212 protein-coding genes and 4 tRNA genes (1 of these 216 running past the window's edge) are annotated in these 224,047 nt (G+C 73.0%); 102 read left to right on the top strand and 114 right to left on the bottom strand.

Features of this window, described 5'->3' with window-relative positions; all coding sequences use genetic code 11:
- Positions 1–392, bottom strand: partial view of a Zn-dependent alcohol dehydrogenase gene (locus tag ABTZ03_RS03395; RefSeq protein ID WP_350511159.1) — the 5' portion only. 700 nt of this gene lie to the left of the window's left edge; the window shows 392 of its 1,092 coding nt (coding positions 1–392); the start codon lies at positions 390–392; the stop codon falls past the left edge of the window.
- 208 nt (positions 393–600) lie between these two features.
- Here ABTZ03_RS03395 and ABTZ03_RS03390 point away from each other — a divergent pair, with 208 nt between their 5' ends.
- The 4 genes from ABTZ03_RS03390 (at position 601) to ABTZ03_RS03375 (ending at position 4,912) form a co-directional block, all read left to right on the top strand.
- Positions 601–1,257, top strand: a complete 657-nt coding sequence (locus ABTZ03_RS03390; RefSeq protein ID WP_350511158.1) for a class I SAM-dependent methyltransferase — start codon at positions 601–603, stop codon at positions 1,255–1,257.
- A gap of 205 nt (positions 1,258–1,462) precedes the next feature.
- The gene (locus ABTZ03_RS03385; RefSeq protein ID WP_350511157.1) at positions 1,463–2,779 is read left to right on the top strand and encodes a hypothetical protein; all 1,317 of its coding nucleotides are present in this window, start codon (positions 1,463–1,465) and stop codon (positions 2,777–2,779) included.
- A 7-nt stretch (positions 2,780–2,786) separates the two neighbouring features.
- Positions 2,787–3,761 (top strand): N-acetylmuramoyl-L-alanine amidase, encoded by a 975-nt coding sequence (locus tag ABTZ03_RS03380; RefSeq protein ID WP_350511156.1) that lies wholly within the window; start codon positions 2,787–2,789, stop codon positions 3,759–3,761.
- A gap of 209 nt (positions 3,762–3,970) precedes the next feature.
- Positions 3,971–4,912: a hypothetical protein gene (locus ABTZ03_RS03375; RefSeq protein ID WP_350511155.1), complete on the top strand. Its 942-nt coding sequence runs from the start codon at positions 3,971–3,973 to the stop codon at positions 4,910–4,912.
- A 151-nt stretch (positions 4,913–5,063) separates the two neighbouring features.
- On the opposite strand, the gene ABTZ03_RS03370 is transcribed toward ABTZ03_RS03375, so the two are convergent.
- The 3 genes from ABTZ03_RS03370 to ABTZ03_RS03360 form a co-directional block, all read right to left on the bottom strand.
- Positions 5,064–6,125: a prenyltransferase/squalene oxidase repeat-containing protein gene (locus ABTZ03_RS03370; RefSeq protein WP_350511154.1), complete on the bottom strand. Its 1,062-nt coding sequence runs from the start codon at positions 6,123–6,125 to the stop codon at positions 5,064–5,066.
- Positions 6,122–6,916: a class I SAM-dependent methyltransferase gene (locus ABTZ03_RS03365; protein ID WP_350511153.1), complete on the bottom strand. Its 795-nt coding sequence runs from the start codon at positions 6,914–6,916 to the stop codon at positions 6,122–6,124. Before ABTZ03_RS03365 ends, ABTZ03_RS03370 begins: the two co-directional genes overlap by 4 nt.
- Before the next feature lie 114 nt (positions 6,917–7,030).
- Positions 7,031–8,341 (bottom strand): glycosyltransferase family 4 protein, encoded by a 1,311-nt coding sequence (locus ABTZ03_RS03360; RefSeq protein WP_350511152.1) that lies wholly within the window; start codon positions 8,339–8,341, stop codon positions 7,031–7,033.
- A gap of 370 nt (positions 8,342–8,711) precedes the next feature.
- Between ABTZ03_RS03360 and ABTZ03_RS03355 the strand changes: the two genes are divergently transcribed.
- The 7 genes from ABTZ03_RS03355 (at position 8,712) to ABTZ03_RS03325 (ending at position 16,062) form a co-directional block, all read left to right on the top strand.
- Positions 8,712–9,332, top strand: coding sequence for a TetR family transcriptional regulator (locus tag ABTZ03_RS03355; RefSeq protein ID WP_350511151.1), 621 nt, complete (start codon positions 8,712–8,714; stop codon positions 9,330–9,332).
- A 418-nt stretch (positions 9,333–9,750) separates the two neighbouring features.
- Complete coding sequence (locus ABTZ03_RS03350; protein WP_350511150.1) at positions 9,751–11,022, top strand: SCO2321 family membrane protein; 1,272 nt, start codon at positions 9,751–9,753, stop codon at positions 11,020–11,022.
- A complete protein-coding gene (locus tag ABTZ03_RS03345; protein ID WP_350511149.1) occupies positions 11,022–11,741 on the top strand; it encodes an SCO2322 family protein in 720 nt (239 codons plus the stop codon). The genes ABTZ03_RS03350 and ABTZ03_RS03345 overlap by 1 nt, the downstream gene beginning before the upstream one ends.
- 18 nt (positions 11,742–11,759) lie before the next feature.
- Positions 11,760–12,866, top strand: a complete 1,107-nt coding sequence (locus ABTZ03_RS03340) for an energy-coupling factor transporter transmembrane component T (RefSeq protein ID WP_350511148.1) — start codon at positions 11,760–11,762, stop codon at positions 12,864–12,866.
- Complete coding sequence (locus tag ABTZ03_RS03335; protein ID WP_350511147.1) at positions 12,863–14,464, top strand: ABC transporter ATP-binding protein; 1,602 nt, start codon at positions 12,863–12,865, stop codon at positions 14,462–14,464. The genes ABTZ03_RS03340 and ABTZ03_RS03335 overlap by 4 nt, the downstream gene beginning before the upstream one ends.
- Complete coding sequence (locus ABTZ03_RS03330; protein WP_350511146.1) at positions 14,461–15,303, top strand: ECF transporter S component; 843 nt, start codon at positions 14,461–14,463, stop codon at positions 15,301–15,303. Before ABTZ03_RS03335 ends, ABTZ03_RS03330 begins: the two co-directional genes overlap by 4 nt.
- 75 nt (positions 15,304–15,378) lie before the next feature.
- A complete protein-coding gene (locus ABTZ03_RS03325; protein WP_350511145.1) occupies positions 15,379–16,062 on the top strand; it encodes a hypothetical protein in 684 nt (227 codons plus the stop codon).
- A gap of 49 nt (positions 16,063–16,111) precedes the next feature.
- On the opposite strand, the gene ABTZ03_RS03320 is transcribed toward ABTZ03_RS03325, so the two are convergent.
- A complete protein-coding gene (locus ABTZ03_RS03320; protein ID WP_350511144.1) occupies positions 16,112–16,417 on the bottom strand; it encodes a putative quinol monooxygenase in 306 nt (101 codons plus the stop codon).
- 73 nt (positions 16,418–16,490) lie between these two features.
- On the bottom strand, positions 16,491–16,928 hold the full coding sequence (locus ABTZ03_RS03315; RefSeq protein ID WP_350511143.1) for a hypothetical protein: 438 nt from the start codon (positions 16,926–16,928) through the stop codon (positions 16,491–16,493).
- Between the two features lie 94 nt (positions 16,929–17,022).
- Here ABTZ03_RS03315 and ABTZ03_RS03310 point away from each other — a divergent pair, with 94 nt between their 5' ends.
- From ABTZ03_RS03310 to ABTZ03_RS03300, 3 genes are all read left to right on the top strand, one after another.
- Complete coding sequence (locus ABTZ03_RS03310) at positions 17,023–17,163, top strand: hypothetical protein (protein ID WP_350511142.1); 141 nt, start codon at positions 17,023–17,025, stop codon at positions 17,161–17,163.
- Positions 17,164–17,337: 174 nt separating this feature from the next.
- On the top strand, positions 17,338–20,247 hold the full coding sequence (locus ABTZ03_RS03305) for a glycoside hydrolase family 3 C-terminal domain-containing protein (RefSeq protein WP_350511141.1): 2,910 nt from the start codon (positions 17,338–17,340) through the stop codon (positions 20,245–20,247).
- A gap of 230 nt (positions 20,248–20,477) precedes the next feature.
- Positions 20,478–21,356 carry a LysR family transcriptional regulator gene (locus tag ABTZ03_RS03300; protein WP_350511140.1) on the top strand — a complete coding sequence of 293 codons (879 nt, stop codon included), beginning with the start codon at positions 20,478–20,480 and terminating at the stop codon, positions 21,354–21,356.
- A gap of 122 nt (positions 21,357–21,478) precedes the next feature.
- Here ABTZ03_RS03300 and ABTZ03_RS03295 read toward each other — a convergent pair whose 3' ends face one another.
- Positions 21,479–21,799, bottom strand: coding sequence for an antibiotic biosynthesis monooxygenase family protein (locus ABTZ03_RS03295; protein WP_350511139.1), 321 nt, complete (start codon positions 21,797–21,799; stop codon positions 21,479–21,481).
- 51 nt (positions 21,800–21,850) lie between these two features.
- Here ABTZ03_RS03295 and ABTZ03_RS03290 point away from each other — a divergent pair, with 51 nt between their 5' ends.
- From ABTZ03_RS03290 to ABTZ03_RS03280, 3 genes are all read left to right on the top strand, one after another.
- Positions 21,851–23,554, top strand: coding sequence for a recombinase family protein (locus ABTZ03_RS03290; RefSeq protein WP_350511138.1), 1,704 nt, complete (start codon positions 21,851–21,853; stop codon positions 23,552–23,554).
- A 644-nt stretch (positions 23,555–24,198) separates the two neighbouring features.
- On the top strand, positions 24,199–24,837 hold the full coding sequence (locus ABTZ03_RS03285; RefSeq protein ID WP_350511137.1) for a hypothetical protein: 639 nt from the start codon (positions 24,199–24,201) through the stop codon (positions 24,835–24,837).
- 589 nt (positions 24,838–25,426) lie between these two features.
- Positions 25,427–25,759: an HNH endonuclease gene (locus ABTZ03_RS03280; RefSeq protein ID WP_350511136.1), complete on the top strand. Its 333-nt coding sequence runs from the start codon at positions 25,427–25,429 to the stop codon at positions 25,757–25,759.
- An 11-nt stretch (positions 25,760–25,770) separates the two neighbouring features.
- Here ABTZ03_RS03280 and ABTZ03_RS03275 read toward each other — a convergent pair whose 3' ends face one another.
- Both ABTZ03_RS03275 and ABTZ03_RS03270 read right to left on the bottom strand, forming a co-directional pair.
- Positions 25,771–26,025, bottom strand: coding sequence for a hypothetical protein (locus ABTZ03_RS03275; protein WP_350511135.1), 255 nt, complete (start codon positions 26,023–26,025; stop codon positions 25,771–25,773).
- Positions 26,026–26,064: 39 nt separating this feature from the next.
- Complete coding sequence (locus ABTZ03_RS03270; protein WP_350511134.1) at positions 26,065–26,607, bottom strand: hypothetical protein; 543 nt, start codon at positions 26,605–26,607, stop codon at positions 26,065–26,067.
- A 1,088-nt stretch (positions 26,608–27,695) separates the two neighbouring features.
- Between ABTZ03_RS03270 and ABTZ03_RS03265 the strand changes: the two genes are divergently transcribed.
- From ABTZ03_RS03265 to ABTZ03_RS03245, 5 genes are all read left to right on the top strand, one after another.
- Positions 27,696–28,283, top strand: coding sequence for a recombinase family protein (locus ABTZ03_RS03265; protein WP_350511133.1), 588 nt, complete (start codon positions 27,696–27,698; stop codon positions 28,281–28,283).
- Positions 28,284–28,759: 476 nt separating this feature from the next.
- Complete coding sequence (locus ABTZ03_RS03260; protein WP_350511132.1) at positions 28,760–29,986, top strand: helix-turn-helix domain-containing protein; 1,227 nt, start codon at positions 28,760–28,762, stop codon at positions 29,984–29,986.
- A 442-nt stretch (positions 29,987–30,428) separates the two neighbouring features.
- Entirely contained in the window at positions 30,429–30,623 is a 195-nt protein-coding gene (locus ABTZ03_RS03255) for a hypothetical protein (protein WP_350511131.1), read from the top strand.
- Between the two features lie 46 nt (positions 30,624–30,669).
- Positions 30,670–30,873, top strand: a complete 204-nt coding sequence (locus tag ABTZ03_RS03250) for a hypothetical protein (RefSeq protein ID WP_350511130.1) — start codon at positions 30,670–30,672, stop codon at positions 30,871–30,873.
- Positions 30,874–30,973: 100 nt separating this feature from the next.
- Positions 30,974–31,183, top strand: coding sequence for a DUF397 domain-containing protein (locus ABTZ03_RS03245; protein ID WP_350511129.1), 210 nt, complete (start codon positions 30,974–30,976; stop codon positions 31,181–31,183).
- Between the two features lie 617 nt (positions 31,184–31,800).
- Here ABTZ03_RS03245 and ABTZ03_RS03240 read toward each other — a convergent pair.
- Positions 31,801–33,876 (bottom strand): MDR family MFS transporter, encoded by a 2,076-nt coding sequence (locus ABTZ03_RS03240; protein WP_350511128.1) that lies wholly within the window; start codon positions 33,874–33,876, stop codon positions 31,801–31,803.
- A 319-nt stretch (positions 33,877–34,195) separates the two neighbouring features.
- On the opposite strand from ABTZ03_RS03240, the gene ABTZ03_RS03235 reads away from it, so the two are divergent.
- Complete coding sequence (locus tag ABTZ03_RS03235) at positions 34,196–35,302, top strand: peptidoglycan-binding domain-containing protein (protein ID WP_350511127.1); 1,107 nt, start codon at positions 34,196–34,198, stop codon at positions 35,300–35,302.
- Positions 35,303–35,308: 6 nt separating this feature from the next.
- Here the strand turns inward: ABTZ03_RS03235 and ABTZ03_RS03230 are convergent, their stop codons facing one another.
- The 4 genes from ABTZ03_RS03230 to ABTZ03_RS03215 all read right to left on the bottom strand — a co-directional run bounded on the left by ABTZ03_RS03230 (position 35,309) and on the right by ABTZ03_RS03215 (position 40,011).
- Positions 35,309–35,893, bottom strand: coding sequence for a TMEM165/GDT1 family protein (locus tag ABTZ03_RS03230; protein WP_350511126.1), 585 nt, complete (start codon positions 35,891–35,893; stop codon positions 35,309–35,311).
- Between the two features lie 205 nt (positions 35,894–36,098).
- Positions 36,099–36,878 (bottom strand): ABC transporter permease, encoded by a 780-nt coding sequence (locus ABTZ03_RS03225; RefSeq protein ID WP_350511210.1) that lies wholly within the window; start codon positions 36,876–36,878, stop codon positions 36,099–36,101.
- Positions 36,878–38,506, bottom strand: a complete 1,629-nt coding sequence (locus ABTZ03_RS03220) for a dolichyl-phosphate-mannose--protein mannosyltransferase (protein ID WP_350511125.1) — start codon at positions 38,504–38,506, stop codon at positions 36,878–36,880. The genes ABTZ03_RS03225 and ABTZ03_RS03220 overlap by 1 nt, the downstream gene beginning before the upstream one ends.
- 197 nt (positions 38,507–38,703) lie before the next feature.
- Entirely contained in the window at positions 38,704–40,011 is a 1,308-nt protein-coding gene (locus ABTZ03_RS03215; protein WP_350511124.1) for an MFS transporter, read from the bottom strand.
- Positions 40,012–40,155: 144 nt separating this feature from the next.
- On the opposite strand from ABTZ03_RS03215, the gene ABTZ03_RS03210 reads away from it, so the two are divergent.
- The gene (locus ABTZ03_RS03210) at positions 40,156–40,740 is read left to right on the top strand and encodes a MarR family winged helix-turn-helix transcriptional regulator (RefSeq protein ID WP_350511123.1); all 585 of its coding nucleotides are present in this window, start codon (positions 40,156–40,158) and stop codon (positions 40,738–40,740) included.
- Positions 40,741–40,863: 123 nt separating this feature from the next.
- Here ABTZ03_RS03210 and ABTZ03_RS03205 read toward each other — a convergent pair whose 3' ends face one another.
- The 3 genes from ABTZ03_RS03205 to ABTZ03_RS03195 form a co-directional block, all read right to left on the bottom strand.
- A complete protein-coding gene (locus ABTZ03_RS03205; protein WP_350511122.1) occupies positions 40,864–42,699 on the bottom strand; it encodes a glycosyl hydrolase family 18 protein in 1,836 nt (611 codons plus the stop codon).
- A 313-nt stretch (positions 42,700–43,012) separates the two neighbouring features.
- Entirely contained in the window at positions 43,013–43,633 is a 621-nt protein-coding gene (locus ABTZ03_RS03200) for an FxLYD domain-containing protein (protein ID WP_350511121.1), read from the bottom strand.
- 117 nt (positions 43,634–43,750) lie between these two features.
- Positions 43,751–44,311, bottom strand: coding sequence for a DoxX family protein (locus ABTZ03_RS03195; RefSeq protein WP_350511120.1), 561 nt, complete (start codon positions 44,309–44,311; stop codon positions 43,751–43,753).
- A gap of 247 nt (positions 44,312–44,558) precedes the next feature.
- Between ABTZ03_RS03195 and ABTZ03_RS03190 the strand changes: the two genes are divergently transcribed.
- A complete protein-coding gene (locus tag ABTZ03_RS03190) occupies positions 44,559–45,191 on the top strand; it encodes a MarC family protein (RefSeq protein WP_350511119.1) in 633 nt (210 codons plus the stop codon).
- 43 nt (positions 45,192–45,234) lie between these two features.
- Here the strand turns inward: ABTZ03_RS03190 and ABTZ03_RS03185 are convergent, their stop codons facing one another.
- Together ABTZ03_RS03185 and ABTZ03_RS03180 are read right to left on the bottom strand one after the other, a co-directional pair.
- Entirely contained in the window at positions 45,235–45,774 is a 540-nt protein-coding gene (locus ABTZ03_RS03185; RefSeq protein ID WP_350511118.1) for an NADPH-dependent FMN reductase, read from the bottom strand.
- 86 nt (positions 45,775–45,860) lie between these two features.
- The gene (locus tag ABTZ03_RS03180; RefSeq protein WP_030288688.1) at positions 45,861–46,295 is read right to left on the bottom strand and encodes an Lrp/AsnC family transcriptional regulator; all 435 of its coding nucleotides are present in this window, start codon (positions 46,293–46,295) and stop codon (positions 45,861–45,863) included.
- A gap of 218 nt (positions 46,296–46,513) precedes the next feature.
- Here ABTZ03_RS03180 and ABTZ03_RS03175 point away from each other — a divergent pair, with 218 nt between their 5' ends.
- The 5 genes from ABTZ03_RS03175 (at position 46,514) to ABTZ03_RS03155 (ending at position 50,423) form a co-directional block, all read left to right on the top strand.
- Positions 46,514–47,344: a tryptophan 2,3-dioxygenase gene (locus tag ABTZ03_RS03175; RefSeq protein WP_350511117.1), complete on the top strand. Its 831-nt coding sequence runs from the start codon at positions 46,514–46,516 to the stop codon at positions 47,342–47,344.
- A 26-nt stretch (positions 47,345–47,370) separates the two neighbouring features.
- Positions 47,371–48,597 carry a kynureninase gene (gene kynU / locus ABTZ03_RS03170; protein ID WP_350511116.1) on the top strand — a complete coding sequence of 409 codons (1,227 nt, stop codon included), beginning with the start codon at positions 47,371–47,373 and terminating at the stop codon, positions 48,595–48,597.
- A gap of 77 nt (positions 48,598–48,674) precedes the next feature.
- Positions 48,675–49,310, top strand: coding sequence for a TetR/AcrR family transcriptional regulator (locus ABTZ03_RS03165; protein WP_350511115.1), 636 nt, complete (start codon positions 48,675–48,677; stop codon positions 49,308–49,310).
- On the top strand, positions 49,307–50,071 hold the full coding sequence (locus ABTZ03_RS03160) for a glucose 1-dehydrogenase (RefSeq protein WP_350511114.1): 765 nt from the start codon (positions 49,307–49,309) through the stop codon (positions 50,069–50,071). The genes ABTZ03_RS03165 and ABTZ03_RS03160 overlap by 4 nt, the downstream gene beginning before the upstream one ends.
- Positions 50,072–50,201: 130 nt before the next feature.
- On the top strand, positions 50,202–50,423 hold the full coding sequence (locus tag ABTZ03_RS03155; protein ID WP_350511113.1) for a hypothetical protein: 222 nt from the start codon (positions 50,202–50,204) through the stop codon (positions 50,421–50,423).
- Positions 50,424–50,535: 112 nt separating this feature from the next.
- Here the strand turns inward: ABTZ03_RS03155 and ABTZ03_RS03150 are convergent, their stop codons facing one another.
- Positions 50,536–52,053, bottom strand: coding sequence for a choice-of-anchor A family protein (locus tag ABTZ03_RS03150; RefSeq protein WP_350511112.1), 1,518 nt, complete (start codon positions 52,051–52,053; stop codon positions 50,536–50,538).
- 304 nt (positions 52,054–52,357) lie between these two features.
- On the opposite strand from ABTZ03_RS03150, the gene ABTZ03_RS03145 reads away from it, so the two are divergent.
- The 3 genes from ABTZ03_RS03145 to ABTZ03_RS03135 all read left to right on the top strand — a co-directional run bounded on the left by ABTZ03_RS03145 (position 52,358) and on the right by ABTZ03_RS03135 (position 54,634).
- The gene (locus ABTZ03_RS03145; protein ID WP_350511111.1) at positions 52,358–53,065 is read left to right on the top strand and encodes a 4'-phosphopantetheinyl transferase family protein; all 708 of its coding nucleotides are present in this window, start codon (positions 52,358–52,360) and stop codon (positions 53,063–53,065) included.
- 152 nt (positions 53,066–53,217) lie between these two features.
- A complete protein-coding gene (locus tag ABTZ03_RS03140; protein ID WP_350511110.1) occupies positions 53,218–53,700 on the top strand; it encodes a hypothetical protein in 483 nt (160 codons plus the stop codon).
- A 91-nt stretch (positions 53,701–53,791) separates the two neighbouring features.
- Complete coding sequence (locus ABTZ03_RS03135; RefSeq protein ID WP_350511109.1) at positions 53,792–54,634, top strand: helix-turn-helix domain-containing protein; 843 nt, start codon at positions 53,792–53,794, stop codon at positions 54,632–54,634.
- Here the strand turns inward: ABTZ03_RS03135 and ABTZ03_RS03130 are convergent.
- Positions 54,623–55,072, bottom strand: coding sequence for a hypothetical protein (locus ABTZ03_RS03130; RefSeq protein WP_350511108.1), 450 nt, complete (start codon positions 55,070–55,072; stop codon positions 54,623–54,625). The two genes, ABTZ03_RS03135 and ABTZ03_RS03130, sit on opposite strands and share 12 nt — an antisense overlap.
- Positions 55,073–55,217: 145 nt before the next feature.
- Positions 55,218–56,204 carry an Lrp/AsnC family transcriptional regulator gene (locus ABTZ03_RS03125; protein ID WP_350511107.1) on the bottom strand — a complete coding sequence of 329 codons (987 nt, stop codon included), beginning with the start codon at positions 56,202–56,204 and terminating at the stop codon, positions 55,218–55,220.
- A 119-nt stretch (positions 56,205–56,323) separates the two neighbouring features.
- Here ABTZ03_RS03125 and ABTZ03_RS03120 point away from each other — a divergent pair, with 119 nt between their 5' ends.
- Complete coding sequence (locus ABTZ03_RS03120) at positions 56,324–57,142, top strand: inositol monophosphatase family protein (RefSeq protein WP_350511106.1); 819 nt, start codon at positions 56,324–56,326, stop codon at positions 57,140–57,142.
- Positions 57,143–57,155: 13 nt separating this feature from the next.
- Here ABTZ03_RS03120 and ABTZ03_RS03115 read toward each other — a convergent pair whose 3' ends face one another.
- The 6 genes from ABTZ03_RS03115 to ABTZ03_RS03090 all read right to left on the bottom strand — a co-directional run bounded on the left by ABTZ03_RS03115 (position 57,156) and on the right by ABTZ03_RS03090 (position 64,065).
- On the bottom strand, positions 57,156–58,076 hold the full coding sequence (locus ABTZ03_RS03115; protein WP_502894373.1) for an amidohydrolase family protein: 921 nt from the start codon (positions 58,074–58,076) through the stop codon (positions 57,156–57,158).
- Between the two features lie 41 nt (positions 58,077–58,117).
- The gene (locus ABTZ03_RS03110; protein ID WP_350511105.1) at positions 58,118–59,752 is read right to left on the bottom strand and encodes an acyl-CoA dehydrogenase family protein; all 1,635 of its coding nucleotides are present in this window, start codon (positions 59,750–59,752) and stop codon (positions 58,118–58,120) included.
- A complete protein-coding gene (locus ABTZ03_RS03105; RefSeq protein ID WP_350511104.1) occupies positions 59,736–60,407 on the bottom strand; it encodes a TetR/AcrR family transcriptional regulator in 672 nt (223 codons plus the stop codon). The genes ABTZ03_RS03110 and ABTZ03_RS03105 overlap by 17 nt, the downstream gene beginning before the upstream one ends.
- Positions 60,408–60,563: 156 nt before the next feature.
- Positions 60,564–62,060: a S28 family serine protease gene (locus tag ABTZ03_RS03100; RefSeq protein WP_350511103.1), complete on the bottom strand. Its 1,497-nt coding sequence runs from the start codon at positions 62,058–62,060 to the stop codon at positions 60,564–60,566.
- A gap of 356 nt (positions 62,061–62,416) precedes the next feature.
- Positions 62,417–63,295, bottom strand: a complete 879-nt coding sequence (locus ABTZ03_RS03095) for a S1 family peptidase (RefSeq protein WP_350511102.1) — start codon at positions 63,293–63,295, stop codon at positions 62,417–62,419.
- 140 nt (positions 63,296–63,435) lie between these two features.
- Positions 63,436–64,065, bottom strand: coding sequence for a TetR family transcriptional regulator (locus ABTZ03_RS03090; RefSeq protein WP_350511101.1), 630 nt, complete (start codon positions 64,063–64,065; stop codon positions 63,436–63,438).
- Positions 64,066–64,186: 121 nt separating this feature from the next.
- Here ABTZ03_RS03090 and ABTZ03_RS03085 point away from each other — a divergent pair, with 121 nt between their 5' ends.
- From ABTZ03_RS03085 to ABTZ03_RS03075, 3 genes are all read left to right on the top strand, one after another.
- Entirely contained in the window at positions 64,187–64,342 is a 156-nt protein-coding gene (locus ABTZ03_RS03085) for a hypothetical protein (RefSeq protein ID WP_350511100.1), read from the top strand.
- A gap of 62 nt (positions 64,343–64,404) precedes the next feature.
- A complete protein-coding gene (locus ABTZ03_RS03080) occupies positions 64,405–64,698 on the top strand; it encodes a DUF4190 domain-containing protein (protein ID WP_350511099.1) in 294 nt (97 codons plus the stop codon).
- 168 nt (positions 64,699–64,866) lie between these two features.
- Positions 64,867–65,778, top strand: coding sequence for a metallophosphoesterase family protein (locus ABTZ03_RS03075; protein ID WP_502894372.1), 912 nt, complete (start codon positions 64,867–64,869; stop codon positions 65,776–65,778).
- Between the two features lie 190 nt (positions 65,779–65,968).
- Here the strand turns inward: ABTZ03_RS03075 and ABTZ03_RS03070 are convergent, their stop codons facing one another.
- The 5 genes from ABTZ03_RS03070 to ABTZ03_RS03050 all read right to left on the bottom strand — a co-directional run bounded on the left by ABTZ03_RS03070 (position 65,969) and on the right by ABTZ03_RS03050 (position 71,999).
- Positions 65,969–66,262 (bottom strand): SHOCT domain-containing protein, encoded by a 294-nt coding sequence (locus ABTZ03_RS03070; RefSeq protein ID WP_350511098.1) that lies wholly within the window; start codon positions 66,260–66,262, stop codon positions 65,969–65,971.
- Between the two features lie 248 nt (positions 66,263–66,510).
- Positions 66,511–67,188, bottom strand: a complete 678-nt coding sequence (locus ABTZ03_RS03065; protein WP_350511097.1) for a response regulator — start codon at positions 67,186–67,188, stop codon at positions 66,511–66,513.
- Positions 67,185–68,489, bottom strand: a complete 1,305-nt coding sequence (locus ABTZ03_RS03060; RefSeq protein WP_350511096.1) for a sensor histidine kinase — start codon at positions 68,487–68,489, stop codon at positions 67,185–67,187. Before ABTZ03_RS03060 ends, ABTZ03_RS03065 begins: the two co-directional genes overlap by 4 nt.
- 112 nt (positions 68,490–68,601) lie before the next feature.
- The gene (locus tag ABTZ03_RS03055) at positions 68,602–71,142 is read right to left on the bottom strand and encodes an ATP-dependent Clp protease ATP-binding subunit (RefSeq protein WP_502894378.1); all 2,541 of its coding nucleotides are present in this window, start codon (positions 71,140–71,142) and stop codon (positions 68,602–68,604) included.
- A gap of 152 nt (positions 71,143–71,294) precedes the next feature.
- Positions 71,295–71,999 carry a VIT1/CCC1 transporter family protein gene (locus tag ABTZ03_RS03050; RefSeq protein ID WP_350511094.1) on the bottom strand — a complete coding sequence of 235 codons (705 nt, stop codon included), beginning with the start codon at positions 71,997–71,999 and terminating at the stop codon, positions 71,295–71,297.
- A gap of 142 nt (positions 72,000–72,141) precedes the next feature.
- Between ABTZ03_RS03050 and ABTZ03_RS03045 the strand changes: the two genes are divergently transcribed.
- Entirely contained in the window at positions 72,142–72,501 is a 360-nt protein-coding gene (locus ABTZ03_RS03045) for a hypothetical protein (protein WP_350511093.1), read from the top strand.
- A gap of 19 nt (positions 72,502–72,520) precedes the next feature.
- On the opposite strand, the gene ABTZ03_RS03040 is transcribed toward ABTZ03_RS03045, so the two are convergent.
- Genes ABTZ03_RS03040 through ABTZ03_RS03020 form a run of 5 tightly spaced genes read right to left on the bottom strand, consistent with a single transcriptional unit; the run spans position 72,521 to position 76,890 of the window.
- Positions 72,521–73,171: a vWA domain-containing protein gene (locus tag ABTZ03_RS03040; protein WP_350511092.1), complete on the bottom strand. Its 651-nt coding sequence runs from the start codon at positions 73,169–73,171 to the stop codon at positions 72,521–72,523.
- Positions 73,172–73,186: 15 nt separating this feature from the next.
- A complete protein-coding gene (locus ABTZ03_RS03035) occupies positions 73,187–74,437 on the bottom strand; it encodes a protein kinase family protein (RefSeq protein ID WP_350511091.1) in 1,251 nt (416 codons plus the stop codon).
- The gene (locus ABTZ03_RS03030) at positions 74,434–75,705 is read right to left on the bottom strand and encodes a protein phosphatase 2C domain-containing protein (RefSeq protein ID WP_350511090.1); all 1,272 of its coding nucleotides are present in this window, start codon (positions 75,703–75,705) and stop codon (positions 74,434–74,436) included. The genes ABTZ03_RS03035 and ABTZ03_RS03030 overlap by 4 nt, the downstream gene beginning before the upstream one ends.
- Positions 75,702–76,118, bottom strand: coding sequence for a hypothetical protein (locus tag ABTZ03_RS03025; RefSeq protein ID WP_350511089.1), 417 nt, complete (start codon positions 76,116–76,118; stop codon positions 75,702–75,704). The genes ABTZ03_RS03030 and ABTZ03_RS03025 overlap by 4 nt, the downstream gene beginning before the upstream one ends.
- Before the next feature lie 7 nt (positions 76,119–76,125).
- Positions 76,126–76,890 carry a hypothetical protein gene (locus tag ABTZ03_RS03020; protein WP_350511088.1) on the bottom strand — a complete coding sequence of 255 codons (765 nt, stop codon included), beginning with the start codon at positions 76,888–76,890 and terminating at the stop codon, positions 76,126–76,128.
- A gap of 198 nt (positions 76,891–77,088) precedes the next feature.
- On the opposite strand from ABTZ03_RS03020, the gene ABTZ03_RS03015 reads away from it, so the two are divergent.
- The 3 genes from ABTZ03_RS03015 to ABTZ03_RS03005 are packed head-to-tail and all read left to right on the top strand — an operon-like array spanning position 77,089 to position 80,784.
- On the top strand, positions 77,089–77,928 hold the full coding sequence (locus ABTZ03_RS03015) for a Crp/Fnr family transcriptional regulator (protein WP_350511087.1): 840 nt from the start codon (positions 77,089–77,091) through the stop codon (positions 77,926–77,928).
- A gap of 43 nt (positions 77,929–77,971) precedes the next feature.
- Complete coding sequence (locus tag ABTZ03_RS03010) at positions 77,972–80,515, top strand: ATP-binding protein (RefSeq protein WP_350511086.1); 2,544 nt, start codon at positions 77,972–77,974, stop codon at positions 80,513–80,515.
- Between the two features lie 32 nt (positions 80,516–80,547).
- The gene (locus tag ABTZ03_RS03005) at positions 80,548–80,784 is read left to right on the top strand and encodes a hypothetical protein (RefSeq protein WP_350511085.1); all 237 of its coding nucleotides are present in this window, start codon (positions 80,548–80,550) and stop codon (positions 80,782–80,784) included.
- A 55-nt stretch (positions 80,785–80,839) separates the two neighbouring features.
- Here the strand turns inward: ABTZ03_RS03005 and ABTZ03_RS03000 are convergent, their stop codons facing one another.
- On the bottom strand, positions 80,840–81,634 hold the full coding sequence (locus ABTZ03_RS03000) for an FHA domain-containing protein (RefSeq protein WP_350511084.1): 795 nt from the start codon (positions 81,632–81,634) through the stop codon (positions 80,840–80,842).
- Between the two features lie 144 nt (positions 81,635–81,778).
- Between ABTZ03_RS03000 and ABTZ03_RS02995 the strand changes: the two genes are divergently transcribed.
- Together ABTZ03_RS02995 and ABTZ03_RS02990 are read left to right on the top strand one after the other, a co-directional pair.
- Positions 81,779–83,449 carry a protein kinase domain-containing protein gene (locus ABTZ03_RS02995; protein ID WP_350511083.1) on the top strand — a complete coding sequence of 557 codons (1,671 nt, stop codon included), beginning with the start codon at positions 81,779–81,781 and terminating at the stop codon, positions 83,447–83,449.
- 275 nt (positions 83,450–83,724) lie between these two features.
- Positions 83,725–84,003, top strand: a complete 279-nt coding sequence (locus tag ABTZ03_RS02990) for a chaplin (protein WP_350511082.1) — start codon at positions 83,725–83,727, stop codon at positions 84,001–84,003.
- Between the two features lie 397 nt (positions 84,004–84,400).
- Here the strand turns inward: ABTZ03_RS02990 and ABTZ03_RS02985 are convergent, their stop codons facing one another.
- From ABTZ03_RS02985 to ABTZ03_RS02955, 6 genes are all read right to left on the bottom strand, one after another.
- Positions 84,401–84,700 (bottom strand): helix-turn-helix domain-containing protein, encoded by a 300-nt coding sequence (locus ABTZ03_RS02985; RefSeq protein ID WP_350511081.1) that lies wholly within the window; start codon positions 84,698–84,700, stop codon positions 84,401–84,403.
- 277 nt (positions 84,701–84,977) lie between these two features.
- Positions 84,978–86,183, bottom strand: a complete 1,206-nt coding sequence (locus ABTZ03_RS02980) for a sensor histidine kinase (protein ID WP_350511080.1) — start codon at positions 86,181–86,183, stop codon at positions 84,978–84,980.
- Entirely contained in the window at positions 86,180–86,839 is a 660-nt protein-coding gene (locus tag ABTZ03_RS02975) for a response regulator (RefSeq protein ID WP_350511079.1), read from the bottom strand. The genes ABTZ03_RS02980 and ABTZ03_RS02975 overlap by 4 nt, the downstream gene beginning before the upstream one ends.
- A 232-nt stretch (positions 86,840–87,071) precedes the next feature.
- Positions 87,072–87,323, bottom strand: coding sequence for a hypothetical protein (locus ABTZ03_RS02970; protein WP_350511078.1), 252 nt, complete (start codon positions 87,321–87,323; stop codon positions 87,072–87,074).
- 142 nt (positions 87,324–87,465) lie between these two features.
- On the bottom strand, positions 87,466–87,924 hold the full coding sequence (locus ABTZ03_RS02965) for a hypothetical protein (protein WP_350511077.1): 459 nt from the start codon (positions 87,922–87,924) through the stop codon (positions 87,466–87,468).
- Between the two features lie 1,805 nt (positions 87,925–89,729).
- Positions 89,730–89,801, bottom strand: a tRNA-Val gene (locus tag ABTZ03_RS02955).
- 110 nt (positions 89,802–89,911) lie between these two features.
- Between ABTZ03_RS02955 and ABTZ03_RS02950 the strand changes: the two genes are divergently transcribed.
- Together ABTZ03_RS02950 and ABTZ03_RS02945 are read left to right on the top strand one after the other, a co-directional pair.
- Complete coding sequence (locus tag ABTZ03_RS02950; protein WP_502894371.1) at positions 89,912–91,312, top strand: coiled-coil domain-containing protein; 1,401 nt, start codon at positions 89,912–89,914, stop codon at positions 91,310–91,312.
- Between the two features lie 28 nt (positions 91,313–91,340).
- A complete protein-coding gene (locus ABTZ03_RS02945; RefSeq protein WP_350511075.1) occupies positions 91,341–91,553 on the top strand; it encodes an FmdB family zinc ribbon protein in 213 nt (70 codons plus the stop codon).
- A 7-nt stretch (positions 91,554–91,560) separates the two neighbouring features.
- Here ABTZ03_RS02945 and ABTZ03_RS02940 read toward each other — a convergent pair whose 3' ends face one another.
- From ABTZ03_RS02940 to ABTZ03_RS02930, 3 genes are all read right to left on the bottom strand, one after another.
- Positions 91,561–92,418 carry an HAD family hydrolase gene (locus ABTZ03_RS02940; RefSeq protein ID WP_350511074.1) on the bottom strand — a complete coding sequence of 286 codons (858 nt, stop codon included), beginning with the start codon at positions 92,416–92,418 and terminating at the stop codon, positions 91,561–91,563.
- Positions 92,418–94,982, bottom strand: coding sequence for a phosphoribosyltransferase (locus tag ABTZ03_RS02935; protein ID WP_350511073.1), 2,565 nt, complete (start codon positions 94,980–94,982; stop codon positions 92,418–92,420). The genes ABTZ03_RS02940 and ABTZ03_RS02935 overlap by 1 nt, the downstream gene beginning before the upstream one ends.
- 182 nt (positions 94,983–95,164) lie before the next feature.
- Entirely contained in the window at positions 95,165–96,358 is a 1,194-nt protein-coding gene (locus ABTZ03_RS02930) for an HpcH/HpaI aldolase/citrate lyase family protein (RefSeq protein ID WP_350511072.1), read from the bottom strand.
- Positions 96,359–96,783: 425 nt separating this feature from the next.
- Here ABTZ03_RS02930 and ABTZ03_RS02925 point away from each other — a divergent pair, with 425 nt between their 5' ends.
- Entirely contained in the window at positions 96,784–98,091 is a 1,308-nt protein-coding gene (locus tag ABTZ03_RS02925; RefSeq protein ID WP_350511071.1) for a TerD family protein, read from the top strand.
- Positions 98,092–98,199: 108 nt separating this feature from the next.
- On the opposite strand, the gene ABTZ03_RS02920 is transcribed toward ABTZ03_RS02925, so the two are convergent.
- The gene (locus ABTZ03_RS02920) at positions 98,200–98,955 is read right to left on the bottom strand and encodes a Tellurium resistance (protein WP_350511070.1); all 756 of its coding nucleotides are present in this window, start codon (positions 98,953–98,955) and stop codon (positions 98,200–98,202) included.
- A 369-nt stretch (positions 98,956–99,324) separates the two neighbouring features.
- On the opposite strand from ABTZ03_RS02920, the gene ABTZ03_RS02915 reads away from it, so the two are divergent.
- On the top strand, positions 99,325–100,572 hold the full coding sequence (locus tag ABTZ03_RS02915) for a DUF2637 domain-containing protein (protein WP_350511069.1): 1,248 nt from the start codon (positions 99,325–99,327) through the stop codon (positions 100,570–100,572).
- A 114-nt stretch (positions 100,573–100,686) separates the two neighbouring features.
- Here the strand turns inward: ABTZ03_RS02915 and ABTZ03_RS02910 are convergent, their stop codons facing one another.
- From ABTZ03_RS02910 to ABTZ03_RS02890, 5 genes are all read right to left on the bottom strand, one after another.
- Positions 100,687–101,781 carry a DUF475 domain-containing protein gene (locus ABTZ03_RS02910; RefSeq protein WP_350511068.1) on the bottom strand — a complete coding sequence of 365 codons (1,095 nt, stop codon included), beginning with the start codon at positions 101,779–101,781 and terminating at the stop codon, positions 100,687–100,689.
- Positions 101,782–101,964: 183 nt separating this feature from the next.
- Positions 101,965–102,543 carry a TerD family protein gene (locus ABTZ03_RS02905; RefSeq protein WP_350511067.1) on the bottom strand — a complete coding sequence of 193 codons (579 nt, stop codon included), beginning with the start codon at positions 102,541–102,543 and terminating at the stop codon, positions 101,965–101,967.
- 206 nt (positions 102,544–102,749) lie between these two features.
- The gene (locus ABTZ03_RS02900) at positions 102,750–103,325 is read right to left on the bottom strand and encodes a TerD family protein (RefSeq protein WP_350511066.1); all 576 of its coding nucleotides are present in this window, start codon (positions 103,323–103,325) and stop codon (positions 102,750–102,752) included.
- Positions 103,326–103,521: 196 nt separating this feature from the next.
- The gene (locus tag ABTZ03_RS02895) at positions 103,522–103,980 is read right to left on the bottom strand and encodes a peroxiredoxin (RefSeq protein WP_350511065.1); all 459 of its coding nucleotides are present in this window, start codon (positions 103,978–103,980) and stop codon (positions 103,522–103,524) included.
- Between the two features lie 301 nt (positions 103,981–104,281).
- On the bottom strand, positions 104,282–104,722 hold the full coding sequence (locus ABTZ03_RS02890) for a DUF3052 domain-containing protein (RefSeq protein ID WP_350511064.1): 441 nt from the start codon (positions 104,720–104,722) through the stop codon (positions 104,282–104,284).
- A gap of 516 nt (positions 104,723–105,238) precedes the next feature.
- On the opposite strand from ABTZ03_RS02890, the gene aceE reads away from it, so the two are divergent.
- Positions 105,239–107,989, top strand: a complete 2,751-nt coding sequence (gene aceE, locus ABTZ03_RS02885; RefSeq protein WP_350511063.1) for a pyruvate dehydrogenase (acetyl-transferring), homodimeric type — start codon at positions 105,239–105,241, stop codon at positions 107,987–107,989.
- Between the two features lie 166 nt (positions 107,990–108,155).
- On the opposite strand, the gene ABTZ03_RS02880 is transcribed toward aceE, so the two are convergent.
- Positions 108,156–109,754 carry an MFS transporter gene (locus ABTZ03_RS02880; protein ID WP_350511062.1) on the bottom strand — a complete coding sequence of 533 codons (1,599 nt, stop codon included), beginning with the start codon at positions 109,752–109,754 and terminating at the stop codon, positions 108,156–108,158.
- A 215-nt stretch (positions 109,755–109,969) separates the two neighbouring features.
- Between ABTZ03_RS02880 and ABTZ03_RS02875 the strand changes: the two genes are divergently transcribed.
- The 7 genes from ABTZ03_RS02875 to ABTZ03_RS02845 all read left to right on the top strand — a co-directional run bounded on the left by ABTZ03_RS02875 (position 109,970) and on the right by ABTZ03_RS02845 (position 117,177).
- Positions 109,970–110,644 (top strand): TetR/AcrR family transcriptional regulator, encoded by a 675-nt coding sequence (locus tag ABTZ03_RS02875; protein WP_350511061.1) that lies wholly within the window; start codon positions 109,970–109,972, stop codon positions 110,642–110,644.
- 109 nt (positions 110,645–110,753) lie between these two features.
- Positions 110,754–112,064 carry a sensor histidine kinase gene (locus ABTZ03_RS02870; RefSeq protein WP_350511060.1) on the top strand — a complete coding sequence of 437 codons (1,311 nt, stop codon included), beginning with the start codon at positions 110,754–110,756 and terminating at the stop codon, positions 112,062–112,064.
- Positions 112,061–112,735 (top strand): response regulator, encoded by a 675-nt coding sequence (locus ABTZ03_RS02865; RefSeq protein ID WP_350511059.1) that lies wholly within the window; start codon positions 112,061–112,063, stop codon positions 112,733–112,735. The genes ABTZ03_RS02870 and ABTZ03_RS02865 overlap by 4 nt, the downstream gene beginning before the upstream one ends.
- A gap of 176 nt (positions 112,736–112,911) precedes the next feature.
- Positions 112,912–114,033 (top strand): alpha/beta hydrolase, encoded by a 1,122-nt coding sequence (locus tag ABTZ03_RS02860; protein ID WP_350511058.1) that lies wholly within the window; start codon positions 112,912–112,914, stop codon positions 114,031–114,033.
- A 65-nt stretch (positions 114,034–114,098) separates the two neighbouring features.
- On the top strand, positions 114,099–115,328 hold the full coding sequence (locus tag ABTZ03_RS02855) for an acyltransferase family protein (protein WP_350511057.1): 1,230 nt from the start codon (positions 114,099–114,101) through the stop codon (positions 115,326–115,328).
- Positions 115,329–115,429: 101 nt separating this feature from the next.
- Positions 115,430–115,777, top strand: coding sequence for an MmcQ/YjbR family DNA-binding protein (locus ABTZ03_RS02850; protein ID WP_350511056.1), 348 nt, complete (start codon positions 115,430–115,432; stop codon positions 115,775–115,777).
- A 185-nt stretch (positions 115,778–115,962) separates the two neighbouring features.
- Entirely contained in the window at positions 115,963–117,177 is a 1,215-nt protein-coding gene (locus tag ABTZ03_RS02845; RefSeq protein ID WP_350511055.1) for an alpha/beta hydrolase, read from the top strand.
- Between the two features lie 127 nt (positions 117,178–117,304).
- On the opposite strand, the gene ABTZ03_RS02840 is transcribed toward ABTZ03_RS02845, so the two are convergent.
- Positions 117,305–118,570: an IS701 family transposase gene (locus ABTZ03_RS02840; protein WP_350511054.1), complete on the bottom strand. Its 1,266-nt coding sequence runs from the start codon at positions 118,568–118,570 to the stop codon at positions 117,305–117,307.
- Between the two features lie 64 nt (positions 118,571–118,634).
- Positions 118,635–119,639 carry a helix-turn-helix transcriptional regulator gene (locus tag ABTZ03_RS02835; RefSeq protein WP_350511053.1) on the bottom strand — a complete coding sequence of 335 codons (1,005 nt, stop codon included), beginning with the start codon at positions 119,637–119,639 and terminating at the stop codon, positions 118,635–118,637.
- 101 nt (positions 119,640–119,740) lie between these two features.
- Here ABTZ03_RS02835 and ABTZ03_RS02830 point away from each other — a divergent pair, with 101 nt between their 5' ends.
- Positions 119,741–120,319, top strand: a complete 579-nt coding sequence (locus tag ABTZ03_RS02830) for a TIGR03086 family metal-binding protein (protein ID WP_350511052.1) — start codon at positions 119,741–119,743, stop codon at positions 120,317–120,319.
- Between the two features lie 57 nt (positions 120,320–120,376).
- Here the strand turns inward: ABTZ03_RS02830 and ABTZ03_RS02825 are convergent, their stop codons facing one another.
- Entirely contained in the window at positions 120,377–121,390 is a 1,014-nt protein-coding gene (locus ABTZ03_RS02825; protein ID WP_350511051.1) for an aldo/keto reductase, read from the bottom strand.
- Positions 121,387–121,890, bottom strand: coding sequence for a MerR family transcriptional regulator (locus ABTZ03_RS02820; protein ID WP_350511050.1), 504 nt, complete (start codon positions 121,888–121,890; stop codon positions 121,387–121,389). Before ABTZ03_RS02820 ends, ABTZ03_RS02825 begins: the two co-directional genes overlap by 4 nt.
- 120 nt (positions 121,891–122,010) lie before the next feature.
- On the opposite strand from ABTZ03_RS02820, the gene ABTZ03_RS02815 reads away from it, so the two are divergent.
- The gene (locus ABTZ03_RS02815) at positions 122,011–122,844 is read left to right on the top strand and encodes a serine hydrolase domain-containing protein (protein ID WP_350511049.1); all 834 of its coding nucleotides are present in this window, start codon (positions 122,011–122,013) and stop codon (positions 122,842–122,844) included.
- Between the two features lie 10 nt (positions 122,845–122,854).
- Here the strand turns inward: ABTZ03_RS02815 and ABTZ03_RS02810 are convergent, their stop codons facing one another.
- Positions 122,855–123,631 carry a pirin family protein gene (locus ABTZ03_RS02810; protein ID WP_350511048.1) on the bottom strand — a complete coding sequence of 259 codons (777 nt, stop codon included), beginning with the start codon at positions 123,629–123,631 and terminating at the stop codon, positions 122,855–122,857.
- A 207-nt stretch (positions 123,632–123,838) separates the two neighbouring features.
- On the opposite strand from ABTZ03_RS02810, the gene ABTZ03_RS02805 reads away from it, so the two are divergent.
- The 5 genes from ABTZ03_RS02805 (at position 123,839) to fabF (ending at position 128,910) form a co-directional block, all read left to right on the top strand.
- Positions 123,839–125,035 carry a PucR family transcriptional regulator gene (locus tag ABTZ03_RS02805; RefSeq protein WP_350511207.1) on the top strand — a complete coding sequence of 399 codons (1,197 nt, stop codon included), beginning with the start codon at positions 123,839–123,841 and terminating at the stop codon, positions 125,033–125,035.
- Between the two features lie 91 nt (positions 125,036–125,126).
- Entirely contained in the window at positions 125,127–126,095 is a 969-nt protein-coding gene (locus ABTZ03_RS02800; protein ID WP_350511047.1) for an ACP S-malonyltransferase, read from the top strand.
- Positions 126,092–127,135: a beta-ketoacyl-ACP synthase III gene (locus ABTZ03_RS02795; RefSeq protein WP_350511046.1), complete on the top strand. Its 1,044-nt coding sequence runs from the start codon at positions 126,092–126,094 to the stop codon at positions 127,133–127,135. The genes ABTZ03_RS02800 and ABTZ03_RS02795 overlap by 4 nt, the downstream gene beginning before the upstream one ends.
- A gap of 80 nt (positions 127,136–127,215) precedes the next feature.
- A complete protein-coding gene (locus tag ABTZ03_RS02790) occupies positions 127,216–127,464 on the top strand; it encodes an acyl carrier protein (RefSeq protein WP_350511045.1) in 249 nt (82 codons plus the stop codon).
- Positions 127,465–127,647: 183 nt separating this feature from the next.
- The gene (gene fabF / locus ABTZ03_RS02785; protein WP_350511044.1) at positions 127,648–128,910 is read left to right on the top strand and encodes a beta-ketoacyl-ACP synthase II; all 1,263 of its coding nucleotides are present in this window, start codon (positions 127,648–127,650) and stop codon (positions 128,908–128,910) included.
- Positions 128,911–128,976: 66 nt separating this feature from the next.
- Here the strand turns inward: fabF and ABTZ03_RS02780 are convergent, their stop codons facing one another.
- Both ABTZ03_RS02780 and ABTZ03_RS02775 read right to left on the bottom strand, forming a co-directional pair.
- Positions 128,977–129,471, bottom strand: coding sequence for a DUF3145 domain-containing protein (locus ABTZ03_RS02780; RefSeq protein WP_350511043.1), 495 nt, complete (start codon positions 129,469–129,471; stop codon positions 128,977–128,979).
- 351 nt (positions 129,472–129,822) lie between these two features.
- Complete coding sequence (locus ABTZ03_RS02775; RefSeq protein ID WP_350511042.1) at positions 129,823–130,848, bottom strand: NADP-dependent oxidoreductase; 1,026 nt, start codon at positions 130,846–130,848, stop codon at positions 129,823–129,825.
- A 107-nt stretch (positions 130,849–130,955) separates the two neighbouring features.
- Here ABTZ03_RS02775 and ABTZ03_RS02770 point away from each other — a divergent pair, with 107 nt between their 5' ends.
- On the top strand, positions 130,956–131,420 hold the full coding sequence (locus ABTZ03_RS02770) for a MarR family winged helix-turn-helix transcriptional regulator (RefSeq protein WP_350511041.1): 465 nt from the start codon (positions 130,956–130,958) through the stop codon (positions 131,418–131,420).
- Positions 131,421–131,540: 120 nt separating this feature from the next.
- Positions 131,541–133,049: an LCP family protein gene (locus ABTZ03_RS02765; RefSeq protein WP_350511040.1), complete on the top strand. Its 1,509-nt coding sequence runs from the start codon at positions 131,541–131,543 to the stop codon at positions 133,047–133,049.
- 16 nt (positions 133,050–133,065) lie between these two features.
- Here ABTZ03_RS02765 and ABTZ03_RS02760 read toward each other — a convergent pair whose 3' ends face one another.
- From ABTZ03_RS02760 to ABTZ03_RS02745, 4 genes are all read right to left on the bottom strand, one after another.
- Positions 133,066–133,977: a 1-aminocyclopropane-1-carboxylate deaminase/D-cysteine desulfhydrase gene (locus ABTZ03_RS02760; RefSeq protein ID WP_350511039.1), complete on the bottom strand. Its 912-nt coding sequence runs from the start codon at positions 133,975–133,977 to the stop codon at positions 133,066–133,068.
- A gap of 121 nt (positions 133,978–134,098) precedes the next feature.
- The gene (locus ABTZ03_RS02755) at positions 134,099–134,728 is read right to left on the bottom strand and encodes a GOLPH3/VPS74 family protein (RefSeq protein WP_350511038.1); all 630 of its coding nucleotides are present in this window, start codon (positions 134,726–134,728) and stop codon (positions 134,099–134,101) included.
- A 41-nt stretch (positions 134,729–134,769) separates the two neighbouring features.
- Positions 134,770–134,997 carry a type II toxin-antitoxin system antitoxin gene (locus ABTZ03_RS02750; RefSeq protein WP_350511037.1) on the bottom strand — a complete coding sequence of 76 codons (228 nt, stop codon included), beginning with the start codon at positions 134,995–134,997 and terminating at the stop codon, positions 134,770–134,772.
- Positions 134,998–135,007: 10 nt separating this feature from the next.
- Positions 135,008–135,955 (bottom strand): SPFH domain-containing protein, encoded by a 948-nt coding sequence (locus ABTZ03_RS02745; RefSeq protein WP_350511036.1) that lies wholly within the window; start codon positions 135,953–135,955, stop codon positions 135,008–135,010.
- Between the two features lie 383 nt (positions 135,956–136,338).
- On the opposite strand from ABTZ03_RS02745, the gene ABTZ03_RS02740 reads away from it, so the two are divergent.
- From ABTZ03_RS02740 to ABTZ03_RS02730, 3 genes are all read left to right on the top strand, one after another.
- Positions 136,339–136,518, top strand: coding sequence for a hypothetical protein (locus ABTZ03_RS02740; RefSeq protein ID WP_350511035.1), 180 nt, complete (start codon positions 136,339–136,341; stop codon positions 136,516–136,518).
- Positions 136,502–136,789, top strand: a complete 288-nt coding sequence (locus tag ABTZ03_RS02735; protein WP_350511034.1) for a hypothetical protein — start codon at positions 136,502–136,504, stop codon at positions 136,787–136,789. The genes ABTZ03_RS02740 and ABTZ03_RS02735 overlap by 17 nt, the downstream gene beginning before the upstream one ends.
- 178 nt (positions 136,790–136,967) lie before the next feature.
- Complete coding sequence (locus ABTZ03_RS02730; RefSeq protein WP_350511033.1) at positions 136,968–137,276, top strand: hypothetical protein; 309 nt, start codon at positions 136,968–136,970, stop codon at positions 137,274–137,276.
- 311 nt (positions 137,277–137,587) lie between these two features.
- Here ABTZ03_RS02730 and ABTZ03_RS02725 read toward each other — a convergent pair.
- A tRNA-Ile gene (locus ABTZ03_RS02725) sits at positions 137,588–137,661 on the bottom strand.
- A gap of 190 nt (positions 137,662–137,851) precedes the next feature.
- Here ABTZ03_RS02725 and ABTZ03_RS02720 point away from each other — a divergent pair.
- The gene (locus ABTZ03_RS02720) at positions 137,852–138,700 is read left to right on the top strand and encodes a trypsin-like serine peptidase (protein ID WP_350511032.1); all 849 of its coding nucleotides are present in this window, start codon (positions 137,852–137,854) and stop codon (positions 138,698–138,700) included.
- Between the two features lie 121 nt (positions 138,701–138,821).
- Complete coding sequence (locus ABTZ03_RS02715; protein WP_350511031.1) at positions 138,822–139,571, top strand: trypsin-like serine peptidase; 750 nt, start codon at positions 138,822–138,824, stop codon at positions 139,569–139,571.
- Positions 139,572–139,704: 133 nt separating this feature from the next.
- Here ABTZ03_RS02715 and ABTZ03_RS02710 read toward each other — a convergent pair.
- Positions 139,705–139,777: transfer RNA gene (locus ABTZ03_RS02710), tRNA-Asn, on the bottom strand.
- Positions 139,778–139,839: 62 nt separating this feature from the next.
- Positions 139,840–139,912 (bottom strand) — tRNA-Asn (locus ABTZ03_RS02705).
- 245 nt (positions 139,913–140,157) lie between these two features.
- Between ABTZ03_RS02705 and ABTZ03_RS02700 the strand changes: the two genes are divergently transcribed.
- The 4 genes from ABTZ03_RS02700 (at position 140,158) to ABTZ03_RS02685 (ending at position 145,054) form a co-directional block, all read left to right on the top strand.
- On the top strand, positions 140,158–140,451 hold the full coding sequence (locus ABTZ03_RS02700) for a hypothetical protein (RefSeq protein WP_350511030.1): 294 nt from the start codon (positions 140,158–140,160) through the stop codon (positions 140,449–140,451).
- 107 nt (positions 140,452–140,558) lie between these two features.
- Entirely contained in the window at positions 140,559–141,995 is a 1,437-nt protein-coding gene (locus ABTZ03_RS02695; RefSeq protein WP_350511029.1) for an FGGY family carbohydrate kinase, read from the top strand.
- 119 nt (positions 141,996–142,114) lie between these two features.
- Entirely contained in the window at positions 142,115–143,518 is a 1,404-nt protein-coding gene (gene gad, locus ABTZ03_RS02690) for a glutamate decarboxylase (RefSeq protein ID WP_350511028.1), read from the top strand.
- 450 nt (positions 143,519–143,968) lie between these two features.
- A complete protein-coding gene (locus ABTZ03_RS02685; RefSeq protein WP_350511027.1) occupies positions 143,969–145,054 on the top strand; it encodes a helix-turn-helix domain-containing protein in 1,086 nt (361 codons plus the stop codon).
- A 22-nt stretch (positions 145,055–145,076) separates the two neighbouring features.
- Here the strand turns inward: ABTZ03_RS02685 and ABTZ03_RS02680 are convergent, their stop codons facing one another.
- The 5 genes from ABTZ03_RS02680 to ABTZ03_RS02660 form a co-directional block, all read right to left on the bottom strand.
- A complete protein-coding gene (locus ABTZ03_RS02680) occupies positions 145,077–146,219 on the bottom strand; it encodes an RNA polymerase sigma factor (RefSeq protein WP_400917368.1) in 1,143 nt (380 codons plus the stop codon).
- A gap of 191 nt (positions 146,220–146,410) precedes the next feature.
- Positions 146,411–148,327 (bottom strand): DNA primase, encoded by a 1,917-nt coding sequence (gene dnaG, locus ABTZ03_RS02675; protein WP_350511025.1) that lies wholly within the window; start codon positions 148,325–148,327, stop codon positions 146,411–146,413.
- 108 nt (positions 148,328–148,435) lie between these two features.
- Entirely contained in the window at positions 148,436–149,746 is a 1,311-nt protein-coding gene (locus tag ABTZ03_RS02670; RefSeq protein ID WP_350511024.1) for a deoxyguanosinetriphosphate triphosphohydrolase, read from the bottom strand.
- A gap of 184 nt (positions 149,747–149,930) precedes the next feature.
- Positions 149,931–150,944 carry an SGNH/GDSL hydrolase family protein gene (locus tag ABTZ03_RS02665; protein ID WP_350511023.1) on the bottom strand — a complete coding sequence of 338 codons (1,014 nt, stop codon included), beginning with the start codon at positions 150,942–150,944 and terminating at the stop codon, positions 149,931–149,933.
- Between the two features lie 144 nt (positions 150,945–151,088).
- Positions 151,089–152,033, bottom strand: a complete 945-nt coding sequence (locus ABTZ03_RS02660; protein ID WP_350511022.1) for a PAC2 family protein — start codon at positions 152,031–152,033, stop codon at positions 151,089–151,091.
- A gap of 656 nt (positions 152,034–152,689) precedes the next feature.
- Here ABTZ03_RS02660 and ABTZ03_RS02655 point away from each other — a divergent pair.
- Positions 152,690–153,421 (top strand): GNAT family N-acetyltransferase, encoded by a 732-nt coding sequence (locus ABTZ03_RS02655; RefSeq protein ID WP_350511021.1) that lies wholly within the window; start codon positions 152,690–152,692, stop codon positions 153,419–153,421.
- Here the strand turns inward: ABTZ03_RS02655 and ABTZ03_RS02650 are convergent.
- Positions 153,411–154,676, bottom strand: coding sequence for an ADP-ribosylglycohydrolase family protein (locus ABTZ03_RS02650; RefSeq protein WP_350511020.1), 1,266 nt, complete (start codon positions 154,674–154,676; stop codon positions 153,411–153,413). The genes ABTZ03_RS02655 and ABTZ03_RS02650 overlap by 11 nt on opposite strands.
- A gap of 109 nt (positions 154,677–154,785) precedes the next feature.
- Here ABTZ03_RS02650 and ABTZ03_RS02645 point away from each other — a divergent pair, with 109 nt between their 5' ends.
- Positions 154,786–155,781: a putative endonuclease domain-containing protein gene (locus tag ABTZ03_RS02645; RefSeq protein ID WP_350511019.1), complete on the top strand. Its 996-nt coding sequence runs from the start codon at positions 154,786–154,788 to the stop codon at positions 155,779–155,781.
- A gap of 13 nt (positions 155,782–155,794) precedes the next feature.
- On the opposite strand, the gene ABTZ03_RS02640 is transcribed toward ABTZ03_RS02645, so the two are convergent.
- From ABTZ03_RS02640 to ABTZ03_RS02600, 9 genes are all read right to left on the bottom strand, one after another.
- On the bottom strand, positions 155,795–156,106 hold the full coding sequence (locus tag ABTZ03_RS02640) for a transcriptional regulator (RefSeq protein WP_350511018.1): 312 nt from the start codon (positions 156,104–156,106) through the stop codon (positions 155,795–155,797).
- Positions 156,106–156,576, bottom strand: a complete 471-nt coding sequence (locus ABTZ03_RS02635; RefSeq protein ID WP_350511017.1) for a hypothetical protein — start codon at positions 156,574–156,576, stop codon at positions 156,106–156,108. The genes ABTZ03_RS02640 and ABTZ03_RS02635 overlap by 1 nt, the downstream gene beginning before the upstream one ends.
- Before the next feature lie 84 nt (positions 156,577–156,660).
- The gene (locus ABTZ03_RS02630; RefSeq protein WP_350511016.1) at positions 156,661–157,134 is read right to left on the bottom strand and encodes a hypothetical protein; all 474 of its coding nucleotides are present in this window, start codon (positions 157,132–157,134) and stop codon (positions 156,661–156,663) included.
- 154 nt (positions 157,135–157,288) lie between these two features.
- A complete protein-coding gene (locus ABTZ03_RS02625; protein WP_350511015.1) occupies positions 157,289–157,804 on the bottom strand; it encodes a ribonuclease in 516 nt (171 codons plus the stop codon).
- Positions 157,805–158,024: 220 nt separating this feature from the next.
- Entirely contained in the window at positions 158,025–160,733 is a 2,709-nt protein-coding gene (gene ppdK, locus ABTZ03_RS02620) for a pyruvate, phosphate dikinase (protein WP_350511014.1), read from the bottom strand.
- 564 nt (positions 160,734–161,297) lie between these two features.
- The gene (gene dusB / locus ABTZ03_RS02615; RefSeq protein ID WP_350511013.1) at positions 161,298–162,491 is read right to left on the bottom strand and encodes a tRNA dihydrouridine synthase DusB; all 1,194 of its coding nucleotides are present in this window, start codon (positions 162,489–162,491) and stop codon (positions 161,298–161,300) included.
- Between the two features lie 120 nt (positions 162,492–162,611).
- Positions 162,612–163,394: a DUF4097 family beta strand repeat-containing protein gene (locus ABTZ03_RS02610; protein WP_350511012.1), complete on the bottom strand. Its 783-nt coding sequence runs from the start codon at positions 163,392–163,394 to the stop codon at positions 162,612–162,614.
- Positions 163,391–164,035, bottom strand: a complete 645-nt coding sequence (locus tag ABTZ03_RS02605; protein WP_350511011.1) for a response regulator — start codon at positions 164,033–164,035, stop codon at positions 163,391–163,393. Before ABTZ03_RS02605 ends, ABTZ03_RS02610 begins: the two co-directional genes overlap by 4 nt.
- Complete coding sequence (locus ABTZ03_RS02600; RefSeq protein WP_350511010.1) at positions 164,023–165,243, bottom strand: sensor histidine kinase; 1,221 nt, start codon at positions 165,241–165,243, stop codon at positions 164,023–164,025. Before ABTZ03_RS02600 ends, ABTZ03_RS02605 begins: the two co-directional genes overlap by 13 nt.
- 135 nt (positions 165,244–165,378) lie before the next feature.
- On the opposite strand from ABTZ03_RS02600, the gene ABTZ03_RS02595 reads away from it, so the two are divergent.
- The gene (locus tag ABTZ03_RS02595; RefSeq protein WP_350511009.1) at positions 165,379–165,906 is read left to right on the top strand and encodes a hypothetical protein; all 528 of its coding nucleotides are present in this window, start codon (positions 165,379–165,381) and stop codon (positions 165,904–165,906) included.
- Positions 165,903–166,325, top strand: coding sequence for a hypothetical protein (locus ABTZ03_RS02590; RefSeq protein WP_350511008.1), 423 nt, complete (start codon positions 165,903–165,905; stop codon positions 166,323–166,325). The genes ABTZ03_RS02595 and ABTZ03_RS02590 overlap by 4 nt, the downstream gene beginning before the upstream one ends.
- A gap of 8 nt (positions 166,326–166,333) precedes the next feature.
- Here ABTZ03_RS02590 and ABTZ03_RS02585 read toward each other — a convergent pair whose 3' ends face one another.
- The gene (locus ABTZ03_RS02585) at positions 166,334–167,209 is read right to left on the bottom strand and encodes a helix-turn-helix transcriptional regulator (protein ID WP_350511206.1); all 876 of its coding nucleotides are present in this window, start codon (positions 167,207–167,209) and stop codon (positions 166,334–166,336) included.
- Positions 167,210–167,320: 111 nt separating this feature from the next.
- Here ABTZ03_RS02585 and ABTZ03_RS02580 point away from each other — a divergent pair, with 111 nt between their 5' ends.
- Complete coding sequence (locus ABTZ03_RS02580) at positions 167,321–168,808, top strand: MFS transporter (protein WP_350511007.1); 1,488 nt, start codon at positions 167,321–167,323, stop codon at positions 168,806–168,808.
- 143 nt (positions 168,809–168,951) lie between these two features.
- Here the strand turns inward: ABTZ03_RS02580 and ABTZ03_RS02575 are convergent, their stop codons facing one another.
- Together ABTZ03_RS02575 and ABTZ03_RS02570 are read right to left on the bottom strand one after the other, a co-directional pair.
- Positions 168,952–169,746 carry an alpha/beta fold hydrolase gene (locus tag ABTZ03_RS02575; protein ID WP_350511006.1) on the bottom strand — a complete coding sequence of 265 codons (795 nt, stop codon included), beginning with the start codon at positions 169,744–169,746 and terminating at the stop codon, positions 168,952–168,954.
- A gap of 61 nt (positions 169,747–169,807) precedes the next feature.
- A complete protein-coding gene (locus ABTZ03_RS02570; RefSeq protein ID WP_350511005.1) occupies positions 169,808–170,170 on the bottom strand; it encodes a MerR family transcriptional regulator in 363 nt (120 codons plus the stop codon).
- Positions 170,171–170,246: 76 nt separating this feature from the next.
- Between ABTZ03_RS02570 and ABTZ03_RS02565 the strand changes: the two genes are divergently transcribed.
- Positions 170,247–171,494, top strand: a complete 1,248-nt coding sequence (locus tag ABTZ03_RS02565) for an MFS transporter (RefSeq protein WP_350511004.1) — start codon at positions 170,247–170,249, stop codon at positions 171,492–171,494.
- Between the two features lie 47 nt (positions 171,495–171,541).
- Here ABTZ03_RS02565 and ABTZ03_RS02560 read toward each other — a convergent pair whose 3' ends face one another.
- Positions 171,542–172,132 carry an alpha/beta hydrolase gene (locus tag ABTZ03_RS02560; RefSeq protein ID WP_350511003.1) on the bottom strand — a complete coding sequence of 197 codons (591 nt, stop codon included), beginning with the start codon at positions 172,130–172,132 and terminating at the stop codon, positions 171,542–171,544.
- Positions 172,133–172,162: 30 nt separating this feature from the next.
- Positions 172,163–173,461, bottom strand: a complete 1,299-nt coding sequence (locus tag ABTZ03_RS02555) for an MFS transporter (protein ID WP_350511002.1) — start codon at positions 173,459–173,461, stop codon at positions 172,163–172,165.
- 93 nt (positions 173,462–173,554) lie between these two features.
- Here ABTZ03_RS02555 and ABTZ03_RS02550 point away from each other — a divergent pair, with 93 nt between their 5' ends.
- From ABTZ03_RS02550 to ABTZ03_RS02520, 7 genes are all read left to right on the top strand, one after another.
- Positions 173,555–173,788, top strand: a complete 234-nt coding sequence (locus tag ABTZ03_RS02550) for a hypothetical protein (RefSeq protein ID WP_350511001.1) — start codon at positions 173,555–173,557, stop codon at positions 173,786–173,788.
- Between the two features lie 308 nt (positions 173,789–174,096).
- Positions 174,097–174,618 (top strand): YqeB family protein, encoded by a 522-nt coding sequence (locus ABTZ03_RS02545; RefSeq protein WP_350511000.1) that lies wholly within the window; start codon positions 174,097–174,099, stop codon positions 174,616–174,618.
- A 10-nt stretch (positions 174,619–174,628) separates the two neighbouring features.
- A complete protein-coding gene (locus ABTZ03_RS02540; RefSeq protein WP_350510999.1) occupies positions 174,629–175,459 on the top strand; it encodes a transcriptional regulator in 831 nt (276 codons plus the stop codon).
- 158 nt (positions 175,460–175,617) lie between these two features.
- On the top strand, positions 175,618–176,310 hold the full coding sequence (locus tag ABTZ03_RS02535) for a hypothetical protein (RefSeq protein WP_350510998.1): 693 nt from the start codon (positions 175,618–175,620) through the stop codon (positions 176,308–176,310).
- A 63-nt stretch (positions 176,311–176,373) separates the two neighbouring features.
- The gene (locus tag ABTZ03_RS02530) at positions 176,374–177,498 is read left to right on the top strand and encodes a threonine aldolase family protein (RefSeq protein WP_350510997.1); all 1,125 of its coding nucleotides are present in this window, start codon (positions 176,374–176,376) and stop codon (positions 177,496–177,498) included.
- 73 nt (positions 177,499–177,571) lie between these two features.
- The gene (gene ybiA, locus ABTZ03_RS02525) at positions 177,572–178,150 is read left to right on the top strand and encodes a riboflavin biosynthesis intermediates N-glycosidase (RefSeq protein ID WP_502894370.1); all 579 of its coding nucleotides are present in this window, start codon (positions 177,572–177,574) and stop codon (positions 178,148–178,150) included.
- A 213-nt stretch (positions 178,151–178,363) separates the two neighbouring features.
- Positions 178,364–179,566, top strand: a complete 1,203-nt coding sequence (locus tag ABTZ03_RS02520) for a hypothetical protein (RefSeq protein ID WP_350510996.1) — start codon at positions 178,364–178,366, stop codon at positions 179,564–179,566.
- A 91-nt stretch (positions 179,567–179,657) separates the two neighbouring features.
- On the opposite strand, the gene ABTZ03_RS02515 is transcribed toward ABTZ03_RS02520, so the two are convergent.
- Positions 179,658–181,040: a glycine--tRNA ligase gene (locus tag ABTZ03_RS02515; RefSeq protein ID WP_350510995.1), complete on the bottom strand. Its 1,383-nt coding sequence runs from the start codon at positions 181,038–181,040 to the stop codon at positions 179,658–179,660.
- 191 nt (positions 181,041–181,231) lie between these two features.
- On the opposite strand from ABTZ03_RS02515, the gene ABTZ03_RS02510 reads away from it, so the two are divergent.
- Genes ABTZ03_RS02510 through ABTZ03_RS02495 form a run of 4 tightly spaced genes read left to right on the top strand, consistent with a single transcriptional unit; the run spans position 181,232 to position 184,411 of the window.
- Positions 181,232–182,233 carry a metal ABC transporter substrate-binding protein gene (locus tag ABTZ03_RS02510; RefSeq protein WP_350510994.1) on the top strand — a complete coding sequence of 334 codons (1,002 nt, stop codon included), beginning with the start codon at positions 181,232–181,234 and terminating at the stop codon, positions 182,231–182,233.
- A gap of 14 nt (positions 182,234–182,247) precedes the next feature.
- Complete coding sequence (locus tag ABTZ03_RS02505) at positions 182,248–183,012, top strand: metal ABC transporter ATP-binding protein (RefSeq protein ID WP_350510993.1); 765 nt, start codon at positions 182,248–182,250, stop codon at positions 183,010–183,012.
- Complete coding sequence (locus tag ABTZ03_RS02500) at positions 183,009–183,965, top strand: metal ABC transporter permease (protein WP_350510992.1); 957 nt, start codon at positions 183,009–183,011, stop codon at positions 183,963–183,965. The genes ABTZ03_RS02505 and ABTZ03_RS02500 overlap by 4 nt, the downstream gene beginning before the upstream one ends.
- A gap of 35 nt (positions 183,966–184,000) precedes the next feature.
- Complete coding sequence (locus ABTZ03_RS02495; RefSeq protein ID WP_350510991.1) at positions 184,001–184,411, top strand: Fur family transcriptional regulator; 411 nt, start codon at positions 184,001–184,003, stop codon at positions 184,409–184,411.
- A gap of 105 nt (positions 184,412–184,516) precedes the next feature.
- On the opposite strand, the gene ABTZ03_RS02490 is transcribed toward ABTZ03_RS02495, so the two are convergent.
- From ABTZ03_RS02490 to leuA, 4 genes are all read right to left on the bottom strand, one after another.
- Positions 184,517–185,359, bottom strand: coding sequence for an isoprenyl transferase (locus ABTZ03_RS02490; RefSeq protein ID WP_350510990.1), 843 nt, complete (start codon positions 185,357–185,359; stop codon positions 184,517–184,519).
- A 4-nt stretch (positions 185,360–185,363) separates the two neighbouring features.
- Positions 185,364–186,110, bottom strand: coding sequence for a DNA repair protein RecO (gene recO / locus ABTZ03_RS02485; protein ID WP_350510989.1), 747 nt, complete (start codon positions 186,108–186,110; stop codon positions 185,364–185,366).
- Positions 186,111–186,312: 202 nt separating this feature from the next.
- Positions 186,313–186,984: a TerB family tellurite resistance protein gene (locus tag ABTZ03_RS02480; RefSeq protein ID WP_350510988.1), complete on the bottom strand. Its 672-nt coding sequence runs from the start codon at positions 186,982–186,984 to the stop codon at positions 186,313–186,315.
- Between the two features lie 239 nt (positions 186,985–187,223).
- Positions 187,224–189,020 (bottom strand): 2-isopropylmalate synthase, encoded by a 1,797-nt coding sequence (gene leuA / locus ABTZ03_RS02475; RefSeq protein ID WP_350510987.1) that lies wholly within the window; start codon positions 189,018–189,020, stop codon positions 187,224–187,226.
- Between the two features lie 333 nt (positions 189,021–189,353).
- Here leuA and ABTZ03_RS02470 point away from each other — a divergent pair, with 333 nt between their 5' ends.
- Together ABTZ03_RS02470 and ABTZ03_RS02465 are read left to right on the top strand one after the other, a co-directional pair.
- Positions 189,354–190,376, top strand: coding sequence for a M4 family metallopeptidase (locus ABTZ03_RS02470; protein ID WP_350510986.1), 1,023 nt, complete (start codon positions 189,354–189,356; stop codon positions 190,374–190,376).
- 193 nt (positions 190,377–190,569) lie between these two features.
- Entirely contained in the window at positions 190,570–190,836 is a 267-nt protein-coding gene (locus tag ABTZ03_RS02465) for a protealysin inhibitor emfourin (RefSeq protein WP_350510985.1), read from the top strand.
- A 71-nt stretch (positions 190,837–190,907) separates the two neighbouring features.
- Here ABTZ03_RS02465 and era read toward each other — a convergent pair whose 3' ends face one another.
- The 14 genes from era to hrcA all read right to left on the bottom strand — a co-directional run bounded on the left by era (position 190,908) and on the right by hrcA (position 204,304).
- The gene (era, locus tag ABTZ03_RS02460) at positions 190,908–191,837 is read right to left on the bottom strand and encodes a GTPase Era (protein WP_350510984.1); all 930 of its coding nucleotides are present in this window, start codon (positions 191,835–191,837) and stop codon (positions 190,908–190,910) included.
- Positions 191,838–191,896: 59 nt separating this feature from the next.
- Positions 191,897–192,079, bottom strand: coding sequence for a hypothetical protein (locus ABTZ03_RS02455; protein ID WP_350510983.1), 183 nt, complete (start codon positions 192,077–192,079; stop codon positions 191,897–191,899).
- 54 nt (positions 192,080–192,133) lie between these two features.
- Complete coding sequence (locus ABTZ03_RS02450; protein WP_400917801.1) at positions 192,134–192,508, bottom strand: cytidine deaminase-like protein; 375 nt, start codon at positions 192,506–192,508, stop codon at positions 192,134–192,136.
- Positions 192,509–192,524: 16 nt separating this feature from the next.
- Complete coding sequence (locus tag ABTZ03_RS02445; protein WP_350510981.1) at positions 192,525–193,076, bottom strand: DUF4383 domain-containing protein; 552 nt, start codon at positions 193,074–193,076, stop codon at positions 192,525–192,527.
- Between the two features lie 61 nt (positions 193,077–193,137).
- Positions 193,138–193,374: a hypothetical protein gene (locus ABTZ03_RS02440; RefSeq protein WP_350510980.1), complete on the bottom strand. Its 237-nt coding sequence runs from the start codon at positions 193,372–193,374 to the stop codon at positions 193,138–193,140.
- A 33-nt stretch (positions 193,375–193,407) separates the two neighbouring features.
- On the bottom strand, positions 193,408–194,733 hold the full coding sequence (locus ABTZ03_RS02435; RefSeq protein ID WP_350510979.1) for a hemolysin family protein: 1,326 nt from the start codon (positions 194,731–194,733) through the stop codon (positions 193,408–193,410).
- A gap of 19 nt (positions 194,734–194,752) precedes the next feature.
- Positions 194,753–195,247: an rRNA maturation RNase YbeY gene (gene ybeY, locus ABTZ03_RS02430; protein ID WP_030061268.1), complete on the bottom strand. Its 495-nt coding sequence runs from the start codon at positions 195,245–195,247 to the stop codon at positions 194,753–194,755.
- Between the two features lie 14 nt (positions 195,248–195,261).
- Positions 195,262–196,389 (bottom strand): PhoH family protein, encoded by a 1,128-nt coding sequence (locus ABTZ03_RS02425; RefSeq protein ID WP_400917309.1) that lies wholly within the window; start codon positions 196,387–196,389, stop codon positions 195,262–195,264.
- A gap of 177 nt (positions 196,390–196,566) precedes the next feature.
- Entirely contained in the window at positions 196,567–197,490 is a 924-nt protein-coding gene (locus tag ABTZ03_RS02420) for a ribonuclease Z (protein WP_350510978.1), read from the bottom strand.
- A gap of 6 nt (positions 197,491–197,496) precedes the next feature.
- On the bottom strand, positions 197,497–197,850 hold the full coding sequence (locus ABTZ03_RS02415) for a histidine triad nucleotide-binding protein (RefSeq protein ID WP_350510977.1): 354 nt from the start codon (positions 197,848–197,850) through the stop codon (positions 197,497–197,499).
- A 68-nt stretch (positions 197,851–197,918) separates the two neighbouring features.
- Positions 197,919–201,152 carry a S41 family peptidase gene (locus ABTZ03_RS02410; protein ID WP_350510976.1) on the bottom strand — a complete coding sequence of 1,078 codons (3,234 nt, stop codon included), beginning with the start codon at positions 201,150–201,152 and terminating at the stop codon, positions 197,919–197,921.
- 69 nt (positions 201,153–201,221) lie between these two features.
- The gene (locus tag ABTZ03_RS02405) at positions 201,222–201,971 is read right to left on the bottom strand and encodes a 16S rRNA (uracil(1498)-N(3))-methyltransferase (protein ID WP_350510975.1); all 750 of its coding nucleotides are present in this window, start codon (positions 201,969–201,971) and stop codon (positions 201,222–201,224) included.
- Between the two features lie 84 nt (positions 201,972–202,055).
- Complete coding sequence (gene dnaJ / locus ABTZ03_RS02400) at positions 202,056–203,192, bottom strand: molecular chaperone DnaJ (RefSeq protein WP_350510974.1); 1,137 nt, start codon at positions 203,190–203,192, stop codon at positions 202,056–202,058.
- A 77-nt stretch (positions 203,193–203,269) separates the two neighbouring features.
- On the bottom strand, positions 203,270–204,304 hold the full coding sequence (hrcA, locus tag ABTZ03_RS02395) for a heat-inducible transcriptional repressor HrcA (RefSeq protein ID WP_350510973.1): 1,035 nt from the start codon (positions 204,302–204,304) through the stop codon (positions 203,270–203,272).
- 268 nt (positions 204,305–204,572) lie between these two features.
- Here hrcA and htpX point away from each other — a divergent pair, with 268 nt between their 5' ends.
- From htpX to ABTZ03_RS02380, 3 genes are read left to right on the top strand one after another with little or no spacing between them, the layout of a single operon-like run.
- Positions 204,573–205,493 (top strand): zinc metalloprotease HtpX, encoded by a 921-nt coding sequence (gene htpX / locus ABTZ03_RS02390; RefSeq protein ID WP_350510972.1) that lies wholly within the window; start codon positions 204,573–204,575, stop codon positions 205,491–205,493.
- Between the two features lie 23 nt (positions 205,494–205,516).
- On the top strand, positions 205,517–206,101 hold the full coding sequence (pspAB, locus tag ABTZ03_RS02385) for a PspA-associated protein PspAB (RefSeq protein ID WP_350510971.1): 585 nt from the start codon (positions 205,517–205,519) through the stop codon (positions 206,099–206,101).
- Between the two features lie 24 nt (positions 206,102–206,125).
- Positions 206,126–206,953: a DUF3097 domain-containing protein gene (locus tag ABTZ03_RS02380; RefSeq protein WP_350510970.1), complete on the top strand. Its 828-nt coding sequence runs from the start codon at positions 206,126–206,128 to the stop codon at positions 206,951–206,953.
- On the opposite strand, the gene ABTZ03_RS02375 is transcribed toward ABTZ03_RS02380, so the two are convergent.
- From ABTZ03_RS02375 to ABTZ03_RS02365, 3 genes are read right to left on the bottom strand one after another with little or no spacing between them, the layout of a single operon-like run.
- Entirely contained in the window at positions 206,881–207,483 is a 603-nt protein-coding gene (locus ABTZ03_RS02375) for a Uma2 family endonuclease (RefSeq protein ID WP_350510969.1), read from the bottom strand. The two genes, ABTZ03_RS02380 and ABTZ03_RS02375, sit on opposite strands and share 73 nt — an antisense overlap.
- 20 nt (positions 207,484–207,503) lie before the next feature.
- Positions 207,504–208,733, bottom strand: coding sequence for a radical SAM family heme chaperone HemW (gene hemW / locus ABTZ03_RS02370; protein WP_350510968.1), 1,230 nt, complete (start codon positions 208,731–208,733; stop codon positions 207,504–207,506).
- A gap of 56 nt (positions 208,734–208,789) precedes the next feature.
- Positions 208,790–210,712 (bottom strand): AMP-dependent synthetase/ligase, encoded by a 1,923-nt coding sequence (locus ABTZ03_RS02365; protein WP_350510967.1) that lies wholly within the window; start codon positions 210,710–210,712, stop codon positions 208,790–208,792.
- A gap of 356 nt (positions 210,713–211,068) precedes the next feature.
- Between ABTZ03_RS02365 and ABTZ03_RS02360 the strand changes: the two genes are divergently transcribed.
- Positions 211,069–212,802, top strand: a complete 1,734-nt coding sequence (locus tag ABTZ03_RS02360; protein ID WP_350510966.1) for an ABC transporter ATP-binding protein — start codon at positions 211,069–211,071, stop codon at positions 212,800–212,802.
- 92 nt (positions 212,803–212,894) lie between these two features.
- Positions 212,895–214,793 (top strand): ABC transporter ATP-binding protein, encoded by a 1,899-nt coding sequence (locus tag ABTZ03_RS02355; protein WP_350511203.1) that lies wholly within the window; start codon positions 212,895–212,897, stop codon positions 214,791–214,793.
- A gap of 58 nt (positions 214,794–214,851) precedes the next feature.
- On the opposite strand, the gene lepA is transcribed toward ABTZ03_RS02355, so the two are convergent.
- Positions 214,852–216,720 (bottom strand): translation elongation factor 4, encoded by a 1,869-nt coding sequence (gene lepA / locus ABTZ03_RS02350; RefSeq protein ID WP_350510965.1) that lies wholly within the window; start codon positions 216,718–216,720, stop codon positions 214,852–214,854.
- 332 nt (positions 216,721–217,052) lie between these two features.
- Between lepA and rpsT the strand changes: the two genes are divergently transcribed.
- On the top strand, positions 217,053–217,322 hold the full coding sequence (gene rpsT, locus ABTZ03_RS02345) for a 30S ribosomal protein S20 (protein WP_218205877.1): 270 nt from the start codon (positions 217,053–217,055) through the stop codon (positions 217,320–217,322).
- A 464-nt stretch (positions 217,323–217,786) separates the two neighbouring features.
- On the top strand, positions 217,787–218,512 hold the full coding sequence (locus ABTZ03_RS02340; protein WP_350510964.1) for a hypothetical protein: 726 nt from the start codon (positions 217,787–217,789) through the stop codon (positions 218,510–218,512).
- Between the two features lie 53 nt (positions 218,513–218,565).
- Here the strand turns inward: ABTZ03_RS02340 and holA are convergent, their stop codons facing one another.
- Entirely contained in the window at positions 218,566–219,564 is a 999-nt protein-coding gene (gene holA / locus ABTZ03_RS02335; RefSeq protein WP_350510963.1) for a DNA polymerase III subunit delta, read from the bottom strand.
- A 152-nt stretch (positions 219,565–219,716) separates the two neighbouring features.
- Here holA and ABTZ03_RS02330 point away from each other — a divergent pair, with 152 nt between their 5' ends.
- On the top strand, positions 219,717–220,010 hold the full coding sequence (locus tag ABTZ03_RS02330; RefSeq protein ID WP_350510962.1) for a hypothetical protein: 294 nt from the start codon (positions 219,717–219,719) through the stop codon (positions 220,008–220,010).
- Positions 220,011–220,097: 87 nt separating this feature from the next.
- Here the strand turns inward: ABTZ03_RS02330 and ABTZ03_RS02325 are convergent, their stop codons facing one another.
- Positions 220,098–221,033 carry a LysR family transcriptional regulator gene (locus tag ABTZ03_RS02325; protein WP_350510961.1) on the bottom strand — a complete coding sequence of 312 codons (936 nt, stop codon included), beginning with the start codon at positions 221,031–221,033 and terminating at the stop codon, positions 220,098–220,100.
- A 153-nt stretch (positions 221,034–221,186) separates the two neighbouring features.
- On the opposite strand from ABTZ03_RS02325, the gene ABTZ03_RS02320 reads away from it, so the two are divergent.
- Together ABTZ03_RS02320 and ABTZ03_RS02315 are read left to right on the top strand one after the other, a co-directional pair.
- The gene (locus ABTZ03_RS02320; protein ID WP_350510960.1) at positions 221,187–222,449 is read left to right on the top strand and encodes an MFS transporter; all 1,263 of its coding nucleotides are present in this window, start codon (positions 221,187–221,189) and stop codon (positions 222,447–222,449) included.
- Positions 222,450–222,731: 282 nt separating this feature from the next.
- On the top strand, positions 222,732–223,856 hold the full coding sequence (locus ABTZ03_RS02315) for a DUF4185 domain-containing protein (RefSeq protein ID WP_350510959.1): 1,125 nt from the start codon (positions 222,732–222,734) through the stop codon (positions 223,854–223,856).
- Positions 223,857–224,047 lie beyond the last annotated feature (191 nt).

The following is a 224,047-nucleotide window of genomic DNA, read 5'->3' as shown; positions in this document are numbered from 1 at the left end:
CCGTAGAAGCCGGAGGCCTCGGTGCCGTCCTCGGCGAGCCGGAAGCCGGGCTCGCCGAGCCGCCGCAGGCTGGCGACGCACAGGTGGCCGCGGCCGTGTTCGCAGTGCGCGCAGCGGCCGCAGGGGGCCATCCAGCAGAGCACCACGCGGTCCCCGGGCTCGACGCCGGTCACGCCCTCGCCGACCTCGACGACGTCCCCGGCGCCCTCGTGCCCGGGGACGAACGGTGCGGGCTGCGGCAGCACGCCGTTCATCGCGGAGAGGTCGGAGTGGCACAGGCTGGCGGCACGCATCCGGACCCGTACGGTGCCCGGGCCGAAGCCGACGGCCGTCACGTCCTCGCGGACGTCGAGGGTCTCCTGGCCGGTCTTGTGCAGGACGGCTGCGCGCATGGGGCTGCTCCCGGTGTGCCTCGGGTCAAGGGTCGGGCCGATTCTGGCACGGCCACCGGGGCCCGACTAGAACGCGTTCCAGAACGGCGGATCCGGCGACCGGCTCCGGGGTGCCGGGGCCCCGGGGAGGGTGGCGGCCCGCGCGCCGCTACCGTCGAGTAGGGTCCGAGCACGTCCGTCCGCCGCCCGAACCCCCGAGGAGCACCGCATGTCCGACCTGCTGGAGGGCGCCCGTCCGGCGCCGGAGGTGCTGGCGGCGTTCGAGGCGGCCACCGGGTTCATGCCGGTGGACGAGGGCCTCGCGCTGTACGCGGCGGCGGTGGAGGCGGCCCGGCGCACCGGCGGGCTGCCGCTGCTGGAGATCGGCACCTACTGCGGCCGCTCGGCGGTCCTGCTGGCCGCCGCGGCCCGGGAGGCCGGGGCGGTCGCGCTGACCGTGGACCACCACCGCGGTTCCGAGGAGCAGCAGCCCGGCTGGGAGTACCACGACCCGACCCTGGTGGACCCGGAGGTCGGGCTGATGGACACCCTGCCCCGGTTCCGCCGCACCCTGCACGCCGCCGGGCTGGAGCAGCACGTGGTCGCACTGGTCGGCCGCTCGCCGCAGATCGCCGCGCTGTGGGGGCGGCCGCTGGCCCTGGTCTTCATCGACGGCGGGCACACCGACGAGCACGCGACCGGCGACTACGACGGCTGGGCGCCGCACCTGGCGCCCGACGGCCTACTGGTGGTGCACGACGTGTTCCCGGATCCGGCGGACGGCGGCCAGGCCCCGTACCGGGTGTACCTGCGGGCGCTCGCCGAGGGCTTCGAGGAGGTCTCGGTGACCGGCTCGCTGCGCGTGCTGCGCCGCACCGCAGGCTGAACCGACAGCCCGTACGCCCCCTCCACCCGCCGCCCCCGTCCGCACCGCGAGATCACCCCCGCCGCCGCATCCGGATGCTCTAACGTCGTGCCGGGGCTGTCGGCCGGGGGTTCGAACGGTACGGTGTCCGCGCAGCACCAGGTGGCTGCGGTACCGGCGGCAGCACCAGGCAGAGCATCGGCGGACGGGTGGGGGCCAGCGACACATGACGGACCAGCACAACACCGCTCCCGCGGTCTGGGACCCGACCGCGCGCGGCGGCGCGGGCGGCTGGGTCCGCAATCCGCAGCGCCCGGAGGCCGAATCCGCCCCCGCCGCACCACCCGCGCCCGCGCCCCCGACCCCGACTCCGGCCCCGACCCCTCCCCCGGCCGCGGGCGCGGTCGGCGACCAGGGCCCGCCGCTGGGCGGCCGCCCGTACCTGTCCACCGCCCCGGGATTCGACCCGCCCCGGGACGCGTCGACGCCCCCGTCGGCACCCGCGCCGGGCCCCGCCGCCGAGACCGGCCCGGGGGCGCCCACCGCCGCCCTCCCCCGGGTGCCCCCGTCGCCGCCGGGTGCCCCGCCCACGGCCGCCCCGTCCGCGGCCACGCCGTTCCCCTCGCACGCCGCCCCGCAGGACCGCGCCCCCCAGGGCGGCGGCCTCCCCGGCCCCGGCTACGTCTACCCGCCGCCGCCCCCGGCCGGCCCGTACCAGCAGGGCCCCTACCAGCAGGGGCCGTACCAACAACCCCCGTACGGTGCCCAGCCGTACCCGGACCACCCGGTCCACGAACCGGTCGACGACCAGGACGACGAGGACCGCCCGACCAACCGCAAGGCCCCGCTGCTGATCGGCTTCGCGCTGCTGCTGGTGCTCGCGGTCGGCGGCGGCCTGCTGTACGCGACCTCGGGCAGCGACAAGAAGGACCAGGCCGCCCCCGCCCCGTCGGCCGCCACCGCGAGCGGCTCGGGCGATCCGCAGCCCGCCCCGGCGCCCACCGGCACGGACGCCGCGCCGAGCGGCAGCGCCCCGGCCACGCCCTCCGGCACGCCGGCCCCGACCGCGACCACCGCCGGCCCCAAGGCCCAGGCCCAGGCCCAGGCGCTGGACGGTCTGCTCACCGACGGCGAGAACGCCCGCGCCTCGATCAGCAACGCCGTTGCCAAGGTGAGCAGTTGCCCGGCGAAGGCCGACATCGACAGCGCGGCGCAGGTCTTCGACAACGGCGCCAAGCAGCGCGACGGCCTGCTGTCCAAGCTCGCCGGTCTGAGCGTCTCGGACCTGCCGGGCGGCGCGGACGCGGTGAACTCGCTCAAGTCCGCCTGGCAGTTGTCCGCCGACGTCGACCGGGCGTACGCGGCCTGGGCGCGCGCCGTCTCTGCCCAGGGCTGCTCCGGCCGGGCGCCGACCACCGCGGACAAGAAGCACGCGGACCAGCTCAACCCGCAGGCCACCCAGGCGAAGTCGGACTTCCTGGCCAAGTGGAGCCCGATCGCGACTGCTTACGGCATCACCCCGCCCACCTCGGACAGGATCTGAACGACCCGTGACCGGCCAGCCCTCCCGACCGCCCCGCCGCTCCGCCCTGCTGCGCACCACCACCGTGGTCGCCGCGGCCGTCCCGCTCTGCACGGCGGGCTGGTTCGGCTGGCAGGCCCTGGACCACTCCAGCCCGGCGGGCGCCGCGGCCTCCGCCCCGGCCGCCCCGTCCACGCCGTCCACCCCGGGCGAGTCCGCCGGCCCCACCTCGGCCACCCCCGAAGCCCCGCCGAGCAGCGCCGCACCGACCGGCACCCCGTCGGCCGGCACCCCGCCGACCACCGCCGCACCGACGACCGCACCCACCGGCGACCTCGCCGGCCGCACCATCGTGCTCGACCCCGGCCACAACCCCGGCAACTTCTCCCACCCCACCGAGATCAACCGCCAGGTGGACGTCGGCAACGGCCACAAGGAGTGCGACACCACCGGCACCGAGACCAACGCGGGCTACACCGAGGCCGACTACACCCTGGACGTCACCCGCCGGGCCCGCGCCCTACTGACCGCCCGGGGCGCCAAGGTGGTGATGGTGCAGGACGGCGACCGCCCCTGGGGCCCGTGCGTCGACGAGCGCGCCCGGGCGGGCGCCGACGCGCACGCGGACGTCGCGCTGTCGGTGCACGGCGACGGCGGCCCGGCGAGCGGCAGCGGCTTCCACGTGATCATGCCCGCGAAGGTGGTCGCCGGAAAGGCGGACAACTCGGCGATCGTCGAGCCCTCGCACCGGCTGGGTCTGCTGCTGCGCGACCGCTTCCACGCCGCGACCGGCGAGCCGTACGCCGACTACATCGCCGACCAGGGCCTGGACACCCGCTCCGACCTGGGCGGCCTCAACCTCTCGGCGGTTCCCAAGGTGTTCATCGAGTGCGGTAACATGCGCAACTCCGCGGACGCCCGGCGGATGACGGACCCTCAGTGGCGCCAACAGGCCGCCCAGGGGATCTCCGACGCGCTGGCCGCCTTCCTGACGACGCACTGAGCAAGCCCGGCAAGGGAGTTGGGACGCTCGGGAGCGGTGGACGACAACCCACCCCGCCCGAGCGGTTTGCAACGACTTCGACCCGTTCCCGGTCCCGCTGTGCACCGGCGGGACGGTTGGGCCTAGGCTTCTGGTCCGTTCGGGAGTTTCGGCCGGTCAACCCGACCGCACGAAGCACCGTCCACGACACGTCAACGAGGGGAACGTAAGTGAATCTGCGCGCTCTCACCAGGGGAGACGCCGCCGTCGCAGGCGGGGCCGTCCTGCTTTTCATCGCCTCCTTCCTGCCCTACTGGACCGTCGACTGCAGCGGCCGGTACTGCGGGACCACCTCGCAGAACGCGTGGAGCACCGAGCTGTTCCCCATCCTGCCCTCGATCTTCCTGCTGGGGATCGCCGCCGCCGTACTGATCCTGGTGCAGCGCTTCCAGGGCCCGGCGGCCGCAAACCGCCAGGTGCTCGGCCTGCGGCTGGACCAGTGGGGCATCGCGTTCAGCGTCGCCGCGCTGTGGACCTCGCTCTGGGCGCTGGGCGGCGGCCCGACCGTGGGCAGCCTCAGCCACGGCTTCGGCGCCTGGCTCGGCCTGATCTCGCTGATCGTGCTGGCGGGCGCGGCCGCGGCCTCGCCGCTGGTGCCGGCGCTGCAGGCCCCGCTGGTGAGCGACCGCCCGGCGGCCGTCCCCTACCAGGGCGGCTACCCGATGCCGGGTCAGCCCGGTCACCCGGGTGCCCCCGGCCAGCCCGGCCCCGGCCAGTACGGCTACCCGGGCCAGGCCCACGACCCGGCCTTCGGCGCCCAGCCGGTTCCCGGCGGCTACGGCTACCCGGCCGCCGGCCAGCCGCAGCCGGGCCAGCCGGTGCAGGCCGGTCAGCCGGTCCAGCCGCAGGACGCCGGCGCCCCGGCGCCGCAGCCGACCCCGGCCGCCCAGCAGCCGGCCGCCCCGGCGGCGGACTTCCAGCCGTTCTGGTTCGCCGTCCCGGCCCCGCGCCAGCTGGCGCCGAAGGACAACCCGACCGGCGCCCCGGTCGGCGAGGTCGTGCCGGGCACCTGGTACCTGGCCGTCGAGCAGCGCGGCGCGGCCCTGGTCGCCCAGCTGCCGGACGGCACCCAGGGCGTGCTGGCCGACACCACGGGCATCCAGCGCGGCTGACGCCCGTCGCCGTACACGCCGAAGGGGCGGGACCGGATCTCCGGTCCCGCCCCTTCGGCGTCCGCGCCGCGGTGGTGAGCGTCCGCCCCGGCCGGACGTCCCGGACGCCCGCCCGGCCCGGCCGCCCCGGCCGCCCTGCCCGCCCGCAGGCTCAGCAGCAGTCCTGGACCACCAGCCCGGCGGGCAGGTGCTCGCCGCCGAAGACCGCGACCGTCGCCGGGTCCCCGCCGAGCGCGGCGACCGCGAGCAGCAGCGCCCCGGCCGTCCAGGTGGTGCGCTCCTCGGGCCAGATCGCGTCGTCCTCGAAGACGTACCCGGTCCAGTAGGAGCCGTCCTCGTGCCGTAGGTGCCGCTGGATCCAGCGCAGGATGTCCACGGCGCGGTCGGACTGGCCGATCGCCCAGAGCGCCAGGGCCAGTTCGGCGCTCTCGCCGCCGGTCACCCACGGGCGGTCGCTGACACAGCGCACGCCGAGGCCGGGGACGACGAAGCGGTCCCAGTCGCGGTCGATCCGTTCGACCGCCGCGTCGCCGCGCAGGCCGGTGCCGAGGACCGGGTAGTACCAGTCCATCGAGTAGCGGCCCTTGTCGAGGAACCGCTCGGGGTGGTGGGTGATCGCGTGCCCCAGCCGGCCGGCGGCGAGCTCCCAGTCGGGCTGGGGCTCCTCCAGGTAGTCGGCGACGGCCAGTCCGCAGCGCAGCGCGTGCAGGATGCTGGACGAGCCGGTGAGCAGCGCCTCCTCGGTGGCGCCGCCCTCCTCGTCCACCCGCCAGGCGATCGGGCCGCCGGTCAGCCGCAGGCCGACGATGAAGTCCAGCGCCCGCCGGACCACCGGCCAGATCCACTCCAGGAAGGCGTCGTCGCCGGTGCTGAGGTGGTGGTGCCAGACCCCGACCGCGATGTACGCGCAGAAGTTGCTCTCCTTGGCGCGGTCGGTGACCTCGCCGTCGGTGTACGCGGCGAACCAGGAGCCGTCCGGGTTCTGCCGGGCGGCGAGCCAGCGGTAGGCGGCCTCGGCGGCGGCGTGCTCTCCGGCGGTGTCGAGGGCCATCGCGGCCTCGGTGTGGTCCCACGGGTCGAGGTGGTGGCCGGCGAACCACGGGATGGCACCGTCCGGGCGCTGCTCGGCCAGGATGCTGCGGACGGTGTCGGCCGCCTGCTCGGCGTCCAGCACCCCGTCGAGCAGCAGCACCTCGGGGACGGCGGCGGTCATGCGCCGGCCTGCTCGGAGGCGGTGCCCTCGGACGCGGCCCGCTCGGAGGCGGTGCGCCCGGCGGCGGGGCGGTGCGGCTTGGACGCGTAGGCGACGAAGCTCTTGCCGATGACCGGGTTGAGCGCCTTCTCGGCGGCCTTGGTGATCCGGCTGATCACCGGGGTGCCGACGATGTCCCAGACCAGCAGCTGGTGGTAGGCCTTGACCGGCAGCGCCTTGTCGTTGTCCACGCCGACGGCGCACTTGATCCACCAGTACGGCGAGTGCAGCGCGTGCGCGTGGTGGGTGCCGTACGGCTCCAGGCCGGCGTCCTTGAGCTTGCCGAGCAGTTCGTCGCCCCGGTAGATCCGGATGTGGCCGCCCTCGACCTCGTGGTACTCGTCGGACAGCGCCCAGCAGATCTTCTCCGGCAGCCAGCGCGGGACGGTCACGGCGAGCAGGCCGCCCGGCTTGAGGACCCGGAACATCTCGTTGAGCACGCCCTTGTCATCGGGTATGTGCTCCATCACCTCGGAGATGATGATCTTGTCGAAGTAGTCGTCCTCGAACGGCAGCGCCAGCGCGTTGCCCTCCATCGCGACCGCCGACGCGCCCTCGGGGGCCTCGCCGGCCAGCTCCATCGCGGCGAACCACTTCTTGACCTCGGCGATCTCCTCGGTGTTCTGGTCGAGGGCGATCACATTGGCGCCGCGGCGGTAGCACTCGAACGCGTGCCGGCCCCCGCCGCAGCCCAGGTCGAGCACCCGGTCGCCGGGGGCGAGCGGGAAGCGCGAGAAATCGACGGTCAGCACTGCAGGGCTCCCATTCCTATTGCTACCAAGCGTTCCTGACGTCTCGTCAGAACACTTCGCCGGAAAGCTTCGTCAGGTCGACGCTCCGCCGGTTCGACGCCTCGGGCGCCGGACTCAGGGCACGTACCGCCACCCGGGCCCGGAGCGGGCCCGGGCGCCGGCGCCGGTGGCGATCGCCGCACGGTAGGCCTCGGCGGTCAGCTCGGCGGCCCGCTCCCAGGTGAACCGGGCCAGCACCCGTTCCCGGCCGGCCGCGCCGAGTTCGGCGCGCAGCCGCGGGTCGTCCAGCAGCCGGCCGAGCGCGGCGGCCAGCGCGTCCGCCTCCCCCGGCGGCACGGCCAGGCAGGTCCCGCCGTCCGGCCCGGCGACCTCCGGGATCGCCCCGCCGGTGGTCGCCACCAGCGGGGTGCCGGTGGCCATCGCCTCGGCGGCGGGCAGCGAGAAGCCCTCGTACAGCGAGGGGACGCAGGCCACCTCGGCCGAGCGGTACAGGTCGACCAGCTCCCGGTCGCTCAGGCCGGTGCGGAACTCGATGTGCGCGGAGAGCCCGAAGCGGCGCACCGCCTCGGCGACCGGCCCGTCCTCCTTCTGCGGCTTGCCGACCACCACCAGGTGGGCGTCCCGCTCGGTGCGGACCTTGGCCAGCGCCTCGACCAGGAACACCAGGCCCTTGAGCGGCACGTCCGCGCTGGAGGTGGTGACGATCCGCCCGGGGACCCGCTCGATCTCCGCCGAGGGCGACCAGAGCCGGGTGTCGGCGCCGATCGGCACCACCGAGATGGCGCCGGGGGCGGCGCCCAGGTGCTCGGCGATCTCGCGCTGCGAGGTGCCGGAGACGGTGATCACGTGGTCCAGCCGGGCCGCGACCCGGCGCTGCATCCGGGTGAAGGCGTACCAGCGGCGCAGCGAGAGCCGCTTGCCCCGGGTGGGGGCCGCGTCCAGCTCCAACTGCCGGTCCACGGTGATCGGGTGATGGATCGTGGTAACCAGCGGGAAGCCGTGCCGGGCCAGGCCGAGCAGGCCGTAGCCGAGGGTCTGGTTGTCGTGCACCACGTCGTAGCGGCCCTTGTGCCGGGCCAGGTACTGCCGGGCGCGCAGCGAGAAGGTGAGCGGCTCGGGGAAGCCGCCGGTGCGCATGGTGGCGAACTCCAGCACGTCGACGGGCCCGCGGAACTCGGCGCGGGCGGGCGTGCGGAAGGGGTCGTCGGCGCGGTAGAGGTCCAGGCTGGGCAGCTCGACCAGGCGGACCGAGCCGGGGCCGTCGACCTCGTCGAGCACGGGGTAGGGCTGGGCGCCGATCACGTCCACGTGGTGGCCGAGCCTGGCCAGCTCCCGGGAGAGGTGCCGGACGTACACGCCCTGGCCGCCGCAGAACGGGTCCCCGCGGTACGACAGCAGGGCAATCCGCAGCGGCTGCGCGGTCATCCTCGGCCCTCATCTCTGGCTGCTATCGGTGCGAGCGGCGCCAACGGTGGCACCGGTCGCTAAAGTAGATCAGGTTTCAGTGGCTGTGGAACTCGTCATCGACCATGTGAACAATGAGAGACCTCGAAGATACCGGCCCGTAGCTTTCGCTCAGGGGGCAGGGCTGGTGATTCCCGCCACGCCCGCCATGCTCGACCCCCGATCGGCCCCCGATCACCCCTCGCTCGACCCCCGATCGGCCCCGGACCGACCCCGGAATGACCGCGACCGGCCCCGACCGACCGCGGGCCGCACCGGCTCGGCCGCGGGGTCGCCCCCGGGTCGACCTTTCTGGAGCACACCGCCGCCCACGCGCCCCCGGGAGCAACCCTTGCCGTCGCCGACCACGTCCGTGAGCCCCGCCTCCCCGGCGCAGGGCGAGCCCCCGCTGTCCGCGCGCCAGGCCGAACGGCGGCGCCGGATCCTGCGCGCCGCCACCGCGCTGGCCGCCCGCGGCGGGTACGAGGCGGTGCAGATGCGGGAGGTCGCGGAGAGCGCGCAGGTCGCCCTCGGGACGCTGTACCGGTACTTCCCGTCCAAGGTCCACCTGCTGGTCGCGGTCATGCTGGAGCAGTTGCAGGAGCTCCAGGAGCACATCCGCCGGCACCCGCCGACCGACCCGGAGCCCGCCCCGCGGGTCGCCGAAGCGCTCGCCCGGGCCTTCCACGCGCTCCAGCGCGAACCGCTGCTGGCCGAGGCGATGGTCCGGGCGATGTGCTTCGCGGACCGCTCGGTCGGCACCGAGGTGGACCAGATCAGCGCCGCCACCGGACAGCTCATCCTGGACGCCATCGGGCAGTCCGGCCCGCCCAGCGAGAGCCAGCGGGCGGCCGTCCGGGTGATCGAGCACACCTGGCACTCGGCGCTCGTCGCCTGGCTCTCCGGGCGGGCCTCGATCGCCGAGGTCCGGGCCGACCTGCACACCGCGGCCCGGCTGCTGGCGCTGCCCTGAACCCGTCCGCGCCCTCGCCCCGCCGGCCCCGTCCGCACCCCGTCCGCACCCCGTCGCGACACCCGTCCCGGCCCCTGACCGACGCCCCGCGGGCCCCGAATACTGGAACCTGTTCCTGCTCCGGCGGACCCGCCGACCACGGCCCGGCGGTTAGAGTCGACGGACCCGCCGACCACGGCCCGGCGGTTAGAGTCGACGGGCAGCACAACTCCATCCCGCTCCTCCCCCGGGGGAAGCCGGTGCGAATCCGGCGCTGACCCGCAACCGTGGACCCGACCGCGCCCCCCGCGCGCCAGGGCCAGCCGGAGCACCCGGGGCGGGACGAGCGGCGAACCGGGCACCCGCGCCCGGCACCCGTCGAGGACTACGGAACGGCCCCGCCCGGGCCCCACCGCTCACCGAAAGGCACGACCGCACCATGCTGACCGCCGCCCGCCTGGGCGCCGCCGCCCTGTCCGCCGCGCTGCTCGCCGGCGTCGCCGCCGGACCGGCCCTGGCCGACAGCCCGTCGCCCTCCGCCCCGGCCGCCCCCGCCGTCCCGGACGGCCTGTACGGCAAGAGCGACCCGACGTACGACGGGGTCTGGCGGCAGTCGCTCGCGCTCACCGCGCTGACGGCGGCCAAGGTCACCCCGGCCGACTCCGCGGTCGACTGGCTCACCGGCCAGCAGTGCGAGGACGGCGGCTGGCCGTCCTTCCGGGCCGCCGGCGCCGCCTGCGACCCCAAGACCGAGGACAGCAACGCCACCTCCGTCGCCATCCAGGCCCTGACCGCCCTCGGCGGGCACCAGCCGGCCGTCGACAAGGGCGTGCAGTGGCTCAAGGCCAACCAGAACGCCGACGGCAGCTGGGCCTTCAACCCCGGCAACCCGGGCGACGCCAACTCCACCGCGCTCGCCGTCAACGCGCTGTTCGCCGCCCGGACCGACCCGGCGAGCGTCGCCAAGCCCGGCAGCGGCGGCGCCGCGGGCAAGAACGCCTTCGACGGCCTCGCCCGCTTCCAGCTCGGCTGTTCCGCCCCCGCCGACCAGCGCGGCGCCTTCGCCTTCCAGCCCGACCCGGCCACCGGCGCCCTCGCCCCCAACACCCTGGCCACCGCGCAGGCCGCCCTCGCCGCCGCCGGCGGGCACCTGCCGGTCGAGACCTCGGTCCGCGCCGACGCCACCCCCAAGCCGCTGACCTGCGCCGACGGCTCGGCGCCCGCCACCGTCCCGCACGCCGAGGCGGGCGAGGCGGTCGGCTCCCACCTGGCCGCCCAGCTCGCCACCGGTGGCGAGCACCTCACCCTCACCATGCCGGGCGCCGAGCCCAAGCCGGACTACACCGCCACCGCCTGGGCCGCGCTCGGCCTCATCCAGAGCGGCCACCCCGAGCAGGCCGGTGACGCGGTCGACTGGCTGGAGGGGCAGGACGCCACCTGGACCAAGAACGGCACCGACGCCGGCGCCGTCGCCACCATGCTGCTGGTCAGCCACGCCGCCCACCGCGGCGAAACCACCCTGACCGGCCAGCTGACCGCGCTCGGCCCGGCCCCCAAGGCCAACGCCGCCGCGTCGACGGAGGCCGCCGCCCCGGCGGAGAAGAAGAAGGACGGCTTCGGCACGTTCTGGATGATCGCCGTCGGCGCCCTGATCGGCCTCGGCGGCGGCCTGCTGCTCAGCCTCCAGCGCAAGCGCAACCCCAAGCTCTGATGGGCCGGCTCCCCGACGGCCCGGCGGGCCGGGCGCAGGCCCGGCCCGCCGTCGGCCGTCATCCCCGGCGGGCGGCGGCCGCCGTGCTGCTCCCGCTGCTCGCCGCCCTGGTCCTGCTGGCCGGAGCCGCGCCCGCGCAGGCCGCCGGGTACCGGTACTGGTCGTTCTGGCGCGGCGCCGACGGCGGCACCTGGACCTACCAGCTGCAGGGGGCGACGACCGCCGTGCCGCCGGACGGCTCGGTGGACGGCTGGCGGTTCGCGGTCAGCCCGGACGGCGGGCAGGACGCCGCGAAGCCGCGCGCGACCGCCCGGTTCGACGAGGTCTGCGCCGCCACTCCGGCCCAGGACGGCCACAAGCGGGTGGCCGTGGTGCTGGACTTCGGCACCGCCGAGGACGCCGGGTCGTCCGCCGCCCAGCCGCCGGCGCAGCGGACCGCCTGCGCCACCGTCGCCCCGCGCGCCACCTCGGCCGAGGTGCTGGCCGCCGTCGCCCCGCCGCTGCGCTACGACACCGCCGGCCTGCTGTGCGCCATCGCCGGGTACCCGACGGCGGGCTGCGGCGACCGGGTGGACGCCGGGGCCGCCGCCCAGCCGGCCGGCCCGAAGAGCGGGACCGACGGCGGACCGGACCTCGGCCTGGTCGCCGGCGGCGCGCTGGTCGCCGTCCTCGCCGGCGGCGCCGTCTGGCAGGCCCGCCGCCGCCGTAACCTTCCCTAGTCGCCCCAGGACAGGCCCGTGAGCAGCACCACCCGTAGCACCCGCCCGCCCGTCGGCCCGCGCCAACTGCACCCCGGGGCCTGGTGGTTGTGGGCGCTCGGGCTGGGCGCGGCGGCGACCCGCACCACCAACCCGGTGATCCTGCTGCTGCTCGCCGCGACCGCCGGATACGTGGTCGCGGCGCGCCGCGGCGACGCGCCCTGGTCGCGTTCGTACGGGGCGTTCCTGCGCCTGGGCCTGCTGGTGCTCGGCATCCGGCTGGTCTTCGCGGTGCTGCTCGGCTCGCCCGTCCCCGGCACCCACGTGCTGTTCACGCTGCCCGAACTCCCGCTCCCCGACTGGGCGCAGGGCGTGCGGATCGGCGGGCGGGTGACCCTCGAAGGCCTGCTCGCGGCGGTGTACGACGGGCTGCGGCTGGCCACCCTGCTGGTCTGCGTCGGCGCCGCCAACTCGCTGGCCAGCCCGGCCCGGCTGCTGCGCGCCCTGCCCGGCGCGCTCTACGAGGCGGGCGTGGCGGTGGTGGTGGCGATGACCTTCGCGCCGAACCTGGTCGCCGACGTCCGCCGACTGCGCGCCGCCCGGCGGCTGCGCGGCCGCACCGACAAGGGCGTCGCGGCCGTGCTGAGCGTCGGACTCCCCGTCCTGGAGGGCGCGTTGGAGCGGTCCATCGCACTGGCGGCGGCGATGGACACCCGCGGCTTCGGCCGCACCGCCGACGTCCCGCGCCGGCTCGCCCGGGCCACCGCCGCGCTCACCCTGGCCGGACTGCTCGGGGTCTGCCTGGCGGCGTACGGCCTGCTCACCGCCGGAGGCGCCGGCTGGGCGCTGCCGGTGCTGCTGCTCGGCCTGGCCGCCGCCTTCGGCGGACTGCTGCTCGGCAACCGACGGGCCGTCAGATCCCGCTACCGGCCCGACCCCTGGGCGCTGTCGGAGTGGCTGACCGCCGGTTCCGGCGTCGCCGTGGCCGCCCTCGTGACCTACCTGGCGTCGCGGGCCCCGGCGGCCTTCGCCCCCACCGTCGTCCCGCCGACCGTCCCCGAGCTGCCGCTGGCCGCCGTGCTGGCCGTCCTCCTCGGCCTGCTCCCGGCGTTCGTCGCCCCGACCCCGCCCCGGAGGGCATCGTGATCACCTTCGAGCAGCTCTCCGTCCGGTACGCGGACTCCGCGGAGCCCGTCCTCGCGAACCTCGACCTCACCGTCCCCGAGGGTGAACTCTGCCTGCTGGTGGGCCCGTCGGGCTCCGGCAAGTCCACCCTGCTCGGCACGGTCAGCGGCCTGGTGCCGCACTTCACCGGCGGGGTGCTGCACGGCCGGGTCACCGTCGGCGGCCGGGACACCCGGGAGCACCGGCCGCGCGAACTCGCCGACCTGGTCGGCACGGTGGGCCAGGACCCACTGGCGCACTTCGTCACCGACACCGTCGAGGACGAACTCGCCTACGGCATGGAGTCGCTGGGCCTGCCGGGCGACGTCATGCGGCGCCGGGTCGAGGAGACCCTCGACTTGCTCGGCCTCGCCGACCTGCGCGACCGCGCCCTGGGCTCGCTCTCCGGCGGCCAGCAGCAGCGGGTCGCGATCGGCTCGGTGCTCACCGTCCACCCGCGCGTCCTGGTCCTGGACGAACCCACCTCGGCGCTCGACCCGGGCGCGGCCGAGGAGGTGCTCGCCGTCCTCCAACGGCTGGTGCACGACCTCGGCACCACCGTGCTGATGGCCGAACACCGGCTGGAGCGGGTCGTCCAGTACGCCGACCAGGTGCTGCTGCTGACCCCGGGCTCCCCGGCCGTGCTCGGCGAACCCGCCGAGGTGATGGCCCACTCCCCCGTGCACCCGCCGGTGGTCGGCCTCGGCCGGCTCGCGGGCTGGCAGCCGCTGCCGCTGTCCGTGCGCGATGCCCGGCGCAAGGCCGGCCCGCTGCGCGCCGAGCTGGACGGGCGGGCACCGGCCGCCGTCGCCGCGCCGGACGCCGCCCCGATCGCCGCCACCGACCGCCTCGCCGTCCGGCGCGGCCCGGTGCAGGCCCTGCGCGGGGTCGACCTCGCGCTGCGCCCCGGCGAGATCGCCGCCCTGATGGGCCGCAACGGCGCCGGCAAGTCCACCCTGCTCGGCAGCCTGGTCGGCCTGCACGCCCCCACCTCCGGCACCGTCACCGTCGGCGGCCGCGCCCCGCACCGCACCCGGCCCGCCGAACTGATCCGCCACGTCGGCCTCGTCCCCCAGGACCCGCGCGACCTGCTGTACGGCGAGAGCGTCGCCGCCGAATGCGCGGCGGCGGACACCGACGCGGGCGCCGACCCCGGCAGCTGCCGGGCCCTGGTCGAACGCCTGCTGCCCGGCATCGCCGACACCACCCATCCCCGCGACCTCTCCGAGGGCCAGCGGCTCACCCTCGCGCTCGCCGTCGTGCTCACCGCCCGCCCCCCGCTGCTGCTCCTGGACGAGCCGACCCGCGGCCTGGACTACGCGGCCAAGGCCCGGCTGGTCGAGATCCTGCGCACGCTCGCGGCCGAGGGACACGCCGTCCTGCTGGCCACCCACGACGTCGAGCTGGCCGCCGAACTCGCCCACCGCACGCTGATCCTGGCCGAGGGCGAGATCGTCGCGGACGGCCCGACGGCGGAGGTGGTGGTCTCCTCGCCCGCGTTCGCCCCGCAGGTCGCCAAGGTGCTGGCGCCCGGGCCCTGGCTCACCGTCCGGCAGGTCGCGGAGGCGCTGAGCGCATGAGCAGCCGTCCCGTCCCGCTCGGCCGCCGGTCCGTCGCGGCCCTCCTGCTGGTCTCCCTGGTCGGCGTGACGGCCTTCGGCTGGCCGCTGCTCGCCTCCACCGGGTCGGCGCTGGTCGGCCACTCCGCCGACGCGCCGTGGCTGTTCGCCCTGCTGCTGCCGCTGCTCCTCGCCGTCGTCGTCGCGCAGATCTCCGAGGGCCGTTCGGCCGGCGGCGGCGCGCCCGGACTGGACGCCAAGTCCGTCGCCCTGCTGGGCGTGCTGGCGGCGGCCGGGGCGGCGCTGCGCCCGCTCGGCGCGGGGACGGCGGGCCTGGAACCGATGTTCTTCCTGATGGTGCTGTCCGGTCGGGTGCTCGGGCCGGGCTTCGGCTTCGTCCTCGGCTCGCTGTCGATGTTCGCCTCCGCGCTGCTCACCGGCGGGGTCGGGCCGTGGCTGCCGTTCCAGATGCTCGCCATGGGCTGGGTCTGCCTCGGCGCGGGCCTGCTTCCGGGCTCCGCCACCCTGCGCGGCCGCCGCGAACTGCTGCTGCTGGCCGGGTACGGGGCGCTCGCCGCGGTGCTCTACGGCACGATCATGAACCTCCAGGGCTGGCCGTACATCGGCGGGCTGGCCGGCTCCATCTCCTTCCACCCCGGCGACCCGCTGGCCGCCAACCTGGTCCGCTTCGCCGCCTACTGCCTGACCACGTCGCTGGGTTGGGACCTGCCGCGGGCCGCCCTCACCGTGGTGCTCTGCCTCGGCCTGGGCACCCCGGTACTGCGCGCGCTGCGCCGCACCACCCGCCGGGCGGCCTTCGACGCCCCGGTCGACTTCCAGCCGCCACCGCCGGCCGGGTGAACCCACCGCGCCACGCTCTGGCCAGGACCTAGGGTGAGCCTCCGAAACCGCACGTCAGAACGGGAGTTCACCCCAGTGTCCGAGCAGCCCCTCGCCCCCGTCCCCGACTCCGCCCCCGACCCCGACCCCGACGAGGACCTTGAGGAGGACCCCGACGAGGACCCGTACGAGGACGACCCCTGGATCGTCGCGTACTGCCCCGTCGGCCCCGAACTCGCCGCCCGGATCGTCGAGATGACGAAGGTCGACTGGACGGACCCCGCGGCCGGCGAGCGGGCGATGGCCGAGGCCGGCTGGCGCTCGACCGGCGACCACCTGGGCGACCTCGACGAGAAGGCCTCCACACCCGAGGGCCACTTCGTGCACGGCGACGACTGCCTCGCCGTCCCGTTCGCGTACGAGTACTTCGTCCACCCCGACGGCGCGATGAGCGAGGACTTCTGGGGCGCCCTCCCCGGCTGGCAGCGCGACACCGACCAGGACACGGACACCTTCGGCGACCAACTCGAAGCCGTCGTCGCCCGGTTCACCGCCCTGCTCGGCCCGCCCGACCACGACGTCACCCACGAACGCCGCCCCGCCCTCGACCACCGCTGGCGTTACCGAGTCTGGCGCCGGGGCGACAACGCCCTGGTGGTGGCCCCTGGCCTGGACCCCTTCTCGTACTCCCAGTTCGAGCACGCCTTCGTCCAGATCCGCCCACTCCCCGCGGACGCCCCGCTCCCGCTGGCCGTCGAACTGCCCGACTTCTTCTGGTGACCGCCGCGCGCCCGGGCCGGAGAGGGCCGGGGCGCACGGGCTCAGGTGGTCAGAGCAGGCCCTTGGCCGGGTCGCCGGCCGGGAAGGCGTCGAGGACCGCGACGTCGCCGGGCTCGGCGAGGGCGTCGGCCAGGACGCGGCCCAGGGCGACCAGCGGGGCGCCGGCGCCGTGGGCGTCGAGGCTGGCCTGGTCGGCCCACTTCTCCACCACGGTGACGCGGTCGGGTCCGGCGTGAACGGCGTAGAGCTCGCAGCCGGGCTCGGCGTGGATGGCCGGGGTGTGCTCTTCGAAGGCGGCCAGGACGTCGTCGCGGCGGCCGGGCTTGGTCCTGAGGGTGGCGATGACCACGGGCATGCGAATCTCCCATCGGATTGGATGATCACAGTACCGAGCGCGGCCGACGGGCCCGCCGACCGGCCACGGCTCCTCACCAGTCCAGGGCGGAGCGGGCGAGGGTGGCGAGGGCGACGGCGGCCGGGAGTTCGACCAGGAGGGCCATCGCGAGGGCGGTGTACCAGGCGCCGCCGCCCTCCGCGGTCATCACGTCGAACCAGGCGTCGAGCAGGAGCAGGGTGGCGGCCGCGGCGGCGGCGAGGGCGGTGAGGCGGGAGCGGCGGACCAGCAGTCGGCCGGTGGCGAGCAGCCCGGCGACCTGGAGGACGTCCATGCCGACCCAGACGGTGGACCAGTTCCGGACCTCGGCCTGGCCCCGGGTGGTCGCCCCGAGCACCAGGATCCAGGCGAAGAGCAGGACGGCGACGGCGAGCAGGGCCCAGCCGAGGAGCCGGCGGGAGCGGTCCGCCGTCGGATGGTCCGCGCCCAGGCGGCCGAGTGCCGTTCGAATGTCCCCCGTTGGTGTTCTCATGATCAGAAAATCTACCCACCTCTCGCTCCCGGGCCGGGACCACGGGTCAGGATGGCGTCCGACGCCGAGACCGAAGCCCCGGGAGAGCAACGAGATGACCCAGCCGAGCCCCGACCGCCAGCAGCTCCCCGACATCGCCGTGACCGTCGTCGTCCGGGACGGCCGGGTGCTGACGGTGCGCCGGCGGATCGCCGAAGGCGCGGCGCTCGGCGACGGCACGGCGCTCGGCGACTGAGCACGCCCTGTACGCACCCCGCACGCTCCACCCGTACGCGACACGCTCCGGACACACTCCGTGCGCCCCCGAAGGACATCTACCGTCCAGCACCGTTCTCCGGCAAGTTGGATAGAACGCCACTTGGCCGGCCCGCCCTACCAACTACGACTCCGTCGATCGGTGGTGGTTGCCATGCGCCGTCTCCCCCCGCACCTCCCGCTGCGGACGCGAATCCTCCGGTTCGGGCTCGGCGGCTGCCTGCTGGCCGCCGTCACCTCGGGCAACGCCGCGGCCGCCCCACCGGAACCGGTGGACGCCGGGCAGGAGCAGCGGATCGAGCAGCTGCTCGCCCAGCTGACCACCGACGAGAAGGTGACGCTGCTGCGCGGCCGGGACGCCCCGGCGGGCGTGCACTCGGTCGGCTACGTCGCGGGCGTGCCCCGGCTCGGCATCCCGCCGCTGCTGCTGTCCGACGGCCCCGCCGGGGTGCGGGACGGCCGACCGGCCACCGCGCTGCCCGCCCCGGTCGCCCTGGCCGCCGCCTTCGACCCGGGGCTGGCCACCAGGTACGGCGACGTGCTGGGCCGGGAGGCGCGGGCCCGCGGCTACCAGGTGCTGTACGCGCCGATGGTGAACATCGCCCGGATCCCGCAGGGCGGACGGGACTTCGAGACGCTGGGCGAGGACCCGTACCTGGCCGGGCGGCTCGCCGCCGCCGAGGTGCGCGGCATCCAGGCGCAGCGGGTCGCCGCACAGGTCAAGCACTACGCCGCCAACAACCAGGAGGACAACCGCCAGTCGTACGGCTCGGACGTGGACGAGCGCACGCTCGCCGAGATCGAGCTGCCCGCCTTCCGGGCGGCCGTCCGGAGCGGCCGGGCCTGGTCCGCGATGTGCGGCTACAACCCGGTCAACGGCCACTGGGCGTGCGAGAACTTCCCGCTGCTGCGCGACGTGCTGAAGGGCCGTTGGGGCTTCGACGGCGTGGTCGGCTCCGACTACCCGGCGACCCACTCCTCGGTCTACGCGGCGGCGGGCGGCCTGGACCAGGAGTTCGGCGGTTCGACCTACTTCGCCGACCTGCCGGCCGCGGTGGCCGACGGCCGACTGGCCCCGGCCGTGCTGGACGACCAGGTCCGCCGGGTGCTGCGGCTGATGGCGCGCACGGGAGCGCTCGACGGCGTCCGGGCGCCCGCCGACGACCCGGCCGCCGGCGCGCGCGACGCCCGGGCCGCCGCCGTTGCCGGAACGGTTCTGCTGAGAAACGAGCGGCTGCAGGGCGGTCAGGCACGGGGCAGTCAGGCCCAGGACGGCAAGCCGGTCCTGCCCCTGGACGCCGCCCACCTCGCGTCCATCGCGGTGATCGGCCCCTGGGCGGACCGCGCCTACACCGGCGGTGGCGGCTCCTCGCACGTCACCCCCCACCCCGAGTACACCGTGACGCCCCGCCAGGGCATCGCGGCCCGGGCCGGCTCCGGGACCGAGGTGCGCTACCACCCGGGCGACGACCCGACCGCGGCCGCCGCGCTGGCCGCCCGGGCGGAGGTCGCCGTGGTGGTGGTCGGCGACCAGGAGACCGAGGGCGCGGACCGCACCTCGCTGGACCTCGCCCCGGCGGACGACGCCCTGATCCGGGCCGTCGCACGGGCGAACCCCCGCACCGTGGTGGTGCTCGACACCGGCGGACCGGTCACCATGCCGTGGCTGGACGCGGTACCCGCCGTGGTCGAGGCCTGGTACCCGGGCGAGCAGAGCGGCGCCGCGCTCGCCGACGTGCTGTTCGGCGACGCCGACCCGGCCGGGCGACTGCCCGTCACCTTCCCGACCTCCGCCGACGCCACCCCGATCCGGGACGCCGCCCAGTACCCCGGCACCGACGGCACCTACCACTACACCGAGCGGCTGCGCACCGGCTACCGCTGGTACGACGCGAGCGGCACCGCCCCGCTGTTCCCCTTCGGCCACGGCCTCTCGTACACCGACTTCGGCTACACCGACCTCACCGTGAACGGCCCGGACCGGGCCGGCCGGGTCCGGGTCGGCTTCGACCTCACCAACGTCGGCCCCCGCACCGGCACCGAGGTGCCCCAGCTGTACCTGACCTTCCCGTCGGCGGCCGGCGAACCGCCGCAGCAGCTCAAGGCCTTCGACAAGGTCACCCTGGCGCCCGGCGCCTCGACCCACGTGGAACTGCGGCTGGACCGCTCCGCCTTCGCCGTCTGGGACCCGAACGTGCACGGCTGGGGCGTCCCCGGCGGCCGGTACGGCCTCACCGTCGGCTCCTCCTCCCGCGCACCCCGACTGCGGGGCACCGTGGAGGCCCCGGGCTCCCCCGCCGTCTCCACCTGGTCCGGCCGGATCACCGACACCGGCGGCGCCTGCCTGGACGCCTCGGCCGCCGCCGACCACGCCAACACGCCGGTAGGGCTGGCGAGTTGTACGGGCAGCGCGGCCCAGGAGGCCACCGTCGGCTCGGACGGCGGCATCGGCCTGCTGAACGGCTGCCTCACCGCGGCCGGGTCCGGTGACGGCGCCGCCGTCCACCTGCGGGACTGCACCGCCGCCGGGGCGGCCGCCGGCGGCCGCCCCGGCGGCGACCAGGTGTGGCAGCTGCGCGCGGACGCCACGATCCTGAACCCGGCCACCGACCGCTGCCTCACCGCCGCCGACGGCCGCCTGCTGCTGCGGCACTGCACACGCTCCGCCGAGCAGCGCTGGGCCACCCCCCGCCCGAGCGGCCCGCTGACCGACCCGTCCGGGCGGTGCGCGGACGTCGACCGGGCGTCGACGGTCAACGGCACCACCGTCCGGCTCCGCCCCTGCGACTCCTCCGGCGCCCAGGACTGGACCGTCCAGCAGGACGGCTCACTGCGCGCCCTCGGCAAGTGCCTGACGGCCGCCGACGGCGGGACAGCCGACGGCACCCCCCTCCAGCTCCACGACTGCGACGGCAGCGGCGCCCAGCGCTGGCAGCCGTTCGGGGACGGCCTCCTGCTCAACCCGGCCTCCCTCCGCTGCCTCGCCGCTCCCACCGACGACGGCGCCCTGCGTCTCCGGGACTGCCGGGGCGGTGCCGACCAGCACTGGAAACTGCCCGCTTGAGCCGGTGCCGCGCACCCGGGCGGCGTCCGGCCCGCGGACCGGCCGAACGGTACCGGCCCCCTTCGCCGCCCGGCCCGTTCCCCACGAACCGTCCGGAACCCCCGGCCCCAGCCGTACGCTGTCCCGCAACACCGCCCGCATCATCGCGGACACAACAACACGAGCCGCACCACGAACGACAGGCGAGCCGTCCGATCACGCGCGGGCGTTCGGGGGAACCGGAGAAACCAGTGGAACTTCGTCAGTTGCGGGTCTTCGAAGCCGTGGTCACCCACCGCACCGTCACCGCCGCGGCCGTGGCCCTCGGTCTCGCCCCCTCCTCGGTCTCCGAGCAGCTCCGCACCCTCGAACTCAGCCTGGACGTCGAGCTGTTCGGCCGGGCCCCGCGCGGCATGACCCTCACCACGGCCGGCGAACGGCTGCTGCCCTGGTCCCGCAGACTGCTCGACCAGGCCGAGCAGGCCCGCCGCGAGGTGGTCGCCGGCCGCGCCCGGATCCGCCTCGGCGCGCTGGACACCATAGCGGCGACCCACGTCCCGGCCGTGCTGGCCCGACTCGCCGAACGCCGGCCCGAGCTCGACGTCGCCCTGCACACCGACACCGTCCGGGACGGGCTGCTCGACCGCGTCGCGGCCGGGGCCCTGGAGGCCGCACTCGTCCTCGACACCGCCGGCCCGCTCGGCGACCTCGGCTTCGCCCTGCCGCCCGCCCCACTCGACCACCTCGACCTCGAACCCGTCCCGCTCGCCCTGGTCGCCGCCCCCACCCACCCGCTCAGCACCGCCACCGCCCTCGGCCGCGCCGACCTGCGCGGCCAGCGCCTCCTGGTGGACGCCCCCGGCTGCTGCTTCCGACTGGCCGGCGAACGCCTGCTCGGCACCGCCCTCGAACGCGTCCGCACCGGCGGCGTCACCGTCACCCGCGCCTGCGCCGAACAGGGCCTGGGCATCGCCCTGCTCCCCGGCTTCGCCGTCCAGGACTCCCTCGCCTCCGGCGCCCTGGTCCGCCTCCCGCTCGACCCCCCACCGCTCCGACTCCGCCTGGTCTGGCGCACCGGCCGCGCCACCACCCCCGGCCTCCCCGAGGCCCTCCACCCCACCGCGGCCTGAACTCACCGCCCCCGCAGCCCCGTTCACCCCGCACGACGAACGGCGCGCCCCGGAACCCCGGAACACGCCGCCCGCCTCGAACCCGCCTGAACCGCCCTGAACTGCCGTGTGCCGACCGGCCGTCAGGCCTTCGGACCCGCCGACTGGACGACCTCGAAGGACCACAGGGTGGACCCGGAGGCGGCCGGCCGCTTCGGCGCCTCGCCGCCGTTCTGGTGGGCCGCCTTCATCGGGCCCTCCATCCAGGCCTTGAAGTCCTCCTCGCTGCGCCACCGGGTGTAGACCAGGTACTGATCGGTCCCCTCGACCGGGCGCAGCAGCTCGAACCACTCGAAGCCGTCGGAGTTCTCCACCGCGCCGGCCCGCGAGGCGAAGCGCTGCTCCAGCACCTCACGCTGCTCGGCGGGCACCGTCAGTACGTTGATCTTGACGACGCTACTCACATGACACCTCTCATCACTAGGCCCGCTACCTGGGCACTTAACCTTGACCACGTGCGAGCAGTCTCCTACATACGACAGTCAAAGAAGCGTGAGGACGACTCTCAGGCGTCCCCGGCTGCCCAACGGACGAAGACCGAAGCCCTGATCGTCGCGAAGGGCTGGGAGAACAACGGCCACTTCGAGGACGTCGGCAAGTCGGGCTGGGACCCCAACGTCACCCGGCCCGGGTTCGAGGAGATGATGGCGGCCGTCCGCGCCGGTCAGGTTGACGCCGTGGTCGTGTTCTCCCTCTCCCGCCTCACCAGGCAGGGCGCCTTGGAGGCCATGAAGATCAACGAGGAGCTGGCCCGGTACGGCGTGCGCCTGGTCTCGGTCGAAGAGCCCTACCTCGACACCTCCACGCCGATGGGCGTCGCCATCTTCGGTCTGATCGCCGCACTGGCTCAGCAGGAATCCGACCTCAAGTCCGCCTACGTCACGGCGACCAAGGAGACGCTACGCGCAGCCGGGAGCCACGTCTCCGGCATCCCTCCGTACGGCTTCCGGACGGTCCGGGAGCAACGTGGCGAGCTGTCCGTGATGCGGCTGGTCCCCGATGCGGTCGAAGCCCCGCACGTGCGCGACATGGTCCGCTGGGCCGCAGACGGCATGTCCGCCGGAAACATAGCGCGCCAGCTCACCGAGTCGAAGGCGCCGACCAAGGTGACCGCGCTGGGCGACAAGGGCACCAAGCGCTTTGAAGCACGCCGCGCGAACAGCTTGTCCAAGAGCGTCAGTGGCCCCGGCTGGACGTCCTCCACCGTTCTGCGCATCCTCCGTGATCCCCGACTTGCCGGGTACGCCATGGTCTGGGAAGGCCGGAAGCCTCGCACCAAGGACGAGGACGGCAACGTGGTCCCCGGAACACAGGGCAAGCGGACCGTTCTGCGTGGAGACGACGGCGCGCCCGTGGTGTCACACGAAGGCATCATCACGGCCGTGGAGTGGTGGACCCTTCAAGAGATCCTGGACGGCCGCACGAAGGTCGTCGCCCGCTCCGGCCGTCGCGTCCCAACGCTGCTCGCTGGCCACGGGATGCTGTTCTGCGATGTCTGCGGCTCGGTCATGGTGGCGGACAACCGGGGCGGCGACGAGAACCCCAAGCCCTACTACAAGTGCAACCGCCCCGCCGGTGTGGTCCCCGGGCACGGCGGCTTGGTCATCGACGCAACGGCTGCGGACAACGAGGTAGCCGGCTGTGTGTGGGCGCGCCTGACGGCCATGGACCCGGCGGACGAGGACGACCTAGAGTGGCTGGTGGAAGCTGCTCGACGCTTCGCCCACCAGCAACAGGACCCGGCTCTCGAAGCCGAACAGGCCGCATCAGAAGCCGAGTTGGTTCATGTGCGCGAGGCCCTTCGCACGCTGTACCAGGATCGCCAGGACGGTCTTTACGTCGGCGAGACCGGCAAGCAGATATTCACCGAATCGGTCGCCCGACTCACGGCGCACGAGCAGCGCGTATCCGCCCGGGTGGAAGAGTTGCGATTGGCAGGCAACCGGACCGTCACGATCCCGACCGAGTGGACGGAGCCCGGTATCAGCCCACTCGGCGAAGGCTCGACCTGGGCGGGCATGACCCTGGAGAGGAGGCGGGAGTTCCTGTCGCTGTTCGTGGACTCGGTCCGGATCGCCAAGGCGATAGGCCGGGGCCGAAACGCGAACACCCAGGACCGGGTAGTCATCAAGTGGGCCGAGAAACCGCCCACCGACTAATACCGGAGGGGCTCCGGCATCCTTCTTGGGCCCCAACCAGCCCCGTCTGACCCCTTTGGTCGGGCGGGGCTTCTCCGTGCCCCTGGGGGCTCCACAGTCGCTTCGGGCTCAGTCGACAGGTTCGCTGGAAGTCCGGTTCTGATGATGCGCGCCGGGATGACGGATGACGGTTCAAAGCGCGATCCGGTTTTGCAGTACAGCGAGTAGGTAAGTTCGTTCTCTCTAGTCACCTATATCGCCTGTGACCTGGGAGATTGAGTCAGTGGCGAGGCACCTCCAGAGAGGCAATCAGGGGAAGCCTGGTCACCTTGGGTCACCTCATGACTGGCCGATTGAGACGCCAGCGGGTGACGGGTGACGCCGCAAAGCCACTTTCCCCGCCTCTTCCTATATTTAATTGATTCACCCCCCTCTCTTCACCTATACAGGCTTTGACGTGCTGCTTCGTTCGACCGTGGGGTCACTTTTCGTCCACTGTCAGTCGTTCGTGATCCACTTTTGGCTCACTTCTGGCACGACAGCGGGGGTGAAGTGACGTGCACACTTTCAAAGGGGTCTGATTCGTGGGGATGTACTTGGAGAATGCTTCGGCCCGTCGGGCATGGGAGGCTGCCGCCGAACTGGCGGGCCGGGAGGGGACGCCCGTGGTGCCGTTCTTGTGGAGCGGCACGCAGTGGGAGACACCCGCCGGTGAACGGCGTGACATTCCGCTGATTCGACGGGGCATGGGCGAGTGGCTGACGGCTGCTGCGAAGGTGATGCACGCCGTGCCGGATGAGCGGAGGCGTCAGCAGGATTTGCGGGGGCGCATGTTCGATGCGCGGGCTGTCGCGAACCAGACCGCCGATCCGGAGAAGCAGGAGGAACTGCACCAGGTCGCGGATGAACTTGCCCGGATGCTTGCGTTCGCCCCGGAGGTGGACCGGCTTCCCACCCACCCGGCGCTGTCGCAACACATGGCGACGATCGGCGAGGAGATGCTGTCGGCGTCAGACACCCGCGCGACCCAACTCCTCTCCCTGGCTTCACAGTTCGACCCGTTTCGGGCTCCGATGCGCGATCCGGCCGATTGGGTTGCCGCTCTTGGCGCTGCGCCCCGCACTGAGCATGTGCGGACGTCAGCGGTATGGGAGGCGTTCAGCATGGATGAGCCTGCCTTGGCTCGCTCGCTGGGTGCTCGTGCAGGCAAGTCGGTGTTGTTCACTGCGATGGACAAGCGGTTCGGCGCTCGCCGGAAGCTTGGCGGCTACGACGGGTGGCGCGGAGTTGCGCTCGCCGGCTGAGGGGTGGGGAGTCACCCCGAGCGCGTAACCGTGAGGCCCACTGGCGTATGGCATGTGAGGTTCTGTACGGGTTCCGGGGTCGCGCGGGATAGAGGCACGCGGGTGCGGACTGCCCGCCCTGCCCGGCCGCGTAGAAGCGCACCACCTGGCCCCCGACTGCCACCACGGCGGACGGGGGCCGTTGCGTTCCCGGACAGCCCGACAGAGAGGGTGGCGGGAGTGACGGAAGTGGTGCTGGAATCCCTTTCTCTCTATAGACGTGCGTCATAGAAGAAAGCAGATTCCCGTCACTTACCGTCACCCGTCACCACCCGGGGCACCGCTGGCCCCCTAGTAGTGAGACCGGGAGCACCGCGCACCCCGCCGATGAGAACGCCGTCGGGCGCTGGCCGAAGGAGACATCCAGTCCCGGACCAAACCTAGACCGGCCGAGCCGGCGAGGACCACCAGGACGACAGGGAACGGCACCAACGGCGACATGCTCGGGGTACCCGCGGCAAGGGTGACGCGGTTTTGCCTGCCACCAGAACCCACCTTGTCGTAGAGCATCTACGCGAAGTGCGGCACCGCCAACGTAGAAAGGGGCACCGTGCGCTGTATCGACTGCCTCGCACCCCCGACTCACCGGGGACGCTGCAAGGCACACCACAGGGCCTACGAAGCCCGCCCGGCAGTCCGAGCCCGGAGACGGCTTCAACGGCTGGTCTCGCGCCGCTACAGCGGTGCGGAGCGGCTTCGCCGGCTGATTGATCGGAACAGGTTTGCCGTGTGCGGACTGTGCGGTGGCGAGTTCCCCGCCGGGCTGGTCGACGTCGACCACCGGCAGCCGCTCGCCCTCGGCGGCGAGGACACGGACAGCAACGTTCAAGCGTTGTGCCGTGAGTGCCACCGAGGGAAGACCGCGAGGGAGTTCGCTGGATGAGTGGCGGTTGCTCAGGATGGAGGAGCAGGCTGCCGGGCGGCGTCCCGTTGTTGCGTCCGCCGGGCCTCCCGAAGGGCCCTCTGCTTCTCCGCTTCCTTGCGGCGGCGGGTCTTCTCGCGCTGCCTTTCCAGCAGTACCGCCTTCCGATCGGCAGAGTTCTGCGGCCAGAAATGACGCATGAACCGGTTGAACCCGATGATGAGGAGTCCGACCAGCACCACAACTACGGCAGCCCACCACGGGGCCGATGCCGGGAGATTGAACATGACTACGAGCCTTCCGACCGGAAGTGGTCGGCGGGTCGTCTAGGCAGCTACTACGACGCTCCCCAGCGCGCTGCCACGAAGCCCGCCCCGGTAAGTACACACGGGGAAGGCAGAGTTCGGACCACGGGGCGTTATCTGTGGTGACTCTTCGATCGGTTCGGGCCGCCACGTCGGGACGTGGTCGGCACCAGCTCGACCGAGCAGCCGGGACAGCAGCGCCATCAGCACCAGCGCAAGAAACCCCACCAGGTAAAGGATCAGCTCCGACATGGCGAGCAAAAAGCCCTCTACGGCTACACGGCGAGCGTCCGACGTGTCAGCCTGGCGCAGCTCTTCGGCCGCATCGCGCACGGCGTCCTGGGTGCTGTAGTAGGCGCGATGGGCTGCCGCTAGGTTCGGGTTGAGGCGCTCAAAACGCCAGATCGCGTCTGCGGCCACCGGCGACGCAAGGCCCTCGGCGATGGATTGGCGTACGGCGTCGGGCACTTCGGGGCACCCATCAAGGACAAGGGCTACTTGCTGTTCCAAGGTGGCGTTGGGTGGGAGTGCCTTGAACTTGGCCAGCCAGCTTCCGTCTTCCATGTCACCTCCTCCTCAGACGTGGTCGATACTACCCGGGTGTGGCTGTCCCTGGATGTGTGCCGCACCCCGGCAGCTAGGGTCACCGCCGGCTCAGCAGAGCAACGAGGGTACTGCCGCCCGCCGTGGCTGCGGTGATGAGCCATACAGGGACGCGTTGGATCGTCAAGTGCAGTCCACCCCAACGGAGTTCGAAAGCGGGCGCGGGCTTGCCGGTCTGCTTGTTCACCATGACTCCATCCCAATGCGCCAGCACCGGATGGCGCCATGCCCGAGAGCGTGAAACTTGTGAAATTCACACTTGGGGAGGAGGTGCCCCCATGCCCCGAAGACCCCGCCCCCATGCTCGGCACCCGGGTGCCCGGAGCTGACTGCCCGTGGTGGTCGCTGCCCGCAGCATCAGCGCGAGGCGGAGCAACAGCGAGGTAGTGCGGCAGAGCGCGGCTACGACTCCCGCTGTTGGGCTCGGGTCCGGCGTGCCTACATCTACGCGCACCCCTGGTGCCTGCTGTGCGGACGGGCTGCCGTGGTCGCCGACCACCACCCGGAGTCGCGCCGCTCGCTGCTCGCCCGAGGTGTCGAAGACCCGGACGCGTGGCACAGGCTAAGGCCGTTGTGCACGCAGTGTCACAACAGGGAGAGCGCCGTCCACCAATCGGGCGGATGGGCTGCTGAGCGAGCCAAGCCCATTGCAGGCCTCTGACCTGCGGTTTTACCCAGGGGGGTGACCCCCTCCCCTCCCAACCTTGACCGGCAGGGAGGAAAAACCCTCGCATGGCTACTCAGAGTGTTTGTGCGGGGACCCGATCCGCAGCCCCTTACGCGCATCCTCGACTGGGGATGCGGGGGCAGGTCAAATCTCTGGGCGTCCGGCTGCGAGGATCCGACCCCGCGCCCGTACACCTCGCCGCGAGACTGGGCCCCGGGGGCATCCGTGACGTTGAGTCACCTTCGGGGAGCGTCTCAGAAACGATGGCTTGTGAGACGGTCCGCCGATGAGGCGACGTGGTGCCGTTCCGGTGTTCAAAACCCGTCTCATAACCATCCCGAAACCCCTGGCATTATGAGACGAGTTCTGAGACGCTTTGGGCATGACGACGACCAAGACCACCGGCCACCTGATCGGCTACGCCCGAGTCTCCACCGAAGACCAGGAGGCGCAGCTCCAGCACGACGCGCTGACCGAAGCGGGCTGCGCCCGGATCTTCACCGACAAGGCCAGCGGGAAGAACACCGACCGCCCGGAGCTCTCGGCCGTCCTGGACTACCTTCGCCCCGGCGACACCCTGTGTGTCTGGAAGTTGGACCGCTTCGCCCGCTCGCTGATCGATCTCGTGACCATGGTGGACGCGCTGTCGGCGCGCGGAATCGGCTTCAAGGTCCTCACGGGGGCCCTGGCGAGCATCGACCCGAACACCCCGGACGGGCGGCTCATGCTTCATGTGGTCGGCGCGATGGCGGAGTTCGAGCGTTCGTTGATCAAGGACCGGACCCGCGCCGGGCTGGAAGCGGCCAAGGCCCAGGGGCGGACAGGTGGGCGACCGTCCGTGATCAGCGAGGACAAGCTGACCATTGCCCGCGCCCGTCGCGCCAAGGGGGAAAGCGTGAGCAGCATCGCGAAGACGCTCGGGATCAGCCGGGCGACGTTGTACCGCCACCTGGAGGGCGCCGAGTCGTAGCCGCTGCGCCCGTCGCGAGAAGTCGTCTGCCCCACTGTGGGTGGGCGGCTTTCGCTGTCTCCGGTATCCGGGGGTGGGCACTGTGGAAGTTCACGGCGTGTGCCCGCTGGCGATCCCGGTTCCAGCTTCAGCGGCGCACCCTGGGTGTGATGCCGTTTCCGAGCCATATCCTTCCAACTCGACTGTGATCTAGATGCGTTGGCATTGAAGGGGCCCGAGAAAGACGCCTCTTAAGGGAGTCGGAAGACTCGCAAGTGGGTCCGTGAGCGACCGGACTACATGAAGACAGGGCTTGGGCTCTCAGTAGATCGTGGAACCCCTGGCAGAACGCAATACCCCGGCGTCCTGCCTGGTCCCCTCAACGGCCAGGGCGTTCCCTTACGGCCGCAAGGCCCTGATCGGCACGGAACTCCTATCCGGGGTGCACAGCCGGGCGTACGCTGGTTCAACTAGGCGCGTGTCTCGGGAGACCCCATATGACAGAGCTACCCGCAGAGCTGACGACCGGCGAACGAATCCGCATCTTGCGGGAGCGTCGGGGAATGACCCGGCCCGTGGTCGCCGGCCTTGTCGGGCGGTCGTCCGACTGGCTGAAGAAGATCGAGAGCAACGAACGGCCGATCCGTGGTGTCGGCATGCTGATCAGGCTTGCCCAGGTTCTTCACGTCGATGACGTGTCGGTCCTCACCGGTACTGAGATCAGCATCCCAACCACCAGCACCGGCAAGGTGAGCCACGTCTCCGTGCCCAAGATCCGGGCCGTGATGCACTCTGTGAGCTTTCAGCCAGTCCCGGGTGTCGTGACACCCCCAGACATCCTCAAGGGCCTTGTGGAGCAGGCTTGGCGGCTGTGGCACACCTCCGCCCACCAGCGCACCGAGGTGGGCGCGCTCCTGCCTGACCTCCTGCGGGACGCTCACGCATCGGTCCGCGTTCATGAGGGTGCCGACAAGCGGCGGGCGTATTCCGCGCTTGCTGACCTCTATCGGCTCGTGCAACGGATGCTCGCGCACATCTCCGAGCCGGAGCTGTACTGGCTGGCCCTGGACCGCGCGCGCGACGCATCGGAGAACGCCGACGATCCGGTGTCCCTGGCTCTCGGCGCTTGGACCGTGAGCATCGGCCAGCGTGCGGCCGGGTTCGTGGACGAGGCCGTTCGGACCGCCAAACTGGGCATGACCGTGGTACGCCCGATGCTTGAGGACAGTTCCCCTGAAGTCATCGCCGCTTATGGGCAGTTGAACCTGCAAGCCGCTTGCTCCCATGGGCTCGACGGCGTTTCCGGGCCCGCTGAGCGCTTCCTCGCAGAGGCGGAGCGGACCGCCCGAAAGCTTCCCGCTGGCTACTGGCACGCTCAGAGTGCCTTCGGCATGTCGAACGTGGATGTTCACGCCGTATCGATCGGCGTGGGACTGCAACGGCCGGGGGAAGCGCTTGCCCGCGCCGAGAGCATCGACCCCGCATCCGTGCCGTCCCTCGAACGGCGCTCGCGCCTGCTGCTGGACATCGCGTACGGCTACCACCAGCGCAAGGAGATGGCGGCTGCCGTTCACTACCTTGGCGAAGCCGTGTCGGTCACCCCCGAAGGCGTTCGTTACGTACCGGGGGCACGGAGCCTGGCAGCGTCGATCGAACGCACGGCCGTGGGGCCTCTGAAGGCGTCGGCGGTCGCGCTGGCCGAGTCAATCGGAGTCGCCGCGTAGATCGTTTAGGTAGGGGGACAGTTTGTCCCCGTTGCAACACATGGGTGCCCGTACCGTCCTCCGGACGTGACGGGCATTCAGCATGTGGAGGGCCAACGGCGATGACGGCTGAGAGAGAGCGCACGGCCGCCGGACGCGAAGCCGATCGACGCATCCGGCCCCCCAGCAAGCGCGCCAGCGCGGCCCTGGTCGCCGCTTGCCGTGCCGACTACCGGCAGAGCCGGGCCGAGGCTGCGAACAAGCCGTCGGAGCCGTTCAAATACGCGCCGCTGAACTGGGAGGCGCCCCGTGACGCAGCCTGACTGCGCCGTGTGCCACGCGTTCCGCCGGATCATGCGGGCGGAGCTGACGAAGCGATACCGCATCCTTCGCCGTCCCGCCGTCATCCGGCAGCTTCAAGCGCTTCGGGCGCAGCATCAGCCCGCGTGCAAGGCGGTGGCCCGTGTCTCTGTATGAGATCTCGCTGCGAACGCCGGAGACGCCCGTGCCGGACGCCGACGAGTGCCCGTCCTGCCTGTACTTCGATGCGCTCGACGCCGACCACTTCGAACACCCGACGATCCGGCGAAAGATCGCCAAGTGGCGGGAGCAGCACATCGCTGACCGCGAATGCATGGCGGTGCCCGATGGGGAGTGACCCCGGGTTCCTTCGACCGAGTTGGACTCACTTCCTCGGCGGGCCCGTGCCCTACGACGACGACGGCCAGGGCGACGACACCCCGCCGCTCGAACCCGTCGCGGAATCGCTGACGCTCCGGCGCCTCCGGCACGAGGTACGCAAGGTCAACGACCGTCCGCGCTTCCTGCCGACCCACAACCGGTGCGAGAGGACCCCGAAGGCGGACGACGACCGCCGGACCCCGGACCGCCCGGAGACGGCCTCCTAGACCCCCGTCCCGGCTGTCTGGGAATCCGGCCGGGACGGGCCTGCAAGTGCACCACGGCGCGCGGAAGTTCCTCGCGCCGGCTCAGTGAAGGGAACGGCAGATGACCGAGCGTCCCGACTTCGAGTTCGTCGCCATGGCGGCCTGCCAGAACACCGTGCGCAAGGCGTGCCCCGAGGTGGCCCTCAACGTGCCCGGCGTCGTCGCCTTGCGCGACAGCGAGCGGCCCGGTGAGGTGGTCACCATGACCCGCGAGGCGTGGGTGGAGTTCACCAGCGCCGTCAAGAGCGGGGAGTTCGACCTGAGCGCGTAGGAGACCCGTGGACTGCCCGCTGTGTGATCAGCCCATCGCGTTTGACCCGGAAGTGGGAGAGGGCTTCTGTTTCCGGTGCGGCCGGTGGATGACCCGCCACCCGGACCAGCCGGACCCGTACCGGTACACGCCGAAAGGCCGTCCCTACCGGCCACGGAAGCACCGGCCCGGCGACGGGCACAGCGGCGGGCAGTCCGCACCCGCGTAACCACGATCCGCCCCGTCCTTGCGTCTCCCACAGCGGCGCATGGGCGGGGCTCCGTCGTCCGGCCGCCCGCCTCGCGGTGGCCGATGAGCAGTTTATGTGAGCGGCTTGACACATTCATTGATCTTGACGACGGACATGCCGCTCCTCACTGATCCGCCGGGGCCCGTACGGCCGTCGGCTCGGTTGCTCACGAGCAGTCTGCTACACCTCACACGCCGGGTGAGCCGGGGCCGGGAGCAGGCGGTCGGCGTCGCGCGGGGCGAGGCCGCAGGCGCCCTCGGGGGTGCGGGCGTCGGGGTTGTAGGCGTGCGACGGGGAGGCGGAGGCGACGACGGCGGCTCGACACCCCGCGGTGGTTCGGCGCCCCCTGAACCGGTGCCGAGCCGACACCGCACCGGCAGGACACGCCTTAGAACGACCGCCCCTCCCCCCGGTACGGCGGCTGCGGGCGGAGCGGCGGGTCCGGGCGGTCGCGCCGGTCGGCGCAGAGCGCGGAGCTGAGCCGGGTGAGGAGCTCGGCGAGGTCCTCGTACTGCTCGTCGTCCCAGTCCCCCAGCAGTTCCGCCAGCTGGGTGCGCCGGGCGGCGACCAGCCGCAGCGCCGCCTGCTGCCCCGGTTCGGTGAGCCGCAGCGGCAGGCCGCCGGTGCGGGCGGCGAGGCCCCGGCCCTCGACCTCCCGGACGGCCTCCTCGACCACCGCGATCGGGACGATCCGCCGTTCGGCGAGTTCGGCCGGCTCCACCGAGCCGTGGTGGTGCATCTGCAGCAGCAGCCAGCTGGAGGCGGGCAGCAGGTCGAGCCCGGCGGTGGCGGTGATCCGCCGGAAGAGGTCGCGCCGGGCCTCCCGACTGCTCAGCACGGACAGCGCGCGGGCGATCTCGTCCAGCGAGGACCGCTCGACCGGGTTGATCCCGATGGACTCGCTCAGGTCGGGCGCGGTGACCGTGGAGCGCAGCTTCTGTTCCCGCAGGAACAGCGACAGCACGAAGGCGAGCAGCGCGACGGGCACCGCGTACAGGAACACCCGGGTGATCGACTCGGCGTACGCGTGGTGCACCCCGGCCTGGACGGCGGCCGGCAGCCGGGTGATCAGCCGGGGGTCGGCGGTGATCGCCTCCACCTGGAGGCCCGGTGGCAGCGGATGCCCGGCCAGGGCGTCGGCGAGCCGGGAGCGCAGGCCGCCGGCGAAGATCGTGCCGAAGATCGAGACGCCGAAGGAGGCGCCGATGGAGCGGAAGAAGGTGGCACCGGCGGTGGCCACGCCGAGGTCCTGGTAGCCGACCGAGTTCTGCACGATCAGCACCAGCACCTGCATCACCAGGCCCAGCCCGAGGCCGAAGACCAGGAAGTAGAGGCTCATCTCGCCGGTGCTGCTGTGCTCGTCCAGCCGGGAGAGCAGCAGCAGCCCGACCGTGGTGACGGCCGTCCCGGCGATCGGGAAGATCCGGTAGTGACCGGTGCGGGCGACGATCTGGCCGGAGCCGATCGAGGTGAGCAGCATGCCGAGCACCATCGGCAGCATGTGGATCCCGGACATGGTGGGCGAGACCTGCTGGACGACCTGGAGGAAGGTCGGCAGGTAGGTGAGCGCGCCGAACATCGCGAAGCCGACCACGAAGGAGATCACCGCGACCAGGCTGAAGGTCCGGGAGCGGAACAGCCGCAGCGGCAGGACGGGTTCGACGGCCGTCCGCTCCACCTCGACGAAGGCGACCAGCAGCAGCAGCCCGAGCACGCCCAGGCCGACGACCTGCCAGGAGCTCCAGGCCCAGGTGGTGCCGCCGAGCGAGGTCATCAGGACCAGGCAGGTGGCGACGGCGGCGATCAGCGCGGTGCCCAGGTAGTCGATCCGGTGCTCGCGCCGGACCTCCGTGCTGTGCAGCACGGCGGCGATCACCACCAGGGCGACCACGCCGATCGGCAGGTTGACGTAGAACACCCAGCGCCAGCTGAGGTTGTCGACGAACAGGCCGCCGAGCAGCGGTCCGAGCACGCTGGTGACGCCGAAGACGGCGCCGAAGACGCCCTGGTACTTGCCGCGGTCCCGGGGTGCGACGAGGTCGCCGACGATCGCCTGGGAGAGCACCATCAGCCCGCCGCCACCGAGGCCCTGGAGCGCCCGGAAGGCGATCAACTCGCCCATGTCCTGGGCGAGTCCGCAGAGCACCGAGCCGATCAGGAAGATCACGATGGAGGCCTGGAAGAACCGCTTCCGGCCGTACATGTCGCCGAGCTTGCCCCACAGCGGGGTGGCGGCGGTGGAGGCCAGCAGGTAGGCGGTGACCACCCAGGAGAGGTGGTCCAGGCCGCCGAGGTCGCTGACGATGGTGGGCAGCGCGGTGGAGACGATGGTCTGGTCGAGGGCGGCCAGCAGCATCGCCAGCAGCAGGGCGCCGATCGGCACCCACAGGTTGGGGACGGTGGCCTCCGGCGGGCCGGGCGCGGGCGCCGGGCCGCGGTCGGACGCGGCGAGCGGGTCCGTCATGGCGTCTCCACCGGCGGCATGGCCTCTCCGTAGGGTCGCGGGGCTGGGGCGGATGATCACTCCCAGTTCCCCATGCTGGCAGATATGTCCCGTTATGCACCGCCCGGTTGAGCCGAACGTAAGCGCCGGGCCCGCCCGGCCCCGACCGGCGGTTTCCCCGGGGGCCAACCACCACCAACCCGCACAACACCCCCGCCGGGGGACGGACGCCCCTGTCCCCCCTCCGGGACGTCCTGCATAATCAGGCGCGATCGTGCGCCCGGGACCGGCCCGGAGCCCAGCGACCGACCGAGAACCGAGAACCGAGGAGGACCGGCCGATGCCGGACCAGCACTGCCCGACGTGCGGCGCCGCACGCGCCACCGGGTGCGGCTGCCTCCTCGACCGGAGCCTGGACGAGACCGCCGTCCTCCCGCACCTGGAGGGCCCGCCGCTGGTCCGCCCGTACGTGCCGCAGGCGTCCGGCCAGGTCGCGGACGAGCCGCCGCTGACCACCGACCCGTTCGCCACCGACCCGTTCGCCACCACCGTGCTGCCGCCGGTCCCGCCGGGGCGGCCGGCCCCCCAGGGCGGACCGGGCACGCCCCCGCTCGGGCCGGACGCGGACGCCTACGCGACGACCGTCCTGCCGCCCGTGCCCGGCCCCGCACCGGACGCGTACGGCAGCACCGCCACCACCGTGCTGCCGCCGGTCCCGCCCGGCCCGGCCACCCCGCCCGGCGGTGCGGGCGACCTCGGCTACTTCCCGTTCGGCAACGGGGCGCCCGAACCCGACGACGCCCCCACCGGCCGCGCCGCGCGCCGGGCCGCCGAACAGGCCGAGCGCAGCCCGTTCGCCCGGCACAAGGGACTGATCGCGGGCGTCGGCGCCGCCCTGGTGGCGCTCACCGTGGGCCTCGCCTACGCGGTGACGCCCTCCGCCGAGCCGACCCGCCGGGCCGAGCCGGCGCCCACCACCACGCTCGCGCCCGCCCCGGTGGACCCGCCGACCCTGGCCGCCCCGGCGCCCACCGACCCGGCCCCGACCACGGAGGCGCCGAGCCCGACCCCGACGCCCACCCGCAAGCCGAGCCCGACCCGCACGGCCCCTCCGACGCCCACGCCCACGCCGACCCCCACCCCCACGGCGACGACGCCTTCCCCGACCCCCACCCCCACGCCGACCCCGACCCCCACCCCGACGCCGACTCAGACTCCGACGGCACGGGTGCTCCAGATGGGGATGTCAGGACCGGATGTCTCGACGATGCAGACCAAGCTCGCCGTCGCGCTGTGCTGGATGGACGTACCGGTGACCGGCGACTACGACAGCGACACCGCGAGCTACATCAGTTACTTCCAGCGGATCCAGGGGGTCCAGGGCGACAAGAAGGGCGTGTACGGTCCCAACACCCGCGCCGCCCTGGACAAGCGCAACACCTGCTGACCTCCGTCAGCCGGTGATCGCCCCGAAGATGCTGATCCCGGCCAGCACCACCATGATCGCCGCCGCCACCCGGACGATCAGCTTCATCGGCACGTGCTTGAGCAGCTTCTGCCCGCCCACGATGGCGATCCCGCCGACCGCGCACAGCGCCAGCCAGGAGCCCAGGCCGACGGCCAGCGGATCGGCGTACTTGGCGGCCAGGTTGGCGGTCATGATCTGGGTCAGGTCGCCGAACTCGGCGACCGCGACCACCAGGAAGCTGGTCCCGGCCACCTTCCAGAAGCGGTTCGAGGACGGCTCCTTGGCGGCGTGCCCCTCCTCGTCCTCGTCACCGTGGAACAGCAGCATCGCCGCGCCGACCAGGAACAGCGCACCGGTGACGCCCTCCACCCAGCGGTGCGGCAGCAGCGAGAGCAGCTGACCGGCGACCAGGGCCAGCACCACCTGGACCAGCATGGCGGCGGCGACCCCCGCGAAGACGTAGCTCGCCCGGTACTTGGTGCCGAGCACCAGACTGGCCAGCGCGGTCTTGTCCGGCAGCTCGGCCAGGAAGATGATGCCGAACGTCAACGCGGCAACGGTCACACTCATCGGAGGAACCCCTCGGTCGGCTGTCCGGCCTCCGCAGGTCCGTCAGGGGACGCTTCGGCCCGACAGCACTGGTCAATGGTCACAGCACTGCGGCCGAAGGTCTCGCCGGCAACCGCTCTCCGAGCGGTGCCCCGGGCGCCGGGCCCCATGGGGCCAGTATGTCGACGGTCCGGTGGAGGGCTACTCCCCTTCAACGCGTTCCAGCCTACCCGACGCCGTCGACCGGTCCGGCCGTCACCAGCCCCCGGGTGACCAGCTCCAACACCACCACGACCGCCACCGACTCCACCGCCAGCAGTCCGATCAGCACGAACAGCTGCACCGCGCCCGCCTGCACCGGCGAGGCCCCGCCCAGCAGCATCCCGACGAAGGCGCCGGGCAGGGTGACCAGGCCGACCGTACGGGTCTGGTCCAGCGCCGGGACGAGCGAGGTCGCGGCCGCCGTCCGGCAGATCTCCAGCCGCGCCTCCCGCCCCTCGAAACCGAGCGCGAGCGCCGCCTCCACCTCGCCGCGCCGCTGCCGCAGTTCGTCCAGGGCGCGCCGGCCCGCCAGCGAGGTGGCGGAGAGCGCGCCACCGATCAGGATGCCGGCGACCGGGATCACCGACAGGCCCTTGGGCGGCAGCAGTCCGACGCCCAGCAGCAGCAGGAGCACCGGCAGCACCCCGACGCCGATCGGGGCCGCCGCCCAGACCCAGCCGGGGCCCGGGGTCATCCGCCGCCCGGCGGTGCGCACCGCCACCGAGAACATCAGCAGCACGAACAGCACCGACCACCAGAGCGAGGCGACCACCCAGCTGATCACCGCGGCGACGGCCGCCAGCTGGACGACGGCCCGCAGCCCGGCCCGGGCCACCGCCCGCCCGTGGCCGAGCCGACCCCACCCGGCCACCGCCACGGCGGCCAGCAGCAGCACCGCGGTGACCACCCCGAGCATCGGGGTGACCGGCAGCAGCTGCCCGCCGCCGGCGGCCGCGAGCGGCATCAGATCCAGCTGGTGAACCACATCCGGTCCTGCCAGGACGACATCGGGATCACCTCCGCCGTGTACAGCGGGTAGAAGAAGGCGAAGCAGCCGACGACGGCCAGCACGATCAGCCCCGCCCCGACCGCCCCGTAGCGGCGGCGGACCGGACTGCAGCCGGCCGGGCCGAGGATCGCCCCGAGCATCTGGGCGACGGCCAGGCAGAGGAACGGCACCAGCACGACCATGTAGAAGGAGAAGATCGTCCGCTCCTGGTACTGGAACCAGGGCAGGTAGATCCCGGCCACCGCGCAGAGCACGGCGCCCGAGCGCCAGTCGCGGCGGAAGAACCAGCGCCACAGCAGGTAGACCAGCGCGAAGCAGGCCGCCCACCACAGGAACGGGGTGCCCAGGCCGAGGATCTGCGAGGCGCAGCCGCCGGAGGAGGTGCAGCCGTGCGTCCCGGCCGGGACCTGCTCCCAGTACATCGACACCGGGCGGCCGTCGACCAGCCAGGCGTAGGGGTTGGACTGGTAGGTGTGCGGGGTGCTCAGACCGGTGTTGAAGTCGTACATCTGCGAGTGGTAGTGCCACAGGCTGCGCAGCGGCGCGGGCACCCAGCTCATCGAGACCTGCGGCAGCGGGATGCCGAAGGCGTGGTCCGGGGAGAGCCCGGCGCGGCCGTCCGCCCAGTGCCGGTCGTAGCCGCCGCCGCTGTTCGCGCCGTTGGCCAGCCAGCCGCTCCAGGCCCCGACGTACACCACCACGGCGGAGCCGACCATGGCGAGGAAGGCGGGCACGGCGTCCCGGCGCAGCATGGACCGCCAGGGGTGCCGGGCGCCGGCGCCGCGGCGGCCGGACTGGTCCCAGAGCACGGTCAGGATGCCGAAGGCGGCGAGGATCGGGGCGCCGTTCCACTTGACCGCGCCCGCGGCGCCGATCAGCACCCCGGCGGCGATCCGCCAGGGGCGCAGGCCCAGCCGCACGGTGTCGCCGTCGACGCCGGCCCCGGCGGCCGCGGCCAGCCGGGCGCGGGCGTGGTCGCGGTCGATCAGCAGGGCGCCGAAGGAGGCCAGCACGAAGAACATCTGGATGCCGTCGAGCAGGCCGACCCGGCTCATCACCAGCTGGAGGCCGTCGACGGACATCAGCAGGGCGGCGGTGCAGCCGACCAGGGTGGAGCCGAACAGCCGGCGGCCGATCCGGGCCAGCATCAGCACGGCGAGGGTGCCGAGCAGCGCGGTCATGAACCGCCAGCCGAAGGGGTGCAGGCCGAACAGCTGCTCACCGACCGCCATCACCCATTTGCCGAGTGGCGGGTGGGCGATGAACTCGGGCGCGGAGCTGAGCGGGACGGACTGCGGGACGGCCAGGATGTCCGCGTTGGCGTGGTCGGGCCAGGTGCCCTCGTAGCCCTGCTGGAGCAGGGACCAGGCGTCCTTGGGGTAGTACGTCTCGTCGAAGACGAAGGCGTTGGGGTTGCCGAGGTTCCAGAACCGCAGCAGGCCGGCGAAGAGGGCGACGCCGATCGGGCCGAGCCAGCCGGAGCGGTCGGCGGCCCAGCGCAGCAGCCCGCGCGGGGCCGGTGCCGGGTCCGGGTCGGCGGTGGCCTGGGCCGCCGAAGGATGCGTGAGCGCCGCTTGCGTCATAGCCTCGCCGATCGCCTGTCTGCGGGGCCCGCGGGTGCTGCGCCGGGCCCGGGTCTGCTGCCCGGGCCGGGGCCGGGCGGTCAACAGCCACTGACACTATGTGGCGGTGCCCGGGAAGCCAAGCGCGACGGGCGCCGACCAGGTGACCTGGTCGGCGCCCGTCGAACGGCCGTCCGCAACGGCTGCGGACCGGTGCGTCAGGCGGCGGTCTGCAGCTCCCGGACCGGGGCCGGGGTGTGGACCACGGCCGGGGCCGCGTTGTCCTGCTCCGCCGTGAGGTACGGGCGCAGCCGCAGCGCCAGCACGACGATCAGCAGCGTCGAGCCCGCCATGGCCGCGAGGTAGAGCGGCCAGGTGCCGGAGCCGACCAGCAGCACGCCGACGGCCGGGCCGACCGCGATCGCGATCTGCTTCACCAGGGCGTACCCGGCGTTGTAGGTGCCGAGGAGTCGGGCCGGGGCGAGCTCCGCGACCATCGGGCCCATGGTGGGCGCGAGCAGCGACTCGCCGACGCCGAACAGGGCGTAGATCGAGACGATGGCGACCGTGGCGGCCATGGCCTCGGTCCGGATCAGGCCGGCCACCAGGGCCATCGCCCAGGCGCCGAGCCAGACCACGGCGGCCGCGGCCATCGCGGTGGTGCGGCGGCGGCGGGCCGTGATCCGCACCATGAACATCTGCAGCACCACGATGGTCACCGCGTTGGCGCCGATCGCGAAGCCCAGGGTGGACGGCGCGGTGCCGACGGTGTCGGTGGCGAAGGCCGCGACACCGGACTCGAACTGGCCGTAGCAGGTGAAGAAGATCAGCCCGGCGAGGATGCTCAGGCGCACCATCGCCTTGTCGGCGAGCAGGGCGCGCAGGCCGGTCGGGCCGTCGCTCTTCCCCTGGACGGCGGTCAGCTGGGCCTTGGGTATCCGGGCGCTGCCGGTGACCAGGGCCAGGCCGAGGAAGGTGATCGCCTCGATGGTGAACAGCCGGGTCAGGCTGGCCGGGTCGGCGACGTTCACGATCTGCCCGCCGACCAGCGCGCCGATGCCCATGCCCAGGTTGACCAGGGTGAACTGCAGCGCGAAGGCGTGCGAGCGGGTCGCCGCCGTGGAGCAGCGGACGATCATCGTGGCGAGCGCCGGCTGGCAGGTGGTGACACCCGCACCGAACAGGAAGGAGGAGACCAGCAGGGCCGGGGTGCCGGTGGCGTGGCCGAAGGCGAACGCGCCACTCGCGGCGAGCGCGGCGCCCACCAGCAGCACCGGACGGGGACCGTACCGGTCGATGCCGCGCCCGGTGAACGGGAGGACGGCGAGCGCCGCCAGCGCGAAGACGGTGAAGACCATCCCGGCCGCCAGCGAACCCAGCCCGCGCACCTGGTCCACGTACACGAACATGTACGGCATCGTGAACCCGCTGCCGAACGCGCTGAGCGCGTTGCCGATCTGGACGCGGCGCAGCGGGCCGCCCGCCCCACGTCCTTGCTGCCTCTGCTGCTTCACCGTGCCGGTCACCGTGCACATCCCTTCCTGGTTTCGACTGGTAACTCTTAAGGCCGGAAGATTTCAGACCTAAAGTGTGACGAGATAAAGTCTTAGCACCGGAAGACTGCGGAGTCAAAGGCTTAAGGAGTGCACGACCGTGCGACACTGGTCCGCATGACTACGGACAAGCCGTCGCCGGCTGCCGAGAAGCTCCCGCCGGCCACCCCCCTGGAGTTCGGCATCGCCGAGCAAGTGGCCCTCTACCAGCGGGAGTTCCCCACCGTCGACCCCCAGGTGGAGACGATCGTGCAGACCCTCAACCGGGTCTCCCGGCGGATGGGCGTGGCGTACGACCGGCAGCTGACCGTGCTCGGAATCACCTCCGCCGAGTGGGAGGTGCTCAAGGCGCTCGTGGTGAGCGGCAGCCCGTACCGACTGGGACCGGGCGAGCTGGCCAAGCGGCTGGGGCTCACCCCGGCCGCGATGACCCACCGGATCGACCGGATGGTGGCCGAGGACCTGGTCACCCGGGAGCGGGACGAGACCAACCGGGTCCGGGTGATCATCGAGCTGACCGAGAACGGCCGCGACAAGTGGCTGGAGTCGATGCGGATGGCGGCGGTGTTCGAGGAGGAGCTGCTGCAGGACGTGGTGGGCGAGGAGCGCACCGCGCTCTCCGCGCTGCTGGCCCGGATGCTGCGGCGGATCGAGGAGAGCCAGCCGGACGCGCTCGGGCGCACCGCCGACCTGGCGACGTGACGCCGGCCCGCCGGAACGCGTGAGTCCGGCCCGCCGGGGGTGCTCCCCCGGCGGGCCGGACTCGTTTCGGCTCAGATGGTGCTCAGGTGGTGCTCAGGTGGTGCTCACGTGGTGCCCGGTCGCTCAGCAGGGGCCGTTGTCGGTCCAGACGCCCCACTGGCCGCTCTGGCTCGGGTCGTCGCCCTTGGTCCACCACTTGTTGGTGTAGTAGTGGCCCTTCCAGGAGACCTTGGTGCCGCCGGCCGCGTAGGTGGCGTTCGGGTCCCAGCTCGGGGCGGCGGCGCAGGTGGCCGGCGTGGTCGGGGTGCCGGTCGGCGTGCCGGTCGGGGTCCCGGTGGGCGTGCCGGTCGGGGTGCCCGTGGGCGTACCGGTGGGGGTGCCGGTCGGGGTCTGGGTCGGGGTCTGGGTCGGGGTGCCGGTCGGCGGGGCCGGGCAGCCGGCCGCGGAGCCGTTGGTGGCGTTAACCATCGTGTCGAACAGGCTGGTGTTGGTCCCCAGGTCGTACAGCGAGAAGGCGAAGGAGCCGCCGAGCCCGTTGCAGTGCGCGTAGTCGAGCTTGGCCTGGATGGACCGGGCGTCCTCACCGCTCCAGAAGGTGTTGCCGTCGTAGAAGTAGGTCGCCTTGGCGTCGTCGTCCCAGAAGGTCTTGGAGGGGTTGTCGACGAAGCCGGCCAGCTCCTTGTACATCTGGATGCCCGCGACGTTGCCGGACATCGCGGCGCCGGTCGCCGGGGCGGTGGCGGGCTGGAAGAGGCCGTTCTTGCCGTTGTTCTGGACGCCGGTCCAGCCGCGGTAGTAGAACGGCACACCCATGTTGATCTTGTTGGCCGGGAAGCCGCCGGGGATGCCGTACTGCGGGTCGCCGACCGTCCACGCCTTGATGGCGTTGTCGATCGAGTACTTGCCGTTGCCCGGCTTGGCCGGGGTCGACGGGTCGTTCGGGCCGGAGTACAGCGGGGCCTGATGGTTGGTCGGACCCTGGGGGTCCCAACCGCCGTGCATGTCATAGGTCATGACGTCCATGAACGTCAGGTACTGACCGATCTTGTCGGTCTCGACGTTCATGATCTTGTCCTGGCCGGCGCCGACCGCCGCCGACAGGGCGTAGGTCTTGTTGTCGGCCTTGCCCTGGGCGTCCAGCTGGTTGCGGAACTCCTGCAGCAGCAGGGTGAAGTTCTGCTTGTCGGCCGGGCTGGAGATGTTGCCGGTGTGGCCGCCGCCGCCCGGGTACTCCCAGTCGATGTCGATGCCGTCGAAGATGCCCGCACCGGTGCCCGGGCCGCCGTAGCCGGCGTCGGACGGGAGGTTGCCCTTGATGAACATGTCGATGCAGGACGAGACCAGGTGCTTGCGCGAGGCGTCCGTGGCGGCCGCCGACGAGAAGTACTTGGAGTAGGTCCAACCACCGATCGAGAGCAGGATCTTGAGGTTGGGGTTCTTCGCCTTCAGCTTCTTCAGCTGGTTGAAGTTGCCCGCGATCGGCTGGTTCCAGACGTCGCCGACGCCGTCCACCGAGATGTCCGAGCCGAAGCTCTTCTGGTAGTCCGCGAACGCGTCGGCCGCGCCGTCACCGGCGTTGGGGTTGTTGTCGTTGGTGTCGGCGGCCTTGGTCGCCTCGAAACAGCCCAGGTCGGTCGGCGAGATGTTGGCGAAGTCGTAGATCAGGTAGTCCAGCTTCCCGGCCACGCCGGTGTCCTGGATCGTCTTCGGGTAGTACCCGTTCGCGTAGATCGACCACTGGTCGTAGTAGGCGACCTTGAGGCCGCCGCTGGTGGCGGGCGCGCCGGTGGAGTTGGTGGTCGCGGCGTTGGCCGCGCCGCCGCCGGTCAGCGCGAGGCCCGCGCCGAGCAGCAGGGAGGCGGTGGTGCCGGCCGCGATCGCGGCCAGGCTCTTCGGGCGGCGCCGGCGGGGCCCGTCCGGAGCCGGGGTCCCGGCCCTTTCAATGCGTGAACGCAGCATGGGTGCGTGACTCCTGGTCGTGGGGGTTCCGTCGCCCGGCGGGGTCGTGCGTCCGGGGTGGGGCCGGACGACCGGGACATGACAGATCAGGGGGTGGGGAGTAGAGCGGGCAGGCCATGACGGACACCGGGATGTGCCGAACCGGCGCCCCCGGTACGAGGCCGGTGACGCCGGTTCAGGGGCTCCCTGCACCTGGGCAATAAAAATGGACTAGACCAACTCGCCCGTCAAGGGGTGCTGTTGGGCCTTGAGCCCCGCTTAAGGTTCCGTCCCCGGTCCGCACCGGGCCCGACCAGCGGGTTCGTCATCCGCCTCAGTAGCGGACGGCGTTGGCCACCTCGACCTTGACCGTGCCGCCGAGGCTCCGGTTGGCGTTCGCGACGACCTCGGAGCTCCGCCCCGGGGCCACGTCGTCGACGGTCACCGCGGTCGCGTCCAGCAGCTTGCCGCCGGCGTCGGTGAAGTTCACCTGGATCACGTACCGGTACGACTGCTGCCCGTGGTTGGTGACGGTCAGCCGGACCTCCGGCTTCCCGTCCGAACCGGTCGTCACCGCCCCCGCCGAGACGTCCCCCTTGGCGTCCAGCCCGCCCTTGATCCCGGCGACCGCCGAGGAGGCCGCCGAGATCGCCGACGAGGCCTCGGCCTCCGCCGAGGCGATCACCCCGCCCACCCCGCCGGCGATCCCGCCGGCCGCCGAGGCCAGCGCCGACGCGGCGGAGGCGGCGGCACTGGCCAGCTTCTGCGCCTCCCCGGCCGCCGAGGAGGCCGAGCTGCTCGCGCTCTTGCCGGAGGAACAGCCCGCCAGCACCGCCGAACCGAGCACGGCGGCGGCCAACACGCCTGCGGCCCAACGGTGGTGACGGCTGATCGGGCGGTTCGCCCGCTGCCCGGAGACGGCCCGGGCGGGCGGCCGGAGGTCCGTACGGTCCATGGGGGTTCCTCGTTCCTTCGGGGCGCCGGGCTGCCCGGCACACCTCTCCGCCCACCCTCCGAGCCGCCCGCCACCCCCGCCAGCAGGGGTGCTGCCTCCGGGTGAAGTCACCGAGGGCTAGGAGAGCCCCGAGCCCTCCTGCTCGTCCGCCTCCACCGCCGCCCGCTCCTCGCGCAGCCGCACCAGGTGGCGGCGGCGCGCCACCACCCCGTACGCCGAGGCCGCGCTCGCCACGAAGGCCGCCAGGCCGACCCACGGCCGGTCGAAGACGTGCCCGGTGGCGTGGTCCAGCGAGTACCGCCCGGGGCCGGCCAGGCCGGTGGCCAGGCCGATCGCGCCGAGGAACGCGGGGTACTCGTAGCCGCCGCCGGTCACGAAGAAGCCCGCCGGGGCGTGCACCGCGACCGCCCCGGCCATCGTCCCGGCCACCACCGCGCCGGCCGCCGGGGTGGCCAGCCCGGCCACCAGCAGCGCCCCGCCGCCCGCCTCGCCGAGGCCCGCCGCGATGGCGCTCTGCCGGGCCGGGTGGAAGCCCATGTGGTCCATCGCCTGGGTGGTGCCCTCCAGGCCGGCGCCACCGAACCAGCCGAACAGCTTCTGGGTGCCGTGCGCGATCAGCACCCCGCCGACCGCACTGCGCAGGGCCAGCAGGCCCAGGTCCTTACGGTTCAGGCACATGTCGCATCCTCGTTTCCGCCAAGGAGTGGTCGTACCGCCGGCCGTGCCGCCGGAAGCGGTCGCAGCCACCTCCATGGCACCCGAGAGCGCCCACCCGTTCGAGCCGGGACCGCCATCCGGGCGAATCCGCCCGCCGCGGGGAATGAACGGGGGGATGAACCGCGAACGGGGAGATTCCCGCCACGCCCGAGCGCGGGGCATGGCGTGGCGGGCGGGGCGCGCCGGGCGTCACGGTCATGCTGGACGCATGTTCGTCTTCAACCTCGGCAGCGCCTTCATCACCTTCTTCGCCGTGGTCGGCCCGCCGAAGACCATGCTGTCCTTCGCCCGGCTGGCCGGCACCCGCAGCAACCGGGAGCTGCGCAGACTCGCCGCGTTCAGCACAGTCATCTCGGCGGTGATCGGCCTGGTGCTCGGCTTCGGCGCGGACGAGCTCACCACCCTGTTCCACATCAGCGACCAGTCGCTGCAGCTCGCAGGCGGGGCGATCTTCTTCGTCTACGCGGTCGCCCTGGTCTTCGGCGTGCACCTCGGCGGGGACGGCGACGAGGACGAGCACCTGACCAACCCGCTGGCGGACGGCATCCGCGAACTGCTGCTGCCGTACATCGCCAGCCCGCTCGCGATCACCGCCGTGCTGGTCGCCTCGCTGAACCGGAACGACTGGGGCTGGAAGGCCGCCGTGGCCGGCGCGTACGTGGGCGTGGCGGTGCTCAACTACGTCTGCGTGGCCGTGCTCGCACCGCTGATGCGGCGCACCCACAGCACCTCGCTGGAGGTGCTGTCCCGGCTGCTCGGGCTGCTGCTGGCGGCGGTCGGCGTGGAGCTCTTCCTGGAGGGCCTGGCCGGGATCGGGGTGCCGCTGACGGCGGCGCACTGAGGCCTTCCGGCGGTGCGCCCCCGGCATCGGCGCACCGGGACCGTCAGCCGGCCGCCAGGCGGGTCAGCACCTCGCCGATCCGCCCGCGCACCAGCGGGTCGGCGACCAGCCCGTCCGGGCCGACCGCGCCGCGTTCCAGCGGGATCTGGACGCAGGCCCCGTCCAGCACGGCCGCGCCGGTGTAGCCGAGGACGGTGCGCAGGGTCGCCTCGGCGCCGTGGCCGCGGTTCGGGGCGGCGCAGTTGATCCAGCCGGCGGGCTTGTCCGAGATCTCGATCCCGCCGACCGTCCAGTCCAGCAGGTTCTTGAACGAACCGGGCAGCGTCCCGGCGTACTCGGGGGTGCAGACCAGCAGCGCGTCGGCCGCCTCGATCGCCGCCCGCAGTCCGGCCACCAGCCCGGGCAGCGGATCGGTGTCGAGGTCCGGATCGAAGTGCGGCAGCCCGGCCAGCCCGGAGTAGTAGGTGGTCCGCAACCCCGGCAGGGATCCGGCCACGGCGGCGGCGGTGCGCAGCACGGCCTCGTTGGCGGAACCGGCCCGCAGGCTCCCGGGCAGCAGCAGGATGTGGCGCTCGTTCGGCATGCCGAGGAAGCTACCCCCTGACGTCCACGTCAAGGCCAGCGGACCGGCCCCGGGGGGTGCAGCTCGACCGTCTGCCGGTCCGCTCACTAGGACGGCAGCAGCGGCCGCCAGGGCACCGGGCTGGAGAGGATCATCGAGCTGGCCGGCGGGCCGTACCCGCCGAGCCGGTCGCAGAGCGCCTCGAACTCGGCCATGGTGGCGACCGCGACCAGCAGCACGCAGCAGGCCCCGCCGGTGACCCGGTGCAGCTGCAGCACCTCCGGCCAGGTCGCCACCTCGGGGTCGCGCAGCACGCAGCGCGGGCCGTAGCACTGGACCTGCACCAGCGCGGTGATCGGCAGCCCGGCCCGGGTGGGGTCGACATGGGCGTGGTAGCCGCTGATCACCCCGTCCGCCTCCAGCCGGCGGACCCGTTCGGCCACCGCGGGTGCGGACAGGCTCACCCGGCGGGACAGTTCGTTGTACGAGAGCCTGGCGTCGGCCTGCAGTTCGGCCAGCAGTCGGCGGTCGACGGCGTCCATGGGGCTCCCCGAAGCGGTGGTGATCAGCGGTTTTTCATTCGTAAAGCAGATCGGTCGAACGCCTCGCGAACGACAACCCGAAGCCCGGTTGCGGTGCTCGTCGGCCATTCAATCCGGGCGGCACGGCGCCGCACAATGGGCTCCCCGGTGGAACCAGGACGTCCGTCCGATCCGCCGGCCCCGGGCGACCAGGCCCGGACGGACCAGGAGGGATCGGGATGGGGCACGACACGGTGGAGACGCCCAACCTGTCGTTCGGTCGGGAGGACCGGCCGGGTCGGGGCACCCCGTACGCGCAGTACGTCCGGCTGGAGGAGCTGCACAGCCTCCAGCACCCGCGCAGCAAGGAGCCGGCCGAGCTGTCCTTCATCGTCACCACCCAGGTGATGGAGCTGCTCTTCGACCTGCTGCGGCACGAGTGGACGGCCGCCCGGCAGGCGCTGCACGACGACGACCTGGCCGCCGCGCTGGCCGCGCTGCGCCGCGGCACCCACGTCCAGGACGTGCTGGTGGAGTCCTGGGACCTGCTGGCCACCATGACGCCGCAGGAGTTCAACTCCTTCCGCGCGCTGTTCGGCGAGGCCTCCGGCTTCCAGTCCTCGGCCTTCCTGCACCTGGAGTTCCTGCTCGGCAACAAGAACGCCGCGCTGCTCAACATGTACGCCGAATCGCCCGACGTCCAGGCCGAGTTGGCCGAGGCGCTGCGCTCCCCCGGGCTGTACGACGAGGCGCTCGGACTGCTGGCCCGGCACGGCCTGGCGGTGCGCCCGGAGATATCGGAGCAGCGCCACCGGCCCTCCGAGGAGGTCGCGGCGGCCTGGCGCCGGGTCTACACCGAGCCGGAGTTCGCGCACCTGCAGCCGCTCGGCGAGGCCCTGTTGGACGTGGCCGAGCGGGTCACCCGCTGGCGCCACCGGCACCTGATGTCGGTCAAGCGGACCATGGGCGGCAAGCCCGGCTCGGGCGGGTCCAGCGGGCTGACCTGGCTGCGCAAGGCGGCCGAGCAGGACGTGTTCCCGGAGCTGTGGACGATCCGGGACGAGCTGTGAGCAGAGGCGACGGACAGGGGACGGGCATGATCACGCGCGAGGAGTGCGCGGCGCTGGACGCCGTCGACCCGCTGGCCGCGTTCCGGAAGGAGTTCACCCTGCCGGACGGGGTGATCTACCTGGACGGCAACTCGCTGGGCGCGCTGCCGGTGCGCACGCCCGAACGGGTGGCCCGGGTGGTCGAGCAGGAGTGGGGCCGGGAGCTGATCCGCAGCTGGAACGACGCCGGCTGGTTCGAGCAGCCGTACCGGCTGGGACGGCGGATCGCGCCGCTGATCGGGGCCGATCCGGCGGAGGTGGTCGTCTGCGACACCACCTCGGTGAACCTGTTCAAGGTGCTCTCGGCCGCGCTGCGGCTGCGCCCGGGGCGCCGGACGGTGCTCGGCGACGTCGAGGCCTTCCCGACCGACCTGTACATCGCCGAGGGCGTGACCGGCCTGGCCGAGGGCGGGCGCAGCCTGCTGATCCGCCCCGAGGAGCTGGACCGGCACCTGGACGGCGACGTCGCCGCGGTCGTCCTGTCGCACGTGGACTACCGCACCGGCGAACTGCTGGACATGCCCGGGATCACCGCCCGGGTGCAGGCCGCGGGCGCCCTGATGATCTGGGACGTGTGCCACTCGGTGGGCGCGCTGCCGATCGAACTCGGCACCGCCGGAGCGGACTTCGCGGTCGGCTGCAGCTACAAGTACCTCAACTCCGGCCCCGGCTCACCGGCCTTCCTGTACGTCGCCGAACGGCACCTGGCGGCCGGTCCGCAGCAGCCGCTGAGCGGCTGGTTCGGGCACGCCCGCCCGTTCGCCTTCGAGCCCGGGTACGACCCCAAGCCCGGCATCGGACGCTTCCTGACCAGCTCGCCCTCACTGCTCGGCCAGGCCTCGCTGGAGGTCTCGCTGGACATCTGGGAGCGGGCCGACCTGGCCGCCGTACGGACCAAGAGCCTGGCGCTGACCGACCTGTTCATCGCGCTGGTCGAGGGCCTGGACGGGGTCGAGGTGGTCACCCCGCGCGAGCACGCCCGGCGCGGCAGCCAGGTCGCGCTGCGGCACGCGGACGGCTACCCGGTGGTGCAGGCGCTGATCGCCCGCGGGGTGATCGGGGACTTCCGGGCGCCCGACCTGATGCGCTTCGGCTTCACGCCGCTCTACCTCTCGCACACCGAGGTGTGGGACGCGGCCCGGCAGCTGGCCGAGGTGCTGGCGAGCGGCGAGTGGCGGGAGGAACGTTTCTCCCGCCGGGGCGAGGTGACGTAGCCGGAGACCGGGGGCCCTTCGCCGTTGATCCCGGGGGCCCTTTGCCGTTAATAATGCGCAGTATTAATCTGGTGCGCATGGCAAGGACATCGGCGGGCCACGAGACCCGCGAGAGGCTGCTGCGGGCGGCGGAGGAACTCTTCGCCACCCGAGGCGTGGAAGGCGCCCTGACCAGGGACATCACCCGACTGGCCGGGCAGAGCAACCCCTCCGCCGTGCAGTACCACTTCGGCTCCCGCGAGGGCCTGCTCGACGCGATCATGGCCGGCCGCCAGGACCGCACCGAGCAGGCCCTCGCGCCGCGTCTGCCCGCACTCGCGGACGCGGACCTGCCCGGGCTGCTCGGCGCCCTGATCGCGGCCGAGGCCACCGAGCTGCGCACCGAGCGGGGCCGGCACTGCCTGCGGATCTCCGCCCAGGTCAGCCACAGCAGCGGGGTCCGCACCCGGACCCCGCACCCCACCCTGGCGGGCGGGGGCTACTGGCGGCTGATCGAGCTGGTCGAGGAGCGGATCACCGCCCTGCCGGAACCGATCCGGCTGGAACGGATCGACCTGGCCCTCACCCTGATCGGCGCCGCCCTGGCCGACCGGGCGCAGCAGTACCTCACCGGGTCCACCCCCCTCACGGACGAGGAGACCTTCCTCGCCGACCTGGTGACGGTGTCCGCCGCCATGCTCTCCGCCCCCACCCCCCGAAGGAGCACCTCATGAACGACCTCACCGGCAAGACCGTCATCATCACCGGCGGTGCCCGCGGCCTCGGCGCCGAGGCCGCCCGGCTCGCCGTCGCGGCCGGCGCCGCCGTGGTGATCACCGACGTCCTGGAGGAGGACGGCCGGGCCACCGCCGCCGAACTCGGCCAGCGGGCCCGGTTCGTCCGCCACGACGTCACCTCCGAGGCGGACTGGCAGCAGGTGGTGGACTTCGCGACGGCGGAGTTCGGCGGGGTGCACGGCCTGGTCAACAACGCCGGGATCTCCACCGGTTCGCTGCTCGCCGAGGAGAGCGTCGAGCGCTTCCGCAAGGTCGTGGACATCAACCTGACCGGCGTGTTCATCGGCATGCGGACCGTCGTCCCGGCCATGCGCGCGGTCGGCGGCGGCTCGATCGTCAACATCTCCTCCGCGGCCGGCCTGATGGGCCTGGCGCTCACCGCCGGATACGGCGCCTCCAAGTGGGGCGTGCGCGGGCTCAGCAAGATCGGCGCGGTGGAGCTCGGCACCGAGCGGATCCGGGTCAACTCGGTGCACCCGGGCATGACGTACACCCCGATGACCGCCTCGGTCGGCATCCGGCGCGGCGACGGCAACTACCCGAACACCCCGATGGGCCGGGTCGGCGAGGCGCCCGAGATCGCCACCGCGGTGGTCTACCTGCTCTCCGACGACTCCTCCTACGTCACCGGTGCCGAGCTCGCGGTGGACGGCGGCTGGACCACCGGCCCGACCGTGAAGTACGTCATGGGCGAGTGACACCGCACGGCCCACGACGCGAGGCCGCACGGCGCTGCCCGACGTGACGCAGCTCATCGTCGCGCACGAGTTCGACCGCCATCAACCTTGGGAATGCCCCACTCTGACTGTCCGTCAGACCCCGGGGAGGTTGGCGTGCACATCGAACTCGGCCCGCTCAGGCCCGATCCCGCCATGCTGGTGCCGCGACGGCCGCGCCCGGATCGCCGCCGACCGCGCGGAGGCCGCCGCCGTACTGCGCCAGGACCTCGGCGGCCTGGCCGTCCTGCTGGCCGGCCGGGTGATCGGCGAACCGGTGCACACCGTCGCCGCCGAACGCCGCACCGTGAAGCGCTTCCTCACCGCGGACTGACTCCACGTCTCCGCGCTCCGGACGGACCTCGGGGTTAGGGCGTGCACGGCGAAGGCCGCCCGGTCGGATCGACCGGGCGGCCTTCGCGTCGCGGCCTGCGCCGACGCTTGCGTCAGCTGTGGCGGCCGCGACGGCGGGCGGCCAGGACGGCCAGTCCACCGAGGCCGAGCAGGCCGACGCCGGCCAGGCCGAAGACCACCGGGGCGTTGCCCGCGCCGGTGGAGGGCAGCTCACCACCGGGGTGGGTCGGGTGGTGACTGGTCGGGCCGGGGCCCGCGCTCGTCGTGGACGCGCTGGCCGACGGCGAGGTTGCGGTCCCGCTCGGGGACGTCGGGGCCGGGGACGTCGGGCTCGGCGACGTGGGGCTCGGGGACGTCGGCGACGGCGACGTCGGGCTCGGGGACGTCGGACTCGGCGAGGTCGGGCTCGGCGAGGTGGGTGACGGGGACGTCGGGCTCGGCGACGTCGGCGACGGCGACGTGGGGCTCGGCGAGGTCGGCGACGGGGACGACGAGGTCGGGCTCGCCGAGGGCGAGGAGGAGGTCGGCGACGGGCTCGGCGTCACCTTGCAGTCCGGCAGGTCCCCGTCGAACGGGTAGCTGTGGAGCTCGTAGCCGCCCGTGCCGGTGTGGATCAGGTTGCCCGCGAGGTAGACCCGGCCGTTCATGCCCGGCTGGGCGAGGGTCATGGTGCCGCCGGGGTTGCCCGCCAGCACCGACCCCTGGAACTGCGCGCTGCCGAGGATCTGCGCGTTGGTGGCGGTCGGGAAGTTGTACATCAGCTTCGACCGCATCTCGGTGGTCTGGTCCCCCGCCAGGCCGGTGCCCGTGTAGGTGTTGATGATCGGGCTGTCCCCGAGCATGTTGACCACGACGGTCGCGCCGGCCGGGATGTTGTTGAAGACCAGGCCGATCTGCCCGCCGCTGGGCGAGGCGAGGTTCCCGGGGACGTTGAAGACCTGCTTCATGCTCGTCCCGTCACCGGTGAAGGTGGCCTCGCTGGAGGTGACGGCGACGGTGCCGGTCGCGGTGGCCTTCCCGACGCAGTCGGAAACCTCCTCGATCTGGGTCAGCACGTCCTGGTACGGCGCGGCGGCGTTCGGGTCCTCGATGGACTCGCCGGTGGGGTCGATGTCGATGGTGCCGGTGACAGCACCCGCGTGGCGCAGGTTGCCGAAGGCCGGGCCGTGCGAGTCGCTGCCGCCGATCAGGATCGAGTTGCCGTTCACCGCGTCGACGTAGCCGCCGGTGGTGACGAAGTCGCTGCCGTTCGGCGGAACGACCCGCGAACCGACGCCGACCACGCCCATGTTGTAGATGCCGCCGCCGTTCTTGTCGACGGTCAGGTTCCCCAGCGTGACGATCTTGCCCTCGGCCTCGGCCGCACGGCCGTTGACGGTGAAGTTGCCGCCGGTGAAGACGTTGATGCTCGCGTCCCGGCCGGTGAAGTCGCCGTTGTTCGGCTCCGGCCAGGTCGCCGGACAGTCGGGCCCGGAGCAGGCACCCAGCGGCGGGGCCAGCGGGGCGGCCGAACCCACCGTCAGCACGGCGGCCAGCGGCACCGCGGCGACGGCGGTCGCCACCGCGATCCGGACCGCGCGGCGGCCACCGGTGGCGGGCGTTCTTCTCACGGCGGTCGTTCTGTGATCCGGCGAACCGGTGGCCTGACCCATCGACAATTCCTCCGCACATGGAAAAGGGCAGGTACGGATGACCTGCCGCGTTTCGTCGTATCTGCTGGCGATCCCACAGATCCGGGATATCCAACCCTAAAACGGACTATTCATACCCTATAGACCCTCAGATCGGAACCGAAAATCCTCCGCGCGGCGCACGCCCCCGCCGGTCCGGCGCCTGCCCGTCCGGCCCCGCCCGCCCCACCGGTCCACCAGGTCCGGCCACCCGCCCGACGGCGGGGAGGACTAGGTTGGGTCCATGACCACCGAGGCCCAGGAACAGGACGCGCCGCTCGTCGCCGTCGCGTCCGCCGACGCCGTACTGCGGCACCCCGAGGCGGGCGAGCACCTGCTCACCGAGACCGAGCGGGCCCGTGCCGCGCGCTTCCGGCAGGAGTCCGGGCGGACCGACTTCGTCGCCGGACACGTCCTGGTCCGGCTCTGCGCCGCCGAGCTGCTCGGTGTCCCGGCGGCCGACCTGGTCCTCGCCCAGCAGTGCCCGGACTGCGGCCTCGCCGACCACGGCAAGCCCTACCTGCCCGACCACCCCGGGGTGGAGGTGAGCCTGTCGCACACCCGGGGCGTGGTCGCGGCCGGAGCCGGCCGCCGGCCGATCGGGGTGGACGTCGAACTGGCCGCCCGGGGCGGCTCGCTGCGCGCGGTGGCCCGCCGGGTGCTCGCCCCGGCCGAGCTGGCCCTGGTGGAGGCGGCCGCCGAGCCGGACCGGGCGTTCCTGCGGCAGTGGGTGCGCAAGGAGTCGCTGATCAAGATCGGACGGGCGACACTCGACACCCTCGGCAAGGTCGACCTCTCCGCCCTGCCGCTGGACGTCCCGGTCGGCGCCCCGCTGCGCAGCCGCTTCGAGGACCTGCACCTGCTCGACTGGACCGACCCCGGGCAGGGCGCCGCCGTCGCGGCCGTCAGCACCGCGCCGCCGCGCATCGTGGAGCTGGTCCCGGCGGGCTGAGCGCTCGCCCCCTCTGCGGAGGGAGGGCCGGACCGGGGCACCCGAGCGCGGGGCCGGTGAATAAGCGGTGTTAGCGTGCCTGGTCGTGGGCGCGCCGACGGCGCACGCCCGCCGACCCCCCAGCTGCCCACCGGATCAAAGGGTGCCCCGCCATGGCCAAGTTCCTGCTGAGCCTGCACGTCCTCGCGTCGGTCCTGTTCATAGGCCCGGTCGCGGTGGCCGTCAGCATGTTCCCGCGCCGGGCGAAGGCCGCCCTGGCCGGCGGGCCGGACCAGGCCTCGGACGCGGGCGTGCTGCGCATCCTGCACCGGATCACCCAGGTCTACGCGCTGCTCGGCGTCGCGGTGCCGGTGCTGGGCATCGGCGTGGCCCAGGTGATGGGCGTGCTGAGCCAGTCCTGGCTGATCGTCTCGATGGTGCTCACCGCGGTCGCCGCGCTCTCCCTGCTGCTGTTCGTGCTGCCCGGCCAGCAGGCCGCCGTCGACGCGCTCGGCCTCGACCCGGCCGACGAGAAGCACACCAAGGCCGTCGGCGGCCTGCGCCTGCTGCCGATGACCGCCGGGGTGTTCAACCTGCTGTGGGCGGTGGTCGTGGTGCTGATGGTGATCCGCCCGGGCTCGACCACCGGCGCCTGACCCGTCCGGTCCCGTCGCGGCCCGCGTTCGTCGTCCACCGTTTCCCCCGCCCTCTCCCGCGGGCCGGTTCGTTCGAGTACCGTCCTTGCCCATGACGATCATGGCGGGCATGGGCGGCCCGACCGGGACCGGAGTCGGCCCGCTGCTGCGCGGCTGGCGGGAGCGGCGACAGCTCAGCCAGTTGCGGCTGGCCCTGCAGGCGGGCTCCTCGGCCCGGCACCTCAGCTTCGTCGAGAACGGCCGCGCCCGGCCGAGCCGCGCACTCCTGTTGCGGCTGGCCGAGCAGCTGGACGTCCCGGTACGCGAGCGCAACTCCCTGCTGCTGGCGGCCGGTTACGCCCCGCAGTACCCCGAGACGCCCTTGGACGCCCCGTCGATGGACGCACTGCGCGACGGCCTCGAACAGCTGCTCGCCGCGCACGACCCGTACCCGGCGGTGGTGATCGACGGAACCTTCCGGGTGCTGGCCGCCAACCGCGCGGCCGGACTGGTGCTGGACGGCATCGCCCCGCAACTGCTGGAGCCGCCGCTGAACGCGGTCCGGATCGCCCTGCACCCGGAGGGGCTGGCGCCGCGCATCGTCAACCACCGGCAGTGGCGACGGCACCTGCTGGCGCGGCTGGAACGGCAGCTGGACCTGGTCCGCAGCGAGTCGCTGCGGCAGCTGTACGAGGAGGTCCGCGGCTACCCCGAGCCGACCGGCGGGGCGGCGGCGGAGCCGGAGGAGGCGGACAGCGGACCGTTCGCGCTGCCGCTGCGGATCCGGCACGAGGGACGGGTGCTCTCCTTCCTGTCCACCGTCACCACCTTCAACACCCCGCTGGACGTGACCGTCTCCGAACTGGCCCTGGAGGCCTTCCTGCCGGCCGACGCGGAGACGGTCCGCTACCTGCAGTCCACGGTGGGGCCGGAGCGGTCGGGCTCACCGGGCTGAGCGGCGCAGGGCGTTCAGCTGGAGGACCACGAACAGGGCGACCACGGCGGCCTGCAACGGGACCCACACCGCGCCCGCGGTGGTGGGCACGGTACGGACCACCGCCACGGCCGGACTGAGCACCGCCCAGGCCGAGTTGAGACCGACCACCGCCAGGACGGCGGGCCTCGGCGGGCGGCGGCGGGCGGCCAGTGCGGCGACCGCCAGCGCGTAGCCGGTCAGGACGGCCCCGAGGCCGACCAGGGCGGTGCGGCCCAGCCCCAGCACCTCGCCCAGCGGACCGGCGAAAGCCAGGTAGGCCAGCCCGTTGCCACCGGTCGCCAGGACGTCCAGGCGCAGGACGCCGCGTACCGTCCACGGCGAGAGGACGGAACCGGCAGGGGTGACGGTGTTCGCGGGCACGGCGGTGTTCCTGGGCACGGCGGTGTTCGCGGGCATGGCGGATCGGCCTCCTGACAGGGGTTCGGCTGCCCGGCCGGCCCGTGGCCACGACCGGGTTCCGCCAGCCTGCCCGGCCGTCCGGCTGGCGTCGATTACCCCGTGGGTAAGGGCGGTCGGGACGGGGCCGGTCGGCCCGGCCGCCTCAGCCGCGCGGCTTTCGGAGCAGCACGCCCGCCCGCTTGACCGCGCGGGCCGTGATCGTGGTCTCGGCGCGGGTGACCCCGAGCGGGCCGAGGGTGTCGGTGAGGAAGCGGTAGAGGCCGCCGTGGTCCGGGGAGAACAGCGTGGCCAGCAGGTTGGTCGGGCCGCTGGTGGCGAAGACGCCGTGCACCTGCGGGTGGCGGGCCAGTTCGGCGCCGACCTCGGCGAGCCGGCCGGGCGGGACGTCCAGCCAGAGGTTGGCGTCCACGGCCATGCCGAGCAGCCGGGGGTCGACGGTGACGTGGGTGCGCAGCAGGCCGAGCCCGTCCAGCCGGTGCAGACGGCGCCGTACGGTCGACTCCGGGGCGCCGACCGCCCCGGCCAGCACCGCGTGGGACTGCCGGGCGTCCTCCCCCAGTCGGTCCAGCAGAGCGTGGTCGAGGTCGTCCAGCACCGGGGGTGTGGCGGGGCGCGGGACCACCGGCCGGGCCAGCGCGGCCGCCTCCTGGGCGGTCAGCCAGCCGGCCTGCCACTGGCCGGCGTCCGAGAAGGCGTGCAGGACGGCGTGGGTGGTGGTCTCGGTGACGGCGTCGGTCGCGGGCAACTGCCCGTACAGCAGCCGGTCGCGGGCGCCGGCGTCGCTGAGCATCACCGCGCCGACCTCCTGGCCGCCGAGCATCACGTCGACGAAGGGGACGTCGGGCCGCTCGGCCAGGGCCCGGGCGATGGCGTCCACCCGACCGCGCAGCACCCGGACCCGCAGCAGCAGCGCGCCCACGGCGGCGTCCTCGACGTCGGGCATCCGGACCACCCGCAGCACGCCGGCCCGCCGCAGCAGGCCCAGCCGACGGGTGACCGTCCGGGCGGAGACGCCCAGCACCTCGGCGATCCGGCCGGGCTCGGCCCGTCCGTCGACCTGGAGCGCGCCGACCAGGCGGCGGTCGAGGGTGTCCAGCACCTTGTCCGGATCCGTCGTGGAGAGGTCCATGGTGTCCGATCTCCGTCGTTCACGGCTGCTTGAGCGTCCTGTTCGGCAGTCCTGACGGTACTCCTTGTCCTGGGCGGTCGGAACGGACCGGCCGGGAAACGAACGTCGAGGAGGACGACATGGAGCTGCTGGAGCCGTCGGAGCTGTGGACGCTGGCCGAGGCCGTGGAGGCGGCGGTGCGCGAGGTCGGCGCGGAGCTGGTGGCGCGGCGGCCGGTGGAGCCGACCCCCGGGCGGACCGTCGAGGAGGCGATGGCACGGTTCGCGGAGCTGGACGGTCCGGCCGCCGCCGACCTGCGCGAGCGGGTGGGCGCGCTGCGCCCGCAGGCCGGGTGGGTGCCGGAGGAGCTGGACGGCTCGGTGCCGGCCGAGGGCGAGTGGTGGGTGTGCGACGCGACCGACGGCGCGGTGCAGTACCTGCTCGGGCAGCCGCACTGGGCGGTGACGGCGACGCTGGTGCGCGACGGCGCGGCGGTGCTGGCCGTGGTGCACGCCCCGGAACTCGACGGCGGCCGGACCTACCTGGCGGTGCGGGGCGGCGGGGCCCGGCTGGACGGGCGGCCGATCGCACCGCTGGAGCGCGAGTTGGCGGCCACCGTCGCCGCCACCAGCCAGCCGCCGCGGGTGGCCGCCGACCCGGTGGCGCTGCGCCGGGCGGGCGAGTCGCTGTCCGCGATGGTCGGCTCGGTGCTGGCGGTGCGCAACCTCGGGCCGACCGCGCTGCAGGTGGCACAGGTCGGCTCCGGGCATCTGGCGCTGTTCTGGGAGTACGGGGAGGACGCGGGCAACCTGCTGCCCGGCGCGCTGATCGCGAGCGAGGCGGGCGCGACGGTGACGGACGCCGCCGGGGCGGCCTGGACGGCCGGCTCGGACAGCTTCCTCACCGCCGCGCCCGGACTGCACGCGGACGCTGTGGGGGTGCTGCGGGTGGTCGGGTGAGCGGGCGGGTGGGTCAGGTGAGGCCGAACAGGGCCGCCGCGTTGTCGTGGCAGACCGCCCGCAGCCACTCCTCCCCCAGCCCCAGCCCGGCCAGCGCCTCCAGCTGGTGGACGTAGCGGTACGGGATGTTGGGGAAGTCGCTGCCCAGCAGGATGCGCTCCCGCAACCCGCGCAGACGCGGCAGTTCGTCGCGCGGGAACGGGACGTCGGCCTCGGCGAAGTCGGTGAACGCGATGGTGGTGTCCAGCCGGACGGCCGGGTGGCGTTCGGCCAGGTCGAGGAAGTCGCGGTACTCGGGCATGCCGAGGTGGGCGACCACCAGGACCAGGCCGGGGTGCCGGTCCAGCACCGCGCCGATCGGCCCGGGACCGGTGAACTTGCCGGGCACCGGCCCGGATCCGCAGTGGGTGACCACCGGGGTGCCGGTGTCGGCGAGCAGCGCCCAGACCTCGTCCAGCCGGGTGTCCGCCGGGTCGTAGCCGCCGACCTGGAGGTGCGCCTTGAAGACCCGGGCGCCGTCCTCGATCGCCCGTGCCACGTAGCCGGCCGCCCCGGGTTCGGGGAAGAAGGTCGCGGTGTGCAGGCAGTCCGGGGTGCGGGCGGCGAACTCGGCGGCCCAGCTGTTCAGCCAGCCGGCCATGCCCGGCTTGTGCGGGTAGAGCATCGAGGTGAACGCCCGGACGCCGAAGTCCCGCAGCCGCCGGACGCGTTGCTCCTCGGCCTCGCGGTAGGTGATCGGCCAGGGGCGGTTCACCAGCGGGCCGGCCGCGTCGAAGTACGCCCACACCTTGTCGAGGACGCTCTTCGGCATGAAGTGGGTGTGCACGTCGATCAGCCCGGGCAGGCCCAGGGCCCGCCAGAACTCCCGTACGCCCTCGGCCTCCTGGTCCGCGGCTTCGGTCGGTCCGTCCACGGCGTCGGTCGGTCCGTCCACGGCTTCGGTCCGTGGGTCCGCGGCGTCGGCCTCCCGGCCGCTCACGCGGGCACCGGGCGGGCGCGGTCGATGATCTCCGCGGTGTCGACGCCGGGCGGCAGGGTGCCGAAGGCCGCGCCGCGGTCGCCGCCGAGCCGGCCGGCGCAGAAGGCGTCGGCCACCGCCGGGCTGCCGTAGCGGACCAGCAGCGAGCCCTGGAAGGCCAGCGCCATGGACTCCACCAGCCGCCGGGTGCGGTACTCCGGATCGGTCAGGTCACCGAGCTGCTTGCGGAGTTCGGCGACCGCCGCATCCAGTCGGCGGTCCGCCCCGGCGGCCGCGTCGAGTTCGCCGAGGAAGGCCTCGACCGTCTCCGGGCGCTTGGCCATGGCGCGCAGGGCGTCCAGGGCGGCGACGTTGCCGGAGCCCTCCCAGATCGACACCAGCGGTGCCTCCCGGTAGAGCCGGGGCATCCCGGACTCCTCGACGTAGCCGTTGCCGCCCAGGCACTCCAGCGCCTCGGCGGCGTGCGCCGGACCGCGCTTGCACACCCAGTACTTGGCCACGGCCAGGCCCAACCGCCGTACCAGCGCCTCGGTTTCGTCCCCGGCCAGGGTGCGGTCGGTGGCGTGGGCCAGCCGCATCGCGACGGCGGTGGCCGCCTCGGACTCCACCACCAGGTCGGCCAGCACGTTGCGCATCAGCGGCTGGTCGACCAGCGCCTTGCCGAACGCCCGCCGGTGCAGGGCGTGGTGGACCGCCCGGGTGGCGCCGTAGCGCATTCCGGAGGCGGCGCCGACGGTGCAGTCCAGGCGGGTCATGTTGACCATCTCGATGATGGTCGGCACGCCCCGGCCCTCCTCGCCGACCAGCCAGCCCACCGCGCCGTCGTACTCCAACTCGGCGGAGGCGTTGGACTTGTTGCCGAGCTTGTCCTTGAGCCGCATCAGGTGCAGCCGGTTGCGGCCGCCGTCCGGCAGGACGCGCGGCAGCACGAAGCAGCTGAGCCCGCCGGGGGCCTGGGCGAGGGTCAGGAAGAGGTCGGACATCGGCGCCGAGGTGAACCACTTGTGGCCGGTCAGCCGGTAGCTGCCGTCGGACTGCGGGACCGCGGTGGTGGTGTTGCTGCGGACGTCCGAGCCGCCCTGCTTCTCGGTCATCGACATGCCGGCGATCAGCCCGCGCTTGGTGCGCGGCTCGCGCAGCCCGTAGTCGTACTCGGTGGCGGCCAGCAGCGGCTCCAACTCGGCGGCCAGGGAGGGGTTGCGGCGCAGGGCGGGGACGGCGGCGTAGGTCATCGAGATCGGGCAGGTGTGGCCGGCCTCGACCTGGCTCCAGACGAAGAACTTGGCGGCGCGGGCGGAGTGGGCGCCGGGCCGGTCGTCCCGCCAGGGCGCGGCGTGCAGACCGTACGAGACGGCGGTGCGCATCAGCTCGTGCCAGTACGGGTGGAAGTCGACCTCGTCGATCCGGTGGCCGAAGCGGTCGTGGGTGCGCAGCACCGGCGGGTTCTCGTTGGCCAGCCGGCCCCACTCGGCGGCCTGCTCGGAGCCCGCCAGGCGGCCGAGTTCGCGCAGTTCCGGCTCGGCCCAGCCGGCGCCGGCCCGGTGCAGGGCGGCGAGCAGGGTCGGGTCGGCGGCGGTGTCGTGTCCGTACGGCAGGGGCACCTGGTTGGTGACCTCATGCGTCGCTGTCATCGCGTCCTCCCAGGGCACGCAGGGTGAAGGAGACCAGGGCGGGGACCACCTCGACGGTGGCCCGCCGGGGGGCGGAGGGATCGGAGGGGTCGGACGGGTCGAGCGGCCCGGCGGTGGCCGGCGGCGCGGCCGCGAGCGGGCCGGCCAGGGCCTCGCCGACCGCGCCGACCAGGGCGGCGGCGGTCAGCACCGGGTCCTGCTCGGGGAGTTCGCCGGCGGCCACGGCGGCGGCGATCTCGGTAGCGATCACGTCCCGGAACGCCCGCCGGAAGACCAGGCGTTCGCCGTCCACCACCGTGTCGGCGGGCTCCACCAGCAGCGCGTACGCCAGCCGGGGGGCGCGCAGGGCGCGGGCGGCGAAGGTCTCGACCACGGCGGCGATCCGCTGCCGCGGGGTGTCCCGGAGGGCGACGGCGGCGTTCACCGCGGCCATCTCGTGGGTGACCACCCTGCGGAAGAGCTGCACCGACAGCTCGGCCTTGTTGGCGAAGTGCTGGTAGAGGCTGCCGGTGGCGATGCCGGCGCGGTCCGCCACGGCGGCCATGGTGCAGCCGCCGTAACCGCGCTCCGCGAGCAGGCCGACCGCCGACTGCAGCACCGCCTCGCGCTGGGCGTCCAGACGGGCTTGGACGGCGGGGGTGCGTCGGTAGGCCATGGAAGCATTGAAGCACTGATTCACTGCTTCGGGGAGGGGGCGGGACGGGATGGGAGGGGCGGAGCGCGTGGTGCGAACGACGGGAGGCCGCCCCGGGCGGGGCGGCCTCCTGGTGCTGTTGCGCCGGTGACGGCGCTGTCGCTGTCGCGCTCCGGATCAGAGCGGGCGGCGCTCCTGGTCCAGCCGCTGGCCCTCGACGTCCAGCGGACCGAAGGGCGCCCCCGGCTGCGCGGACTTGGCGAACGAGCGGGCGGCGTCCTGGTCGCCGCCCAGGCCGGCCCACTCCAGCACCTTCGCGGTGGCCTCCGCCGACTGGTCGGCCGGCAGCTTGGCGATGTTGGAGCCGTGGTTGCCGCCGGGCACGACGTAGACGTAGCTGTCGTCACTGCCCCGACCGAGGTGGAACGGCTTGGCGCCCCACGGGTCGTTGCCGCCGTAGACGAACATCATCCGCTCGGCGTCGCGCTTCACCCAGCGGTCGATGTCCGGCATCGCCTTCGGGTTGAAGACGGTCGGGATCTCCTTCGGCACGTAGGAACGGGCCGAGTAGAGCTCCTTGTAGTCGTAGTGCAGCTGGTCCTGGAGGTACGAGACGTCGAAGTACGGCGCACCCAGCTCGGTGGCGGCCTGGTAGTAGTACGCGGTGTACTTCGCCAGCGACTGGTCGCTGTTGCCGGTCAGGCCCGACTGCGCGTCGTACCACGCGAGCAGCTCGTCGTCGGTCGCCGTGGCGGCCACCGGGACCTTCGCGCAGTCCGACTCCAGGCTGTACTGCCAGAACGCCCAGACCACGTCGAGCACGCCGGCCTCGTAGGCGCGGTCCGGGGTGCCGAGGGTGTTGAAGGTCGAGCCCGCGGCCTGGTTGGCGGCGACGTAGCGGGGCTCCAGGCGGTCACGGCGCACCAGCAGCTCGCGCTGGGCGGCGTTCAGCTTGGCGCGGCACTCGGGGGTGCCGACGGTGCGGAAGAAGTCGGTGTAGGCCGAGTAGTCGCTGACGTCGGTGTTGTTCGGCGCGACGTAGGCGATCGTGCCCGCCATGTCGTCCGGGTAGAAGCGACGGTAGAACGTCGAGGACATGCCGCCCTTGCTGGCGCCGGTGGAGAGCCACTCCTGCTGGTAGATCCGCTTGAGCGCGGTCACCAGGTCGTGCGAGTCGGCGGCCTGCTGGCGGATGCCCGCCTTGGACCAGTCGGCCGGCTCCGGGCGGGAGGGGGTGAAGAACCGGTACTCGATGGAGACCTGGTTGCCGTCGACCAGCCGGGTCGGCTCGGTGCGGGACGGGGTGGTGCCCAGCGTGTAGCCGTTGGTGTAGAAGACGGTCGGACGGTCGTAGCCCCGGTGCAGCAGGCTGAAGCGCTGCTGGAAGCTGCCCAGCCAGGGGCGGAGGTGGTCGATCGGCTGGGTGTAGGTGGCCAGGAAGTAGCGGTGGTCGGCGTCGGTGGGCTTCTCCTCGGTGATCGTCACGCCCGGGATCGCCGCCAGGCGGTCCTTGATGTCGGCGGTCGGGTCGTCGGCGGGGCTCCGGTGGTGCGCGGCCCCGGCCGCCTCGGTCCCCCGGCCGGTGGCGGCCGAGGCCGGGGCGGCCAGGCCGCCGACCCCGAACACCGGTATCAGCAGGACGGCAACCAGCAGCCGCTTCAGCTTGGTGGTCATCAACTCTCCATCTGGTCAACGGACATGGCACATACCTCGTCGGCACAACTCTGCGGTGCGGGTGGTGCGGCGGCCGCCCGGTGGACGGCCGAATGGGCCACCCGCCTGATCGCGGGTGGCCCATCGGGTGAAGGTGCTGGTCAGTGGGGTCGCCTCGGTTCCGTCGGCGGGCCGGGTGGCCACCGGGTGGTTTCCCGGGTCCCGCCCGCCGAGGGGGTGCGATGCGGGCGGGCCCGGGGGTCAGGGGTGCGCGGCCTGCGGACCGGACGCGGGGCGCTGCGGGGGCCTTGCGGGGCCTTCGGGGCCCTGCGAGGCCCCGTGGAGCCCTGTGGAGCCCTGTGGAGCCCTGCGGGGCCTTACGGGCGGGCCAGGGTGCAGCCCGGGAGGGTGAGGTCCAGGGTGTTACCGGCCGAGAAGCAGGCCGGGATGATGTAGGTCTCCTGGGCGTAGCCGATGCCCTGGTGGACCGTCACTGCGCCGGACTGGTCGACCTCGCACGGGTTGTTGAGGGTGCAGCTCTGGCCGTCCTCGTTGATCGTGTTGTTGACGGCGACGACCTGGCCGGTGTTCGCGTCGACGACCGGCGAGCCGGAGGTGCCGCCGATCACGTTGCAGCCCGAGGTGTAGCGGACCGAGTCGCTGAACGTCCAGTCGGCTTCCTTGAGTTGGTAGGCGAAGCCGTCGACCGAGCAGGAGTAGGTCTGCTTCCAGTAGCCGGAGACCACCCGGATGTCGGTGCCCTGTACGGGGTGGTCGGCGGAGATGGTCAGCGGAGAGATCCCGCTCTGGGCCTGGATGCTGTCGTAACTGGAGTCGAGCTGGTAGATCGTCACGTCGGTGCCGGTCATCGCGCTGTAGACCACCTTGGTGGCGTTGAGCGTGGCGACCTCGTTGGCGGAGCCGTCGAGCAGGGTGAAGGTGCGGCTGGACGGCTGGTTGACGATCACCTGGCCGGGGCCGGGCATGCCGGTCTCCAGGCAGTGGCCGTTGGTGAGCACCAGCCCGGGGTCACTGCCGACCGAGCCGGGCAGCCGGACCAGCGAGCCGGAACAGTTGCTCAGCGCCACGGTGCCGCTGAAGTCGACGGCGTCGAGGGGCTGGGCGGCGCGCGCGGGGGCGACCCGCGCGGGGGCGGCGACATGTGCCGGGGCGGCCTGAGCCGGGGCGGCTCCGGTCAGCGCGGTGGCTCCGGCGACCAGGACCGAGGCGAGCAGGCCTATGAGTGGCTTCTTCATGAGAGACCTCGCGGTGTGGGGGTCCCCCAAAATTGGCGTGGACATGACGACATGTCAAGGGGTCAACCGCACCGGCCGGTCAATCGGCACACTATGACAAGCGGTCGGCCGCCGTCAGGACTTCCGGCCGACCCGCATGCTCAACTCCCTTGCCAGTGGCGTCGACCCAGGCTGATCAGCCGCAACTGCAGCCGGGCGGTGACGACGAGCCGCTGCTCACGGGCCGGGTCCGCCTCCTGCGCCTCCAGGAAGGCGGCGGCCGTCGACACCATGTGGTCGACGTACAACTCGGCGAGCATCCGCAGGTCCTGCTCGCTCCAGCCCTTCGAGACCGGCTGGAGCGCCAGGGCGGCCCCGACCTCGGCGGCGAAGCGACCCAGCTCGGCGTCGATCGCCTCCCGCACCTGCCGGACCCCGCCGTGCCGCTCGCGCGCCAGGAAGCGCACGTGCGGGCGGTGATCGCGGACGTGCTGCCGGATCACCTCGACCGCACGGTCGATCAACTCCTCGGCGCCGCCCGCCTCGGCCAGCACCGAGCGGATCATGACGTGCAGGCTGGCGAGCGACTCCTCGACCAGGGCGACGCCGAGCTCGGCAAGGTCGGGGAAGTGCCGGTAGAAGGCGGCCGGGGACAGCCCGGCCTCCCGGGTGACCTCGCGGACGCCCAGGCTCGCCAGGTTCTGATCGGCCAGCAGGTGCAACCCCGCATCCAGCAAGGCCCGCCGACTCTGCTGCTTCTGGGCCTGTCTGGCCCCCACGGTGTGACTCACGCCATTCAGTAAACAGTCGTTTGCCGAACTTGGCCAGCCAGGCGTACAGTGGGCACCGAAGTCAGTGAACACTTGTCAACCGAAACCGGCGCAGCACCAGCCGCAGCCGAAGGAGTCAGCCGTGATCCTGTTCTCCGCACTGGTCGCCATGGGAGTCCTGATCGGCACCGCCGCCCACCTCCCCCTCCCGGTCTTCCTCGCCGCCTCGGCCGCCATCAGCGCCTGGCTGCTCGCCTTCGGCGCCCGCGAGGGCATCGCCCGCCTGCGCCACCGCTGACCCGCGGCGTCCACCGCGACACCCCGGCCACCGCCACCGCCACCGAGAGGACCGTCACCGCCATGAGCACCGTCACCAGCCGCGCCATCGACGACCGGACCACCGCCGGCCGCCAGGGCACCGCCGAGGCCGACAACCTGGCCGTCGCCTCCTTCCTCCTCGGCCTCCCCGGCCTCCTGCTCTTCAACATCGTCCTGGGTCCGATCGCCATCACCCTGGCCACGCTGGCCCTGGTCCGCGGCACCGACCGCCGCGGCCGCGCCTTCCTCGGCCTGGCCCTCGGCATCGCCTCCCTCGCGATCCTCGCCGTCACCGCCGTCACCTCCCACGGCGTGCTCATCGACCTCGGATCCTGAGCACGGATCCTGAGCACGGATCACGAGCCTCCGTTTCCCTCCCTCCTGTCCTGAACCCGCTTCAACTCCCCGGCCCCACACCGAGCAGCTGATCGCGTCAACCCTGCCCACGGCCCCCGCCTGCCACGTAGGGTGGCCACATAGACCGGGTGACCACAGGGGGCAGGCGTGAGTACCGAGATCCGCAACGACGCGCAGCCGACGCCCAGCGAGGCGGGCGGCAGCGGGGGCGGGCGGCTGCTCGCAGTGAGCGACCTGCACATCTCCTACCAGGAGAACCGCGACCTGATGGAGAAGATCCAGCCCACCCACCCGGACGACTGGCTGCTCGTCGCCGGGGACGTCGCCGAGCTCACCACCAGCATCGAGTGGGCGCTCGGCCTGCTCGCCGAACGCTTCGCCCGGGTGGTGTGGGCGCCCGGCAACCACGAGCTGTGGACCCACCCCGACGACCCGGTCCAGCTCCGAGGCGTGGCCCGCTACAACCACCTGGTGGAGCTGTGCCGCGCCCTCGGCGTCGTCACCCCCGAGGACCCGTACCCGCTGTGGCACGGCGCCGGCGGCCCGGTCCGGATCGCCCCGCTCTTCCTCCTGTACGACTACTCCTTCCGTGCCCCCGGCACGACCACCAAGGAGGAGTCCCTGGCGGCCGCCTACGAGAGCGGCATCGTCTGCGCGGACGAGCGGATGCTCCACCCCGACCCGTTCCCCGACCTCGACTCCTGGTGCCGCGAGCGCGTCCGGCTGACCGAGCAGCGGCTCGCGGCCTGCGACCCGGACGTCCCGCTGGTCCTGGTCAACCACTACCCGACGGTCCGGCACCCCACCGAGATCCTCTGGTACCCCGAGTTCGCCCAGTGGTGCGGCACCGAGCTGACCGCCGACTGGCACCGCCGCTTCAACACCGCGGCGATGATCTACGGCCACCTCCACATCCCGCGCAAGACCAGCTACGACGGCGTCCCGTTCGAGGAGGTCTCGCTCGGCTACCCGCGCGAGTGGCGCAAGCGCGGACTGCCGGACCCGCTGCTGCGGGAGGTCTTCCCGCAGGTCACGGTGGGCAGCTCGACGCTCTCCTGAACCCCGGCCGCGGCGCCCTGGCCGCGGCCGCGGGGGGGGGGGGGGCCGCCCCCCGGCCCGGCGGGCCGGGCGGCGGGGCGCGCCCCGCCGCCCGGGCGCGCGGCCCCGCCCCCCGCCCCCGCGCCGCCCCCTTGCCCCCCCCCGGGGCCGGCGAGCCGGGCGGCGGTGCCGCGCACGGCGTCGAGGGCCGTCACCGGGCACCACCGCCGCCCCGGGGGACGTCCCGACCCGGCTCCGTGAGCACGGCCCGCTTGGCGCGGTACTCCTCGGCGTCGATGTCGCCCTCGGCGTAGCGGCGGCCCAGGACGGCGAGCGGGTGCTCGGCCGCGCCGGCGGCAGCGGCCCCGAAGCCGCAGGCTCCGTGCCGCCGCCAGACCGTCCGGCGCAGCAGCGCGACCACCAGGACCACCACGGCGATCCAGAACAGGGGGAAGAACAGGATCCAGGCGCCCGGCCCGTGCCAATCTGCCAACTGCGTGTACATCGCGGTCCATCTCCTCGCGTTCGGCTCCACGACCCCGGGGTTTCCCGAGGTGCCTTGAGCGTCCCTCCGAGGGGTCTCATCGCGCGTCCTACCAGCAGCGACAGTTGGGATACTCCCGGGAGCGTACGGACCCCCCGCGACACGCAGCGGCGGAAGCAGCCGCCCGGGAAGCAGGGTCTCCGGCGAGAGCAGGCCCCGAGAGCAGGCCCCGAGAGCGGACCCCGGGAGCGATCGACGGAGCAGCCGCGTCAGCCCAGCCAGCCCGGCCGCACCAGCCCCGACTCGTAGGCCAGCACCACCAGTTGCGCCCGGTCCCGCGCCCCGACCTTCACCATCGCCCGGCTGACGTGCGTCTTCGCGGTCAGCGGGCTGACCACCAGCCGGCGGGCGATCTCCTCGTTGGAGAGCCCCATCCCGACCAGTGCCAGCACCTCGCGCTCCCGTTCGGTCAGCATCGAGATGTCCGAGAGCCCCTCCGGGGCCGCCTCCGGCCCCTTGGACCGGGCCGCGAACTCGCCGATCAGCCGCCTGGTCACGCCCGGCGAGAGCAGGGCGTCCCCGGCCACCGCGACCCGGATCGCCCGCAGCAGGTCGGCCGGCTCGGTGTCCTTGACCAGGAAGCCCGCCGCCCCCGAGCGCAACGCCTCGAAGACGTACTCGTCCAGTTCGAAGGTGGTCAGCACGACCACCCGTACGGAGGACAGCGCCGGGTCCCGGGCGATCCTCCTGGTCGCCTCCAGCCCGTCCATCCGGGGCATCCGGACGTCCATCAGCACGACGTCCGGCACCAGTTCGCGGGCCAGCTGCAGCGCCGCCTCGCCGTCGTCCGCCTCGCCGACCACCGTGAGGTCGTCCTGGAGGTCCAGCAGGGCCCGGAAGCCCGCCCGGACCAGCAGTTGGTCATCCGCCAGCAGTACCCGAATCAATCGCTCTCCGCCTTCGGTGTCGGCAGCTCCGCCCGGACCCGGAAGCCGCCGCCGGGCAGCGGCCCCGCCGTGATGGTGCCACCGAACGCGGCCGCGCGTTCCCGCATCCCGACCAGTCCGCTGCCGGACCCCCCGGCGTCACCGCCCGCCGCGGGCCCCGGGTCCTCGACCCGGACCACCAGCACGGCGGCGTCCCGCCAGTCCAGCACCACGACCGCCTCCCGGGCCACCGAGTGCCGGATGACGTTGGTCAGCGCCTCCTGGACGATCCGGAAGGCGGTGAGGTCGACGGTCGCGGACAGCGGGCGGCGCGCGCCGTCCTCGTGCACCTCGACCGTCAGGCCCACCCGGTCGGCCTGCTCGGTGAGTTCGTCCAGCCGCCCCAGCCCGGGGGCCGGCCCGCGCGGCGCCGCGTCGGGCCCGCGCAGCGTGGCCAGCACCTGGCGGACCTCGCCGAGCGCCTCCTTGCTGGTCGACTTGATGGTGACCAGCGCGGTGCGGGCCTCCTCGGGCCGCCGGTCGAGCAGCGCCAGCGCGACCCCGGCCTGGATGTTGATCAGGGACAGGCTGTGCGCCAGGATGTCGTGCAACTCCCGTGCCATCTTGAGCCGTTCCTCGTTCGCCCGGCGCTGTTCCAGCTGCTGGCGGTAGGCCCGGTGGGCGGCGATCCGCTCGCGCCGGAAGCGGATCAGCTCGGCGACCGCCAGCATCAGCAGCAGCCAGGCCAGCAGGCCGAGTTCGGCCTGCCAGACGAACCTGGCGCGCGGGGTGCGCTGCCAGCTCGCGGGGAGGGCGAAGGCGGCCAGGAGGTGCACCAGGTACACCCCGGCGACCCCCGCCCAGGCCGCCCGGCGGTGGCCGCAGCCGATCGCGAAGCAGCAGGCGACCACCCAGCTCACGAACACCGGGCCGTACGGGTACCCGGCGGCCAGGTACCCGGCGGTGACCACCGACGTCCCCGCCACCGCCTCGACCGGGCGGCGCCGGAACAGCGCCAGCAGGGCCGGACCGAGCAACAGCAGCAGGTACCCGAGGACGTCGAGCGGGGCCCGGCCGCCCTGGTGCCGGGCGGCGACCCCCGACCCGACCACCTGCACCACCGCGGCCCCCACCGCCAGCCCCAACGGCAGGCCCGTCCGGCCGGTCGAACCGGACGAGTCGGAGGAGCCGGGCGGGCCGAACGGGCCGGGCGGGCCGAACCGCGCCCACGGCGGACGCCACGGCCCGGACGGGCCCGAGGGCTCCGGCCGGTCCGGAGGCGGGCCCGAGGGCTCCGGCGGTCGGGAGGTGGGCGGCGTCATGCCCGGAAGGCTAGACCCGCGTCCCGCCCCCGCGCGTCCTCCACCAGTGGCGTTCGGGCGTACTCCCGCTGGAGTACGCCCGAACCGGTGACTGCTCCGGTGACTGCTCCGCTCAGCCCTCCGCGCCCGCCTCGGCCGCCTGCGCCTTCTCCTCCGCCTCCGCGAAGGTCGCCGACGCCTCCGGCCGCGCCAGCGTCACCGTCAGCTCGCCGTCGCCGACGTCCGCGATCAGGGTGTCCCCCTCCCGCACGGTGCCGTCCAGCAGCAGGTTGGAGATCCGGTTGTCCAGCTCCGACTGGATCGTCCGGCGCAGCGGCCGGGCCCCGAACTCCGGCTGGTAGCCCCGGTTGACCAGGTACTCCTTGGCCGCCTCGGTGACCTCCAGCCGGACGTCCTGGGCCCGCAGCCGGCGCCGGCTGCGCTCCAGCAGCAGGTCGACCACCGAGAGCAGGTCCTTCCGGGTGAGCGCGTGGAAGACGATCACCTCGTCGATCCGGTTGAGGAACTCCGGCCGGAACTGCTGGCGCAGGTCCCGCATCAGGTCGTCCCGGATCTCCTCCACGTTGCCGGCGTGGTCCAGGATCCGCTGCGAGCCGATGTTGCTGGTCATGATCACCACGGTGTTGCGGAAGTCGACCGTACGCCCCTGGGAGTCGGTCAGCCGCCCGTCGTCCAACACCTGGAGCAGCAGGTTGAAGACGTCCGGGTGGGCCTTCTCCACCTCGTCGAAGAGCAGCACGCTGTACGGCTTGCGGCGCACCGCCTCGGTCAGCTGGCCCGCCTCGTCGTAGCCGACGTACCCGGGCGGGGAGCCGACCAGCCGGGAGACGGTGTGCTTCTCCTGGAACTCGCTCATGTCGAAGCGGATCATCCGGTCCGGGTCGCCGAACAGCAGCGCCGCCAGCGCCTTGGCCAGCTCGGTCTTGCCGACGCCGGTCGGCCCGAGGAAGAGGAAGGAGCCGGTCGGCCGGTCCGGGTCGCCCATCCCGGCCCGGCCCCGGCGGACCGCCTGGGCGACGGCGGTGACCGCCTCGTCCTGGCCGATCACCTTCTCGTGCAGGTGGTCCTCCAGCCTGAGCAGCCGCTCCCGCTCGGTCGCGTTCAGCTCCGCCACCGGGATGCCGGTCCGGGAGGACAGCACCTGGGCGATGTCGTCGGCGGTCACGTCGACGACCTCCTCGCGGGACTCGGCGGTCGCCGCCAGCTCGTCCTCGGTCCGCCGCAGCTCGGACTTCAGATTGGCGGCCCGCACGAACTCCTCGTCCGCGACGGCCTCGTCCAGCTCCCGCTTCAGCTTGGTGATCCGGTCCTGCACCGAGGTCGCCTCGGTCGAGCCGCTGAGGCTGCGCAGCCGCACCCGGGCACCGGCCTGGTCCAGCAGGTCGATCGCCTTGTCGGGCAGGAAGCGGTCGCTGACGTACCGGTCGGAGAGCGTCGCCGCCGCGTCCAGCGCCTCGTCGGTGAACCGCACCTGGTGGTGGGCCTCGTAGGCGTCGCGCAGCCCCTGGAGGATCTCGACGGTCTCCTCGACGCTCGGCTCCGGCACCAGGACCGGCTGGAAGCGGCGCTCCAGTGCGGCGTCCTTCTCCACGTGCTTGCGGTACTCGTCCAGCGTGGTCGCGCCGACCACGCTCAACTCGCCGCGGGCCAGGGCCGGTTTGAGGATGTTGCCGGCGTCCATCGAGCCCTCGCCGCCACCGCCCGCGCCGACCACGGTGTGCAGCTCGTCCAGGAAGAGGATCACGCTCTTCTCGGCCGCCGTGACCTCGTCGATCACGCTCTTCAGCCGCTCCTCGAACTCGCCCCGGTACTTGGAGCCGGCCACCAGGGCGGTCAGGTCGAGGGTGACCACCCGCTTGTCCCGGAGGCTCCGCGGCACGTCCCCGGAGACGATCCGCTGGGCCAGGCCCTCGACGATCGCGGTCTTGCCGACGCCCGGCTCACCGATCAGCACCGGGTTGTTCTTGGTCCGCCGGGAGAGGATCTCCACGGTCTGCTCGATCTCCTCGGCCCGCCCGACCACCGGGTCCAGCCGGCCGGAGCGCGCCGCGTCGGTGAGGTCCTGCCCGTACTCGTCCAGGGTCGGCGTCTCGCTCGGGTGCGCGCCCGTGCTGCTGCGCTCCCCGCCGGTGCCGCGCCCCTCCAGCACCGACTTCAGCGCCCCCTGCGAGGGCGCCGCGTTGCGCAGCGCCGTCCCGGCGCCGGAACGTTCCTGCTCCAGCAGGGCGCCGAGGATGTGCTCCGGGCCGATGTACGAGGCACCGACCTCCTGCGAGCGGGCGTGCGCGGCGAGCAGCGCCCGCTTGGCCGAGGGGGTGAGCGCGGGCTGCCCGTCCAGCGCCTCGGGCCGACCGGCCGGCAGCGCGTGCTCCAGGTCCCCGGAGAGCCGGTCCGGGTCGATGCCGGCCCGTTCCAGCATCCGCCGCGAGGGCTCCACCCGGGTCGCCGCCCAGGCCAGGTGCGCGGTGTCCAGGTCGCTGCTGCCGTCCTCGGCCGCGCGCTGGGCGGCCAGCCCCAGCAGCTCCTGGGAGGACTCGCTGAGCAGCCGCCCGATCGGCACCCGCTGCACGGCGGGCGGGGAGGCCAGCGGGCTCATCCCGAAGAACCGGCTGAGCAGGTCGGAGAACGGGTCGTTCGATCCGAACGGGGGCATGGTCACGGCAGTTCACCTCTCCCAAGCGTTTTGCAGTCACACAAACACAGGGCGCGGGCGCCCGCCTGTCGAGCGGGACCACCCGAACGCTCGGGCCCACACTGCCTGCCCGGACTGCCCGCACTGCCCGCCCGCACTGCCGACGAGCCGGTTCAGCTCCTGAGGTGGTCCAGCAGCACGCCCCCGCTGTACGTCACCGCCATCGCCAGCAGCCCGCCCACCACGTTGCGCGCCACCGCCCGGGCCGGCCCGGCCCCGCCCAGCCGGGCGCTGGCCCACCCCGAGAGGACCAGCGCCGCCACCACCGCCACCACCGTCACCCACAGCCGCGCGGACTCCGGCGGCAGCAGCACCGCCAGCAGCGGCACCAGCGCCCCCAGGGTGAAGGCGGCGGCGCTGGCCAGCGCCGCCTCCCAGGGGTTGGTCAACGCCTCCGGGTCGATGCCGAGTTCGGTCTGCGCGTGGGCCAGCAGCGCGTCCCGCTCGGTCAGCGCCGTCGCCACCTCCCGGGCCAGGCCGTCGGTCAGCCCGCTGTCCCGGTAGTAGTCGGTCAGTTCGTCGAGCTCCCCCTCCGGGTCGTCGGCCAGCTCGCGCCGCTCCTTCGCCAACGCGGCCCGCTCGGTGTCCCGTTGGGTGCTGACCGAGACGTACTCGCCGGCCGCCATCGACATCGCCCCGGCCAGCAGTCCGGCCACCCCCGCCGCGAGCAGCGCGGTGCGGGACCCGGCCGCACCGGCCACGCCGGTCACGATCCCCGCCGTCGAGACCACACCGTCGTTGGCCCCCAGCACGGCCGCCCGCAGCCAGTTCAGCCGCGCGGACAGCTGCGCCCGGGTCTCCCCCGTCTGCTCCGCCATCCGCGCCCACCGCCCTCAGGGGTCCGTACGGTCCCCCCGATCCTCGCCCGGCGGCTCCGCCCCCGCCACCCGCGGCCGACGGGCGGGCGGCTACTCGGCCGTGCTCTCCGGCACAGGAACCGTCGTACTCGCGGTCTCGTGCTTGGAACCCCGCTTCGGAGGACTCGGAGGACGCTTCGAAGCGGACGACGGCGTGGTGGCGGTCGGCACCGGCTCGGGCGGTGGGGTGGGCGAGGTGGGCGAGGCCGAGGGCGGGCAACTCGGCGACGGCGCCGCAGTGGACTCGGTGGGAGTCGCGGGAACGGTGGCGGAGGAGGCGTCGTGGCCCGGCGGTGCCGACACCGGCGCCGCCGGCCGCGGGCCGCCTCCTCCCCCGGGTGTCGAGGGGCCGAGCAGACTGCCCGCCGCCTCGACCGCGCCGCCGCAGGCGAGCAGCACCGCGGCCAGCACGGACAGTCCGACGGAGGCACGGACCGCCCGGGGCGCCCGGGGCGCCGGGTAACGCGGATCGGAGACCATGCTCAGTCCACGTATTCCTGGGCGACCTGGACGTACTCGAAGCCCTTGACGTCGGTGGCGATCTGCATCTGACCGGTCTGCGACGAGGCGATCAAGGTGTTGAGCAGGCCGGAGATCGCCCCGCTCAGCGCCGACTCGGTGTCCGTGCCGTCGGCGATGAACAGCGCCTTGGTCGCCACCTCCTGCAGCACGCCGCGCTCGGCGTCGCCGAAGCCGTAGGCGATCACATGCGGGTAGCGCGGCCGGCTCCGGTCCACCAGTGCGCGGAAGGACTGCCGCCAGGTCGCGTCGGTCGGACCGCCGTCGGTCAGGAAGAAGACCGTCGGCCGCAGCACGCTGTAGTGCTGCGCCCGCAGGCTGCTGACGTCCTCTTCGATGCACTGCCGCAACCGGTCGAAGGTCTTGCCGTAGTCCGTGCGCCCGCCGCAGATCACTTCGGGCATGCTCGGCACCTGTTCCATGTCCGACATCGGGATCACCACGTGCACGTCGGTGGAGAAGGCGACCACGCTGACCCGGGCGAACTCCGAGACGCGCGGATTGGTCGCCAGGTTGTAGTGCAGACGCGAGAGGGTCGCGTTGAGCACTGCCTCGTGCGGCTTCATCGACGAGGACGCGTCGATGACCACGTAGGTGGGCAGGCAGAGTGACATGGGTGCACCCCTGAGCTAGTGGTTGGCGGCGGCGATGACGATGCCGATGAGCAGGATCACGGCGAAGGCGAGCGCCCAGATCCACTCGGTGTTCCAGTTGGTCGCGGGATCCTTCTTCTTGGTTTTGGCGACCTTCTTCTCGACGGTGACCGTTTTGTTCTCGGCGGTGACCGGCTTGTTCCTGGCGCTCACCGACTTGGCGGCGACCGACTCGGCGGTGGCCTTCTGGCCGGTGCTCGCGGCCACGGCGCCCTCGTCCACGGCGACCGGGTCGTCGGCGGGCTGCGGGACCGGGCCCGGCGCGGGCAGCGGCGGCACCGGGGGCAGCGGAGTGCGGGTCGGACGCGGCGCCACCCTGAGGTAGGGCCCGTTGTTCAGCGCCTGGTTCAACTGGGCTGCCGCGGGCCGTCGTTCGCGATCGGTCGCGAACAGCATGTCCAGCAGCACCTCGGAGAGGGCGGGCTGGTCCGGCCAGGGCGACAGGGAGACGCTGTGGAAGGCGCGCGCGTCGCGCTGGCCGGTCAGGCACTTGGCGACGAGCAGGCCGAGCCGGTAGCGGTCGGTGCAACGGTCCGCGTCGGAGCCCGGCGGTGTGAGCGGGTCGGCCCAGTTCGGCTGGTGGATGTCGGGCATCCGGTCCGGCCGGCAGCCGTCGACGTCGATCAGGTAGACCGAACGCCGGTCCGGGCTCCAGAAGGCGTTGGAGAACGACCAGTCCGAGTAGACGAGGCCCAGCCGCTCCAGGATCGCGGCGAGTTCGGTCAGCCGGCGGCAGGCAGCCAGTCGGTCCTCGAAACCGGGGCGCGGCAGGCCGACGCGCCGGATCGACTCGTCGGACTTCGCCAGCCAGTCGATCTCGACGAACCGGCGCTCGCCGAACTTCCCGCGCCGCAGCTCGGCACGGTAGTGCTCGGGCGCCATCGGGATCACGCACCCGACGGCCGGATCGCCGGGCCCGTGGATCCGGGCTGCGGGCCAGCACGTCCCGGCGTACAGCGCCGCCCGCTCCGCCTCCGGCAGGGTGTCCGGGGCCGAGATCAACAGGTCGATCCGCCGGGCGTCCTCCGGGTGGTGGTCCGGCCGGTAGAGCTTGGCCAGCCAGCCCGGGTGGTCCGTCAACGGCCGTACGGCGACGGCCTGACCGTTGTGCTCGGAGATCGGCTCGGCGAGCGGTCCGAGATCGCCGAGGCCCACGGCCCGCGGCAGGGACCAGCCCCGCGGATCGACCGCCGGGACGCCGTCGGCGACGGGACGGAGGTCGGTCATGCCCCCCTGCCGTTCCACACCACGACGGCGGTGCGATCGTCGAGGCACTGCGGTGCGTCGAAGCCGACGTCGGCGGTGAACCGGGTGGCCGGGACCGGCGTGCGCCAGGCATTCGCGAAGTACTCGTTGACGTTGCCCGCCGGATCCGCCCACGCGTCGCCGATCCCGTCCGTGACCAGGGCCAGGGCGGCACCGGGGGCCAGCGTGAGGTAGCCGTCCAGAGCCAGCTGCGGCGTGTCCGGCAGTCGGCCGGCGACCTCGTTGGAGACCACCTGGGCCGCGCGGTCCTTGGCCTCGCCGGCCGAGAACCGCCACCGCGCGCCGTACGGGTCGAGCGTCCAGGCCGAACTGTCACCGAGCCACCCGACCCAGGCCTGGGCCGCGCCGCTCGCGTCCGGCTCGGCGATCACCGCGGTGATCAGCACGGTGGCCAGCAGCGAGGTGCCGACGCCGCGTCCGGCCGCCTGTCCGGCGATCGACTCCGCGACCCGCCGGTACAACTCCTGGACGTCGAGCCGGTCGAAGCCGCCCGTCTCGATCTGCTCGCGCAGCAGGGTGACCGCCTGACTGGAGGCCGTGGTGGCCCCGGTGTCGGACCACGCCGCGCTGGACAGGCCGTCGGCCACGGCCACGATCGCGTACCGGCTGTCCCGGGTGCGCCCGATCCGGTAGGAGTCCTGCCGCGGCCCGGCGGGCTGGTCACAGCGGTGCCCGGGCCCCACCACGGAGGCCGCGCGGACGGTCAGGGCGCCGACCGCCGCCTCGTCGGCGGCGATCCCGTTCTGCACCGTGCGCTCCGGCAGCAGCCAGGGATAGCCCTGGGCCCGCGCGCCGTCACCGAAGCGGGGCACGCTCAGATCGGTCGGCCGCTCGCGCAGGACCGGCCGGGGCTTCGCCTGCTGGGCCGTCGACGCGGCCGGTCCCGCGACGTAGCGGCAGGCCGGCACCGCCGCGTCGGGCCGGGGCGCCGGTTCGGGCCGGCTCCGCTGCCCGGCCGGGGCCGCACCGAACCCGGAACCCGCCCCGGACCCCGACGCGGAACCCGACCCGGACCCCGCCCCGGCCGACGCCACGGCGAGCCCGGACCCCAGCGCGGCCGCCGCACCGACGACACCCACCGCCGCGAGCGCGAACACGTTCACCAGCCAGCCGTAGTGCCGGTGCGGCGCGCCGACCTCGACGAAGGCCCCGACGGCGACCGCGACCAGCAGCCCCGCCCGCACCCAGCCGTCCGTCGGGCCGTCCGCCCGGCCGTCGCCCCCGCTCACCGCCCCTCCCCGGAATCGCGCGACCGCGGCCCGCCGGCGAAGTGCTGGTTGCCGTGCTGCACCGCGAACACCTCACCCGAACCGGTCGCGGAGTTGACCTGGACCGCGACGTCCGGCTGCTGCGGGAGCCGCAGCGACGCCAGGGCCGTCACGTCCCGGGCGAGCCCCGGGTCCCGGTCGAGCAACTGGACCAGGACGTCGGTCCAGTAGCCCACGACCTCACCGTCGACCGCTCCCCTCGCGGCGGTCGACGGCAGCTCCAGTGCGGCGGACAGTTCCCGGCGGCGGCCTCCGTGGGCCCGGGCGATGACGCCGCCCATCAGCCGTTTCGCCTCCGTCCAGAGGTCGGTGCCCATCGCGGCGACCAGAGCGGTGGCCCCGCTCGCGGCCAGCTCGGCGAGTTCCTCGTTCATCGGTGCTTCAGCCCCGTTCGTTGGATCGGATGTGCAGGACACCACTGGCGACGGCGAAGACCGTGCCGTGGTCGGCGGCCCGGACGACTTGCTCCACCGTCCGCGGCCCGGATTCCCCGGTCGGCGGCTCGACCTCCGCGGGCCGTTCGTCGGAGCCGGCTTCCCGGCCGGAACTGCCGTGCGGCCCGACCGGACTGCCCGGGTACCAGAGCCAGGCCCGCGCGGCGTACTCCTTCACGACGACCTCGGCCCCGGTGAAGGCACCGGTTTCGAGCCCCTCGTAGCCGTGCCCGACCGTCTCCTCGTAGTAGTGCTGCGACAGGACCACGGCCACCGGGGTGCCGTCCGGACCGGCCACGGCCGCATGCCGCAGCGGGCCCGAGTCCAGCAGCCGGGCGAGCGTCTCGAACGGAGTGCCGGAGACGGTGCCGTCCGGCTCGAACCGGACCTCCCCCGCGTGCACCGCCGCCCGTACCCGCACCCCGACGTCCGGACCGGCCTGCCGGTTGTGCGCGCGGATCCGCGCACTCAGCTCCGGCAGCAGCGGGACCAGCAGTTCGGCCTTGGGCAGCCCGGCCGGTGCGACCAGCCGGCAACCGTCACCGGTGTCCACGTACGAGACGTCCCGCGAGTCCAACTCCGCGGCGCCGAGCGCGTCGGACAGCGCCGATCGCAGCGCACCGCGGATCTCCTGCAGCCGCTGCTGCCCGCGGCCCGCGGAACCCGCGATGTCGCACGCCAGCAGGGCTCGGTATTCGTACCTCGGATTCACGTTCCCTCCGCTTCCCTCCGCGCTCACGACGGGGGACGGCACTTCGCAGATCGATGTGCCGTCGGCACCGAACTAGCGGTGCCGACAAGATGGTTGACGAGATCGTAGAGGAGGGGTCCTCGGGTAGAACGGCTACTAATACGGCTTGTCCGGCTTCGGCTTGCCCGGCTTCGGCCGGACGAGGAGGAGGAGTGACCGATGGGCGACACACGGGTGCGCGTGGGCAACGCACGGGTACGCGGGGCGGAGGCCTACTGGCCACCGGCCGGGCTGCTCGGCCGGGTCGGCGAGGCCGACCGCCGGGTCCTGCTGGGGCTCGGCCACGGCGTGGCCTACCCGGCCGGCCAGATCACCATCCACGAGGCCGACACCTCGGACTTCGCGCTGCTCCTGATCGGCGGCACGGTGAAGGTCACCGCGCACGCGCAGGACGGCCGGGAGGCCCTGGTGGCGGTACGGATGGCCGGGGACCTGGTCGGGGAGTTCGCCGGGATCGACGGTCAGCCGCGCAGCGGCACCGTGACCACCTGCGGCCGGGTGCTGGCCCGGTACATCCTGTCCTCCGAACTGCTGGAGTGCACCAAGCAGCACCCCGCCATCGGGCTCGCGCTCAGCGCGAGCGTGGTGGCCAAGCTGCGGACGGCGACCGGCCGGATCGTCGACTTCACCGGCTGCGACGTACTCGGACGGCTGGCCAGGATCCTGCACCACCTGGCCGTCACCTACGGGCGGCCGGGCCGCAACGAAGCCCAACTCCCGCTGTCACAACCGGAGATGGCCACCCTGGTCGGCGCGGCGGAGTCGTCGATCCACAAGGCCCTGCGGGCGCTGCGCGAGTCGGGCGCGGTCGTCACGGGCTACCGCAGGATCACGATCCTCGACCTGGACCACCTCGCCCGGATCGCCGTCGCGGCCGAAGCGAACGGGGCCGAAGCGAACGGGGCCACAGCGAACGGGGCCGCCGGGGCCGGTTCGCGGGCGATCCCGCCAATCAGCCAAAAGCGCCGGGTTCCCCACGACAGATCGGCGTCAGCATGACCGAGAGCCGGCAGCCGAACGTTGGAGAGGACCGGGACAGCAGATGCCAGACAACAAGAGTGCTCCGGACGGTTCCGGGGGGATCCGGACGGGCGACGTCTCCGGGACGGTGATCGTCGGCGACCGGAACACCGTGACCAACCTGAGCATCACCGCGACGGAGGGTTCGGCGGTCACCGTCCACGCCGGACCGCTGCCGGATCCGGTCAAACGCCAGCGGATCTCTCACCTGCCACGGCCCGCCGCCGACCCGCTGATCGGCCGGGAGGGGGCCCTCCGGGCACTGCAATCGGCCGTCGGGACACGCCAGTTGGTGCAGATCTGGGGCCCCGCCGGAGTCGGCAAGAGCGCGCTGCTGCGGCACCTCGCCCGCACCCTGCCGGGCGGGGCCGACGGTGCGGCCTACATCGAAGCCGGCGGACGGACGGCCGACGACCTCGCGCAGGCGATCTTCGACATCGGCTTCGAGGCACCGAACTACAAGCCGTCGCTGGAGGTGCTGAAGGAGCACCTGAAGACCCTGCGACTGCGCATCTACCTGGACGACGCGGGGCTGGCCGAGAAGGACCTGCGCCGACTCTTCGACATGGCCGAGCAGTCCGTGTTCGTCTTCGCCTCGCGCCGGCGGTCGGCGGTCGGCGGCGTGCACGCGATCCCGCTCGACGGACTGACCTCCCAGGCCGGGGTCCACCTGGTGCAGACCGTCCTGGCCCGCCCGCTACGGCCCGAGGAGGCGCAGACCCTGCCGGCCCTGTGCGACGCCCTGCACGGCAATCCGCTCCAGCTGCGGCGCATCGCCCTGTCGGTCGCGACCGGCAACCGCCTACCGGGCATCGCCGACCTCCCCGCACTGCTGCCCGCGCTGCTCAACCGGCTCGGACCGGCCGAGCGCGACCTGCTGCACCTGCTCGGCTCGCTGTCCGGCACCGAGTTGGCCGCCCCACAGCTCAACCTCCTGCTCGGCCGGACGGACGCCGAAACGCTCGCCGAGGGCTTGGTCCGGCACGGCCTGCTGGTCGCCTCCGAAACCGGCTACGGATGTCCGCCGGACGTCGCCGCGTGCGTGCTGAAGAGCCGGATGACGGAGTTCCCCGCCGGGCCGCTCTGCCGGGCGCTCACCGCGTGGGTCGAGTCGCGGCAGACCACCCCGGACCAGGTGGCGGCCCACTTCCAGGCCCTGGACGTCGCGGTGCTGCGGGCCGAGCAGAGCGGACAGGCCCGGCTCGGCACGGCATTGGCCCGGGCCGCCTCGCCGAAGCTGGCGCGGTCCCGGCAGTTCGACGCGTGGGGCAGCCTGCTCGCAGCCGGCTGGGCCGCCGCGAGGACCGCCGGCGACAGCGCGGGCGAGGCGTTCTTCCTGCGCGAGGCGCGCGCCCGCCGCAAGGCCATCGGCCGGGCGGCGCAGACCGCGACGCTGGCCCTTGAGGCGGGGGTGCTGTGGCAGGAACTCACCGCCCTGCACGCGCATTCGGCGGCCCACCAGGCCGCCACGGCGATGGCGACCAGCGCGGCACCATCCATGGGGATCGCCCCGGTGACGCCGATGGCGCCGGTCGCCCCGGTGGCGCCTGTAGCACCGGCACCCACCGTGGTCAGCCCGCCGACGGTCACCCATCCGGTGGTCCAACCGGCGCCCGTCACGCACCCGGTGGTCCAACCGCCCACCGCCACCCACCCGATGGTCCAACCGGCACCCGTACACCCGCCGGCTTCACCGCAGGTGATCGACCTGTCCCACACCTCCCAACAGCCGGTGCCGGGCACTCACCTGACCGGCACGCACTCCGCCTCGCAGGCGGCGCCACCGAAGATCGACCTCTCGGGTTCGCACAGCTCCACCGCCCACTCGACGCACGCCTCCCATGCGACGCATGCCGCCCATTCGACGCACGCCGCGGGCGCCGCCACGACCGGCACGGGCCACACCGCACTCGCCACCGCGGGCGCCGCGACCGCCAAGGGCGGCATCGCCCTCGCCGTCGCGTGCGCGGTCGGCATGGCAACCGTGGTCGGCGTGGGTGCCGTGGTCAACGCCAACAGGCAACGGGACCCGTCTCCGGCCGCCACGTCAGGCTCCGTCTACGCCGACGGTCGGCCGTACCCGTCCCCGGTCGTCACGCCGAGGTCCATCGACACCGACAACCAGCCCTACCCGGGTCCGGCCGTCACACCGAGCTCCGTCGATCCGGTGTGCGCAACGGCGATGCCGGACCTGGCACAGGAGATCGGGCAGTACAGCACCGACCACGCCACCGCAGCCGGCGCGATCGACGCGTACAACGAGGCCGTGAGTGCTCACAACTCGGGACAGACCACCTCCACTCCCGACTACAGCATCGTGAGCTCCGACCTCGACACCGTCCTCAAGGACCTGCGCGCCATCAAGTCCACGGTGCGGACGTCCGTATCGCAGTCGCGGGACGGATCCGTGACATCGGACCTCAACGGTGTACTGACCTCCGTTCAAGAGATAGAGAGCAAAACCAGGTCGTATCAGAGTGATCCGAGTGCCACGGTCGAATTCTCGGGCCAAGCATCGGCGTTGATATCGGCCCTGGACAGCCTGCAAGCCCACTGCGGTGGATGACCTCCACACGACCGACCGAGAAAGGCCCGACCATGCCTGCGGAATCCACCCGTGACATCCACACCGGAGACGTCTCCGGCACCCTCATCGTGGGCGACAACAACCACGTGAAGAACACGACGGATCGCCCCGAGCAGCCGAACCCGCAGCCGCAGCCCCAACCGCGCCAGCAGAACACGGCCGAGGACCAGGCAGCCGTCTTCGCGGTGGAGCAGGGCACCCTGCACGTCACCTACAACGCCCAGGCCGAGCCCCAGACCGAGCACTGAGAACACCGCGCGCCCCGGCCGAACCATCGACCGGGGCGCGCGAACCGTCCGCCGCTCAACCCCGTTCGGGCAGCAGCTCCAGGTCCTGGGCGTTCAGCGTCGCCGTCCTCAGCAGTTCCCTGATCAGGTTGACGCTGAGCACCGAGCCGACCGGCTCGCCGACCTCGTCGCGCGTCAGCCCGCGCACGCCCCGCCGGCGCAGCCGCTCGCGCACGTCCTCGACCGTGTTGGCCACCGACTTGTAGGTCCAGGACTTGGTCGCGTAGGGCGAGGCGTTGACCAGCCGGGCGGTGTCCTCCCAGGCCAGCGGGAGCGGGAAGGCGTCCTGGCCCTCCAGGTACCGCCGGGCGAGCGCGGTGAGCACCAGCCGCTCCTGCGGGGAGAGCGCGTAGACCGTCTCGGGAGCCGCGGTCTCGGCGCTGCTCGTGGAGCGGGGGTGCAGGTCGTCCCCGTCCACGACGCGGACCTCGACCAGGTGGGAGCGCCGCTTGGACGAGTTGATCACCAGTGGGGTGTATCCGGGCCCGATGATCCGCTTGTGGCCGCTGAGCATCAGCACGCCGTCGGGCAGTTCGATCGGCAGGTTGCCGGTGTTGACCAGCCACCAGTCGCCGTCCGTGGCGGCGCGGCTGAAGACGCCGTGCCGACGGCTGACGGTCGGGTCGTCGACGCCGACCGGTACGTGCACGTCCTCGCGGTCGCGCCCGAACAGCAGGGCGTACCGGCGCGGCGGCACGGCGTACCCGCCCTCCGGGCCGATCACGAAGATCGTCCCGGGCGGCGCCGGGGGCACCCGGTCGGAGGGACTGCCCGGTGGCAGCATCTGGGGTGGGAAGTTTCCGTACGCCATCTCACATACCTCCGCCTCGAATCGCGCCAGCGAGTGTACGAGCGCACCGGGAGGACCACTCCTCCCGCCGACATGTGTGCCCCCTCCTTGCGGAACCGTCAACTCTGTTTGCCCACACTCCACTTGCTCGGTAACCTGCCCGCCGTGAGCACGATCAGCGGGCGCGATGCTGCGATCGACAGCATGGTCGCCGAACCACTCGGCCCGGGCGATCCGCAGGAGATCGGCAGCTTCAGCGTCATCGGCCTGCTCGGCACCGGCGGCATGGGCGAGGTCTACCTCGGGGTCTCCGACCGGGGCTACGCCGCCGTCAAGCTCGTCCGGCCGCGGCTGGTCTCCAGCGAGCGCTTCGAACGGGAGGTCGGCATCCTCTACCGGGTGCCGTTCGGGGTCGCGCCGCGGGTGCTGGCGAGCGACGGCACACCCGAGCGCCCGTGGTTCGCCACCGAGTACGTCCCCGGACTCACGGTCGACGAGGCGGTCCGGCTGCACGGGCCACTGCCCGCCGAGGCGCTGTGGCTGCTGCTGGCCGAGACGGCCGCCCAACTGCGGGCCGTCCACGCCGCCGGCATCGCCCACCGCGACATCAAACCCGCCAACGTCATGCTGGTGCGCGACGGCGTGAAGCTGATCGACTTCGGCATCGCGCGCGCCGCGGACCAGGCCCGGCTCACCAGGAGCGGTGACGGCTACGGGACACAGGGCTTCTCGGCACCCGAACAGCAGGCCGGGGACGAGGACGTGGCAGCACCCGCCGACCTCTACGCGCTCGCGGCGCTCCTGCTCCACGCCGCGTCGGGCCGCACACCCGGTGCCGTCCCCGACCTGGACCGGCTGCGCGCCGTGGACCCCGACCTCGCCGCCCTCCTGGCGCCCTGTCTCGCCACCGACCCCGCGGCCCGCCCCACCGCCGACCGGATCGTCCAGGCGACCCACACCCACCGGCCGACCCCTCCCCCGCTCTGGCCGGCCGCGATCCTGACCCGCATCGACGCACGACGCGCCTTCGCCGAAACGCCGGTCGGCAAGCTGGGGACCATCCCACCACCGACCACGAACACGGACCCACTCCCCGCACCACCCCGCCGCCCGCGCAAGCGCTCGTTCCTCATCCCGATCACCGCGGTGATCGCCCTCGGCGCGGCCGCCGTCTTCGCCCTCAGCCCCTCCACGTCCCCGCAGCACCCCGCCAGCCCGCCGGTCACCGGCCAAGCCCTGGCCGGAGTGACACCCGCCCCCTCCACCAGCCCCAGCGCCTCACTCTCTCCCTCACCCTCACCCACCGCCGACGCCCCACCCCCGCCCTCGCCCACCCCGGCCGACACCGCGCGAGCCTCCTCCCCGACCCCGAGCCCGCGCCCCTCGACCGCCACCACCACCCGATCCGCCACCCGCCCCCCGGCCACCCCGCCCGACACCACCCCCGCCACCCCCACCGCGGCCACCCCCACCCTCACCTCCTCCTCGATCAGCGGCATCAACGGCAGCGACGACCCCGCCCAGGTCAAGGGCTCCGAGGCGGACACCAGTTGGTTGGGCAACGACGCCGCCTGCTCCGCCTGGCTCGACGACAACGGCTCCGGCTCCCTCGCAGGCGTCCTCAACACCTCCCTGAACCAGAGCTGCGTCGCCGAACTCTCCCGCAGCGACGGCTTCACCTACACCTTCCGCGCCTCCTGGGGCGCCACGAAGACGAGCCCCCTCCCCGCCACCGGCTACACGGTGTGGATCTGCGTCCGGAACGCCAACAACCCCTCCGCCGAACAATGCTCCCCCCGCTTCACCATGACCGGCACCACCCCAACCCGCCACTGACCCACCCCCACACCCACCCAGCACAAGGCCCTCGACCCCCTGGACCGGCTGCTCAAGCAACACCACGGATCTCAGCCCGAGATGCCAGAAGGCCCGCAGCATGATCGCTGCGGGCCTTCTGTGCCGGTGGGCGCCGACGCGCTGGTCGCGGCGGTGCTTTCGCTGGCGGTGCTCGCCGTCCCGACCACCGCCGATCCGGCGCGCTCGCCGTCCGTGTCCGACGCGCCCTCGGCGTCCGCGGCGACTCGTCGGACATCAAGGCGGCGCTTGAGGCGATGGGCCTGACGACGGTGGAGCACGGCGGGCTGTTGGACGGCGGCCACCTCCTCGCGGCCGAGCAGGCCGGTGAGGAGGAGAACCTGCCCGTCGTCACCAGCACCGGCAGCCGTCGCAGCTCCACCGCCAAGGGCGTCGCGTCCGGATCCCCGGGCGTCCTCTCCGGCAACCAGATCCAGATCCCCGAGAGCGTCGAGGTCAACCGCTGCGGCAACAGCACCGTGGGCGTCGTCAGCATCTTCGACCCGGCCTACGGCAACGTCTGCGCCAACGCCTGAGGTCGATCCTCGACGTGAGCCGGCCCCCGTCCACCCTCGGACGGGGCTGCACCACGGTCACGGCCTCTGTGCGGCCGTCCGCCACCGAAGCGGTGGCGGACGGCGCCGAGCGGGACGAGCAAAGACAGATCGGCAGCCGGTACATCCGATCTCGGTACGCGATCCGTGGCACGCCCCTTGCGGTCCAGACCCGAAGCGGTGCGGGCGCCAAGCCGGCCCCTCAGCCCAGCGTTTGAGCGACGGCAGGACAGCACCGTTCCGAGAGGATACTGAGCAGGGGCGCACGACTGGAGCCCCGGGACGGGTCAGCCGACGTGGACGATGGTCGTCCGACCGAGTTCCAGGCCGTACGAGCGGTGGGGACGGCGGGGCCTGTGCGCGAAGGCCCGGCGCTGATTCAGGCCGCCGCCCCCCGAGGGCAGAGCTGGTCGTGTTCCAGGATTGCCACCAGGGCGGCCTCCAGACGCGACCGTACCCCGAGCTTCTCGAAGAGGTTCGAGACGTGCTTCTTGACGGTACGTTCGGTAATCCCCAGGCGCACGGCGATGGAGAGGTTCCCCAGCCCCGTAGCCAGCAGCAGGAGGACGGTGGCCTCCCGCTCCGTGAGGGCGGACAGGTCACGCGGGAGCGACAGGGCCGTAAACGTGGCCGGGTTGCACGGGCAGACTGCGGGAACAGGCGGCCCGGGTCGGCTCATCGGTGCGGTATTCCGTTCATCGAGGACACGCACCCGAGCCCTGGCGAACCGAGGAGAGGGGACGTTGTGCGGGAAAGACGGGCGAGTGCGGCCACCGCACCGCCTCTCGCGCCCGGCGGTCGTGCTGCGCTCACTCATCGTAGGCGGCCGGAAGGCGCCGGACCCGGATCCGGGCGGCTGGACCCGCCCCGCCGGTCGGCCAGTGTTCTCCGGCCGGGTGGCGGGCCTCGCGGGTGCGCCCGCGCAACGCCTGCGGGCCGACGTTCAGTGCCGACGTTCAGTGCCGACGCTCGGGCAGTGCGACGTGGACGCGGTAGCCGCCATCGGGGGTGGGGCCACTGGTCAGGGTGCCGCCGAGGTTCTCGGCCCGCTCCCGCAGGCCGACGATTCCGGTGCGGGAGCCGGGTAGCCGCAGCCCCGCACTGGTCGCGGGCGTGTTGGTCACCGTCACCTCCAGTCCCGATCCCGGCTGACGGACCTCAACCACCGCGCTCGCGCCGCAGGCGTGCTTGCGCACGTTGGTCAGGGCCTCCTGGACAATCCGGTAAACGGCCCGTTGCACGGTCGCGCTGGCGTCCTCGGGGACCTCGCCCACCAGACGGGCGTCCAGGCCGCTGCCCGACACCAGGTCCGCGAGCTGCGCCGCCGTGGGCTGGGGGGTGATCTCGGTGTCCTGACTGCCGCAGGCCCTCAGCAGGGTAACCATGTGCCGCAGTTCGTCCAGCGTGGTGACGCTGAGCTTGCGGATCGTACGGGCGGCCTCCCGGGTGTCGGCACTGTCGGAGCCGACCTGGAGAGCGCCGGCCCGTACGGCGATCAGGCTGACCTGGTGTGCGACAACGTCGTGCATCTCCCGTGCCAACTGCGTACGCTCGCGTGCCAGCACCGCCTGCGCGTGCAGCTCTCGCTGATGCTCCTGGGCTTCGCACAGCTCCGCCATGCTCCAGGCCAGCTCTCTGCGGCTACTCACCAGCCGCCCCAGGGCGACCATCGCACAGGCGGCGAAGACCGTTCCCTCCAACTCGTAGAGGGAGAACGACGGGCCAGCCAGGGGGTCCGCCGGAAGCCGGGACACCCGGTAGAACTCGTAGAGATTGGCCACGACCACATACGCCACCGCGCCGCCCACCGCGCCCCGCAGCGAGCGCTCCGCGAGCGTGAAGACCGCCACCAGCACAGCGACCAGGTGGTAGTGCATCGTCACGACCATCACCGGGAGCAGCAGGACGAGCAGCAGGACCGGGCACCGCCTGCGCAACAGCAGCAGCGCGAACGCGGCCGCAGCGCCCAGACCCACCGACACCGGATCCAGGTAGACCACCGTGTGCGGCTGGCCCCCACCCACGAAGAGCACCCGCTGGGCACACACCACGGCATCGACCAGCGCGGCACCCACCAGCAGGCCGTCCACCGCCCACGGCGGCAACGGCCACGCGTCCTGCAACCATGCCCCGGCACGCCCGACACGCCCGGCCGCACTCACGGGGCCGTGTCCTCGTCGAGCAGACCGGCTCGCTGCGCCCACAGCGCGGCCTGGACGCGGTTGGTGACCACGAGTTTGGCCAGCAACGCGCTGACGTGGTCCTTGACGGTGCCTGTGCTCAGGTGAAGCTGCCGGCCGATCTCGATATTGGACAGGCCCTGCGCCAGGAGCAGCAGGACGGTGCGCTCGCGCTCGCTGAGTCCGGCGGCCCGCTCGGTGTCGGGTCCCGGGTCGTGGTGGTGGCGCAGGTAGCCGTCGACCACCGCGGGGACGATCTTCGGAGCCAGCACCACGGCGCCCCTGACGAGGGACCGGACGAGGGGGGCCAGATCGTCAGGGTCCGTGTCCTTGAGGAGGTAGCCGCACGCGCCCCGGCGCAGGGCCTGGGCGATGTACTCGTCGGAGTCGAAGGTGGTCAGCATCGCCACCACGGGCGGTTCGGGAAGACTCCTCAGCTGACCCAGGAGGGTCAGGCCGTCGACGTCCGGCATCCGGACGTCCAACAGCACGAGGTCCGGTGCACCCGCAGCAACGGCCGCCAGGGCCTGCCCTCCGGGGACCGCGGCGACCACCTCGATGTCCTCGGCGGCGTTCAGGATCAGGGCGAAGCCCGAGCGGACCAGTGCCTCGTCGTCCACCACCACAACCCGTATCACGCCTGGCCCCGCCCCTGCCGTGCCGTTCCGTCGGGTCCGGGCGATCGTGTGGCACCCGTCCCGGCGCCGCGAACCCGGTGCGCCGCCCAGAGGATAGCCGATCGCACCCGATCGATCCCCTGGCGAGGCCGCAACGGCCGGTGCCGGAACTCCTCCGGCAGACAGGTGGAACCAGCCGCCGGCAGGCGAGGGCCTGGACGGACACGGCCTGTCGGGCGAGTCGGGTGGCGCACTACAGCGGCAGGCCGTAGCGGACGACGGCGAGCGAACCGATGACCGCGGCCGCGACGAGGCAGCTGATCCCGCCCGGGCCGGGACTGCGTCGTGACCGCGCGCAGAAAAGCAGTCCCGTGACCGTCAGGACGAGCCCGACCCCGAGGCACGGCCAGCCGATACCGTTGCGGACACTCTCGGAGCCGAACTTGAACAGGGGGAACGTCACGGCGAGCAGGGCCATGGGAACCGCGAAGAACTTGTCGACCACGGTTGAACCCGACCGCTGCGGTCCTCGCTGCGCTTCTCGGTCTGCCACTCTCTCCACCTTCTCCGTTCCTGTCCTGAATCCGTCACGGAGTGCCTGCCCCTCCCCCAGGCAGGAGCCGGGGGAGGCAGGCACCGGCCGCCGCCTACGGAACCATCTTGATCAGCTCTTCGAGGACCCAGGTCTGGGTGCTGCTGCTCAGGGCCCACCAGGCGGCCCGGACGGCCCAGTTCTGGTTCTTCATCCAGCTGTCGAAGGCGCTCTTGCCCTCCTTCGCCTTGGAGATCGCGCCCTTGAAGAGCCCGGGCGACTTCTTGAGCAGGCCGATGAGCTTCTTGCCCGCCTCGCCCTTGGCGCTGAACCCGGAGACACCCGACGCGGCGGCGTTCTCCTGCTGGGCGTCCCGCACGATCTCCTCGGAGAGGAGCCGGATCTCGGCGAGTTCGGCAGCGCTGAGCTCAACGGCCGCGCCGTCGGCCACCGAGACGGCGGCCGGCACCGGGGCGCCGGAACGGGGCTGGGCCGCCATGGCGAGCGGTGCGGCCGCCGTCAGCGCAGCGGTGGCGACGACGGTGGCAGCGGCCATCCGCAGATGAGTACGCACGGTTCCTGATTCCTTCCATCACATGCCGGGAGAGCAGGCGGATTCTCCGGTACATCCGGTCCTGTCCCTACTCTCTGAGGGTGTGTCCGGCAGTGGGCAGAAGTCTCGCCAGTTCGTGAGCGGACGGAAAGTGGACTTCAGGGCCGGTGTACGACGGTCCACCGGTGATTCTCAGGCAGATCACTCTGCGAAACAGGAGAAGGTAGACGAGCCCACGAGTTACCCCTCCAGTTGCAGGACGCCGCCACGGGCCTGTGCCTGATGGGCGACGTCGGCGGCAACGCGTTCACCGTCCCGTGCCGTGGCGCCGGAACGTGGGAGTCACCCTCGTCCTCTGACCGGGCCCTCGCGCGCGGTCGGGTGGTGCGGCCCGGAGCCGGCTCCGCACCACAGGGCGCCGATTCAGCGGTGGAAGACCCGGAGTTCGCGGACGCTGTCGTTGAAGCCCGCACCCAGATCGGGGGTCGGGAGGTCCGTGGTCTTCTCCAGGCCGAGGTTCGACCACAGTTGGACGGCGCTGCAGTTGTTGTAGCCGATCAGCGAGGTGACGCTCAGTTCAGCCTTGGGGAAGTTGCCAAGGTGGTAGCCCGCCTCGCCGCAGCCTCCTGCGGCACCGTAGAAGGAGTAGTCGATGCCACCTCGGCCGGCGCACCGCCGAGGTAGTGGCCCAGCGTGGTGGCGGCGAACAGGCCGCCGGGACGCAGGGCGCGGGCGGCGGCCGGCAGCAGCAGCAGCAGGCGAGGGTCGGCGAAGTCAACGGCCCCGAATACCGAGTAGACGACGTCGTACCCACCGGGCAACCGTCCAAGTACTCCTACTGATCCCGAGCCCGACGCCGGGCTCCGCGCGCACCCTGCTGCCCGGGCCGCCGACCCCACCGCCCACGGCCGATTCACTGGCAGCAGGGCCACAATCGCCTCCGACTCCCGCCCGCGCAGGCGGATCCGTTCTTCGAACCGTGCGAAGCGCTGCTGTGCACTGACAGGCCGGTGCAACACTGGCGGGTCGTGCCCGACCAGCATTTCCAGCGGCGTCGCAGCCACTGCTGCCCGTAGTGACCCAACCAGAGCCCTGCCGGCCCCGACCGAATTCCAATCCGGTTCGAGGGCGATGGCAAGGCTACCTGTGTGATCTTCGGGTGCCGGTTGCGCGGCCGGTGGCCCGGGCCGGACGGAGTCGGCCGATACTCCGGGCGTCGGGGCTGTCCGGCCCCCCGGTTCCCCAGTTCCCCGAGAGGTTCCCCTGGCTGAGGCTGTCGGCGATGGTGAGCGGCGCTGGCGCAGCATCGCGGCGGCCCCGTGGGCCGGCGGTCTCAGCGCGGCACAGGGCTGCCATGAGGGCGGGTCAGGTGCGCTCGGGGAGGCGGCCGGCAGGGCAGTGGTATCGCGGTCGGCAAGAGGGCGTCGGCTAGGACAGCAAGCCAGCACCGCAACAGGTGCCGGAGTCGCCGTGATCGGTTTTTGCCGTGTGTGCTGAATGTGTGCTGGAGGCTCCCGCACCTTCGGTTGCACCCAGCCTGACCTGCGACTTCACATAGGGCCAGAGGGACGACCCGCAGTCCGTGTGAGCAGAGGTCGCACAGAGCGGTCAATTGACCAGAAGACCTACCCTGACCTGCTGTCTCTCCAACGAGAAGCCCTGATGCGGGCCTGAGTCCCGCCTTCTGGGGGCAGCTGTCATCATGAGCACCAAAGTGGCTCTGACCTGCGGCGATACAGAACAAGGGCCAACGTTGCCACAAGCGCGAGGGCAAAGAATACGCGCCCCGATTGTCCGTTTCGACCCGAAAATATGTCCGTTATGTGTGGGCGCGGACGGTTTCGAACCGCCGACATCTGCTTTGTAAGAGCAGCGCTCTACCACTGAGCTACGCGCCCCCGGCGTGGCCCGGTGGGCGCACGACGAGTGCCCAGGGTACCTGGTCCTGGGAGCTGGTGTGGCGCCGGGCGAGGGCCGGGGTGCCGGTGGGGAGGGGGGATCGGGGAGAATGGGCGCGGATCAGCCGGGTCGGAGCAGGGAGCGCGCAGTGGCGGTGGCCGGCGGGAGCGGGCGGCGGGCGGGGAGTGCGCTGGGCGAGGCGCTGGTGTTGCCGGTGGTGCTGGCGGGTGCGTTGGGGGCGGTGGTGCTGGCGTCGGCGGGCAGTGGTGGCTGGTGGGGGCGGCGGGGCGGCGGGGACGGTGTGCGGGCGGAGGCCCGGGAGGCGCGGGCCGCGGCGCAGGAGGCGTTCTACGAGCTGGACGAGACGCAGCGCGAGTTGCAGCTGGCGGTGGAGACCGTCCGAGCCGCCGAGGAGGGGGTGGCGGCGGAGCGGGCGCTGGCCGAGCTGCCGGCGATCTCGGGCCGGGTGGAGCAGGTCACGGTGAACTACCTGGCCGCGCTGGACGCCCACGATCTGGACCGTGAGGAGTTGGACGCCGGTTCGGCCGCGCAGGCCCGTCGGCTGCTGGCGGACGTGCAGGGTCAGCTCCGGTCCGCCCGGGCCGAGCTGTCGGACTTCCTGCGCCGCCTCCAGCCCGTCCTGCAGCACGCCGAGCAGCAGCTGATGCGGGTCACCCCGGCCGTCGAGCAGGCCAAGCGCGCGCTGCTCGGGGCGACGACGACGCTGGACGAGGTGCGCGGCGCGGGGCTGCGGGCCGACGACCTGGCCGCCCGGCTGGCCGAGCTGGCGCCGGAGCTGGGGCGGCTGAACGAGGGTGCGGCGCGGCACGGGGTGGCGGCGACGCTGCACCGGGCCGAGGAGGTCCGGCGGCGGGCGGAGGCGATCACCGCGGACGCCGCCCAGTTGCCCGAGCGGGCCCGCGAGTTGGACCGGCGGGTGTCCAGCCTGCGGACCCGGATCCAGGCGCTGGAGACCAAGGCGGCGACGGTCGATCCCGCGCTGAGCGAGCTGCGCCGCCGGTTCAGCACCGCCTGCTGGCAGGACCTCCAGCGGGTGCCGGAGCAGGTCGCCGAGGCCGGCCGGGCCGCCGAGCGCAAGCTCGCGGAGGCCGCCCGGGCCCGGGACGAGCAGCGTTGGGCGGACGCGACGGCGGCGATCGGTACGGTCCGCGCGCTGTTGGACACCGCGGACGGCTCGGTGGTCGCCGTGAACGACCGGCTGCGGCAGTTGAACGAGGTGCAGCACGACCCGACCCGGGAGGTGGAGCGGGCCCGGTTCGCCGTACGGGACGCCCAGCGCCTCGCGATGGCGGGCCGCACCGCGCCGGACCCGCGGCACGCCGCCCCGCTGGACGAGGCGGTGGCCCGGCTGGACCGCGCGCTGGCGACCCTCCAGGCGGCCGGCCGGCACCCTGACTACTGGCACTTCCTGACGGAGCTGGCGGCGGTACGGGAGACGGCGGCCCGGGTGATCGGCATGATCCGCGGAGATCTCGGCCAACAGCGCTGAGGCGACCGGCGCTCGGTACCCTGCCGGTATGCCACGCTACGACTTCCGCTGCCGCTCCTGCGGCGCCACCTTCGAGCTCCGCCGCCCGATGGCGCAGGCCAACGACCCCGCCGTCTGCCCGCAGGGCCACCCGGACACCGTGAAACTGCTGTCCACCGTCGCCGTCACCGGCGCGGCCGGCGGCGCGCCGCAGCAGGCCCCGAGCGGGGGCGGCTGCTGCGGCGGCGGGTGCTGCGGCTAGGGCCCGGCTAGACGGACGGGGCCGGGACGGCGGCGAGGAACCGGCGGACGATCTCCTCCCCCGCCGTCACCCCCACCTCCGGGAGGGCGGTGACGCCGGGGGCGGTCCACCCGCGGTCGGCCAGTTCGCCGTGCCCCGGCCGCCATCCGGCGTCGGCGGCGAGCAGCAGGTCGGCGTCCAGCAGCGAGTCCCCCGCCGCCAGCACGGTGCCGGCGCCGCTGCGCCGGACGGCCTCGGCGAGCGCGGCGCTCTTGGTGAGCGGCTGCGGCACCGCGTACACCTTGCGGCCCTGCAGCGAGATCCGCCAGCCCCGTTCGGCGCACCAGCCGGTCAGTTCCGTCAGCCAGCCACCGGGCAGCCGGTCGCGCTCGACGACCAGGTAGACGAACCGCTCGTCGGCGATCCGCCGCTTGTGGGTCCACTCCGGGTCGGCGCTCAGCGCCAGCCGGTGCACCACCTCGTCCAGCGGCGCCGAGCCGGCGGCGATCCGCGCGGTGATCTCGCGGCGCCAGTCCGGGTCGGGTCGGTCGTCGACCAGCAGCTGGCCGCCGTTCGCACAGATCGCGTACGTCGGCCGCGGGCCGGGCAGGTTGACCCTCCGGTACTGCTCGACGGTCCGGGTGGTGGCGGGGGTGAAGCGGGCCCGGCGGCCGAGTTCGGCCAGCAGGGCGGCGGCCCGCTCGGTCAGGTAGGACAGCGGCCGCCCGTCCAGCAGCTCGACGCAGAGCAGCCGTGGCGCCAGGTGGTCCGGCCCGGACAGGGCCAGGGCCCGGTCGGAGTAGATGAGCGTACGGTCCAGGTCACTGGCCACCAGCACGTCGGCGGCGGCATCAGGGCCACCGACAGGGCCCGTAGCACCGGCCATCAGGACTCCCTCCCCACCGTCGGGGCAGCCGCCACGGCCCGCCCGCTCGCGCCCGTCGCCCCCCGACTGTACCGGGGGTGAATCAACCCCACGCAGCTGTACGGCAGTTCGTCCACCTCCTCGACCGGGACCCCGCGCTGCGCGGCGAGCAGCCGGACGTGGTCGAGGTCGGCGCCGACGCCGCGCCGGGCCAGCACCCGCCAGGGCACCCGGCGCAGCAGCACCCGGGTGGTCTCGCCGACCCCCGGCTTGACCAGGTTGACGTCGTCGATCCCGTACTCGGCGCTGATCCGCTCCACGGCGGCCCAGCCGACCCAGTCGGGCGTGCGGTCCGGGTCGGCGGCCAGTCGGCCGGCCTGCTCGACCGCATGAGACCGGACCGCCCCGAACCGGGCGGACACCGCGGCGAGGAAGTCCTCCGAGACGTCGCCACCGGCCAGCTCGGCGTAGTGCTTGGCCCCGTGGAAGTCCTCGGGGCCGATCAGCCCGGCCCGCAGCACGGTGCGTGAAACCAGCCCGGACACCGTGGAGTTGAGGCAGGCGGAGGGGATCAGGAAGTCGTCCCGGGTGCCGTACGTCCGGACGCAGCGGCCGGGGTCGGCGAGCACCGCGAGGTCCGGGTCGAAGCCGGTGTCGGCCAGCGCGGCGGTGAGTTCGCGGGTGATCGCACCCTTGCCGGTCCAGCCGTCCACGAACACCACGTCGGCCGCCCGGTGGTGGGCCGCCAGGTAGCGCAGGGCGACCCGGTCGATGCCCCGGCCGCGGACGATCGACACCGCGTAGTGCGGTACGTCCAGGCCGTGGGCGAAGGCCAGCCAGCGGCGGACCAGGATGCCGACCGGCGTTCCCGCCCGGGCCAGCGAGGCGAGCACCAGGCCGGGGCCGCGCTCGCGCAGCAGCGTCTCGGCGACGGTGCCGACGGCCAGCGCGATCCGTTCGGCGGAGCCGTGCAGCGCCCGGTGGAACAGCTCCTGGTACTCGGGGCTCGGCGTGTACTCGACCGGCAGCGACTCGGCGTAGTGGGCGCCGCCGTTCTGGACGGCCTCCTCGCGCTCCTCGGTGGGGGCTTCGAGCGGGACGGCGGAGAGGTCCTTGAGGAGCCAGGCCACCTCCTCCGGCCGGTACGAGGAGAAGGCCGGTCCGTACAGCGGGGCGGGCAGCGACGGCCGGCCCGACGACGGCTGCGCGGGCACCTGCGAAGGCGACTCCGTAGGTGCCTCCGAAGGCGCCTGCGCCTGCGCGGGCCGGTGCGAGGGCAGCACCGCGAGGACCACCCGGCCGGTGACCTGCCGCAGCTGGCGCAGCAGCGCGTACTCCCCCTGGTGCAGGGCCGGCGTGTCGGCTACGTCGTCCACCACCAGCACCACGGCGTCGAAGCGGCGGACCCCGTCGGCGCCCGGGGCGACGTTGTACACGTAGCGCTCGCGCGAGCTGCCGTCCTGGGGGTCGTCGTGGGCGGGGAAGGCGAGCCGGGTGCGGATCGCGTAGCCGGGGTCGTCCACGGCGAGGACGGGCGAGCGGGTGGTGGTGGAGTAGCGGACGCGGTCGCCACCGAGCCGCTGGGCGAGCGCCTCGGCCAGCCGCAGCGGCGCGTACATCAGCTCCTCGAAACCGAGCACCAGCACCCGCTCCGCCGCCGCACCCGCGGGAACGGACGCCTCCACACCCGGCGCATCCGCTTCCAACGCCGCCGCCAACTGCCCCGCCAGAGCGGGCAGTACGGCGTCGAGCCGCTCGCGGTCCCGCGCGGTGAAGCCGTGCCGGCCGCCGTCCGGCAGTCCGGCGGGCCAGTCCAGTCCGACCCGGACCAGCGGGGCCGGGTCGGCCGCCGGGGGCGGGGCGGCCGGGGGCACCGAGGCGATCAGCCGCTCGGCGCGCGCCACGATGTCCTCGGGCAGGGCGACGCCACCGCTCGCGGTGGCCACCACGTCCAGCCGGACGCCGAGTTCGGCGGCAGCCGCGGCCAGCCGGCGCCGGTCCTCGGCCGAGCGCAGGTCGACCAGGGTGACCACCAGGTAGTGGTCGCGCGGGTGGCGGCCGTGCAGTTCACGGAGGGTGTTCAGGACCGTCCGGCCGGTCGAGAGCTCGTCGTCGACCAACACCAACGGGCCGTCGCCGCTCAGGAGTTGGGGGTCGGAGGGGAGCAGCAGGTGTCCGGTGGCATGCGAGTGCTCCTCCTCGAAGCCACCGAGCGGCGGGATCCCGGGGACGGGACGGCGGGTGGAGTGCAGGTAGGGCGCGTCCAGGCCGTCGGCGACGCTGTGACCGAGGCCGGTGGCCGTCTCCGCGTAGCCCAGCACCACGGCCCGCGCGGCCGCCTCGGGGCCGAGCAACTCGCGCACCCTGCGGCCGAGTTCGAGCCCGGCACCGTGCACCACGGCGGGCCGCTGCGGGACGTGCTTGCCGAGCACGCTGGAGACCAGCAGGTGGGCGCGCCTGGGGTTGCCGGAGCGCAGGGCCAGGCCGACGAGTTCGGGCAGCCGCTCCGACCCGGTCAGCGCCACCCCGGCCCGCTCGGCGACCCAGCGCCCGGTCCACGTGCTCTGCTGTACTGCTCTCTTCACTGCTGGTCCCGCCTTCGATGGTGCTCGGGTCTCGGGTCTCGGGTTCTCGGGTGCTCGGGTGCTCGGGTCTCGGGTCTCGGGTGCTCGTCGGTCTCACCCGCGTCGGTCGGCCGGTTCACGCACGCCGTCCGGTCGGTTCGCAGGGCGATCAGCCGCCACGACCACGGCCACAGCCACAGCCGTCAGCCGCACAGACAGGCCGACAGCAGCTCCGCGAAGCTCACGTCCTCCCGGGCGACCCCGAAGACCTCCGCCCGCAGCAGCACCCGCTCCGCCCAGGCCCGGTGCGGCCGGGCCTCGTTCATCTTGTTCGTGTACGCCGAGCGCAGTACCCCGCCGCCGCCCTGCTCCTGTCGGAGGATGTCGCGGGCGTCGCAGTACTCCTCGTGCGTGACCACGGAGAGCGCGTGCACGGCCGGGACGTGGCTGGGGTGGATGCAGGTCTTGCCCAGCAGGCCGTTGGCGCGGTCGAGTTCGATCTCCCGGATGAGGCCGTCCAGGTCGTGCTCGATGATCCGGCGGCGGACCTCCTCGCCGGAGGCCCGGGCGGTGCCGGCCGAGGCGGCGAACGGGGTGCGGCGCAGCTGGGGCTTGAACATCCGCTCCTGCACCGGGAAGTACTCCCAGACCGGTCCGGTCACGGTGTACCCGGTGCCGTCCGCCCGGCCGAGCACGTTGACCACGTCCCCGATCGCCGCCGCGACCAGCGCCACGTCGTACGCCGTGAGGTCGGGCGAGCGCCGCAGCCCGTACGCGGAGCAGAGGTCGGTGACGCCGAGCCGCACGGCGAGCACCCGTTCACGGTGGTCGGCGAGCAGTTCGGCGATGCCGAGGAGGTGGGCGCGCCTGGTCTCCAGGTGGGCGAGTTCGGGCGACTCCAGGACGGGCATGGCGAACAGCCGCTGCCCGGCGGCGGCCTCCGCGGCGGCGAGGGCGGTCAGGTAGGCGCCGCCGCTCTGCGGGGTGAACTTGGGCAGCACGAAGCCGCTCAGCAGTCCGACGGCCGGACCGAGCCGTTCGGCCAGGTCGAGGATCTGCTCGGCGGCGCGGACCCTGATGAAGAGAAGGGGGTGTTCCTGTGTCGAGTCGGTGAAATCATTGACCAGGTCTGTCAGCTGCTCGATCAGGTTCCGCTCGCCCGCGTCCACCTCGTGGTCGGCGATCGCGTCCTCCAGGCAGAGCACCATCGAGACCACGCCCCGCGCGGCCTGCTTCCGGATGTCGGCGGCCAGGACGGGCCTGGTGGCGGGGCTGTAGAGGGTGCCGCCGAGGGCGGTGGCGAGCACCGCGGGCTCGCTCCGCGCGGTGAACGTCCGCGGCTGCTCCAGGAACAGCCGGGAGCGGACGTCGTCGGCGAGGTGGCCGAAATGGCGCAAGGTGCCCTCCTCGGGATGGTCGGCCCCCGGCCCGCGGTCCCACCTGGTCGTACCCGGTCCCACCCGGTCACACCGCGGACGGACTCCCCCACCGGCCCCGGAGCCGGCCCCCGGAGACCTGATCGAACGCCCATCGTACGAACGGTTTCCGGCCGTTCCCGGCGTCGGGGCACTGAACTCCCGGAACATCCGGTATGACTCCCGGAACGTCCGGTCCGACCTCCGGTCCGACGTCCGGTCCGACGCCCGGAACGTCCGGTCCGGGTCACGGAACGCGCCGGGTCCGCTCGGACCCGTCACCCGACGATCGGACGGACCCCGCCCGCAAACCTCGATCCGGCGCAATTCTTGGCAAAGTCCGCCCCCGCACCGACGGTCCCGGTCACGTTGTCCGAAGGGGTGGCGAACAGGCAGGATGGTCCGCTATGACGCACGTGATGGCCAAGGGCGCCAACATCGCACTGCCGGCGGCGGCGGTCCGCGCCGTGCTGCGCTGGAGCGCCACGCCCGGTGCGCCGGACGTGGACGCATCCGCGCTGCTGCTCGGTGCCAACGGCAAGGTCCGTTCGGACGCCGACTTCGTCTTCTACAACCAGCCGCGGCACCCCTCCGGGATGGTGCGCCACCTGCCCAAGCAGCACACCTCCGGCGGCGCCGAGATCATCGACACGGTCGAGGTCGAACTCGCCAAGCTGCCCGCCGAGGTGGACCGGGTGGTGCTGGCCGGATCCTCCGAGGGCGGCCCGTTCCGCGCCGTCCCCGGGCTGCGGCTGCTGCTGTTCGACACCGCGAGCGGTGAAGGCGCGCCCGCGCTGGCCGAGTTCGCGATCGCCGACGCCGAGAACGTCTCCGCGCTGGTCGCGGGCGAGCTCTACCGGCGCAACGGGAGCTGGAAGTTCCGGGCGATCGGCCAGGGCTACACCTCCGGGCTGATCGGCCTGGCCACCGACTTCGGCATCACCGTCGACGACGAGGCGGAGGATCCGGCTGCCCCGGCAGCCCCGGCGGCCCCCGCGTCCGCCACCACCGCGACGCCCACCGGCGCGGTCGACCCGCGCGCCAGCGCCACCCCGCTGCCCGACCCGCGTTCCGAGACCCGGCCCGAGCCCGGCACCTTCACGCTGACTCCGGCCGTCCCGCACGCCCAGCCCCCGGCGCAGTCCCCGGCCACTCCCGCCGCCCCGGCTCCGACCTCGACGCCCGCGCCCGTTCCCGCGTCCGCGTCCGCGTCCGCGCCCGCCGCGACCGGCCCGGCCACCACACCGCCCGCCGCACCGTCGACCCCCCCCCCGCCGGTGGCCCCGCCCACCGTGCCCCCGAACGTCCCCCCGGCCCCGCAAGCCCCGCCCGCGCCGCCGGCGCACCGCCCGGGCGGCTACGGCTACCCCCAGGCGCCGCACCAGCCGCAGCACCAACCCCAGCAGCAGCCCGGCACCGGGTACGGCTACCCGCAGCAGCCCCAGCCCGCGACCGGCTACGGCTACCCGCAGCCCAACCAGCCCTACCCGCCGCAGCCCCAACCCCAGCCGGGCACCGGCTACGGCTACCCCCAGGCGCCGCACCAGCAGCCGCACCCCGGCAGCTACGGCTACCCGCACCAGCAGCAGCCCGGCACCGGTCAGCAGCCGCCCGTCCCGCCGCAGCCCCCGACCTCGGCACCGGCACCGGCACCGGCGCCGACCGGCGAGGAGTTCGCACTGCCCCCGCAGGGCCCGCAGTTCCAGCCCCACTGAGCAGCCGACACCAGGGCCCCACCGAGCAGCCGACACCGAAGCCCCACCGAGCCCACACCCGGTAGGGCCCGCCCACACCCGGTAGGGCCCCGCCCGAGCCGGGGGAGCTCAGTCCCCGCCCCCCGGCTGCTGCCCCTTGTACCCCCGCTGCCACTGCATCCCGAAGCCGTACAGCCGGTCGATGTCCGCCTGGAACCCGTTGACGTACCGCACCTCGCGACGCACCGTCAGCTGGTTGTCCCCGCCGTTCTCGATCAGCACCACCGCGCAGGAGCGCGCCGCCCGGGCCCGCTCGTCCAGCTTGATCTCGATCCGCGGCCCGGTCTGCGGCACGATCGTTATCACCGCGTGGGTCTGCTCGAAGGCCGGGGTGCCGTCGTAGATGTAGACGAAGATCAGCAGCCGCTTGAACTTGTCCTTCTTCTCCAGGTTGACGTACATCGTCTCGCCGGACGGCGCCCCGTACTGGTCGTCGCCGCTGAGCTTGATGTACGGCGCTTCCCGGAGGTCGCCGAAGAGTTCGCCGAGCGGCTGCACCACGCCCCGGGTGCCGTCGGAGAGTTCGTACATGCAGGCCAGGTCGAGGTCGACGTTCAGCTGCTCGTTGCTCCCCGGCGAGTCCGGCTCCAGCGGGCGGAAGATCCGCGGGCTGAAGAACCGCTTGACGGTGTCCCGGGTGCTCGGCCGGTTGGCGCCGGAGCGCATGGTCCAGTGCAGGTTGACGTAGAGGTAGCCGGTGGTGGCGGCGGAGCCGGTGATCGCGTGCTGCGGCGCCGACTTGGTGAGCGTGACCTTGTGCTGCCCGCCCGGGTTGTCGAAGGTGTAGCTCTTGTCCCCGCGCAGGTACTCCCAGATCGAGACCATCCCGTCCTCTCCCCCTGCCTCCGCGGCCGGGTCCGGCCGTCTGACGATCCGCCGGTCCATGATCGGGCATCCACCCGGCCGACGGATACCCGGACTTCCCCTTTCCCTACCCCGCCGGGGTGTTCCCGCGCAGCCGTGCCCCGAACCGGTGGGTCGATTGGCCCCGGGAAGCCGCCCTCCCGTAACATGCCGCCCCTTCGGACGCGATATCGTCTAGCCGCACAGGTGTCCCGTCCGCCCCTGCGCGGGCGCGGTGGGCACGCCGTGCGGTGACGAACGAACCGTCAGGCGGTGCCCGCACGACGGGGCCTGACCGCCTGTGTCGCACCGTGTACCTGTCCCCTGCGGAAACCCGAGGCCCGACCCGCAATGAACCTGACCTCCATACAGCTGGTCTGGACCGTCGTCGGCGGCGCAGCCCTGCTGTTCGTCGCCATCCTGATGGCGACGCTGCGATTCAAGAGCTCGAAGAAGGACGAGGCCGGCGACTCCTGGGAGCGCAGCGAGGAGCGTCGCCGCCGCAAGGAGATGATCTACGGCATCTCCTCGTACACCCTGCTGTTCTGCTGCGCCGGCGTCGCGGCCGCGCTGTCGTTCCACGGTCTGGTGGGCTTCGGCATCGAGAACCTGGGCCTGTCCAACGGCTGGGAGTACCTCGTCCCGTTCGGCCTGGACGGCGCCGCGATGTTCTGCTCGGTGCTCGCCGTCCGCGAGGCCAGCCACGGTGACGCCGCGCTCGGCTCCCGCCTGCTGGTCTGGGTGTTCGCGATCGCCTCGGCCTGGTTCAACTGGGTGCACGCCCCGCGCGGCGACGGCCACGCCGGTGCCCCGCAGTTCTTCTCCGGCATGTCGATCTCGGCGGCGATCCTGTTCGACCGGGCGCTGAAGCAGACCCGCAAGGCCGCCCTGCGCGAGCAGGGCCTGGTGCCGCGTCCGCTGCCGCAGATCCGCATCGTCCGCTGGCTGCGCGCCCCGCGCGAGACCTACGCGGCCTGGTCGCTGATGCTGCTGGAGAACGTCCGCAGCCTGGACGAGGCGGTCGAGGAGGTGCGCGAGGAGCGCCAGGCGAAGATGGACGCCAAGGTGCGCGCCCGGTCCGCGGACCGCCGCGAGCGGGCCGAGCTGAAGGCCATCTCCCGCCAGGGCGGCATGCTCTCCCGGGCCCGCGGCGGGCGTCAGGTGCCCGCGCTCACGGCGGCCGGAGACGGCCCGAGCGCTACGGAGCCTGCCCTAGCCGCTGGGAGCGACCAGGCCACCTCCACCACCGCGCAGGACCGCTACACCTCGTCGAGCCCGTCGAGCTCGTCCGCCCCGCTCGGCTCGTCCGCCTCGGCCGGCCTGCGGGAGTCGGCCTCCCTGGACTCCGGCTACCGGCCGCGTGCCGCCGTCGGCTCGTCCTACTCCTCGACGTCCTACTCCTCGACCTCCTCGGCCTCCTCGACGTCCTCGACCTCGTCGGCCTCGGGCTCGGCCTCGACCTCGGGCTCGACGGACCCGCTGTCCTCGTCCTACCGCAGCTCGACCATCGACCTGACGGCCGACGACGACACCCTGTCGATGCCGAAGCTGGACTCGCTGGAGCGCAAGCTGCGCGCGATCGAGCAGCAGCTGGGCTGACCCCGGCCCGAGGGCCCACGACGGAGCAGCACCACCGCAGGAACAGAGCGGACGAACACGAAGCGGCCGCCCCCGGGACGAACCCGGGGGCGGCCGCTTCGCACAGTCGACGAACTACCGTTCGCTGCCGACCAGTTCCTTTTCCTCGCCGGCCCCCGCACGCCGGTTGCGCAGGATCGAGGAGCCCAGGGCCAGTCCGATGAAGGCGACCCCGATCAGGCCGGTGACGATCTCCGGGATGTGGTACTTGATCCCGACCAGCAGGATCACCGAGAGCGCGCCGATCGCGTAGTGCGCGCCGTGCTCCAGGTAGACGTAGTCGTCCAGGGTGCCCTTGCGGACCAGGAAGACGGTCAGCGAGCGGATGTACATCGCGCCGATGCCGAGGCCCAGGGTGATCTGGAAGATGTCGTTGGAGACCGCGAAGGCCCCGACCACGCCGTCGAAGGAGAACGAGGCGTCCAGCACCTCCAGGTAGAGGAAGAGGAAGAACGCGGCCTTGCCGCCGACCTGGAGGATCGACTTGCCGGCCTTCTCGGCCTCCTCCTCGCGCTCGGCCTCCTCCTCCAGGCCCGATTCGAAGATCGAGGAGAGGCCGCCGACCGCGAGGTAGGTGATCAGGCCGAGCACCCCGGCCAGCAGAACGGTTTCGGCGTGCTCGGCCGCGAGGAAGCGCGAGGCCAGCACGAGGGCGACCAGGGCGACGACGCTGGAGAGCGCGTCCAGCTTGCCGACCTTCTCCAGCGGGCGCTCCAGCCAGCCCAGCCAGTTGTGCTCCTTCTCGTCGAACACGAAGTCGAGGAAGATCATGAGCAGGAAGACGCCGCCGAAGGCCGCGATGGCCGGGTTGGCCGCCTCCAGGTACTGGCCGTAGGTGAGGCCGTCGTGGGTGTGGTCGGAGTGCAGCGCGAGGTCGATGACCGTCGCCGGGTTGAGCTTCGCGGTGAGGCCGACCACCAGCAGCGGGAACACCAGGCGCATCCCGAAGACGGCGATCAGCACACCCACCGTCAGGAAGATCTTCTGCCAGTACGGGTTCATCCGCTTCAACACCGTGGCGTTGACCACCGCGTTGTCGAAGGAGAGGGAGATCTCCAGGATGGAGAGGATCAGCACGATGCCGAAGCCTTGGGCTCCCCAGAGCAGTCCGGCCGCGATCAGGCCCAGGGCGGTGATCGCGAACGACCAGCCGAATGTGCGGAGGAACACGGGAGTTGGCTACCTTTCGGGTTCTGGCCGTGTCGGGGGCGGCCTGGTCCCGAGACGCCTGACCGGGCCGGGCCCGGTCAGGTCACCCCCGCACTGCCCTCTGTTCTCATGATCGTTCGGTCGTTGACCATTGATCGTCTGATCGTCGATCGATGTCGAGTGCGATAAGTCCGATTTACGCCCTTACTGTACGTTGACGCCGAAGTCGAGCGCGATCCCGCGCAGGCCGGAGGCGTAGCCCTGGCCCACCGCGCGGAACTTCCACTCGCCCGCGTACCGGTACAGCTCGCCGAAGATCATCGCGGTCTCGGAGGACGCGTCCTCGGACAGGTCGTAGCGCGCGATCTCCTGGCCGTCGACGGAGTTGACGACCCGGATGTAGGCGTTGCGCACCTGTCCGAAGTTCTGCAGCCGGGCCTCGGCCTCGTAGATCGAGACCGCGAAGACCACCTTGTCCGCCTGGGCCGGGACCAGCTCCAGGTTGACCAGGATCAGCTCGTCGTCACCCGTGTCGTCGCCGCCCACGAGGTTGTCGCCCTGGTGCTCCACCGAGCCCTCGGGGCTCTTGAGGTTGTTGTAGAAGACGAAGTACTCGTCACCGAGCACCCGTCCGCCGCCACAGATCAGGGCACTCGCGTCGAGGTCGAACGGTGCGCCCGTGGTCGAACGGGCGGACCAGCCGAGGCCGATCCGGACCTGCGTCAGGTTCGGCGCGGCCTTGGTGAGCGAGACGTTCCCGCCCTTGGCGAGCGTGACCACCATGGTGTTCTTCCTCCCTTGCTTCTCCCGGGGCGCCATACAGGTTTAGTCCCCCGCGGCCCCGGCCGGCCCGCTTCGGCCGGCTGAACTTCCTGAACTCACATCCTCGCAGCGCACCGGGCCCCGACGAAGCCGGGGCGGCCCCGGACCTCGAAAGGTCCGGGGCCGCCCCGGGAGGAACGCGCAATTCCCTTGCGCCGCAGGAGGACTCAGACGTTGACGCCGAAGTCCTGGGCGATGCCGCGCAGGCCGGAGGCGTAACCCTGGCCGATGGCGCGGAACTTCCACTCGCCGCCGTTGCGGTACAGCTCGCCGAAGACCATCGCGGTCTCGGTGGAGGCGTCCTCGGAGAGGTCGTAGCGCGCCAGCTCCACGTTGTTCGCCTGGTTCACCACCCGGATGAACGCGTTGCGCACCTGGCCGAAGTTCTGGCCGAGGCCCTCGGCGTCGTAGATCGACACCGGGAAGACGATCTTCTGCACGTCGGCGGGGACGCCGGCCAGGTTGACCTTGATCGCCTCGTCGTCACCCTCGCCCTCGCCGGTGCGGTTGTCACCGGTGTGCTCGACCGAGCCGTCCGGGCTCTTCAGGTTGTTGAAGAACACGAAGTTCCCGTCCGAGGCGACCTTGCCCTGCTCGTTGCAGAGCAGCGCGCTGGCGTCCAGGTCGAAGTCCGTCCCGGTGGTGGTGCGGACGTCCCAGCCCAGGCCGACGATGACGGCCTGGAGCCCGGGGGCCTCCTTGGTGAGCGAGACGTTGCCGCCCTTGCTGAGGCTGACTCCCACGTGTCCTCCAAGAATCGGGAGGCACGGTCGGTGCCCCCGGTGGTGCGGTTCGGGGCGCGCCCGCCGAAATCGGACGTACGCCCCACTCCGCCAACGGCCCGAGCGTAGTGCCGGGTTCCCGCACGCACGGCCGAACGGGCGGGACGGGAGGGTCGGCCGGGCCGGGCGGGGCCTCCCGCGGGGCCCGCGACGGGCCTCAGAGGGCGGCGAGGACCTTCAGGTACTCCTGCTCGTCCCGGGCGTCCGGGAGGCCGTTGACGACGCTCCAGCGCACCGTGCCAGCCTTGTCGATCACGAAGGTGCCGCGCAGCGGGCAGCCCTTCCGCTCGTCCAGCACGCCGTACGCCCGGGCGACCTCGCCGTGCGGCCAGAAGTCGGCCAGCAGCGGGAACTCCAGGCCCTCGCGGTCGGCGAAGACCCGCTGGGAGAACTGGGAGTCGCAGGAGACGCCGAGCACCTGGACCTCCTCGTTCTGCAGCCCGGCCAGCTCGCGCTGGATCGCCCCCAGCTCGCCGGTGCACACCCCGGTGAAGGCGAACGGGTAGAAGACCAGGACGACGTGCTTGGCGCCGCGGAAGTCGGCCAGCCGGACCGTCTCCCCGTGCTGGGTGGTGAGCTCGAAGTCCGGAGCCTGGGTGCCGACCTCGACGGCCATGAGCGGGACCTTTCTGACGCGCCTCCGGCGTGCGCGCGGCGCTGGCACGGCGCGGCCGGGCCGCGCGGCGGGCGCGGCTGGGCACATCCTCGCATTCGTTGACCTGCGTTCGACCGAACGGATGACGCGCTCCGTCGGGCGGCCCAACCGTTTCGCCCTCGGCGAACAGCGGCGAACAGCGACGAACGCCGGCGAACGCCGGCGGGCGGCAGCCGACAGCCCCCGACCCCCCACCCGCAAAAGCGCCGGGCCCCGCCGGAGGAGAACTCCGGCGGGGCCCGGCGGGCGGCTCAGGGCCCGTTCAGCGCTGCTTGGGCTGCTTCGCCGTGGACTTGGTGGCGAGCTTGGTGGCCTGCCAGTCCTTGACGATGTTGATCGAGCTGGTCTGCGACAGGCCCGAGGTCTTCGCCGCATCGGCGATGTCGGAGGCCTCGATGTGGCCGTCCCGACCGGTCTTGGGCGTCAGCAGCCAGATCAGACCACCCTCTGCCAGGTACTCCAGGGCGTCGACGAGGGCGTCGGTGAGGTCCCCGTCGTCGTCGCGGTGCCACAGCAGGACGGCGTCCGCGACGTCGTCGTAGTCCTCGTCGACGAGATCCGTCCCGGTGATCTCCTCGATGCCCTCGCGGAGGTCCTGGTCAGTGTCTTCGTCGTACCCGAGCTCCTGAACGATCTGGCCCTCTTCGAAGCCGAGACGGGTCGCCGGGTTGGACTTGTCCGCGGGGTCCGCGGTCGCGCTCACGGGAATAACCTCCAGTATTCGGCCCGGCGTCCATGCCGGGGCTGTGGCCGTAGTCCACACGGGCGCGGCGGTTCGCGCAAGTACCCGACCCCCGATCCCCCCCAAAGGTTGACGTGTCGCACCGGGACACGCCGGTCGACGTGTCGGGAATCACACCGATTTGCCCTTCTCTGCATGGGACAAGGATGCTTCGGGTGGTCCCGGCCCACAGGCCGTACGTGTGCCCGAGATGCGAACGGCATTCGGGGTCCGCGCGTACGCGGGCGTAGAGTCTCCTGTTGGCCCTCACCCCGGCCACCCGCCATCGGGTGGACGGGACACCAGGTCGGACCACCTCTTTTCGTAACACCCGGGGGTGCCGGAGCGGACGAAGAAGCCCGCGACGTGCACCACCAGACCGCTCCGCCCACCAGGCGGAACGGTTACCGATCGGTAGAGATGACGGATCTCCGAGCGCGGTAGCACGATGGAGGCGGCGCGACACACCTCAGTTTCGACCGACAGTGAAGGAACAGCGTGGCTTCCGGATCCGATCGCAACCCGATCATCATTGGCGGCCTTCCGAGTCAGGTCCCGGACTTCGATCCCGAGGAGACCGCGGAATGGCTGGAGTCGCTCGATGCGGCCATCGACGAGCGGGGGCGTGAGCGTGCCCGTTACCTGATGCTGCGACTGATCGAGCGCGCCCGCGAGAAGCGCGTCGCCGTGCCCGAGATGCGCAGCACGGACTACGTCAACACCATCGCGACCAAGGACGAGCCGTTCTTCCCCGGCAACGAGGAGATCGAGCGCAAGATCCTCAACGCGACCCGCTGGAACGCGGCCGTCATGGTCTCCCGGGCGCAGCGCCCGGGCATCGGCGTCGGTGGCCACATCGCCACCTTCGCCTCCTCCGCGTCGCTGTACGACGTCGGCTTCAACTACTTCTTCCGCGGCAAGGACGCCGAGGGCGAGTCGGGCGACCAGGTCTTCTTCCAGGGCCACGCCTCCCCCGGCATCTACGCCCGCGCCTTCCTGCTGGACCGACTCAGCGAGCAGCAGCTCGACGCGTTCCGCCAGGAGAAGTCGAAGGCCCCGTACGGCCTGTCCAGCTACCCGCACCCGCGGCTGATGCCGGACTTCTGGGAGTTCCCGACCGTCTCGATGGGCCTCGGCCCGCTCGGCGCGATCTACCAGGCCCGGATGAACCGGTACCTGGAGCACCGGGGCATCAAGGACACCTCCGACTCGCAGGTCTACGCCTTCCTCGGCGACGGCGAGATGGACGAGCCCGAGTCGCTCGGTCAGCTGTCGCTGGCCGCCCGCGAGGGCCTGGACAACCTGACCTTCGTGGTCAACTGCAACCTGCAGCGCCTGGACGGCCCGGTCCGCGGCAACGGCAAGATCATCCAGGAGCTGGAGTCCCAGTTCCGGGGCGCCGGCTGGAACGTGATCAAGCTCATCTGGGACCGCAGCTGGGACCCGCTGCTCGCGCAGGACCGCGACGGCGTCCTGGTGAACAAGATGAACACCACGCCGGACGGCCAGTTCCAGACGTACGCCACCGAGACCGGTGACTACATCCGCGAGCACTTCTTCGGCAGCGACCTGCGGCTGCGCGCCATGGTCGAGAACATGACCGACCAGCAGATCCAGCACCTGGGTCGCGGCGGCCACGACCACAAGAAGGTCTACGCCGCGTTCAAGGCCGCCCGCGAGCACAAGGGCCAGCCGACGGTCATCCTCGCCCAGACGGTCAAGGGCTGGACGCTGGGCCCCAACTTCGAGGGCCGCAACGCCACCCACCAGATGAAGAAGCTGACGGTCGAGGACCTGAAGCGCTTCCGTGACCGGCTGCACCTGCCGATCACCGACAAGCAGCTGGACGAGGGCTACCCGCCCTACTACCACCCGGGTCGTGACTCGGAGGAGATCCAGTACATGCACGACCGCCGCCAGGAGCTCGGCGGCTACGTGCCCACCCGCAAGGTGCGCCCGCGCCCGCTGGTGCTGCCCGGCGACGACGCGTACAAGGCGGTCAAGAAGGGTTCCGGCAACCAGACCATCGCCACCACCATGGCGTTCGTCCGGGTGCTCAAGGACCTGATGCGGGACAAGGGCATCGGCAACCGCTTCGTGCCGATCGCGCCGGACGAGTACCGCACCTTCGGCATGGACTCGCTGTTCCCGTCGGCGAAGATCTACAACCCGCTGGGCCAGACCTACGAGTCGGTCGACCGCGACCTGCTGCTGGCCTACAAGGAGTCGCCGACCGGCCAGATGCTGCACGACGGCATCTCCGAGGCCGGCTGCACCGCCTCGCTGATCGCCGCCGGGTCGTCCTACGCGACCCACGGCGAGCCGCTGATCCCGGTCTACGTCTTCTACTCGATGTTCGGGTTCCAGCGCACCGGCGACCAGTTCTGGCAGATGGCCGACCAGCTGGCCCGCGGCTTCGTGATCGGCGCCACCGCCGGCCGCACCACGCTGACCGGTGAGGGCCTGCAGCACGCCGACGGCCACTCGCACCTGCTGGCCTCGACCAACCCCGGCGTCGTCGCGTACGACCCGGCGTACGGCTTCGAGATCGCGCACATCGTCCAGGACGGTCTGCGCCGGATGTACGGCTCCAGCGCCGAACACCCGCACGGCGAGGACGTGTTCTACTACCTCACCGTCTACAACGAGCCGATCAAGATGCCGGCCGAGCCCGAGAACGTGGACGTCGAGGGCATCCTCAAGGGTCTGCACCGGTACGCGCCGGCCACCGCCGGCCAGATCCCGGCCCAGATCCTCGCCTCCGGCGTGGCCGTGCCGTGGGCCCTGGAGGCCCAGCGCATCCTCGCCGAGGAGTGGAACGTCAAGGCCGACGTCTGGTCCGCGACCTCCTGGAACGAGCTGCGCCGCGACGCGGTGGAGACCGAGGAGTTCAACCTGCTGCACCCCGAGGAGCAGCAGCGGGTGCCGTACGTCACCCGGAAGCTGCAGGGCGCCGAGGGCCCGTTCGTCGCCGTGTCCGACTGGATGCGCGCCGTTCCGGACCAGATCGCCCGCTGGGTGCCGGGCCAGTACCAGTCGCTGGGCGCCGACGGTTTCGGCTTCGCCGACACCCGCGGTGCGGCCCGTCGCTTCTTCCACATCGACGCGCAGTCGGTCGTCCTGGGCGTGCTCACCGAGCTCGCCAAGCAGGGCAAGATCGACCGCTCGGCGCTGAAGGACGCGATCGACCGCTACCAGCTGCTGGACGTGGCGGCGGCCGACCCGGGTGCCGCCGGCGGCGACGCCTGATCACCCGCTGACGCCTGAAGGGCCGGATCCCCGCACGGGGGTCCGGCCCTTCGGCGTTCCCGGCCGTACGACGCGGCCCGACACGGCCCCGGCGGCCCGACGCCGTCCCGGCAGCACGACGGCCCCGGACTCCGTGGGGAGTCCGGGGCCGTCCGCGCTCAGCCGGTCAGATGTGCACCGCCGGGCCCGCGTCGTTCTCGCCGCGGCGGGTCAGCAGGGCGAGCAGCGCGGCCGCGAAGGCCACCACGGCGGCCACCGCGAAGGCCAGCGACATCCCGCTGACGAAGGAGTGGTGCACCGCGCCGGCCATCGCGTCCACCGCCTGCTGCGGGGTGCCGGGCGGGGCCGGCGGGGCGATGCCCAGCTGGGCGGCCTGCTTGAGGCCGTCCGCCTGGTCCGCGGGAACCGGCGGCAGTCCTGCCTTGGCCCAGTTGCCGGGCAGCACGTCGCCGACCTTGGCGGCCATCAGGGCGCCCAGCACGGCGGTGCCCAGGCTGCCGCCGACCTGCATCGCGGCCTGCTGGAGCCCGCCGGCCACGCCGGACAGCTCCAGCGGGGCGTTGCCGACGATCACCTCGGTGGCGCCGACGATGACCGGGCTGATGCCGAGGCCCATCAGGACGAACCAGAGCGACATCACGCCGGTGCCGGAGCCGGTGTCCAGGGTGGACATGCCGTACATCGCGACGGTGGTGATCAGCATGCCCGCCGTGATCGGGATCCGGGGGCCGAACCTGCCGATCGCGAGGCCGGCCAGCGGCGAGCCGACGATCATCATGCCGGTCATCGGCAGCAGGTGGACGCCGGCGTCGACCGGCTTCATCCCGTGCACGTTCTGCAGGTAGAAGGTCACGAAGAAGATCGCGCCGAAGAACGCGAAGGCCATCAGCACCATCAGCAGCACGCCCGCCGACAGCGGCACCGAGCGGAACAGGCTGAGCGGGACCAGCGGCTCCTTCGCCCGGCCCTGCCAGAGCGCGAAGAGCACCATCAGCACCACGGCGCCGCCCAGGAACAGCAGCGTCCGGCCGTCGCCCCAGCCCCACTCGGGGGCCTTGATGATGCCGAAGACCAGCGCGAACATCCCGACCGAGAGCAGCGCGATGCCGGGCAGGTCGAAGGACTTGGCGGCGTTCTCGGCCCGCACGTCCTTGAGGATCCACAGGCCGAGCGCCAGCGCGATCAGGCCGACCGGGATGTTGATGAAGAAGACCGACTCCCAGCTGACGTGCTCGACCAGCAGACCGCCGACGATCGGCCCGGCCGCGGTGGAGGCGCCGATCACCCCGCCCCAGATGCCGATCGCCATGTTCAGCCGCTCGGCCGGGAAGGCCCCGCGCAGCAGGCCGAGCGCGGCCGGCTGGAGCAGCGCGCCGAACAGGCCCTGGAGAACGCGGAAGGCGATCACGGTCTGGATGTTGCCCGCGAAGCCGATCGCGGCCGAGGTGGCGGCGAAGCCGACCGCGCCGACCAGGAAGGTGGTCTTGTGGCCGAAGCGGTCGCCGATCTTGCCGGCGGTGATCAGGAAGACCGCCAGGGCCAGCAGGTAGCCGCTGGTGACCCACTGGATCTCGGAGGGCGCGGCGTTCAGCTTCTCCTGGATCACCGGGTTGGCGATCGCGACGATCGTGCCGTCGAGGGCGACCATCATCACGCCGACCGCGACGGTCAGCAGGGTCAACCAGGGGTGCCCCTTGAGCCCTCCCCCGGGGTTCGACGGCGGCGGTGCGTCCGCCTCCGGGTTCTTGACGACGGACTGACTCATCTGGGCCCTCCGGGGGCGTGTCAGACAGCGGAACGTGATGGTGGCGCTGCGACAGCCCACCCGTCCCCACGAGTGCCCGGCCGACGAGCGCCACTTCGGCAGATTATGTCAGTAGCTGACATTCGGCAAACAATGACTTCTGACCCGAACTGACATTTGTCAGAACGCTACAGTTGTGCTCCCACCCGCCACACCAGCGCCCGGAAGGCCCCGCCATGGCCGCACGCACCCCCCACCCCACCCCCGCGGACGCCGACCGGGCCCCCGGCCTGCGGGAACGCAAGAAGCAGCAGACCCGCGACGCCCTCGTCCAGGCCGCCCACATGCTCTTCCTCAGCCAAGGCTTCGCCCGCACCACCGTCGACGAGATCGCCTCCGCCGTCGACGTCTCCCAACGGACCTTCTTCCGCTACTTCGCCAACAAGGACGAGGTCGCCCTCGCCGTGATGGCCGACGCCGAGGACTACTTCATCCACTGCCTGCGCCTGCGCCCCGCCGAGGAGACCCCGCTGCAGGCCCTGCGCGCCGCGATCGTCAAGGCCTGGCGCGACCTCGGACACGCCGAGACCACCGGCCCCCGCTCGATCAGCAGCGCCCTCGAACTGCTCCGGATCATCGAGACGACGCCCCCGCTGCTCGCCGCCCACCTGCGCCGGGTCACCGAACAGGAACGGCTGGTGGTCCAGGTGCTCGCCGAACGCGAGGGACTGGACCCGACCCGCGACTTGCGCCCGGTCGTGCTCGCCGCCGTCTTCGGCAGCCTGCTGCGCTCCGCCCACCTCTCCTGGACCGCCGAACAGGAACCGGCCGGCCCCGAGGGCATGGTCGCGATCATCGAGCGCCACCTCGACCAGCTCGGCCCCGCCCTGGCCGGCCACTGGCGGCCGTGACCGCCCTCCCGGGTGATACCCGGGTATGACCCGGTACCGGGGTAGCCCCCGGAAGTTCGCGCTCCAGTCCGACGCCCGACGCGGGCCCGCCCCCCTAGGCTGGCCCGCGATGAAGACGCTCACCCCCGCCGACGCCCGCAGGTTCGCCGCCCGTCAACTGCGCACCCTGCACAAGCACCTGACCAGCCCCAGCGAGGACGGGACCCCGCTGCTCGGGAACGCCCGCCGACGCTGGGTGCGCCGCATCCCGTACGTCGTCGCGGTCATCCTCCAGGCCGTGCTGATCCCCACCGGGATCGTCTGCCTGAGCCACTTCTACGGCCTGGTGCTGCCGGTGGCCGCCGCCCTCACCCTCGCCCAGACCGCCCCACTGCTCCTCGCCGTCACCCGGCCGCTGGCCGCCTGGTGGATCATCGCGGCCGCCCTCGTCATCACCGCCGCCATCACCGCCCGCCACCACCAGGAGATGGGCAGCTGGCCGTGGACGGCCCCGATGGTCGTCGGGTACGCCTTCCTGATGCTCGCCCTCGCCCTCCGGGAGAGCCGGGCCACCCTGCTCTCGGTCTGGCTCGCCACCGTCCTGCTGACCGTCCTCACCATCACCCTCGGCCTGCCCCGGTCCGGCGACGGCACCACCGTGCTGCTGATCGCGCTCAGCGGCGCCGTCCTGCTGCTCGGCTGGGCCGTCCGGGACCGCGCGGTCGCCCGGCGGCTGCTCACCGAGCAGGAGCAGATCAGCGAGGTCGAGCGCGAACGGCGCACCCTGCTGGAGGAACGCACCCGGATCGCCCGGGAGTTGCACGACGTGGTGGCCCACCACATGTCGGTGATCGCGGTCCAGGCCGCCAGCGCGCCGTACCGGATCGAGGGCGTCCCGGACGCCGCCGCCGAGGAGTTCACCGCGATCGCCGGCACCGCGCGCGAGTCACTGGCCGAGATGCGCCGACTGCTCGGGGTGCTGCGCAGCGAGGAGAACGGCGGGGAGAAGACCCCGCAGCCCGGCGTGGCCCAACTCGCCCAGCTGGTCGAGACGGTGGGGCGGGCCGGGGTGCCCGCCGAGCTGAGCGTCGACGAGGGGCTGGCCGAGCGGGTGCCGCAGGCCGTCGCCCTCTCCGCGTACCGGATCGTCCAGGAGGCGCTGGCCAACGTGGTCCGGCACGCCCCCGGCGCCCGGACCTGGGTGTCGCTGTCGGCCGACGAGGACGGCCCCGCACTGCGGCTCACCGTGGTCAACGCGCCCCCGCCGCAGCAGACCGAGTCGCTGGAGGCCTCCGCCGAGGGCACCGGGCACGGCCTGGTCGGAATGCGTGAACGCGTCCGGCTGGTCGGTGGCAGTCTGGACACCGGCCCGCTGCCGGACGGCGGCTTCAAGGTGGCCGCCGTCCTGCCGCTCGACCCACTCCAGGAGACAACCGCATGACCATCCGCGTGATCATCGTCGACGACCAGGCCATGGTGCGGGCCGGCTTCGCCGCGCTGCTCAACGCCCAGAGCGACATCGACGTGGTGGGGGACGCGGCGGACGGCGCCCAGGCCCTGGAGGTCACCGGCCGCACCCACCCGGACGTGGTGCTGATGGACGTCCGGATGCCCGTGATGGACGGCCTGGAGGCCGCCCGGCGGCTGCTCGACCCGGCCGTCCCGGGAGCCCACCGCCCCAAGGTGCTGATGCTCACCACCTTCGACGTGGACGACTACGTCTACGAGGCGCTGCGCGCCGGGGCCAGCGGCTTCCTGCTCAAGGACGCCCCGCCCGCCGACCTGATCGCCGCGGTCCGGGTGGTCGCGGCCGGCGAGGCACTGCTCGCCCCCTCGGTCACCCGGCGGCTGATCGCCGACTTCGCCCGCACCCGGCCCGCCAAGCGCCGCGACCCCAAGCTGCGGCTCAACGGCCTGACCCCGCGCGAGACCGAGGTGCTGGAGCTGATCGCCCGCGGCCTGTCCAACCAGGAGATCGCCGCGCAACTGGTGCTCGCCGAACAGACCGTCAAGACCCACATCGGCCGCATCCTCGCCAAGCTCGACCTGCGCGACCGCGCCCAGGCGGTGGTGCTGGCCTACGAGTCCGGCCTGGTGACCCCCGGGGACTGACGGGGGAAAACCCCCTCATACCCGGGTAGCACCCGGGAGTTGGCCCCGCGGTGTGACGTCCGCGGGGCCGTCGCATTCCTACCTTCCTCCTCGTCGAAAGCCGACGTCGGCAACCGAAGTCGGCCCCCGAACCGGCAGCCGGATCGGCAACCGAACGGACGAGGAAGAAGGCGGACATGCGCAAGTTCCGTACCAGGCAGGCGATCGCGGCCACCGCAGTGGCACTGGCCGCCGTGCTCGGCGCGGGCGGCTGGACCGCCGACACCCAGACCGCCGTCACCGGCCCGCCGCCGGGCAGCCCCGCCTGGACCGCCGACACCGCGCTCGGCCTGCGGCTGCCCGACCCGGCCACCGCCACCCCCGCCCAGGTCGCCGCGTTCTTCGCCGGGCTGACCGACGCCCAGCAGGACGCCCTGGCCACCCGTCACCCCCTGGTGGTCGGCAACCTGGACGGCGCCCCGGTCCGCCTCCGGTACCACGCCAACACCCTGGCCCTGACCGCCGAACGCACCCGGGAGCTCACCCGGGCCACCGACCCGGCCCTCACCCCGCAGGACCACCGGGCCGCCCGCACCCGCGCCGAGCGCTACCGCACCCTGCTGGACGGCGACCGGCAGATCCTCGCCTTCGACCCGCGCGGCCGCGGCCAGGTCGCCGAGGTGTACGGCGACCTCGGCACCGCCGCCCGCACCGCCGTGATCGTCCCCGGCTCCGACGTCGACCTGCTCAGCTTCGACCGCGCCACCGACCCGTACGGCACCCCCGCCGGCATGGCCCGCTCCCTGTACCGGGCCACCGACGGGCGGACCGCCGTGATCGCCTGGGCCGGCTACACCACCCCGGTCGGCGTCGGCGTCGACGCCGCCACCGAGGACCTCGCCCGGGCCGGCGCCACCCGCCTCGACCGGCTGCTCGACGGACTCTCCGTCAGCACCGCCCCGCAGACCCCGCCCACGGTGTTCTGCCACAGCTACGGCTCGGTGGTCTGCGGCCTGGCCCGCCCGACCCCGGCCCGGGCCTCCGGCCTGGTGGTACTCGGCTCGCCCGGCATGGGCGTCGACTCGGCCGCCGACCTCGACCACGGCGTCCCGCTCTACGCCACCGCCCGCAACGACTCGGACTGGATCGGCGACGTGCCCAACGTCCGGCTGTTCGGCCTCGGCCACGGCGCCGACCCGACCGACCCCGACTTCGGCGCCCGCCCGCTGCCCGCCACCGGATCCCACGGCCACACCGGCTACTTCGCCCCCGGCACCGCCTCGCTCGCCGCCTACGCCGCCATCGCCCTCGGCCGCTGAAGCCCGTCGACCCGTCAGTCAGCGGGCCCGCAGGCCCGTCAGCCCGCACTGGAAGGAGCACCGCCATGGCCCACCCCGCCACCGCCCTGCGCCGCGCCGCCGAGAAGGTCGACGCGAAGACCCCCGCCACCCGTGACCGCGCCCTGGACGGGCTGCGCGCCCTCGCCCTGCTCTCCGTCCCGATCGGCCACTGGATGCTCGGCGGCCTCACCCGCTCCGCCGACGGCGCCCTGCACAACGCCAGCCCGCTCTCCTCGCTCGGCTCCCTCGCCCCGGCCAGCTGGGTGCTCCAGATGCTCGGGGTGTTCTTCCTGGTCGGCGGCCACTCCTCGGTCAGCTCGCTGGAGCGGGCCCGGGAGAAGGGCCTGACGTACGGGAGTTGGCTGCGCGCCCGGTCGGTCCGGCTGCTCCGCCCGGTGCTCGGGGTGACGGCGGTGTGGGCGCTGCTGATCCCGCTGCTGCCCGCGCTCGGCGTGCCCGCGGACACCGTGCACACCGGCGCGACGCTGGTGGTGCAGCCGCTCTGGTACATCGGGGTGTACCTGGCGCTGACCGCGCTCACCCCGCTCTGCGTGGCCTTCGGCCGCCGGCTCGGCGTGTGGTCGGCGGCCCTGCTGACGGCCTCGGTCGCGGCGGTCGACCTGCTGCGGTACGGGCCGTGGGCCGACGCGGTGCCCTCCTGGGTCGGACTGCTGAACCTGCTGCCGGGCTGGATGTTCGGCTACCAGCTGGGCGTGCTGTGGGCGCAGGGCCGGCTCGGCCGGTCGGCCGCCCGGGTGCTGCTGCTGGGCGGCGGCGCACTGTTCGTCGTGCTGCTGACGGTGTTCCACTACCCGGCCAGCATGGTCGGCGTGCCGGGCGTCGAGCGGACCAACTCGCACCCGCCGTCCCTGCTGGTGCTCGCCCTGGCCGCGGTGCAGTGCGGCGCCGCGGTGCTGCTGCGGGAGCGGCTGGGCCGGCTGCTGAGCCGCCGTCCGCTGCTGTGGCTGCCGGTGGTGGTGGTCAACCTGTCGGCGATGACGATCTTCTGCTGGCACCAGAGCGCGATGCTCGCGGTGGCGGTGCCCGGCGCGGCCGGCCTCGGTGCCGTCCCCGGGCTGACCACCGCGCCGGACTCGCTCGGCTGGGTGGCCGCCCGGCTGGCCCTGCTGCCGCTGTTCGCGGCCGCCCTGGTGGCGATCGGCTGGTTCACCCGGCGCTTCGACGGCCCCTGGACGTCCTTCTCCCGGGCCGGCAAGGCGGCGGCCGGCGCCGCGGCGGCGCTGTTCGCGGCGTACGCGCTGGGCATGGTGTGACCCACGCCCGCGATCGCGGCACCCGAGGGGCGCGGACCGACCGGTCCGCGCCCCTCGGCGCGCCCGGGGGCACTGTCGGTGCCCTGCCCTACCCTGCCGTCATGGTGACGTTCGACGAGTTCCGCACGATGGCCCTGGCCCTGCCGGAGACCGCCCAGGAGCCGACCTGGGGCATCGAGACGCTGCGGGTCCGCGGCAAGGTCTTCGCGATGGGCTCCCCCGAGGGCGACAGCGTCACCGTCAAGGCCTCCCGCGAGGACCAGGCCGAGCTGATCGCCGCCGAACCCGAGGTGTTCTCCTTCGCCCGGTACGTCGGACGGCACGGCTGGGTGAGCGTGCGGCTGGACCGGGTCGACCCCGAGGAGCTGCGGGACGTGCTCACCGAGGCCTGGCGGCGGACGGCGCCCAAGCGGGTGGTCGGCGGATACGACGCCCGGCACTCCGCTTAGCACCTCCGGAACGGCCACTCAAGGACGCTGAAAAGACACTCCCGGTTCATGTGATCCATCCCACAGTTTGGGCGGGTCCGTCACCCTCCTGTGACCTCTACCCTTTCCCAGGGAAGTCAGCAGTCCATTCGCACCCTCCGGGCACCGCCCGAGAAACGGTGACGGGCCCCAAGGGAGTTGGTGCGGTGCGCAACCGTCGACGCTGGAAGCGTGTACTGATCGGCGCGTTCGCGGGTTGTGCCGTGCTCGCCGACGCCGGCGCCTCGGCCGCCGCCGCCGCGGTCTCCTCCGAGCAGCTGGCGATCTCCACGCCCCCGGCCGGCAGCGCCGCCTGGATCCAGGACCACTCCTTCGGCCGCATCCTGCCCGACCCGGCCACCACCAGCCCGGCCGACGCCGCCGCGTTCTTCGCGTCGCTCGCCCCGACCGAGCTGGACCGGCTGGTCAAGGACTACCCGCTGGTCGTCGGCAACTACGACGGCGCCCCGCTGGACCTGCGCTACCGCGCCAACCGGATCGCCCTGGCGAACGAGCGCGACGCCGCCCGGGCCCGCGCCGCCGACCGGACGCTGGACGCCGACACCCGCGCGCTGGCCGTCTCCCGCGCCAACGACGTCGAGCGCCTGCTCGACCCGGCCCGGCAGGTCCTGGCCTTCGACCCGCGCGGCCGCGGCCTGGTCACCGAGGTCTGGGGCGACCTCGCCGACGCCGAGCACGTCTCGGTGCTGGTCCCCGGCTCGGACGCCGACCTCGGCCACTTCGACCAGTCCGCCGAACCGCTGCGCTCCCCGGCCGGCATGGCCCGCGCCCTGTACGCCGAGGAGCAGCAGCAGGCCCCCGGCACCCGGACCGCCGTGATCGCCTGGACCGGGTACGTCACCCCGTCCGGCCTCGGCCCGGACGCGGCCACCTCCCGGCTCGCCGACGTCGCCGCGCCCCGGCTGGAGCGGCTGCTGGCCGGCCTCAAGGAGACCACCCGCCCGGACGCGCCGCCGGCACTGCTCTGCCACTCGTACGGCTCGGTGGTCTGCGGCACCGCCGCCCCGAAGATCCCGCGCGCGGCCGCCTCGCCGTCCGACACCTCCGGCATCACCGACATGATGGTGTTCGGCAGCCCCGGCATGGGCGTGCAGTCCGCCGCCGAGCTGGGCTCCGGGGTGCACGTGTGGGCGACCCGCAACCCCAACGACTGGATCGGCAACGTCCCGTTCCTGGAGGTCGGCAAGCTCGGCCACGGCGCGGACCCGACCGGCAACGGCTTCGGCGCCGAGCAGATCTCCTCCGCCCGGGCCTCCGGCCACAACGGCTACTTCACCGCCGGCACCGACAGCCTGCACAACTTCGCGGCGATCTCGCTCGGGGACTACCGCGACGTCGTCAAGGCGCAGCCCACCTCCTAAATCCGCAGCCCGCTAGTAGGGCTTGGTCAGGTTCGTCTTGGTGTGGGGATGTCGCGGTGGCAGGTGGGGCAGGCGCCGGCCCAGGTGGCGAGGAGTAACTGCAGCTCGCGGACGACTTGGTAGAGGCTCAGGCCGGCGCCGCGTCTTTTGGGGCGGTGGCCAGTCTGCGCAGGGTGCAGAAGGCGTGGGCGAGGGAGACGAGTGTGACGTGGTGGTGCCAGCCGTTGAAGGTGCGGCCCTCGAAGTGGGCCAGGCCCAGGGCCTGCTTCATCTCGCGGTAGTCGTGCTCGATGCGCCAGCGCAGTTTGGCCAGCCGGACCAGGGTGGTCAGCGGGGTGTCGGCGGGCAGGTCGGAGAGCCAGAACTGGACCGGCTCGCACTCCTTGGCGGGCCATTCGGCCAGCACCCAGCACTCGGCGAGTTCCACGCCCTCGGTGGCGTCGCGGATCTCCCGTCCGGCGGGGCGGATCCGCAGGGCCACGAAGCGTGAGTACATGCGCTTGTGGCCGGTGCGCCCCTTGCCGGGGCGGGACCCTTCGCGCCACTGCACAGGCTTGGCCGCGCTCCGGCCGGCCCCGATGACCAGGGCTTTGACCGAGCGGGCCGGGTCGGGGTACTTGGCTACCGGTGGCCGCCCGGTGCCGCTGTAGGGCGGCGTGACCGGGCGGGCCGAGGCCGGGTGTGCGGTGGGCGTGGTGGAGATCCCGACCACGTAGTGCAGGCCCCGCTGGTTCAGCCCCAGCCGGAACGCGACGCTGTCGCCGTAGCCGGCGTCGGCCAGGACCAGCGGGACGTCCACGCCCCACGAACGGGTCTCGTCGATCATGTCGAGCGCGAGCTGCCACTTCTCGACGTGGCCCAGGCCTGCCGGGATGCCGCAGCGTTCCCGGCGGGCGACCTTGACCGGGTCCGCCAGATCCGAGCCCGGGTCCCAGGACTTGGGCAGGAACAGGCGCCAGTTGACCGGTGCGGAGGCGTGGTCGCGGGCCAGGTGCACCGATACGCCCACCTGGCAGTTGGTGACCTTGCCCGCGGTGCCGGTGTACTGCCGTGACACGCCCGCGGAGGCGTCGCCGTCCTTGAGGAACCCGGTGTCGTCCACGACCAGCACACTCGGGTCGATCTCCTCGTGCATCCGCCACGCGAGCCTTGCCCGCACATGGGCCCAGTCCCACGGGCTGGAGGTCACGAAGTGGGCCAGGGCCTGACGGTTGCCGTCCTCGCCCAGCCGGGCCGCCATCGGCTCCACCGACTTGCGCCGCCCGTCCAGCAGCAGCCCGCGCACGTACGCCTGCCCCCAGCGGTGCTGGTCGGTGCGCGTGAACGCCTCGAACATCTCCGCCGTGAACGCCACCAGATCCTCCCGGACCTGATCCAACTCCCCAGGTGTCACACACCATCAACGCGGCACAGCCCCGCAGGACACGCCACCAGCGCGTACACCTGACCAAGCCCAACTAGTCCTGGTAGAGCCGCAGGGCCTCCGCCGCCGCCCGGGCCAGTTCGCGCCGGACGGCCGGCGGGGCCAGCACCTCGACCTCCGCGCCGAAGGCCAGCAGGGCGCGGACGGCCCCCGCGGCCGGGAAGGTCATCGTCAGTTCGACCCAGTCCTCGGCCGGCCCGGCGCCCGCCTCCGGCGGCAGCGCGGTGACCCGGCCGCCGTGGATGCGCAGGAACATGTCCAGCCGACCGCGCCGGACCCGCACCCGGGCCTGCAGCTCGACCGGCAGCCGCTCCACCTGCTCGCGCAGCGCCGCCCACACCTCGCCGAGCGCCACCCCGGCCCGGCGGCGCACCGCCTCCTCGGTGGTCTCGGCGGCCAGCACCCGGTCGACCCTGAACAGCCGCGGCTCGCCGCGCAGATCGGCCACCAGGTACCAGACCGAGGCCTTGCTCACCAGCCCGTACGGGTCGACGGTGTAGTCCACCGGTCCGGGCGTGCCGCCATGCCGGTAGCGCAGCCGCAGCCGCCGGTCGGCGAACACCGCGTACTGCAGCTCGCCCAGGTCCGGCCCGCCCCCGCTGCCGCTGCCGGAGCCGGTGCCGGTGCCGGCCTGGGGGTTCTGCAGCCAGCGGGCCGGGTCGACCAGGATCCGCTCGCTGACCCGCTCGGCGGCCGGGCGGTGCGGGGCGGGCAGCGCGGCCATCACCTTGCGCAGCGCCGAACCGAGCGCGCCGTCCAGTCCGAGGTCGCTGTGCGCGCCCTGGGCGGAGAGCACGAACAGCGCCCGGGCCTCGTCCGCGGTCAGTCCGGTGACGTCGGTGCGGTAGCCGGGCAGCAGGTTGATGCCGCCGTGCCGGCCGCGCTCGGTGAACACCGGCACCCCGGCGGCGGAGAGCGACTCCACGTCCCGGTAGATGGTGCGGACGGACACGTCCAGCCGTTCGGCCAGTTCGGTGGCGGGCACCCGGCCGCGGGTCTGCAGCAGCAGGAGGATCGAGAGCAGACGGTCGGCCTTCATGGCATCAGGATCCCAACAATCCTGACGGCACTTGTCAGGTTTTACTGGGAGATTGCGTTCCGAGCCCGAAACACCGCCTCAACCCAAGGACTTGACCGCAGATGAACACCGTCCAGGACGCCCGCCCGCAGTACCTGACCGCCCTCGGCCAGCTGGAGAAGCTGTTCGCCACCGTCACCCCCGCCGACCTCGAACGGCCGACCCCCTGCGCGGAGTTCACCCTGCGGCAGCTGCTGAACCACGTGGTCGGCGGCATCCACCGGTTCGCCTACCTCGGCGAGGGCGGCCGCGCCGAGGACGTCGTGGCGGCCATCGAGGACCCGTCGGACGACGGCTGGTCGGCCGCCCTCGGCCGGGCCGCCGCCCGCGCCACCGCCGCCTGGGCGGACGACGCCAAGCTGGGCCGCCCGACCTTCGCCCCCTGGGGCGAGGCACCCGGCGCGGTGGTGGTCGGCGGCTACGTGATGGAGACGGCGACCCACTGCTGGGACATCGCCACCGCCCTCGGCACCGGCTTCGTCCTGGACGACGGGCTGGCGCACACCGCGCTGGCCGTCGCCGAACTGGTGCTGCCGCCGGAGGCCCGGGTCGAGGGCGTCCCGTTCAGCCCGGTGCGGCCGGTCGCCGACGGCGCCGACGTGCACACCCGGCTGGCCGCCTGGACGGGCCGCGCGGTCTGACCCGGCAACCGCCGTACGGGGCAAGGGAGTCCACGACTCCCCTGCCCCGTCGTGGCACTACTCCCGGCCGACCGAGGTGTTGCGCATGTCCGCGTAGCGGTCCCCGGAGACCTTGCCGGCGATCGGCTCCAGCAGCGCCAGCTCCTCCTCGCTCAGCAGCAGCGTCGCCGCGCCGGTGTTCTCCAGCAGCCGGCTGCGCTTGCGGGTGCCGGGGATCGGCACCACGGTCAGCCCGTGCACCTGCGCCCGCTGGTGCACCCAGGCCAGCGCCACCTGGGCCAGGGTCGCCCCGTGGGCCTCGGCGATCTCCCGCAGCGGGGCGAGCAGTTCGCCGTTGGCGACGGCGTTCTCCCCGGTGTAGCGCGGGTGGGTGCGGCGGAAGTCGTCCGCGGCGAGCGTCGCGGCGTCCTGGAACGCGCCGGTCAGGAAGCCGCGCCCGAGCGGCGAGTACGGCACGAAGGCGACGCCCAGCTCGGCCGCGGCCGACACCGCCGAACGCTCCACGTCCCGGGCGAACACCGACCACTCGGACTGCAGCGCGGCGATCGGGTGGACGGCGTGCGCCTCGCGCAGCTCGGCCCCGGTCACCTCGGACAGGCCCAACTGCCGGACCTTGCCGGCCTGTACCAGCTCGGCCATGGCGCCGACCGATTCGGCCAGCGGCACCTCCGGGTTGCGGCGGTGCATGTAGTACAGGTCGATCACGTCCACGCCGAGGCGGCGAAGCGAGCCCTCCACGGCCGAGCGGATGTACGCCGGGTCGTTGCGGACGGCACGCTTGGACGGGTCGATCTCGTCCCGCTCGATGGCGAACTTGGTGGCGAGCACCACCTTGTCCCGGTTGGCCCGGACGAAGGGGCCGATGAACTCCTCGTTGCGGCCGGCACCGTACATGTCCGCGGTGTCGAACAGCGTGACGCCGGCCTCCAGCGCGGCGTCCAGCGTGGCGAGCGCCTCGTCGGAGTCGGTCGGGCCGTAGAACTCGCTCATGCCCATGCAGCCGAGGCCCTGGACGCCCACCAGCGGGCCGTCGGTGCCGAGTCGGGCGGTGGGGAGGACGGGGTGAGTCATACGCTCTGCTCTTCCTCTGCTCGGTGGATCTGGCATTGGACGGGGGCGCCGGTGCGGTCGACGACCTTCCCGGCGTAGAGATCGATCTTGTAGTCGAGGACGGCCAGGGTGGCCTGGAGGTCGACGATCCGCTGCCGGACCTCCTCGCGCTGCGCCTCCAGCAGCCGGCGGCGCTCGTCGTAGGTCTGCTCGCCGCGGCGGGCCATGTCGACGTACTTGAGCATGTCGGCCACCGACATCCCGGTCAGCCGCAACCGGCCCAGGAAGGCCAGCCGGTGCAGGTCGCCGTCGCAGTAGCGGCGCTGGCCGCCGACCGCGCGGTCCACCGGGTCGAGCAGACCGATCCGCTCGTACCAGCGCAGCGTGTGGGCGGTCAGTCCGCTGGCCGCCGCGACCTCGCTGATGGTGTGCCGCGGGGTCCGGTCCGGCTCGCCGACCGGGCCGTTGAACACCTCGGCGCAGCTGCGCAGATCGCTCCGGACGTACGCGGGTGCGGCCATGATCGATTCCCCCTGATCCTGTGACGACGACGACGCTACCGAGTTGGAGTGCACTCAAAGCAAGCCACCCCACCGGGTGCTCCCACCACCCGGCTGACCGCCCCGACTAGAGTCGGGCGCATGGAGAGCTTGCGGATGATCGAGAACTGGCCCGTGCCCCACGCCGCCGCGGCGGTGGTCCGGGGCTCGGACGGCGCGGTCCTGGGCGCGCACGGACCGCAGCAGCACCTCTTCCCGCTCGCCTCGGTGACCAAGCTGCTCACCTCCTACGCGGCGCTGGTCGCCCTGGAGGAGGGCGTGTTCGAGCTGGACGACCCGGCCGGCCCGCCCGGCTCGACCGTGCGCCACCTGCTCGCCCACACCTCCGGCCTGGGCTTCGACGAGGACCGGCTGTTCGCCGAGCCCGGCAACCGCCGGCTCTACTCCAACGCGGGCTTCGACGTGCTCGCCCGCACCCTGGCCGAGGCCGCCGGGATCGCCTTCCACCAGTACGTCGCCGAGGCGGTGTTCCAGCCGCTGGGCATGCACGACACCCTGATCAACACCGCGAGCAAGTCCCCGGCCGGCGCCGGCGGCCTGTCCACGGTGGCCGACCTCACCCGGTTCGCCGCCGAGCTCCAGTCGCCCAAGCTGCTGGACCCGTCCACCGTCCACCGGGCCACCCGCGAGGTCGCCTTCCCCGGCACCAGCGGCGTGCTGCCCGGCTACGGCCACCGCCGCCCGAACGACTGGGGCCTCGGCTTCGAGATCCGCGACGCCAAGAGCCCGCACTGGACCGGCACCGCCAACTCCCCCGGCACCTTCGGCCACTTCGGCCAGTCCGGTACCTTCCTCTGGGTCGACCCGCAGGCCGGCGCGGCCTGCATCGCGCTCACCGACCGGGACTTCGGCCCCTGGGCCGTCGAGGCCTGGCCGCCGCTCTCCGACGCCGTGCTCGCCGAGCTGAACGGCTGAGTGGCAGGGCCTACCCGTAGGAGACCGGCGAGTGCATCTCCCAGAGCAGGAGTTCCGCGCCGGTCTCCCCGGCCGTCGGGTCCGCGAAGGCCTCGCCGGTGATCCGCACGCTGTCGCCGGGCTCCATCGACCGGCCGGCGCCCTTGGGCCCCGGCACGGTCCGGTAGCCCAGCGAGCCGGCCGTCAGGTGCGCGTACCGCCAGGGCGCGGCCGGCAGTTCGGGCAGCGGCTGCCACGGACCGGCCACCGCCAGCCAGAGCGCGGCGTCGCGCCGGCGCAGCCGCAGGGCGTCCGCCCCGGCGTCCCAGTCCAGTCCGGAGGCCAGCAGCGTCAACCCGCCGTCGGCCAGTTCCACCCTGCGGAGCCCGTACGCCGGAGCGGCGTCGAACTCGTCCGGCTGCAGCCACATCTGGACGAAGCGCACCGGCCCGGCGGCCCCGCCGACGTTGCGCTCGGTGTGGGTGACCCCGGAGCCCGCGCTGAGGTGCTGGACCATGCCCGGGCGCACCACCCCGCTGTGACCGTGCGAGTCCCGGTGGGCCAGCGCACCCTCCAGCACCCAGGTGAGGATCTCGGTGTCCCGGTGCTTGTGCTCCTCGAACCCGGCACCGGGGGCGAGCAGTTCCTCGTTGCACGCGAGCAGCGCGCCGAAGTGGGTGTTCCTCGGGTCGTAGTGGCCGGAGAAGGAGAACGCGTGTCGGGTCTCGATGCCCTCGGCGGGGGTGGAGCGGTAGCGCTCGGCGGTGCGGCGCTGGTCGGCGCGGGGGCGTTCAGGGGCGTCGGTCACCCGCCCCACCGTAGTCGCTGTGACCGGCACCACCCGGCCGCTGCGCCGGGGGTTGTGCACGAGCAGTGACCCGCGTGAGGCAGTCTTGTCCTTGTGCCAGCCGCTTCCGCGAACTCCCAGAGCGATCCCAGTCCCGCCGCCGAACCCACCGGGAAGACCCCGGCCCCCCGGGCCGTCCGTGACCGCCCCGGCCGCGCGGCCCCCCGGCTGACGGCCCAGGAGCGCCGAAACGCCGCCGAGCGGGCCGAGCGCCGGGCCGCGACGCTCAAGCGCTTGGAGAAGTCCTCCGGGAAGCTGGCCACCGCCGCGATCTCGCGGATGGACGACCAGCTCGGCTGGTACCGGCGGATGCCGCCGGAGCACCGCTCCTGGATCGGCCTGGTCGCCCAGGCCGGCATCGCCGCCTTCACCGAGTGGTACCGCCACCCCGACGCCGCCCAGGCGATCTCCACCGACGTCTTCGGCACCGCCCCGCGCGAGCTGACCCGGGCGATCACGCTGCGCCAGACCGTCGAGCTGATCCGCACCACGATCGAGGTGATGGAGGAGGCCATCGAGGAGGTGGCCGCCCCCGGCGACGAGGCGGACATGCGCGAGTCCGTGCTGGTCTACGCCCGGGAGATCGCCTTCGCCACCGCCCAGGTGTACGCCCAGGCGGCCGAGGCACGCGGCGCCTGGGACGCCCGGCTGGAGGCACTGGTGGTGAACTCCCTGCTGTCCGGCGACGCCGACGAGGGGGTGCTCTCCCGGGCCGCCGCGCTCGGCTGGGGCCAGCCCAGCCAGGTCCGGGTGGTGATGGGCAGCGCGCCGGACGGCGACAGCGAGCTGGTGGTCGAGGCGATCCGCCGGGCCGCCCGGTACGCCAAGCTGAACGTGCTGACCGGGGTGCTGGGCAAGCGCCTGGTGGTCGTGGTCGGCGGTGACAAGGAGCCGGTGCACGCAGCCCGGGCGCTGATCGGCCAGTTCGCGCCGGGCCCGGTGGTGATCGGCCCGACCGTGCCGGACCTGCTCTCGGCGACCCGCTCGGCGCACGCCGCCGCGGCCGGCCTGCGGGCCTGCGCCGCCTGGCCGGACGCCCCGCGCCCGGTGCTCGCCGACGATCTGCTGCCCGAACGGGCGCTGGCCGGGGACCAGGCGGCCCGCCGCCAGCTGGTGGAGGAGATCTACACACCGCTGGACGAGGCCGGCTCCGCCCTGCTGGAGACCCTGAGCGTCTACCTGGAGCAGGCCTCCTCGCTGGAGGGTGCGGCCCGGATGCTCTTCGTGCACCCCAACACGGTGCGCTACCGGCTACGACGTGTGACCGACGTCACGGGGTACGCCCCTTCCGACGTACGTTCGGCGTTCACGCTGCGGATCGCACTGGCCCTCGGCCGACTCACCGCCGCCGGGGAGCCCGGCTGAGCCGGGGTGTAGGGACCATACAATCCCGGATGGTTTTCTTCGTTACCGTCGCCTACCCGCCCCTGGGCGCCTGGCGAGAGAGGGTTGAACCGTGCTCGTAATCGTCGCCCCTGGACAGGGTGCCCAGTCCCCCGGTTTCCTCAGCCCCTGGCTGGAGCTCGACGGTGTCGCCGACCGCCTGCGCGGCTGGTCGGAGGTCGCCGGGCTCGACCTGGTGCACGCCGGCACCGAGGCGTCCGCCGAGGAGATCAAGGACACCGCCGTCGCCCAGCCGCTGCTGGTCGCGGCCGGTCTGGTGACCGCCCGCGTGCTGTTCCCGGACGAGGACGTCGCCCGCAAGCTGGTCGGCGCCGTCGCCGGTCACAGCGTCGGCGAGATCACCGCCGCGGCCGGCGCCGGGGTGCTCAGCGCCCATGACGCACTGACGTTCGTCCGGGAGCGCGGCCGGGCCATGGCCGAGGCCGCGACCGTCACCGAGACCGGCATGACCGCCGTGCTCGGCGGCGACCCGGAGCTCGTCGCGGCGAAGCTGGCCGAGCACGGCCTGACCGCGGCCAACAACAACGGCGGCGGCCAGATCGTCGCGGCCGGCACGCTGGCCCAGCTGGAGGCGCTGAAGGCGGACCCGCCGGCGGGCTCCAAGCTGATCGCCCTCAAGGTGGCCGGCGCCTTCCACACCGAGCACATGGCCCCCGGTGTCGAGCGGCTGGCCGCACTGGCCCCGAGCCTGACCGTGGCCGACCCGCAGGTCCGCTACGTGTCCAACCGGGACGGCGGGGTCGTCGACTCCGGCGCCGAGGTGCTGGCCCGCCTGGTGTCGCAGGTCTCCAACCCGGTCCGCTGGGACCTCTGCATGGAGACCCTCGGCCGGCTGGGCGCGACCGCCGTCATCGAGCTGTCCCCCGCGGGCACGCTCACCGGGCTGCTCAAGCGCAACCTCAAGGGTGTGGCCACGCTCGCCCTGAAGACCCCGGCCGATCTGGACAAGGCCCGCGAGCTCATCGCGGAGCACGGCGGCCAGGACCGGCAGGACCCGCAGGACCAGGAGGACCACGCATGACCAAGCCGCAGATCCGCCCCGCCACCGGCGCGCAGTACTCCCGCATCCACGGGGTCGGCGGCTACCGCCCGGTCCGGGTCATCCCCAACTCCGAGGTCCTGGAGTGGATCGACTCCTCGGACGAGTGGATCCGCACCCGCAGCGGGATCGCCGAGCGCCGCTGGGCCGGTCCGGACGAGAGCGTCGCCGAGATGTCGGTGCAGGCCGCCGGCAAGGCCATCGCGCAGGCCGGCATCGCCCCCCAGCAGATCGGCGGCGTGATCGTCGCGACCGTCTCGCACCTCAAGCAGACCCCCGCGATCGCCACCGAGATCGCCGAGCGGCTCGGCTGCGGCACCGCCCCGGCCTTCGACATCTCGGCCGCCTGCGCCGGCTTCGGCTACGGCCTGGGCCTGGCCGACGGCATGATCCGCGGCGGCAACGCCGAGTACGTGCTGGTGATCGGCGTCGAGCGGCTCAGCGACCTGACCGACAAGTCGGACCGCTCCACCGCGTTCATCTTCGGCGACGGCGCGGGCGCCGCGATCGTCGGCCCGTCCGACACGCCGGGCATCGGCAAGCTGATCTGGGGTTCGGACGGCTCGCAGGCCGACGTCATCAACCAGACCGAGGCCTGGGACACCGCCTTCGCCAAGCCCGACGCGATCAACGGCCAGTCCGAGGACCCGGAGCACGGCCGCAAGTGGCCGGCCCTTCGGATGGACGGCCAGCCGGTGTTCCGCTGGGCGGTCTGGGAGATGGCCAAGGTGGCCCAGCAGGCGCTGGACGCCGCCGGGGTCACCGCCGACCAGCTCGGTGCCTTCATCCCGCACCAGGCCAACATGCGGATCACCGACGCCATGATCAAGGCGCTCAAGCTGCCCGCGTCGGTGCCGGTCGCCCGGGACATCGCCGAGACCGGAAACACCTCCGCCGCCTCCATCCCGCTGGCGATGGAGCGCATGCTGGAATCCGGCGAGGCCCACAGCGGCGACCTGGCGCTGATCATCGGGTTCGGGGCGGGTCTCGTCTACGCCGCGGCAGTCGTTACGCTCCCCTAGGCGCGTTTCGCCCCATCCATCCACAAGCCCGTGTCCGGCCGACGGCCGGACACGTTCAACACCGAAGAGGAGCAGCCAGTATGGCTACCAAGGACGAGGTCCTGGAAGGTCTCGCCGAGATCGTCAACGAGATCGCCGGCATCCCGGCGGAGGACGTCCAGGAGGACAAGTCCTTCACCGACGACCTGGACGTCGACTCGCTGTCCATGGTCGAGGTCGTCGTGGCCGCCGAGGAGCGCTTCGACGTCAAGATCCCGGACGACGAGGTCAAGAACCTGAAGACCGTCGGCGACGCGGTGAACTACATCCTCACCAACGCCGCCGCCTGAGCGTTCGACTCGTTCGAGTCGCCCAGTCCGTCCGGCGTGACTCACGCCTCGGACGGCTGACCCGTCGGTCCGGCTCCTCCGAGCCAGGCCGACCCGCCGGCCGGGACGCCCCACCCGGGCGCCCGGCCGGGCCCTTCTTCGGCCCGCCGCCGACCCCGCACCAACGTGAAAGAAGAGAAACCAGTGACCGCTGAGAACCGAACCGTGGTCGTCACGGGTATCGGCGCCTTCACGCCGCTGGGCGGCGACGCCGCCACCACCTGGGAGAACCTGATCGCCGGGCGCTCCGGAGTGGCGGCCCTGACCGAGGAGTGGGCCGAGGACCTGCCGGTCAAGATCGCCGCGCGCACCGCGATCGAGCCGGGCGAGATCCTGCCCCGTCCGCTGGCCCGCAAGCTGGACCGCTCGGCCCAGTTCGCGCTGATCGCCGCCCGCGAGGCCTGGGCCGACGCCGGCTTCGAGACCCCGGCCACCGACGAGTCCTCCAAGCTCGCCCCCGAGCGCCTGGGCGCCGTGATCGCCTCCGGCATCGGCGGCGTGACCACCCTGCTCGACCAGTACGACGTGCTGAAGGACAAGGGCGCCCGCAAGGTCTCCCCGCACACCGTCCCGATGCTGATGCCCAACTCCCCGGCGGCCAACGTCGGCCTGGAGGTCGGCGCCCGCGCCGGTGTGCACACCCCCGTCTCCGCCTGCGCCTCCGGCGCCGAGGCGATCGGCTACGCGATCGAGATGATCCGCAGCGGCCGCGCCGACGTCGTGGTGGCCGGCGGCACCGAGGCGGCGATCCACCCGCTGCCGATCGCCGCGTTCGCCAACATGATGGCGATGTCCAAGAACAACGACCAGCCCGAGCGCGCCTCGCGTCCGTACGACAAGGGCCGCGACGGCTTCGTGCTGGGCGAGGGCGCCGGCGTGGTCGTGCTGGAGTCGCTGGAGCACGCCGAGGCCCGCAACGCCCGGATCTACTGCGAGGCGGTGGGCCAGGGCCTGTCCTCGGACGCCCACCACATCGCCCAGCCCGAGCCGACCGGCGCCGGTGTGGCCCGCGCGCTGGCCGACCTGTTCGACCGCAACGAGCTGGACAAGTCCGAGATCGTGCACGTCAACGCGCACGCCACCTCGACCCCGCAGGGCGACACCGCCGAGCTGAAGGCGCTGCGCAAGGAGCTGGGCGGGGACCTCGACCACATCCTGGTCTCGGCCACCAAGTCGATGACCGGTCACCTGCTGGGCGGCGCCGGCGGCATCGAGACCGTCGCCACCGTGCTGGCGCTGTACCACCGGGTCGCCCCGCCGACCATCAACGTCGACGAGCTGGACGACGACGTGGACGCGAAGATCGTCACCGAGGCCACCCCGCTGCCCGAGGGCCGGATCGCCGCGCTGAACAACTCGTTCGGCTTCGGCGGCCACAACGTGGTGCTGGCCTTCCGCACCCGCTGACGCACCCGTCATGAAGGGGCCGGCGCTCGGATCGAGCGCCGGCCCCTTCGTGCTGTCCCGTCGGGCTCAGACCACCTGGTGCAGCCAGCGCACCGGCGCGCCCTCGCCCGCGTAGCGGAACGGCTCCAGCTCGTCGTCCCAGGGCTTGCCCAGCAGCCGGGAGATCTCGGCCTCCAGGTCGGCGCCCTCGCTGCGGGCCCGCAGCAGGACGGCCCGCAGCCGGTCCTCCGGGATCAGGATGTCGCCGTGGATGCCCGTGACGGCGTGGAAGATGCCGAGGCTGGGCGTGCTGCTGTACCGCTCGCCCTCCGCCGTGGCGCAGGGCTCGCTGGTCACCTCGTACCGCATCAGCTGCCAGCCGCGCAGCGCGGAGGCGAGCTTCGAGGCGGTGCCGGGCTCCCCCTGCCAGGAGAGCTCGGCGCGCCAGTGTCCGGGTGCGGCCGGCTGGCGGATCCAGTCCAGGCTCACCCGCACACCGAGCACCCCCGCGACGGCCCACTCGACGTGCGGGCACAGCGCGCGGGGCGCGGAGTGGACGTACAGAACTCCACGTGTCGTCACCGGGACCTCCAGGCTGTGGACGAGGGTCGCCTTCCCCAGCTGCCTCGTGCCTGCAGTTGATCCACAGTTACCCACGTTAGCCGACATTAAGCTACTAAATTGAGCAAAACGGACAGGCTTTCGCTCAATGCTAGTCGAATCCTCAACGAGGTCTACCCCTCGGCCGGATCTCTCCCCCGAACGGCCCCATCGCCGGGCGGGACCACCGTACCGCGCGGCACCGCACCGTGGATGACGCACTTTCGGATCCGGCCGGAATGCGGTAGTGCGGCCGGATCCCCTGCGCCGTGCACGCGAACCGCCCCGCGCGCCCGGTCGGGGCGGCGGGGCGGTCAACTCCCTGACGGTGCGTCAGCCCTCCAGGTGGACGACCATCTTGCCGGTGTTGACGCCGCGCAGCAGGTCGATGAAGGCCTGGGCGGCGTTCTCGAAGCCGTCCACCACGGTCTCCTCGGTGCGCAGCTCGCCGGACTTCAGCCAGCCGGCCACCTCGGTGACGAACTGCGGCTGCAGGGCGGCGTGGTCGCCCACCAGCATGCCCTCCAGGCGCAGCCGCTTGCCGATCGCCAGCGCCAGGTTGCGCGGGGCGGCCGGCGCGGTGGTCTCGTTGTACTGGGCGATCGCGCCGCAGAGCACCGCACGGCCGTGCACGCCGAGGGCGCCGATCGCGGCCTCCAGGTGGTCCCCGCCGACGTTGTCGAAGTAGAGGTCGATGCCCTCCGGGGCGGCCTGGGCGAGCTGCTCGGCGACCGGGGCGTCCTTGTAGTTGAAGGCCGCGTCGAAGCCGTACTCGTCCACCAGCTTGGCGACCTTCTCCGCCGAGCCGGCCGAACCGACCACCAGCGAGGCGCCCTTGAGCCGGGCGATCTGGCCGACCAGCGAGCCGACCGCGCCGGCCGCGCCGGAGACGAAGACCTTGTCGCCCTCCTTGAGCGCGCCGACCGCGAGCAGCCCGGCGTAGGCGGTGAGGCCGGGCATACCGAGCACGCCGAGGTAGGCGGAGAGCGGGGCGGCGGCCGGGTCGACCTTGACCGCGCGCTTGGCGTCCAAGGTCGCGTACTCGCGCCAGCCGAGCCCGTGCAGCACGGCGTCGCCGGGGGCGAAGCCCTCGGCCTCCGAGGCCACCACGTAGCCGACGGCGCCGCCGTCCATCACCTGGCCGAGTTGGAACGGGGGCACGTACGACTTCACGTCGTTCATCCGGCCGCGCATGTACGGGTCGACCGAGAGGTCGGTGTTGCGGACCAGGATCTCGCCCGGACCGGGAGTCCGGACCGGGGCCTCGACCAGGGCGAAGTCGGTGGGCACCGGCCAGCCCTGGGGGCGGGCGGCGAGGTGCCATTCGCGGGCGGTGGCGGGGACGGCCTGCTCTGCCATGGAGATGCTCCTCGGAGGGGGGTTTCTGCAGGTGAAAGGTTGAGCAACTGAAGTAACGATGGGCATGAAAGGTTCAGGTTGTCAACTTTTCAGGTAGACTCTGGGGCATGGACACTCAGCAGACCGAGGCCGCCACGCCGCAGTCCGACGAGATCACCCGCGAGGTCGTCGACCTGATGGCCAACCTGGTCGCACTGTTCCACCGCGAGTACGAGGACGCGGCCGCCGCCCGCTCGCTCACCGGCGCCCAGGCCAAGGTGCTCGCCCTGCTGCGACGCGGCCCGCTGCCCATGCGCCACATCGCCCAGACGCTCAGCTGCGAGCCGTCCAACATCACCGGCATCGTCGACCGGCTGGAGGCCCGCGACTTCGTGACCCGGGAGGCCGACCGCCAGGACCGCCGGGTCAAGCTGGTCGCCGCCACCGAGACCGGCGCCGCCGCCTCCGAGGAACTGCGCGAATCGCTGAACTTCGCCCGCGAACCACTGGCCGCGCTCGGCCAGGCGGAGCGGACGGTGCTGCGGGACCTGCTCCGGCGGATGCTCACCGGCGCCGCCGGCCCGGGGGCGTGAGCAGCATCACAGCCCCGCGGGCCGATTCACCGGCATCACGGGGGTAACCGAACGGCCCTCCGGTGCGTCTAACGTTCGAACTGTCGAACGCTGGAGATCTGAAGACGGGGGGCACGGAGGATGGGCAGCAGCACGCGCCGGCGCCGTTACCTGCGGACCGCCATCGGCCTGGCCGCCGTTCTGGTGCTGTCGGTCGTGGGGGCGGGAGCCTGGTTCTACCACCGGCTCGACAACAACATCACCACCTTCGACGCGGGCGGCGTCGCCACCGAGCGCCCGCCCGCCCCCGTCCCGGCCAGCCCGGGCGCCCAGGTCCCGGTCAACGTGCTGCTGCTCGGCTCGGACACCCGGGACGACGGCAACAACGCACTGGGCGGCGGCGACGACGGCGTCGGCAACTCGGACACCGCGATCCTGGTGCACGTCTACGCCGACCACAAGCACGCCGTCGGCGTCTCGATCCCCCGCGACACCCTGGTCACCATCCCGTCCTGCAAGCTCACGGACGGCACCTGGACCAAGCCCCGCACCGACCAGATGTTCAACTCGGCGTTCGGCGTCGGCCAACTCGCCAAGGGCAACCCGGCCTGCACCCAGAACACCGTGGAGAAGCTCACCGGGCTGCGGATCGACCACACCGTCGTGGTCGACTTCAAGGGCGCCGCCGCGATGACCGACGCGCTCGGCGGCGTGGAGGCCTGCGTGCCCAACGACGTCAACGAGTACGGCATCCAGCTGAAGAAGGGGATGCAGAAGCTCTCCGGCAAGTCCGCGGTGGACTACCTGCGGGCCCGCCACGGCATCGGCGACAACTCCGACATAGGCCGGATGAAGCGCCAACAGGCCTTCCTCTCCTCGATGATCAAGAAGGTCCAGGACCAGGGCTTCTCGCTGCCCACCCTGCTACCGCTGGCCGACGCCGCCACCAAGTCGCTCACCGTGGACGAGGGCCTCGGCACCGCGATGAAGCTGGTCGACTTCGCCCGCTCGGTCGAGGACATCAAGCTCTCCGACGTCACCTTCGTGACCGCCCCCTGGCGCTTCGCCGGGGAGCGGGTGCGGCTGATCCAGCCGGACGCCGACGAGCTGTGGAAGCTGCTGCGGGAGGACCGCACCCTGGACGGGCACAGCACCGCCGGCACCAACGCGGCCACCGCCTCCGCCGCCGCCTCGCCGAGCGCGGGCCCCGCCACCGACGCGCCGCTCACCCCCGACCAGGCCGCCGCCCCGATCACCGTGGTCAACGGCGTCGGCACCGCCGGGCTGGCCGGCTCCGGCGCCGAGACCCTCAAGGGCCGCGGCTTCCAGAACGTCACGCTCGGCGCCAACCAGCCCGGCAAGCAGCACACCGAGGTCTCCTACGACCCCACCCTGAAGGCCGCCGCCGACCAGGTCGCGGCGCTCTTCCCGGGCGCCCGCACGGTCGAGGAGCCGGGCTCCGGCGGGATCACCCTCACCCTCGGCCCGGACCGGCAGTCGCCCGGCACCCAGCTGGACTCCGTCTCCACGCCCTCCGCCTCGCCCACGGGCACGGGCACGGGGACGCCCAGCGGGATACCGACCGGCATAGCGGAGAACACCCGGGGCGCCGACACCGACCCGTGCGCCGACCTGACCTTCGGGTCGTAGCGCGGGTCCGTAGCGATCACTCCGGATCCGGCAGTCCGGTGACCACGGCCGTCAGGCGGGTGCCCCGCGGGAAGGCGCCCGCGGCGGCCAGGTCGGCCAGCGCGGCCAGCAGCTTGGCCACGTACCGGTGTTCCACCGGGATGCCGTGGCGGCGCTCGAACTCCCCGGCGAAGGCGGCCAGTTCGGCCGGGACCTTGCCGTAGCCGCCGCCGTGGTGGGCGTGGTCGATCCGCCAGTTGTCGAACGCGCGCCCGTAGGCGGCCCGGTGCAGCCGGGCGACCTCCGCCTCCAGGTAGCCCTCGCCGCCGCGCAGCACGGCCACCCCGAGCGCCCGGGCCCCCGTCGGCAGGCCCGCCGCGATGCCGGCCAGGGTGCCGCCGGTGCCGACCGGGCAGCAGACCACGTCCCGTCCGTCCAGGTCGGGCAGTTCGGCCGGGATCGCGGCCGCGCCGATCGCCGCCAGGGCGTTGGAGCCGCCCTCCGGGAGCACCAGGCAACGGCCCCAGCGCTGCCGCAGGCCGTCCGGGCCGTACTCTCCCGGCACCCGGCCGACGGCCTCCCGGTAGGCGGAGCGGGTGAGGAACTCCAGCCGCATCCCGGAGCGTTCGGCGGCCCGCAGCGACCAGTTGCGCGGCCGGTCGGCCAGCTCCTCGCCGCGCACCAGCCCGACGCTCTCCAGTCCGAGCGCCTCGGCGGCCGCCGCGACCGCCCGCAGGTGGGTGGAGTACGCCCCGCCGAAGGTCAGCAGCCGGGTGTGGCCCTGCTCGACCGCGGCGGCCAGGTTGGGCGCGAGCTTGCGCCACTTGTTGCCGGGCACGCCCGGGTGCAGCAGGTCGTCCCGCTTGAGCCGCAGCTCCACCCCGGACCGGGCGAAGGCCTCGTCGGTGCAGTCCACCAGCGGGGTCGGCAGCAGGGCGGGTTCGAGCATCCGGCCAGCTTACGGGCCCCGGAAGCCGAGCGGCCCGGCCGCCGTGGGGCAGCCGGGCCGGGGGCGCTGTTCCGGGGGCGCCGCTTCGGGGGCGCTGTTCCGGGGGCGCTGTTCCGGGCGGTCAGACCGCCGCGCCGTCCGCGTGCCGCGCGGCGATGGCGCGGCGCAGGGCCCGCGGCACGGGGCCGGCGGCGGGCACCAGCTTGTCGATCCGGTCCCGGTGCTCGCGCCGCCGGCGCCAGGCCAGGACCGATCCCAGCCGGGCCGCGTCGACCAGGGCCACCAACGCGGCGTCCGCCGGGTCGACCCGGCTGAACGGGCCGCTCAGCGCCGACTCGACGCCCGCCGTCAGCGCCTTGCGCACCCGGGGCTCCGGAAGGGTGACCCGGGCGACCGGGAAGAGCCCGAGCAGCCGGTGCTCCTCGACCCGGATCCGACCGGCGGCCGCGAGTCCGTCGCGGACCATCCGCACCGATCCCCGCTGGCGCCCGATCCAGCTCTTCCAGGTACGCCGCCGCCCCTGGCGGATCTGCTCCAGCAGTGCGGCGGAGAGCGGGTCGAGCCCGTCCGTCGCGCCGTCGACGGGGGCCGGGTGCCGGCCGTCGTCACGGATCAGCTTGCGGCGCAGGAGCTCGGTGAGCGCCGCCGCCCGCAGGGTCAGATCGAGGTCGGTCGCGTGGGTGGGCCGCCCGCGCTCGGGGTCGAGGGCGAGCAGGTAGAGCTTCTCGGGCAGAGTGACGGGCAGGTCCATCTCGGTCTCTCCGAAAGGTCTGTGGCGCCCGGCCACCGCGGTCAGTCCTCGGCGGGACCGCCGCTCTCCGGGCTTTCCTTGGGCGGTCGGCCGCGCCGGGGAAGCCGGGCCGCACCGCTGGGCATCCGGCCCGCCTCGGTGAGGGCGCGGCGGAGCACGAACTCGATCTGCGCGTTGGTGCTGCGCAGTTCGTCCGAGGCCCACCTGGCCAGCGCGTCGTGAACCGAAGGATCCAGTCGCAGCAGGAGCTTCTTCCGTTCCGTCGCCAACGCCGCGCCCTTACTGGTAGAGGGAGCCCGTGTTCACGACGGGCTGGGTGCCCCGGTCGCCGCAGAGCACCACCAGGAGGTTGCTCACCATGGCGGCCTTGCGCTCCTCGTCCAACTCCACCACGTCCCGCTCGGCAAGCCGGTCCAAGGCCTCCTCGACCATACCGACGGCACCCTCGACGATCAGCCGCCGGGCGGCCACCACGGCCCCGGCCTGCTGCCGCTGGAGCATCACCTGGGCGACCTCGGGGGCGTACGCGAGCCGGGTGATCCGGGACTCGATGACCCGCACCCCGGCCGAGGCGACCCGGGCGGCGATCTCGGCGGAGAGCTTGCGGGCGATCTCGTCCGCGCCGTCGCGCAGCGACAACTGCCCCTCGTGGTGGGCGTCGTACGGATAGCTGGTGGCGATGTGCCGGACGGCCGTCTCGGTCTGGATAGCGACGAAGTCGGTGTAGTCGTCCACCTCGAACACCGCCATCGCGGTGTCCTCGACCTGCCAGACCACCACGGCGGCCATCTCGATCGGGTTGCCGTCCGCGTCGTTGACCTTGGCGGTCTCGGTCTCGTGGTTGCGGATCCGGGTGGAGATCCGGCGCCGGCTGGTGAACGGGTTCAGCCAGGCCAGCCCCTCGGCCCGGACGGTGCCGCGGTAGCGGCCGAGCAGCTGGACCACCCGGGCCTGCCCGGGCGAGACCACCACCAGCCCGCAGAGCAGCACCAGCGAGGTCAGCACCACCAACGGTCCGAGGATCACCAGCGGGATCCCCACCCCCTTGTTCCCGCCCGCCAGTTGGACCCCTCCGGCGATCAGCGAGCCGAGCCCGGCCAGCACGCCGAGCAGCGCCCCGCCGAGCACCGGCAGCCCGGGGGCCCCGGTGATGATCCGCTCGGTGACCTTCGGAGCCGGCAGGTCGACGGCCGGGCCGTCCTCGACGGCGATGTGCGGTGTGGTCATGGGACCCACTCCCCCCAGTGCGATGTCCGCAGCGCGGATGCCCGCGCCTGCTGTCAAAGTGATATCACTTTTTCCGACACCGCAACAGGGCGTACGCACCGGCTTCGCCGACCACACGCGCCCACCCCGCACGAACTGTCGCGAACACGGCCGACGCCACTCATCGAAACTGACGTATCGTCACCTTCAGGGCGGGCCCACGCCCGAGGATGTCAGCATCGGCCCCAGGCCGATCACGCAGCTTCCGGGCGGCTACCACCTCGCCGGCGTCAGCCCGGTGGGCGGCACGCCGCCGGCAGAGCACGTACCCGGCATGTACGTACCTGGCCAACGCAGACTGCTGATCAATTCAACTGCCAAGACACCCAGTAGTGTTGCCGTCCATGAGTTCGGGCACGCGGTCGATGCGCAACAACCCCCGTCCAACTCCGTACCTCCGCCAGCCGCACGAGTACTTCGCCGAGGCGTTCAATCAATGGACGGCCAAAACGCTGGAGAAATTCACATTCGGCGACCGCGAGGCGGCACAACTCCTGAAGGAGTATTTTGAGCGAGCACTCTGAGCCTTACGAAGTCACCGACTACCCGATGTTGGACGCGGACGGCGTCACCATCTGGCTGAAGTACGGCGGAAGGACCGTGGAGGGGTACTTCTACGACGGGTGGTACAAGTTCGAGCCCGGAGATCCCCGCTACGACGAACTCCTCCCGCAGGCCCAACAGAACCCGCAGGACGTCGAAGAGGACGAGAGCAAGGCCGATGTTCACCCCGAGACCTTGGCCATGCTGCAGGACATGCGGCGCAAGACGCGGGAGCGGAACGCGGGACAGTAGCAGAACCGCTGGCAGGCGGCCCCTCGTGTAGGGCCCAGGACCGGTGGGGTCCAGACCCGGCAAGCCCTGTCGAGCGCGCCCCACGAGCCCATTGATTCGGAAGGGCCATTCGCTGGAAGGTCCGGCCACGGGACGTTCAGGGATGTCATGGTGCACTTCACCGGGCCGGAGGCGGCATATGGAGACTGAAGAATACGAGAGGAACCGCAGCAGGATCATCGACTCGATCCGTGACTGCTGGACGTCCGAGCAAGCAGTCGTCCCAGTACTGCGAAAGCTGGTCGACGAACTGGGACCTTCTGACGACAGAGCTGGAACGGCCTTCCAGGTCGTCACCTACATGGCGCGGGCCTTCCACATCCGGCTGGCGATTTCCGGGAAATTCACGCGCTGGCACGTGATCGGCGGAGATCTTTCGGACGAAGAAGCCGAGGAGAGATTCGAGGGATTCATCGTCTGGCCCCAGGAGTCCCGCTCTTGCCCATAGTCCTCCGCGAGTGAACCGATCCGGTGAGGCTCCGCAGTAACGACTGCGGAGCCTCACCGGCCTCCTGCGCAGCGGGCGATGTCTGGGGCTGGGCCCATGCATCACCGTCAGCAGAGGAGCCGGACGGGCTCACGCGGTTCCCATGGGAGGCTCAAACCCCACGCCGCTCCCATGGCGTTCCCATCCGGGTGAATTCTGGCGCGGCAACAAGGTCCGGGCACGCCCTGTGCCCTAGAGTTCCGAGCGAAACATGAGCACGTTTTCGCAGGTCACAGGCGACTCGCCTGGAGGGCGGCCACGCTGGCTGAGAGTGGGGCGGGTGGGACTCGAACCCACGACCAAGGGATTATGAGTCCCCTGCTCTAACCGGCTGAGCTACCGCCCCGGTTCGCCGCGCGCGCCGGTCGTCGACCACGGCAGCAGCAGACGGCCCCGCGAGGCCGTCCCGGGCAGCATAGCCGGTCGATCACCCGTGGTGCGCGCCGGGGGCGCAGCTGGGTGCGCGACGGTGCGCGCCTCTCCGGGCGGCCGAGCCCGGGTGGCGTCGACGGGCCCCGGCAGGGCAGCCTGGACCGATGACGATGCGTGGGGCGGGAGCCGCGGCCGGGGTGCTGGTGCTGGTGCTCGCGGCGGCGGGGTGCACCACCGCCGCGCGGCCGGGCAGCATCGCCCCGACGGTCACCTCGGCGCCGCCCGCCACCGCCACCAACGGCCACGGCTGGAACAAGCAGCGCTTCAAGGGGGCCGTCGGCCGGCACACCGGGGTCACCCGCACCGCCAAGCCGACCGTGCTCAACGGCCTGGTCGGCGCGGTGTTCACGCGCAACGCGGACGGCGACCACTTCTGCACCGCCAGCGTGGTGGACAGCGCCGGGCTCAACCTCATCGTCACCGCCGCCCACTGCGTCTGGGACCCGAAGATCGGCCAGCGCGGCGACCTGGTCTTCGTCCCCGGCTACCGCAACGGCGACACCCCGAGCGGTGTCTGGCCGCTGCTGGCCGTCACCGTGGACGACGGCTGGAAGGACCACGCCGACCCGGACATGGACGTCGCCTTCGCGGTCGTCCAGGCGCAGAACGGCCAACAGGTGCAGCAGGTGCTCGGCGCCAACCAGCTGGGCGTCAACCGCGGTTACCGGGTCCCGGTGCGGGTCACCGGCTACCCGGGCAGCAGCGACGTCCCGATCACCTGCGCCAACACCACCTCCGAGCAGAGCGCCACCCAGCTGCGGATCGACTGCCCCGACTACACCGGCGGCACCAGCGGCAGCCCCTGGGTCACCGACTTCGACCCGACCACCCGGACCGGCACCGTGGTCGGCGTGATCGGCGGCTACCAGGAGGGCGGCAACAGCCCGGACACCTCGTACAGCAGTTACTTCGGCGACCGGGTCCAGGCGCTCTACGACCGGGCCACCGGCTGAGCCGCCACCGCTGTTCGAACACCCGGCAGTGGCGCCACCGGGCGGCGCCTGGTAGATCTTCCTCTCGAACGGCGGAACGCACGGCCCGGATGCCCGCCCCGAGGAACGAGACGGAGCGCCGATGGCCCCCCGCCCGGTGCCGCCCCCGCGCGCGGCCGGAGCGACCGCACTGGCCGCCCTGCTGCTGGCCACCGGCACCGCCTGCGGCGGTGGATCGGACCAGCCGCCGAACGCCGAGGTCGCCCAGCAGAGCGCGGCCCGGGACCGGATCGGCACCCTGTCCATCCACTCCGCGCAGGGCCCCCGCTCCTGCACCGCGAGCGTGGTGCGCAGCCCCGGGCGCAATCTGCTGGTCACCGCCGCGCACTGCGTGCAGAACCAGCAGGTCGGCCTGCTGGACGGCCTGGTGTTCACCCCCGGCTTCCGCAACGGGGCCACCCCGTACGGCAGTTGGCAGGTGCAGTCGATCACCGTCGACCCCCGCTGGACCGACGACGACGACCCCGACTACGACGTGGCGTTCGTCACGGTCCGCGCGGTCGGCGGCCGGCAGATCGAGGACGCGGTCGGCGGCAACCAGCTCGGCACCGGCAAGGGCGTCGGGCTGGCGGTCTCGGTGACCGGCTACCCCAACGACAGCGACGAACCGATCACCTGCGCGGTCCGGACCCGGTCGCAGAGCGGCACCCAGGAGCGCTTCGACTGCGGCGGCTACACCGACGGCACCAGCGGCAGCCCGTGGGTGACCGGCGACGGCGCGGTGGTCGGCGTGATCGGCGGCTACCAGGAGGGCGGGGACACCCCGGGCACCTCGTACAGCGTGGCCTTCGACCAGCGGGTCGCCGACCTCTACCGGAAGGCGACCACCTGACGGCCGGCGCCCGTGGCGCGCCCCCGCCCGACCGGCGGGGTGACGCACCCGACACCGGCCCGGGCAACACGAAGGCCCCCCGGTCGTCCGAGGGGCCTTCGCTCTGAGCAGTCACCGGGCGGACCCGGTGCAGCTCCCCCAATTGGACTCGAACCAATAACCTGCCGATTAACAGTCGGCTGCTCTGCCAATTGAGCTATGGGGGATCGCTGTGCTGAACTTCCTTACCTGGCACGGGACTCGTGCTCCTAGGAGCACTCGTCCCGAGCTCCCCCAATTGGACTCGAACCAATAACCTGCCGATTAACAGTCGGCTGCTCTGCCAATTGAGCTATGGGGGATCGGCTTCCGCTTCGGCTCCCGTGACCCGGGCTCCTCGGCGCTCGCTGCGGGACATACATTAGCGCACTCGGGGGGGTGGTCCGCCAATCGCTTTCGCCGGCCGCCCCGGACCGCCCGCCCGGCGTGCCCCGCGCGCGCCCCCGACGGCCCCCGGAGGATGCTGGGGTGACGCGGACGGTTCGCCGTCCCGGGCAACGGGTAGGGCAACGCGGCAGAAGGCCGCCAGGAGAGGGTGGGTCCGATCATGTGGAAGCTGTCGTTGGCCGTGGGTTTCGCGGCCGGCTACGTCCTCGGCTCGCGGGCCGGACGCCAGCGCTACGAACAGATCGCCAAGGTCACCCGGCAGATCGCGCAGAACCCCACCGTGCAGGGGGCGACCGACCGGGCGCGCCAGCAGGCCGGCGCGGTCGCGGGGAAGGCGGCCGGCGCCGTCGCCGACCGGGTCGGGGACCGGCTGCCCAACGCGGTCACCGACCGGGTCCCGTACTTCAGCCGGTCCCGGGCCGAGGACGACGGCTGGGGTACCGTCCGACCGTGACGGGGCGGTGACCCCCGGGCAAAGAAGGCCTCAACCCGGGGTCCCGAACAGGCAACGGCTCACCCGGCCCGGACGCGTCCCGGGCCGGGCTGAGGCATGATCTCGGCATGGCCATCGTCGCGGGGATAGACAGCTCGACCAGCCGCACCCGGATCGTCGCGTGCGACGCCGACACCGGTGCCGTCCTTCGAGCCGGCAAGGCCCCCCACCCCGTCCCCGAGGACCAGGACCTGCGCCCCGGCGAGACCGACCCGCAGGTCTGGCTGCACTCGCTCGGCGACGCCGCGGCCGGCGGGCTGCTGGAGGGCGTCCGGGCGATCGGCGTCAGCGCGCAGCAGCACGGCATGATCGGCCTGGACGCGGGCGGGGTGCAGGTGCGGCCCGCGATCCTCTGGAACGACCCGCGCTCCGGCGGCGCCGCCGCCAAGCTGCTGGACGCCCTCGGCGGCCCGGCCGCCTGGACCGCCGCGATCGGCGCGGTGCCCGGCCCGACGTACACCATCGCCAAGCTGCGCTGGCTGGCCGAGTTCGAGCCGGCCAACGCCCGCCGGGTCGCCGAGGTGCTGCTGCCGCACGACTGGCTGGTCTGGCAGCTGCTCGGCCACCCCAAGCGCCGCACCACCGACCGCGGCGACGCCTCCGGCACCGGCTACTGGTCCCCGATCACCGGCGAGTACCGGCAGGACCTGGTCGAGCTGGCGCTCGGCCACGAGCTGCGACTGCCGGACGTGCTCGGCCCCGCCGAACCCGCCGGGCACACCCCCGAGGGCCTGCTGATCTCGGCCGGCACCGGCGACAACATGGCCGCCGCCCTGGGCCTGGGCCTCGGCCCGGGCGACGCGGTGGTCTCGCTCGGCAGCGCCGGGACGATCTTCGCGGTGCACGAGCACGCCGTGATCGACGCCTCCGGCCTGATCTCCTCCTTCGCCGACGCCTCCGGCCGCCACCTGCCCATGGTCGCCACCCTCAACGCCGCCCAGGTGCTGCGCTCCACCGCCGGCCTGCTCGGCCGGGACCTGGACGGGCTGAGCGACCTCGCCCTGCACTCCTCCCCCGGCGCCTACGGACTGGTGCTGCTCCCCTACCTGGACGGCGAGCGCACCCCCGCGCTGCCGCACGCCGCCGGCACCCTGACCGGCCTGCGGGCCGAGGCGATGACCCCTCAGCACCTGGCCCGGGCCGCCGTCGAGGGCATGCTCTGCAACATCGCCGACGCGCTGGACGTGCTGCGCGCCCAGGGCGTCGGGATCAAGCGGGTCTTCCTGCTCGGTACGGCCGGCCGGCTGCCCGCCGTGCGGCACATCGCCCCGATGCTGTTCGGCGTCCCGGTCGTGGTGCCCCCGCCGGGCGCGCACGCCGCCCGCGGCGCCGCCCGGCAGGCCGCCTGGGCCCTGGCCGGCACCGCCGAGCCGCCGGAGTGGGAGCTGCCGGACGCCGAGACGGTCGAGCCCGAGGGCGAGCAGGACCTGGCGATCGGCTCGGCGGTGCGTCAGCAGTACCGCGCCGCCCGGGACCAGATCCACCCGGAGGCGATCTCCTCCTAAGGCGTGTCCCCGCCCACGTCGCGGGTTGGCCGAAGTCCGTCGATGAAGATGCGTCACCCGGCGCCCGGTGGCAGCGTGGGTCAGGACACGGCCACCGAGGCGAAGGGCGGCAGGAACCCATGGCCCTGCACAAGGGGACCGGCGGCGACCGCCGGCTGAGCGTCAATCCGTTCCTCGGCATCACCGACCCGCTGGGCGCGATGGAGCTCGCCCCGCCGGTGCACCGGCTCGGCGAGGGCCCGGTCGCCGCCGACACCGCGTACCAGCTGGTCCACGACGAGCTGATGCTGGACGGCAGCGCCAAGCTCAACCTCGCGACCTTCGTCACCACCTCGATGGAGGTGCAGGCCACCCGGCTGATGACCGAGTGCCTGGACAAGAACATGATCGACAAGGACGAGTACCCGCAGACCGCCGAGCTGGAACGGCGCTGCGTGGCCATCCTCGCCGACCTCTGGCACGCCCCCGACCCGGACACCGCGGTCGGCTGCTCCACCACCGGCTCCAGCGAGGCCTGCATGCTGGCCGGGATGGCGCTCAAGCGCCACTGGATGCGCCGCAACGCCGAACGCTACGCGGCCGGGGCCCGGCCCAACCTGGTGATGGGCGTCAACGTCCAGGTGTGCTGGGAGAAGTTCTGCACCTTCTGGGAGATCGAGGCCCGCACCGCGCCGATGGAGGGCGACCGCTTCCACCTCGGCCCCGAGCAGGCGGCCGCGCTGTGCGACGAGAACACCATCGGCGTGGTCGGCGTCCTCGGCTCGACCTTCGACGGGTCGTACGAGCCGATCGCGGAGATCTGCGCCGCCCTGGACGAACTCCAGCAGCGCACCGGCCTGGACGTCCCGGTGCACGTGGACGGCGCCTCCGGCGGCATGGTGGCGCCCTTCCTCGACCCCGAGCTGGTCTGGGACTTCCGGCTCCCCCGGGTGCGGTCGATCAACACCTCCGGCCACAAGTACGGCCTGGTCTACCCCGGCGTCGGCTGGGCGCTGTGGCGGGACAAGGAGGCGCTGCCGGAGGAGCTGGTCTTCCGGGTCAACTACCTGGGCGGCGAGATGCCGACCTTCGCGCTCAACTTCTCCCGGCCCGGCGCCCAGGTCGCGGCCCAGTACTACCTCTTCCTGCGGCTCGGGCGGGCGGGCTTCCGGGCCGTCCAGGGCGCCTGCCGGGAGGTCGCCACCTACCTGGCCGGGGAGATCGGCAAACTCGGCTGCTTCCGGCTGCTGACCCACGGCGACCAGGTCCCGGTGTTCGCCTTCACCACCACCGAGGACGTGCCCTTCGACGTGTTCGACGTCTCGCGGCGGCTGCGCGAGCGCGGCTGGCAGGTGCCCGCCTACACCTTCCCGGCGAACCGGGAGGACCTGTCGGTGCTCCGGGTGGTCTGCCGCAACGGCTTCTCCCGGGACCTCGCCGACCTGCTGCTCACCGACCTCACCCGGCTGCTGCCGGAGCTGCGGCGCCAGCCCGTCCCGCTCCAGGAGCTGGGGGTGCCGGTCCGCGAGGGCTTCCACCACTGAGGCGTCCACCGCTGAGGCGTCCACCGCCGAGACGTCCGGCCGACGCCGCGTCCCGGCGGGCCCGGACATGCCGCGGCGGGAGGACGCAGGGATGCGCCCTCCCGCCGGGTGGTCCCGGTCGGTCGGGGCAGCCTCCCCCCGCGAGGCTGCCCCGATCGGTGGGGGTACCGGGACTCCGCGTCGGGCCGACCACGGCCAGCCGGCCCGGGCCCGACGAAACGGCCGGAGCGGTGGGCCGCACCGGCGAGAAGAACTCTGCACGACGAACGCATGACCGATCGAGCACCCCCGGGGGTTGTGAGACACTTCCGTCCGTCTCAATGCCGTGACCTGGTGTTTGGGACGCCGGGCCGCTGAGGTTGGAGAAGGGGAGACGCCGAACGGCCGGACCGGGTCGGTCTCGTACCCCCGTCCACCGTTGTCCCGTCCCGCGACTCATGGAGGGCCGCATTGGCTGCCGCCTGGAAGGACCTGCCCGAAGAGCTGTCCGAGCCCGCCCGACTGCTGGCCCAGGAGCTCCGGACGATCAAGGACGCCGCCGGACTCTCGCTGTCCGAGCTGGCCGCCCGGACCCACTACAGCCGGGCCTCCTGGGAGCGCTGGCTGAACGGCAAGCGGGTGGTCACCGAGCAGGCGCTGGAGACACTGATCGGGGCGGTGGACTGCGACGCGGCGGCGCTGCGCGGGCTGTGGCGGCGGGCGGTGGAGCCGGTGGCCGAGGAGCCCGCGGACGGCGTGGCGGTGTCCGAGGGGCCGGTGTCCGAGGAGCCCGCAGACGGTGTGGCCGTGGCCGTCGAGGTGCTGCCCGACGAGCCCGCCGCCGACTCAGGCTCCGACACCGACCCCGCCGCCGAGCCCGCCCCCGCGTGGTGGCGGCGCCCGGTGGCGCTGATCCCCGGCGCGGCGGTGCTGGCGCTGCTGCTGGTGCTGGTCGGCCTGCGGGTCAGCCGGCACGACGACCAGGCCTCGGCGGCCGACGTCCCGGCCACGACCGCCAAGCCCGCGCCGTCCGACCCCGCCTGCCGGGCCCTCGGCTGCGCCCACAAGGACCCCAAGACCACCGGCTGCGGCAAGGACGCCCGGACCCTGCAGACCCAGGTGATCGGCAAGGTGGTCGTCTACCTGCGGTACAGCCGGACCTGCCAGGCCGCCTGGGCGGCGATCACCGAGGGCGAGCCCAAGGACTCCGCGGTGATCACCGACAGCACCGGGGACAGCGAGACCGCGCTGATCCACTGGGGCTACGACAACTACTCGCCGATGCTGAACGCGGCGGACCCGTCGATGGGCTTCCAGGTCTGCGGCTACCAGCCGGCCGGGAACGACTGCACCGGGACCGTCACCGACCTGGCCATGGTGGTGGACTCCACCCCGATCCCGATCGGCCCCGCCTCACCGCCGCCGGGCACCGGGGCCGCGGCCGCGACGCCGAGCGACTCGGCCTCGCCGTCGGCCTCGTCCTCGGCCTCGACGGACCCGACCCCGAGCCCGGCCCCGGCCACCGACCAGGCCTCGCCCAGCCCGTCCGCGTCCTAGGACGTGTCATCCGTACGGTCCGCTAGTCGAGGTAGCCGCGCAGCTGCTCGGCGTAGGCGTGGTCGCGGAGCTTGACCAGCGTCTTGGACTCGATCTGGCGGATCCGCTCCCTCGTCACGCCGAACACCGTGCCGATCTCCTCCAGCGTGCGCGGGCGGCCGTCGTCCAGCCCGTAGCGGAGCTGGACGACCTGGCGCTCCCGCTCGCCCAGGGTGGCCAGCACCGCGTCCAGGTGCTGACGCAGCAGCAGGAAGGTCGCGGACTCGGCGGGCGAGGCGGCGTCGGCGTCCTCGATCAGGTCGCCGAGCGCGACGTCGTCCTCCTCACCGACCGGGGTGTGCAGCGAGATCGGCTCCTGGGCCAGCCGGAGCAGCTCGCGCACCCGCGGCTCGGTGAGCTCCAGGGCGGTGGCGATGTCGGCCGGGGTCGGCTCCAGGCCGCGTTCCTGGAGCAGGACGCGCTGCACCCGGACCACCCGGTTGATCAGCTCCACCACGTGCACCGGCACCCGGATCGTCCGGGCCTGGTCGGCCAGTGCCCGGCTCATCGCCTGCCGGATCCACCAGGTCGCGTAGGTCGAGAACTTGTAGCCGCGGGCGTAGTCGAACTTCTCCACCGCCCGGATCAGGCCGAGATTGCCCTCCTGGACCAGGTCCAGCAGGGTCAGCCCGCGGCCGACGTAGCGCTTGGCGACGGACACCACCAGGCGCAGGTTCGCCTCGACCAGGCGCCGCTTGGCGATCCGGCCGAGGACCACCAGGGTGTCCAGCTCGCGGCCCAGCGGGTCGGGCGGCGGCGGGTCGCCGTTCAACCGCTCCTCGGCGAACAGGCCGGCCTCGATCCGGCGGGCCAGCTCGACCTCCTCGGCGGCGGTGAGCAGTCGGATCCGGCCGATTTCGCGCAGGTACTGGCGCAGCAGGTCGGCGGCCGGACTGCCGCCCTCGACCCGCTCGGGCGGGCCGTCCTCGTCGGACTCCGCCCCGGTCTCCCGGTCCGGGCCGTCGGGGTGACCGTCCGGCAGCTCCCCGGCGGGGACCCGCGCGCCGTCCGGGGTCGCCGCCCCGGCCCGGCCGTGGTCCGTCTCCTGCTCCCCCGGCACGGGTCCGGCGGGCTCGGCTCGTCTGGTGGCGGTGGTCGTTGCGACCGGGCCTTGGTCCACGGGCATCCCCTCGGGGCGGGCGCGACTCTGGCGGACCCGCGCTGAACGGAGGTGGGACGTCCTCCAGTGTGGGGTACGCCACGCTCCGTGGCCGAGACTCCTGCGCGGACTTTCTGCGCAGGACTTCCGGGAGTACCGGGACCTCCGGGGAACCCCGGGGCTCCGGACGGTCCCGGGGCCTCCGGGGCCCGCCGGGCCTACAGGGCCGCCGCGCCGCCGCTGCGCAGCTGCTGCCCGTACTGCTGGAGCTGCCACAGCTCGGTCTGCACCGCGTGCAGCTGCTCGGCGTCCGCCCGGTGGCCCAGCCGCTGGAGGTAGCCGCGGACCTCGGCGATCCGCCGGTCGACGGCCAGCAGCCGCAGCTTGACCAGGAACTCCCCGGCGTAGATCGCGTCCGCCTTGCGCAGCGAGCGCACGGGTTCGACGGTCAGCTCGGTCACCAGCGAGCGCACCTGGTCGTCCGGGGCCGCCTCGCGCACCGTGCTGGTGAAGTCGGGCAGGGTCGCCCCGTACGCGGCGCCGCCGGCCTTGCCGATGGCCTGCCGGACGGCGGCGTACGGCGGGGTCGGGAACTCGTCCTCGCCGTAGTGGTCGAAGGCCGGGCTGACCAGGTCCGGGTACTGGAGCGCCAGCTTGAGCAGCTCGCGCTCGACGAACTGGGCCGGGTCACGCGGGTTGAGCCGGAACGCGGGCTGGGCCGGGCGCGGCTGCTGGACGGGCTGCTCGGTGCGGCGCAGCTGGCCGTTGGCGCGCGGGTTCTGCTGCTTCTCCCGCTCCCAGCGGGCCAGCTGGGAGATCCGGCGGACCACGAACTGCTCGTCGCCCGGGTTCACCCCGAGCATGCCGGCCAGCCGGATCGCGTACCCGTGCCGGATCGACGGGTCCTTGATCTTCGCCACGATCAGGGCCGCCTCCTCCAGCGCGGCGGCCTGCCCCTCGGGGGTCTCCACCCGGTGCTTGGACACCGCCGTGTTGAGCGCGAACTCGAACAGCGGGACCGGGTTGTCGATCAGCTGCCGGACCGCGTCGTCGCCCTGGGCCAGGCGCAGCTCGCACGGGTCCATGCCGCCGGGGCTGACCGCGATGGAGGTCTTGGCGGCGAACTTCTGGTCGTCCTCGAAGGCGCGCAGGGCGGCCTTCTGGCCGGCCGCGTCGCCGTCGAAGGTGAAGACCGTCTCGCCCCGGTACTGCGAGGTGTCCATCAGCAGCCGACGGATGATCTTGATGTGGTCCTCGGCGAAGGCGGTGCCGCAGGTGGCCACCGCCGAGGTGACCCCGGCCAGGTGGCAGGCCATCACGTCGGTGTAGCCCTCGACCACCACCGCCCGGCCCGACTTGGCGATCTCCTTCTTCGCCAGGTCGATGCCGTACAGCACGTGGGACTTCTTGTAGATCGGCGTCTCGGGGGTGTTCAGGTACTTCGGCCCGTTGTCGTCCTCGCGCAGCCGGCGGGCGCCGAAGCCCACCACCTCGCCCGCGATGTCCCGGATCGGCCAGACCAGCCGGCCCCGGAAGCGGTCGATCAGGCCGCCGCGCTGCCCCTGGGAGGCCAGGCCGCCCTGGAGGATCTCCTTGTCGGAGAAGCCCTTGCCGCGCAGGTAGCGGACCAGGTGCTCCCAGCCCACGGGGGCGTAGCCGACGCCGAAGGTCCGGGCCGCCTCCTCGTCGAAGCCGCGCTCGGCCAGGAAGCGGCGGCCGATCTCCGCCTCCGGCGAGGCCAGCTGCTCCTGGTACCAGGCCGAGGCCACCTTGTGCGCCTCGACCAGCCGGGTGCGCTCGCCCTGCTGGTGGCGGGGGCTGTAGCCGCCCTCCTCGTAGCGCAGGGTGATGTTGGCCTGGGCGGCCATCCGCTCGACGGCCTCGGCGAAGGTGAAGTGCTCGATCTTCATCAGGAAGGCGATGGTGTCGCCGTTCTCCTGGCAGCCGAAGCAGTGGAAGACGCCCTTGGCGGGGTTGACGTAGAAGGAGGCGGACTTCTCGTCGTGGAAGGGGCAGACGCCCTTGTACTCGCCGCCGCCACCATTGGTCAGCTGTACGTAGTCGCCGACCACCGCGTCGATCGGCAGTGCGCTGCGCACCGCCTGTACGTCTTCGTCCCTGATCCGCCCGGCCACCCCGGAAGTCTACTGGGGCGGCCGGGGTTTCCGACTGCCCCGGGGCGGACCGGCGGGGCCGGGGACGGGTGACCTCGGTCTCCCCCGCCCCGGCCGGCCGGGGCGGGTCTACGCCCAGGCGGCGCCGACGAGTTTGGCGTGCAGGGCCAGGGCCGAGGCGTCCGTGAGGGTGGCGATCTGGTCGATCACGGTGCGCAGGGCGGCGCGGTCGTCCTCGGCCTCGTGGTACATCGCGGTGAAGACCGGGTCCAGGCCCTCGGGGGCGCGCTGGGTCAGCACGTACGCCAGCTCGGCGATCACGATCCGCTGGCGGGCCCGCAGCTGGGCCTGCTCGTCGCGCATCATGACGAAGCGGACGGCGACGGCCTTGAGCACCGCGACCTCCAGCCGGACCTCCCTCGGCACCACCAGCTCGGCGCCGTAGCGGGTGAGCCGGCCGGGGCCGTAGCGGGCCCGGGTGGCCTGCTCGGCGGCCAGGCAGAAGCGGCCGATCAGCTTGCTGGTGAGGTCCTTGAGCCCGGCCCGGGCGCGCGCCGTGCCGTCGTAGCCCCGGGGCCACCACTCCTGGGCGAGCAGCCGGTCCAGCGCGGCGGCGAGCTCCGCCGGCTCGGCGTCCCGGGCGTAGCGCTCGGCGACCTTGAAGAGTTCGGCGCGCTCGTCGGGGGACCGCAGGGCGGCCGGGTCGATGTGGCCGGCCTGGAGGCCGTCCTCGACGTCGTGGGTGGAGTAGGCCACGTCGTCGGACCAGTCCATGACGGTGGCCTCGAAGCACTTGCGCCCGGGCGGGGAGCCTGCCCGCAGCCAGCGGAAGACCGGCAGGTCGTCGGCGTAGACGCCGTACTTGGGCGAGGCCGGGTCGGTGGGGTGGGCGCCCTTGGTCCACGGGTACTTGGTGGCGGCGTCCAGGGCGGCCCGGGTCAGGTTGAGGCCGACGCTGCGGCCGGGCCAGGGGGCGAGCCGGGCGGCGGGCTGGTCGTCCAGCGGCGCGAAGCGCTTGGGTTCGAGCCGGGTGAGGATGCGCAGCGACTGGGCGTTGCCCTCGAAGCCGCCGCAGGCCTCGGCGGCCTGGTCGAGGGCCTCCTCGCCGGTGTGACCGAACGGCGGGTGGCCGATGTCGTGGGCCAGGCAGCCGGCTTCCACCAGATCCGGGTCGCAGCCCAGGGCCGCGCCCAATTCCCGCCCGACCTGGGCGCATTCGAGCGAGTGGGTGAGCCGGGTACGGGGGAAGTCGCTGCGCATCGGGGCGACCACCTGGGTGGTGCCGGCCAGTCGGCGCAGCGCGGCCGAGTGCAGCACCCGGGCGCGGTCGCGCTGGAAGGCGGTGCGGCCGGGACGCTTGTCCGGTTCGGGGACCCAGCGGGCCTCGGCGGCGTGGTCGTACGGGATCGGGGCGGCGAGGCGGTGCGTGGTGTCATCCATATGACCCTCACGGTACGCCGCGCCCCCGACACGCGGGGGGTGCCGCGCGCGAAGGAGCGTGGGCCGGGGCGTGAATGGTGGGAGGCGCGCCGGTGTCCGCCGCTCGGGAATCGACCGGACCCGAACGGTCCGCGCCCGAGAAGGTCCCGGGTGGGCCGCCAAGGGCCGGAAGGACCGGAGCGGTTCAGCCCCGGACGGCCTTCAGCACGGCGGCGGCCACCCCCTCCTCGCCCCTGGCGTTGGGGTGGACCGGGGTGAGCCCGCGCGCCGGGAACGGCGGCTCGATCCAGCGGGCGTCCTCCCCCGCGCACATGTCGTGCCCGGCCGAGGGCCCGGTGGTGTCCACGAACACCGCCCCGGCGGCCTCCGCGCGCTGCCTGAGCATCCCGTTGAGCTGCTGCTCCTTCTCGGCCAGGAAGCCGAGGTCGGCCGCCGCGACCGTGGTGCCCAGCACCGGCACGCAGGCGGCCGGGTCGGCCGGGAGCAGCGCCGGGTAGCCGACCACGTAGACCCGGGCCTGCGGGGAGCGGCGCCTGATCTCCTGGAGCGCCTCGGCGACCTTCCCGCCGGCCGCGTCCACCCGGGCCCGCAGCTCGTCGGTGCCGCCGGAGGCGTAGTGCTCCCGGCAGGGCGCGGCCGCGCGGTCCCCGCCGACCAGGTCCTTCACCGCGTCCACCAGGGTGTCCTTGGCGCACTCGGTGACCACCTGCATGAAGCCCGCGTCGTTGCCGCCGATGCCGAGGGTGACCAGCCGGGTGGCCGGGGTCAGCGCCTCCAGCTGGGCCGGGTTGGCGCCGTCGTCGGTCTTCTGGGCGGCCCCGAGGTCCCCGGTGCGGGCACCGCTGCAGCTGACGTCCTGGAACTGGCCGGGGGCCAGGGCGAGCGCCTTCGCCAGCAGGGACGGGTAGTTGACCCCGGAGCGGCCGCAGCCGCCCGGCTCGCCGACCTGCGGGGCGATCTTCGGCCCGGCGGTGTACGAGTCGCCGAGCGCCACGTACGGGCCGGTGGGCGGCGGGGTGGGGGTCGGCGTCGGGCTCGCCCCGGCCGGGGCGCGGCCGGGCAGCGCGCCCGCGAAGCCGCGGTCGGAGCCGTCGTCCGCGCCGCCGCCGCTGCACCCGGTCAGCGTGGCCAGCCCGGCCAGCAGCAGGGCGGTGAGGCCGGCCGCCGCGGCGGCCGTCGGGCGTGTGGTCCTCGGCATGGCGTCCCCCCGGGGGTGCGAGTCGCGGGCAGCTCGGTCCGTACGGCGGGCCCGTCCCCCCGGGCACCGCGGAGTCCAACGTACGGGCGGCGCGCCCGGTGCCCCACCCGACGGCCGGGCGGGGGCCCCGTTCCGCGCGGGGCGCTACTCGGCGCCGCGTTCGTGCTCGGCCAGGAACTGCTCGAAGCGCCGCCCCAGCTCGTCCGCGGAGGGCAGGTCGACCGGCTCGGCCAGCAGGCTCTCCCGGCCCTCGGCGCCCGCCACCGCGTCGTACTGGCCCTCCATGCCGCGGATGGCGGAGCGCAACTCGCCGTCCCCCTGGGCCAGCTGCTCCTCGATGTCGGCGTACACCTCGCCGACCCGCTCGCGCAGCCGGGTGCCGGGCAGCACCAGGCCGGTGGCGGACTGCACCGCCTCCAGGATCAGCACCGCGGCCGCCGGGTAGGCCGAACGGGCCACGTAGTGCGGGACGTGCACGGCGAAGCCCAGCACGTCGTGCCCGGCCTCGGCCAGGCGGTACTCCAGCAGCGCCTGGGCGCTGCCCGGGACCTGCGCCTGCTCGAACCACTGCGGGTAGCCGGGCGCGAGGTCGAGCCGGTTGCCGTGCGGCGTCAGACCGACCGGGCGGGTGTGCGGCACGCCCATCGGGATGCCGTGGAAGTCCACGCCGAGCCGGACCTCGAAGCGCTCGACCAGCTCGCGGACGGCGCGCGCGAAGCGCTCCCACTCGACGTCCGGCTCCGGGCCGGTGAGCAGCAGGAACGGCGCCCCGGCGGCGTCGCGGAGGAGCTGGAGCAGGATCTCCGGCGGGTCGTAGGACGCCCAGTGGTCGTGGTCGAAGACCATCGTGGGGCGGCGGGCCCGGTAGTCCACCAGGCGGTCGTGGTCGAAGCGGGCCACCACCTGCGGGGAGCCCGTCTCCAGCAGGTGCGCCACCACCTGGCCGCCGGCCTCCCCGGCGTCCATGAAGCCCTCGAAGTGCTGGAGCAGCACCAGGCCGGCGCCGGTGTCGCGCAGCTCCGCGTTGGCCGCGGCCACCGCGGCCACGCCCCGCTCATCCAGCTCGTACAGCGCCTGGAAGTCTCGCACCGCGCACCCTTCCCCGTTCTCTGCTCGTCCCGATCCGACCGGCTTCTCGTCCTCTCCAGCGTGTCGGGCCGCGCCGGAATTCCCGTTCCGGCCGACCACCCGTCGGGCGACCCGCCCGGGGACCCTCCTCGACCACTCCGGACCATGATCGCATCCGGAGGGAAACGCCCTGGTCACGGGTGTTCAACAGCCCGGTCCGGGGCGCGTGGTGGCGGTCCGTACCGACATTCGCGTGCCGCGAAGTGACGCACCGCGTTCTGGCGGGTATCGTCCTCTCGCTGCCTCGCATCGTCGCGTCGTCGTCACGTCGTCCGTAACGCCGTCGATCACGACCCGGATCGCTGCTCGGTCAGACACCCACGACGCATCTTGCCTTCACCTGGCCGCCTGCTTCCCTTCGCGCTCTCGTTTCCTCCTCGGCCATTTCGCGGACGCACACTGTCCCCTCGCTCTTCCCGCCGGACCGGTCCGAGGATCCGTGTCCGTTCCGGCACCGCGCCGCCCGTTCCGGGCCGCCGCCCCCCGCCCCGCCCGACCGGAATCCTCCGGCGCGCACGGGTACCCGGAGGCGGAACCGGGCCGGGGCGAACCAGTCCCCCGCAGCCCGTGCCGCATCCCGGCGCGGACTGCGCCCTACGACCGATGAAGGACAGAGCGTGCCTGCACCTGTCACCCTCACCGGCCGCACCGTGCGGCTGGAGCCCCTCGCCGCACACCATGCCGAGGCCATCGCCTCGGCCGGCGCCGAGGACCGTTCGAGCTACGCCTTCACCCCCGTCCCGCACGGCCTGGAAGCGGCCCGCGACTACATCGCCCGGGCCCTCGCCGACCAGGCCGCGGGCCGGTCGCTGCCGTTCGCGACGGTCAACGCCGCCACCGGCCGGGTGGTCGGCTCCACCCGATTCCTGGAACTCGACTACTGGCGGGGCCCGCTGGTGTGGCCGCCGGTGCCGGGCGTGCCGTTCGGCGATCCGGCGACGGCCGTCCCGGACGCCGCCGAGATCGGCAACACCTGGCTCGCGCCGAGCGCCCAGGGCACCGGCATCAACACCGAGCAGAAGCTGCTGATGCTGCGGTACGCCTTCGAGACCTGGGGCGTGCAGCGGATCTCGATCCGCGCCGACGCCCGCAACCTGCGCTCGCGGGCTGCGATCGAGCGGCTCGGCGCGACCTCCGAGGGCGTCCGCCGGGCGCACTCGCGCGGGTTGGACGGCGTGGTGCGCTCGACGGCGTTCTACTCGATCCTGGACGACGAGTGGCCGGCCGTCCGGGACATCATCGAGCTGCGGATCGCCGCCGCCACCTCGCCGAGCGCCCCGGATCCGGCGATCAACCAGGAGTGCCTTAGACCGGGCGGCGGCAGCGGGCAGCTGATGATCACGGCCTGAAGGGGAGCCGTTCGCCGGTAGCGGCGGTCTCCAGGATCCAGCCGAGGACCGCCAGGCCGTGCGGCTCCTGCGGCCGCACCGGCCAACGGTCGTGGCTCGTCTCGGCGAGCGCCGAGACCGGCCGCCAGCCGTTGCGGACCGGGGCGACCACCACCTCCCAGACCGGGTGGCCGTCGTTCGGGCGACAGATCCTGATCGAGCCCTGGTGGGTGTGGACCGCCCAGCGGCCGTCCAGGGCCTCCGTGTGCCTCCCGGTCCGGATGCGCTGCCACTGCTCGTCGGTCCATTCCACCTCGGGTACCGGGTGCGGGCGCGGGACCAGGATCTCCGCGCGGCCCCGGCCGCCGGTGACCGCCCCGGGTGCCGGGAACGCCCAGCCGGGCAGCGGTTCCCGGGCGGCCAGCCAGGCCGCCGGGATGCCGTGGGTGCCGGTGCGGGCGGCCACCACTCCCCCGGTGATCGCAGCGACGGTGTCCATGTCGCCGCCCGCCGCGATCGCCTCGCGCACGGCGGTCCGGTAGTCGGTCAACCAGAGGGCGGCGCACCAGAGGGCGTACGGAACGGTGTCGGCGGCCGAGGTTCGGCTGCCGTTGCCGAGCACGCTCGCCGCGAGCACCCGGTCCTGCTCCGCGAGCAGGCCGACGGCCTCGTTCAGGCCGTCGCGAACGGCGCCCAGCGGGGTGCGGAAGGCCACCTCGCGCAGGAAGGTCTCCGGCGTCGTGCCCCCGGCCCGGGCCCGGACCGCCAGGGCCGCCGCCACCGCGACGGCGATCGCGCCGTCCACGGCCTGCGGGTGGGTGTGAGTGATCACCGCCGTCCGCGCGGCCAGCTGGACGACGGCGGACAGGTCGCCCGCGTACGCCGCCCCCAGCGGGGCGACCCGCATCGCGGCGCCGTTGCCGTACGAGCCCTGGCCGTCGAAGAGTTCGGCGGCCAGGGCCTCGGCGTCGCCGCCCTCGCGGACCAGCCGGAGCATCCGGTTGGCGGCCGGACCGTAGCCGCGGTCGAAGTCGTGGCGGCGGGCGAAGGCGTGGGTGAGGTCGAAGGTGTCGATCGCGCCGCGTTCGCGCTGGGCGGCGTACACCGAGCAGGCCATCTCGGTGTCGTCGGTCCACGGCCAGGGGCCGGGCGGTTCGGTGCGGGCGGCGTGGTGGGCCCGGGCGGTGTCCGGGACGAAGAACTGGGCGCCGAGGGAATCGGCTACGGAGAGGCCGTTGAGCGCGTCGAGCGCGGGGCCGTCGAAGTCGGTGGTCATGTGGGGCCAAGCTCAGCCGCCGGACCGCCGTCTCGTCAACACCATTGCGAGCAAGCCCCCGACGGGGGATGTTTCGCATACCTCCGATCCGGGCGGGCAGCACCCCGGTATGACCCGCGCGAACCCGCTCGACCCCGTCGCCCTGCTCGGCGCCGACCAGCAGCACATCGCCACCCGGGCGCAGCTGCGCCGGCTCGGCGTGCCCTCCGGCACGATCGCCCACCGGCTGCGGCCGGGCGGGCCCTGGCAGCAGGTGCTGCCGCGGGTGATCTGCCTGCAGAGCGGGAGATTGACGGTCCATCAGAAACTGCGGGCGGCCCTGGCGTACGCGAGCCCGAAGGGGCGGCAGCCGCTGCCCGGCGAGGTGCTGCTGACCGGGTTCGCGGTGCTGGCGGACGCCGGGCTGCCGAGCGCCGGGCATCCGGCCGACCTGGTCGAGGTCGACGTCCTGATCCCCGGCCGACGCCGGGTCGGGGAGCGGGAGTTCGTGCGGATCCACCGGGCCTCCGGGGCACTGCCGGGCGGCTTCGAGCGGGACGACGGGCTGTGGAGCGCCACGGTCGCGCGGGCGCTGGCGGACGTCGCGCCGCAGGAGACCGGGCAGCGCCGGTTCCGGGCGCTGTGCGCCGAGGCCGTGCAGCGGCGGCACTGCGAACTCGGCGAGCTGCTGGACCAGTTGCTGGCCCGGCCGGGGGCGCTGGCGCTGCCCCAGGTGGCCCGGGTGGTGGAGGACCTGACCGCCGGGGTGCGCTCGGTGGTGGAGGGCGAGGCCCGCGAGGTGCTCGCCCACGCGGGCCTGCCGGAGCCGCTGTGGAACCCGGTGCTCTTCCTGGACGGCCGGTTCCTCGCGGTGCCGGACGCCTACTGGCCGCACGCCTGCGTGGCCCTGGAGATCGACTCCCGCGCCTACCACCTGCGCCCGGCCGACCACGAACGCGGCCTGGCCCGTGCCAACCGGCTCACCGCGGCGGGCCTGCCGGTGGTCCGCACCACCCCGGTCCAGCTGAGCCGCGACCCGGCGCCGGTGCTGCACGAGCTGACCGCCCTGGTCACCACCGGCCCGCACGGCCCGCACGACCGGATCAGCTGGCGGCGGGCCCGCTGAACTCCCCTGCGGCTCAGGCCTGTCGGGCCCCGGCCGCCTCGGCGGCGGCGACCAGGCGCTGGAGTTCGAGGAGGTGGGCGGCGAGCGCGGCGCGGCCCTCGCGGGTGGCGGCGAGCCACGTACGCGGGCGCTTGCCGACGTACCCCTTCCTGACCGCCAGGTAGCCGGCCTCCTCCAGGGCGGCGGCGGCCTTGCTGAGGACGGAGTCGGAGACCTCGCAGTGGTCCCGGACCGCACCGAACTCGGCCTCGCGGCAGGCGCCGAGGAAGGCGAGCACGGTCAGCCGGGTGGCGTGCTGGAGCAGCGGATCGAGGGCGCCGGGCATCAGCCGGCCTCGCGCAGGCGGAGGATCCGGCGGTCGAGGGCGCGGCTCGCCGCCCAGAAGACCGCTCCCCCGGCGACCCCGCCGGCCGCCGCGCCCCACTGGACGCCGCCGACCCAGCCGACGAGCGCCATGGCGCCGAGCATGGCCGCCGACACGGCGAGGACGATCAGCACCACCGGCCCGGCCATGCCGGGCGGCGACTGGCGCTGGACGCCGCCGCTGCCGCGCGCCGCGAACCAGGCGAGCAGGCCGGACAGCGGACCCCAGGCCCCGCCGAGGAGGCTGACCAGCCAGATCTGATGGGCGGCGATGGCCTGCCCGGCCGCGATCCCGCAGACGACGAAACCGGCGGCGATCACCGGCCCGTACCAGCGGGGCGCGGGGCTCGGTCGCCGCGCGGCCGCTCCGGCCCGCTCGGCCAGGCGCAGCGCCTCGGCGGCGGACAGCGGCGGTGGGACGGAGTCACTCATGGCTTCCCCCTCGGAAAGTGACGATGGTTCCGGGCCCGGTCGGCCGGGTGTCGCGCCGGAAGAGCGTTCCTGGGCCGACGGACATCAGCCGGCCTCGTACAGGCGGCGGACGCGACGGTTGAGCCGGACGGTGCCCACCCAGAAGGTCAGTCCCGCCGCGAGCCCGGCGGCCGCGCCGATCCAGCGCGGGCCGCCGCCGGCCTGCCAGGCGAGCAGCATGCCGGCCGCCGAAGCGGCGCAGACCGCGAGGACCGCCACCGCGACCGGGCCGCCGATGTTGTCCGGCAAGCCCTTGCGGACGATGCCGTCGCTGCGCATGGCGACCCGCGCCAGGACGCCGGTCAGGGCGGCGAAACCGGCCGCGATCCCGCCGATCATGGCGAGCTGCCCGGTTTCGATGACATGGCCGATCCCCAGGCCGTAGGCGGTGAACGCGCAGGCGAAGGCCGGCCCGTACCAGCGGGGCATCTCGCCCGGCTGCCGGGCGGCCGTGTCGGCGCGGTCGGCCAGGCGCAGCGCCTCGGCGGCGGACAGCGGCGGTGGGACGGAGTCACTCATGGCTTCCCCCTCGGAAAGTGACGGCGGCTCCACTGTGCCACTTCCTTTCCGAGTTGGAAAGTATTTTCCACCATGGCGTGGACGGGCGGCCCGGCACACGACGCGGCCCCCGCTCCACGAGGGGGCGGGGGCCGGGAGACGCGGGCGGGCCGGGTCAGCAGCGCGGGTCGATCTCCTGGAAGGTCGCGTAGTGGTCCGCGGACCAGTACTGCTCGCCGGCGCCGCCGGTGACCACGCGGCGGGTGCCGCGGTCGTTGGAGCCCGGGGTGACCACGGTGAACTCGTGGTAGTAGCCGTTGCCCTTCTTCGGGAGGCGGCTCTCGCGGTTCTCGAAGACGATGCCGTCCCGGTTGTACGGGTAGGGGCCGCCCTTGGCGATCAGGCCGAGGGTGTCCTGGGCCTGGCTGGGGAGCTTGGTGCGGCAGACGTCGGCCAGTGCCGGGTCGGCGGGGACCCAGGTGCCGCTCGGGGCGGGGCCGCCACCGGCCGGCGGGGACGGCTTGGGGGCGGAGGGCTTGGCGGCCGAGCCGCCCGCGGTGGTCGAGGTGGCGCTCGCGGCGGCCTTGGGGTGGCTGCTGCCGCCCTTGCCGGCGAGCAGGTAGCCGACTCCGGCGAGCACGGCCAGGATCAGGACGGCCACGACGACGAGCGGGCTCTTGCTTCTGGTCATGCGGTCCAGCTTGGCAGGCGCCGGGGCCCGGGCCGCCGTGTCACACACATGACGGACGCCACACGTGCGAACGGCCGGGCGGGAACGGACGCCGTTGTCCGTTCCCGCCCGGCCGTGTCACGTACGCCGGTTCTCCTGCGCCGAGCTCCGGTGTACGCCCTCCCGACGGGAGGGTGAGCGGTCAGTCGTACCCGCGCGTGAGTAGGGGATGCCTACCCTCTCAGCGCGAGTCGCTGCCCGCCGTCTCGATGGCGGCGCGGCCTGCCTCCAGGCGCGCCACCGGGATCCGGAAGGGGGAGCAGGAGACGTAGTCCAGCCCCACCTCGTGGAAGAAGTGCACCGACTCCGGGTCGCCGCCGTGCTCGCCGCAGACGCCGAGCTTGAGGTCGGGGCGGGTGGCCCGGCCGGCCTCGACGGCGTGCTTGACCAGCGCGCCGACGCCGTCGCGGTCGATGGTCTCGAACGGGGAGACCCCGAAGATGCCCTTCTCCAGGTAGGCGGTGAAGAACGAGGCCTCCACGTCGTCCCGGGAGAAGCCCCAGACCGTCTGGGTCAGGTCGTTGGTGCCGAAGGAGAAGAACTCGGCGGCCTCGGCGATCTGACCGGCGGTCACCGCGGCGCGCGGCAGCTCGATCATGGTGCCGAGCTTGATGTCCAGCGTGACGCCGGTGGTCTGGGCGACCTCGGCGAGCACCCGCTCGCACTCGTCGCGGACCAGTTCCAGCTCCTGGACGGTGCCGACCAGCGGGATCATCACCTCGGGGCGCGGGTCCCCGCCGGCCAGCCGGCGCTCGGCGGCGGCCTCGGCGATGGCCCGGACCTGCATGCCGAACAGGCCGGGGATGACCAGGCCGAGGCGCACGCCGCGCAGGCCCAGCATCGGGTTCTGCTCGTGCAGCTTGTGCACCGCCTGGAGCAGCCGCAGGTCGTTCTCGTTGGGGTCCTTGCGGGCCTCGGCGAGGGCGACGCGCACCGACAGCTCGGTGATGTCGGGCAGGAACTCGTGCAGCGGCGGGTCGAGCAGGCGCACGGTGACCGGCAGCCCGTCCATCGCCTGGAAGAGCTCCAGGAAGTCGCCCTTCTGCAGCGGCAGCAGGGTGGAGAGCGCCAGCTCCCGGTCCTTGTCGTTGTCCGCCAGGATCAGGTGCTCGACCTCCTTGCGGCGCTCCTCGCCCAGGAACATGTGCTCGGTGCGGCACAGGCCGATGCCCTGGGCGCCGTAGCGGCGGGCGCGCCCGCCGTCCTCGGCCTGGTCGGCGTTGGCGCGCACGGCGAGCCGGCGGCGGACGTCGGCGTGCGACATCAGCCGGTGGACGGCCTGGACCAGTCCGCCCTGGACGTCGGCGCCGGCGTGCAGGGTGCCCTCGAAGTACTCGACCACGGGGGACGGCAGGACCGGTACCTCACCGAGGTAGACCTTGCCGGTGGCGCCGTCGATCGAGACCACGTCGCCCTCGTGGACCACCAGGCCGTCGGCGGTGGTGAACTTGCGCGACTTGGTGTCGACCTCCAGCTCCTCGGCGCCGCAGACACAGGTCTTGCCCATGCCGCGGGCGACGACGGCGGCGTGCGAGGTCTTGCCGCCGCGCGAGGTGAGGATGCCCTCGGCGGCGATCATGCCGTCCAGGTCGTCCGGGTTGGTCTCCCGGCGGACCAGGATGACCTTCTCGCCGGAGCGGGACCACTTGACGGCGGTGTACGAGTCGAAGACGACCTTGCCGATCGCGGCGCCGGGCGAGGCCGCCAGGCCCCAGCCGATCTGCTTGGACTCGGCGGTCGGGGCGAAGCGCGGGAACATCAGCTGGGCCAGCTGGCCGCCGGTGACCCGCATCAGGGCCTCGTCCAGGTCGATCAGGCCCTGGTCGACCAGCTGGACGGCGATCCGGAAGGCGGCCGCGGCGGTGCGCTTGCCGACCCGGGTCTGCAGCATCCAGAGCTTGCCGCGCTCGATGGTGAACTCGATGTCGCAGAGGTCGCGGTAGTGGTTCTCGAGCTTGTGCATGATCGCCATCAGCTCGTCGTACGACTTCTTGTCGAGCTTCTCCAGCTCGGACAGCTGCAGGGTGTTGCGGATGCCGGCCACCACGTCCTCGCCCTGGGCGTTGGACAGGTAGTCGCCGTAGACGCCCTGGGCGCCGGTGGAGGGGTCGCGGGTGAAGGCGACGCCGGTGCCGGAGTCCTCGCCGAGGTTGCCGAAGACCATGGTGCAGACGTTGACCGCGGTGCCCAGGTCGTTCGGGATGCGCTCCTGGCGGCGGTACAGCCGGGCGCGGTCGCCGTTCCAGGAGTGGAAGACGGCGTGGATGGCGAGGTCCATCTGCTCGCGCGGGTCCTGCGGGAAGGCCCGGCCGGTCTCGCGCTCGACGATGCCCTTGAACACCTCGACCAGTTCCCGGAGGTCGGAAGCGTCCAGGTCCAGGTCGTTGACGGTGCCCTTGGCGTGCTTGGCCTCGTCCAGGGCCTCCTCGAACAGCTCGCCCTCGACGCCCAGCACGGTCTTGCCGAACATCTGGACCAGGCGGCGGTAGGAGTCCCAGGCGAAGCGCTCGTTGCCGGACTGGGCGGCCAGACCGGCCACCGAGGCGTCGGAGAGGCCGATGTTGAGGACGGTGTCCATCATGCCGGGCATGGAGAACTTGGCCCCGGAGCGCACGGAGACCAGGAGCGGGTTGTCGGCCTGGCCGAGCTTCTTGCCCATCTCCTGCTCCAGCGCCTCCAGGTGGGCGCTGATCTCCTGGTGCAGCGAGGAGGGCTCGCTACCGGTCTGCAGGAAGACCTTGCAGGCCTCGGTGGTGATGGTGAACCCCGGAGGCACGGGGAGGCCCAGATTGGTCATCTCGGCCAGGTTCGCGCCCTTGCCGCCGAGAAGGTCCTTGAGGTCCTTGTTTCCTTCAGTGAAGGAGTAAACAAACTTCTGCTGGGACGGCACGGGTCGGTCTCCTCGTACGCGGTTGCCCTGACGCCGGAGAACATACCCATTTCGAAGGCACTTCTCTGCCCTGAATAGGCCACACGAGGCCGGTACCCGGCGGTAACCCGCTAGATCGAATGCGCATAAAGGCGTTCACCTCTGTTGGTGAAATCGTCCCCCTGACGCTAGCCAGCCTTCAAGTCCTGAAGACAAGGAAACGGGAAGATCGCTCGATTCGGACGCTGGGTAGCGACCGCGGGTCGGTCGCGTTGCCCCGGCTTGATTTCCTGCACCCGGATCGGGCGATCGGCGTCGAACCGGCTTCGGGAAGCGATTCACACGCGACCTGTCCATTTCGTCCACTGACCGGGTGTCAGTCGCCGCCGTGTGTGGCAAGCGTCACCAGCGCGTCCCGTGCCTCGAACGTAGGACGCCTGCGCCAATCGTCGCACTACGTCCAGGAACGTGCTCGTTCCGTGACATCGGGACGCCGAAAAGGAGCCCTCCTGTCCAGGATGGACAAGAGGGCCGGGACCGGGTGGCCAGCGGCCCCGAGGGGCCAATTTCGACGGATCGTCTAGATCATCCGCCGGAGGTGTCCGATTCGGCGTCCTCGCCCGGGCGGGCACAGTCGTACGGATCGTCCAACCAGCCCTCGGGCAGGACCACCCGGCCGTTGCCGCTGGTGCGTCCGCGCGGGCCGTCCGCGCCGATCGGCCAGGTCTGGGTCTGCTCCACCAGGGCGAGGGTTTCGGCCAGCTCGGCCAGCGAGGAGGAGTTGGCGAGCCGCACCCGCAGCTCGGAGCCGACCGAGAAGCCCTTGGTGTACCAGGCGACGTGCTTGCGGAAGTCGATCACGCCGCGCGCCTCGTCGCCGATCCACTCGCCGAGCAGCTGGGCGTGGCGCACCATCGCCCGGGCCACGTAGCCGAAGTCGGGACGGGCGTAGTCCACGTCGCCCTCGAAGATCGACACCAGGTCCTTGAACAGCCACGGCCGGCCCAGGCAGCCGCGGCCCACGACCACGCCGTCGCAGCCGGTCCCGCGCATCATCCGCAGCGCGTCGTCGGCCGACCAGATGTCCCCGTTGCCCAGCACCGGGACGTGCGCCGGCACGGCCTCGCGCAGCCGGGCGATCGCCGACCAGTCGGCCGTCCCGCCGTAGTGCTGGGCGGCGGTGCGCCCGTGCAGGGCGATCGCGGCCACGCCCTCCTCGGCGCCGATCCGGCCGGCGTCCAGGTAGGTGAGGTGGTCGTCGTCGATGCCCTTGCGCATCTTCATGGTCACCGGCAGGTCCCCGGCGTTGGCCACGGCCTCGCGCAGGATCTCGCGCAGCAGGTTGCGCTTGTACGGCAGGGCCGAGCCGCCGCCCTTGCGGGTCACCTTGGGGACGGGACAGCCGAAGTTGAGGTCGATGTGGTCGGCCAGGCCCTCGTCCGAGATCATCCGGGCCGCCTTGCCGACGGTCACCGGGTCCACCCCGTACAGCTGGATCGAGCGCGGCTTCTCGCTCGGGTCGAACCTGATCAGCTGCATGGTCTTGGCATTGCGCTCGACCAGCGCCCGGGTGGTGATCATCTCCGAGACGTACAGGCCCTTGCCACCGCTCTGCTCCCGGCACAGGGTGCGGAACGGCGCGTTGGTGATGCCGGCCATCGGCGCCAGCACGACGGGCGGCCACACCCGGATCGGGCCGATGTCCAGCGGCGCGAACTCGGTCGCGGCCGGGGGTGCCGGCTCGGTCGCGGGCGCGGTGGGGGCGGGCGTGGCAGTCATGCGCGGCTGACCTCGGGTCGGGGGACGGGACTCTCCATTGTCCCCCACCCGCTCACCCGCCCGGGCTAGGTCCTGTCCGGCCGATCCTGCCGGGCAGGACCTAGGGATGTCGGACCCGCCCTACCCCGCGTCGGAGCGGTAGCCGATGTCCAGGGAGCCCGAGCCGACCTCGGCCTCCAGGCTGTCGGCACTGGCCGCGTCACCCAGGGCCGGATCGATGGTGCTGCTGCCCGAACCCGTCCCGCCGCTGATCCGGTAGTGGCTCCCCCGCGGCAGGGCCAGGGTCACCGAGCCGGACCGGGCGCTCACCCGGACGTCCTGCGGCGCCGACCGGAAGGACAGGTCCACCGCCCCGGAGGAGCTGGACACGTCCGCCCGGGAACCGGAGAGGTCCGTCCCCTGGGTCATCCCGGAGGTGGTGCGGGCGTGGACCGGGCCGGACAGCCGGCTCAGCAGGATCGAACCGGAGGTGCCGTCCAGCCGGACCTCGCCGGTGAGGTCCGACACCTCGACCGACCCGGAGGTCATCGAACCGGAGACCGCGGTGTCGGCCGGCACCTCCAGCTCGATCTGGGCGCCGCAGTTGTAGAAGGGCAGCGAGCGCCGGCACTCCACGCCGACGGTCATCGTGTCGCCCACGACGTCGGCCCGCACCTTCGGCTCGGAGACCGTCCAGTCCAGGTTCTTGCGCACCACGACCCGGCCCGCCACGCCCGGCCTGATCCGCACCGACGCGCTGCTGGTGGCGAGCTGCAGCCGGTGCACGTCGGTGACGTACGTCTGCTGCTCGGTCCGCGACTGCCGGGCCACCAGGGCCAGGGTCTGCGCCCCTCCCATGACCACCACGAACACCACGGTGAGGACCCCGGCGAGCCGCCACGCCCGGGTGGCCCGCGCGCTCATGTGATCTCCAGGAAGCGCAGCACCGCCATCACCCGGCGGTGGCTGTCGTCGGCCTGCGGCAGGTCCAGCTTGGTGAAGATCGAGTTGATGTGCTTGGCCACCGCACTGTCGCTGACCACCAGCGAGGCCGCGATGGCCGCGTTGGACCGGCCCTCCGCCATCAGCGAGAGCACGTCCCGCTCGCGCGGGGTCAGCTTCTCCAGCGGGTCCCGGTGGCGGCGCACCAGCAGCTGGGCCACCACCTCCGGGTCCAGCGCGGTGCCGCCCTCGGCGACCCGCTGCAGCGCGTCCACGAAGTCGTCCACATTGGCCACCCGCTGCTTCAACAGGTAGCCGACCCCGCTGGTGTTGGTGGCCAGCAGGTCCGCGGCGTAGCGCTCCTCCACGAACTGGGAGAGCAGCAGCACGGCGGTGTCCGGCCACTGCCGCCGGATCACCATCGCGGCCTTCACCCCCTCGTCGTGGAAGCCCGGGGGCATCCGGACGTCCGCGACCACCACCCCCGGGCGGTGCTCCTCCACGGCGGCCAGCAGCTCGACGGCGTCCCCGACGGCGGCCACCACCTCGAACCCCACCGCCTCCAGGACCTTGACCAGGCCGGCCCTCAGCAGGACCGAGTCCTCGGCGATCACAGCACGCACGGCAACTCCACGGTGATGGTGGTGGGACCCCCGAGGGGGCTGAGAACGGACAGCGTCCCGTCGACCGAGGCGGCGCGCTTGCGCAGACCGGTGAGCCCGGTGCCCCGCGAGGGGTCCGCGCCGCCCACGCCGTCGTCGCCGATGACCAGCCGCAGCCGGCCGCCGGCCGTCCGCACCGAGACGTCGACCTGCTTCGCCCGGGCGTGCTTGGCCACGTTGGTGAGCGCCTCGGAGACGGTGAAGTAGGCGACCGCCTCGACGGTGGGGGCGATCCGCTCGGACAGCTCGACGTCCAGCCGCACCGGCAGCGGGGCCCGGGCGGCGATGCCGGACAGCGCCGCGTCCAGACCGCGGTCCTCCAGCACCGCCGGGTGCAGGCCGCGGACCAGGTCGCGCAGCTCGTCGATGGCGGCCTGGGCCTCCTCGTGCGCGGCGACGATCACCTGCATGGCGTCCGGCGGACAGTCCTTGAGGGTGCGCCGGGCCAGGCCCAGGTTCATCGCGAGCGAGGTCAGCCGCTGCTGGGCGCCGTCGTGCAGGTCCCGCTCGATCCGGCGGCGCTCGGCGTCCACCGCGTCCACCAGGCCGGCCCGGCTCTCCGCGATCTCCTCGACCCGCTGCTCCAGCTGCTCCGCCCGGTTCGGGCCGAGCAGCAGCCGGGCCGCCCGCACCTCCAGCCAGGCGGACAGCGTGGTCAGCCAGGGCGTCACCACCAGCAGCAGCACGCCGGTCACCGTGAGCAGCACGTCCAGGCCGGCCAGCTCGCCGCGCAGTCCCGCTTCGAGCGGCAGCATCCAGACCCAGGCGTACACGGTGGTCAGCACCAGGGCGACGCCCCAGAGGTAGCCGCAGGCCAGCGCGCCGAGCGCCAGGACCGGACCGACCAGCAGGTGGTAGGTGATCTGGCGCCAGGCCAGACCGAGGCGCAGCCGACCCAGCCGCAGGGCCGCGGACCTGCCGGGCGGCGGCAGCTCCACCCCGTACAGGGCACGCAGCCGGCCGCGCTGGAGGGCGGTGAGCCAGGAGGTGGCGGCCAGCACGACCGCGAGGAGCGGGAAGAGCAGGGAGGAATCGGTCAGGGCCAGCCAGACCGGGGCGGCGACGGGTATTCCGGCGGCTGTGAAGCGGGTCTCCCGCCAGACCTCGGGCGACCACGGAGGTCTGCCGAGGCTCCTGACGAGCGCTCGGCGCAACGTGGTGGAGGGCATGCCGGACAGCGTAGGGCCAGGTGATCAACAGTCACCATGAAGGGGGGTCCCGGTTCGGGGTGTATCTAGCTACACCCCGAATTCGGGGTGCGGCACCACCGACAAGCGGCCCCTCGCGACGGCAGGCTGGGGCCCATGACGAGCACCACATCGCACTCCGCCACTCCGCCGCACGGGCGGCCCGTCCCCGGGGACCACGGGGGTGTCCCCGGGGGCGCGCTCCGCCCGGCGCCGGGGCCGGAGGGGACGCTGCCCGCCGGGGCCGGGCCCTGGTCGGTCCGCAGCGTCGGGTCCGGCCGCGGCCGGGCCGCGCTGGAGCTGTACCAGCACGGCGAGTTGGCCGACGTCCTGGTCGCCGCCCGCCTCACGCCGCAGCTGGTGCGCGGCGCGCGGCGCAGCCCGTCCGCCGGGCGGGGCGCGCACGTGCTCGCCTGGGGGCGGCTGCCGGCCGACGGTACGGCGCCCTCGGTGGTGTTCACCGGCGGGCGGCGGCTGTTCCGTACCGCCCGGGCCACCGCGGCGGCCGAAGTGGTCACGGTGGCCGGGCAGTTCTGGCTGGCCTGCGCCGAGGGGCCGTACGACACCGTGCTGGTCGTGCCGCGGCCTGGCGGACCGGTGGAGCGGCTGACGCTGCAGCGGGTGCGCGAGGAGGTCTCCGCATGAGCATCGCCGTCGTCGCCGCTCCCGGGCCCGCCCTGCCGGAGCGGATCCGGGAACTGATCGAGCGGTTCGGGCCGTTGCCCGAGCGGTTCCGGCAGGTGCCGCGGCTGGCCGCGTTCGGGCTGCTGCCCTGGCTGATGCTGCTGGCCGTCGGGCAGCAGACCCCGTGGGTGGTGCTGGACTTCACGGAGTTCGCCGCCCTGCTGTCGCTGGACGCGCTGCTGCGCCGGCGCAGTGCCGCCGCCGTCTGGGCGGGCGGGGCGGTGGCGCTGCTGCTCGCCGGGGACGCCCTGGCCGACCTCGCCTGCGCCGGGCCGGGGCACGCGGTGCTCGCCGCGGTGGTGATGGCGTGCTGCGTCGAACTGCCGCTGGCGGCGGTGTGCCTGTTGCTCGGGCGCGAGGCGATACGTTCCCAGCCCTAGCCCCAGTCCTAGCCCTGGGGCAGTTGGTCCATCAGGAGGCGGGTCTCCTCGTCCAGCGGGGTGTAGCTGATCATGCGCGTACCGAGCCGGGGGCTGAGCCAGAAGTTGGTGTACTCGCAGCGCAGCAGGCCCACGCCCGGCACCTGGAAGCGCTTGATCCCGTTGCCCGGCCGCATCACCTCGTGCCGCTGCCACTCCTCCGCGAAGTCCGGCGAGGCCCTGAGCAGTCGGGCCAGCAGCGCCTTCCAGGCCGGCTCGGCGGAGTGGTCGGCCATCGCGGCGCGGAACCGGGCCACCATGCCGAGGCGCTCCGTCCGGTAGTCGATCAGCACCTCGCGGAAGCGCGAGGGGGTGAACGCCAGCCACATCAAGTTCCGCTCCTCCGGCGGAAGTTCACCGAGATCGCCGACGATCGCGGTGTACGGCACGTTGTGCGCCAGGATGTCGTAGCGGGAGTTGACCAGGGCGGCCGGGTACGGCGTCAGCTGCTCCAGCACCAGCCGCACGCTCGGCGTCACCGAGGGGCACTCAGTGACCGGCGCCGGGTCGTCCGCGCCGGCCAGGGTGAACAGGTGCGCCCGCTCGCTCGGGTCCATCAGCAGCGCCCGGGCCACCGCGTCCAGCACCTGGGCGGACACCTGGATGTCCCGCCCCTGCTCCAGCCACGTGTACCAGGTCACCCCCACGGCGGCCAGCTGCGCCACCTCCTCCCGGCGCAGCCCCGGGGTCCGGCGGCGACCGGTCATCGGCAGACCCACCTGCTCGGGCGCGAGCCGCTCGCGGCGGCTGCGCAGGAACGCCGCCAGGTCGTGCCGACGGGCCTCGTCGGGGGTGCCGCGGTGCGGCCCGAGGGCAGCGGGACGGGCTTGCGCGGGCGGGGTCATCAGGCTCATGCTCCCCAGCATGCGGCACTCCGCAGCCTGTTGCCAGGTACTTCTTATACCTGGATAACCACACTCTGGTACCAGGGTGAGGAGCGGCGGATCGTATGACCCGTGACTCAACCACTCGCCGTCGCCCCGGCCGCCACCCGGACCGCCCCCACCGCCGCTCCGCACGCCCCCGCCCCCTCGCCCTCCGGCGGCCCCGCCCCCTCCGGCTCCGCCTCCCTCGGCACCGCCGGACTGGTCACCGTGCTGCTCGGGGCCTTCCTGACGATGCTCGACTTCTTCATCGTCAACGTCGCCCTGCCCACCATCGACAAGGACCTGGCCGCCGGGCCCGCCGTACTGGAGCTCGTCGCCGCCGGCTACGGCATCGCCTTCGCCGTCCTGCTCGTCCTCGGCGGACGGCTCGGCGACATCTTCGGCCGCCGCCGGCTCTTCGTCGCCGGGGCCGGCGCCTTCGCACTCACCTCGCTGGCCTGCGGCCTCGCCCCCGACGCGTGGTCCCTGGTCGCCGCCCGCGCCGCCCAGGGCGCCTCGGCCGCGCTGCTGATCCCCCAGGTACTCGGCACCATCACCGCCGCCACCGACGGCGCCCGGCGCGGCCGCGCGCTCAGCGTCTACGGCGCGGTCGGCGGCATCTCGGTGGTCATCGGGCAGGTGCTCGGCGGGATGCTGGTCGCCGCCGACCTGTTCGGCACCGGCTGGCGCTCGGTCTTCCTGCTGAACGTGCCGTTCGCGCTGGTCACCATGGTCCTCGCGGTCCGCTACGTGCCGGAGAGCCGGGCCAGCCGGGCCGCCGCGGTGGACGTGCCCGGCACCGTCCTGCTCACCGCCACCCTGCTCTCCCTGCTCATCCCGCTGATGGAGGGCCGCGCGGCCGGCTGGCCGCTCTGGTCCTGGGTGCTGCTCGCCCTGTTCCCGGTGTTCGCCGTCGCCTTCGCCCTGGTCGAGCGCCGCGCCGAGCAGCGCGGGGACACCCCGCTGGTACCGCCCTCCCTGCTGCGGATCCCCGAGATGCGGCGCGGCCTCGGCATCGCGGTCCCCTACTTCGCGGGCTTCGGCGGCTTCATGTTCGTCATCGCCATCGCCCTCCAGCAGGGCCTGAAGCTCGGCGTGGTCGCGGCCGGCTGGGCGCTCGTCCCGATGGCCGTCGGCTACTTCACCGCCTCGCTCTCCGGCCCGCGGCTGATCGGCCGCTGGGGCAGCCGGGTGCTCAGCGCCGGCGCCGTCGTCCAGGCCATCGGCCTCGGCACCATCGCGCTGACCGTGCTCGCCGACACCGACCACTTCTCCGCGCTGCGGATGGCCCCGGGCGTCGCCCTGGCCGGCATCGGGCAGGGCCTGATCGGCACCCCGCTGTTCCGGGTCGTCCTCGCCAAGGTGCCCGCCACCCGGGCCGGCGTCGGCAGCGGCGTCCTCGCCACCGGCCAGCAGTCCAGCCTCGCCCTCGGCGTCGCCACCCTCGGCACCCTCTACCTCTCCCTCTCCCCCAGCCTCGGCATGGGCCGCGCGCTCGCCCTGTGCCTCGGCGTCCAGCTGCTGGGCTCCTTCACCGTGCTCTACCTGACCACCCGTCTGCCGCGCTCCATCGGCTGAGCCCGACCGGGCCCGGCCCATGGGCGACGGGCTCACAGGCGACGGGCTCACGGGCGACGGCGAACGGCCCCGCGACCGGAAGGAACCGGTCGCGGGGCCGTTCTGTCGCTCCGGCCGCTCCGCTCAGCCCCGCTCAGCCCTACTCAGCCCTGGAGCGCGTCGAGCCAGCGGCCGACCAGGCCCCGCACCGCCTCGGCGTCCTCCACCTGCGGGTTGTGGCCGACGCCGTCGAGCACCGCGGCCGTCATCCGGGGGTAGTGGCCGAGCAGGGCGAGCTGGTCGCGCCAGCCCACCAGGGCGTCCTGCCGGGTGGTGACCAGCAGATGCCGCCCGCGATGCTCGGAGGCCTTGTGCTCCGGCCAGTCCGGGAGCAGGAAGTCGGCCTCCAACTCGGCGGCCGCCGCCTGGTCGTGGACCCGAAGGCCGGGCAGCACGTACTGCTCGAACAGCTCCCAACTCGGTTCGGTGAGGCGGGCCATGACGTAGCCGAAGAGCTCGCGGTCGGCGGCCGGGAGCCGGGCCAGCAACTCCTCGTCACGCTCCAGCACGGTCTCCTCGGGCAGGGTCCGCTCCCCGTGCCAGCGCACCACCGGCACCAGCAGCGCCGAGCCCAGCACCTGCTCCCCGTACCGGGCCGTCACCGCCCGGGCCAGCTGGCCGCCGAAGGACTGGCCGACCACGGCGAACGGGCGGTCGCCCAACTCGGCGTCGATCCAATCGAAGACGGCCTCGGCCAGGGCGGTCGCCGAGGTCGGGCCCGACAGTCGGGGGCTGGCGCCGTGGCCGGGGAGGTCGAGGTAGAGGCGGCGCCAGCCGGGACGGTCGGCGAAGACGGGTTCGAGCGGGAGCAGGACGCGGTGGTCGACGGTGTAGCCGTGGATCAGGACCAGCGGGGTGCCGTCGCCGACGACGGTGTGGTGGAGCACGGATCGGGTCATGGGGCCACGATCCGACACTGACACCGGTGTCAAGGTCAAGGGCGGTTCCGGACCGGGCCGTTCAGGCCAGCTCCTTGACCACGTCCAGGTACTCCCGGATCGCGTCCCGGTTGCGGGTCAGGCACTGGATCCGGCGGGTCATCCGCTCGGTCTCCGACTCCAGGGTCTCCAGCATCTCCGGGGTGGCGTCGGTGAAGTGGATCGTCCGCGGGGCGTCCAGGCAGGGCAGGATCTGCTTGATGATCCGGGTCGGCAGCCCCGCGTCCAGCAGTCCGCGGATCTGGAGCACCCGGTCCACCGTGCGCTCGTCGTAGTCGCGGTAGCCGTTCGCCTCGCGACTCGGGAGGATCAGGCCCTGCTGCTCGTAGTAGCGCAGCAGACGCGGCACGGTCTCCGTCCGCCGGGCCAGTTCGCCGATCCGCATGGTGACCACCCTCACATCCCGACCGAGCCGCTCCGACTGGACCTTGACATCGATGTCAACGATAGACCATCGGCGCATGCCGACGAACGAACTCCGTTCCCCTGCCCCCTCGATGACGATCCCGACCACCGCCGGCGCCGATGCCGGGCCCGACACCGGGACGCCGGCCCGGCTGCCCTGGCCGGCCCTGCTGGCGCTGAGCACCGCCGGATTCATCACCCTGATGACCGAGGCGCTGCCCGCCGGGGTCCTGCCCGCGATGAGCGCCGACCTCGGCGTCAGCCAGTCCGGCGCCGGACAGTCCGTCACCCTCTACGCGGTCGGCTCCATCGTCGCCGCCATCCCGCTGACCGCCGCCACCGCCGGCTGGCCGCGCAAGCGGCTGCTGCTCCTGGCCGTCGGCGGCTTCACCGTGGCCAACGCGGTCACCGCCTTCTCCGGCGACTACCTGCTCACCATGGCCGCGCGCTTCGCGGCCGGTCTGGTCGCCGGACTGCTCTGGGCACTGCTCGCCGGGTACGCCCGCGGCATCGTCGCGCCCGAACAGCGCGGCCGGGCGATGGCGGTCGCGATGAGCGGCGCCACCGTCGCCCTCTCGATCGGGGTGCCGGCCGGCACCCTGCTGGCCGGGGCCGCCGGGTGGCGGGTCGCCTTCGGGCTGATGAGCGTGCTCGCCCTGGCGCTGGTCGGCTGGATCGCCGCGGCCGTCCCGCCCGCCCCCGGCCAGGACGAGGGCGACCGGCTGCCGCTCCGGCGGGTGCTGCGGATCCCCGGCGTGGCGGCCGTCCTGGCGGTCACGGCGGCCTTCGTGCTCGCCCACAACATCCTCTACACCTACGTCGCGGCGCTGATCGAACCGCTGGGCCTCGGCGGACGGACCGACACCGTGCTGCTCGTCCTCGGGCTGACCTCGCTGGTCAGCATCGCCGTCACCGGCGCCCTGATCGACCGGCACCTGCGCACCCTGACCCTGATCGCCTGCCTGCTCGTCGCCGCCGCGGCCCTGACCGTCGCCGCCGCCCTGCTCGGCTCGGCCTCCTGGCCGGTCTACGCCGCCGCCGCGGTCTGGGGCCTCGGCTTCGGCGGCGTCGCCACCCTGCTCCAGACCGCCGTCGCCGACGCCGCCGACACGGCCGCCGACCTCGCCCAGTCCCTGCTGGTCACCTGCTGGAACCTCGGCATCGCCGCCGCCGCGGGCGCGGGCGGCCTCCTCCTCGACCACGCCGGAACGGCCTCCCTGCCCTGGTCGGCCCTGGCCCTGCTGGCCCTCGCCCTGGCCGTGACGGCGGCGTCCCGCCGCCACGGGTTCCCAGCACGACGGTGACGCTCGGGCAGCCCGCCGCAGCCAACCGGGCTGCCGGGGAACGGAGTTCAGCCGTTCAGACCACCGACGAAGGAGTCCAGGCGGGTGACCGCCTCCCGGAGGAGGTCGACCGAGCCGAGCGGGTCGTCGGGCAGTTCCAGGCCGTGATCGGCGGCGGGCAGTTCCAGGAGCGCGTGGCCGGTGGAGTCGGCGAGGTCCCGGTCCCACAGCTTGTCGGCGCTTCCGCCGATCAGCAGGGTGGGGGCCGGGGTGCGGCGGAGGGCGCGGACCACCGGGTCGACGGTCAGGACCGGGGTCAGCCAGGCGGCCGCGAGGGCCCGGTCGGCGACGAGGCCGGCCGCGAAGGAGGCCAGCGACTTGCCGACCAGCAGTCGGCAGGCGCCGCCCTCGGCGTCGACCGCCTCGGCGACCTGCCGCTCCACCCAGGCGATCCGCTGCTCCTCGGTGAACTCCCGGAAACCGTCCGGGATCTGCCACCACAGCTCCTGCACCGTCCAGCCGTGCCGGAGCAGTACGGAGCCGGCGAAGTGCAGCAGCGGCCGGGCGGGCGAGTAGCCGACGCCGGGGACGACCAGTGCGACCCGGTCCGGGTCGCCGTCGTGACGGGTGGGGAGGCTGAGGGCGGCAGGAGCGGACATGGGGCGCAGGCTACCCCGCCGGACCGCGGGTCACGCCCCGCTCCCCACCGTCACCGCCGGTCCGGGCCGGGCGGTGACCACCGCGAGGGTGCCGGCCAGGGCGATCGCGGCGAAGACGGCCAGCGCGGCGGTGGTGCCGACCGCACCGGCCAGCGCCCCGCCGAGCAACGCCCCGACCGGCATGACGAGTTGGCCGATCGAGCGGGACAGGCCGAGCACTCGGCCCAACTGCCTTGGTGGCGACAGCTGTTGCTGAAGAGTCAGCCAACTCACGCCCCAGACCGTCGCACAGAAGCCGAACACCAGTTGGTAGACGATCAGCACCGGGAGCGCGGCACCGAGCGAGGCCAGCGGGATCAGGAACAGGGCAGCTGCGGCGAGCGGGCCGAAGAGCGGAATCACCCTGGTCAGGCCGACCCGCCGGATCACCCGCCGGGCGGTGAGCACGGCGGTGACGGCGGCGATGCTGTAGACGGCCTGGGTCAGCCCGAGTTCGCCGGGGCCCAGGCCGAGCACCTGGTAGGCGAAGTAGGCGAACAGCCCGGCCAGCCCGGCCCCGCCGAGGTTGAGCGCGGCCGCGGCGACGGCGAGCCGGGCCAGCAGCGGCCGCTCGCGCAGCACGTCGACGCCCTCGCGCAGCGACTCGACGACCCCCGGGCGCGCGGCGGAGCGCTCCGACTCCCCGCCCCGCGGGAGCCGGGGACGGAGGCGGAGCAGGCCCAGGGCGAGCGCGGACAGCCCGTAGCCGACCGCGTCGGCCAGCATCGCGGGGGCCGCACCCACCCACTGCACCAGGGCCGCCGCCAGCCCGGGCCCGGCGATCTGGCCGGCCGAACGGGCCCCGGCCAGCTTCGCGTTGACCGCCACCAGGCCGTCCTCGGGCGCGAGGTCCGCCACCACCGTCGGCACCGCGATGGCCGAGAGTCCACCCAGCGCCCCGGAGACGGCGGCCACCGCGCAGAGGTGGACCAGGGTCAGCGCACCGACCGCGTACGCCAGCGGGACGGTGGCGATCAGCAGCAGCTGGACGACGTCCACCGCGACCAGCAGCCGCCGACGGGAGACGACCCGGTCGACCAGCACCCCGGCGAACGGCCCGGTCAGCCCCTGCGCCCCGTACTCCAGGGCGAACAGCAGCGAGGCGGCCAACGGCCCGGTGTCCAGCAGCAGGATCGCCAGCGCGGGCAGGGCCAGCGCCGTGACCTGGGTGCCCGCCACCCCGACACCCTGCGCGAACATCAGCACGGGCACCGCACCGCGCACGGGTGAGGGGGCGGCCACGGGCGGCGGGGCGGCCGCCGGGGAGCCTCCTGTGCTGTCATCTGCCATGCCTGTCAAGCTACTTCAGGCCGTGGTGGCCCAACGGCCGGTTCCGCCATACTTGGTGTGCACAGTGATCGAGCCCGGAGGAAGGGGGAGCTCATGAGCTTCGTTCTCGTGTTCCTGGCCGCCCTGGCGGCCGTCGTCGGCGGCACCACGCTGCACCTGGTCCGCCGTGAGCGGGCCCACCGGCAGGCGGCGGACGGTACGGAGGGCCTGCTGATCGAACAGCGGCGGACCTCCCAGGCCCTCCGGATCCGCGCCGTCTACTCGACCTTCGCCACCCACCACGGCAACGGCCTGTTCCCCGACAACCTGCACCAGCAGTACTCCTGAACGTCCCGCACGGGGGCCCACCCAGCAGCACCGGCCCCCGCGCACGCCGCCCGTACGGGCCGCGCGACAACCCGGGTTCGCCCGCCGGCCCCCTTGCCCCGACCACGGCGGCCCGGAGTTCATCGAGCCGGATACCACGGCCGCCGTCGACGGCGTGCCTGCCCCGCGCATCATCGGCGCGCCCGCGACGCCGACCGCGATCCGAGCGCATCGAGCCACCTCACCCCGCGCCGCGCCGCCCCACGCCTTGCCGCGCCGCCCTGCGCCGGATCCCGCGTTAATCTATCGCCTCTGCTACGGTCGTATCCATGAAGAACGATTTCGATGCCCGGCCGACCGAGACCGAGCTCCGGATGCCCCTCGACACCAAGGTGGTCATCTGGGTCTTCTGCGGCGTGGCCGGCGCCGGCCTCGGTTTCGCCGTCCCCTGGCTGCTCCGATTCGCCGCCGAGCACCCGATCCCGTACGCGGACACCGTGCGGTTCCTGGGCTCCTTCGACTCCCCCGCCATGGTGATCGGCCGGCCTGCCCTGCTGGCGGCCGTCGGCCTGCTCATCGGGCTCTTCCTCACCCACCACGCCGCCACCCTGCGCATCTCCGACGAGCGGATCACCATCGTCGAGGGCGACGACACCCGGGTCATCGCCCGCGACCAGATCGGCGGCGTCTTCCGGCGCGGCGGCAAGGTCCGGATCGAATCCCCGGTCGGCCGGGTGCTGTTCGACGACGACGTCGAGGGCCGGCCCGCCGTCATCGCCGAGGCCTTCTGCCGCCACGGCTACCCTTGGGAGGGCGCCCGGGCCGCCGCCGGGGGCGCGATCGAGAGCTGAGGTTCCCCCGTTGTCCGACTACAGGGCCGCACCACGGACGGTCGTCGAGGCCTGCTTCGACCCGCAGGGCACCGCCTCCCTCGCCTACGTCTACGACCTCGCCGCGTCGGCCGGGCTGGCCGACCAGCCGGTCCGGCTGGCGATCCGCCGACTGGAGGCGGCGGGCGTCCTGCGACAGGAGGGCCGCGGCCGCAAGGGCCGGCTGCTGCTGACCGACACCGGACGGCTCCGGACGGACCAGGACGCCCAGCTCATCGCGCTCGCCTACGCACAGGACGCCGGCCGGGCCCCGTGGGACGGTCGCTGGCGGCTCCACACCTTCTCCGTCCCCGAGCAGCACCGGCCCGAACGCGACGCCCTGCGGGCCGCGTTGACCCGACTCGGCGCCGCCCCGCTCACCCCCGGCGCCTACCTCAGTCCGCACGACCTGCGGGCCGAACTCGTCACCGAGACCTCGGAGTCCACGGTCGGCGACTACCTGATCACCGCCGAGGCCACCCGGCTCACCGGCCCCGGTTTCACCGACCCGACGTCGATCGCCGAGCGGCTCTGGCCCGCCGCCGACACCGTCCAGGCCTACCGCCCGCTCGCCGACGCGCTCGCCCGGCAACCCCTCACCCCCGACCCCGATGAACTCGTCGTGGCCGCACTGGAGTTGGCCGACGCCTTGAGCCGGGCACTGGAACAGGACCCGCTCCTGCCACCGGAACTGCGCCCCACCCCCTGGCCGCCCGCACAGCTCCGCCGCGCCTTCCAGGACCGGTGGACGGCGATCCGCCTCCGGGCACCGGACCTCTCCCTCTTCCGCGCCTTCGACACCCCCGGCGCGCCGTCGGCCTGACGGACGCCCCCAAGCACTGCCGACCCGACCGAACGCCCCCATGCCTGTAGGCAAGTTGTGACGGAAATGCCGACGGAACCGGCTACCCGGCGCATCGCCCTCGTGGGACCGTACCCTTCGTGCACCGCAGTAGGCGGTGACGGGGGGAAGGGTTCGGCATGGGCCACAGCACGCGCACGTCCGGAAGGCTTCGCATCGTCCTCACGGCTCTGCTCCTCGGCGCTGCCGCGTGCAGCGTCGCGCCCGGGAGCCACCGGCCCGCCGACGGCAAGGCCGCCGGTCCCCCGCCGCAGATCATCCCCAGCCTGCCCCGGCCGCCGTTCCCGGAGAAACCCCGGCAGGCGATCCTGCGGATGGCCAGGGAGGACGGCACCGCACCGGCGCACGAGAGCCAGATCGCCCTGGCCGAGTACGACAACAGCGACTACGGACCGGAGCTGATCTGGCGCCCCGAGAAGACCGACAGCCTCTGCGTCGGGAGCTCCACCGGGAAGGGCTCGAGCAAGTACTGTCCGACGGCCGAGAAGCTGCACCTCGGCACCCTCCCGGTCCCCGGGGTCGACATCTTCCAGAACGTCTCCCAGTTCACCACCGGCCGGCGGCAAACGGAGTGGACGGGGATGCTGATGGCCCGCGGCGAGGAGATCGACCACCTCTCCTGCCAGGGACGGGCGTTCCCGGTCCGACGGGTGTTCTCCTTCCAGCACGACAATGTGCCCTTCACCGTCTACACGGTCACCGTCTCGGAGGACCTTCCGAGCGACTACCGGGTGTCCGTCCGCCGCGGCGGCGGGTCGGCCGAGGAGCGCCTGTCGTTCCCGGGCTGGCAGATCACGCCCGCATCCTGCTGAGCACCCGCCCCCGGCCGGGAAAAGCTGTTGGTCCGACTTCCCTACCCGTCCGACAATCGCCGGATGACCGACGATCACATCGACTGGGACCGACTCCGCGCCGCCCGCCGGGCCTGCACCCGGTTCCTGTCCGGAAGCCGTCCACTGAGCATGCACGAGCGGCTCACCGCGCTCCTCGCCGCGGTGGAACCGGGCAGCTACCCCGACCTCTACGGAAACGGCGGTCCGGTCCGGGAGCTGGAGGAGCGCACCGCCGCGCTGCTGGGAACGGAGGACGCGGTCTTCTTCCCCACCGGCACCATGGCCCAGCAGGTCGCCCTGCGCCACCACGCCGCGCAGACCGGCCGCCAGGCCGTCGCCCTCCACCCGCTCAGCCACATCGAGCGGCACGAACGGCACGCCCACAGCCAGCTCACCGGCCTGCGCGGGCTCTGGCCCACCACCGAACCGCGCCAGCCCACCGCCGACGAACTCCGCGGCCTCGGCGAGCCGTTCGGCACCCTGACGGTCGAACTCCCGCTCCGCGACCCGGGCTTCGTCCTCCCCAGCTGGGACGAGCTGACCGAGCTGGTCGCCGCCGCCCGCGAGGCCGGTGCCCGGGTGCACTTCGACGGCGCCCGACTGTGGAACACCACGACCCACTTCGGCCGGTCGCTCGACCGGATAGCCGCCCTCGCCGACAGCGTCTACGTCTCCTACTACAAGGACCTCGGCGGCATCAGCGGCGCCGCCCTCGCCGGGGACCGGACGCTCACCGCCTACGCCCGCACCTGGCGCCACCGCTACGGCGGACAGCTCTACCAGCAGTGGCCCGCCGCCCTCGCCGCGCTCACCGGCCTGGACACCGCGCTCCCGCTGATCCCCGGCCACATCCGCCACGCGGCCACCCTCACCCCCGCCCTGGCCGCCCTCCCCGGCGCCCGGCTGTTCCCGGCCGTCCCACCCACCCACGAGTTCCAGCTCTGGCTCCCCCACTCCGCGAACGCCCTGAACACCGCCGTCCTCGCGCTCGCCGAACAGGAGAAGACCTGGTTCATCCCCGAGTGGACCGACGCCGCCCCCGGCCTCGCCATGGCCGAGATCGGCCTGGACGGCCCGGCCCAGGAGTGGACGCCACAGGACGTCACCGAACTCGGCCTGCGCTTCCTGGAACTGACCGAGGCCGCGGAGCGGGCCGCCACCGACTGAGGCGAGTTCGATCAGCTGACGGCGCATGCAAAGGGTTGGCGGGCGCCGGAGGCTTCGTGTCAGAATGACGATTATGAGCAAGCAGCATGTGGGGGGCTTCGCCGACGTCCGCGACCGTGCGGGGCTGGCGGCCCTGATGGACACCGGGGCGCGGCCGAAGTGGGTGATGTTCTGGGGGCACACCGCGCGCAAGGGCGGTGGGACGCGGCAGGAGTGCCTGAGCCAGTGGTGGCCCGGGCGGTTCAGCGTCGACGGGGAGGAGTACGCCTCCGCCGAGCACTGGATGATGGCCGGGAAGGCCCGGATGTTCGGGGACGAGGAGGTCGCGCAGCAGGTGCTGGCGGCCGGTACGCCCGCCGAGGCGAAGAAGCTGGGCCGGCTGGTGCGGGGCTTCGACGAGGAGACCTGGACGGCGGGCCGGTTCGAGCTGGTGGTCGAGGGGAACGTCGCGAAGTTCGGCCAGGACGAGGCCCTGCGGGAGTACCTGCTGGGCACCGGCGGTCGCGTCCTGGTCGAGGCCAGCCCGGTGGACCGGATCTGGGGCATCGGGCTGGCCTCGGACGACATCCGGGCCGAACGCCCGCTGGAGTGGCGGGGGTTGAACCTGCTCGGGTTCGCCCTGATGGAGGCGAGGGCCCGGCTGGGCGGCTGAGACCCGCCACCGGCAGGGCGGTCGGCCGCGCATCCGCGGGGCGGCCGTTGCGGGGAGCGCGACCGGCGCACTACCCGCAACGGCCGCCCCCTGCGCGCTCCTTGACACCACTCGGGCACGACTGGTCGCGCTCTCGTAACTCCATCGCCACATTCCGACGCCAGGATGTCCCGCAGTCAGGGTAGAGATGGACAGGTTGGGGCGATCATGCGCATGCGGTCGACGGAAGAATCCGCAGGCCAGCAGCCGGAGGACGAGCAACGGGCCGCCGAACTCCGGGCAGAACTGGACGAGTTACTCCGCGCGAGCCGTTACGCGAGCCAACGCGAACGGCGGCTGAACGAGGCGATACGGGCGACGCCGGGCCGCCAGCACCCGGACGGGGACCTGCTGCGGCAGCTCGCCCAGGCCCGCGTCCTGCGCGAGGGGCTGAGTGCGCGGTGCCTCCAACTGAGCGATCAGCTCCAGGAGTTGGAGATCGAGCTCAGACAGCGGCAACACCCTCAGCCGAACCCGCCGGAACCCCGCCCCCACCTCCACTCCCGGCCGCACCGGACACCACAGCCACGCCGGTCGTCCCAGCCCCTTCAGGCACCGCAGCCGCACCAGGCACCACAGCCACCCCCGCCCCCCGAGCCCCACCGGCAGCACCAGCCGCCGCCACCGGCCACCCGACCCGACCTCGGCGCCCTCACCGAGCGGATCACCGGCCTCCACCGCACCGGCGCCCTCCCCGAGGTCGAGGAGCTGCTGAACCAGGCCGCCGCCCGTCTCGCCCCCGCCGACGCCGCCCTGCTGGTCGGGATGCTCTCCCGGCGGGGCCCGACCGGCGCCTCGCTGCAGCTGGCCCGGACCGCCGCCGGGAACACCCCCGAGCACGCGGTCGCCGTCCTCGCGGAGCTGCGCGAACTGGGCCTGACCGAGGAGGCCGCCGAGCTGTTCCACGCCTTCTGGGCCTACCCGGCCTCCGCCGTCCCGGCCCTGCTCGGCGCGCTGGAGCGGGCCGGGCAGCACGCCGACGGCGCCACCCTGCTCTGGGAGTGGGGCTCGGCCCCGACCTCCGAGCTGACCTCGCTCGCCGCCTGCCTCCAGCAGCACGGCCGCCCCGCCGACGTCCGGACCCTGCTGCGCCAGGCGGCCGGCCGCCCGACCGCCGACCTGGTCGGCCTCGCCACCGAGCTGCCGCCCGCACTCGCCACCCTGCTGCTGCACGAGCTGGCCGCCCTGCGCCCGCCGACCGAACTGGTGCGCCTGGCAGCCGCGTTGGACGGCCACCGGGAGCTCTACGGGCAGCTGCTGGCCGCCCTGCTCGCCGACGGCGCCCGCCACCGCACCACCCTCGCCGCACTGCGCACGGCCGGCCTGCCGACCGCCCCGAAGCCGGCCGCCCCGCGCTCCCGCTGGGGCCGGCGCTAGGCCCTGTCCGGCGCCGAACAAGCGAACAAGCGGGGAGCCCCCGGTCGCCCTCCCGCGAGAGGGCGACCGGGGGCTCCCCGGAGTACCGGACTCAGCAGCCGATCAGACGCGCCGCCAGGTACGCCTTGACCTGGTCCAGCGACACCCGCTCCTGCGACATGGTGTCGCGGTCGCGGACGGTCACCGCGTTGTCCTCAAGGGTGTCGAAGTCGACCGTGACGCAGAACGGCGTGCCGATCTCGTCCTGGCGGCGGTAGCGCTTGCCGATCGCGCCCGCGTCGTCGAACTCGACGTTCCACGCGGTGCGCAGGTCGGCGGCCAGGCCGCGGGCCTTCGGCGACAGGTCGGCGTTGCGCGACAGCGGCAGGACGGCGACCTTGACCGGGGCCAGCCGCGGGTCGAGCCGCATGCCGACGCGCTTCTCCATGACGCCCTTGGCGTTCGGCGCCTCGTCCTCGAAGTAGGCGTCGATCAGGAAGGCCAGCATGGCGCGGTTGAGACCGGCCGCCGGCTCGATGACGTACGGGAAGTAGCGCTCGCCGCTCTCCTGGTCGAAGTAGCGGAGGTCCTTGCCGGAGGCCTCGCTGTGCACCCGCAGGTCGTAGTCGGTGCGGTTGGCGACGCCCTCCAGCTCGGAGAACTCGGAGCCGCCGAAGTTGAAGCGGTACTCGATGTCCACGGTGCGCTTGGCGTAGTGGGACAGCTTCTCCTTCGGGTGCTCGAAGAAGCGCATGTTCTCGGTGCGCATGCCGAGGTCGACGTACCAGTCCCAGCGCTGCTGGAGCCAGTACTCGTGCCACTGCTCGTCGTCGCCCGGCTTGACGAAGAACTCCATCTCCATCTGCTCGAACTCGCGGGTGCGGAAGATGAAGTTGCCGGGGGTGATCTCGTTGCGGAAGCTCTTGCCGGTCTGGGCGATGCCGAACGGCGGCTTCTTGCGCGAAGTGGTCTGGACGGAGCTGAAGTTGGTGAAGATGCCCTGGGCGGTCTCGGGGCGCAGGAAGGCCAGGCCGCTGGCCTCCTCGGTGACGCCGAGGTGGGTCTTCAGCATGCCCGAGAAGTCCTTGGGCTCGGTGAACTGGCCCTTGGTACCGCAGTCGGGGCAGTTGACGTCCTTGAGGCCGTTCGGCGGCGGGAAGCCGTGCTTGGCCTCGTACTTCTCCTCCAGGTGGTCGGCCCGGTGGCGCTTGTGGCAGGAGAGGCACTCGGTCAGCGGGTCGTTGAAGGTGGCGACGTGGCCGGAGGCCTCCCAGACCTCGCGGGCCAGGATCACCGACGAGTCGAGTCCGACGACGTCCTCACGGGCCTGGACCATCGTGCGCCACCACTGGCGCTTGATGTTCTCCTTGAGCTCGACACCCAGCGGTCCGTAGTCCCAGGCGGCACGCGTGCCGCCGTAGATCTCGCTGCAGGGGTAGACGAAGCCACGGCGCTTGCTCAGGCTGACGATCGTGTCGATCTTGTCGGCGGCCACAGTGCTCTCTTCAGTACGTACGGCACGGTCAGGGCACGGCTGGTTGCTCGTACCCGAATACCTCAGGTTACCGGCCAGACGGGTACGGGGTTCAAATCGGTATCGTCCGGCTCCCCCCATCCACGGTCACCTGCCGTTCACCCGCCCGAGTGAGTTGACAATCATTTCCACTTCACATGAGAATGATTGTCATGATGATCGGACTGCTCAGCCGCCGGACCCGCAAGACCGCCGCCCTCGCCGTGACCGCCCTCGCCTCCGCACTGGCCCTCACGGCCTGCGGCAGCGGCGGCAGCAGCGCCAAGGGCACGGACGGCAAGCTGAACGTGGTCGCCTCCTTCTACCCGATGGAGTTCCTGGCCCGGCAGATCGGCGGGGAGCACGTCTCGGTCACCGACCTCACCGCGCCCGGCGTCGAGCCGCACGACCTGGAGCTCACCGCCAAGCAGGTCGCCAACGTCCAGAAGGCCGACGCGATCATCTACCTCAAGGGCCTGCAGCCGACCGTCGACCAGGCCGTCGGCCAGTCCTCCAGCAAGCACCGGATCGACGCCACCGCGGCCAGCCCGCTGGTCGACCACCACCTCGACGAGGGCACCGCCGAGGCCGACGGCCACCAGCACGAGGGCCCGGCCGGCGACCCGCACATCTGGCTCGACCCGACCCGCTACGCCGCGATCGCCAAGAGCGTCGGCACCGAGTTCGCCAAGGCCGACCCGACGCACGCCGCCGACTACCAGAAGAACACCGACGAACTGGTCACCAAGCTCACCGCCCTGGACCAGGACTTCCAGGCCGGGCTGAAGGACGTCAAGACCAAGACCTTCGTCACCAGCCACGCCGCCTTCGGCTACCTCGCCGACCACTACGGCCTCACCCAGGTCGCCATCAACGGCGTCGACCCGGAGTCCGAGCCCACCCCGGCCCGCCTCGCCGAGGTGCAGAAGGCCGCCAAGGACAACGGCGTCACCACGGTGTTCTTCGAGACCCTGGTCAGCCCCAAGCTCGCCGACACCGTCGCCAAGGACCTCGGCCTCAAGACCGCCGTCCTGGACCCGCTGGAGGGCGTCAAGGACCCGTCGAAGGACGACTACCTGAGCGTCATGCGGCAGAACCTGGCCAACCTCCGGGCCGCCCTCGGCGCCCCCGACAGCGCCCCCGCCGCCTCCGCCACCCCCACCCCCGCGAGCTGACGGGACGCACCGCCATGACCCACCCGATACCCCCGGCCGTCCGCCTCCGTGACGCCGTCGCCTCGCGCGGCGGCCGGCCGGTGCTGCGCGGCGTCGACCTCACCGTGGCCCCCGGCGAGGTGGTCGCCCTGCTCGGCGCCAACGGCTCCGGCAAGTCGACCACCGTCAAGGCCGTGATCGGCTCCGTGCCGCTGGAACAGGGCGACCTGGAGCTGTTCGGCACCCCGTACGGCTCCTTCCGCGCCTGGTACCGGATCGGGTACGTCCCCCAGCGCACCACCGCCGCCTCCGGCGTCCCGGCCACCGTGCGCGAGGTGGTCTCCACCGGCCGGCTGGCGCAGCACCGGCTGCTGCCCTTCCGCCGCCGGGACCGCGCCGCGGTGGACCGCGCGCTGGCGGCCGTCGGCATGCTGGACCGGGCCGGGGACGGCGTCGCCGACCTGTCCGGCGGCCAGCAGCAGCGGGTGCTGATCGCCCGCGCCCTGGTCGGCACCCCCGACCTGCTGATCATGGACGAGCCGATGGCCGGCGTGGACGCCGCCAGCCAGCAGGTGCTCGCCGACACCCTGCGCGCCGAGGTCGGGCGCGGCGCCTCCGTCCTGCTCGTGCTGCACGAACTCGGGCCGCTGGAACCGCTGATCGACCGCGCCGTGGTGCTCCGGGACGGCTGCGTCGCGCACGACGGCCCGCCGGTGCCCAACACCGGCCTGCACGCGCTGCCCGGCCACGACCACGTCCACCCGCACGCCGACCTCACCCCGCCGAGGCTGCTCGCATGACCGAGATGCTCTCCTACGACTTCATGCAGCGCGCCCTGCTCGCCGCCGTGCTGGTCGGGATCACCGCCCCCGCCGTCGGCATCTACCTGGTGCAGCGCCGCCAGGCCCTGATGGGCGACGGCATGGGCCACGTCGCGATGACCGGCGTCGGCCTCGGCTTCATCTTCCAGACCAGCCCGGTCTGGATGGCCGTGCTGGTCTGCGTGCTCGGCGCGGTCACCATGGAGCTGGTCCGCTCGCGCGGCAACCAGCGCGGCGACATCGCCCTCGCGATGCTCTTCTACGGCGGCATGGCCTGCGGCAAGCTGCTGGTCTCGATGTCCGCCCAGGCCGGGGCCGGCTCGCTGGAGAGCTACCTGTGGGGCTCGATCCTCACCGTCGCCCCCGCCGACCTGGCCACCATCGCGGTGCTCGGCGCGGTGGTCATCGCGGTCACCGTCGGCCTGCGCCGCCAGCTCTTCGCGATCTGCCAGGACGAGGACTTCGCCCGGGTCACCGGTGTACCGGTGCGCACCCTCAACCTGCTGCTCGCGGTGATGGCCGCGGTCACCGTCACGGTCGCCATGCGGGTGGTCGGACTGCTCCTGGTCAGCGCCCTGATGGTGGTCCCGGTGGTCGCCGCGCAGCAGCTCACCCGCTCCTTCGCCGCCACCCAGGCGGCCTCGATCGCGCTCGGCGTGGTGGTCTCGCTGGCCGGCGTCACCGGCTCCTACCAGCTGGACGTGCCCTCCGGACCGGCCATCGTGCTGCTCGCCATCGCGGTCTTCGCGGTGTTCAGCCTGATCGCCGCACCGCTCGCCCGTCGCCGCCACCGCCGCGGCGACGCCAACGGCACCGACCCGGGGCCGCAGGTCTGCGACGTCCGGATCCCCGGCCAAACACCCGGCCAAGTCCCGGGAAAGACTTCCTCCGACACGACCACCCCGGAGCGGGGGGCCGGGCTGGCACAATGAGGTGCGTGACGCCCACGACCCCAGGAGGACCCACGGTGACCACCGCAGGCCCGTCGCCGCGCGCCCGCTCGACCAGGCAGCGTGCCGCCGTCTCGGCGGCCCTGGACGAGATCGCTGACTTCCGCAGCGCCCAGGAGCTCCACGACCTGCTCAAGCACCGCGGGGACTCCGTCGGTCTGACCACGGTCTACCGCACCCTGCAGTCGCTCGCCGACGCCGGCGAGGTGGACGTGCTGCGCACCGCCGACGGCGAGGCCGTCTACCGCCGGTGCAGCAGCGGGCACCACCACCACCTGGTCTGCCGGCACTGCGGTGCCACCGTCGAGGTCGAGGGCCCCGCGGTCGAACGCTGGGCCAACTCGGTCGCCGCCGAGCACGGGTTCAGCGACATCGCGCACACCCTGGAGATCTTCGGCACCTGCGCGGACTGCGCCAAGAAGGCCTGACGCCCGTACCGGGGCAGCCGGTGCGGACGACGCCGAAGGGCCCGCGGGAATCCTCCCGCGGGCCCTTCGGCGTGGCCGTCGACACCGCATGCCGCCGCCGGACCGTCAGCGCTGGGCCGGCAGCTCCAGTCCACCGCCGGGCAGCTCGTTCGGGATCGCCCCGCCGAAGCGGCGGTCGCGCATCGCGAACTGCTCGCAGGCGCGCCACAGGTCACGGCGGTCGAAGTCCGGCCAGAGCACGTCCTGGAACACGAACTCGGCGTACGCGGACTGCCAGAGCAGGAAGTTGGAGGTGCGCTGCTCGCCGCTGGGGCGCAGGAAGAGGTCCACGTCCGGCATGTCCGGGTGGTACATGTACCTGGCGAGGGTCTTCTCGTTGACCTTCTTCGGGTCCAGCCGCCCGGCCGCCACGTCCAGCGCGAGCGCCTGTGCGGCGTCGGCGAGTTCGGCCCGGCCGCCGTAGTTGACGCACATGTAGAGCGTCACGGCGTCGTTGCCCTTGGTCTGCTCCTCGGCGACCTGGAGCTCCTGGACGACGCTCTTCCACAGCTTGGGCATCCGGCCGGCCCAGCGGATCCGCACGCCCATCGCGTCCATCTCGTCCCGGCGGCGGCGGATGACGTCCCGGTTGAAGTTCATCAGGAACTTCACCTCGTCGGGCGAGCGCTTCCAGTTCTCGGTGGAGAAGGCGTACAGCGAGATGTTCTTGACGCCGAGCTCGATCGCGCCCTTGAGGACGTCCAGCACGACGGACTCGCCGACCTTGTGGCCCTCGGTGCGGGGCAGCCCGCGCTCCTTGGCCCAACGGCCGTTGCCGTCCATCACGATGGCGACGTGGTCGGGGACCAGCTCGCCGGGGATCTTCGGGGGCTTGGCGCCGCTGGGGTGCGGGGTCGGGGGGGTGTAGTCCCGCTGCTTGCCGCCGCCGAAGAGCCGTCGCGCTGCCATGTGCTCACTTCTCCACGTATCTCATCGAGCGGATGCCCCGCTCCAGGTGCCACTGCAGATAGGCCGCGACCAGGCCGCTGCCCTCCCGCCAGTACCGCGGCTCGCAGGCGTCGGCCGTCCGCCAGTCCCCTGACAGCAGCGCCCCGAGCAGTACCAGTGTCTCAGGGGAGGGTACGGCACATCCGGGCACTCGGCAGTCCGCGCAGAGGACCCCGCCCGCCTGCAACGAGAAGAAACGGTTCGGCCCGTCCAGGCCGCACTTGGCGCAGTCGGTGAAGCTCGCGCCGTACCCGTTCACCGCGAGCGAGCGCAGCAGGAAGGCGTCCAGCACCAGGTGCGACTCGTGCGTCCCGGCCGCCAGCGTGCGCAGCCCGCCCACCAGCAGCAGGTACTGCTGGACGGCCGGCTCGCCCTCGTTCTCGGCGAAGCGCTCGGCCGTCTCCAGCATCGCGGTGCCCGCGGTGTAGCGGCCGTAGTCGGTGACGATCGAACCGCCGTACGGCGCGATGGTCTCCACCTGGGTGCACAGCGGCAGCCCGCGCCCGATCAGCTCGCTCCCCCGGCTGAAGAACTGCACGTCCACGTGCGAGAACGGCTCCAGTCGGGCGCCGAACTTGGACTTGGTCTTGCGCACCCCGCGCGCCACCGCGCGCACCTTGCCGTGCTGGCGGGTCAGCAGGGTGATGATCCGATCGGCCTCGCCGAGCTTCTGCGCCCGCAACACGACGCCGTCGTCCCGGAAAAGACTCATGCCCACCATTGTCCACCAGCGACGGACAGCGGCGGACAGCCGTGTTGCCCGCACCGGGGGCCGTGGGGGAGGACCACTGCGGTGCGGGTCACGGCGGGCCCGGAGGGGGGTGCGGGCCCGTTTGTGGGGGATTCGGAAAGTCCTCGGGCGGGCTGCGGCCCACCCGCGCTCTGGTACGGCCCCCACCTGTTCTCGTACGGCGCTACAGGTTCTCGTACGGCGCCCTGGTCGCCGCCTCCAGCAGCGCCGGCACCCGCCCCTTCGGCAGGTCCAGGCAGCTGCCGACCGCCGCCAACGCGTCCCGCTCCTGCGGCAGGTAGCGCCCGTCCGCCAGGGCGATCGCGGCCCCCTGCAGCAACAGCCGCTCCCGGCCCTGCTCGGCCAGGTACGGGGCGAGCGGTTCGAGCACCGCGTGCAGCTCCACCGCCAGGCCCCCGGACATCCCGCGGGCCTCGTGGAGTTCGTCGCCGAGCCCGGACAGCGCGGCGAGCGCGGCCAGCACCTGGGCCTCCCCGCAGTCCTCGAACCCGGCCTCGCGCACCGCCGTGCAGGCCGCCTCGCGGGCCGCCCGGTGGGCGGTGCCGCCGGCCGCGAGCAGCGCCAGCGCGATGGTGTACTGGGCGTCCCGCAGCATCGCGCCGAGGCGCACGCTGGTGGGCTGCTCCAGGGCTTCGACGCCGTGGCGCCCGTGGCAGCTGGTGCACTGCACGCTGCCGATCACCGGCCCGAGCGGGACGACCGGCGTCCCCAGCAGCCGCAGCCACCGCCGGCCGTGCTGCCGGCGGTAGTTGCGGTCCCCGCCGCAGCCCGGACAGAAGAAGTCACCGAGAACGTCGGTCCGCCACCTCGGGCGAACACCCCACAACCTGGTCACGGCGCCACTCCCCAGACATGGCAGGCGGCCTGCACAACGAAGGGCAGGTCACGCGACCGGATGCCGAGGCCGTCCCACCGACCCGGCTCTCCGGTGGATCGATGTTGCCATGGTTACCGGCACGTGTCAGTACCTCGAACGGCTTCCGATCCGAAAAAGTGTGGCGCAGGCCACAATGCGGGGCGCGCACGGCGAAGGGCCGCCCCGGGGGACGGCCCTTCGCGTACCACCCGTACGAATTAGCCGCGCTGCGCGCGGTTGACGGCGCTGATCATCGCCTTCAGCGAGGCCAGCACGGTGTTGCCGTCGATGCCCACGCCCCACAGCACCTTGCCGTCCACCGCGCACTCGACGTACGCGGCGGCCTGGGCGTCGCCGCCCTCGCTCAGCGCGTGCTCGGCGTAGTCCAGCACCCGTACGTCCACGCCGATCCGGGCCAGCGCGTCCGCGAAGGCCGAGACCGGGCCGTTGCCGGTGCCGGACAGGGTCACCGGCACGCCGTCCACCACGGCCTCGGCGGTCAGCGCGTCCCGGCCGTCCTCGGTGGTCAGGGTGCGCGAGCCGGCCAGCGACAGCCGGCCCCACGGGTTCCCGGGCGTCGGCAGGTACTCGTCCTCGAAGACCCGCCAGATCTCCGCCGGGCTGACCTCGCCGCCCTCGGCGTCGGTCTTGGCCTGGATGATCCGGGAGAACTCGATCTGCATCCGGCGCGGCAGGTCCAGCTTGTGGTCGTTCTTCAGGACGTACGCCACCCCGCCCTTGCCGGACTGGCTGTTGACCCGGATCACCGCCTCGTAGGTGCGGCCGACGTCCTTCGGGTCGATCGGCAGGTACGGCACGCCCCAGACGTGCTCGGCCACCGGCACCCCGGCCGCCTTCGCGTCCGCCTCCAGGACGTCGAAGCCCTTCTTGATGGCGTCCTGGTGCGAGCCGGAGAAGGAGGTGTAGACCAGGTCACCGGCGTACGGGTGGCGCGGGTGCACCTCCATCTGGTTGCAGTACTCGGCGGTGCGGCGCACCTCGTCGATGTCGGAGAAGTCGATCTGCGGGTCGACGCCCTGCGAGAACAGGTTCATCCCCAGCGTCACCAGGTCGACGTTGCCGGTCCGCTCGCCCTGCCCGAACAGGCACCCCTCGATCCGGTCCGCGCCCGCCATGTAGGCCAGTTCGGCCGAGGCCACCGCGGTGCCCCGGTCGTTGTGCGGGTGCACCGACAGGCAGACGGACTCCCGGCGGGACAGGTGGCGCGACATCCACTCGAACTGGTCGGCCTGGACGTTCGGGGTGGCCCGCTCGATGGTGGCCGGCAGGTTCAGGATGATCTCGCGGCCCTCGCCCGGCTGCCAGACGTCCATCACCGCCTCGCAGACCTCCAGGGCGAAGTCCAGCTCGGTGTCCACGAAGATCTCCGGCGAGTACTGGTAGCCGAAGACGGTGTCGTCGCCCAGCAGCTTCTCCGCGTACTCCATCACCAGCCGGGTGCCGTCCACCGCGATCGCCTTGGTGGCCGCCCGGTCGTTGCGGAACACCACCCGGCGGAACAGCGGCGCGGTCGCGTTGTACAGGTGCACGGTCGCCCGCGGGGCACCGACCAGCGACTCCACGGTCTTCTCGATCAGCTCCTCGCGCGCCTGGGTCAGCACCGAGATGGTGACGTCCTCCGGGATCGCCCCCTCCTCGATCAGCGACCGCACGAAGGCGTGGTCGGTGGCGCCGGAGGACGGGAAGCCGACCTCGATCTCCTTGTAGCCCATGGCCACCAGCAGGTCGAACATCTTCCGCTTGCGGGCCGGGGACATCGGGTCGATCAGCGCCTGGTTGCCGTCCCGCAGGTCGGTGGAGAGCCAGCGCGGCGCCTTGGTGATCACCTTGTCCGGCCAGGTGCGGTCCGGCAGGTCGACGGTGCCGAACGGCAGGTAGCGCCCGTACCGCATGCCCGAGGGCTGCTGGCGCACGGAGGCGGCGGTGATCGGGGTCGGCCGGTCGACGAAGGCGGGAGCGGCGGGGACGGACGCGGCGGAGCTCTGCTCGGTCATGGAGGTGACTCTCGGCTTCCTGTGGATGCGTGGTGCGGGCGGGTCGGGAGGGATCAACACCGACTGGCCGGCCTCTGCTGCGCTCGCGACACACCGTTGGGTCGCCGATTCCGCGCACAGCTCGTTCCCCGCGGCGAGGGAGCCGGCCCCAGTGGCTACAGGCCCTCGACGCGGCAGCTAAGAAGAAGCAGCCCGTTGCGCATGATGGAACCCAGCGTAACCCAGGCCCGCGCGCCCCCGAAGTGATCCGGGCTCCCGTTCCACTCCTTGAGACGGCGGCCGGACGCGCCGAAAGTGGTGACAACCGGTCATCGGAGCCTCACCCTGGGCCACATGACTGCCGCAGTACGGATCCACGCGATCGTCCCGCCGTACGTCCTGGACCGCCTCGCCGAGGCCGGTCACGAGCCCGCCGCCCGCTCCCTCGCGCTCGACGCCGCGCACCGCGCGGCCCGTCTCACCGCTCCCCCGCCGGCCGCCGCCGACCCCGGCCTCAGCCGGCTGATCGCCGACTCCGGGCACGCCCAGCGGCTGCCCGGGCACACCGTCCGCACCGAGGGCCAGACCCCGGTCGCCGACACCTCCGTCAACCACGCCTACGACGGCCTCGGCGCCACCTTCGCGCTCTACTCCGAGGTCTTCGGGCGCGACTCGATCGACGGCCACGGGCTGCGCCTGGACGCCAGCGTGCACTACGGGCAGAACTACGACAACGCCTTCTGGAACGGCCGGCAGATGGTCTTCGGCGACGGGGACGGCGAGATCTTCGGCGACTTCACCGCCTGCATCGACGTCATCGGCCACGAACTCACCCACGGCGTCACCCAGTTCACCGCCGGACTGCAGTACCAGGACCAGCCCGGCGCGCTGAACGAGTCGATCTCCGACGTCTTCGGCTCGCTGGTCAAGCAGTACGCGCTGCACCAGGACGCCGCCTCCGCCGACTGGTTGATCGGCGCCGGACTGCTCGCCCCCGGCGTCCAGGGTGTGGCGCTGCGCTCGATGAAGGCCCCCGGCACCGCCTACGACGACCCGCAGCTCGGCAAGGACCCGCAGCCCGCGCACATGCGGGACTACGTGGACACCGGCGAGGACAACGGCGGGGTGCACATCAACTCCGGCATCCCCAACCACGCGTTCTACCTGCTGGCCACCGCCCTCGGCGGGCACTCCTGGGAGCTGGCCGGGCGGATCTGGTACGACACCCTGACCGGTGGCGGGCTGCCCGCCACCGCCGACTTCACCGACTTCGCCCGGGCCACCGTGGCCGCCGCCAGGGCCCGCCACCCCGACCGGCCCTCGGTCGCGGACACCGTGACGGCCTCCTGGGCGCAGGTCGGCGTCAGCCCCGGCTGAGCCGGCCCGCCGGACGGTGCGGTGACCGGCACGGCGACCGATGCGGTGACCGGTGCGGTGACCGGTGCGGCGCCCGGGACGATGACCGGGACCGACCGGTTCGCCGCCGGTTGAGACCGGGTTGAGACCGACTTAAGGTCACGGTCGGGGAAAAGTGCCGCAAAAGCCTTCCCTGGGTAGCACCATGGACACCATGCGTATCCAGGTGACCCGGACCGGCGGCCTCGCCGGAATCGTCCGCCACGCGGAGCTCGACACCATCGACCGCGCGGACGCCCCGCACGTCCACGCGCTCGCCCGCGAAGCCGTCGCGGGCGGGCTGCGCGCCCCCTCGTACGGCGTGCCGGACGGTTTCCACTACGAGATCACCGTCGACGGGCGGACGGTGTACTGCGCCGACCCCAAACTCACCGACTCCCAGCGGGAGTTGCTCTCCCTGGTGCTGCGCGAGGGGGCCTGAGCCCGGAACGGCGCGGGCCCGCCCGGACGCACCCGGCGTCCGAACGGGCCCACGGGCTCCCGGGCGTGGCGTCAGAAGCCGAGCTTGCGCAGCTGCTTGGGGTCGCGCTGCCAGTCCTTGGCCACCTTGACGTGCAGGTCCAGGTAGACCGGCGTGCCGAGCAGCGCCTCGATGTGCTTGCGGGCGGTGGTGCCGACGTGCTTGAGCCGCGAGCCCTTGGCGCCGATCACGATCGCCTTCTGGCTCTGCCGCTCGATGTAGACGTTGGCGTGGATGTCCAGCAGCGGACGGTCCGCCGGGCGGCCCTCGCGCGGCAGCATCTCCTCGACCACGACGGCCAGCGAGTGCGGCAGTTCGTCCCGCACGCCCTCCAGGGCGGCCTCACGGATCAGCTCGGCGACCATGATCTGCTCGGGCTCGTCGGTGAGGTCGCCCTCCGGGTAGAGCTGGTCGCCCTCCGGCAGCAGCTTGGTGAGCAGGTCGGCGACCAGCTCGACCTGCTTGTCGCCGACCGCCGAGACCGGGATGATCTCGGCCCACTCGAAGCCCAGCTCCAGGCCGAGCTGGTGGATGGCGATGAGCTGCTCGGCCAGCCGCTTGGAGTCGACCAGGTCGGTCTTGGTGACGATGGCGACCTTGGGGGTCTTCTTGATCCCGGCGATCTCCTTGGCGATGAACTTGTCGCCGGGGCCGATCTTCTGGTCGGCGGGCAGGCAGAAACCGATCACGTCGACCTCGGCCCAGGTGGTGCGGACCAGGTCGTTGAGGCGCTCGCCGAGCAGGGTGCGGGGCTTGTGCAGTCCGGGGGTGTCGACCAGCACGAGCTGGGCGTCCGGGCGGTGCACGATGCCGCGCACGGTGTGCCGGGTGGTCTGCGGGCGGTCGGAGGTGATCGCGACCTTCGTCCCCACCAGGGCGTTGGTCAGGGTCGACTTGCCCGCGTTGGGACGGCCGACGAAGCACGCGAACCCGGAGCGGTACGAGGAGGAAGGGGCATTCATGGGCTCCATTCTCCCTGATCACCGGAGCCGCGCCGTCCGGGGCCGGTCGACCGGGCCGATCAGCCCTTGCCGCCGCCCCGGCCGACCAGCGAGAACACCACCAGCAACAGCAGGAAGACGAGTGAACCCCAGAGCCAGTAGACCGTGCCGGTCTCCTGCCACTTGCCCATCCCCATCACGAACAGCACCAGCCCGGCGACGAACGCCAACGCCCCCATGCCCCAGCCCCTCACCGAGTCCACTCCCCCGGTGAGATTATCTGCTTAATACAGGGGGCAAGGGCCTCCGGCGACCGCTCAGCGGGCCTCGGCCGCCACCCGCAGCGTCCCGTCCGGACCGGCCAGCAGCACCGGCGTACCGGCCCCGCCCAGGTCCCGCACGGCGGCCAGGTCGGCCTCGGCCGGCTGCTCGGCCTCGCTCACCACGGCGGCCGCCTCCAGCGACTTCGCACCGCTGGCCACCGCCATCGCCACCGCCGTCTGCAGGGCGCTCAGCCGCAGCGACTCCAGCGCGACCGTCCCGGCCACGTAGGTGCGACCGGTCTCGTCACGCACCGCGGCCCCCTCGGCCACGCCGTTGCGGGCGCGGGCCGAGCGGGCCAGGGTGATGATCTTCTTGTCCTCGGGGTCGAGCTCGACGATGTCACTGATGTCACTCATGCCGCCGAGCATAGGCACTGCGTGCGGTTCAGTGGCCGACCGGGTGGGTCCGCCCGGGGTTCGGGTTGAGGACCTTGACGAAGGTCTTCGCGGCGCCGGACGGCAGTTGCTCCTCGCGACCGATCCGGTCCTGCCAGAACGGGTTGTCGTGCGGCAGGTGGCTGCTCACCCGGCCGTACATCCCGAAGGTGGTCACGACGATCCCGAAGATGAACGCGAACAGCACGTTCGACATCCGGAAGTTGAGGATGTTCGCCTCCGGCCGGCCGAGCACCGTCAGCCCGTAGAAGCCGGACAGCACGAACAGCACCCCGACCACCAGGTTGAGGTTGGAGGCGAAGTTCCCGCCGATCACCGCCCCGGCCAGCAGCACCGCGCCCGCGATGATGGACAGGATGCTCAGCGCCCCGTTGGTCGACAGCCCGGCGATCCGGTCGCCGTGGGTGGCCAGGAAACCGGGGTGGTCGGCCAGCCCCAGGATCCCGAACACGATCAGGAAGATCCCCCCGGCCCCCGCCCCGACCCGCCACACCAGGGCGAGTCGGCGATCGACGGTCGGCAGTTCGTCTTGCAGCTTCATGGCGACCTCCAGAGCTCAGCCATGGCCTTGCCGCGCCGGCACTCCGGCTGACTTTCAGGGGCTAGCTGTAGGGGTGGCTCCCCTGCAGGTGCGGCGTCTCGTGCATGTAGAGCGAGCCGCACTGCTGGCAGCAGCGCAACCCGGTGCCCCAGTCCTGCTCGGGTCGCGTCTCGGCGTCGTCGGGCATGGTCCGGCCGCAGAGCGCGGTCGACGGGTCCTCGTCCCGCACCACGTGCCAGGACTTGACCCCGCCGGCCGCCCCCTGCGGGCCGTACTCCGCGCGCAGTTTGTGCGTCATGCCCTCCATGGTCGCGCGGCGACCGCCCACCCGCTACTCGCCCGCGCCCTCCGCCACGACGGCCGACCCGCGCACCGGCGAGGCCACCATCGAACCGATCCGGTTGCGCCGCCCGGCCGAGGACTCGGCGGTCAGCAGAATGCCGGTCAGGCCGTCCGCGGCAGGCTCGGGCAGCGGGATCTCGCAGGCCGAGCCGGGGATCGGCACCCGGCCGAGGTGCTTGGCCAGCAGGCCGCCGACGGTCTCGACGTCCTCGTCCTCCAGCTCGATGCCGAACAGCTCGCCGAGGTCCTCCACCAGCAGCCGGGCGGTGATCCGGTACGAGCCGTCGCCGAGGTCCTCGATCGGCGCGATCTCCCGGTCGTACTCGTCGGTGATCTCGCCGACGATCTCCTCCAGGACGTCCTCGATGGTGACCAGGCCCGCCGTGCCGCCGTACTCGTCGATCACGATCGCGACGTGCGAGCGGCGCTGCTGCATCTCGCGCAGCAGGTCGCCGGCCGGCTTGGAGTCCGGCACGAACACGGCCGGGCGCATCACCGCGCCGACCTCCTCGGCCTCCGCCTCCCGGTTGATGTGGGTGCGGCGCACCAGGTCCTTGAGGTAGACGATGCCGACCACGTCGTCCTCGTTGTCGCCGACCACCGGGATCCGGGAGAAGCCCGAGCGCAGCGCCAGGGTGAGCGCCTGCCGGACGGTCTTGTGCCGCTCGATCATCACCAGGTCGGTGCGCGGCACCATCACCTCGCGCACGATGGTGTCGCCCAGCTCGAAGACCGAGTGCACCATCCGGCGCTCCTCGTCCTCGATCAGGTCGTCCTTCTCCGCGAGGTCGACCAGCGCCCGCAGCTCCGCCTCGGAGGAGAACGGCCCCTCCCGGTAGCCCTTGCCCGGGGTCAGCGCGTTGCCGAGCAGGATCAGCAGCCGCGGGATCGGGCCGAGCACCGCCGCCAGCGGCAGCAGCACGAAGGAGGCCGCGGTCGCGGTGGAGACCGGGTGCTGGCGCCCGATCGTGCGCGGCGAGACGCCGACCGCGACGAAGGACACCAGCACCATCACGCCGAACGCCAGCAGGATGGCCTGCCAGGTCGGGTGGATGTTGCGCACGCACACCGCGGTGACCAGCACCGCGGCCGCCATCTCGCTGGCGACCCGGATCAGGGTCGCCAGGTTGAGGTAGCGGACCGGATCGGAGGCGACGGCCAGCAGCCGGGCGGAGCCGCGCCGCCCGTTGCGCACGGCCTCCTCCGCCCGGAACCGGGAGACCCGGGAGATGCCCGCCTCGGCGCACGCGGCCAGCCAGCCGAGCACGACCAGGGCCACGGCACCGAGGATGAAGCTCGTACTCTCACCACTCACAGGAGTTCGGGCCCCGCGCTCAGTGGGTGGTGGGGGCCGGGGAGATGCCGCCGAGGCCCCGGCCCGCCCGCCAGTCGTCCAGGATCCGCTTCTGGAGGGCGAACATCTCCTCCTCCTCCTCGGGCTCCTCGTGGTCGTAGCCGAGGACGTGCAGCACGCCGTGGACGGTGAGCAGCTGCAGCTCCTCGTCCATCGAGTGCTTGGAGGGGGCCGCCTTGCCCTGCTGCTCGGCGACCTCGGGGCAGAGCACGATGTCGCCGAGCAGGCCCTGCGGCAGCTCCTCGCCCTCCTTGCCGGGACGCAGCTCGTCCATCGGGAACGACATCACGTCGGTCGGTCCGGGCAGGTCCATCCACTGGATGTGCAGCTCCTCCATCGCCGCACCGTCCACCAGGATCACGGACAGTTCGGACTGCGGGTGGATCCGCATCTTGTCCAGGGCGAAGCGGGCGACGTCGAGGATGGCTTCCTCATCGGCGTCCCAACCGGACTCGTTGGCGATGTCGATCGACATGACGGGAGGTGTGCTCAGCTTTCGGTGCGATGGGACTGGCGGGGTGCGCGCGCCGCGGCGGTCTTGCCGGGGCGCCGCTGGGCCGGCTTGCGGTCGGCCGGGGCGTTCTGCTCGGCCTCCTGCCGGGCGTCCCAGCGCTCGTAGGCGTCCACGATCCGGCCGACCAGCTTGTGGCGGACCACGTCGGTGCTGGTGAGGACGGAGAAGTGGATGTCCGGGACGTCGACCAGGATCTCCTGGACGACCTTGAGACCGCTGCGGGTGCCGCCCGGGAGGTCGATCTGGCTGGTGTCGCCGGTGACCACCACCCGGGAGTTGAACCCGAGGCGGGTGAGGAACATCTTCATCTGCTCGGGCGAGGTGTTCTGGGCCTCGTCCAGGATGATGAAGGCGTCGTTGAGGGTGCGGCCGCGCATGTAGGCGAGCGGGGCGACCTCGATGGTGCCGGCCGCCATCAGGCGCGGGATGGAGTCCGGGTCCATCATGTCGTGCAGCGCGTCGTACAGCGGGCGCAGGTAGGGGTCGATCTTCTCGTAGAGGGTGCCGGGCAGGAAGCCCAGCCGCTCCCCCGCCTCGACCGCCGGCCGGGTCAGGATGATCCGGTTGACCTCCTTGGCCTGGAGGGCCTGGACGGCCTTGGCCATCGCCAGGTAGGTCTTGCCGGTGCCGGCCGGACCGAGGCCGAAGACGATCGTGTGCTTGTCGATCGCGTCGACGTAGCGCTGCTGGTTGAGCGTCTTGGGGCGGATGGTGCGGCCCCGGTTGGACAGGATGTTCGCGGTGAACACCTGGGACGGCGCCGGGCCGTCCGGGTCCTCCTCGCGGAGCATGGCGATGGAGCGCTCCACGGAGTCCTCCGTCAGGGGCTGGCCGGTGCGCAGCACCAGCATCATCTCGTTGAAGAGCTTCTGCACGAGGGCGACCTCGGCGCGCTCCCCGGTGGCGGTCACCTCGTTGCCGCGGACGTGGATGTCGGCGGCCGGGAAGCCCTGCTCGATCACGCGCAGCAGCGAGTCGGCCGTGCCGAGCAGGGTGACCATCGGGTGCTTCTCGGGGATGACGATCCGGGCGCTCACCCGGCCGTCCCCGGCCGGTTCGGGGCGCGACTGTCCGTCGGTACGGGTCTGCGATGTCTCACTCATGGGTCGGCGCTGGGCCTGCCTCATCCCATCCGTGGTGTCGTGTGCCGCTCGGTCTCTCCGGGGCACCAGGGTACGCCGCGAGCGTGATCGCTGCGGCGGGCGGCGGGGCCGCACCCGTCGATGCTGCGGCAGATCGCGGGGCGATGCGAGCGCTTTTCGCCCGGCCCGCCGCGGCGTTCACGGGTGGCGGCGGGCCGGGACCGGCACCCGCGCGAGGTCCTCGGCGAGCACCAGCTCCCCGTCGAAGTGCTTGCGGGCGTCGGCCAGGTGCTGCCCCAGGTCCGGGTAGCGCTGGGAGAAGTGGGTCAGCACCAGGGTGCGCACCCCGGCCTCGGCGGCGGCCTTGGCGGCCTGGCCGGCGGTGAGGTGCCCGTGCTCCTCGGCGAGCCGGGCGTCGGCGTCACTGAAGGTCGCCTCGACCACCAACAGGTCGGCGCCCTCGGCGAGTTGGTGCACGCCCTCGCAGAGCCGGGTGTCCATCACGAAGGCGAACCTCTGGCCCGGCCGCGGCTCGCTGACCTGGTCCAGGGTGACGGTGCGGCCGTCCGCCTCGATCGCGCCCTCGTGCTGGAGCCGGCCGACCGCGGGGCCGTGCACGCCGAACGCGGCGAGCCGCTCGGGCACCAGGCGGCGCCCGTCCGGCTCGGACAGCCGGTAGCCGAAGGACTCCACCGGGTGGTCGAGGCGGACCGCGTCCAACGCGAAGCGGGCGCCGGGCGCGGGCAGCGGGCCGGGCTCGTCGATCGGCCGGGGCCGCAGCACCGCCGTCTCGTGGTAGGCGGTGGCGTGCCGCAGCCGCTCGAAGTAGACCTCGCCGGAGGCCGGGAAGTAGACGTCCACCGGGTGCGGGACCCGGTCAAGGTTGATCCGCTGGATCACCCCGGCGAGGCCCAGGCAGTGGTCGCCGTGGAAGTGGGTCACGGCGATCCGGGTGATCTGGGTGGCCGAGACCCCGGCGTGCAGCATCTGCCGCTGGGTGCCCTCGCCGGGGTCGAACAGCACGCCCTCGCCGTCCCAGCGGAGCAGGTAGCCGTTGTGGTTGCGGTGCCGGGTGGGCACCTGGCTGGCGGTGCCGAGGACGACGAGTTCGCGCGGGGACACCTGGGCTCAGACCATGCTCTCGGTCATGTGCCTGCCGCCGAGCACGTGCACGTGGGCGTGGAAGACGGTCTGCCCGGCGCCCGCACCGGTGTTGAAGATCAGCCGGTAGTCCTGGATGCCCTCGTCCCGGGCCACCGCGCCCGCCTCGGCGAGCAGTTCACCGGCGATCTCCGGTTCGGCGGCGGCCAGCGCGGCGGCGTTCGGGTAGTGGAGGTGCGGGATGACCAGGACGTGCACGGGGGCCTTGGGGGCGATGTCGCGGAAGGCGAGGGTGCGCTCGGTCTTGCGCACCACGGTCGCCGGGATCTCGCCCGCCACGATCTTGCAGAACAGGCAGTCGGGCTGCGGCTCGCCGGCCATCGGGGTCTCCTCGTTTCGGTGGGTCTCTGTCGTCGTGGCGCCGTACGGCCGCAGCCTAGCCGAGCCGTTCACGCCCAGGGCAGCGGCGGCCCGGTGCGGGCCGGGGTGCGGGCCAGGGTCTCCAGCGCGATCCGGACGCCCTCGGCCAGCTGGGGGTCCTGACCGGCCGCCCAGTGGTGCGGGGCGAACGGCACCTCGACGTCCGGGTCGACGCCGTGGTTCTCCAGGCCCCAGCCGTAGTTCTCCAGCCACATCGCGTACTTGGGCTGGGTGACCAGGGTGCCGTCGACCAGCTGGTAGCGGCTGTCGATGCCGATCACCCCGCCCCAGGTGCGGGTGCCGACCACCGGACCGATGCCGAGCGCCTGGACGGCCGCGTTGACCACGTCGCCGTCCGAGCCGGACAGCTCGTTGGCGATCGCGACCACCGGCCCGCGCGGGGCGTCCATCGGGTAGGGCACCCGGTGGTCGGTGTCCCGGATCGCGTACCAGCCGACGATCCGCCGGGCCAGCTTCTCTATCACCAGCTGCGAGGTGTGGCCGCCGCGGTTGTCCCGGACGTCCACGATCAGGCCCTCCCGGGCCATCTCGGTGGACAGGTCGCGGTGCAGCTGGGCCCAGCCGGCCGTCTGCATGTCGGGGATGTGCAGGTAGCCGAGCCGCCCCCCGGACAGCTCGCGCACCGCGGCCCGCCGGCCGGCCACCCAGTCGTGGTAGCGCAGCGCCTCCTCGTCGGCGAGCGGGACGACCACCGGGTGGCGCGGGTCGCCGCCGTCCTTCCCGGCCACGGTCAGCTCGACCGGCTGACCGGCGGTGCCGGCCAGCAGCGGCGCCGGGCCGGTGACCGGGTCCACCGGGCGGCCGTTGACGGCGAGCAGGGCGTCGCCCGGGCGGATCGCGACACCGGGCGCGGCCAGCGGCGAGCGGGCCCGGGGGTCGGAGGACTCGCCGGGCAGGATCCGGTCGATCCGCCACCGTCCGCCGTCCCGGACCAGGTCGGCGCCCAGCAGGCCCTGGCGCCGGGCGGGTTCGGTGTAGCGGCCGTACGGCACCACGTAGGCGTGCGAGGTGCCGAGCTCGCCGTGCACCTCCCAGAGCAGGTCGACCAGTTCGTCGTGCGAGCCGACCCGCTCGACCAGCGGCCGGTAGCGCTCCAGGATCCCGGCCCAGTCCACGCCGCCGAGGTCGGGGCGCCAGAAGTTGTCCCGCATCAGCCGGCCGTTCTCGGCGTACATCTGCCGCCACTCGGCGGCCGGGTCGACGGTCACCCGCAGCCGGGCCAGGTCGACGGCGGTCTCCTCGTCCTCGCCGCCGGCCTTGTGGTCGGCCGGGACGATCCGCAGTTCGCCCTCGTCCTGCACGGCCACCCGGGTGCCGTCCCCGCTGACCGCGAAGTCGTCGACGCCGTGCACCAGTTGCTCGACCCGGCGCTTGCGCAGGTCGAAGCGCTCCAGCACCGGACGGGGCCGGTCGTCGTCCAGCGAGGCCGCGCCGTCGCCGAGTTCGCCGAGCAGCGGCGCCCTGGTCCAGAGCAGCCCGTCCTTGGCGGCGCGCAGCGCGTGGAAGCGGCCGCCCTCGACCGGGAAGGGGACGATCCGGTCGGCGATGCCCGCCAGGTCCACCACGGTCGCCGGGGCGGCCTCCGCCGCGCCCGCCTTGGGCTCGTCCTCCTCCCCGCCCGGCGCCCGCCCGGCCCGCCGCGGCCCGAACGGGGACGGCGTCTCGGCGGCGAGGGTGACCAGGTACGGGCGGCAGCCGTTCGGGAAGGACAGGTCGAAGGAGTGGGCGTCGTAGACCGGGTCGAAGGTGCGCACCGACAGGAAGGCCAGGTAGCGGCCGTCCGCGGTGAAGGCGGGCGAGGTGTCCAGGAAGCGCTGCGGGGTGACCTCGCCGACGGTGCGGGTGGCCAGGTCGGCCAGCACGATCTGGCGCAGCGAGTACGGGCCCATCCGGTGCACCGGGCGGGACCAGGCCAGGTGGGCCGAGTCCGGGCTGAACACCAGCCCGCTGACCTCGCCGTCGCCACTGCGGTCCAGCTGGTGCACGGCGCCGTCGGCCAGGGCGACCAGCAGCACCCGGCCGTCGTGCACGCCGAGCGCCGCCCGCTTCCCGTCCGGGGAGACCACCAGCGAGTTGACCCGGCCGAGCTGTCCGGCGGCCAGCCGGCGCCGCTCGGGGCCGTGCACGGCGGGGGCGTACTCCAGGGCGTCCTCGCCCTCGGCGTCGGTCACCCAGAGCACGCCCTGGGCGCCGTCCGCGCCCGGCACCACCCGGGCCAGCCGGGCGCGCACGCCCGGGGTCTCGTCCAGCACCCGGGCCGGGCCCTCCCGGTGGGTCAGCCAGTGCACGCTGCCGCGCACCACCGCGGCGCTGGCCCGGCCGGTGCGGTCCGGGGCGACGGAGTCGAGCCAGTGCGCGGCGGACACCGGGCGGGGGCGGCGGCCGGTGCGCGGGCCGGCCAGCCGGACGTCCAGGCGGCGCGGCGCGGCGGTGTCCAGGTCGTCCAGCAGCCAGAGGTCGCCGGCCCGGTGGAAGACCACCCGGGTGCCGTCGGTGCTCGCACCGCGGGCGTAGAAGCCGTCCGGGTCGGTGCCGTGCCGGCGCAGGTCGGTGCCGTCCGGGAGGCTGGACCACAGCTCGCCGACGCCCTGGTGGTCGGACAGGAAGGCGATCCGGCTGCCGCGCCCGCCGTCCCCGGCGACCCACAGCGGGGAGTCGAGCTGCCCGTCCAACTCCTCGTGGATCCGCGTGAATTCGTCCCGGCCGAGCCACAGCCGGCCCGCCCGGCCGCCCCGGTAGCGCTTCCACCAGGCCGGCTCGCGGTTGTTGAAGGTGGCCAGCAGCACGCGGTCGCCGTCCGGTTCGAAGGCCAGCCCGCCGACCGGCCCGTACGACAGCCGCACCGGCGGGCCGCCGTCCAGCGGCAGCGCGTGCGCCCAGCTGCGGCGCCCCCCGGCCTCGCCCGCGCCGGTGGTGGCGATCGGACGCCCGTCCGCGGTCCACCCCTGCACCCGGGTCGCCTCGTTGCCCCAGTGGGTGAGCCGCCGGGACGGACCGCCGTCCACCGGCACCACGTGCACCTCGGGGGCGCCGTCCCGGGTCGAGGTGAAGGCGATGAGCCGCCCGTCCGGGGAGAACCGGGGGTGGCGCACCGGCAGGTGATCGGCGGTCAGCCGCCAGGCCCGGCCGCCGTCCAGCGGGGCGAGCCAGAGGTCGTCCTCGGCGACGAAGGCGGCCAGGTCACCGTGCAGATGGGGATGGCGCAGATAGGCGCCCGCGGAGGTGCTCAGGGAGTCCGTCACGCCGCCAGCGTAGGCAGGTGCGGGTACGAGCCGCTCCGTTTTCGGCAACTCCCGCCCGGCGCGCGGGGGTTACGCCCAGCGCCCGGTGCGCCCCAGCAGCAGCGCCCCGGCCGCCACCCCGGCGGTCGAGGTGCGCAGCACCGACGGGCCCAGCCGGTACGGCTTCGCGCCCGCCTCGGCGAAGGCGGCCAGCTCCTCCGGGGAGACCCCGCCCTCCGGGCCGACCACCAGCACGATGTCCCCGGCGTCCGGCAGGGCGGCCTGCGCCAGCGGCTCGGCGCCCTCCTCGTGCAGCACGGCGGCGAGCGCGGCCTGTGCCAGCAGCGGGGCCAGCTGCCGGGTGGTCATCGGCTCGCGCACCTCGGGGAAGCGCAGCCGGCGGGACTGCTTGCCCGCCTCCCGGGCGGTGGCCCGCCACTTGGCGAGCGCCTTGGCGCCGCGCTCGCCCTTCCACTGGGTGATGCAGCGCGAGGCGGACCAGGGGACCACCACGTCCACGCCGACCTCGGTCATGGTCTCCACGGCCAGCTCGCCGCGGTCGCCCTTGGGCAGCGCCTGGACGACGACGATCCGCGGGGCCGGCTCCGGCTCCCGGCGCACCGCGGTGACGGTGACCTCGATCGCGTCCTTGCCGAGCACCGCGGCGACGGTGCCGTCCACGCCGAGTCCCAGGCCGTCCGCCAGGGTCACCGCCTCGCCGGCCGCCAGCCGCTTCACCGCGGCCGCGTGCCGCCCCTCCGCCCCGTCCAGCCGCACCACGGCCCCGGGCGCGGCGGCGGCGAGCCGCTCGGTCTCGACGACGAAGACGGGCGCGGTCATGACGGGGGAACCTCCGGGGGAACGGGACGTGGGACAACGCGAAGGGGGTGCCGGGGCTGGCCCCCGGCACCCCCTCACGGACGGCTACCGGCCGTTGAAGGCGTCCTTCAGGCGCGAGAACAGCCCCTGCTGGCCCGGCGCGAACTGGCCGGACGGGCGCTCCTCGCCGCGCAGTACGGCGAGCCGGCGCAGCAGTTCCTCCTGCTCGGCGTCGAGCTTGGTGGGCGTCTGCACCTCGACGTGCACTATCAGGTCGCCCCGGCCGCCGCCGCGCAGGTGGGTGATGCCCCTGCCGTGCAGCGGGATCGACTGGCCGGACTGGGTGCCGGGCCGGATGTCGACCTCCTCCAGCCCGTCCAGGGTCTGCAGCGGCACCTGGGTGCCGAGCGAGGCGGCCGTCATCGGGATGGTGACGGTGCAGTGCAGGTCGTCGCCGCGCCGCTGGAACACCGCGTGGGTGGTCTCGGCGATCTCGACGTACAGGTCGCCGGCCGGGCCGCCGCCGGGGCCGACCTCGCCCTCGCCGGCCAGCTGGATCCGGGTGCCGTTGTCGACACCGGCCGGGATCTTGACCGTCAGGGTGCGGCGGGCCCGCACCCGGCCGTCGCCGGCGCACTCGGGGCACGGGGTCGGCACGACGGTGCCGAAGCCCTGGCACTGCGGGCAGGGGCGCGAGGTCATGACCTGGCCCAGGAAGGAGCGGGTCACCTGGGAGACCTCGCCCTTGCCGCGGCACATGTCACAGGTCTGCGCGGAGGTGCCGGGGGCCGCGCCCTCGCCGCTGCAGGTGGTGCAGGTGACGGCGGTGTCGACCTGGAGTTCCTTGGTGGTGCCGAAGGCGGCCTCCTCCAGGGTGATCTCCAGCCGAATCATGGCGTCCTGGCCGCGGCGGGTGCGCGAGCGCGGGCCGCGCTGGCCGGCCGCGGCGCCGAAGAAGGCGTCCATGATGTCGGAGAAGCCGAAGCCCGCCGCGCCGGCCCCGAAGCCGCCCGCGCCGCCGCCGGGCGACAGCGGGTCGCCGCCGAGGTCGTAGACCTGACGCTTCTGCGGGTCGGAGAGCACCTCGTAGGCGGCGTTGATCTCCTTGAACCGCTCCTGCGTCTTCGGGTCCGGGTTGACGTCCGGGTGCAGTTCGCGTGCCAGGCGCCGGAACGCCTTCTTGATCTCGTCCTGCCCCGCATCCCGTCGGACGCCGAGTACCGCGTAGTAGTCCGTGGCCACCAAATGCTCCGCTTGTTCCGCCTGTAGTAGTGCTGCGACTGGTCACCGCCGTTGAATCCCTCAACGGCGGCTGCTTGCTACGACTCGGCCAGGATCTGACCCACGTACCGTGCCACCGCCCGCACCGCCCCCATTGTGCCCGGGTAGTCCATCCGGGTCGGACCGATCACACCTAGTTTGGCCACGCTCTCGTCGCCCGAACCGTAACCGACGGAGACGACCGAGGTGGAATTCAGCCCCTCGTACGCGTTCTCCCGCCCGATCCGGACCGTCATCGCGGCGTCGGTGGTCTCACCCAGGAGGCGGAGCAGGACGACCTGCTCCTCCAGGGCCTCCAGCACCGGCTGGATGGTGAGCGGGAAGTCGTGCCCGAAACGGGTCAGGTTGGCCGTGCCGGCCAGCATGATCCGTTCCTCGTTCTGTTCGGCGAGCGCCTCGAACAGCGTCGCCAGGACCGTACTGACGGTCGGGCGGTCGGCCTGTTCGAAGACCGCCGGCAGCTCCTCCAGCAGCCCCGGGACGTCCGGCAGCCGCTGACCGGCCGCCCGCGCGTTGATCCGCGACCGCAGGTCCGCCAGGACCGTCTCGCCGACCGTGCCCGGGCAGTCGACCATCCGCTGCTCGACCCGGCCGGTGTTGGTGATCAGCACCAGCATCACCTTGGCCGGGGCCAGCGCCACCAGCTCGATGTGCCGGACGGTCGAGCGGGTGAGCGAGGGGTACTGCACCACGGCGACCTGCCGGGTCAGCTGCGCGAGCAGCCGCACCGTGCGGGTGACCACGTCGTCCAGGTCGACGGCGCCGTCCAGGAAGTGCCGGATCGCCCGGCGCTCCGGGGAGCTCATCGGCTTGATCTCGGCGAGCTTGTCGACGAACAGCCGGTAGCCCTTGTCGGTGGGGATCCGCCCCGCACTGGTGTGCGGCTGGTGGATGTACCCCTCCTCCTCCAGCGCCGCCATGTCGTTGCGCACCGTCGCCGGGGACACCCCGAGGTTGTGCCGCTCCACCAGGGCCTTGGAGCCCACCGGCTCCTCGGTGCCCACGTAGTCCTGGACGATCGCGCGCAGCACGGCGAGCTTGCGGTCGTCCAGTTGGCGGACCTCTCCGGCCATGGGGCACGCACCTCCGTCTTCGCGCGTTGTCCGTCTGTGATGCTGCGAGCCGCTCCTGCGGAGGGGCCCGACCTTGGCACTCTGCGCACACGAGTGCCAAAACCGTACCTGCCAGTGTACGGCCCGGGTCCTACCGCAGGAACGGCCCGACCGGGGTGATCCTGCCCGCAGTTCCGGACGGCCGCCACGACACTCCGTGTGCCGGGGTGGTGCCCCGGGGCCGTCCGGGTGGCAGCATCGAAAGCGACGGCGAACGGAGGAGCAAGCAATGTCGAGCTCGGGCCAGCACACCCGTTTCGCGCCCGACCGCGGCCTGACCGGCCGCATGGTCGCGACGATGTTCGTGATCGGGCTGCTGTACGTCGGTTTCACGGGCCTGCTGATCGTGCTGCTGCGCGGGGCCTGGCCGCTGATCGTGCTGATCTCCGGCGGGCTGTTCGTGGCCCAGTTCTGGTTCAGCGACAAGATCACCGAGCGGGCGATGGGCGCCCGTCCGGTGACCGAGGAGGAGTACCCCCAGCTGCACGGCACCATCGACCGGCTCTGCGCGCTGGCCGACATGCCCAAACCCCGGGTGGCGGTCGCGGACAACGACATGCCGAACGCCTTCGCCACCGGCCGCAACCCGCAGAACGCCGTGGTGTGCGTCACCACCGGCCTGCTGCGCCGGCTCGAACCGGAGGAGCTGGAGGGCGTCCTCGCGCACGAGCTGTCGCACGTCGCCCACCGGGACGTCGCGGTGATGACCATCGCCGGCTTCCTCGGGGTGCTCGCCGGGGCGATGACCCGGATCGCGATGTACGGCGGGTTCATGGGCGGCGGGCGCAACAACAACGACCAGAACGCGGCCATCGCGGCGCTGATCATCCCGCTGGTGTCGATCGTGGTCTACGCGATCAGCTTCCTGCTCACCCGGCTGCTGTCCCGCTACCGCGAGCTGGCCGCCGACCGGGCCGCCGCCCAGCTCACCGGCCGACCCAGCGCGCTGGCCTCGGCCCTGACCAAGGTGACCGGGCAGATCGCCGCCATCCCCAGCGAGGACCTGCGCAAGTCGCAGCCCTACAACGCCTTCTACTTCGCCCCCGCGCTGAGCGCCAAGGAGACCGCCGCCCAGCTGTTCTCCACCCACCCGACGCTGGAGAAGCGGCTGGCCCAGCTGGCGAAGATCTCCGAGCAGCTCGGCCGCTGACCCCCGACCCGGAAGGCACCCCCGTGGGAATCCTGGACGCCCTGTTCGGCCGCACCAAGCCCGTCAAACCCGACCTCGACCAGCTGTTCGGCCTGCCGTCCGCCGCGCTCACCCTGGAGGCCGGGGCCGGGTTCCTGCCCACCGGGCTGGGCTCGGTCTGCTTCGCGGCCGTCGAGGGCGGGGCCTTCGTCCAGGTGGAACAGCAGGTCCGGGCCCTGCTGGACGCCGACACCGAACGCGGCGGCGTCCCGGTGGAGGCCTCCAAGGACGGCTACGGCTACTCCTGGCTGCTCGCCCGGCACACCCCCGAGGAACTGCCGGAGCTGGTGAACGACCTGCACGCGGTCAACAGCGAGCTGGAGGCCAACGGCTTCGGGCCGCAGCTGCTCTGCTCGCTGGTCGCCTTCCGCAACCCGGAGGGGCAGTCGCTGGCCCTGGTCTACCTCTACAAGCGCGGCACCTTCTACCCGTTCGCCCCGATGCCCGGCGGCGGGGAGCGGCGCAACAGCCCGCTGGAGCTCCAGGTCAACGCGCTGCTGGGGAACGACCTGCGGCTGGAGAAGGACCTCAGCCGCTGGTTCCCGGTCTGGGGCGCACCGGGCCTCTGACGCCCCGTCCGTAGACTCGCCACCATGCGCAGCCACCAGTACGGACCGGACCTCACCCCGCCGTGGAAGAAGCAGGCCCCCGCCCCGGAGGTGCCCGCGGAGCGGGACCTGGTGGTCGAGGAGGCGGCCACCGGCTACTGCGGGGCGGTGGTGCGCTGCGAGAAGACCGCCGAGGGGTTCACCGTCACCCTGGAGGACCGCTTCGGCCGGCACCGGGTCTTCCCGATGGTCCCGCGCGGCTTCCTGCTGGAGGGCCGGACGGTCACCCTGGTCCGCCCGACCGCCCCCGCGGCGCCCCGCACCCCTGCCCGCACCGCCTCCGGCTCCCTCGCCGTCCCCGGCGCCCGCGCCCGGGTCGCCCGCGAGTCCCGGATCTATGTGGAGGGGCGGCACGACGCCGAACTGGTCGAGCGGGTCTGGGGCGACGACCTGCGGATCGAGGGCGTCGTCGTCGAGTACCTGCGGGGCATCGACGACCTCCCGGCGATCGTCGCCGACTTCGCCCCCGGCCCCGGCCGCCGCCTCGGCGTCCTGGTCGACCACCTGCTCCCCGGCACCAAGGAGCACCGGATCGCCGCCCGGGTCACCGGCGACTCGGTGCTGGTCGTCGGCCACCCCTACATCGACATCTGGCAGGCCGTGAAGCCGTCGTCCGTGGGCATCCCCGGCTGGCCCGCCGTCCCGCGGGGGGAGGACTGGAAGGAGGGCACCTGCCGCCGCCTCGGCTGGCCGGTGGACACCCCGGCGGCCTGGAAGCGAATCCTGTCGAAGGTGGACAGCTACAAGGACCTGGAGCCCGAACTCCTCGCGAAGGTCGAGGAGTTGATCGACTTCACGGCCCTCCCGGAGTGACCCCGGGGGAATTCAGAAGTCATCAGATCCACGCCCAGTGCACCCACCGGAACGACCTCACCAAACAGACTGGTCCTCATTGAAAGGTAGTCGGGCTCCCCGGCAAGGGTTTCCCGGCTCGGCTCGGTCAGTAGCACGCAGACGGCCTCACCCGGGTCAACGATGAGATATGCCGGGATTCCGGCCTCCGCGTAGAGCCCCCGCTTCGAGTAATAGTCCCTGAGCGAGCTCGCCCCTGAGACTACCTCGACCACCATGGCAGCCACAGCGACGTCAATCGCCGCACTCTCGAGAACCACGAGATCCGGCTGCAGCCGGCTGCCGCATCCCCAGTAGGCGAGGTCCTGCTTGGTCAGCCGGTACCACAGCTCGTGGGGGACCTGATGGATGAGGGACGCGACGATGAGGTTGGTCGTCATGTCGGAGCTCAGAGACAGCAGGATCTCCCCGGAGATGAGCTCGGCGCGGACACCCTCTGGGACGTCGAGCTCCTCCAGAACCCTCCACGATCGCGCACTTGGAGTAGTCACGCGAACACGATAGCCGTGAATCAGTCCACCAGGTCGCGGACGACGGCATCCGCCAGCAGCCTGCCCTGGAGGGTGAGGGCGGCGCGGCCCTGCTCGTAGGGCTCCTCGGCGAGGAGGCCGTCGGCGAGGGCCTTGGCGGCGGCGCGGCGGCCGGTGTCGGTCAGCAGGTCCAGCGGGATGCCGCGCTCCAGGCGCAGTTCCAGCAGGATCCGCTCGACCCGGCGGTCCTCCTCGCCCAGCACCTCGCGGCCCAGGGCCGGGGTGCGGCCCTCGGCGAGGGCCTGGGCGTAGGCGGCGGGGTGCTTGGCGTTCCACCAGCGGACGCCGCCGACGTGGCTGTGGGCGCCGGGGCCGGCGCCCCACCAGTCGGCGCCGGTCCAGTAGAGCTCGTTGTGGCGGCAGCGGCCCTCGGGGGTGGTGGCCCAGTTGGAGACCTCGTACCAGGAGTAGCCGGCCGCACTGAGCGCCTGCTCGGCGATGAGGTAGCGGTCGGCGTGCACGTCGTCGTCGATCATCGGCAGTTCGCCGCGCTTGACCCGGGCGGCCAGCTTGGTGCCGTCCTCGACGATCAGCGAGTACGCGGAGACGTGGTCGGGCCCGGCGCCGATCGCGGCGTCCAGGGAGGCCCGCCAGTCGTCGTCGGACTCGCCGGGGGTGCCGTAGATCAGGTCGAGGTTGACGTGCTCGAAGCCGGCCTCCCGGGCCTCGGCCACGCACGCCTCGGGGCGGCCGGGGGTGTGGTGGCGGTCGAGCAGCCGGAGGACGTGCGGGCGGGCGCTCTGCATGCCGAAGGAGATCCGGTTGTAGCCGCCCTCGCGCAGTTCGGCCAGGTAGGCCGGGTCGACGGACTCCGGGTTGGCCTCGGTGGTGACCTCGGCGTCCGGGGCGATCCCGAACTCCTCGCGCAGCGCGGCCAGCATCTTCACCAGGTCGCGGGCCGGCAGCAGGGTCGGGGTGCCGCCGCCGAGGAAGACCGTCCGCACCGGCAGGTCGACGTCCCCGAGCACCCTGCGGGCGTGCCGGATCTCGGCGACCACGTTGTCCGCGTAGGTCTCCTGGGAGGCGACCGCCCCGGAGGAGCGCAGCTCGGTGGCGGTGTAGGTGTTGAAGTCGCAGTAGCCGCAGCGGCTGGCGCAGTACGGCACGTGCAGGTAGAAGCCGAACGGCCGTCGGCCCAGCCCGGTGAGGGCGTGCGCGGGCAGGGAACCGTCGGACGGCACCGGTTCGCCGTCGGGGAGTGCGGAGGGCATGACCCCATTGTCCCGTACGGCCCGACCGAACACGCGGGCCGTACGGGAGCGGGGGCTCAGGCCTCGTTGGCGCCCGCGTACATCGCGGTCACCGCGTCCGCGTAGGTCCGCTCGACGACCGGGCGCTTGATCTTCAGGCTCGGGGTGAGCTCGCCGTGCTCGATGTCGAGGTCGCGGGGCAGCAGGTGGAACTTCTTGATCGTCTGCCAGCGCTGGAGGTCGGCGTTGACCCGCTTGACGAAGCCCTCGATCAGCTGGTGCACGGCCGGGTCGGCGGCCAGCTCGGCGTAGCTCTTGCCGGCCAGGCCGCGCTCGGCGGCCCACGGCATCAGCACCGCCTCGTCCAGGCCGATCAGCGCCGTGCAGTAGTTGCGGCCGTTGCCGATCACCAGGATGTTGCTGACGAACGGGCAGACCGCCTTGAACTTGCCCTCGACCTCGCTGGGCGCCACGTACTTGCCGCCGGAGGTCTTGAACAGGTCCTTCTTGCGGTCGGTGATCCGCAGGAAGCCGTCGGCGCTGAGCTCGCCGATGTCCTCGGTGTGGAACCAGCCGTCCGGCTCCAGCACCTCGGCGGTCTTCTCCGGCAGGTCGTGGTAGCCGCGCATGACGCCGGGGCCGCGCAGCAGGATCTCGCCGTCCTCGGCGATCCGCACCTCGGTGCCGGGCAGCGGGCGGCCGACCGTGCCGATCCGCACGTCCTCCTTGCGGTTGACGCAGGAGCCGGCGCTGGTCTCGCTCAGCCCGTAGCCCTCCAGGATCGGCACCCCGGCGCCGAGGAAGAAGTAGCCGATCTCGGGGGCGAGCGCGGCGCTGCCGGAGACCGCGCCGCGCAGCCGGCCGCCGAAGGCCGCCCGGATCTTCGCGTACACCAGCTTGTCGGCCAGCGCGTGCTGCAGCCGCAGGCCCAGCGGGGCGGACTCGACGCCGGTGGCGACCCGGCTCTCCTGGACCACCCGGGCGTGCTCGCGGGCGACCTTGGCGGCCCACAGGAAGATCTTGTACTTGGCGCCGCCCTCGGCCCGGGCCCGGCCGGCGATGCCGTTGTAGACCTTCTCGAAGATGCGCGGCGCCGAGGCCATCACGGTGGGCCGGATGACCGGCAGGTTGTGGATGATCCGGTCGACCCGGCCGTCCAGCGCCATCACGTGGCCGGTGGCGATCTGGCCGGAGATCAGGGTCTTGCCGAAGACGTGCGACAGCGGCAGCCACATGAACTGGACGTCGTCCGGGCCGAGCAGGCCGCTGGACTCCTGGGCCCGGCCCTCGTACGCCCAGCAGTCGTGCACCAGGCGCACGCCCTTGGGGCGGCCGGTGGTGCCGGAGGTGTAGATCAGGGTGGCCAGCTGCTCCTTGTCGAGCGCGGCCACCGCCTTCTCGACCGCGTCCGGGTGCTGCTCCAGGTACTCGGCGCCGCGCCGCTCCAGCTCGGCCAGGGTGATCAGGTCCAGGCCCGCGGTACCGGGCGCCTCGGCGGGCTCGTCGAAGAGGATCACGGTGCGCAGCTCGGGCAGCTCGTCGATGTGCTCGACGGCCTTGGCCAGCTGGGCGGCGTTCTCCGCGAACAGGGCCCGGGAGCCGGAGTTGGAGAGGATGAAGGCCGTCTCGTCCGCGTTGGTGCTCGGGTAGACCGTGGTGATGGCGGCGCCCGCGCACATCGCGCCGAGGTCGGTGAGGATCCACTCCAGCCGGGTGGAGGAGGCCAGCGCGACCCGGTCCTCCGGCTGGATGCCGAGCGCCATCAGGCCGGCCGCCACCGCCTTGACCCGGACCGCGGTCTGCGCCCAGGTGAGCGAGCGCCACTGTTCGGCGCCCGGCGCGCCGTCCGCGGCGTGCTCGTCGACCGTGACGGGGTGGCGGTAGGCCTCGGCGTTCGGGGTGGCGGCGACGCGCTCCAGGAACAGGTGGGCGACGGACGCCGGACGCCCGGCGACGATGTCGGCACTGCCGGAGTCGATCAGGGACTGCGCGGAACTCAACGAGGACCTCCGGGGGCGGGTGGCCGTCTGAGGGATTTGTCTCGGCGTCCGTGGGGGCGGGCGTCGGGCGCCGGTCCACGTGAGCGGTGAGCGGTACCGGTCAGTAACAAGGGCGCAGTCAGCAGCCTAGGGGGAAACCGGTCATTCCGTAAGGGGGCGGATCCAGCTGGCACGCCCCCGCCGCGCCGGTGCCCGGCACCGCCGCCCCGGGACCGGCCGCGCCGACCCGCCGGCCCGACCGGCAAAGGCAAAGGCCCGGCAAACCTCCCCGGGACAGCGCCCGAATGGTCCGTACGACGCCGTGGAACAACGAGAATTGGGGTGCGAACCCGACCGGCGACGACAAGAGTGTGCCAGTGCTGATCAGACTGCTCCGGGCGTACCTGCGCCCATACTCCCGACAGATCACCTTGCTGGTGACCCTCCAGCTGGTGTCCACCCTCGCGGCGCTCTACCTGCCCACGCTCAACGCCGACATCATCGACCAGGGCGTGGTCAAGGGCGACACCGGCTACATCCTGCGCGTCGGCGCCGTGATGATCGGCGTCACCCTCGCCCAGGCCCTCTGCTCGGTCTGCGCCGTCTACTACGGCGCCCGCACCGCGATGGCGTTCGGCCGCGACCTGCGGGCCTCCGTCTTCGACCGGGTGCAGAGCTTCTCCGCCCGCGAGGTCGGCCAGTTCGGCGCCCCCTCGCTGATCACCCGCACCACCAACGACGTCCAGCAGGTCCAGATGCTGGCCCTGATGAGCTTCACCCTGATGGTCGCCGCACCGATCATGTGCGTCGGCGGCATCATCATGGCGCTCAACCAGGACGTCCCGCTCTCCGGACTGCTGCTCGCCGTCATCCCCGCACTCGGCATCGTCGTCACCCTGCTCGTCCGGGCCCTGCGCCCGAAGTTCCGCAGCATGCAGGAGCGGATCGACACCGTGAACCGGGTGCTGCGCGAGCAGATCACCGGCATCCGGGTCATCCGCGCCTTCGTCAAGGACGACCACGAGCAGCAGCGCTTCGGCCAGGCCAACGAGGACCTCACCCAGGTCGCCCGGCAGGTCGGCCGACTGATGTCCGTCATGTTCCCGGCCGTGATGCTGGTCGTGAACGTCTCCAGCATCGCGGTGCTCTGGTTCGGCGCCCACCGCATCGACAGCGGCGCCATGCAGGTCGGCGCGCTCACCGCCTTCCTGACCTACCTGATGCAGATCCTGATGAGCGTCATGATGGCCACCTTCATGTTCATGATGGTGCCGCGCGCCGAGGTCTGCGCCGAACGCATCCAGGCCGTCCTCACCACCTCCTCCAGCGTCGTCCCGCCCGCCGCCCCGGTCACCGAACTGCTGCGCCACGGCCACCTGGAACTGCGCGACGTCGACTTCCGCTACCCCGGCGCCGAGGCCTCGGTGCTGCGCGGCATCGACCTCACCGCCCGCCCCGGCGAGACCACCGCCATCATCGGCTCCACCGGCAGCGGCAAGTCCACCCTGCTCGGCCTCGTCCCCCGGCTCTTCGACGCCACCTCCGGCCAGGTCCTGCTCGACGGCGTGGACGTGCGCGAGCTCTCCGCCGACACGATCGCCGACAGCGTCGGCATCGTCCCGCAGAAGCCGTACCTGTTCAGCGGCACCGTCGCCAGCAACCTCCGCTACGGCCGGCCCGACGCCACCGACGAGGAACTCTGGAAGGCCCTGGAGATCGCCCAGGCCAAGGAGTTCGTCGAGAAGCTCACCGAAGGCCTGGACGCCCCCATCGCCCAGGGCGGCAGCAACGTCTCCGGCGGCCAGCGCCAGCGCCTGGCCATCGCCCGCGCCCTGGTCCGCCGCCCCGACGTCTACCTCTTCGACGACTCCTTCTCCGCCCTCGACTACGCCACCGACGCCAAGCTGCGCAAGGCCCTCGCCCGCGAGACCGCCGACGCCACCGTCCTGATCGTCGCCCAGCGGGTGTCCACCATCCGCGACGCCGACCGGATCGTCGTCCTCGACGAGGGCGCCGTCGTCGGCACCGGCACCCACCAGGAACTGATGGCCGACAACCCGACGTACCGGGAGATCGTGCTCTCCCAGCTCACCGAGCAGGAGGCGGCGTGACCAGCCCCGAGAAGGACGCCGGCCCCGACAAGCTCCCCAGCGACTCCCAAGCCGCCGCCGCCCGCCGCGGCCCGGCCGGACCCGGCCGCTTCATGGGCGGCCAGGGCACCGAGAAGTCCATGGACTTCAAGGGCTCCGGCAAGCGCGTGCTCGGCCTGCTGCGCCCCGAACGCAAGCTGCTGCTCGGCGTCCTGCTGCTCGGCGTGCTCGGCATCGGCTGCGCCGTCACCGGCCCCAAGATCCTCGGCGACGCCACCGACCTGATCTTCGCCGGCGTCGTCGGCGCCCGCTTCCAGCCCGGCGCCTCCAAGGCCGAGGTGATCGCCGGACTGCGCGCCCACGGCGACGGCGGCGTCGCCGACCTGCTCTCCGCGGTCGACTTCACCCCCGGCCACGGCATGGACTTCGGCGCCATCGGCTCCGTCCTGCTCTGGGTGCTCGGCATCTACCTCGCCTCCGCCCTCTTCGGCATCGTCCAGGGCCGCCTGGCCACCCAGGCCATCCAGTCCGCCGGCTACCGGCTGCGCCAGGACGTCGAGGCCAAACTCGCCCGGCTGCCGCTCAGTTACTTCGACAAGCAGCCGCGCGGCGAGGTGCTCAGCCGGGTCACCAACGACATCGACAACATCGGCCAGTCGATGCAGCAGACCATGGGACAGATCGTCAACTCGCTGCTCACCGTGGTCGGTGTGCTCGGGTTCATGTTCTGGATCTCCCCGCTGCTCGCCGGGATCGCCCTGATCTCGGTGCCGCTGTCGGTGCTCGTCGCCGCCAAGGTCGGCAAGCGGGCCCAGCCGCAGTTCGTCCAGCAGTGGAAGTCCACCGGCCAACTCAACGCCCACATCGAGGAGATGTACACCGGCCACACCCTGGTCAAGGCGTTCGGCCGGCAGCGCGAGTCCGCCGAGACCTTCCGCGAGCACAACGAGGCGCTCTACCACGCCAGCTTCCGCGCCCAGTTCATCTCCGGGATCATCCAGCCCGCGATGATGCTGATCGGCAACCTGCAGTACGTGCTGGTCGCGGTGGTCGGCGGCCTGCGGGTGGCCAGCGGCTCGCTGTCCATCGGCGACGTCCAGGCCTTCGTCCAGTACTCCCGGCAGTTCAGCCAGCCGCTCACCCAGGTCGCCAGCATGGCCAACCTGGTGCAGTCCGGGGTCGCCTCCGCCGAGCGCGTCTTCGAACTGCTCGACGCCCCCGAGCAGACCCCCGAACCCGCCATGCCCGAGAAGCCCGACACCGTCCACGGCCGGGTCGCCTTCCAGGACGTGTCCTTCCGCTACGACCCCGAGAAGCCGCTCATCGAGGACCTCTCGCTCAAGGTCGAACCCGGCCAGACCGTCGCCATCGTCGGCCCCACCGGCGCCGGCAAGACCACCCTGGTCAACCTGCTGATGCGGTTCTACGAGGTCAGCTCCGGCCGGATCACCCTCGACGGCGTCGACATCGCCGCGATGTCCCGCGAGGACCTGCGCTCCGGCATCGGCATGGTCCTCCAGGACACCTGGCTGTTCGGCGGCAGCATCGCCGACAACATCGCCTACGGCGCCGGCTCCGCCACCCGCGAGCAGGTGGTCGAGGCCGCCAGGGCCGCCCACGTCGACCGCTTCGTCCGCACCCTCCCGGAGGGCTACGACACCGTCATCGACGACGAGGGCACCGGCGTCAGCACCGGCGAGAAGCAGCTGATCACCATCGCCCGGGCCTTCCTCGCCCAGCCGTCGATCCTCGTCCTGGACGAGGCCACCAGCTCGGTCGACACCCGCACCGAGGTGCTCATCCAGCGGGCCATGGCCCGGCTGCGCACCGGTCGCACCAGCTTCGTCATCGCCCACCGCCTCTCCACCATCCGGGACGCCGACGTCATCCTGGTGATGGAGAACGGCTCCATCGTCGAGCAGGGCTCGCACGACGAGCTGATCGCCGCCGACGGCGCCTACGCCCGGCTCTACCAGGCGCAGTTCGCGGAGGCAGTGGCCGAGGTCGACTGACCGGGCGCGGACATGCGGAAGGGCCCGGGGCGGATCGCCCCGGGCCCTTCCGTCGCTGCTACTTCTTGTCCTTCGGGCCCTCGGCGTCGGTGGACAGCGCGGCGATGAAGGCCTCCTGCGGGACCTCCACGCTGCCGACCATCTTCATCCGCTTCTTGCCTTCCTTCTGCTTCTCCAGCAGCTTCCGCTTGCGGGAGATGTCACCGCCGTAGCACTTGGCGAGGACGTCCTTGCGGATCGCGCGGACCGTCTCACGGGCGATCACCCGGGAGCCGATGGCGGCCTGGATCGGCACCTCGAACTGCTGGCGCGGGATCAGCTTCTGCAGCTTGCCGGCCATCATCACGCCGTAGCCGTAGGCCTTGTCCTTGTGCACGATCGCGGAGAAGGCGTCCACCGCGTCGCCGTGCAGCAGGATGTCGACCTTGACCAGCTGGGCGCTCTGCTCGCCGATGGGCTCGTAGTCCAGCGAGGCGTAGCCGCGGGTCTTGGACTTCAGCTGGTCGAAGAAGTCGAAGACGATCTCGGCGAGCGGCAGGGTGTAGCGCAGCTCGACCCGGTCCTCGGAGAGGTAGTCCATGCCCTGGAGGTTGCCGCGGCGGGACTGGCAGAGCTCCATGATCGCGCCGACGAACTCGTTGGGCGCGAGGATGGTGCCGCGCACCACCGGCTCGTAGACGTCGGAGATCTTGCCGGACGGGAACTCGCTCGGGTTGGTGACGGTGTGCTCGGTGCCGTCCTCCATCACCACCCGGTAGACCACGTTCGGGGCGGTGGAGATCAGGTCGAGGTTGAACTCGCGCTCCAGGCGCTCCCGGATGATCTCCAGGTGCAGCAGGCCGAGGAAGCCGCAGCGGTAGCCGAAGCCGAGCGCGACCGAGGTCTCCGGCTCGTACACCAGGGCGGCGTCGTTGAGGCGCAGCTTGTCCAGGGCGTCGCGCAGCAGCGGGTAGTCCGAGCCGTCCAGCGGGTACAGGCCGGAGAACACCATCGGACGCGGGTCCTTGTAGCCGCCCAGCGGCTCGGTGGCGCCCTTGTGCATCGAGGTGATCGTGTCACCGACCTTGGACTGCCGGACGTCCTTCACACCGGTGATGATGTAGCCCACCTCGCCGACGCCGAGGCCGTCGGCGACCTTCGGCTCGGGCGAGATGACACCGATCTCCAGCAGCTCGTGGGTCGCGCCGGTGGACATCATCGCGATGCGCTCGCGCTTGGTGAGCTGGCCGTCCACCACACGGACGTAGGTGACCACGCCGCGGTAGGAGTCGTACACCGAGTCGAAGATCATCGCGCGGGCCGGGGCGTCCTTGACGCCGACCGGGGCCGGGACGGTGTTGACGATGTGGTCCAGCAGGTCCTCGACGCCGAGACCGGTCTTGGCGCTGACCTGGAGCACGTCGGAGGGGTCGCACCCGATGATGTGGGCGATCTCCGCGGCGTACTTCTCCGGCTGGGCGGCCGGCAGGTCGATCTTGTTCAGGACCGGGACGATCGTGAGGTCGTTCTCCAGCGCCAGGTACAGGTTGGCGAGGGTCTGCGCCTCGATGCCCTGGGCCGCGTCGACCACCAGGATGGTGCCCTCGCAGGCCGCGAGGGAGCGGGACACCTCGTACGTGAAGTCCACGTGGCCGGGGGTGTCGATCATGTTGAGGATGTGCGTCGTCCCGGCGTCCGGCCCGGTCTTGGGGGCCCACGGGAGGCGGACCGCCTGCGACTTGATGGTGATGCCGCGCTCGCGCTCGATGTCCATCCGGTCGAGGTACTGGGCACGCATCTGCCGCGGGTCGACGACGCCGGTGATCTGCAGCATCCGGTCTGCGAGCGTCGACTTGCCGTGGTCGATGTGGGCGATGATGCAGAAGTTGCGGATCAGCGCCGGGTCGGTACGGCTGGGCTCTGGCACATTGCTGGGGGTCGCGGGCACCTTGGTCCGATTCTCCGTGGTCCGGGGCCGGGGCGGTCCGGATCATCGCTGACCGGCTATCCCGGGGACCGGACGGTCTCGTCCGATCGAAATAGTTCCTCCCATCCTCCCACGACCTCGGCGCGGGATGCCGTTCGGGCACCTCGCAGCCGCTCCCCGCCCGTGCGCCCGGCGGCCGGTTTGGGACGGACGGCGGGCCCCTGGTAGCGTGGTCAGCTGCACCTGGCCCCGGCATGCCCTCTCAGCTGGTCCGGCGGCCTTCATGTGCAGACCTCCCCCAGCTTCGGCCGGGGGGACCCCCAGAACCATTCACACAAGACTGAGGCTCCTTCGTGGCGAACATCAAGTCCCAGATCAAGCGCAACAAGACCAACGAGAAGGCGCGCCTGCGCAACAAGGCCGTCAAGTCCTCGCTGAAGACCGCTCTGCGCAAGGCCCGCGAGGCCGCTGCCGCCGGCGAGACCGAGAAGGCCGTCGTGCTGGCCCGTGCCGCCTCCAAGGCGCTCGACAAGGCCGTGAGCAAGGGCGTCATCCACGCCAACCAGGCCGCCAACAAGAAGTCGGCCATCACCAAGCGCGTCAACACCGCCGTCCAGGCCTGACGCCCCCGGGGGCGCCAGCCCCCACCGCCTCGGAGCGAACCGGCCCTCTACCCGGGACCCCGAGGCGTGCGAGACTCGCACCGCACGCGGCCTGCGTTCGCCACGCGGGTGCGGTGCACACCAGCTGTACGACAGGCGTCGCAGCCGGCCTCCTCTTCGAGGCCGACTGCGGCGCCTGTCGCGTTGGCAGCGCCTGTCGCGTTGTGTGGCCCGGCCGCTATCGTCGGTCCGGCGTGATCGGGGCGCGGGGAGCGCACCGGCGCCCGTTCTGAGGGGGAACCGCCATGTCGACGCCACCGCCGCCACCGCCGTCCGCGACACCGTCCCCGGGGGCGAACGGGCCGGGACGGGGACCGGGACCGAGCGGGCCGGGGCCGAACGGGCCGGGGTACGGGTTCCCGCAGCAGATGCCGGGAGCGGTGCCTCTGGGGCCGGTGCAGCCGGGACCGCTGCAGCCCGGCGTCGTGCCGCCAACCGCGTCCGGGTTCGGGCCCCCGCCCGGTCCACCCGCCGCCGCCACGGCGCCCACCGGCCGCTCGGGCGGGAACCTGCGGCGCAACACCGTCTGGGCCTTCGTCGGCGCGCTGCTCGCCTCGGCCGGCTGGGCCACCGCCGTCATCGTCGTCCCCGACCTGGTCAGCACCGACTCCTCACCGCGCAGCCTCGGCGGCTACCACCTCTCGGACGACTTCTGCGCCACCGCGAAGCCCTCCCGGCTGCTGCAGACGTACACCGTCACCACGGACAGCAACTCGCCGTCCCACCACACCGACCGGAACCCGGCGCTGGACAGCATGAACTGCTCGATGTCGCTCAAGCGGACCGCCGGGACCGGCGGCAGCAGCGCCTCCGCGGAGTACGCCTCCGCCTACATCCGGGCCGACCTGCACAAGGCCGTCAACCCCGCGCCCGAGCTCAGGGCCAACAAGGCGCTCTACACGGCCCGCGGCTACCAGGCCACCGACCTCCCGGGGCTCGGCGAGGAGGCGTACTTCCTGTACAAGGACGACGGCTCGTCCACGTACCACAGCCTGTACGCCGAGGTGGACGTCCTCGACGGCGGGATGACCTTCTACCTCACCTACAACGCCAGTTACAGCCAGGGCAAGGACAACCCCCCGTCCATGAACGACCTGCGCACCGCCCTGCAGGAGGACGCCGACAACGCGCTCCGGGCCATGCGCAAGTAGCGGAACCCCGGCCCGGGGGCGTCAGGAGGAGGGCCGGGAGCCGGCCGGGGGCGTCAGTAGGAGGGCCGGGAGCCGGCCCGGGCGGCCCTGGCGACGGCGACCACCGCGCGCTCCAGGGCGAACGCCGGGTCGGCCCCGCCGCCCTTCACGGCGGCGTCGGCCCGGGCGATCTCGGTCAGCGCGGTGGCCACCGCGTCGCCCGTCCAGCCGCGCATCTGCTGGCGGACCCGGTCCACCTTCCACGGCGGCATGCCCAACTCGCGGGCCAGATCGGCCGGGCGCATGTTCCGCCCGGTCGTCGCCAGCCGCCCGATGCTGCGCACGCCGGAGGCCAGCGCATAGGTGATGCCGGTCGGCGGCTGGCCGACGGCCAGCGCCCAGCGCAGCCGCTCCAGCGCCTCGGCCGCCCGGCCGGTGACCGCCAGGTCCGCCACCTCGAAGCCGGTCGCCTCGGCCCGGCCGCTGTAGTAACGGGCCACCACCGTCTCGTCGATGGCGCCCTCGACGTCCGAGGTCAACTGGCTGCACGCGGCGGCCAGTTCGCGCAGGTCGCTGCCGAGCGCGTCCAGCAGCGCCTGGCAGGCCTCCGGGGTCGCCGAACGGCCCAGCGCACGGAACTCGCCCTTGACGAAGGCCAGTCGCTCGCTCGCCTTGGCCAGCTTGGCGCAGGCCACCTCACGCCCGCCCGCCTTGCGCCCGGCGTCCAGCAGGCCCTTGCCCTTGGCCCCGCCGGCGTGCACCAGCACCATGATCACTTCCTCGGCCGGCGCCTCGATGTACGCCTTGACCTCCTTCACCGAGTCGGCGGAGAGGTCCTGCGCGGCCCGGACCACGATCACCTTGCGCTCGGCGAACAACGAGGGCGTGGTCAGCTCGGCCAGACTGCCGGGCTGCAGGCCGCCGGGCGGGAGGTCCCGCACGTCGGTGTCCGGGTCCGCCGCCTTCGCCGCGGCCACCACCTGGGCGACCGCGCGGTCCAGCAGCAGCTCCTCCTGGCCGACCGCGAGGGTCAGCGGGGCGAGCAGGTCGTCGGGTGCACTCTTCCTGGCCATCGCCTACCAGCATCCCACGGGCCACGGACACTCCCGCCCGGGCCGCGGACCCTCCCGTCCGGGCCGGCGCCTTCCCTCCCGCCCGGGCCGACGCCGTCCCGGCTCCGGGACCGCCCTGCCGGAGCACCGCGCCCGACCTGGAGAATGGCACGGTGACCGAGAACCACACCCCCGACCTCCCGGCCGTCGACGACCCGTACGGCCGCCAGCTGCTCGTCCTGCCCGACCGCGACACCGCCGACGAGGCCGCCGAGGAGCTCTCCGCCGCCCACCCCGACCTCGGCGAGCTGGAGATCGTCCGCGACGCCCTGGCCGGCGAGGACGACGCCGAGGACGCCCAGTGGCTGGTCGTCCTCGACCCGCCGTCCGACGGCTGGACGCCCGCCCTGCTGCACGCCCTGGACACCGTGGTCGGCTCCTACGAGGGCTGGCGCGAGGAGGCCTGAGCCAGCCCGCCCCGCCGCCCGTCCGCCCCCGTTCCGACCGCCGCCCGTGCCGTCCCGTTCCGCCGTCCGCGCGTTCCGCCCGTCGGCTCAGCGCGGGAGCACCCAGTCCGGCCGCCAGGTGCCGGCCGCGTCGAGGGCGGGCGCGGCGGCGACCAGGTGGGCGCGCAGCACCGGCAACGCCGGGTGGGGGTTGTCGCGGTGCCACAGCAGCGAGTGCGGGTAGACCGGCGTCGGGCCGGTCACCGGGATGCGGCGCAGGCCGTGGCCGGCCGGCCAGACCAGGCGGGTGTACTCGCTCATCAGGGTCGCCAGGGCCGGGGTGTCGGCGACGGTGTCCAGGAGCGCGTCCGAGCCGAAGTTGGGCCCGGTCGCCTCGATGGTGAGGCCGAACCCGGCCACCAGGTCCTCGTAGTAGGCGGCCCACTCGGTGCCGGGGGCGATGCCGGGCATCCAGATCCGGTGCCCGACGAGCTCGGCGACGGTCACCGAACGGGCGCCCGCCAGCGCGTGGGCGGGACCGGTGAGGAGCTGCAACGGCTCGTCCAGCACCCGGACGGACCCGATGTCGTCGGGCAGCGGCCGGCCTGGCGCGGCCACCGCCCGGAACGACGCGTCGATCGCGCCCGAGCGGAGCGCGGTGACGGCCGCCTCGACGTCGAACAGCATCACCACGTCCAGCTCGATCCCGGGGTTCACCCGGTGGAACTCCCGCAACAGGCCCGACGGCGCGACGCGCGAGGCGATCACGTCCACCCGCAGCGGCCGACGGCCGGTGCGCACGGAGGCGACCGCGCGCTCGGCGGCGCGCAGCAGTTCGCGGGCGTGCGGCAGGAACGCCTGCCCGTCGATGGTGAGTTCGGCGCCGCGCGGGGTCCGGGTGAACAGCCGGACACCGAGGTCGCGCTCCAGGGCGGCGATCCGCTTGGAGACGGCCTGCTGGGTGATCGCCAGGTCGGCCGCGGCCTTCTGGAACTGGCCCGCCGCCGCGACTGCGGCGAAGGTGCGTACGGCTTCGAAGTCCATGCCGACCCACCTTAGGGAACAACGACCGGTTGTACGGAGTGCGCGGAGCGGTTGTTTGACCTGCGGCTGCGCCGCCCGGTTGGCTCTGCCCGGTCAACGTCGGATTGTGCGGTCGGATCGTGCGACCGGAATGTCGAGGGAGCACGCCGGGACATGCGCCGGGACAGGGTGGGCGGAACGGCCAGGACGCGGCTGGGGCGGCGGTTCGGCTGGTTGTGGGTGGCCTACGCGGTGAGCGCGTACGGCTCCGGATTGGGCTTCGGGGCGCTGCCGCTGCTCGCCGTCCTGGTGCTGCACGCCGGCCCGGCGCAGGTGTCCGCGCTGTCCGCGGTGGGCCCCGCGGTGGGGGCGCTGATCGCGGTACCACTCGCCCCCTGGGGGGAGTTCCGGCGCAAGCGCCCGGTGATGATCGCGATGGACCTCGCCCGGTTCACGGCGATGGCGACGATCCCGCTCGCCTACGCCCTCGGACTGCTCGGCTTCGTCCAGCTGCTGGCGGTCTCCGCCGTGGTCGCCGCCGCCAAGATCGCGTTCAACGCGGCCAGCGGCGCCCACCTCAAGGCCCTCGTACGGCCGGAGGACCTGCTGGTGGCCAACGCCCGCTTCGAGTCCACCAACTGGAGCTCCATCGCGATCGGGCCACCGCTCGGCGGCGCCGCCATCGGCCTGCTCGGACCGGTCACCACCGTGATCGCGGACGCGCTCAGCTACCTGCTCTCCGCTCTCGGCATCACCGCGATCCGCGGCCGCGAGGAGCCCCCGCCACCGCCACCGAACGACCGGGGCACGGTGCGCACCGGCGCGCTGCTCGACGGCTGGCGGCACATCCTCGGCGACCCCGACCTGCGGGCCCTCTACCTCAACAACCTGCTCGTCGGCGGACTGATCATGGCCACCGAACCGGTGCTGGCCGTCCTGCTGCTGCGCCAACTCCACTTCCCGCCCTGGCAGTACGGCCTCGCCTTCGCCGCCCCCTGCCTCGGCGGACTGATCGGCTCCCGGCTGGCCCGGCGCGTGGTGGCCCGCCACGGCCGGGACCGGGTGTTCCGCACCGTCGGCGCGCTGCGCGCCGTCTGGCTGATCGGCCTGGTCCTCGTCCGCCCCGGCGTGGTCGGCCTGCTCACCGTGATGGCCGTCGAGCTGGCGATCATCGTCAACATGAGCCTGTACAGCCCGGTGCTCGCCACCTACCGGCTCGAACGCACACCCGAGCACCTGGTCGCCCGCACCCTCTCCGCCTGGTCCATCGGCCAGCAGGCCTCCATCGCCGTCTGCACCGCGCTCGGCGGACTGCTCGCCGACGCCACCGGGCCGCGCACCGCGCTCGCGGTCGCGGGGCTGCTCATCCTGGCCACCCCGCTGCTGCTCCCGCGCGGCACCCGGCCGGCCCCGCCGCAGGAGGTCGCCGCGGCGTGACGGTCGGCGCGGTGTGACGGTCGGCGCGGTGTGACGTCGGCGCGGTGTGCGGTGGAACCGCGTGCGGTGGAGCCTTCCGCGCGGCCGGTCCCGGCCACCGGTCCGAACCGTCAACTCCCCTCCGTCCTCACCGATTCGGGTGAAGGTCCGTCCACCGACCGTCGACGCGGCGACGGGCCGCCGTAGCCTCGGTGACGCCCGTCGCCACCGGTGTGCGCGCGTTCCACATGCCGCTCCAGGGGCAGCCGCGGGATCCGTCGACTCGGAAGGGCCATCGGCACCATGACACGCTCAGCGGACGGAAACGACGTGACGACCGGCGGGCCCACCCGCCGCCGACTCCTCAGGATCGGCCTCGGCGTCGCCGCGGGGGCGGGGGCGATCGCCTCGGGCGCCCCGGCGGCACTCGCCAACGGCCCCTACGACCCGACCGGTCCGACGATCGCGACCAAGCTGAAGAACCTCAGCGGCCCCGTCGAAACCGGGTCGCTCGGCGCACCCTGGACCGACCTCGGGATCCCCGTGCTCTGCCCGGACGGCACCATGCTCTTCGTCTGCGGCGACACCTTCGACGGCGACCAGGTCGGCCACGGCCAGTGGAACGCCCCGGTCGGCCTGCGTTCCAGCAGCGCGGACCTGAACAACCTGCGCATCGACGGCGTCGTCCGGGGCGACCACGGCATCAGCCTCGTCGACGAACCGCACAACCGGGTCGGCGACAAGTTCACGACCGCGATCCCGTCCGACGTCTTCGTCGTCGACGGGGTGATGTACATGCACCTCATGCGCGGCGTCATCTACGACACCCACCACACCGACTTCTGGCGCTCCACCGACAACGGCCAGACCTGGGAGTACCTCTGCCAGTGGCCGGCCGACCTGTACGGCGGGCAGTTCCAGCAGAAGACCTACGCCGTGGCCGACGACGGCTACTGCTACGTGCTGTCCACGGTGTTCAACCGCGACGTGGAATCCGGGATGCTGCTGCACCGGGTACGGAAGGAGAGCCTCGGCACCCCGGACGCCTACGAGCCGTGGGGCTACGCCGACGGCGGGTGGCGCTGGAACGCCCCCGCGCCGACCACCGTCCTCGGCACCCGCAAGTGGGGCGAGCTGTGCTTCCGCGCCATGGACGGCAAGTACGTGCTCACCTGGCTCAACATGGACCCGCTGTCGATCAGGGCCATGGTCTTCCCCCTGCCGACCTCGGACCTCACCCGGACGCTGGAGCAGGCCATGATCCTCCCCAGCACCCCGGGGCAGGAGGTCACCAACCTGGTCGCCAGCCCGTACGGCGGTTTCGTCATCCCCGGCTCGACGTTCGGCAACTTCCACATCGTCGTCAGCCAGTGGTACGACCCGCAGAACTACCGGATCATGCAGTACCGGATCAACATGCTCTCCTGAGGCCCGCTGCCGCCGACGTCGTCCACCGGCCTGTTCCCCGGCCCGGGCCGGGGAGCAGGCCCGGGGGCCGGTTCTCCGTCCGCCCACCGGTGGCGGGTGACTGGGCGGGAGGGGTGTCCGGGAGGCGGGCCTTCGCTGCGGCGGGGGGGGGGGGGGGCGCGGGGGCCGGCCCCCGCCCGGGGGGCGGCGGG

Source organism: Kitasatospora sp. NPDC096077, from assembly GCF_040303245.1.
In the GTDB taxonomy this organism is placed as follows: domain Bacteria; phylum Actinomycetota; class Actinomycetes; order Streptomycetales; family Streptomycetaceae; genus Kitasatospora.
This window is presented reverse-complemented; position numbering and strand designations above follow the sequence as displayed.

What these genes read in the sequence shown, in the direction of transcription:
- ABTZ03_RS02880 (WP_350511062.1), bottom strand. Translation starts at nt 109,754, where the DNA reads ATGAGTCAGTCCGTCGTCAAGAACCCGGAGGCGGACGCACCGCCGCCG.
- ABTZ03_RS03235 (WP_350511127.1), top strand. Translation starts at nt 34,196, where the DNA reads ATGCCGGACCAGCACTGCCCGACGTGCGGCGCCGCACGCGCCACCGGG.
- ABTZ03_RS02405 (WP_350510975.1), bottom strand. Translation starts at nt 201,971, where the DNA reads ATGACCGCGCCCGTCTTCGTCGTCGAGACCGAGCGGCTCGCCGCCGCC.
- ABTZ03_RS03260 (WP_350511132.1), top strand. Translation starts at nt 28,760, where the DNA reads ATGACAGAGCTACCCGCAGAGCTGACGACCGGCGAACGAATCCGCATC.
- ABTZ03_RS03000 (WP_350511084.1), bottom strand. Translation starts at nt 81,634, where the DNA reads ATGGCGTACGGAAACTTCCCACCCCAGATGCTGCCACCGGGCAGTCCC.
- ABTZ03_RS03265 (WP_350511133.1), top strand. Translation starts at nt 27,696, where the DNA reads ATGACGACGACCAAGACCACCGGCCACCTGATCGGCTACGCCCGAGTC.
- hemW (WP_350510968.1), bottom strand. Translation starts at nt 208,733, where the DNA reads ATGCCCTCCGCACTCCCCGACGGCGAACCGGTGCCGTCCGACGGTTCC.
- ABTZ03_RS02990 (WP_350511082.1), top strand. Translation starts at nt 83,725, where the DNA reads ATGGGCCTGACGACGGTGGAGCACGGCGGGCTGTTGGACGGCGGCCAC.
- ABTZ03_RS02570 (WP_350511005.1), bottom strand. Translation starts at nt 170,170, where the DNA reads ATGCGGATCGGCGAACTGGCCCGGCGGACGGAGACCGTGCCGCGTCTG.
- ABTZ03_RS03140 (WP_350511110.1), top strand. Translation starts at nt 53,218, where the DNA reads ATGGCCAAGTTCCTGCTGAGCCTGCACGTCCTCGCGTCGGTCCTGTTC.
- ABTZ03_RS02595 (WP_350511009.1), top strand. Translation starts at nt 165,379, where the DNA reads ATGACGAGCACCACATCGCACTCCGCCACTCCGCCGCACGGGCGGCCC.
- ABTZ03_RS03225 (WP_350511210.1), bottom strand. Translation starts at nt 36,878, where the DNA reads ATGCCGCTCGCGGCCGCCGGCGGCGGGCAGCTGCTGCCGGTCACCCCG.
- hrcA (WP_350510973.1), bottom strand. Translation starts at nt 204,304, where the DNA reads ATGGCCGGAGAGGTCCGCCAACTGGACGACCGCAAGCTCGCCGTGCTG.
- ABTZ03_RS03360 (WP_350511152.1), bottom strand. Translation starts at nt 8,341, where the DNA reads ATGACCGCGCAGCCGCTGCGGATTGCCCTGCTGTCGTACCGCGGGGAC.
- htpX (WP_350510972.1), top strand. Translation starts at nt 204,573, where the DNA reads ATGTCGAGCTCGGGCCAGCACACCCGTTTCGCGCCCGACCGCGGCCTG.
- ABTZ03_RS03210 (WP_350511123.1), top strand. Translation starts at nt 40,156, where the DNA reads ATGACTACGGACAAGCCGTCGCCGGCTGCCGAGAAGCTCCCGCCGGCC.
- ABTZ03_RS02380 (WP_350510970.1), top strand. Translation starts at nt 206,126, where the DNA reads ATGCGCAGCCACCAGTACGGACCGGACCTCACCCCGCCGTGGAAGAAG.
- ABTZ03_RS02790 (WP_350511045.1), top strand. Translation starts at nt 127,216, where the DNA reads ATGGCTACCAAGGACGAGGTCCTGGAAGGTCTCGCCGAGATCGTCAAC.
- ABTZ03_RS02565 (WP_350511004.1), top strand. Translation starts at nt 170,247, where the DNA reads ATGCCGACGAACGAACTCCGTTCCCCTGCCCCCTCGATGACGATCCCG.
- ABTZ03_RS03185 (WP_350511118.1), bottom strand. Translation starts at nt 45,774, where the DNA reads ATGCCGAACGAGCGCCACATCCTGCTGCTGCCCGGGAGCCTGCGGGCC.
- ABTZ03_RS02500 (WP_350510992.1), top strand. Translation starts at nt 183,009, where the DNA reads ATGACCGAGATGCTCTCCTACGACTTCATGCAGCGCGCCCTGCTCGCC.
- ABTZ03_RS02850 (WP_350511056.1), top strand. Translation starts at nt 115,430, where the DNA reads ATGGTGACGTTCGACGAGTTCCGCACGATGGCCCTGGCCCTGCCGGAG.
- ABTZ03_RS03145 (WP_350511111.1), top strand. Translation starts at nt 52,358, where the DNA reads ATGACCACCGAGGCCCAGGAACAGGACGCGCCGCTCGTCGCCGTCGCG.
- ABTZ03_RS02940 (WP_350511074.1), bottom strand. Translation starts at nt 92,418, where the DNA reads ATGGCCGGTGCTACGGGCCCTGTCGGTGGCCCTGATGCCGCCGCCGAC.
- ybeY (WP_030061268.1), bottom strand. Translation starts at nt 195,247, where the DNA reads ATGTCGATCGACATCGCCAACGAGTCCGGTTGGGACGCCGATGAGGAA.
- ABTZ03_RS03315 (WP_350511143.1), bottom strand. Translation starts at nt 16,928, where the DNA reads ATGAGAACACCAACGGGGGACATTCGAACGGCACTCGGCCGCCTGGGC.
- ABTZ03_RS02600 (WP_350511010.1), bottom strand. Translation starts at nt 165,243, where the DNA reads ATGCCCTCCACCACGTTGCGCCGAGCGCTCGTCAGGAGCCTCGGCAGA.
- ABTZ03_RS03345 (WP_350511149.1), top strand. Translation starts at nt 11,022, where the DNA reads ATGGGCCGGCTCCCCGACGGCCCGGCGGGCCGGGCGCAGGCCCGGCCC.
- ABTZ03_RS02520 (WP_350510996.1), top strand. Translation starts at nt 178,364, where the DNA reads ATGCGGTCGACGGAAGAATCCGCAGGCCAGCAGCCGGAGGACGAGCAA.
- ABTZ03_RS02865 (WP_350511059.1), top strand. Translation starts at nt 112,061, where the DNA reads ATGACCATCCGCGTGATCATCGTCGACGACCAGGCCATGGTGCGGGCC.
- ABTZ03_RS03205 (WP_350511122.1), bottom strand. Translation starts at nt 42,699, where the DNA reads ATGCTGCGTTCACGCATTGAAAGGGCCGGGACCCCGGCTCCGGACGGG.
- holA (WP_350510963.1), bottom strand. Translation starts at nt 219,564, where the DNA reads ATGGCCAGGAAGAGTGCACCCGACGACCTGCTCGCCCCGCTGACCCTC.
- ABTZ03_RS02715 (WP_350511031.1), top strand. Translation starts at nt 138,822, where the DNA reads ATGGCCCCCCGCCCGGTGCCGCCCCCGCGCGCGGCCGGAGCGACCGCA.
- ABTZ03_RS02450 (WP_400917801.1), bottom strand. Translation starts at nt 192,508, where the DNA reads ATGCTCGGCGGCATGAGTGACATCAGTGACATCGTCGAGCTCGACCCC.
- recO (WP_350510989.1), bottom strand. Translation starts at nt 186,110, where the DNA reads ATGAGTCTTTTCCGGGACGACGGCGTCGTGTTGCGGGCGCAGAAGCTC.
- ABTZ03_RS02425 (WP_400917309.1), bottom strand. Translation starts at nt 196,389, where the DNA reads ATGAGTGAGACATCGCAGACCCGTACCGACGGACAGTCGCGCCCCGAA.
- ABTZ03_RS03195 (WP_350511120.1), bottom strand. Translation starts at nt 44,311, where the DNA reads ATGTGCCTGAACCGTAAGGACCTGGGCCTGCTGGCCCTGCGCAGTGCG.
- ABTZ03_RS02770 (WP_350511041.1), top strand. Translation starts at nt 130,956, where the DNA reads ATGGACACTCAGCAGACCGAGGCCGCCACGCCGCAGTCCGACGAGATC.
- gad (WP_350511028.1), top strand. Translation starts at nt 142,115, where the DNA reads ATGGCCCTGCACAAGGGGACCGGCGGCGACCGCCGGCTGAGCGTCAAT.
- ABTZ03_RS02920 (WP_350511070.1), bottom strand. Translation starts at nt 98,955, where the DNA reads ATGGTCTCGATCTGGGAGTACCTGCGCGGGGACAAGAGCTACACCTTC.
- ABTZ03_RS02860 (WP_350511058.1), top strand. Translation starts at nt 112,912, where the DNA reads ATGCGCAAGTTCCGTACCAGGCAGGCGATCGCGGCCACCGCAGTGGCA.
- ABTZ03_RS03200 (WP_350511121.1), bottom strand. Translation starts at nt 43,633, where the DNA reads ATGGACCGTACGGACCTCCGGCCGCCCGCCCGGGCCGTCTCCGGGCAG.
- ABTZ03_RS02915 (WP_350511069.1), top strand. Translation starts at nt 99,325, where the DNA reads ATGAACCTGACCTCCATACAGCTGGTCTGGACCGTCGTCGGCGGCGCA.
- ABTZ03_RS02650 (WP_350511020.1), bottom strand. Translation starts at nt 154,676, where the DNA reads ATGACCACCGACTTCGACGGCCCCGCGCTCGACGCGCTCAACGGCCTC.
- ABTZ03_RS02740 (WP_350511035.1), top strand. Translation starts at nt 136,339, where the DNA reads ATGAGTTCGGGCACGCGGTCGATGCGCAACAACCCCCGTCCAACTCCG.
- ABTZ03_RS02985 (WP_350511081.1), bottom strand. Translation starts at nt 84,700, where the DNA reads ATGAGCCGACCCGGGCCGCCTGTTCCCGCAGTCTGCCCGTGCAACCCG.
- ABTZ03_RS02665 (WP_350511023.1), bottom strand. Translation starts at nt 150,944, where the DNA reads ATGCCGAGGACCACACGCCCGACGGCCGCCGCGGCGGCCGGCCTCACC.
- ABTZ03_RS02950 (WP_502894371.1), top strand. Translation starts at nt 89,912, where the DNA reads ATGGGCGCGGATCAGCCGGGTCGGAGCAGGGAGCGCGCAGTGGCGGTG.
- ABTZ03_RS02550 (WP_350511001.1), top strand. Translation starts at nt 173,555, where the DNA reads ATGAGCTTCGTTCTCGTGTTCCTGGCCGCCCTGGCGGCCGTCGTCGGC.
- ABTZ03_RS02445 (WP_350510981.1), bottom strand. Translation starts at nt 193,076, where the DNA reads ATGAAGCTGCAAGACGAACTGCCGACCGTCGATCGCCGACTCGCCCTG.
- ABTZ03_RS02895 (WP_350511065.1), bottom strand. Translation starts at nt 103,980, where the DNA reads ATGGCCGTCGAGGTCGGCACCCAGGCTCCGGACTTCGAGCTCACCACC.
- ABTZ03_RS03270 (WP_350511134.1), bottom strand. Translation starts at nt 26,607, where the DNA reads ATGGAAGACGGAAGCTGGCTGGCCAAGTTCAAGGCACTCCCACCCAAC.
- ABTZ03_RS02720 (WP_350511032.1), top strand. Translation starts at nt 137,852, where the DNA reads ATGACGATGCGTGGGGCGGGAGCCGCGGCCGGGGTGCTGGTGCTGGTG.
- ABTZ03_RS03245 (WP_350511129.1), top strand. Translation starts at nt 30,974, where the DNA reads ATGACCGAGCGTCCCGACTTCGAGTTCGTCGCCATGGCGGCCTGCCAG.
- ABTZ03_RS02470 (WP_350510986.1), top strand. Translation starts at nt 189,354, where the DNA reads ATGACTGCCGCAGTACGGATCCACGCGATCGTCCCGCCGTACGTCCTG.
- ABTZ03_RS02355 (WP_350511203.1), top strand. Translation starts at nt 212,895, where the DNA reads ATGGGCGGCCAGGGCACCGAGAAGTCCATGGACTTCAAGGGCTCCGGC.
- ABTZ03_RS02560 (WP_350511003.1), bottom strand. Translation starts at nt 172,132, where the DNA reads ATGTCCGCTCCTGCCGCCCTCAGCCTCCCCACCCGTCACGACGGCGAC.
- ABTZ03_RS03105 (WP_350511104.1), bottom strand. Translation starts at nt 60,407, where the DNA reads ATGGCCTACCGACGCACCCCCGCCGTCCAAGCCCGTCTGGACGCCCAG.
- ABTZ03_RS03010 (WP_350511086.1), top strand. Translation starts at nt 77,972, where the DNA reads ATGCCAGACAACAAGAGTGCTCCGGACGGTTCCGGGGGGATCCGGACG.
- ABTZ03_RS03320 (WP_350511144.1), bottom strand. Translation starts at nt 16,417, where the DNA reads ATGCCCGTGGTCATCGCCACCCTCAGGACCAAGCCCGGCCGCCGCGAC.
- ABTZ03_RS03305 (WP_350511141.1), top strand. Translation starts at nt 17,338, where the DNA reads ATGCGCCGTCTCCCCCCGCACCTCCCGCTGCGGACGCGAATCCTCCGG.
- ABTZ03_RS02825 (WP_350511051.1), bottom strand. Translation starts at nt 121,390, where the DNA reads ATGACTCACCCCGTCCTCCCCACCGCCCGACTCGGCACCGACGGCCCG.
- dusB (WP_350511013.1), bottom strand. Translation starts at nt 162,491, where the DNA reads ATGACTGCCACGCCCGCCCCCACCGCGCCCGCGACCGAGCCGGCACCC.
- ABTZ03_RS02490 (WP_350510990.1), bottom strand. Translation starts at nt 185,359, where the DNA reads ATGGCAGCGCGACGGCTCTTCGGCGGCGGCAAGCAGCGGGACTACACC.
- ABTZ03_RS02835 (WP_350511053.1), bottom strand. Translation starts at nt 119,639, where the DNA reads ATGAAGGCCGACCGTCTGCTCTCGATCCTCCTGCTGCTGCAGACCCGC.
- ABTZ03_RS03385 (WP_350511157.1), top strand. Translation starts at nt 1,463, where the DNA reads ATGACGGACCAGCACAACACCGCTCCCGCGGTCTGGGACCCGACCGCG.
- ABTZ03_RS03390 (WP_350511158.1), top strand. Translation starts at nt 601, where the DNA reads ATGTCCGACCTGCTGGAGGGCGCCCGTCCGGCGCCGGAGGTGCTGGCG.
- leuA (WP_350510987.1), bottom strand. Translation starts at nt 189,020, where the DNA reads ATGACCGAGCAGAGCTCCGCCGCGTCCGTCCCCGCCGCTCCCGCCTTC.
- ABTZ03_RS02315 (WP_350510959.1), top strand. Translation starts at nt 222,732, where the DNA reads ATGACACGCTCAGCGGACGGAAACGACGTGACGACCGGCGGGCCCACC.
- ABTZ03_RS03125 (WP_350511107.1), bottom strand. Translation starts at nt 56,204, where the DNA reads ATGGACCTCTCCACGACGGATCCGGACAAGGTGCTGGACACCCTCGAC.
- ABTZ03_RS03080 (WP_350511099.1), top strand. Translation starts at nt 64,405, where the DNA reads ATGAGCACCGTCACCAGCCGCGCCATCGACGACCGGACCACCGCCGGC.
- ABTZ03_RS02575 (WP_350511006.1), bottom strand. Translation starts at nt 169,746, where the DNA reads ATGACCCGATCCGTGCTCCACCACACCGTCGTCGGCGACGGCACCCCG.
- ABTZ03_RS02530 (WP_350510997.1), top strand. Translation starts at nt 176,374, where the DNA reads ATGACCGACGATCACATCGACTGGGACCGACTCCGCGCCGCCCGCCGG.
- ABTZ03_RS02590 (WP_350511008.1), top strand. Translation starts at nt 165,903, where the DNA reads ATGAGCATCGCCGTCGTCGCCGCTCCCGGGCCCGCCCTGCCGGAGCGG.
- ABTZ03_RS03050 (WP_350511094.1), bottom strand. Translation starts at nt 71,999, where the DNA reads ATGGCGGAGCAGACGGGGGAGACCCGGGCGCAGCTGTCCGCGCGGCTG.
- ABTZ03_RS03230 (WP_350511126.1), bottom strand. Translation starts at nt 35,893, where the DNA reads ATGAGTGTGACCGTTGCCGCGTTGACGTTCGGCATCATCTTCCTGGCC.
- ABTZ03_RS03175 (WP_350511117.1), top strand. Translation starts at nt 46,514, where the DNA reads ATGGGGCACGACACGGTGGAGACGCCCAACCTGTCGTTCGGTCGGGAG.
- ABTZ03_RS02700 (WP_350511030.1), top strand. Translation starts at nt 140,158, where the DNA reads ATGTGGAAGCTGTCGTTGGCCGTGGGTTTCGCGGCCGGCTACGTCCTC.
- ABTZ03_RS02545 (WP_350511000.1), top strand. Translation starts at nt 174,097, where the DNA reads ATGAAGAACGATTTCGATGCCCGGCCGACCGAGACCGAGCTCCGGATG.
- ABTZ03_RS03110 (WP_350511105.1), bottom strand. Translation starts at nt 59,752, where the DNA reads ATGACAGCGACGCATGAGGTCACCAACCAGGTGCCCCTGCCGTACGGA.
- ABTZ03_RS02610 (WP_350511012.1), bottom strand. Translation starts at nt 163,394, where the DNA reads ATGAGCGCGCGGGCCACCCGGGCGTGGCGGCTCGCCGGGGTCCTCACC.
- ABTZ03_RS02730 (WP_350511033.1), top strand. Translation starts at nt 136,968, where the DNA reads ATGGAGACTGAAGAATACGAGAGGAACCGCAGCAGGATCATCGACTCG.
- ABTZ03_RS02535 (WP_350510998.1), top strand. Translation starts at nt 175,618, where the DNA reads ATGGGCCACAGCACGCGCACGTCCGGAAGGCTTCGCATCGTCCTCACG.
- ABTZ03_RS03275 (WP_350511135.1), bottom strand. Translation starts at nt 26,025, where the DNA reads ATGTTCAATCTCCCGGCATCGGCCCCGTGGTGGGCTGCCGTAGTTGTG.
- ABTZ03_RS02830 (WP_350511052.1), top strand. Translation starts at nt 119,741, where the DNA reads ATGAACACCGTCCAGGACGCCCGCCCGCAGTACCTGACCGCCCTCGGC.
- ABTZ03_RS03055 (WP_502894378.1), bottom strand. Translation starts at nt 71,142, where the DNA reads ATGCCCCCGTTCGGATCGAACGACCCGTTCTCCGACCTGCTCAGCCGG.
- ABTZ03_RS02680 (WP_400917368.1), bottom strand. Translation starts at nt 146,219, where the DNA reads ATGCCCGTGGACCAAGGCCCGGTCGCAACGACCACCGCCACCAGACGA.
- ABTZ03_RS02765 (WP_350511040.1), top strand. Translation starts at nt 131,541, where the DNA reads ATGGGCAGCAGCACGCGCCGGCGCCGTTACCTGCGGACCGCCATCGGC.
- ABTZ03_RS02815 (WP_350511049.1), top strand. Translation starts at nt 122,011, where the DNA reads ATGGAGAGCTTGCGGATGATCGAGAACTGGCCCGTGCCCCACGCCGCC.
- ABTZ03_RS02585 (WP_350511206.1), bottom strand. Translation starts at nt 167,209, where the DNA reads ATGACCCCGCCCGCGCAAGCCCGTCCCGCTGCCCTCGGGCCGCACCGC.
- ABTZ03_RS02670 (WP_350511024.1), bottom strand. Translation starts at nt 149,746, where the DNA reads ATGGATGACACCACGCACCGCCTCGCCGCCCCGATCCCGTACGACCAC.
- ABTZ03_RS03350 (WP_350511150.1), top strand. Translation starts at nt 9,751, where the DNA reads ATGCTGACCGCCGCCCGCCTGGGCGCCGCCGCCCTGTCCGCCGCGCTG.
- ABTZ03_RS03100 (WP_350511103.1), bottom strand. Translation starts at nt 62,060, where the DNA reads ATGACCACCAAGCTGAAGCGGCTGCTGGTTGCCGTCCTGCTGATACCG.
- ABTZ03_RS02925 (WP_350511071.1), top strand. Translation starts at nt 96,784, where the DNA reads ATGACGCACGTGATGGCCAAGGGCGCCAACATCGCACTGCCGGCGGCG.
- ABTZ03_RS02325 (WP_350510961.1), bottom strand. Translation starts at nt 221,033, where the DNA reads ATGGACTTCGAAGCCGTACGCACCTTCGCCGCAGTCGCGGCGGCGGGC.
- ABTZ03_RS03025 (WP_350511089.1), bottom strand. Translation starts at nt 76,118, where the DNA reads ATGAACGAGGAACTCGCCGAGCTGGCCGCGAGCGGGGCCACCGCTCTG.
- ABTZ03_RS02755 (WP_350511038.1), bottom strand. Translation starts at nt 134,728, where the DNA reads ATGGACCTGCCCGTCACTCTGCCCGAGAAGCTCTACCTGCTCGCCCTC.
- ABTZ03_RS02630 (WP_350511016.1), bottom strand. Translation starts at nt 157,134, where the DNA reads ATGAGTGACTCCGTCCCACCGCCGCTGTCCGCCGCCGAGGCGCTGCGC.
- ABTZ03_RS02945 (WP_350511075.1), top strand. Translation starts at nt 91,341, where the DNA reads ATGCCACGCTACGACTTCCGCTGCCGCTCCTGCGGCGCCACCTTCGAG.
- ABTZ03_RS02695 (WP_350511029.1), top strand. Translation starts at nt 140,559, where the DNA reads ATGGCCATCGTCGCGGGGATAGACAGCTCGACCAGCCGCACCCGGATC.
- ABTZ03_RS03370 (WP_350511154.1), bottom strand. Translation starts at nt 6,125, where the DNA reads ATGACCGCCGCCGTCCCCGAGGTGCTGCTGCTCGACGGGGTGCTGGAC.
- ABTZ03_RS02795 (WP_350511046.1), top strand. Translation starts at nt 126,092, where the DNA reads ATGACCAAGCCGCAGATCCGCCCCGCCACCGGCGCGCAGTACTCCCGC.
- ABTZ03_RS03135 (WP_350511109.1), top strand. Translation starts at nt 53,792, where the DNA reads ATGACGATCATGGCGGGCATGGGCGGCCCGACCGGGACCGGAGTCGGC.
- ABTZ03_RS02555 (WP_350511002.1), bottom strand. Translation starts at nt 173,461, where the DNA reads ATGGCAGATGACAGCACAGGAGGCTCCCCGGCGGCCGCCCCGCCGCCC.
- ABTZ03_RS03120 (WP_350511106.1), top strand. Translation starts at nt 56,324, where the DNA reads ATGGAGCTGCTGGAGCCGTCGGAGCTGTGGACGCTGGCCGAGGCCGTG.
- ABTZ03_RS02640 (WP_350511018.1), bottom strand. Translation starts at nt 156,106, where the DNA reads ATGCCCGGCGCCCTCGATCCGCTGCTCCAGCACGCCACCCGGCTGACC.
- ABTZ03_RS03220 (WP_350511125.1), bottom strand. Translation starts at nt 38,506, where the DNA reads ATGACGCAAGCGGCGCTCACGCATCCTTCGGCGGCCCAGGCCACCGCC.
- ABTZ03_RS03035 (WP_350511091.1), bottom strand. Translation starts at nt 74,437, where the DNA reads ATGACCGACCTCCGTCCCGTCGCCGACGGCGTCCCGGCGGTCGATCCG.
- ABTZ03_RS03015 (WP_350511087.1), top strand. Translation starts at nt 77,089, where the DNA reads ATGGGCGACACACGGGTGCGCGTGGGCAACGCACGGGTACGCGGGGCG.
- ABTZ03_RS03190 (WP_350511119.1), top strand. Translation starts at nt 44,559, where the DNA reads ATGTTCGTCTTCAACCTCGGCAGCGCCTTCATCACCTTCTTCGCCGTG.
- ABTZ03_RS03330 (WP_350511146.1), top strand. Translation starts at nt 14,461, where the DNA reads ATGAGCAGCCGTCCCGTCCCGCTCGGCCGCCGGTCCGTCGCGGCCCTC.
- ABTZ03_RS03165 (WP_350511115.1), top strand. Translation starts at nt 48,675, where the DNA reads ATGGCAAGGACATCGGCGGGCCACGAGACCCGCGAGAGGCTGCTGCGG.
- ABTZ03_RS02745 (WP_350511036.1), bottom strand. Translation starts at nt 135,955, where the DNA reads ATGACCACACCGCACATCGCCGTCGAGGACGGCCCGGCCGTCGACCTG.
- ybiA (WP_502894370.1), top strand. Translation starts at nt 177,572, where the DNA reads ATGAGCAAGCAGCATGTGGGGGGCTTCGCCGACGTCCGCGACCGTGCG.
- ABTZ03_RS02775 (WP_350511042.1), bottom strand. Translation starts at nt 130,848, where the DNA reads ATGGCAGAGCAGGCCGTCCCCGCCACCGCCCGCGAATGGCACCTCGCC.
- ABTZ03_RS02760 (WP_350511039.1), bottom strand. Translation starts at nt 133,977, where the DNA reads ATGCTCGAACCCGCCCTGCTGCCGACCCCGCTGGTGGACTGCACCGAC.
- ABTZ03_RS03060 (WP_350511096.1), bottom strand. Translation starts at nt 68,489, where the DNA reads ATGACGCCGCCCACCTCCCGACCGCCGGAGCCCTCGGGCCCGCCTCCG.
- ABTZ03_RS03095 (WP_350511102.1), bottom strand. Translation starts at nt 63,295, where the DNA reads ATGAAGAAGCCACTCATAGGCCTGCTCGCCTCGGTCCTGGTCGCCGGA.
- ABTZ03_RS03005 (WP_350511085.1), top strand. Translation starts at nt 80,548, where the DNA reads ATGCCTGCGGAATCCACCCGTGACATCCACACCGGAGACGTCTCCGGC.
- ABTZ03_RS02870 (WP_350511060.1), top strand. Translation starts at nt 110,754, where the DNA reads ATGAAGACGCTCACCCCCGCCGACGCCCGCAGGTTCGCCGCCCGTCAA.
- ABTZ03_RS02465 (WP_350510985.1), top strand. Translation starts at nt 190,570, where the DNA reads ATGCGTATCCAGGTGACCCGGACCGGCGGCCTCGCCGGAATCGTCCGC.
- ABTZ03_RS02415 (WP_350510977.1), bottom strand. Translation starts at nt 197,850, where the DNA reads ATGGCCGGCGAGCCGCAGCCCGACTGCCTGTTCTGCAAGATCGTGGCG.
- ABTZ03_RS02625 (WP_350511015.1), bottom strand. Translation starts at nt 157,804, where the DNA reads ATGACCAGAAGCAAGAGCCCGCTCGTCGTCGTGGCCGTCCTGATCCTG.
- ABTZ03_RS02635 (WP_350511017.1), bottom strand. Translation starts at nt 156,576, where the DNA reads ATGAGTGACTCCGTCCCACCGCCGCTGTCCGCCGCCGAGGCGCTGCGC.
- ABTZ03_RS02505 (WP_350510993.1), top strand. Translation starts at nt 182,248, where the DNA reads ATGACCCACCCGATACCCCCGGCCGTCCGCCTCCGTGACGCCGTCGCC.
- ABTZ03_RS02440 (WP_350510980.1), bottom strand. Translation starts at nt 193,374, where the DNA reads ATGACGCACAAACTGCGCGCGGAGTACGGCCCGCAGGGGGCGGCCGGC.
- ABTZ03_RS03160 (WP_350511114.1), top strand. Translation starts at nt 49,307, where the DNA reads ATGAACGACCTCACCGGCAAGACCGTCATCATCACCGGCGGTGCCCGC.
- ABTZ03_RS03240 (WP_350511128.1), bottom strand. Translation starts at nt 33,876, where the DNA reads ATGACGGACCCGCTCGCCGCGTCCGACCGCGGCCCGGCGCCCGCGCCC.
- ABTZ03_RS02510 (WP_350510994.1), top strand. Translation starts at nt 181,232, where the DNA reads ATGATGATCGGACTGCTCAGCCGCCGGACCCGCAAGACCGCCGCCCTC.
- ABTZ03_RS03040 (WP_350511092.1), bottom strand. Translation starts at nt 73,171, where the DNA reads ATGTCACTCTGCCTGCCCACCTACGTGGTCATCGACGCGTCCTCGTCG.
- era (WP_350510984.1), bottom strand. Translation starts at nt 191,837, where the DNA reads ATGAATGCCCCTTCCTCCTCGTACCGCTCCGGGTTCGCGTGCTTCGTC.
- ABTZ03_RS03180 (WP_030288688.1), bottom strand. Translation starts at nt 46,295, where the DNA reads ATGGACGCCGTCGACCGCCGACTGCTGGCCGAACTGCAGGCCGACGCC.
- ABTZ03_RS02645 (WP_350511019.1), top strand. Translation starts at nt 154,786, where the DNA reads ATGACCCGCGCGAACCCGCTCGACCCCGTCGCCCTGCTCGGCGCCGAC.
- ABTZ03_RS02875 (WP_350511061.1), top strand. Translation starts at nt 109,970, where the DNA reads ATGGCCGCACGCACCCCCCACCCCACCCCCGCGGACGCCGACCGGGCC.
- ABTZ03_RS02905 (WP_350511067.1), bottom strand. Translation starts at nt 102,543, where the DNA reads ATGGTGGTCACGCTCGCCAAGGGCGGGAACGTCTCGCTCACCAAGGCC.
- ABTZ03_RS03310 (WP_350511142.1), top strand. Translation starts at nt 17,023, where the DNA reads ATGACCCAGCCGAGCCCCGACCGCCAGCAGCTCCCCGACATCGCCGTG.
- ABTZ03_RS02320 (WP_350510960.1), top strand. Translation starts at nt 221,187, where the DNA reads ATGCGCCGGGACAGGGTGGGCGGAACGGCCAGGACGCGGCTGGGGCGG.
- ABTZ03_RS03130 (WP_350511108.1), bottom strand. Translation starts at nt 55,072, where the DNA reads ATGCCCGCGAACACCGCCGTGCCCAGGAACACCGCCGTGCCCGCGAAC.
- kynU (WP_350511116.1), top strand. Translation starts at nt 47,371, where the DNA reads ATGATCACGCGCGAGGAGTGCGCGGCGCTGGACGCCGTCGACCCGCTG.
- ABTZ03_RS02820 (WP_350511050.1), bottom strand. Translation starts at nt 121,890, where the DNA reads ATGGCCGCACCCGCGTACGTCCGGAGCGATCTGCGCAGCTGCGCCGAG.
- ABTZ03_RS02855 (WP_350511057.1), top strand. Translation starts at nt 114,099, where the DNA reads ATGGCCCACCCCGCCACCGCCCTGCGCCGCGCCGCCGAGAAGGTCGAC.
- ABTZ03_RS03070 (WP_350511098.1), bottom strand. Translation starts at nt 66,262, where the DNA reads ATGTACACGCAGTTGGCAGATTGGCACGGGCCGGGCGCCTGGATCCTG.